This is a genomic window from Streptomyces kunmingensis (assembly GCF_039533535.1).
Lineage (GTDB): Bacteria > Actinomycetota > Actinomycetes > Streptomycetales > Streptomycetaceae > Streptomyces > Streptomyces kunmingensis.
The window spans coordinates 1-226943 of record NZ_BAAATS010000022.1; the positions used below are offsets into that span (position 1 = coordinate 1).

Below are 226943 nucleotides of genomic sequence, written 5' to 3' on the forward strand. Positions count from 1 at the left end.
CTGCCAGAAGGCATTCATCTTCTTCAGGATCCCGGCGTTGACCACCGCGTTGTCGAACGACAGCGAGATCTCGAGCACGGCCAGGATCGCGACGACTCCGAAGGCGGCCCATCCACCGTAGAACCCCGCGGCGATCAAGCCGAGAGCGGTGATCGCGAACGACCAGCCGAAGGTTTTCAGAACCACTGACTGTCCCATCGTTCGGCTGTCAGGCGGTACGGGGCAGGAGGGCGATGCCGCCGCCGTCGACGACCAGGACGTGGCCGTCGCCGGGGGTGCGCAGCAGGTCGCGCAGCAGGCCGTTGTCCTCGTGGCAGGAGACGGTGCGGATCGGTCCCGCGAAGGCGTGCCGGCCGCCGTACTGACGGAACTGGACGTCGCAGACGCGCAGTTCGGTGCCGTACTGGTCGACGAGGTCGGCGGTGGGGATCGGGCGGAGTGGCTGCGTCACGGCGTTTCCTCGGCGGTGAGTGAGAGGGCTGGCGTGCTCACGCCGGTCCGGCCGTCGAGCGGGTTCGGGGCGAGCACGGCAGCCTGTTCGGGGGTGAGGGGGCGGGTGCGGTGCCCCTGGAGCAGGAGGTGGAGCTTGGCGGTCTCCTCCAGCTCCTCGGTGGCGTCCGCGGCTTGTTCCAGGCTCGCTCCGGCGACGACCGGTCCGTGGTTGGCGAGCAGCACCGCGCGGTGGGTGCGGGCCGTCCGTTCCGCGAGCGGTCCGAGACGGTCGTCACCGGGTGGGTGGTAGGGGAGCAGGGGCAGTGTTCCGACGCGCATCGCGTAGTACGCCGTCAGCGGCGGGAGAGCGTCTGCGGGGTCGACGTCGTTGAGGCAGGAGACCGCCGCCGCGTGCGTGGAGTGCGTGTGGACCACGGCGTGGGCGGTGGGTCTGGCCCGGTAGAAGTCGTCGGCTATGCAGCCGATGCGCAGAGGCATGGATGGTCTCCCGGGACGTAGGGGAAGCAGTACGGGGGTGGGCGCCGGTCAGGGCGGTGAAGGCGCCCGCCCCCGGAGCCGGGCAGGTCAGTCCTGGCCTGCGCCTGCCTCGATCGCCTTGATGACGGCGGTGGTGAACTCGGTGGTGGTGGCCGAACCGCCGAGGTCGCGGGTGGAGGTGCCCGAGGCGATGGTCCGGGCGACACCCGCCTCGATGATCTTCGCGGCCTTGGCCGGGGCCGGGTCGTCGTGGCGTGCGGCCAGCCACTCGAAGAGCATGGCGCCGGAGAGGATCATGGCGACCGGGTTGGCGATGTCCTGGCCGTCGATGTCGGGCGCCGAGCCGTGCGACGCCTGGGCCATGGCGCGGTCCGCGGAGGCGTTGATGGACGGTGCGGTGCCCAGTGAGCCGGAGATCTCGCCGGCGAGGTCGGAGAGGATGTCGCCGAACATGTTCTCGGTGACGATGACGTCGAAGTCCTGGGCGCGGCGCACCAGGTGGACGGTCATGGCGTCGATGTGGAAGTCGTCGACGGCGACGTCGGGGTACTCCTTCGCCACTTCCTGGCAGACGGTCCGGAACAGGCCGGTGGTCAGCTTCAGGACGTTGGCCTTGTGGACGATCGTCAGCTTCTTACGGCGCGAGCGGGCCAGGTCGAAGGCGACGCGGGCGACGCGCTCGGTGGCCTCGCGGGTGATGATGCCCAGCATGATCGCCGTGTCGGGGGTGGGCATGAACTCACCCGTGCCGGCGAAGGTGTTGCGGTCGGCGTAGAAGCCCTCGGTGTTCTCGCGGACGATGACGAGATCGGCGTTGTCGCAGACTGCGGTGGCGCCCGGGAACGACTTCGCCGGGCGGATGTTGGCGAAGAGCTGGAAGTGCTTGCGCAGGGTGCCCGAGGGGTTCAGGTCCGACTTGTGCGGCTCGGGGTAGGAGACGGAGTCGTGCGGGCCCAGGTACCAGCCGTCGAGTCCGTCGAGGGCGGCCTTGGTCTCGTCGGGGACCGGGGTGCCGTGGGTGTCGATCGAGGACGCCCCGAGCGGCAGCGTGACCCAGTCGAGCGTGGTGCCGGTGGCGCGGGCGGCGGCGGTGGCGATCTCCACGGCGGCGGGGACGATCTCGGGGCCGATGCCGTCGCCCTCCAGGACGCCGAGGCGGTAGGTGGTGCTCATGTCCGGTTCTCCTCCGGTCGGTTGATGCAGGGGGTGTGCAGGGGGTTCAGCTCAGGCCCGTCGTCGCGGCGTCCCGCAGGGCGGTCCAGGAGCGGGCCGCCGCACGGGCGCTGTCGCCTTCCTGGACGTGCTCGCAGGTCAGCCAGCCGGTGAAGCCGCCCTCGCGCAGCGCCCGCAGCAGCGGGGGCAGCCGGAGGTCGCCGACGGTGAGCGGGCCGCGTCCGGTGTCGGAGGCCAGCTGTACGCAGCCGGTCGCCGGTAGGTACTCGGTGACGGCGGTCACCGGGTCGAGGCCTTCGCTCTCGAGGTGGTGGGTGTCCAGTGCGAGGCCGGTGGGCGCGTCGAGCGTGGCGGTGAAGGCGAGGGTCTCGTCCGGGGTGTGCCACAGGGACGTGTTGGTCCGGGTCTGCGGTTCGATCAGCAGCCGGGTGCCCAGCGCGTCGGCCTCGGCCGCCAGTTGGCGTACCGCCTGCTCCGCCCAGTGGCGTTGCGGCTCCGCCAGGCCGGGCAGGAAGGTGCCGCGGGACTGGCCGAGGGTGACCGGGACGCCGAGAGCGGCGGCCAGGCGGACCGCGCCGAGCAGTCGGTCCAGGGCATGCCGGCGCACGTCGGGGGCCGGGTCGGTGAGGCTCAGACCGTCCTGCGCGGTGACCGGGCCCGTGCCCAGGGCGGTGATCCGCAGACCGGTGGGCGCGACCGCGGCGCGCAGGCGCTCCGCGTCGGCGGCGCCGACGTCCCGGACCTGGATCTCCACGCCGTCGTAGCCGAGCTCGGCCAGGTGGCGGGCGGCCTCGGCGAGCGGTGCGTCGAAGCCCAGCGGCATCGGCGTGCGGCAGTCGTCGGAGGAGACGGTGTAGGCCAGCGGCCAGGGCAGGGTGTCGAGCGGGCGGGTCACGGCGCGACCTGCGCGGGTGCCGGGGAGAGCAGGGTCGCGCGCAGCTCCCGCGCGGCGGCCCCGGCCCCGTCCAGGACCGGCAGGCCGAGGAGTTCGGAGAGCGCGGGTCCGGCCGGCGCCAGGGAGTACTGGGCGAGCAGCACGGCCTGGACGCCGTCGGCGCCGCGGGCGTGCAACGCGTCCGCGAGGTGGCGTGCCGTGGCCTGCGGTGTGGCCGCGACGGCGGCCGCCTCGCTCAGTACGGCGGTGATCCGGGCGGGGCGGCCGGGTCTCAACCGCTTTGCCAGGTCGTCCAGTTGGGCAATCGCGGCCGGGACGGCCGGGGGAGTGGAGGCAACAACGGCGAGACCGTCGTGGGGGCCGGTGAGCGCCGCGTGGAACATCGACTCGTCCGATTTCAGGACGGGTACCTTCCACAGCGTGCGGGCCGTGTCGACGACTTCGCCGTACGAGGAGCAGGTCAGCAGGATGCCGTGCGCGCCGGCCTCCACGGCGTGGCCGATGAGGTGCAGCATGCGGCGGCGCAGGGCGGGTGTGAGGCCCTCGGCCTCGCGGGCGTCGTCCAGGAGCCGGTCGTCCAGCAGGTTCCACAGCCGGGCCTCGGGAAACTCCCGGGCGAAGGCGGCCTCGGCGATGCGGGCGGCTGCCGGAACCGCGTGAATCATGGCGATCAAGGGTGGGCGGTGCACCGGGAATCCCCTCTGCCGGTTCGTCCGGCTCTTCCGGTTGGCAGCACTGCTCGGTGCGGTGCCGCGGCGCCACTCTAAGCACATCCGGACAACCGGTCAACCGGTAAACCGGATGGAAATGTGAGGAGCCGCCCCCAAGGTTCCCCCTGGTGAGGCGAGCTCCGTCGGCCGTGCCGGTCAGTCCTCGGTGCGCTGCTCCAGCGCTTCATGCAGGCGGCGGGAGGCTCCCCGCATGTGCCGGGCCATGGCCTCCCGCGCGGCCTCGCTGTCGCCCTTCTCGACCGCTTCGAAGATCGGGACGTGGTCGTCATAGGCGATCTTGCGGGTCCGCACGGCGCCGGTGCGCTCCACCCAGCCGCGCTGGATCATCGCGCGCATGCCCTTGAGCATGTCGCGCAGCACCGAGTTCCCCGACAGTTCCGCCAGGGCGGCGTGGAAGGCGGTGTCCGCCTCGGCGAACTCCGTGTCGGGGCACTCGCGCATCGCTCTGAGCCGGGCACGCAGCAGCTCCACGCCCGCCTCGTCTCGTGCCTCGGCGGCCAGGCCCGCGACGACGACCTCCAGTTCGGCGCGTGCCTGCACCATGTCCTTCGCGCCGCGCTCGCCCAGGACCAGGCCCAGCTCGAAGAGCCGGTAGAGCACATCGGAGTCCGTGCCGCGGAAGTAGGTGCCGCTGGACTGCCGGATCTCCAACAGGCCCAGAAAGCCCAGGGACTTGATGGCCTCGCGCACGGTCGGCCGGTTGACTCCGAGCATCTCGGTGAGCCGGCGCTCCGACGGGATGCGGTCGCCGGGCTGGACCGCGCCGGACATCAAATACTCGATGAGGCGGCGCGAGACCTCGGCGGCCAGCGGTTCCCGCGGCTCGACCGTGATTCTCGAGAGTTCGGCCATGGACTCTTTCCTCGCTTGCTTCAGCTACGGCAGGACTTCACAGGGCTTCGGTATTGACGGATCAGCCAGGAGTCTAGTTACCTACCGGCCAACCGGTGTACCGGTTAGCCACACCTGGTCGTGCCCTACGAACCCTGAGCCGCTCCACCCGTTCGCGCTCCCGGCACGCCCGGCCCTCAGCCCTGCGCGGAAACCGCGCCCTCCCGGCGCGCACCGCGTGCGTGGCGGGACGCCCCGCCCGCTTCGCCTCCCGCCGACCTCGCGCCCGGCTGCCCCGACGGCAGCCGCGGTCCCGCCCCAAGGAGCAACGATGCTCGCCGTCCTCGGCTTCGCCACGCTGGGCAGCTTCATGCTGCTCGTGATGCGCAAGTACCTCTCCGCGTTCACCGCCATCATGCTCACGCCGATCGCCGCCGCCGTGGTCGCGGGGAAGGGCGGCGGGCTCGGCGACATGATCATCAACGGCCTGGACACCGTCGCTCCCACCGCGGCCCTGCTCCTGTTCGCCGTCCTCTACTTCGGTCTGATGATGGAGGCCAAGCTCTTCGACCCGATCTCGGCCTTCATCATCCGCGCCTCCAAGGGCGACCCGGCCCGCATCGTCGTCGGTACCGCGGTGCTCTCCCTGCTCGTCGCCCTCGACGGCGACGGCACCACGAGCTACATGATCGTCTGCTCCGCGTTCCTGCCGATCTACCGTCGGCTCGGCATCAACCCGCTGATCCTGGCCGCCCTCGCCACCATGGCCCTGGGCTGCATCTCCGGCACCACACCGTGGGGCGGCGCCGCCACCCGCGGCATCAGCGCCCTGCACCTGGACGCCGGGGAGTACTTCGTCCACATGATCGGTCCCATGGCCCTCACCAGCCTGGCCATCATCGCCGTCGCCTACTGGCTCGGCCTGCGTGAACGCCGCACCCTCGACGCCGACAAGCTGACCGCCTACAAGCTCGAAGTCGCCTCCGGCGAGGCCGTCCCGACCATCCAGGTCGACTGGCGCATGTGGGCCAACGCCGCGCTCACGCTGCTCCTGATGGTTCTGCTCATCCTCGAAGTCGCCGACCTGGTCGTCCTGTTCATGGTCGCCTTCGTCATCGCCCTGCTCCTCAACATCCCCTCCATCGAGAAGCAGCAGGAGCTCATCAAGCGCCAGGCTGCCAATGCCGTACCGGTCATGATGCTGGTCCTCGCCGCCGGCATCTTCACCGGCATCATGACCGACGCCGGAATGATCAAGGCGATGGCGGACGCGGCTCTCTCGATCGTCCCCGACACCTGGGGCAACCTCGTCCCCCTCTTCACCGCCGTCCTCGCCCTGCCGCTCGGCTTCTTCATGTCGAACGACGCGTACTGGTTCGGTGTCGTGCCCGTCCTCGCCGAGTCCGCGAGCCACTACGGCATCCACGCCAACGAGATCGCCCGGGCCGGTGCCATCGGCCAGATCCTGCACAGCATGGGCCCCACGTCCGCACCGCTGTGGGTCCTCCTCGGCCTGGTCAAGGCGGACCTGGGCGACTTCCAGAAGGTGGGCCTGCGCTGGGGCATCCCCGTATCGCTCGCCTACATCGTCTTCGCGCTCGTCACCGGCGCCATCACGATCGCCTGAGGGCACGAACACAGCGCCCGCATCCGTGGCAGCCGGTGCCGTCGCAGCCCTAGGGCACTCCCGCAGCCCCGCCCGGTGTGTCCTCGACGATGAGTGTCGTCACGCGCACCAGCGTGGGGCGCGTGGGCGTCGAGCCGAAGCCGAATCGGACCGGAGGGGTGACGGGGGTGAGGGGGCCCGGATCGTGCCCGTCCACGCGTACCGACGCCGAGGTCAACTGGTGCTCGTCCAAGGCGCAGTAGTACTCGCGGCGGGCGCTTCCCGCGCTGCCGACGGTGCGCACGCCCGGGCGCGCAAGCCGCGCGGCCGGGTCGATCAGGTGACACCAGCCACGGGTCCGGGCAAGGGGCCGGGGCACGAGCGTGAGCAGGAGTCCGACGGCCGTGCGGCGTCCGGTGGTCAGCTCGAGTTCCACCGAGGGGGTCCGGACGGCGAGGCGGCCGGCCCCTTCGACGGTGAGGGCGACGGGCTCCACCCGAACTTCGTCGAACGTGTACGTGGTCGAGATGTAGTCGGCGACCGTGGGCGTCGGCGCGATCAGCGTGCGGTGCCCGTCCGGCCGCTCCATCATCACGTCGGTCACCGGACCGAGCGGCGAGTCCCGCCACATGCCGACGACCAGGCGCACGCCGGAACGCGTACCCAGGCCGGCGATCGCACCGTCGAATCGGTCCACGACGTCAAGCCTAGGCGCTGGGTGTGGATCGTGGCGGGTCCGACCTGATCAGGACCGGGGCCAGGGCTGGCCGCTGAGTCGCTCGATGCTCGTGTTGAAACGCTGGAGGTAATGGGCGAAGGCCGTCACGTCCTCGGCCGGCCAGTCCTCGAAGACCCTGTCCAGTTCCCGTACGTGTGCCTGGTGCTCCGCGTCCAGCCGCCGCAGGCCTTCCTCGGTCAACCGGAACTTTCGGGCCATGCCCCCGTCGGGGTCGGGGATCCGCTCGATCAGTCCTGCCCGCATCGCGTGCGCCGTCTGCCGGTTGACGGTCGAGGCGTCGAGTACGAACGCCTCGCTGAGCTGGCCGATCGACATCGGCCCCTGCACCCGGATCCGGCTGAGCATGATGTAGGCGCTGCGTTCGAGGCGCTCCGCCTGCCGACGTCGCTTGTCACTGCCGAGCTGATGCCGGCCCAGCACCATGTGCTCGAACTCGACCAACTCCGAGGGCTTGTCCATGTACGTGCGTCCTCCCAGGTCCGACCGTATCGCAGGGCGTCAGGGCCCGGCCGCGCGCGTGGGCTCCACGCCCCTCTTGCGTGTGCCCTCTGCATGCGATGTGCACGATACATTGCCTGTGTATGATGCACATCGTTGTGCGTGCTGAAGAGACGCATGTGCGCAAGAGACTGAGGAGTCTGTATGGAAGCCCCCGAGACGAGCAGCCGGTCCGGCGCTGTCGTCGCCACCCTCGCGCTCGCCGGAACCGTGGCCGCGATCATGCAGACGCTGGTGACGCCGCTCATCGCCGAGCTGCCGCAGATCCTGTCCACGTCGTCCTCGAACGCGGCCTGGGTGATCACGGTGACGCTGCTCGTGTCGGGCGTGTGCGTGCCGGTCTCCGGCCGCCTGGGCGACCTCTTGGGCAAGCGCCGCATGATGCTGATCTGCGCCGTACCGCTGGTCCTGGGATCCGTGGTGTGCGCGCTCTCCTCGACACTCGTACCGATGATCGTCGGACGCGGTCTGCAGGGCATGGGGATGGGCATGGTGCCGCTCGGCATCGCGCTGCTGCGTGACGTCGTGCCGACCGAGAAGCTCAGTGGCTCCATCGCCCTGGTCAGCGCCTCCATGGGGATCGGCGGCGCCATCGGCCTGCCGATCGCGGCCGCGGTCGCCCAGTACGCGAACTGGCGCGTGCTGTTCTGGGGCTCGGCCGTCCTCGCTCTCGCCGTCAGCGTGATGATCTTCGCGATCGTGCCGGACGTCCCGGCGGGCGCGAAGGGGCAGCGTTTCGACGCGCCCGGCGCCGTCGGCCTCGCCATCGGCCTGGTCTCGCTGCTCCTCGCCATCTCCAAGGGCGCCGACTGGGGCTGGACCTCGGGCACCACGCTCGGTCTCTTCGCGGTCGCCGTCGTGGCCCTCCTCGTCTGGGGCTTCTACGAGCTGCGCACCCGCGACCCGCTCGTCGATCTGCGCACCACGGTCCGGCCCCGGGTGCTGTTCACCAACGCCGCTTCGATCCTGATCGGCGTCGGCATGTACTCCTTCATGCTGATCGCGCCGCAACTGCTGCAGTTCCCGAAGGCCACCGGCTACGGACTCGGCCAGTCGATGCTCGCGGCCGGTCTGTGGATCGCCCCCGGCGGCATCATGATGATGCTGATATCGCCGCTCGGCGGGAAGCTGATCAACGCCCGCGGCCCGAAGACCGCGCTCATCCTCGGCGCCCTCGTGATCGCCGCCGGGTACGGCGTAGCGCTCCCGCTCATGGGTACGGCGTGGGGCATCATGCTCTCCGGAATCGTGATCAACAGTGGTGTCGCTCTCGCCTACGGCGCCATGCCCGCCCTCATCATGAGCTCGGTGCCGCTCTCCGAGACGGCCGCCGCCAATGGCTTCAACACCCTGATGCGCTCGCTCGGCACGACGATCGGCTCCGCCGTCATCGGCGTCGTCCTGGCCCAGATGACCATCAACATGGGCGGCTTCACCTTCGCCTCCGAGGACGGCTTCCGTACCGGCCTGATGATCGGCTGCGGCGTGGCCCTGGTGTCCGCCGCCGTCGCGACCCTCATCCCGGCCATGCGCAAGCCGGTCGGCGCCGAGGTGGCCGACGGGCAGCCGGCCGACGCCGACCAGGCCCCCGCAACGGCCTGACCCACCAGACACGTGCGCGGTGTGCCCCGGCCCCTCGGCCGGGGCACACCGCGCACAGGCATGTGTGTCGGCTAAAGGGCCCAGTGCCCGGGTGTTCACACGTACAGCCGATTTCCGAGTGAACGGCGCAGGCACAGGGAACTGCAAGGAGGTCCGCCGAACGCAGCAACACGAGGAGCACGAACGTTGGCACCGCGCACCATGCGTTCCCGCGGAGCGTTCCTCACCCTCGTCATCGCGTTCGCGTGCGTGATGCTCGGGGCGACGCTCCCCACCCCCATGTACCCCTTGTATCAACAGGAGATGGGGTTCTCGCCGGTCATCCAGACGGTGATCTTCGCCTCCTACGCCGTGGGGGTGCTCGCGGCGCTGCTCCTCTGCGGCGGCTGGTCGGACATCAGGGGGCGACGGCCCCTGCTGCTGGCGGGCCTGCTGTTCTCGATGGGCAGCAGCCTCGTCTTCCTCTGGGCCGGGCAGGTCTGGATCCTGCTGGTGGGGCGACTGCTGTCGGGAATCTCGGCCGGCATCTTCGCGGGCACCGCCACAGCAGCCGTGATCGACAGCGCTCCCGAAGCGTGGCGGAGCCGGGCGCCGAACGCGGCGACGGCCGCCAACATCGGCGGTCTGGGTCTCGGATCCGCAGTCGCCGGCCTCTTCGTCGAGTACCTTCCCGCGCCGCTGGAGCTGTCGTTCGGCGTGCACGCCGCCCTGATCTGCGTGCTCGTCGTACTGCTGCGCTTCGTGCCGGAAACGGTGGAGCGCCGCCCCGGTACCCGTCTGCGCCCGCGGAAGATCAAGGTGCCGGATGCGGCCCGGGGGATGTTCGTCAGCGCCGCCACGGTCGGGTTCGCGGGGTTCGCGGTCACCGGCCTGTTCACCGCGGTGGCGCCGCGCATCGTCGCCGACGTCGTGGGCAACCCGAACCACGCGCTGGCCGGAGCCATGCCGCTGCTGCTGCTCGGGGCGTCGGCCCTCACGCAGGTGGTCCTTCCTCCGGCGCGGACGCGCCTGTTCCTCCTGGCCGGATGTCTGCTGCTCGCGGCGGGAATCTTGCTGGTCGCGCTCTCGGTCCACCAGGCGTCCTTGCCGTTGCTGGCCGTCGGCGCCGTGGTGGCCGGCTGCGGCCAGGGCATGTCCTTCGCCAAGGGGCTGGCCGCGGTCGACGACCTGGTCGACTCCTCGGACCGGGCCGCCGTCTCCTCCGCCTACTTCGTCGTCCTGTACGTGGCGATCTCCCTGCCGGTGGTGGGCCTCGGCGCGGCCTCCCAGGCGTGGGGTCTGCGCACGGCCGGTGTCTGGTTCTGCGTCGCGGCGGCGGCTCTGGCTGTGGCCGCATGGGCTTCCCTGGTGCGGGGGCGGTGAGAGCGTGATCGAACGCGGAGCGAGGACACCCGCCGAGCCTGACCGGGCCGCCGCCTCATTCGAGGGCGGCCCGGCCTCCTGTACGCGTCGGTCCGGATCCGCGCCCAACGCCTCCTCTGCGGCCGTGGCGGGAAATCGGGCACGGTAACCCGATCGCTGCGCGGGGTATTGACGCGTACACGCTTAGTGGCTTCCATGGGCGCGGCCCCGCTTTCAACGGGCGGGGCGCCAGGGGCGGGATGCCCCGGGCGCCCAGCGAAAGCGTCATGCCGAATGCCCCGACCCTCGTACAAGCCTGTTCCCGTCCTGCTCTCCGCAAGTGGGAGCGCTCCCACATCCATACGGCCTCCAAGTCTCCGAGCCTTCGAGAGGACCCCCCATGAGACCTCCGCCCTTCAGTCGCTGCAGAAGCCTTCTGATCGCCCTCCTCGCCACTGTCGCGGTCGCCCTCGTGCCGCTGCTCGCCGTTCCCGCGCAGGCAACCCCCGTCCAGACCGCGCCAAGGGCGGCGCTCGCGTCCGCCGGGTCCGGGTACTGGCACACCAGCGGCCGCCGCATCCTCGACGCGCAGGACCAGCCGGTGCGGATGGCGGGGATCAACTGGTTCGGGTTCGAGACCGCCAACTACGTCCCCCACGGCCTCTGGTCCCGCGACTACAAGTCGATGGTGAACCAGATGAAGTCGCTCGGATACAACACGATCCGGATGCCCTACAGCGACGACCTCTTCAAGGGCACCGTCCCCAACGGGATCACCTACGCGAGCGGGCTCAACACGGACCTGCAAGGCCTCGACTCCCTGCAGGTCATGGACAAGATCGTCGGCTACGCGGGATCCATCGGCCTCAAGGTCGTCCTCGACCGCCACCGTCCCGACTCCTCGGGCCAGTCGGCGCTCTGGTACACCTCGTCGGTACCCGAGACCACGTGGATCGCCAACCTCAAGGCGCTCGCCGCCCGGTACAAGGGCAACACCGCCGTGGTCGGCATCGACCTGCACAACGAGCCGCACGATCCGGCCTGTTGGGGATGCGGGGACACGAGCGCCGACTGGCGGCTCGCCGCCGAGCGCGGCGGCAATGCCGTCCTGTCCGTCAACCCCGACCTCCTGATCTTCGTCGAGGGCGTGCAGACCGTGAACGGCCAGTCCACCTGGTGGGGCGGCAACCTCTCCGGCGTGGCCTCCGCCCCCATGCGGCTCGACGTCGCCGACCGGCTCGTCTACTCGGCCCACGACTACGCCACGAGCGTCGCGCAGCAGCCCTGGTTCAACGACCCGTCGTTTCCCGCGAACATGCCGGCCGTCTGGGACAAGAACTGGGGGTACATCTTCAAGCAGAACATCGCTCCCGTGTGGCTCGGCGAGTTCGGCACCACCCTGCAGTCGACCATCGACCAGAAGTGGCTCGCCGCCCTCGTCGACTATCTCCGCCCCACCGGGACCTACGGCGCGGACAGCATCAGCTGGACCTTCTGGTCGTGGAACCCCAACTCGGGTGACACGGGCGGCATCCTCAAGGACGACTGGCAGAGCGTGGACACCGTCAAGGACGGTTACCTGACGTCCGTCAAGGCGCCGGGGTTCACCGGAGGCGGCGGGTCGGGAGGGGACGACACCGCGGCGCCCTCGACGCCCGCCGGGCTGAAAGTGACCGGCACGACCTCCACGAGTGTCTCCCTGTCCTGGACGGACTCCACCGACAACACCGCTGTCACGGCCTACGACGTGTACCGGGGCACCACCAAGGCCGGGTCCGTGACCGGCACGACCTTCACGGATACCGGCCTCACCGCCGCGACCCGCTACGAGTACACCGTGCGGGCACGCGACGCCGCGGGAAACACCTCACCGGCCTCGGGGCCGGTCGCCGCGACGACTACCGGGTCAGGGGGCGGGTCTTCCGGCTGCACGGCCACGTACAAGGCGAGCAGTGACTGGGGCAGCGGCTTCAACGCCGACGTGACCGTCACCAACACCGGCACCTCGGCGATCAAATCGTGGCAGGTCACCTGGGACTGGCCCGGCGACCAGACCGTCAACTCCATGTGGAACGCCGCCTACACCCAGTCCGGCAGGACGGTGACGGCCCGCAACGCCGATCACAACGGCGCCCTCGCCGCCGGAGGGTCGACATCGTTCGGCTTCGGTGCGACGCCGGGCGGCGCGGGTACACCCGTACTCGTCTGCCGGGCGAGCTAAAGACAGGGGCGGCAGCCGCCACCCGCGTCCGCGTCGCGCAGCCGACGGGAGGACGGGCGGCGGCAGTCGCCGCACCCCGAAACCGGCGGGCAGCCCCGGTCGAGACGCCATGCACCGACGTCACGACCGTGTTGTACCCGCCACCCTTCCGGCCCCGGCCGCTCGGTGACAGGGCGAGGGAGGACGGCGCCGGTTGGCGGCGCCGGTTCCGTCAGGGCGGAGACCGTACTGCCCGCGTTGGGGGTGAACCCCGCCTCAGGACCGGCCGGACGGCGATGACGGGTCCGTGATGTCGAGGGTGACCTTCGATGTCGGGCAGCCCGTGCAGGTGAGCACGTATCCGTCGGCCTTCTGCCGAGGTGTGAGGCAGTTCGGGCCGCTCTGTGCGACCTGTCCGCTGCGGAGCTGGACCATGCAGTCGCCGCAGTTGCCGACCGTGCAGGAGTACGGCATGGGCAGCCCCGCGGCGAGTCCCGCCTCCAGCAAGGTTTGCCCCGGCTCGACCACCGCCGTGCCGAGGGTGTGTCCGTCCTCCTCGACCGTGAGCTGCTGCGGCACGCTCGTCGGGGCCGTGGTGTCCGCGCCGCTGGTGTAGCGCTCGTGGTGCACCGACCCGTCCGGGACCCCGAACCCGGTGAGGACTTCTCGGACGGCGTTCATCAGAGGTTCGGGACCGCAGACGTAGTAGTGGGCTCCCGGGGCCGGGGACCGGCCGGTGACCCAACGGCGTACGCCGTCGGCATCGAGTCGCCCGTCCCGGCCGGTCAGGACGTGCGTGACCGACAGCCGGTCCGGATGGTCGTGCGCCAGCCGTGCCAGCTCCTCGGCGAAGATGATGTCCTGCGCGCCGCGGCTGCTGTACAGCAGGGCGATCCGGTCGCGGGCGGACCGGTCGGCGAGCCGCGTACGGATCATGCTCATCAGCGGCGTCACACCGCTGCCCGCCGCGACGAGCACGAGCTCGTCCGGGGGCTGCGGCTCGGCGTGGAAGGACCCCGACGGGCCGCGCACCGCGAGGCGGTCGCCGGCGCGCAGACCGTGGTGCACGTGGGTGGAGAACCGTCCGCCCTCGATGCGCTTGACCGTGACCTCCAGCCGGTGGGTCCCGGGCATCGAGGAGGCCGAGTAGGCCCGTCGCACCGGGCTGCCGCCGATGTCGGCGACGAGGGTGAAGAACTGGCCGGGGAAGAAGTCGAACGGCTTCGGGGCGTCGACGTCCTCCAGTACGAGGGTGAGGGCGCTCGGGGTCTCCTGGCGTACCTCGGCGACGCGTACCTCCCGCAGGCGGCTTTCCGACCCGCCGCCACCGGCAGGCCGGGCGTGCGCGACTCCGGGCCGCCGGCTGCTCCCGCCAGTGCTGACGTCTTCGTAGCCCTCCTTGCGCAAACCGGAGCGGTAGGCGCGGTCGGCCGCTTTCCGTATCAGGCGGGTCATGCCCGGGACGGCGGTGACGCGCTTCAGCAGCCAGGCCCAAGTGCTGCCTTGCACTGCCGAGTTGGCGGCCACCTGGGCACTTCCCAGGGCCATCATGTCGAGTGTCTCGCCGCGGTCGGGCTGTCCGCCGGGGGCCCAGAGGCGTGCGTCCGCCAGGGCGGCGTTGCCGGTGACCTCGGCATGCTCGACGTCGATGAGGAGCGCCAGGTGGGGCGGTATCCCGCGCAGCGCCATCGTTTCGAGGAGCGTGGAGTCGTCGGTGATCGCTGCGCGTCCGCGCAGGTGCAGTACGCCGCTGCGGCCGGGGACGAGCGCGGCGAGGGAGAGCCGGTCGTCCTGGAGGAGGTTGTGCAGGATGTCGGCGCGCTTGTTGCCCTTGCGATCCGGCAGGACGAGGGTGCGGCCGTTCAGGATGCGGGCGACGGTCTGCCGGTCCCCGCGCGGGCTGGTGTCGCTGCCGCCCTCGGTGTCCCAGGTGGACAGGGCCAGGAAGGGGGCGGCGGCCAGGAAGTCGGCCACGCCGGGGCCGGTCAACGGGCCCTCGCCCAGCACCGGTTCGGCCGCCGGTGCCTGCCTGGGCGGCTCCCACAGACGGGAGCGGATGACGGCCTGGGCGCAGTGGATGTACGCCTCTGTGACGTCCACGATCGTCTCCCCGCCCTTGTGGGCGGCCGCCGAGCCGTTGACGCGCAGTACCTCGCCCACCGCCGGCAGCAGGAAGAACAGCGAGACCGGACCGCGGGCGGCCTCCGGCCCGCGGACGGTGAAGGAGATCCGCGTCACGGAGTGGACGCGGGCGAATCCGGGCGCCCCGCCGACGAACGTGGTCCGGGCGGTGCCGTCGGTGTCCCGGTAGCCGAAGGCCGCGACCGGGCAGCGGGCCAGGACGGCGCGGCAGCCGTCGTCCAGGGCGCTGAGCTGCTTGAGGCTGATCAGCGCGGCCGGGCGGCCGATGACCGCCTCGACCTCGGCCGCGGTGGTGAGGCGGTGCAGAGTGTCCAGTTCGGGTGCGTACTGCATGGGATACGTGTTCCTTCCGTCGGATCAGCCGGGGGTGGAGCGGCCCAGCCGCCAGTAGCCGACGAAGGAGACGTCCCTCTTGGGTACGCCGCGGTCGTTGACGAGATGCCGCCGCACGCCCGTGGCCAGCCGGGACTCGCCGGCCACCCACGCGTACAGGGGGCCCGTGGGCAGCTCGGCGGTGCGGACCGCCTCCAGCGCGCGGGTGCCTGGCCGCACGGTCTCGTCGTCGCGGCTGAGCCAGTGGATGCGCACTCCGTCCGGCGCTCGGACGGGCCGGATGTCGGCGGCGGTCGCCACTTCGAGGAAGACCTCGGTGGGCGGCGGGCGCACGTCACCCCTGCCCTCGCTGCCGCCCTCGTTGTCGCTGTCGTTGTCGCTGTCCAGGATCGAGAGGACGGCCGGCAGCGCGGTCTCGTCGCCGACCAGCAGCCGCCCCCGGGCGTGCTCGGGCATCCGGTACGTGGTGCCGAGGTCGAAGATCCCGGCCGGGTCGCCCGGCCGGACCCGGCGCGCCCAGGAACACATGGGTGACGCGTCGTGCAGGGCGAACTCGATGTCGATCTCCTGCTCGGCGGGCCGCACGCTCCGGAGGGTCAGATTGCGCACCCATGGACGGACCGCCTTGGGCATCAGCATCACCTGCGCCATCCACGCTTCGTTCGAGGCGGTGGGCATGCGCAGCGCGGTCTGCCCGACGCGGGGGAAGAAGAGGCGGACGGCCTGGTCACCGCCGACGGCGTCCAGCTCCCGTACGCCAGGACCGCCCAGGGTGACCCTCGCGAAGCCCGGGGTGAGACGCTCACGGCGGCGCACCTCCAGCGTGATCATCGTGCGCGCCGCAGGGAGGCGCACACGGGGAATCATGAACGGCTCCCCGGCCTGGGGAGCTTCTTGTTTTCGCAGCTCATGACAGTATTCTGAGCAAAAGCTCAGCTCTTTTACTACTCGCTTTCCGTGCCCCGGAAGGACCACCGGATGACGTCCGCCGACCGCCGTCTCGCCCCACGTCGCAAGCCCCGTCAGGTGCGCGCGGAGCTGACCCGCGAGCGGATCCTCGCCGCCGCTGCTCACGTTTTCACCGAGTACGGGTATGCCGCCGGCACCACCAATCGCATCGCCGAGCACGCCCGCATGTCGATCGGTTCGCTGTACCAGTACTTCCCGAACAAGGACGCCATCCTCGCGGAGCTGCTGGTACGGCACATCGACCGTGGCGTCTGGACCCAGGCCGACCAGCTCGACCTGGAGCCCGGCAGCCTGCCGGAGACGGTGCGGGTCCTGGTCCGTGACGCGATCGACAACCACCGCGACGATCCGCAGCTGTTGCGGATCATGATCGAGCAGATGCCGGTCTCCAGCGAGCTGCTCGAGACGATGGACCGGCACGGCAAGGTGCGGGTCGGTCAGCTGCACGACCTGCTGGCCCGGCATCCCGATGTCCGTGTGCGGGATCTCGACGTGGCCACCGAACTGATCCTGACCACGGTCGAGATGAACGCGCACAGGTTCATGGCGGATCCGCGGGGCGTCGAGGTCGAGCGACTGGAGAACGAACTGGTCGGCATGGTCACCCGGTACCTGCGCGGCGATGAGTAGCGGCTGGGCCGCCGGGCAAAACGGTGGTCCTGTACGAGATGCGCCCTTCCCGAGCGGTTCCGGCCGGCTGGCCGATCAGCCCGCGAGCAGGTGTTCGCGGCCGAACAGCGACGCCGCCGCACGCGCGCTCGGGGTGCCGGCGTCGAGATCCGCTCCCGCCTCCCGCAGTACGGTGACCACCTCGTCCGCACCCTTGAACAACGCGCCCGCGATGGCGACTTGGCCGCGGGCGTTCGGCAGGTCCGGGTCGGCGCCGAGCTCCAGCAGGGCCCGTACGGTGTCGGCGTGGTCGTGGTAGGCGGCCAGCATCAGGAGCGTGTTGGCTCCCGCGTCGGCCACGTCCACCGGCAGCCCGTGCTCCACGAACTCCCGCAACTGCCCGGTCTCGCCGGTGCGGGCCAGATCCATGGCGAGAGCGATGACGCGCTCGGTCTGTTCGGAGGTCAGCGGGTCGCTGTTCATGGGGGGTCCCTTCGGGTCACGCGCACACGCCCCGCACACCCGTGGCGGGCGTGCGGGGCGTGAGCGCGTGACGTGCCTCGTTGTTCATTCCTACGGCCGAAGTGCGTACGGCCGGATCGCGAACGGCCGAATTGCGTACGGCCGGACTAGAGGGAGCCGGCCGCCAGGGCCTCGATCGCCTTGCGGACGCCCTCGCCGTAGGCCGGGTCGGCCTGCGTGCAGTTGTGGATGTGGCGCTCCACGGTCTGCGCGGAGGCGCCGTTGATCGCGCGGGCCGTGTTCTCGAACAGGACCTGCTGCTGCTCGGGGCTCATCAGCCGGAACAGGTTGCCGGGCTGCTCGAAGTAGTTGGCGTCGTCCTCGCGGAAGTTGAACCGGTCGGCGACCGCGCCGATGGCCTGGCTCGGCTCGCGGTAGGCGGGCTGCTCCTGCCAGCGGCCGTAGGAGTTGGGCTCGATGCCCGGGGTGGCGCCCTGGTTGCCGTCGACGCGCATGGCGCCGTCGCGGTGGTAGGAGTTCACCGGGTTCTTCGGGGCGTTGACCGGGATCTGGTGGTGGTTGACACCGAGGCGGTAGCGCTGGGCGTCACCGTAGGAGAAGAGGCGGCCCTGGAGCATCCGGTCGGGGGAGTAGCCGATGCCCGGCACCACGTTGGCCGGGGTGAACGCGGCCTGCTCCACGTCGGCGAAGTAGTTGTCGGGGTTGCGGTTGAGCTCCCACTCGCCGACCTCGATCAGCGGGTAGTCCTTCTTCGACCACACCTTGGTGAGGTCGAAGGGGTGGAAGCGGTAGTTGTCCGCGTCGGCCTCCGGCATGACCTGGATGAACAGCTTCCACTTCGGGAAGTCGCCGCCCTCGATCGCGTCGAAGAGGTCGCGCTGGTGGGACTCGCGGTCCTTGCCGACCAGGGCCTCGGCCTCGGCGTCGGTGAGGTTCTTGATGCCCTGCTGGGTGCGGTGGTGGAACTTGACCCAGAACCGCTCGCCCTCGGCGTTGACCAGGCTGTACGTGTGCGAGCCGAAGCCGTGCATGTGCCGGTAGGAGGCCGGGATGCCGCGCTCGGACATCACGATGGTGACCTGGTGCAGGGCCTCGGGGAGGTTGGTCCAGAAGTCCCAGTTGTTCTCCGCGTCCCGCAGGTTGGTGCGCGGGTCGCGCTTCACCGCGTGGTTCAGGTCGGGGAACTTCAGCGGGTCGCGGAAGAAGAACACCGGGGTGTTGTTCCCGACCAGGTCCCAGTTGCCCTCGTCCGTATAGAACTTGAGGGCGAAACCGCGGATGTCGCGCTCGGCGTCGGCGGCGCCGCGCTCACCGGCGACGGTGGAGAACCGGGCGAACATGTCGGTCTTCTTGCCGACCTCGGAGAATATCTTCGCGCTGGTGTAGCGCGTGATGTCCTGCGTCACCGTGAACGTACCGAACGCGCCCGAGCCCTTGGCGTGCATCCGGCGCTCCGGGATGACCTCACGGTCGAAGTGCGCGAGCTTCTCCAGGAACCACACGTCCTGAAGCAGCATCGGCCCGCGCGCGCCGGCGGTCACGGAGTTCTGGTTGTCGGGAACCGGGGCGCCGGCGACCGTGGTCAACGGCTTCTGGTTGTTCTCGGGCAAGGCTCGCTCCTCAGTGTGCGGTCGTGGTGCCGAGGTCCGGCCTGGCCGGTCGCGCCCTCGGACTACGACCATACATTAGACGACATCTAAATCAGCTGTGGATCCATAAAGAGATGCCCATCAAAAGTAGACCGGATTGATGCTAGCCTTCTGGTCATGAGCGATCTCTTGGGGAGACTCCGAACGCGAGGCTGGCGCCTGACAGCGCAACGGCGCGTCGTGGCCGAGGTCCTTGAGGGGGACCATGTCCACCTGACCGCCGATCAGGTGCACGAGCGCGCGGTGCTGAAGCTGCCGGAGATCTCCCGGGCGACGGTCTACAACACCCTGGGCGAGCTCGTGAACCTCGGTGAGGTCCTGGAGATGCCGACCGACGGCCGCGCCAAGCGCTACGACCCCAACGCCCGCCGGCCCCACCACCACTTGCTCTGCGCCCGCTGCGGAACGATCCGCGACGTGCACCCGGTGGGCGACCCCCTCGCCGACCTGCCGGAGTCGGAGCGGTTCGGTTTCACCGTCTCCGGCGCCGAATTGACGTACCGGGGCATCTGCCCGGCCTGTGCGGGCTGACCGGAGAACGCAGCTCGTCAGGGAGTGTCGTAGCCGGTCCACGCGTGCAGCTTGTCCGGATTGACCACCAGCCAGAGGTCGGTGACCAGACCGTCGCGCACGCCCAGCGAGAGGACGGCGACGGTGGTGCCGGCGATGCGGACCGCCAGGCCGGGGGCGCCGTTGACCTCGTCCTCGACGAGTTCCACCCCGGGTTCCTTGCGCAGGAGGCCGAGGACGAGACGGGACACCTTGTCCCGGCCGAGGACGGGACGCAGCGCCGCCCGCACCTTGCCGCCGCCGTCGCTGCGCGACTCGACGCCGGGGTCGAGCAGTTCGACGAGAGTGCCGAGGTCGCCGGTCTCGCACGCGGCGCGGAAAGCGGACACGATCTGCCGGTGCCCGGGCCCCGTACTGCTGCTGTTCCGCGGGTGGGCGAGGCGCCTGCGCGCGGAGGAGGCGAGCTGCCGGCAGGCCGCGGGGGTACGGCCCACCGTCTCGGCGATCTCGGTGAACGGCACGCCGAAGACGTCGTGGAGGACGAAGGCGACCCGTTCGGCGGGGGTGACCGACTCCAGGACCACGAGCATCCCCATGCCGACCGACTCATCGAGGGTGATCCGGTCGGCAGGGTCGCCCGCGTCCGCGCCGCCCGTACTGGTCCACGTGGCGCTGTGCCGGACGGGCTCGGGCAGCCACTCCCCGGTGTAGCGCTCCCGGCGCACCCGCGCCGAGGCGAGCTGATCGAGGCAGATCCGCGAGGCGACCCGGGTCAGCCAGGCCGCCGGGGCCTCGATCGCCTCCCGCCCTTCCTCGGGCAGGGCGTACCAGCGGGCGTACGTCTCCTGGACGACGTCCTCGGCCTCCTGTACGGACCCGAGCATCCGGTAGCCGAGATTGAGCAGGTGACGGCGTTCGGCCAGGAGGGAACCCAGGCTGGGCTGGTCGGCGGAGCCGGTCGGCGGGGGCACTGATCGATCGTCCTTTCACGTCACCGTGCGTCGCCCCGCCGCGCGGGGCCGAGCGGCACCAGAAGCAGAGCTGACAGAAGCACCAGCGCGGACAGGGTCACGGCGTTGAGTACCTGGTCGCGCGTCCCGTACATGGCGAGATGCTGTACGTGATAGCTGAAGTGGAGCACGTTGAACACCAGCCACACCGCGCCGGTGATCTGAACCAGCCGGTTGTTGCGCACGTCGCGCAGCGCGATGAGCGTCAGCACGGCCAACGCGAGGAACATGGCGCCGGTGTCCTTGGCGAGGTGCTCGTTGTACGGGCCCAGCTGAGGCAGCCAGCTCAGTCCGAAGCCGGGGAAGTTCTCGTGCCACGCTTCCGGCGCGAAGTAGGCCCAGGTACCCGTGTACAGGGCGACCAGGGCCAGCAGACCTAGGATCCCGTAGCGCATTTTCGTGTTCATGCCCCTAAGACGAGACAGCGACCGCCGATGTGAGGCGAACCGCGGACACGTGCCGCCGTACTCCGCGCCGTCGGCTTCGTCGGTCCCGCACCTTCGACCGCGTGGCCCTGCTGTGGGAACGCGCCTACCCGAAGACGTACACGAGCCAGGTCTCCGACGACGCCCGCGCCGCCTCACCGGCCGGCCGCCCGGCACCCCGCGGACGCAGAGCGTGGACATCGCGGCGACCGCAAGGAGCTGACCGCGACGGTCCGCAGCACCGGGTCCGTCGTCGCCGCGATGACCCGGCTCTCCCTGCGCGACGCCCGCAGCGGCGAGCGCGTACTGCGGGCCCGCTACTCCGCTCGTCCGACGGCGCGCATCGGCCGGAACGTCGCGCGGAGGTCGTGCAGCCAGGCCTCGGGGTTCTCCCAGGGGCCGAAGTGACCGCCCTTCTCGTGGACGTTCACGTCGCGGATGTCGGCGTAGAACGGGGTCGCTCCGGCCTTGAAGATCTCCGTGCGCTCCTCCACGGTGGGGGCGCCGGGCGCGGGTTCGCCGAGCAGCAGTGTGAAGCCGGCCGGCGCCTGGGTGTACGGGGTCAGGTCGTTCACCGGCTCCGGCGGGTACAGGTGCGCGTTCTTGTAGGCGCGGATCGAGGAGCCGATGGCGTCGTTGACCCAGTAGATGGTCGCGAAGGTGAGGATGTCGTCGAGGGGCCAGACGGTCTTGAAGTCCAGGGTCGGATCGCTCCAGGCCTTCCACCGCTTGAGCACCCAGGCCAGCATGCCGGCCGGGGAGTCGTTCAGGCCGTGGGTGAGCGTCTGGGCGTCGAGCTGGTGCACCGACACGTGCGAGACGAGGGTCTCCATGATGTGGACCAGCCGCGCCCGCGCCGTCGGCGGGAGCTCCTCGCTGTTCACGCCTCCGGTCAGGTCCCAGTAGCGGTCGCCCTGGAACGCTCCGGGTCCCGCCTCGTAGCCGAGGTGGACGCCGTGCAGGGAGTCGGCGTACTTGTGGCCCAGTCGCGAACCGATGAGCGCCCCGTAGTCGTGCCCGCCGAACGCGTACTTCTCGTAGCCGAGGACGTCGGTCATCAGGGTGTGCAGCCGGTCCGCCATGTCCCCGTAGTTCTCCCGGGGGTTGGTCAGCGGGGTGGAGAAGGCGAAGCCGGGCAGCGAGGGGACGACGACGTCGAAGGCGTCGGCCGGGTCGCCGCCGTGGGCGGCCGGGTCGGTCAGCGGGCCGATGATCCTGCTCCACTGGAGGTAGGACCACGGCCAGCCGTGGGCCAGCACCAGAGGGACGGGGGAGGGGCCCTTGCCCCGTTCGTGGATGAAGTGCACCGGGGTGCCCGAGACGTCCACGCGATGCTGGTTGTAGGCGTTGATCTTCTTCTCGGCGGCGCGCCAGTCGAAGCCGTCGGCCCAGTACTCCACGATCGGCTTGAGGTAGGCGGTGCTGAGGCCGTACTTGCCGTCCTCGTTGTCGAGATCAGGAGCGAAACGTGTGGCTCGCAGACGGGACCGCAGATCGTCCAGGACCGTCTGGTCGACGTCGATCGTGAAAGGTTCGAGGGCATGACGGGGTACAGAACTCACAACGCTGCTTCCTTCGATTCGGATGTGCGTCAGATATGTGTGTCGAGTTCGTGCGTCGGCACGGAGGCCGGAGGGCTGCAAAAGCTCGGGATGCGCTGGTCCAAACAGCGTGTGTCCTGCGGGAGTTGAAGGTCAAGGGAACACGTGACTGTTCACATGCATCTCGGCGACGTTAGGTCACATGACTGAGATGTCTGTGCCCCCGTACAGGTGGGCTCTGAGGCGTGCCTGACGCACGTGTCGCCGTTCAGGGCATGATGGGTGGCGTCCCGCACCGACTTCCGGATGGAAAGACATGTCCGCTCCGCCCGCCGCTGAAGGCGGCCCATCTGCCGTCTCGATCCTCCTGGTCGAGGACGACGAGGTGATCCGCCGTGCCGTCGCCCTCGCCCTGGGGCGCTACGGCTACCGGGTCACGACGGCCGGGGACGGACTGAGCGGACTGGAGCGGTTCCGGGAGGGCGGGCACGACCTGCTGCTGCTCGACGTGATGCTTCCCGAACTGGACGGGATCGGGCTGTGCCGGCGAATCCGCGAGACCAGTACTCTGCCCGTGCTCATGATGTCCGCTCGCGGCGACGCCCTGGACGTCGTCTCGGGCCTGGAGGCCGGGGCGGACGACTACGTGGTCAAGCCCGTGGACACCGCGGTGCTGGTGGCCCGGATCCGCTCGCTGCTGCGCCGCGTCACATTCCAGGAGGCCGACGTCCCCCCGGCGGCGTCGGCGACACAGCCCGCTCAGGGCGCCGACCGCCGTCTCGTCTTCGGCGACCTGACCCTGGACACCGCCGGCCTCGAGGTGCACCGCGACGGTGAGCCGGTCGCGCTGGCCCCCACCGAACTGCGCCTGCTGCTCGAGTTCGCCGCCCACCCCGGTGTCGTGCTCGACCGGCAGACCCTGTTGCGCACGGTGTGGGACTACGGGTGGGACGGCGACACCCGGGTGGTCGACCTGTGCGTACAGCGGTTGCGCAAGAAGATCGGCGCCGACCGGATCGAGACCGTCCGCGGTTTCGGCTACAAGCTGCGGCGGCACTGACATGCGGACGCGCACACTTTCCAACTGGCGTCTCAACTGGCGCTCGTTGCGCTGGAGGATCGCCCTGCTGGTGTGCGTGACCTGCTGCGGCGTCGCACTGTCGATCGGGCTGCTGGTGCACCGCAGCACACAGACCCGCTCCATGAACGACGGCGCGGCCAAGGCACTGACCGCCCTGTCCTACGCCACGGAGCGCTACGCACAGGACAGCGGGCCGACACCCGACGCTCTCGTCACGGACACCGCGGCCATGCCGGACCGGCTGCTGCGCCTTCTGGAGGCCGATCCGCCCGGCGCCACCTGGTACGACGACGATCCCGTGCACCCCAGCATGTGGGCCGCGCGCACGATCCGCGGCGAGCCGGTCGCTCTGAGCTCCGACATGACCTCGGACCTCCTCACCCGCCGCGCACTCGACCGCCACATGTGGCAGTACTCGGCGCTGGCGCTTGCCGTCTTCGTACCGTTGTCGGCGCTCGCCGCCGAGCTGCCGAACCGCAGACTGCGGCGGGTGGCACGGACCGCCCGGCGGATCACGGACGGCGACCTGGCCGCGCGGACCTCGGCCGGACCCCGCGACGGCGACGAGATCGGCGCCATCTCCGCCGCCGTGGACTCGATGGCCGACAGTCTCCACGCCCGGTTGCAGGCCGAGCAGCGGTTCACCGCCGACGTCGCGCACGAACTGCGTACACCGCTGATGGGCCTCATCGTGTGCGGCGGGCTGCTCCCGGAGAGCGAGGCGACCGACATGGTCAGGGACAGGCTGGAGGTGCTGCGGAACCTCATCGAGGAGTTGCTGGAGATCTCCCGGCTCGACGCGGGAGCCGAGACGGCCGACCCGCGGCCGGTGCCCCTGGCGGCCGTGGTGCTCGACTTGCTGCGCCGGACCGGGCTCGACACCCGGTTCACCTCGCACGACGAGCCGACGGTGGACACGGACCCGCGTCGCCTCGACCGCGTCATCACCAACCTGGTCACCAACGCGCACCGGCACGGCCGTACCCCCGTGGAGGTCGAGGTGAGAGGCACCGTCGTGACCGTACGCGACCACGGGCCGGGCTTCCCGGAAGACCTATTGCGGCACGGACCGCAGCGGTTTCGCACCGGCGCGGCCGAACGCGGTCACGGGCACGGCCTGGGCCTGACCATCGCCCTCGGACACGCTCGCGTGATCGGTGCGGCCCTGGACTTCCGCAACGCCCCCGACGGCGGTGCGGTGGCCGAGCTGCGCCTTCCGGACGTGAGCTGACGAGCGGCGCACCACCCGCGCCGACCGGCTCGTACGCCTTGCCCCCAGAGCGTTGATACACGCCGGATACACAGTCGCGCGTTGCCCGAGCCTGCACCGCCGACCTCGCGGAGACACGCGGCGCGCAAGGTGGCTGAGCTGCGTGAACGTCACGCACCTGTCAGCAGGAGGTACGTCCTGTGTCCCCAGTGACCGTTCCCGGCGAGCCACAGACGCTGCCGCCCGTCCCACGGCATCAGCGGCGCTGGACGAGGAGCCCGCACGGGCCCCGCTTCGCGGCCTGCGTCACCGGCGCCGTCCTGCTGACCATCGGCGCGCTGCTCACCACCCTCGTACGGTCCGGTGGAAGCGACGCCGGCCGGCCGCCCGGTTCGGCGGCGTCGCTGCCCTGGCCGGCGCAGGGGCAGACCAGCGTCCTGGTCGAGGGGCTCGGCACCCGCGGCGAACTGGGCACCAGGGGCGCACAGAAGCCGGTACCGATCGCCAGCGTCACCAAGGTGATGACGGCGTACGTCATTCTCCGAGGCCACCCGCTGCGCGCGAAGGACGCCGGCCCCGACATCACCGTCGATCAACAGGCAGCCGGTGAGTCCGTCCTGGGCGGAGAGTCCACCGTGCCGGTCGAGCGCGGGGTGCGGCTCAGCGAGCGGCAGGTGCTGGAGCTGATGCTCATCCCCTCCGGCGGCAACATCGCCCGGCTGCTGGCCCGATGGGACGCGGGCTCGGAGGAGGCGTTCGTCGCCAAGATGAACGGCGCCGCCCGTGCGCTGGGCATGACGGACACCGAGTACACCGACGCCAGCGGGATCGCCCGGACGACCGTCAGTACGTCGGCGGACCAGCTGAGACTGGCCCGCAAGGTCATGCACGATCCGGCTTTCCGCTCCATCGTCGCCATGGAGGAGTCCACCGTGCCCGGCCTGTCCGGCCCCGTCCGCAACACCAACACCCTGCTGGGGCGGGAGGGCGTGGTCGGGGGCAAGACCGGCTCCAGTACTCCGGCGGGCGGCAACCTGATGTGGGCGGCGACCGCGCAGGACCGTACGGGACACACCCGGCTGATCCTGGGTGTCGTCCTCCATCAGGAGGCCGGGACCAGTTCCGAACAGGGACTGCGGGCGGCCCTCACGTCCAGCCGTGAGCTGATCGGGGGCGTCAGGCAGTGGGTGTCGACCGTGGGACGGCCGGGCCGTTGAGACACCGGGGGCCGTAGGGCCCGGTGACGGCCGGACGTCCGGCCGTCACCGGACCGTGGGTGGCCGCGCGCGCTCATCTACATGACTGTAGATTTTGGCCAACTTCTGCATCGCGCTGGCCGGAAATCGGCCGTCGGGTCGCGCCGCGCGGCGCTGTCGGCGCCTCGTCCCCCGGGCAGTTCGGCAGAAATTCATCTCCTGGCCGGACAGGGACGCCGCCCGTCGAGGCGCCGTCGAAATCCGGACATCGCGTCTGATGGTGAGGGCCCGGCGCACGGCTGTCGCCGCGGCCGAGGGGGCGCTCAGCTGCCGGAATCGCCGACGTTCACGCACGGGCAAAGGGGCGTCCTGGCGCGGAATCTGAGGGGCAATCACGGTGATAGCATCCCGGCATCCGCGATCTTGATCCACTCGTCCCGCGCGCCTCCTTGCGACGCGCCCCCCGCATGTGCATCGCCTCTCGGGCGATGTACCAGGGCGATGCCCTGGGCTATGTCGGGGACCTGACGAAGTGCATCTGTCGCTCACTGCACGCATGCGCCGAGAAAGGTTTCCATGACACGAGACGCACTTGTGTGGTGCCTGGTTGCGATAGCGGCGATATCCATCGTCGCCGTTGTGGCACTCACCGCCCGCAGTAGAGCCCTCGCGGCGAAGAAGCAGCAGGCAGAAGCCGAGCTGCGTCAGCAGCTGAGCACTCTGAACAGTCAACTACACGTATCCCGGGTCGAGCTGCAGAGAATCTGGGACGAGCGTGACGGCGCGATCCTGGAGGCGAAGGAAGCGGCCGAGGAGAACACCAAGGCGGTCCTCAAGGGCGCCGCCAGCTTCCTGCAGAGCCTGGCGGCCGAGCAGACCACGCTCCTCGACGGCATCCAGCGGCAGTACGGAGGACACGCCGTCCTCAGCGACCTCCTGGACGTGAACCACGCCAACGCCCAGATGGCGCGCAAGGCCCAGGGCATCGCCGTGATGTGCGGCGCGCCGCTCGGCCGGCGCAACCGGCCGGCCAGCGTCTACGACGTGGTGCGCAGCGCCCAGGGCCAGATCCGCAACTTCAACCGGGTCGCCATCATGCAGCAGACCGGTCTCGCGCTGAAGGCGTCGGCGGTCGCGCCCGTCGCCCTCGCCGTGGCCGAACTCCTCGACAACGCGGCCAGCTTCTCCCAGCAGGACGCACCGATCGAGGTGACGTTCCAGCGCATCCAGAACAACCTGTGCATCGTCATCGACGACGCCGGCGTCAGCATGAGCGACGAGGACCGGCAGCGGGCGACCGCGCTGCTCTCTGGCAACGATGTCCCCCGTCTGTCGCAGCTCGGCAACCAGCCCAAGTTCGGGTTCCCCGTCATCGGCCTGATCGCCCGTCAGTACGGCTTCAAGGTGGATGTCACCGGAGTCTCCCGGTACGGCGGTGTCCGCGCCGTCGTCCTGCTGCCCGAGGAGCTGTGGACCATGGAGGAGACGCCGCCGCAGGCCGAGAACGTGCCGCCGCGGGCCAAGGAGGCAGCCGTCAGACCCATCCGCGAGACCGAGCCCGAGGCGCATGCCGCGGCGGAGACGCGTCCCGTGGCCCCCAAGCGCACGGTCCACGGTCTGCCGAAGCGGGGAGCGCGCCAGTCGCCGGTCGCGAGCGTGTCCGACGCCGCGGCCCCCCGGCCCGGGTTCCCGGCCGCCGAGGAAGCACCGCGCACCTCCGGCCGCAGCCTGGGTGCCTTCCAGCGCGGCACGATGTCGGGCCGCAACTTTGACACAGCGCCGGCCGAAGGGTCCGAAGACGAATGACCTCAGATCTGTCCTGGATGCTCGAGGACATCGTGCAGAACGTGCCCCGCGCGCGGCACGCCGTCCTGCTGTCCGCCGACGGCCTTCCCCGCGGCGCTACAGAGGACCTGGACCAAAAAGACGTCGGCACCATCTCCGCCGCCATGGCCGGCATGCAGTCCCTCAGCCGGGCCACCGCTCACTTCGCCGGTACGGCGAAGGACGGGCAGTGGAGCCAGACCATCATCGAGTTCTCGCACGGCTGGATCTTCCTGATCGGGGCGGGCCAGGGCGCCTACCTCGCCGCGGCGGCCGAGCCCGACGTCGACATGCAGCAGATCTCCTTCCGCATGCACCGGCTGGTGGCCCGGCTCGGCAACAACCTCACCTCGGCGCCCCGGGTCCGGGCCGACGAGGGCGCGACGGGGGGCGCCGGTGAGGCGGCCCGGCACGAGGCCACGAGTGGATCGGGTTTCGTGCTGCCCGCCCTGGACCGGGCGATCGCCGAGGTGCGGGGCGCCCGCCACGCCGTACTCCTGGGCGGCGACGGACTGCCGCTCGGGGCGACCGCGGGGATGCCCCGCGATCTGGCCGACACCATCTCGGCCGCGATGACCGGCATCCACGCCTACAGCAGGGTGACGGCACAGTTCGCGGGTGGCGTCGAGGACCCCTCGTGGCGGCAGACGGTCATCGAGTTCTCGCACGGCTGGATCTTCCTGATCGCCGCGGGCGACGGGGCGTTCCTGGCCGCGGCCGCCGAACACGACTGCGACATCGAGGAGTTCACCACCCGGCTGCACGAGGTGGTGCCCGAACTCACCGCGCAGTCCCCGCGCGTAGGGGGAGCCGCTGATGTCTGAGGACCCGGACGAGGGGCCCGAGCTCACCTCTCCGTTAGTGCCGCTCTTCGTGATCACGAACGGGCGCGCCCTGCCCCCGGATCACCAGTACGAACACACCGCCCTGGTGACGGCCGCCCGCGAGGCCGAGGCTTCCGTGCGCGCGCTGTCCCCGGAAGCGCGCACGGTGGTCGACCTGGTCGCCAACGGCTTCCTGTCCGTGGCCGAAGTGGCCGGGCACACCCATCTCCCGCTGGGCATCGTGCGCATCCTGCTGGCGCAGCTGGAGGAAGGCGGCCTGATCCTTGTCAGAAAGCCCATACCGCGCGCCGAACGGGTCGACAGGGAACTGGTCAGCGCCGTGCTCAATGGCCTGAAGAACCGATTCGGAGCGTGACTCTTGTACCTGGATCCAGACGTCTCCCATGCGGTGAAGATCCTCATAGTGGGGCACTTCGGGGTCGGGAAGACCACCTGCATCGGTGCCCTCTCCGAGATCGAGCCGCTGCGGACCGAGGAGGAGATCACCGAGGCCAGCGTCGGCTTCGACGACCTCTCGGGCACGCCGAACAAGACGACCACGACCGTGGCCATGGACTTCGGCCGCCTCAGCCTCAGTGAATCCCTCGTTCTCTACCTGTTCGGCACGCCCGGACAGGAGCGCTTCAAGGAGATGTGGGAGGAACTGTCGCGCGGCGCCCTCGGCGCGCTGGTCCTCGTCGACCCCGAGCGCCTGGACGAGTCGTTCCCCGTGCTCGACCTCGTGGAACGGTTCGGCCTGACCTACGCGATCGGTGTCAACCACTTCGACGGCACCGTCGACTACCCGCTCGACGAGGTGCACGAGGCGCTGAACCTCTCGCCGGAGACCCCGGTCGTGCGATGCGACGTACGCGACGAGCAGTCCGCGGCGCAGGCACTCATCACCCTCGTGAAGCACCTCATGTCCCTGCTCGCCTAGGAGCCCCCGAAATGCACCAGCCGTCAGACACCTCGCACATACCGCCGGGCTGCCCCGCACACGAGAACCTCCCCCTCTACGGTCCCTCGTTCGGCGCCGACCCCGACGGTCACTACGCGCACCTGCGCGCGGCCGGCCCCAGCGCGCCCGTGGACATCGCCCCGGGCGTCGAGGTCGAGCTGGTCACCAGCTACGACGCGGCCCTGCACATCCTGCACAACCCCGCGTCCTTCGTCCGCGACTCCCGGCGCTGGAACGCGCTGAACGAGGGGCGCGTGCCGGCCGACAGCCCGGCCCTGCCGATGATGGGCTACCGCCCGAACGCCCTCTTCAGCGACGGTGCGGCCCACGCCCGGCTCCGTCAGGTGGTGACCGACAGCCTCGCCACGGTCGACGAACGCCAGCTCGTGCGGCTGACGCAGCAGTCGGCCGACTACCTGATCAGCCAGTTCAGTTCCGATCGTGGCGGCCAGGCGGATCTGATGTCGGCCTACGCGGGGCCGCTCCCGCTCCTTGTCTTCAGCCACATGTTCGGTTGCCCGCCCGAGATCGGTGACCGGGTGATCTCCGGGATCAGCGGGATCTTCGAGGGCGCTCCCGGCGCCGACGAGGTCCTGGGCGGTGCGCTCAGCGAGCTGATCGCGCTCAAGCACCGCCGTCCGGGCACGGATGTGACGTCGCGTCTGATGCAGCACCCGGCCGGGCTGAGCGACGAGGAGGTGCTGCACCAGCTGGTGACGCTGCTGTCCGGCGGTACGGCACCGCTGGCGGCCACCATCGGGACCAGCACCGCGCTGTACCTGGGGGAGGAGTGGCAGGCCGGTCTGCCGGTCGAGGGCGCCGTCTCCCGGACCCTGTGGAACTACGCGCCGATCGCCAACTACGCGGCCCACTACCCGACGCACGACGTCGAGCTGGGCGGCAGGATGATTCGAGCCAACGATCCGGTGCTGATCTCCTTCGCCGCGGCCAACACCGATCCCAAGCTGAGCGTCCACCGCGAGCAGCTCAGCGCGAAGGCGCACCTGGGCTTCGGCGCGGGCCCGCACGGCTGCCCCGCCAAGGACCCGGCGTTCATGATCGCTGTCACCGCCGTCGAGTCCCTTCTGAAGCGGCTGCCGGACGTCGAATTGAGCCGGCCGTTCGCGGCGCTCGCCTGGGTGCCCTCGCCGTGGAGCCGGTCGCTGGTGACCCTGCCCGTTCGTTTCACTCCGCGAACGATGCCCTTTGCCGGGGGCGACTTCGGCCAGCCCCAGACAGGTTCCGTTTCTCAGCCCGCGGCCGTTCCGGCGGACGCTCTGCTGGCACGGAACGGCCAGGTAGATGCCGGTTCCGCTGCTTCGAAGCAGCGCAAAGGGGGTCTCTTCAGCCGATTCCTCTCCTGGACGAGAGGCGAGTGATCTAAGTAACTCTCTGAAAGCAGAGGGTTATTGGATGATGCAAGCATCCGGTGGGTATCCATGGCGGCTGATGCGCAGAAAGGAGCCATCGCCATGGGAGTTGTCTCCACTCGGTCCTACGACCGCCGGGCCGCAGTTTCGCTCTTCTCGCGACTGCGAACCGCCAAGGGGCAGGCCGACCCTTTTCCCGTCTACGCCGAACTCACAGCCAGGGGCGGGGTCAGTCCCGCCCCTTGGGGCGGCTCCCTCGTCACGGACTTCGACGTGTGCGACCAGATCCTGCGAAGTCGGGAGTGGCTCGAACCCGATGCACGCTGGCGAGAACAGCAGGGGGCGGGCACGCGCTGGAACGCGCCCTCCTCGCGCGAGATGGGCAAGACCCTTCCCGCGCTCAACCCCCCGGAACACACGCGGGTACGCCGGGCCGCCGGCGGGATCGACCGCACCACCATCCAGCAGCTCGGCCGGACCGTGGAGACGGAGACCGACCGGCTCCTCGACACTCTAATAGAACAACTGCGCGAAGGCGAGGCCGACTTCGCGGCCCTGGTCAGTGAGGAGCTGCCCGTCGCGACCGTCGGGCACTGGCTCGAGCTGCCCGCCGCGGACTGGCCACGCCTGCGCGAACTGACCCACGAGCAGGTCTTCACCCAGGAGTTACTGCCCTCTGCCACTCAGCTCGCCAGGTCGGACGCCGCCACCGCCGAACTGCGCTCGTACTTCGTCGAGCTGGTCCGGGACAGACGCGCCCGGCCCGGCGAGGACCCCGTGTCCCGGTGGATACAGACGTGGGACGCCATCGAACCGGACCGCGCCGAGGCCGACGAGCAGGTCTATCTGCTGGCCCTGTTCGTCGTGCTGGCCGCCCTGGAGACCACCTCGACCCTTCTGACAACGATGGCATTGCGCCTCGTCGAACACCCGGACCGGTGGCGCCTGCTCGGCACCTGCCCCGATCTCGTCCCCGCATTCGTCGAGGAGTCGCTGCGTTATGACCCGCCCACCCATGTGATCAGCCGGGTCGCTTCCCGGGACGTGGTCCTGGGCGGAGTCGAGATACGCCGGGACGAGATGGTCCACCTCATGGTGGCGGCGGCGCACCGCGATCCGGCCAGGCACAGTGAACCCGACCGGTTCGACCCGCTGCGCAAGTCTGCCCACCTTGCCTTCAGCGGAGGCATCCACTACTGCCTCGGCGCTCCGCTGGCCCGGCTCGAGGCCCAGACCCTACTGCGCCGCCTCGTACAGCGCCTTCCGCGTCTCACCCTCGTTCGCCCTCCTGCCTGGGCGCCCCGTGTGGCGTTCCGGCGCCCGTTGAATTTGGACGTTACTTTCGCATGACAGAGCTGAATCGTTTCTTCACCGTGCAGTCCCGCAAGGCGATCCTCGTCGAGCGGGACGGCCCGGTGCTCCATGTGCGTCTCAACCCCGCGGGCCAGGACGACCTGTTGAGCGCCGCCGTCCTGGACGACCTCCTGGCGGTACTGGACGAACTCCACGAACAACCCGACATCCGCATCCTGGTGCTCTCCTCGATGGGCGAGGACTTCTGCCTGGGGGCCGACCGCACCGAGTTCCAGGCGGCCATGGAGACGGACCCGACCGGCGCCGCCCTGCGCCGCATCGCGGACAAGGCCCACCGGGTGTGCCAGGCGCTCGAGACCACCCACGCCATCACCATCGCCCAGCTCCACGGCAGAACCATCGGAGCCGGCCTCGCACTGGCCTCCTACTGCGACCTGCGCGCGGGCGCCGACACCTGCTCCTTCCGCATGCCCGAGGTGGGCGTCGGCCTGCCCCCGGCCTGGGGCGGCGCCATGGGCCGCCTGATCTCCGAGGCCGGAGCCGCCAGGATCCGGGAACTCATGCTGACCTGCGACACGTTCGACGCCGACACCGCGCACCGGATCTCCCTCCTGCACAAGGTGGTCCCACCCGACGCACTGGAGAGAGCCGTCACCGCCTGGACCAGACCCCTCGGCAGACGCTCGCCCGAAGCCCTGCTCCTGACCAAACGCATGCTGGCCGGCTACTCCCGAGCCGACCGCACCGCCGACATCACCCTGCTCGACTCACACCTTCTCGCCGCACAGGTCGTGCGCACCCACTGACCCGAGGCCGTCCTCCTGTACGGGGAGGAGACGGCATCGTAGGGATCCCTGGCAGTTCTTCTGCCGGGGATGAGCGGCCCGGTACGGCATACGGCCGGGCTACACGTATAGCCTGGCCCACACGTTTCTCCGGCCCATACGTATCTGTGGACCGGACGCCTACGCGAGGCCGCCGTTGCTCATCAACAGCTGACCGTTGATCCACTCGCCTTCCCTGGAGCACAGGAAGTCCACGAGATGCGCGGTGTCCCGAGGAGTGCCCAGCCGGCCGAGCGGAGTGTGGCGGACGCAGTACTCCCGGACGTCCTCCGGCATCCAACCGGTGTCCACCGGCCCGGGGTTGATCGCGTTGGCGGTCACGCCGAGGTGGGCGAGTTCGCGGGCGGCGGCCAGGGTGATGCGGTCCAGCGCCCCCTTGCTCGCCCCATAGGGCAGATTGCCGACCGTGTGATCACTGGTGAGGCTGATGATCCTGCCGGTTCCCCGTTCCGAAGCGAAGCGGCGCCCGAACTCGCGGATGAGCAGCCAGGTGGCGCGTGCGTTGACGGCGAAGTGCCGGTCGAAACTCTCGACGGTGGTGTCCAGCAGCCCGGAGTCGACCGACTCGCAGTGGCACATGACCAACCCCGTGACAGGGCCCATCCGTTGTTCGACCTCGTCGAAGACGCGTGCCGGGGTGTCCGGGTGGGCGAGATCCGCCTCGATCGCGGCGGTGGCCGCACCGTGTTCGGCCAGACCGCGGCTGATCACCTCGCTGGCGCCGGGCTCGCTGCCCCAGCTCATACGGTCGTCATAGGGGGTCCAGTAGGTGAAGGCGATGTCCCAGCCCGAAGCGGCCAGCCGACGCGCGATGCCGGCACCGATACCGGCGGTGCGGCCCACACCGGTGATCAGGGCGAGCGGTCGGTCGGCCGACGGGCCCTGCCCGGGGGCGACTTGGTCATGAGCGGTGTTCGTCGTCACGGTCCGGAATGGTTCAGGAACGACCCCGCAGCGTCAATCGCTTTCTGTGACGGCACCCCCAACCCGCTGCCGTTCCGGCCCCTCGATGCCGTCCCGGGCGATCCGGAACTCCACTGCCCGCACGAAGTCCTCCCCGCACGTTCAACAGGGGCGGTGCTGATCGGGCGTCGTGCTCGCTTCCGTCCGGTCGGCGAGTGCGTGCGCCTCTTCGGTGGCGGTCCAGGAAGCGAGGAGGCGCAGACCCTCCTCGGACGGGGATCCGGGCTCGGCGGTGTAGATGGTGAGGGTGAGACCGGGTTCGGCCGCCATCTCCAGGCCTTCGTAGGCGAGGGTGAGGTCTCCGACGGCGTGGTGGTGGAAGCGTTTGGAACCGGTGCCGTGATGGCGGACGTTGTGGGCACCCCAGCGGGTGCGGAACGAGTCGCTGCGGGTGGAGAGTTCGCCGACGAGGTCGTGCAGCTCCTTGTCGTGCGGGTTGCGGCCCGCTTCGGTGCGCAGGATGGCGACGGCGACGTCGGCGGCCTGGTCCCAGTCGGGGTAGAAGCGGCGTGATGCCGGGTCGAGGAAGTTGAACCGGGCCAGGTTCGCCTGGTTGTACGACGTGGCATGGACATCGGCGTAGAGGGCGCGCGCCAGCTGGTTCTCGGCCAGCACATCCATCCTGCCGTTGCGCACGAACGCGGGGCCGGCGGTGATGGCATCCAGAACCCACTGCAGGCTGCGGTGCGGCGTCCATGACCGGGCGGTGCGGCGGCGAGGCCGCGTCAGCGCGTCGGAGCCGTCGGCGGCCTGCGCCAGATTCAGCAGGTGGGCGCGTTCGGCCTCGTCGAGCTGGAGGGCGCGGGCGACGGCCTCCAGGACGGACGGGGAGACGCCGGCGAGATTGCCGCGTTCCAGCTTGGAGTAGTACTCCACGCTCATGTCGGCCAGGGCGGCGACCTCACTCCTGCGCAGGCCGGGCACTCGCCGACGGCTGCCGGAGGGCAGGCCCGCCCGCTCGGGGGTGATCTTCGCGCGCCGCGAGGTGAGGAACTCGCGGACCTCTGCTGTGTTGTCCACGCCTTCGACGGTACGTCCCGCCTGCGCAGGTAGGGGTGTACTGCCGGTACACCCCTCGACGGTGTCTCGCTACGCGCCCCGGGAGCGGGTTACCTGGATGACGTGGTGCCCTCCGGCCGCGTGTCCGGGCCACGGCAGGCGGCACCCGACCACGCAACTCGGCGACAGCCCGTCCCCCCAGGCCACCTCGGTACGAAAAGGAACATCCCATACGCGGCGCAATGATCCACGCCCCTCGTGACGTTTGCTTCGAGACGCTCGACGACCCGAAGATCCTCCACCCGACCGACGCCGTCATCCGAACGGCCGTGACCTGCGTGTGCGGCTCGGACCTGTGGCCCTACCGCGGCCTGGAGCCCACGCAGGAGCCACACCCGATGGGGCACGAGTACGTCGGTTTCGTCGAGGAGGTCGGCTCCCAGGTCACCTCGGTCAAGCCGGGCCAGTTCGTCATCGGCTCGTTCGCGACCCGAGAGCGTCCACGCCGCACAGCTGATCATCCCCGGGGCGATCCGCCCCGACGCGGAGCGCTCCGGCCCCACCGCCCTGGCCGACCGACTGTACGCACTGCACAGGGAACGCCGCGGGTTCCGGCACTACGCGGAGCCCATGCCCGAGTGACGTGACGGACCACGCCATGTCCTCTGCCCCCTGGCGGACTGTGCTCCGCCGTTCCCCACCGGCGGTCCGGACTCCGCGGATCGCCATGCAGCCCACCATCCAGCCCGCTGCCGAAACAGAGATACCTTCATGAACCCCACGTACGACTTCGACCGGCAGGTCGCCTTCGTCACCGGCGCAAGCTCCGGAATGGGGCTGGCGGCCGCCCGCGCCTTCGCCGCCTCCGGTGCCGCGGTCGCCCTGGCCGACATCGACGAGACAGCCCTCGACGCCGCGGTCCGGCAGCTCGAGGACGAAGGGCACCAGGCCCTCGCTCTCGTCTGTAACGTCACCGACGAGGACCAGGTGGCCGCCGCGGTCGACCGTACGGTGGCGACCTTCGGCCGCCTCGACATGGCCTACAACAACGCCGGCATCCAGATCCCGCCCACCGACGCCGCCGAGGAATCGATCGACCAGTTCGAGCGGGTCCACTCCATCAACCTGCGCGGCATCTGGGCCGCCATGAAGCACGAACTGCGCCACATGCGGGCCCAGGGCAGCGGCGCCATCGTCAACTGCTCCTCGCTCGGCGGGCTTGTCGGCATCCCCGGCCGCGCCTCCTATCACTCGTCCAAGCACGGCGTGATCGGCCTCACCACCAGCGCCGCCCTCGAGTACGCGCCGCGCGGCATCCGCATCAACGCCGTCTGCCCCGGCACCATCGACACCCCCATGGTCAGCGACATGATCGCCAAGGGGGAACTGGACCGTGCCGAAGCCGAGGCGAACCAGCCCGTCAACCGGCTCGGCACCGCCGACGAGATCGCCCAGGCCGTTCTGTGGCTCTGCAGCCCCGGCGCCGGCTTCGTCGTCGGCGTAGCCCTCCCTGTGGACGGCGGCTACGTCGCCCAGTAGCCGCGGACCCCTGATGCCAGGGTTCGGTTCAGCAGGCGTCGCAGCCAGCCGAAGCGGGCCGCACGGGCGTCCGCGGCGAGGTCGGTATGGGGCGCCGTCTGGTCGAAGCCGTGGACCGCCCCTGCCCAGACGTGCAACTCCGCGTCGCCCCCGGCCTCCCACAGCCCGGTCGCGTACCGCACGCTCTCGTCGCGGTAGGTCTCCGCCGCGCCGACGTCGATGTAGGCGGGCGGCAGTCCGGAGAGGTCCGTCGCTCTGGCGGCCGCGGCGTAGGGGGACACATGTGTGCCCCTAAGCGCTTCGCCGAGCACGGACGTCCACCCCAGATCGTTGGCGTGGCGGTCCCACACGCCGAGGCCTGTCATCTGACGGGCGGAGGGGCTGTCGTTGCGGTCGTCGAGCATCGGGCACATGGCCAACTGGCCGATGAGGCGGGGTCCTTGACGGTCGCGGGCCAGCAGCGCGAGCGCGGCGGTGAGGCCCCCGCCGGCGCTGCCGCCCGCGATGACGATGCGCTCCGCGTCCCCGCCGAAGGAGGCCGAGCGCTGGGCAACCCACACAGGTCCGGCGTAACAGTCCTCGATCGCCGCAGGGTGGACGTGTTCCGGCGCCAGTCGGTAGTCCACGGCGACGACGACGCATCCGAGCGGCTCGGCCCACTCCCGCAGTACCGGGGCCAGCCCCGTGCGGCTCGTGCCGGCCATCATGCCGCCGCCGTGCATGTGGTAGATCACCGGGGCCCCTTCGCCGACTCCGGAGGGGCGGGCGATGACCAGGGGCACCTGCGGCGCTCCGGCCGGCCCGGGCACCAGGCGTTCCTGGACGTCGAACCGGCCGCCGTCGCGCAGCTCGTCCAGGGTGGGGTCCGCCTCCGCGACCTGTGCGCGCCATTGCGGGATCTGCGCCGCCGTAGCCGGTGCGTTCTCGTGCGGAGGGCCCATCCGCTCCAGCAGGTCCACCAGCTCCGGAGCGAAGGGTACGGGCGGAGAGCCGTGCCGCTCCTCGCGCACCTGTCCGCCTCGCGGTCGGTTGTTCCCGTTGCTCATCTGGCTACTATCACATGTGAGTCGAATGCCGGTCAGGGCGGTGACGTGTGGAGGTGGTGTCATGCAACGCCTCACTGGGGTAGGCCCTCGTCACACGTATGGTGAAGTGGCCCTCTACAGTCGTCCTCATGACTGAACGCACGGGGCTCGTCCTCGACTTCGGCGGCGTGCTCACCACGCCGCTCCCCCCCGCGGTACTCGCCTTCGAAAAGCGCGAGGGACTGCCCGAGGGGGCACTGATCACCGCGTTGTACTTGAACGAGGACGCCACGCGGCGCACCCGGCAGCTCGAGCGCGGCGAGATCACTCAGGCCGAGTGGAACAGCGAGGCCGCCCGGAGCCTGGGCCTCGCGTCCGACAACCTCATGGGCCGTATCTTCGCCGACCTGCGCCCGCAGGCGGCGTTGATCGCCGCGGCCGCCGCCGCTCGTCGCGCCGGGGTCAAGGTCGGCATTCTCTCGAACTCCGTCGGTCTGGACCCCTGGAACCTCTACGACGGATACGACCTCGAGACGCTGTACGACGCGGTGGTGATCTCGGAACAGCACGGCATGCGCAAACCTGAACCGGGGATCTTCCAGCTCATGCTCAGCAAGCTGGGCCTGCCCGCTGAGCAGTGCGTGTTCGTCGACGACACGGAACAGTATCTGCCGCCCGCCGCTGAGCTGGGCTTCGCGACCGTCCACGCGGCCGAGCCCCGCGAGACGGTGGCGGCGCTGGAGAAGCTGCTGGGTGTGCGGTTGACCGAGAAGGGCTGACGGCGAGCCGTCGGCCCCGCTGGTCCTGCCGCGTATGACGCAGGCCGATTCAGAGGCTGGTGTCGAAGAGCAACTTGCCCGTGGTTCCGCGCGACTGGATGTCGATATGTGCCTGCGTGGCGTCGGCGAGGGCGTAGCGCCGGGTGATGTCGATCTTCAGTTCACCGTTGCGGATCATGTCGAACAGGTCCGCCGAGTGCTTCTTCAGCAGCTCCGGGGTGTGGATGTGGTCCGAGAATACGGCGTAGGTGACCTTGATGCTCTTGGGAAGGTCGGTCATCCTCACGGTGGGAACGTCCCCCATCAGCGGACCGTAGTAGACCAGCGTGCCGGACCGGCGCAGAACATCGATGGAGGACCGGAAGGTGGTGGCCCCGCCCCCGTCGAAGACGGCATGGACGCCCTCATCGTTCGTGAGGGCGTTGACGTGCCCCACGAAGTCACCGTCGCGGGAGACCAGGACGTGGTCGGCGCCGGCCTCCTTCGCGACCGGCACCTTCTCCTCCCTGGACACCAGCCCGATCACGGTGACGCCCCGCAGTTTCAGCAGCTGGATCAGGAAGCGCCCGACACCTCCGGCAGCGGCATGCACCAGGGCGACCTGCCCGCGGGCGAGGGGCGCCGACTCATTGACGAAGTGGTGCGCCGTGAGCCCTTGCATCATGGTCGCGGCAGCCACGTCGCCGGGGATGTCGTCCGGAATCGGTACGACCCGATCGGCCGGGACGGCGATCTTCTCGGCATAGCTGCCGTAGTTGAACACCCACGCGACCCGGTCGCCCACCGCGTACGTGTCGACGCCGACCCCGACGGCACTGACGCGGCCGGACGCTTCCACACCGAGGATGAAGGGCATGCGTCCGTCGCCGGTGCCCAGGGAGCGGGTCTTCGTGTCCATGAAGTTGATGCCGGCGAACTCGATGTCCACGAGCAACTCGCCCGGCGCGGCCTGCGGTTCGGGCCACTGCTGCAACTGCATCGCTTCGGGTCCACCGAGGTTCTCCACCACTACGGCACGCATGACTACTGCCTTCTGTTCGTGTTTCCCGCACGTCACATGTGAGGTGCGGCGCTGATGAGGTGTCCTGTCCGGGCGACCGGGATCGGCCGGGGAGGCCGGGTGGCCGGGATCTGACGGGGCCGGCCTGTGGTCACACGTGTGAGTGACCGACCGGTATGTTTCCGCGCTGCCTTCTGTCTTGCTCGCTGCCACGAACGTAGGACGCATTTTTTGGACCGGCAAGTCCGGAGTCGGCGTAGTCCGTTGCTTTCGGGCCGGATTGCAGGGCAGGTGACGCAGATCACCGGCAACGGCGTGCACTTGAAGGCTGAGTTCTACAGGGAGCGCGGCGGCGCCGTCGAAGCCCTCAGTACGGGCGCCGCCGGCAAGCGTGACGTGACGGTGCGGCGGTGGCCGGTGATGAGTTCGTGGAGACGGGTGACAGCGAGCGTTCCCACCGCCTGCAACGGCACGTCGAGCGCCGTGACCGGCGGAGTCGTCGCGCTGAGCGTGCTCAGGTCGTCGGCCGCCGCCAGACTGATGTCCTCGGGGACCCGCCGCCCGGCCACGCCGAGCCCGTGCAGCAGCCCGAGCGCAAGGTAGCTGTTGTACGCGAGGGCGGCCGTGGCGGCGTCGGGCAGAGCAGCCGAGGCCTCGATACCGGCGTCGAAGGTGGGCGGCAGCGGACCGAGGACGTGGATACGGGCACCCGCGTCCGACGCCCGCGCGGTGAGCATGGCACGACGCTGCTCGTCCGCCCAGGAGCCGGCGGGTCCGGAGACGTAGGCGATGTCGCGGTGGCCAAGGGCCAGAAGGTGGTCGAGCAGTTCGGCCAGGCCCGCCACCGTGTCGGCCACGACCGCGGGGAGCCGGCCCACCTGACGGTCGACGAGCACGAGCGGGCGGCGCCGGCCCCGCTCCCGCAACGCCGCGTCCGAGCCCACCGGCGTCACCATGATCAACCCGTCGGCCTGCTCGGAAAGCCGGTCCGCGAGAGCGGCCTCGCGCTCGGCGTCGTACTCGGACACGGCTATGAGCAGATGGCTCTCGGTGTCCTCCGCCGCCTGCTGCGCCCCGATGACCAGCGGCGCGAAGAAGGGGTTCGAGAGCGTCGGCACGATGAGGCCCATGAGGCCGGTGCGGCCGGTGGTCAGGGCGCGGGCCGCCGCGTTGGGCTGGAAGCCGAGCCGCTCCGCCGCCTCCTGCACGCGCTGCCGCGTGGCCTCCGCGACCATGTCGGGACGCTGCAAGGCGCGCGAGGCGGTGGCTTTCGACACCCCCGCCTCACGCGCCACGTCCAATAGCGTCGCCACTGCTGTCCCCTGCCTGCTCTGTCCCGCCGGACGCGTCCGGGTACCCCGGCGTCCCGTACTCGGCTGCCGGCCGTCGGCTCCCGTGTCCGGTGCTACGAGGACCGGTCCCGGCCCCGGACCCCGGACCGTAGCCCCGAACGCCGAACGCCGAACGCCGAACGCCGAACGCCGAACGCCGAACCTCGGTCCCCGGACCTTGAACCCCAGACCCTGTTCTCTTTCGCTTTATCCCGTGTCATGATACCTGCAACCGGTCTCTGCAACCGGTTGCAGAGACCGGTTGCAGAGACCGTACCCAGTCGGTGGCCCGGACGCCGGCGCCCCTCCCGCGCCGATGTCGTCGCGGACCGACCTGCCCGCCCCTCATCCCCGCCGAGGTTTCCATGTCCACCACCGCTCCGCCGACCGGCGAGCAGACCGGCGCCGCCCCCGCGCCCGCCTCCCTCGTCGAGAGACTCTTCCGGGTCCGTGGCCGCGGCAGCAGCCACCGCACCGAGCTCGTCGCCGGCGCCTCGATGTTCATGGCCGCCGCCTACGCCGTCGTCGTGGTCCCCGGCCAGCTGGCGGGCGCCGGGGTGCCGCACGGCGCCGCCACGACCGCCGTCATCATCGCCATCGCGCTCGCGACCCTGGCCATGGGCCTCGTCGCCAACCTTCCGTTCGTCGTCGCTCCCGGCCTCGGCGGCGTCGCCCTGGTGGCGTTCACCATCGTCGGCCAGGACCACGTCCCGTGGGACACGGCCCTGGGCATGGTGTTCTGGTCCGGCGTCGCCTTCCTGCTGCTCACGTTGTTCGGCATCCGCGATCTCGTCACCCGCCTGATGCCGATGAACCTGAAGTACGCCATCAGCGGCGGCCTCGGCCTCTACATCGCGCTCATCGGATTCCGCGACGCCGACCTGGTCGTGGGCAACGCCGACAAGGCCGCTCTCGCCGTCGGCGACCTGTCCGAGCCCGCTGGACTGCTCGCCCTGGGCGGTCTGTTGCTGCTCACCGCGCTGGCCTCGCGCAAGGTGCCCGGCGCTTTCCTCATCACCATCGCGGCGGTCACCGTCGTAGGCATTCCGCTGGGTGTGACGGACGTCCCCGACAGCCTGTTCTCCGCCCCGGACTCGCCCGGCCCGCTGCTCTTCAACATCGACATCCTCGGCGCGCTCAAGCCGGAGTACTTCCCGTACATCTTCGCGTTCTTCGTGTCCGAGTTCTTCTCCATGACCGGTACGTTGCTGGCGGTCTCGGGACGGGCCGGGCTGCTCGACAAGGACGGCAACATCCCCGGCTCCCGCCGCCCCTTCCTCGTGGACTCGGTCTCCGTGATGGGTGGTTCGGCCGTCGGTGCTCCGTCGATGACGGCCTACCTGGAGTCGTCGGCCGCCGCGGACGCGGGCGGCAAGACCGGCCTCGCGTCCGTCTGGGCCGCCTGCGGCTTCGGGCTGCTGCTCCTCGTCACCCCGTTCGCCACGCTGATCCCGTCGGCCGCCACCGCCCCGGTGCTGATCTACATCGGCCTGAACATGCTCGGCGCCCTGAAGAACGTCGACTTCAAGGACCCGACCAACGCCATTCCGGCGGCCCTGACCGTGGCGACCACCCTCTTCTTCGGCAACTTCGGCACCGGTATCGCGACCGGTCTTGCGGCCCACGTCCTGGTCAAGACCGTCAGTGGCCGCATCCGTGAGGTGGCCTGGCCGCTGTGGATCGTCATGATCCCGCTGGGCTACTACTTCTACACGCTCGTCCCGTGACGGCCCCCGCCCCGCCGCCGACACCCCTCCCGAAGGAGCACGACCCCATGAGTGACCAGCACGACCTCCGGATCCGCGGCGGGCGCGTGGTGTCCACCTTCACCGGCGAGGAGTTCGCCGCGGACGTCCTGGTACGGGACGACCTGATCAGCGCGGTGCTGCCCCCGGGCACCCCGGCCGACGCCCGCGAGGAGATCGACGCGACCGGCATGCTGGTCGTCCCCGGTTTCGTGGACGCCCACATGCACATCGAGAGCGCGTTCCTGACGCCGCAGGAGTTCGCCGCGGTCACGCTGGCCCGCGGTACGACGACCGTGCTCGCCGATCCGCACGAGATCGTGAACGTGGCCGGGCGGGACGCCATGCGCTGGATGATCGACGCCGGACAGGAGACGGCACAGACCCAGCTGTGGGGGGTGCCGTCGTGCGTGCCCGCGCTGGAGGGCCTGGAAGAGGCGGGCGCCGCGCTGTCCGCCGACGACATCGCGGAGATGCTGCGCTGGCCCGGAGTGATCGCGCTCGGTGAGGTCATGGACTACCGGGCGGTGGTGGCCGGCGACCGGCGGATGCACGACATCACCGCCGTGGCCCGGGCACAGGCCGCCATCCTCGACGGACACTGCCCGAACCTCAGCGGCGCGGAACTGAGCGCGTATCTCGCCACCGGTGTGGACTCCGACCACACCAAGAACCGTACCGAGGTGGTCCTGGAGAAGGCCCGCCTCGGCATGACGATGATGCTGCAGGAGAAGTGCCTCACCGAGGAGGTGGCCGAAGCACTGCTGGCGCTGCCCCAGCTGCCGCCGCTGTGCCTGGTCACCGACGACCTCGCGGCCGACCACATCGTCGACAAGGGCCACCTGGACCACATCGCACGGGTGGCCGTGGCCGCCGGCTTCCCGCCCCATGTCGTCCTCAAGGCGCTGACGTGGACGCCGGCCCAGCGCCTGCGGCTGCACGACCGCGGCGTCGTCTCCCCGGGCAAGCGTGCCGACCTGGTGCTGCTGCGCGGTGAACTCGCCGCGTTCGACCCGGCGTTGGTGCTCGTCGGCGGCCGGGTCGCGGGGAGGAACGGCGCGCCCGTGCGGCCGGGCACGGTCGACGACGCCTCGGCCCTCGTACCCCTCGACAGCCGGGTGGACGTCGAGCCCCAGGACGCGGAGGTGTTCCGCTGGCGCGTGGACCTGCCGGACGGTGTGCACACGTTCCGGGCCATGCGGGTCAACCAGCGAGACACCTACACCGAAGCGGACGGGATCGAACTCCCCGTGCAGGGTGGCGAGGTGCAGTGGGAAGGCCGCACCACGCTCGTCCGCGTCCGCAACCGCTACGGACGCTCCGGTACCGTCTTCGCCCCCGTGCTGGGCCGCGAACTGGCCGACGGCGCCGTCGCCTCCACGTACGCGCACGACAGCCACAACCTCCTGACCATCGGCACGTCCCGCGCGGCGATGGCCACCGCCGCCGCGACCGTCGTCGCCGACGGGGGAGGGGTTGCCGTCGTCCGGGGCTCCGCGGGCGAGACGGTCGCGGCTCGCATGCCGCTGCCCGTCGGCGGGGTGCTGTCCGCCCGCCCGGCCCGTGATGTCGCCGAACAGGCGGCCGCGGTGCGCGCCGCTCTGGAGAACTGGGGCTGGCTGCACCTCAACCCGTTCATGAGCGTGTCGACCCTGACCCTCGCCGTCTCACCGGCGCTCAAAATCACCGACAAGTCCCTGGTGGACGTCGTACGACGCGAACCGGTGGGGGCGACAGCGGCACACTGAACGGCGCAAGCCGCTGTCCGTCACTCCACATCGGCCGCAACTTCCTACCGGCCGCAACTTCCTACCGGCCGCTACTTCATACCGGATGCGTCGAGGAGGGCCGTGGCCGCTGACGTGGTCAGGCCTTCCAGCGTCTCCGCCCTCGCGCCCGCCCGGGCGCTGGCGCCGTCGAAGACCAGGGCGAGCTGACGGGCGAGGAGTTCGGGATCGCGGGCGCCGCCGCGCTCGGCCTCCACTCGGAAGGCCTCGATCAGCGCGCTCTTGGCGCGCAGGGCGACGACGCTCGCCGGGTGTTCGGGGTCCTTGAGTTCGACCAGGGCCGACAGGAACGGACACCCGTGGTAGCCGTCCTCCGTCGACACCTGCTCCAGCTGCTCGAACACGTACAGGATGCGCTCCCGGGGCGGCCGTGCGTTCTCCGGGCCGAGGCCGAGCCGTCGCCCGTACTCGGGTGCCCGCCGCTCCAGACTCTTCGCGAGCACCTCGTCCTTGCTGTCGAAGAGCTGGTACATCGAGCGCTTGGACACCCCGGCGGCCCGGCACAGCGCCTCGACGCCGATGGAGACTCCGTCGCGGTAGAAGAGTTCCATCGCCGCGTCGAGCAGCCGGTCCCTCGTGGATGCCTTGTCCGTGCTGGTGGTGGCCATGGGGCGAGATTACCTCCGTCGGACGGCGACCCGAAACCGATCGGTATACGCCGGTCGTTCAGGCGGTCAGCTGCGGGTACAGGACCGAGAGGTCGGCCGAGAGACCGGACTTGACCTGGCGGGTCAGGTCGTCGGCGAGCACTTCGAAGTCCCCGTTCTCGATGCCGTCCAGTGCCTGGGCCGCCACGTCCACGGGCGAGGACTTGGGTGCGTCGATCGCCGCGGTCATGTCCGTGTCGACGTATCCGACGTGGAGACCGGTGACGCTGATCCCGCGCGGGGCGAGGTCGAGCCGCAGGGAGTTGGTCTGGGACCACAGCGCGGCCTTCGAAGCGCTGTAGGAGCCCGCCAGACCGACCCACGACAGGACGGAGTGCACGTTCAGGATGTGCCCGCCGCCGGCGCGTTCGATGACGGGGACGAAGGCCCGTGCGGTGAGCAGCGGCCCGTAGAAGTTGGTCTCGAAGTCCGCGCGTACGTCGTCGATCGGCGAGTCCAGGAAGTTGGTGTGGTGGGCCACGCCCGCGTTGTTGATCAGGATGGACACGTCCCCGGCCAGTCGCGCGGCCGCCTCGACGGACGCGGGGTCGGTGACCTCGAGGGCCAGGGGCACCGCTCGGGGATCCGTGATCGTCCGCGGGTCGCGAGCGGTGGCGTACACCTTCTTCGCTCCTCGCTGGAAGAGGCCGTCCACCAGAGCCTTGCCGATGCCCCTGCCGCCACCGGTCACCAGGACGACTGCACCGTCGATTGCGGTCATGACACTCTCCATCCTCAGCGGTGGAAACCGATCGGTTTCCCTTCAGGTGGAAGAGAGTAAACCGATCGGTTTCGCGACGCAAGCCCCAAGGTCGCGCCTGCCGCACAGGCCGTGCAGGCCGAGCTCCTTGGTCTCGGCGTGGTCAAGGCGGACGTGGGCCAGGGCGCCGACCGGAGCTGGTCCCATCGACCGGAAGGGCAGCCGCGGGCAGTTCCACGGTCATGCGCAGGCCGCCCGAGGAGCGCGGCGTGAGGGTGAGCGTTCCGTCGTGGGCGTGGGCGATGGTCTTGACGATGGCGAGGCCGAGGCCGGCTCCCGCGTGATCGGTGTGGACGCGTTCGGTGCCGCGCTGGAAGGGCTCGCTGAGCGTCGACACCAGCCCGGGAGCGAGCATCTCGCCGGTGTTCTCGACCGTCAGCACGACGGTCGCGGCGTGGACGCCGGTGCTGACCCACACGGTGCCCTGCCCGGGCAGATTGTGGACGATCGCGTTGTGCACGAAGTTCATGGCCAGCTGGCGCAGGAGCGCCGGCGACCCGTTCGTGATGCTGATGCCACCGTGGATCTCGATGGTGACTCCGTGCTTCTCCGCCAGGGGCAGCAGCGTCTCGACGGCCTCCTCCGCGACGAGCGACAGGTCGACGGGCTCTCGGGAGAAGGACCGCTGCTCGGCCCGGCTGAGCAGCAGGAGCGCCTCGGTCAGGCCGATCGCCCGGGTGTTGACGGCGTGGAGGCGCTCGAAGATCTCGTCGGCGTCGCGGTCCGGATCGGTGCGGGCCACATCCAGGAGCGTCTTCGAGATCGCCAGCGGCGTACGCAGCTCATGGGAGGCGTTGGCCGCGAACCTGCGCTGCTCGGCGACGTGTGCCTCCAGCCGGGCGAGCATCGTGTCGAATGCGTCGGCGAGTTCGCGGAACTCGTCCTTGTGGCCCGGCAGCCGGACGCGATGGGAGAGCGATCCGGTGGTGGCCAGGCGGGTGGCGTCCGTGATGCGGGTCAGCGGGGCGAGCATCCGGCCCGCGAGGAACCACCCTCCGACGAGACCGAACAGCAGCAGGAAGGCCAGCACGACGGCCGCCATCGGGGCGAAGGCGCGCAGGACGGCGAGGCGGTACTCGGGCATGATGATGAGCCCGGGGTGCGGTACGCGCATCAGGAACACCCACGCCGCCGCGAGCAGCAGGACCCCGGCCAGCATGAGGAAAGCCGCGTAGCTGAGGGTGAGTTTCAGCCGCGCGCTCATCCCGGGCGGCCTATCCACGCCCCACCTCCGCGGCACCCGCCCGGGGCCGGGTGTCGATGCGGTAGCCGACCCCCGGCACAGTGGCGATGATCCAGGGTTCGCCGAGCCGCTTGCGCAGCGCCGAGACCGTGATGCGCACCGCGTTGGTGAACGGGTCGGCGTTCGCGTCCCACGCCCGCTCCAGCAGCTCCTCGGCACTGACGACACCGCCCTCGGCGGCGACGAGCACCTCGAGGACGGCGAACTGCTTTCTGGTCAGCGCGACGAAGCGGCCGTCCCGGAAGACCTCCCTGCGGAACGGGTCGACCCGCAGCCCCACGAGCTCGCGCACGGGCGGGCGGCTGTGCGCGCGTCTGCGGTCGAGTGCCCTGAGCCGCAGGGCGAGTTCGCGCAGTTCGAAGGGTTTCGTCAGGTAGTCGTCCGCGCCGAGTTCGAACCCGGAGGCTTTGTCGTCGAGCCGGTCGGCGGCGGTCAGCATGAGGATCGGCATACCGCTGCCGGAAGCGACGAGGCGCCGTGCGATCTCGTCACCGGACGGTCCGGGCACGTCACGGTCGAGGACGGCGATGTCGTACGTGTTCACGCTCAGCAGTTCCAGGGCGGTATCACCGTCCCCCGCGATGTCGGCCGCGATCGCCTCCAGGCGGAGGCCGTCGCGGATGGCCTCCGCCATGTAGGGCTCGTCCTCGACGATCAGCACACGCATGCACACGAGGCTACGAGCCGCCGCGTATCGCCGGCATATCGAAAACCGCATACGTGCCGGCAACACCGGCTCTCCTTGACTGGCGGCATGCATCGGACACTGCCCTCAGCCCGCACACCGAGCCGTTGGACCTGGCGGTTCCTCGTCGTCACCGCGCTGCTCGCCGCCATCGCCGCCATCGCCGCCATCGCCGCGGTCGCCGCGATCACCGCAGGCCTCGGCCGGCAGACGAGGTCCGCGTCCAACTCGGCCGACCCGCCTCCAGCGGCCGCACCGTCGTCACAACCCTCCTCGGCCGCCTCGCCCCATGCCTCGCACGGCGGGCGTGGGGGCGCGCCCGACGCGGCCGACGGCGTCGTCCCCGACGGTGTGACCGTCTTCGACGACACCGTCCCGGCCGTCGCCCGACTCGATCCGGACCTGCTCGAGGCGGTGCGCCGGGCGGCGACGGCGGCCAGGGGCGACGGCACCGTTTTCTACGTCAACAGCGGCTGGCGTTCCCCCGACTACCAGAACCAGCTCTTGCGCGAGGCCGTCGCCAAGTACGGCTCGGAGGACGAGGCCGCCCGTTGGGTGGCCACAGCGGTCGCGTCCCCGCACGTGTCCGGTGACGCGGTCGACCTCGGACGCTCCGACGCGACGGCATGGCTGTCCGAGCACGGCGCCGCGTACGGGCTGTGCCAGATCTACCGGAACGAACCGTGGCACTACGAACTGCGCACCGACGCGAGCGACGACGGCTGCCCGGCGAAGTACGCAGACCCCACCGAGGACCCGAGGATGCGGCAGTGACCAGCACCGAACTCACCAGTGAACCCGGCAGCGAACCCAGTAGCGAACAGGCCGACACCGGGCGAGGCGGCTGGGCGCTCCGCGGCGTCTCCCGCCCGGGACCGTGGAAACGCGGCCGGATCGTCGCGGCGCTGTCCCTGCTCCTCGCCCTGTTCCTGCTGCTGCACGCGCACGTCCCGAACAGCGTCGGGAACCTCGGCAGCCTCGTGGACACCTTCCTGCCGTGGTGGGGTCTGTTCGTCCCCGCGCTGCTGGCGGCAGCGCTGTGGCGGCGCTCCGCCTGCGCGGTGGCCGCGCTGCTGCTGCCCGCTCTGGTGTGGCTGAACCTCTTCGGCGGTCTCCTCGGCGACAAGTCCCATGCGGGCGGCGACCTCACCGTCGTCAGCCACAACGTCGGCGCCGACAACCCCGACCCGGTCGGCACCGCCCGCGACCTGGCGGCCTCGGGCGCCGACGTACTGGCCCTGGAGGAGATCACCGCGCGGGCCAGGGGCACGTACGAGAAGGCACTGGCGACGGCGTACCCGCACCACACCGTGCGGGGCACGGTCGGGCTGTGGAGCAAACTGCCGCTGTCGGACACCGAGCCGGTCGGCATCGCGATGGACTACGGGCCGCTGGCGGCCACGAAGCCGGACGGTGCCGAGGCGGCCGACGGCCGGGCACTGCGCACCACGGTCGCCACGGACCGGGGGCCGCTGGCGGTGTACGTGGCCCACTTCGCCTCCACGCGCGTGACTCCCCGGGACGGCTTCGCGACGGACCAGCGGGACCGCGGGGCGCGGGCACTCGGCGAAGCCGTCGCCGCCGAGCGGATCGAACGGGTGCTGCTGCTGGGCGACTTGAACGGCAGCACGGACGATCGCGCCTTCGCCGACCTCACCGCGCGCCTGAAGTCGACCCAGGACGTGGCCGGTGACGGCTTCGGCTTCAGCTGGCCGGCCGCGTTCCCGGTGGTGCGGATCGACCAGATCCTCGTCCGGGGCGTGGAGCCGACCAGCTCGTGGGTACTGCCCGCGACCGACAGCGACCACCGGCCGGTCGCAGCCGGGATCAAATGGTGAAGTCCCTGAGGCGGGACCCCCGACCGGAGGCAGCCCGCACACCCGCACCGGCATGCCGACCGGGTTTGAGTCTCTCCCCGGGAGAGGGTCCAGGGTCGGGCTCATGAACAGCAACGATCTCGACGGACGGCTCCCGGGCCCCGGGCGGCGGGTACCGGGCTCTCGACGACGCGCTGTGGGACGAGGAGTTGGCACTCAACCTGTTCCCGGCAGTGCGCCTGGACCGCGCCCTCGTCCCGGGCATGGCGGCGCGGGGGTCGGGGGCCGTGGTCCACGTGACCTCGATCCAGCGCCGGATGCCGCTGCACGACTCGACACTCGCCTATGCCGCGGCCAAGAGCGCCCTGGCCACCTACAGCAAGGGTCTCGCGAACGAGGTCGCGCCGGCCGGGGTCCGGGTCAACTCGGTCGCCCCCGGCTTCATCCGCACCGAGGGCGCCGAACACCTCCTCGCGCGCCGGATGAGCGAGCACGGCATCAGCCGGACAGCCGCGCTCGACGACCTGATGCGGGTGCTGGGCGGCATCCCACTGGGCAGACCCGCCGAGCCCGAAGAGGTCGCCGAGGTCATCGCCTTCCTGGCGTCCGACCGGGCGAGCGCGGTCACCGGCACGGAACACGTCGTCGACGGCGGCACCGTCCGCACCCTCTGACACGTATTTCGCACCCTCTGACACACATACGGAGCAGACCATGCAGGACCCCCGACCTCCGCAGGACACCCGACCTCCGCAGGACACCCAACAGCCGCAGGACATCCAGGGCTTCGCCGCCGCGTACGTCGGCGCGTCCGTCGCCGACGACAGCGAGCGCTACTTCGCGCTCTTCGCCGACGATGTCGTCGTGCACGACGACGGCCGGACCCACCGGGGGATCGAGGCCGTGCGCCGCTGGCGCGCCGAGGTCCCTCCCGTGCGCTACAGCGTTCAGGAGGTCACCGGCACCGCCACCGCCTGCGCGGCCGTCGCCGAGATCGCCGGCGACTTCCCCGGCAGCCCCGTCACCCTTCGCTTCACCTTCGAGCGTGACACGGCAGGGAAGATCACCTTGTTGGACATCCGCCCGTGAGACGACACCGGCCGGGCCGGTCGGGACGGGACGGGACCGCACCGGGCCCGATCGGACCGGCCCGCGGGCCCGTGCGCACCTGAAGGAGAACATCGTGGCCGAGCGACAGCGCCTGACGATCGGGGAGTTCTCCCGCATCACACACCTGAGCGTCCGCACCCTGCGCCGCTACCACGAGCAGGACCTCCTCATCCCCGCCGAGGTCGACCCGTTCACCGGCTACCGCTACTACGCGCCCGCTCAGATCCGGCCGGCCCTGACCATCCGGAGGTTCCGCGAACTCGACCTCCCCCTGCCGGACCTGCGCCGCTTCCTCGAAGCGGAGTCCAGCGGCGACACCACGGCCGGGCAGGACGCGGCCGATCCCGGCGCGGCGCAACAGATCGTCGCCGCTCACCTGCGCCGCCTGGAGGACCGGCTCGGCCGCACCCAGCGCGCGGTCCGGACGCTACGCGAACTTCTCGACCCGGTGGCCGAGCGGGCGGTGGAGATGGAGGTGCTGCCCCCGCAGAGCGTCCTCTCCGTATCCTTGGACATCCCGCCCGGCAGCGATCTGAGCTGGTACGACACCGCGATGCGGGATCTGGACGCGGCAGCCGACGCTCGTCCGGTCCTTCCGCCCGGCGGCCGTTACGCACACGAACTGTTCACCGAGGGCCACGGCCGCGCCACTGTCTATCTCCCGGCCGAACCGCCCCTGCGTTCAGGAGCCCCGCTCGCCGTACGGGAACTCGACCTGCCCCGGCGCCGGGCCGCCGTCGCCACCCACCGCGGCCCGCACGACGACCTCGACGTCACCTACGCCGCCGTCGGCTCGTTCGTCGCCCGGAACGGTCTGCACTCCGCCGACCTCGTCGAGGAGGTCTACCTCGTAGGCCCGCGTGACACCGACCGGCCCGATCACTGGCGCACCCTCGTCGCGTGGCTGCTCACCTCCGACTAGCGGGACACCGAGAGGGCATCGCCCTCAACCGACAACTCGTCGAGCCGAGTGCGAACCTTTGTCGGTATGTCACAAGCTCACGCCCGCGGAACGGTCACCTTCACTCCTGGCATCCCTCTTCTGCGCTGACATGATTGCCATGAGGCAATTCAGCGCTATGTAACATCCATACAAAGGGAGGCTCGTGTGACCCGTAATGGTGGCGTGTCGGTGACGGGCGTCGGTGCGATGACACCGCTGGGATCCGACGCCGCGTCGTCCTGGGCAGGGCTGCTGGACGGCAAGTCGGGAGTGCGGTTCCTGGAGGAGGACTGGGCGGCGGACCTGCCCGTGCATGTTGCGGCCGGGCTCACGGTCGACCCGGCCTCCCTGCTGCCGAGGGCCGAGGCCAGAAAGCTGGACCGAGGGGAGCAGGTCGCCCTTCTCGGCGCGCGCGAGGCGTGGCGGGACGCCGGTGCCCCGCAGGTGGAGCCCGAACGGCTCGCCGTGGTCATCGGTACGGGAACCGGCGGCGTCCTCACCACACTCGGACAGGACGACATCTTCGAGCGGGCCGGGATTCGCCGGCTGTCGCCGTTCGCGGTGCCGATGTTGATGCCCAACGGGCCTGCTGCCTGGGTGAGCATGGACCTGGGCGCGAAGGCGGGTGCCAGGTCTCCGGTGAGCGCCTGCGCGTCCGGAGCCGAAGCCCTCGCCCTGGGGCAGGACCTCATTCGCAGTGGGCGCGCGGACGTGGTCGTCGCGGGCGGGGTGGAGGCGTGCCTGCATCCCTTCACCCTGGCGGCGTTCGCTCAGATGAAGGCCCTGTCGACGCGATCCGTGGACCCGCAGAGCGTGTCCCGTCCGTTCGACGTCGACAGGTCCGGGTTCGTGATGGGGGAGGGCGCGGCCATGATGGTGCTCGAACGCGCCGAGTTCGCGCGGGCCCGCGGAGCACGCGTCTATGGCGCGCTGGCCGGAAATGCCGTCAGTTCGAGCGCGAACCACATCACGGCCTCCGACGCCGAAGGCCAGATGTTCGCCATGGAACTGGCGCTGCGCGACGCCGACTTGGCGCCGGCGGACATCGGGGTCGTGCACGCCCACGCGACCTCCACGGAGTCCGGTGACCTGGCGGAGGCCGAAGCGATCGGCCGAGTGATCGGCAGCCACACCGCGGTGACCGCGACGAAGTCGATGACAGGTCACATGGTGGGCGCGTCCGGAGCCGTGGGTGCCATGGTCGCTCTGCTGGCCCTGAGGGACGGCACGGTGCCGGCCACGCTCAACCTCGACGAACTCGACCCGCGCGTGGAACTGGACGTGGTGCGCGGTGAGCGACGCACGGGCCGGTGGTCCGCCGCACTGGCCAACTCGTTCGGCTTCGGCGGCCACAACGTCAGTCTCGTCCTCACCAAATGACATGCCGATCGTTGGGCGAAGCAGCGATAAGAACGCCTGTTCTTACGCTTCGCCTTCTCCCCTCAGCGGCCCGCTCTCGCCGAGGCCGAACCCGAACAGACCCACGAACTCTGGCACCGCCTGATGCACGACGAACTCGGCTTCGAGCGCTACGCGGCACACGGTGGAGACCTGGGCGCGGGCATCACCTCACGGCTGGCCGAGGCGCACCCCGAGGCGGTCACCGGCATCCACCTGCTCGCGCTGGCCGCTCCGGCCGCGTACGACCCGGCCGGACTCACCCCCGACGAGGAGGCACACCTCGCCGCGGTCGCGAACTGGCAGGCGGAGGAAGGCGGTTACCAGCACCAGCAGAACACCCGCCCTCTCACTTTCGCTCCCGCACTCACCGACTCGCCCGCCGGTCTGCTGGGCTGGATCGTGGAGAAGTACCGCGCGTGGAGCGACTGCGGGGGAGACCTGTCGGCACGCTTCAGCGACGACTATCTGCTCACCCAGGCGTCCCTCTACTGGTTCACCGGCACGGTCTCCACCTCGTTCCGGCCCTACTACGAGTACGCCCAGGGCCTGACGCGGCGCGTGGAGCGCGTGGACGTGCCCACAGCGGTCGCCCTCTTCCCCGCCGACCTGAGCCGCCCGCCACGGAGTTGGGCCGAGCGCACGTACACGATCACGCGCTACACCCACATGCCCCGCGGCGGCCACTTCGCCGCTCACGAGGAACCCGGCCTGCTGGCCCAGGACATCACCGAGTTCTTCCGCGACCACCGCGCGGCGACGGTTCGGTGAGGGAGGGAGCGCACCGACCCGCGCATACGGACCTCGCCCCGCCGTCACCGCGCCGGACCGGTCGCCCGAACCCGGCGCGGCCGTCTCGCGCTTACCGCTTCGCGGCCAGGTCCAGGGTCCACCAGGGGCCGCCGGACCCGTCTGCCATACCGACACCCGCATGGGTGAAGCGGCACGTCAGGATGAGGTCGCGGTGCGAGGGACTGTCCATCCACAACGTGACGACAGCGCTCGCGGTATCGGCACCGTCGGCGATGGCCTCGCCCGCGTAGGCGGGCCGGTAACCGGCGGCGCGCATGCGCTGCAGTGGATCGCTCCCGTCCGAGCCGGTGTGCTCCAGGCGTCCGCTGCGGGCCATGTCGGCGCTGTGTGCCCGAGCGGCCCGGTTGAGCGAGGACCGCAATCGAACCGGACGGCACCCCGCCTCGGCACGACGCTCGTTGACGTCGGCGACGACATCGGCCGCCATGCCGCCGGCGCGGTCGGTGTCGGCGTGGCGCCGGCCGTCGGCCGCGGCGGTCCACCGAGGCACCTGGTGCGTCGGTGCCCCGGGCACGGGAGGCGGTCCGGCCCAGGCTGTCTGGGTGCCGGGCAGCAAGGCCGTGAGCAGCGTGCACGCCGCGAGGAACGTGGACCGGAGCGGTGAGGTCATGCTTTTCCCACTTTCTTTCTCTCTTTCCCCGCGCTGCATCTCAGCCTGGGGGAATTTCAGGCCCGCGCAACTTCGCCGTCCCGCTCGCACGCCCCGCCGACCTCCGCGCCTGCCGAGATTGCAGATCCTGCATTTTTGCGTAGTATGCAAAGTGTGGATGAGAAGGTTGCCCCTGAGGACAGTTGGCGCGAGCGCAAGAAGCAGGCCACGCGCGCCGCACTCGTAGAAGCGGCCGTACGACTGGCCGCGGAGCACGGGGTGGAGAACGTGACCGTCGACGCGATCAGTGAGACGGCCGGTGTGTCCCCGCGGACCTTCTTCAACTACTTCGACTCCCGCGACGAGGTCTTCGTGATGGTCGGCGCGGAGTCGAGCGCCCGGGTCCGGCGCGCCGTGCTCGACGCGCCGCACGAACACACGGCGCTCGAAGCATTGCGTGACGCCATGGCACTGGAGCTGTCGGAGATCGAGCAACAGCAGGAGCTGTGGCAGCTGCATGCCGACGTACTGCGCCGCTCGCCCGATCTCCTCTCGCGCAGCATCGGTGCCCACATGGCCGACGAGATCGTTCTGGCCGAAGTGATCGCCGCACGGATCGGGGCCGGCTCACCGCTGTTCTCCGGCGACCGCCGGACGGGCTCGGAGGCCGAGGCCGAGCGGCGCCGACGGGCACTGGGGCTCTATCCCCGCCTGGTGGCCGCAGTCGGCGTCACGGCCTGCCGCGTCGCCGTCGAGCACTGGTGCGTACGGCAGGACGAGACCACGTTCACCGAGGTGTTCCGTGAGGCGTTCGAGCACCTGGCCGCCGGTCTGCCCGAACCGCCTGCCACCCCCCGTCGGTGAGGACCGGTCGAACCGGCCCGACCGACCACGACGTTCCCCCCTTCGCCCCCGGCGCGCGGCTGCCGCGCCCCGTCGGGCGAGTCCCGCACGCGCGGACGTGTTCCACGATCGCCGTCAGAAATGCGAAAGAGACGAAGTGACTGCAACAGCGGTGCCTGAAGAGGCGCCACCGACCACCATGACAAACCGGCAGATACTCCAGGCCATGTCCGGGCTGATGGCGGGCATGTTCGTCGCCATCCTGGCCGGGACCGTGGTCGCCAACGCGCTGCCCAGGATCATCGCCGACCTCGGCGCCAGCCAGTCCTCCTACACCTGGGTCGTCACGGCCGAACTCCTTGCCATGACGGCGACCGTGCCGCTGTGGGGCAAGCTCTCCGACCTCTACAACCAGAAGCTGCTGCTCCAGCTGTCGCTGGGCATGTTCGTCGTCGGCTCGCTGCTCGCCGGTTTCTCCCACGACGTCAATCTGCTCATCTTCAGCCGCGTCGCCCAGGGCATCGGCGCAGGCGGACTCACGGCCCTGGCGCAGGTCGTCATGGCCGCCATCATCCCGCCCCGCCGCCTTGGCAAGTACGCGGGCATCTTCGGCGCAGTGTTCGCCGTCGGCACCGTCGCGGGACCGCTGATCGGTGGCGTCATGGTCGACACCTCCTGGCTGGGCTGGCGCTGGTGCTTCTTCATCGGCGTACCGTTCGCGCTCCTCGCCATCGTGCTGCTGCAGCTCACCCTGAAGCTGCCCACCGTCCGCCGCGAGGCGAAGATCGACTTCCTGGGTGCCTTCCTCATCGTCGCCGGTGTGTGCGCACTGCTGATCTGGGTCTCCCTTGCCGGTAACCAGTTCGACTGGGCGTCCTGGCAGACCGCCGCCCTGACCGGCGGGGGAGTGCTGCTGCTGGTCGCCGCGATCTTCGTCGAAGCACGTGTGCCCGAGCCGATCATCCCGCTCGGCATCTTCCGCAACCGCACCGTGTCGCTGACCACCCTCGCCAGCCTGCTGGTCGGTGTGGCCATGTTCGGCGGCACCGTGTTCCTCTCGCAGTACTTCCAGGTGGCCCTGGGCAAGTCCCCCACGATCGCGGGGCTGATGAGCCTGCCCATGATCCTGGGCCTGCTCGTCTCCTCCACGGTCGCCGGGCAGATCATCAGCGCCACCGGCCGCTGGAAGGTGTACCTCGTCGCCGGCGCCATCGCCATGGCCGTGGGCCTCGCCCTGCTGTCCACCATCGACGCAGACACCCACTTCGGCCTGCTCAGCGCCTACATGGCGATCCTCGGCATCGGCGTCGGCATGCTGATGCAGAACCTCGTCCTGGCCGCGCAGAACGATGTCCCGGCATCCGAACTCGGCGCCGCCACCTCCGTGTTGTCGTTCTTCCGCAGCATGGGCGGCACCATCGGCACCAGCGTCCTCGGCGCGATCCTCGCCAACCGGGTCGCCACCGAGATGACCAAGGGCCTGGCCGATTCCGGGATCTCCGCGGGCGCCACTCAGGGCGGCGGCCACAGCGTCCCGGACATGACCACGTTGCCGGCCCCGATGCGGGAGATCGTGGAGCACGCCTACGGTGTCGCCACCGGCGACCTCTTCCTCGTGGCCACGCCGTTCGCGCTGCTTGCCCTGATCGCCGTGGTGTTCATCAAGGAGAAGCCGCTGAAGGACACCAGCGGCATGGAGCGACTCGCCGAGGAGGCCGACTCGGCCGCCTCACCTGCGGCTCCGGTCGGCTGATCACGCTCAACCCGAGGGGCGGTGCGGCGATCGCACCGCCCCTCGTCTGTGCAGGGCGGCCCGCGCGCCGCCCTGCGTCCTGGTCGCTCGCGCGGATCCAGTAATTCCTCAGTAACGGCGGAAACCTACGGTCGGGCAGTCGCACTTTCCCCCGAGGAGTTCCCCGATGCCCCTGCCCCGACCGCCACGGCGCAGATCAACCCCCCGGGTGGCAGCCGTCTTCACCGCGGCCACCCTGATCGCCGGCCCCATACCCGCTCTCGCCGCACCGACGGCGCACGGTGGGGATACGGCCAAGGTCGACGCCCAGCTCGCCGGCGCCCTCTCCCACGGCGGCGTCGCGTCCTTCTTCGTCGTCCTCCAGGACCAGGCCGATCTGTCCGGCGCCAAGAAGCAGAAGACCCACGCCGCCAGAGCGAGAGCCGCTTTCAAGGAGCTGCGCGCGACGGCCGAGGACACGCAGTCCTCGCTCACTTCGTTCCTGGACAAGAAGAAGGTCGGCCACCAGGACTACCGGATCGCCCACACCGTCCAGGTCACCGGCGACCATAAGCTGGTGAACGAGCTCGCGAAGCGCCCGGACGTGGCGTCGATCGTCAAGGAACAGCACTACAAGCTCGACGACACCGAGACGGCCTACAGCAAGGTCACCACGGCGCGCACGGGATCGTCCGCCACCGGGGACTCCACCCCGGAGTAGGGCGTCTTCGACATCAACGCCGACGACGTATGGAACCAGTACGCCGACCGCGGCGAGGGCATCGTCATCGCCAACGTCGACTCCGGCGTGCAGTACGACCACCCCGACCTCGTCGCCCAGTACCGCGGGAACAACGGGGACGGCAGCTTCGGGCGGCGGCGACACGACGTTCTACCAGGACATCGTCGAGGCCTGGAACTCGGCGGGCATCTTCGAGGCGTTCGCGGCGGGCAACGACGGTGACGGGAAGACCTGCTCCACCGCGCACGCCCCCGGCTCGCAGGCGCCTTCCTACGGTGTCGGCGCGTACGACGCCGCCGGTGCCATCGCCTCGTTCTCCGGCTTCGGCCCCTCGCTGGTCGACGGCTCCATGAAGCCGAACATCTCGGCGCCGGGCGTCGACGTCCGCTCCACCCGGCCCGGTTCGGCCTACAACACCGAGTCGGGCACCTCGATGGCGACCCCGCACGTCGCCGGCGCGGTCGCGCTGCTGTGGTCGGCGACATCGACGCGACCCGCGAACTCCTCGACGAGGGCGCCCACGACGTCGACGACACCCCGGACGGCACGTACCGCCTGCCGCTGCCAGCCGGTACCTACTCCTTCACGTTCAGCGGCTACGGCTACGGCTACGCGAACGGCTCGGCCACCGGCGTCACCCTCACCGCCCAGCAGGCGTTCAGCCAGGACGCCGCGCTGACGGCGGTCGCCTCCCACGCGGTCTCCGGCACCGTCCTCGACGTCACCGGCAAGGCTCTGGCGGGCGCAAAGGTCGAGCTGAACGGCGCACCGCTGGACGCCGTCACCACCGACGCCCGGGGCCGCTACTCCTTCGCCGAGGTCGCCGAAGGCGCCTACAACCTGACGGTGAAGCCGGCTGCTCCCGTCCTGTTCGACGGCGTCTTCAACGGCGGACGAGGTCAGCTGTCCGGGAACGTCACCTTCGTCAGTTCCTCGGAGGCGGCCCAGATGCGCTGGGCGTCCTCGGCGCCGCCAAGGCGGGAGTAGAGCCTCTGCTCGGCGGGCGGACCACCGAGGTGACCGGGGCCGCTCGGTCCGTAGAGTCGGGCACCGCGGGCATCGGTACCTGTCGCGGCGTAGAGGGCCGGGAGCTTGGCGCTCTCGACCGTCCCGAGAAGGATGCCGCGGGCGGACAGGGTGCGGATCAGCCGTACTCCCAAGGTGTCCCGGTCGCGGCCGATCTCGGGGCGCGCGGCGAGCAGGCTCGTGGGGGCGACTCCGGGATGGGCCAGATTGCTCGTGATGCCCCAGCCGCCGGCCCGGCTGCGGCGGTCGAGTTCGAGGCCGAAGAGACCGAACGCGATCTTCGACTGGCTGTAGGCGCGGCCGCCGTTGTAGGAGCGTTCCCAGTTCAGGTCCTGCCAGTTGATGCCGTTCTGGTTGGCCGCGACGCTGATCTGCGAGGTCACCCGGGCCTGGCCGGCCCGCAGCAGCGGCAGGAGGTGGGCCACCAGGGCGAAGTGGCCGAGATGGTTGGTCCCGAACTGCAGCTCGAACCCGTCGGCCGTCGTCTGCCGCTCCGGCGGAGTCATCACGCCGGCGTTGTTGACAAGGATGTGGACCGGGAGCCCTTCCTCGCGCAGGGTCTCGCCGAGGGCGGCGACGGAGTCGAGCGACGACAGGTCGAGAGAGTGGAGCGCGATCTTCGCGTGGGGTGCCGCCTGCCGGATCCGGGCGACGGCCGCCTCGCCCTTGCGCGGATTGCGCACGGGCAGCAGCACCTCCGCCCCGGCCGCGGCCAGCCGTGTGGCGAGTCCCAGGCCGATGCCGTCGCTGGCTCCGGTGACGACGGCGCGCTTGCCGCAGAGGTCGGGGACGGTGATGTCGGTGGGTTTGCGCGGCATGTGTTCGCTCCTGGTGGCTGGGCTGTTGTCTCTACGGTCGTGGATGACGGCGGCGGTATTCAGGGCCTGCCGATCCGCGGACAGAGCAACTGCCGGGAAGGGGGGATCGGCAAGCCGTGGATACGAAGTCGCGCCGGAGGTAGACATGAGCGAGCACACAGGGAGGTACGGATGGTGATCGACCGGGCCGGGATGGCGGACTTCCTCCGGCGCCGCCGGGAGTCGCTCCAACCCGAGGACGTGGGCCTCCCGCGCGGGCGACGTCGCAGGACGAGCGGGCTACGGCGGGAGGAGGTCGCGTCGCTCTGCCATATGTCGACCGACTACTACGCGCGCATCGAGCGGGAGCGGGGCCCGCAGCCGTCCGAGCAGATGATCGCCTCGATCGCGCAGGGACTCCATCTGTCGCTGGACGAACGCGACCACCTGTTCCGGCTCGCCGGGCACACTCCGCCCACGCGCGGCGCGATCAGCGAGCACATCAGCCCCGGCCTGCTGCGGGTCCTCGATCGACTGGACGACACGCCCGCGGAGATCGTCACGGAGCTCGGTGAGACCCTGCGCCAGACTCCGCTCGGTGTGGCGCTCACCGGGGACACGACCGGTCTCAGCGGTCCGGCGCGCAGCATCGGCTACCGATGGTTCACCGACCCCGCCACGCGAAGGCTCTACGCTCCCGAGGACCATCCCTTCCTCACCCGTATGTTCGTCTCGGGGCTGCGTGAGGTGGTCACGGTGCGGGGCCCCGGCTCGCGCGCCGCCGACTACGCCGACCTGCTGCTGGCTCACAGCGAGGAGTTCCGCAAGGTGTGGAACGACCACGAGGTCGGCGTCCGTCCCCACGACGTAAAGCGTTTCGTCCACCCTGAACTCGGCGCGCTGGAGCTGAACTGCCAGACGCTGGTGGACCCGGGCCAGGCTCACTTCCTCCTCGTCTACACAGCCGCCCCCGGCAGCGACAGCTACGAGAAGCTGCAACTGCTCTCGGTCATAGGGGCACAGACGCTGCGCTGAGCTGAAGCCGCGTGTCCCGCCGGTCGGGGTCCGGAAAGGGACGCCCGCGCTACGGTGGAGAGGGGGCCGGCCCGCGAGGGTTGTCCGCCCGGAGGCATGATCCGCTCAAGGCTCCGAGGGGGGGCTGCGGATGAGCAGCAGCGGCGGCGTGACGGTCCAGGAACTGCTGGATGGTATGGACACCGCGGCGAGTGAGGAACAGCGCCGTATGTGGGCCGTGAACTGCGCGCACGCCCTGGGCCTGGACGGGGTGGCCGTCTCGGTGCAGGGGGAGTTGCTCTGGTTCAGTGATCAGACCAGTGCCCGGCTCGAGGATGTGCAGGCCGTCCTCGGTCAGGGGCCCGGGCTGCTGTTTCCAGCCGGTGAGGGGGTACGCGAAGTACCTGACGTGGACCGGCTGATGATGCGCTTCTGGCCCCAGTTCGTGCCCGAGGCCCAGGAGTTGGGCGTGGCCGCAGTGTTCGTGTGGCCGGTGCGCATCGGCGCGGTCCAGACCGGCACCCTGACCGGCTACCGGCGTACCGAGGGCGCGCTGAGCGAACAGCAGCGGGCCGAGGGCTGGCTGGTCGCCGACACCCTCGCCGCGCACATGCTGTCCCGCTGGCCCGACAGCCCGGCCGCGCAGGACGGTCCGGGGCATGCGGGTGCGGTGGATCTGCACCGGGCCGAGGTCCACCAGGCCACCGGTGTCCTCAGCGGAAAGCTCGACATCTCCCTGCCCGAAGCGCTGGTCCGGCTGCGCGCCGAGGCCTACTCGACGGGCCGGACCCTGATGGCGACGGCCCACATCATCCTCGAACGCGAACTGCCCGCATAGCCCTCACCCCCCCCCGCAGCACCGTGCCGAGAGTGCAGGAAGAAGCCGCCGCATGAGCAGGGAAGAACACCTCGCCCGGACCTTCGTGGAACTCGCCGACACTCTCGTCGAGGACTTCGACCTCATCGAGTTCCTCCAGCAGATGACGGTCCGTTGCAGCGAACTCCTCGACATCACCGACGCCGTCGTCTACCTCGCCCACCCCGCCCCCCGCCTCTACAGCCCCGCCCCCTGCAACCCGCAGCCCGCCCTGCAACGCGTCATCGACGCGGCCTGCCTCGAGGGCCCCGCCGTCGAGGCCTACCGCACCACCCACGCCGCCATCCCCGACTACCCCGTCCCCGGCGAACCGGCTCCCGCCTGGCCACGCCTGCACACCGCCCTCGAACAGGCCGGCTATGCCCTGCCGAGCGCGGTACCCCTGCGTCTGCGCGGGGACAGCCTGGGCGCCCTGCTCCTGCTGCACACCGGCGACCGCGCCCTGTCGCCGGACGATCTGCTGCTGGCCCAGGCGCTGGCGGACGCCGCCACGATCGGCCTGCTGCACGCCCGTACCCTGGGCAGGCAGGAAACGGTCAACGGGCAACTGCACAGCGCCCTGCACGGCCGCATCGTCATCGAGCAGGCCAAGGGCATTGTCGCCGTCCGCCGCCGGGTGTCCCTCAACGACGCCTATGCGGCCATACGCGCGCACGCCCACAACCATCAGGAACACATCGGCAGGATCGCCATGGCCGTCATCGACACCGGCCTCCTTCCCGCCATGCCCGCCGCCCGGCCCCACCAGGACCCCAAGAACAAGGGGTAGATGGCGGGGCGGGACCTCCTGCCGACCGCTCGCCGCGAAGCCGTCAGGCGCTGTCGGCCCAATGGCGCAGAGCGTCGTGATCGGCGAAGTGGGCCACGTCCTTGTCGTGGGGGTGCGCGGTGTACTGGTGGAAGAGCCAGTCGGCTTCGATACGGGGTTCGCCGGCGGTGACGTAGTCGGCGATCCACAGCGCGTCGCCGGCGTACGAAGAGGTGTCGGTGTTCCGCCAGAAGTCGCGGTTGGTGTAGAGAACGATCCGGTGATGCGGCCGGAGTTTCTTCAGCCTGCGGATGAAGCGGTCCTTCTCCTGGCTGCTGGCATGGCTTCCGTTGCCGGTGGCCTCCCAGTCCACGGCCAGGATGTCGCCGGCCTTGTCGGGGATCTTTGACAGGAAGTGCCTGGCCTGGGCGCGGATCCGGCCGGGCCACAGGAAGTGGTAGAAGCCGACGACCAGACCGGCCCGGCGGCCCGTCCGTGTCTGGGCTTCGAGGCGGGGGTTGGTGTAGGAGCGGCCTTCGGTCGCTTTGACGAAGACGAAGGAGAGGTCGTCGGTGGCGTAGGAGGGCGGCTGGAACGCGCTGATGTCGAGGCCGTGCAGCATATGTGGGGCTCCTCGCCGTGGTGGTGCCGGGCGCTGCCCAAGTGATGCCCGCTGCGGCTGCGACGACCCACGGCCCGCCGTTCGAACGTCGGTCCGGCTTGTCACCTGCACGGGGAGGCCGGCGACGGCGTCGGCATCGCACGGCGCGCTGCGACCGTGAGGGACCACGCGGTACTTCAGGCCGGGGCGCGCACGACGAGACCGGCGTAGATGCCGTCGGCGCCGCTCAGGGCGGGGCGGTTGGCGGCCAGCAACCGCTTGACGGCATCCGGTCCTGCGTAGGCGCGTCCGGCGACGTCGTGAAGTGTTTCGCCGTCCTGGACGGTGAGGAAGCGCGGGACGATCCCTTCCTGCCCGGCCGTGACGCGGTCCTCGACCGCGGTGACCCCTTCCACGTTGCCCAGCGCGAGCAGGATCTTCTCCTTCTGGTCCTGTACCGCGGAGTCCCCGGCGACGACGACGGTGGAGCCTTCGACGCTCACCCGGAAATGGTCGTTCGTCAGTTCCAGCTCCTCGAGCCGTTCTTTGAGCTGGACCGCCGCCTTGTCCGGCTCGTCCGACAGGGTGACCTGGAGCCGGTGGCCCGCTTCCCGCCCGAACGTGTACGTCGCCATGTGCTCTCCGTTCTGCGAGGCGCCCGGAGGACGCCCTGTCGGATCTTTCTCCCACGGTTACCCGGCACGAGCACCTTCTCGCACGCGTGCCGCGGCAGCGCTGACCGGCGCCGCCACGCTCTCCTACCCGCAGGTTGCCCTGTCGCCCCTCAGTTCCCGTTGCGCAGGAGGTCGCTCACGCGCCTCTGCGACCAGTGCCCCTCCGCCCCGGGGCAGGCGGCGAGGTACGCCGCGATCGCCGGGATCGTCCACGCGCCGGTGGCGAGGAGGCCCGAGGCCAGACAGCGCAGGTAGGCGGGGGACGGTGCCACCCATGGAACATCGTCCCTACCCCAAGGCGCCGTGAAGGTCAGCACAGGCGAACCGTCGAGCTGTCCCGCGCACACGAGCGTCTCGTACCGGCCTTCTCCCAGAACCGCACGTCCGGCCCGGAGTACCTCGGACAGGTCGAGGTCGGCTCCCGGCTCGCGGTACATCTCCTGAGCGGCGATGTCCGCGAACTGTCGGGGTGTCACCAGGTGTGCCCTGGCCGGCACGCGACCGCTGACCCCGGGGTCGTGGAAAGCGCGGCCTCCGCCCCACACGGGAGACTCCGTAGCGAAGTACAGCCCCCCTGGCAGTCCCACCGGGAGGGAGCGGATCGGCATGGCGGTGTCGCGGCAACCGGGATACTCCCGCGCCGCGCCGACCGGTCGCCCTCCCCGGATGTACGCGGCGAGCCGCTCGAGGTGCATGTTCGAGCCGTACGCCGTGTACCAGACCGACGCGGGGGAGCTGCCGCACGGCAACGCCGGGTCGATGATGCGGGGAGTGTGCACGCGTGCTCGCTTCTGCCGGTCGGGCGGGCACATTCGAGGTCGGAAGCTTGCCCGTGCCTGCCACAATATGAGGCCCTGTCCATCCAACTCGCCTCCGCAAGCCCCCACTCGGCGGATGCCGTCACGACGAATAAGCGGCCGAACATTGAGAAGCACGTCAACGCGAGGACTCTCGCGACAGGACGACACAACCGGGCCCGCCGCACGGTGGCGGCCCCGCACCATGCTGTGGATCGCGGCGGGGGTCGTGACGCTCGGCTTCTTCGCCGTCCTGGAGGTTCTCGCGCGCCGCTACGGCGAGCCGGGACCGCTCACGAACCAGGTGCGGGAAGTGGTCTTCGCCCCCAAGTCGGGGACGGTGCTGTACGCCAGCATGGCGCTGATGATGGTGGTCCTCACCTGGCGACAGCGTTTCGTCGCGCTGGGCGCCGCGCTCGGCATCGATCTCGTCTTCTGGTTCGTGCGATGGCTGGCCGATGCCGGGATGATGGTGGGCAACGGGGCCCTGCTGGTGACGCTGGCCTGCGCCGTCATCGCCGTGACCCGCCGCGCGGGCGAGGAGCGCGCGCTGCTGCTCAAGGGGGTCGGCCTGGCCCTGCTCCTGGTGACCGGCCGCAAGGTCGGCGACACCTGGCTGCTGATCACGTGGAAATCCCGCCCCCTGGTGCTCGACCAGTACGTGGCGGCCGCCGATCACGCGCTGGGCGCCCCCTCATGGCTGGCGGGCCGGATCGTGGAGGCCTCGGGCCCCGTCGGCGCACACATCCTCGACTGGGTCTACGTCCAACTCGCGGTGGCCGCGGTCGTCGTCGCCCTGTACCAACTGCGCAATGTGGCTGCCACGCGCCGCTTCCCGCGCCACCATCTGCTGCGCACCTTCCTGGTCATCGGCGTGCTCGGCCCGGGCATCTACATGATCTTCCCGGTGGTCGGACCGGTCTACGCCTACGGCACCGAGGGCGGCCTCTGGGCGGTGGCCGATCTGTGGCCGAACACGCTGACGCCGATCAGCCCTCCGCACCCGATGCCGTTCGACGAGATCACCCCGCGCAACTGCATGCCCAGCCTGCACACGGCCTGGGCCACCGCGATCTTCCTGCACTCCCGCAAGGGCCCGACGGCCCTGCGGTGCGTCGGCGTGTTCTGGCTCCTCGCCACGCTGTGCGCGACGCTGGGTTTCGGCTACCACTACGGCGCGGACATCGTCGCCGGAGTGGTCTTCACGCTCACGATCGACGCGGGGCTGCGTACGTTCGACCGCGGCTGGGACCGTGCGGGGATCCGCCTTGTCGTCCAGGGCACCGCCGTCTTCACGGCGCTGCTCCTGGCCTACCGCTACCTGTCGTTGGAGATGGCCGGCCACCCGTGGCTGTTCGGGCCGCTGGTGCTGCTGTCGCTCGCCTCGGTCATCTACGGCTACGCGGTGACGACAGGGCGCTGGGACCGGGAGGAGCGCGTTCGCGTTCCCACGCAGCAGCTGCCGGAACCGCGACGCGAGCTGACTCCGCCGCCGGACGTGCGACAAGGGGCCGACAAACGACCGGTGTAGACGAGCTGGTCAAGGTCGTCCGGCGGCAAGGGCCCCGTGCCCCAGGCACTGTCCGCTCCGACCCAGCCGGGTGTACGCCGCTACGTCGCTGTCTGCTGTCGGGCCTCGACGGCGGGCGCGGATCCCGGCAGCGGGCGGCCCGCGGATTCCGTGGCGAAGCAGCACGCCGCCGCGCCGACCACACCGGCGGCCATGAGGTAGTAGCCCGGCACGTCGACGTTGCCCGTGGCCTGGATCAGGAGGGCGTTGACGACCGCGGTGATGCCGCCGAACAGTGAGACGGAGAGGTTGAAGGCGACCGACAGTCCGCCGTAGCGGATCTCGGTCGGGAACAGGGCGGGGAGCGTGGACGGAATGGCTCGTTGGCTCCGGCCCCGTCGAAGGCCGCGTCGATCACATCACGATGATCAAGCGGCAGATGTTCGGCCGGGGGGAAACTGCCGCTGCTCCGCAAGCGAGGCCCACTGGCAGCGACAAGGGACAGATCCTGACCTAGATGCTCCCTACGCTTCGACGGCGGGCGAACAGCAGGAAGGCCCGGCCGCGCCGCTCGACGCGGTGCCACATCAACAGCCAGCCGCTGAGGAGCAACGTGACAATTCTGGTTACCGGCGCGACGGGATCCTTGGGCCGCCACGTGGTGAAACGGCTTCGGCAGGCCGGACACACGGTTCGCGCGCTCACCCGCACCCCGGCCGAGGCGACCGGCGTGCCCAGCGGTGTCGAAGTGGTGGGCGGCGATCTCACGAAGCCGCAGACGCTGGCAGCGGCTCTCGACGGCGTCTCCGCAGTGCACCTGCTCGGAACCGCGGGGCACGACCACGCCCCGTTGCGGACGGGGACGCAGATCATGGCCATGGCCGCCGGGGCGGGCGTGCGGCGCCTGACGATCCTGTCGCCCGGCGAAGAGGGAGAGCTGGAGCAGGCCGTGCGCGGCTCCGGTCTGGAGTGGACCTTCATCTGGCCGATCGATCTCATGTCGAACGCGCTGGGATGGGCGGAGATAATCCGCGACACAGCGGAAGTGCGCGAGCCGTACGCGAACCGCAGGACCGCCTCTGTCGATGAGGCGGACGTCGCCGACGTCGTCGCAGCTGTGCTGAGCAAGGGCGGCCACGCGGGAAGGCGCCTCGTCGTGACGGGCCCCGAAGCACTCACACCGGCCGACAAGGTGTCCGCCATCGCGGGGGCGACCGGCCGTGAACTCCGTTTCACCGAGCTGACCCACGATCAGGCGCGCCACCAGTGGCGAGCCGAGGGCCGGCCCGAGGAGGGCATCGAGTTCATGCTGCACATGTGGGCGACCGTGCCCGAGACAGTGGCCAGGACGACCTCAGCGGTCGAGGAAGTCCTCAGCCGGCCGCCACGGTCGTTCGCTCAATGGGCCGCCGCACACGCCGACGCCTTCCGTCCCTGATACACGAGAAGCCCACCAGGCGTCTTCACTTCTGGTCCTCCATCAGCACCAACTCCCCGTACTTCCAACCCCTTCGGTGCCGGGACTTCGCCGCATCCTCGATCGTCGCCGCCACCGAAGTCGATGTGGGCGGTAAGGGCCGAGTTCCAGCCGAAATTCGTACGGTCACAGGACACGGGACACAGGGCACAGGTCAGGGGCGAACCGGCAGAGGCCGTCAGCGACCGGCACGGGCTCAAAACGCATCCTTGCTGCTCGGCGAAACGGATCGCTACCGTCCGGTGCGTGCCTGACTCCTATGCCGATCTGTCGCACTTCTACGACCTTGTCATGACCTCGGGCTACTACGACTACGACGCCTACGCGCGCAATCTGCTCACCCGCATCGGCCCCCGCAGAGACGTGCTGGAGCTGGGGATCGGCACCGGCCTGGTCGGAGACCGGTTGCTGGCACTCGGCCCGCAGGACCTGCGGCTCACCGGCATCGACCACACCGACAACATGCTTGCCCAGGCCCGCGACAGACTGGGCGACCGTGCGCGGCTCGCCCGCGAAGACGTCCTGGACATGTCCTCGCCCTCGGCCTTCGACGTCGCGTACTCCATCGGCGGCGTCTGGTACATCGTCCAGAACGGCGAAGAGTCATGGCTGAGCAGTCATTTGATGGACGAGGAGGACAACGCGGCGGGACTGGCCAACCTCGCCGCGGCCATCCGGCCCGGCGGTTCCCTGCTGCTCTCCGTCCAGGGCCCCCACCGACGCTACGACCGCACCCTTCCGGGAGGCCTGGTCTACACGCAGCACGTCGCGGTCGACCCGGAGGGCCGGCACACCAAGGACTACTTCATCGAGGACCAGGGAGTGGTCCTCGCCCATCAGCGCCTTCGGTTCCGGCTCTTCCCCCAGGAAACGGCCGACCGGCTGCTGGAGCGCTGCGGGTTCCACTTCCAGGAGAGCGATGGCGTGCTGTGGCAGTACGACCGGTGTTGACGATGTCAGCCAGGCGCGCCCCGTGACTGTCTACGCGACCGCGAACACGGCTCCCCCCGCAGCATGGACGACGGCCTGCTGACCGCCGCACACCGGATGGGACTGCCGACCGCGCTGCTGACGCCCGACAACCAGGTCGACGGTGACCGCACCCACGGCGCTGTCACCGTGCCCGACGGGCCGCTCGACGAGCGGGACTCTTGTGCCGCCGCACAACGCCGCCGAGCCCGTGCTGTGCATGCGCCTCCGGAACGCCCCCGTCCCCTGTACGCACCGTCGGGCGGCTGGTGCCATGCGCGGCATGTCTTCCGCAACACGCGCAACTCCGCCCTCAGGCACCCCGCCCCGCCGCGACCATCCCTTCGCGCGGGAGCACCGACCGTGACCGGTGGCGGCGGACAGCCGCTGGCCGTCGTCGTCTTCCTCGGTTTCGTCGCCGTGTCGTTGCTGCTGTGCGGGCTCGCGGCGGCCGACGTGGACGACCCCGAGCACTTCTACGCGGGAGGCAGCGCCGCCTTCGGACCGGTCGGCGGAGGGCTCGCCATCGCCGGGGACTACATTTCCGCGGCCACCTTGCTGAGCACCACGGGGGCGGTCGCCCTCGACGGCGCCGACGGCATGCTCTTCGCCGGCGCCACCGTCCTCTCGCTCTACTTGGTCATGCGGTTCCTGGGTGAACCCCTGCGCCGCAGCGGCGTGTTCACCTTGGGAGACCTCCTCACCGACCGGCTCGGTGACCCGTCCGTACGCAGAGCGCTGGGCATCGCGAGCCTCGTCGTCCTCGCCCCGCTGCTCCTGGTGCAGCTCACCACCGCCGGACGCATCATGGCCGCCATGTTCGGCCTCCCCGACGGCGCGCTCAACGGCTGTACGGTCACCGGGGGCGCCCTCATGATCTGCTACGCGGCATTCGGCGGGATGCGCGGCGTCGGCTACGTACAGATCCTCAAAGTGGGTGTGACCCTCACCGCCCTGCTGCTTCTCGCCGGTATCGTCCTCGCCCGGTACGGATGGTCACCACCGGCCCTGTTCGGCGCCGCCCGCGACCACTCAGGAGCCGGCGCCGACTACGCACGCCCGGGCCTCCACTTCGGCCCTTCCCTGGCCGGCCGCCTCGACCTGATCGGCTTCCAGACCACCCTCCTGGTGGGCGCCGCCTGTCTGCCGCACATCACCATGCGCCTGCACCCGCTCCGGGACGCGCGTACCGCCCGGCGCGCCGTCGCATGGGCGGTGGGCCCCGTCGCGGTGGTGTGTGCCGGGGTGGTGGTGGCCGGACTCGGGGCCTGCGCCCTGATCGGCCGGGACGCGATCCGGGCCGCGGACCCCGGGGGAGCGACGGCACTGCTCATGGTGACGGGCGCGCTCGATCCCGTTGCCGGTGGCGCGCGGCACAGCATGCTCTTCGCGATCGTCGCGTGCGCCGTCTTCGCGACCACCCTCGCGGCCGTCGCGGGTATCACGCTGGCCGCCGCCTCCAGCATCGCTCGCGACTTCAGGGCCCGGCCCGCCCACGGCACCGGGAACCGGTCTGCGGCCAGGGAGATCCGGCAGGCACGCGCGGCCATCGTCCTCGTGGGCGCCGTCACCGTCGTGCTGTCGGCCGTCCTCGCGGACCGCGGCAGGCTGACACTGATCTCGTTGTCGTTCACCGTCGCGGCCTCGGTGCTCGCCCCGGTCCTGCTGTACGCGCTCTTCCTGCCGGGTTACTCCGCTACCGGAGTGCGCTGGACGGTCTACGGGACCCTTCCGCTCATCGTGGTGCTCCTGGTCGGCTCCCCGGCCGTCACGGGCTCGCCGGTCGCTGTCTTCCCCGGCCACGACATCCACTGGTTCCCGCTCCAGACCCCGGGACTGATCACCATCCCCGTCGGTTTCCTGCTCGGACTCGTCGGCCGTACGCGCTCGGGGCCGGGAGCGACCCGGTCCGTGAGGCCCGTGCGGAGTTCGTCTGACGTGTAGCGGTTCCGGGCCCCGCCCGGGTGGACGGGCGGGGCTGTCCGCGGTCTGCGGCAGTGCCGTACTAGTGACGGCCGGTCAGGAACACCGAGCGCAGGGCGAGTCGCTCCGTCGTGGGGTGTCCGTGCGGGCGCAGAGTCCACGAATCACCGGTGCAGTCGGGCTCGGTGAACACCATGACCCATTCGTCGGTGTCGTTGTGCGGGGCGAAGGCGGGCGCGGAGGAACTGGGGTCGGCGGTTTCGGGGAGTGCGACGCAGCCGGGGCTCTGCAGGTCGTGGAGGGTGACCGACTGCGGAGCGCCGTCGGATCCGATGAACTTGTAGGAGAAGTCACCGGCGGCGGCGCTCGCGGACGCGGACTGCGTCACCAGGAGTGCGAGAGCGCCGAATGCGGCGGCCGTGGCATAGCGGAGTCTCATGGGACCCATTCCGATCGGTCAGAGGGTGTGGCGGCTCTCCGGATGACGAACAGCAGCGAGCCGCGGGACATGCTCGGCCATCCCCGTGCGAGGCCCCTCTGATGTGCGATGTCACTCGCGCGTGAACCGAAGGAACGTTTCTTCATACGCCATACAGATCGCCGGGAGTGACATCGCGGCAGCGGAGGAGGGGAGCGGAGCCCGCAGACACCGCTAGCCTCGCTGTCGGGCCTCCATCGGCACCGCCAGCGCGAAGAGCAACCTTCGGTCGACGGCGTCCTCGTGCACCGTTAGGCGGTACCAGTCGTCGAACACCTTGGGCTGTCGATACTGAACACCGGCTCGCCGTCACGCTCGAAGTCGAAGTGGTACTTCACCAAGGCCCCCGCGATCTCACCGAGCGTGTCGAGGAGCGTCAGCAGCCGCCGCGCCCGCGCGGTCGCGACGCTGCGCTCGGTACCGGTGAGCCTGCCGAGGCCGGGCTGCTCGAACTCCCAGGTCGTGCGGTTGACCGACTTCTTCGGCAACACCCCGAACGAGCCGAGCAGCTGCCCGTCGTGGTCGAACGCCTCGTAGCCGGTCAGGGCGGCGAGCCGGCCTTTCGAACTCTCCCGGTATGAGGAACCTGCTGCGATGTGAGCGGTGTGGGTGGCGGGCGATGCGGCGCCGCCCCTCGTAGGGCGCGTTCGTACGCGTCATTCAGGGGAGCCGGGCGCAGAGCTTCGCCGTGTGCGGTCCTGCCTGGTGATGGCCTCGGCGACCTCATGAAACCAACGTGAAGGTCAACCCCGCCGTTCCAGTCGTTCTACAAGACTGTAGTAGTTCAGGTAGCATCGCGGCAGCGAAGATGATCAATGGCGGGGGGCCACAGGGATGCCGAGCTATCACGAAGTCATGACCACCGACCTGTCGACGCTCACGACGGCGGCGCAGAAGTGGGACGGCATGGCCAAGGAACTCCACGACACCGTGGAGTCCGCCTACCAGGACGACGTGCACGCCATCTCCCTCGGCGGGCCCGTCTGGAACGGGCTGAGCGCGGACGCGGCGAACGCCCGCTTCGACATCACCCTCAAGGAGATCCGGGCCGCCCAGACGGAGTCCAAGGCGGTCGCCTCCCTGTTGCGCGACGCGCACGACGAGTTCGTGACGCTGAAGAAGGGCGTCGAGCAGGCCCGGGACGAAGCCGTCGAGGCCGGGATGAAGGTCTCCGAGCAGGGGGCGTGCCACTACGACTTCTCGAAGGTGAGCGAGCAGGAAGCGTTCTCCATCCGTCACGACCCCGACCTGGCCGGGACCGAGCGGTCCTGGACCGAGCGCATCGACGCCGCGGTGCGAGCCGTGAACGACGCCGACGAGGGCGTCAAGATCGCGCTCAATGCCGTGGTCAAGGACAGCGACCCTCTGCACGGTATGCCGGGCGGGTTCAACGCGGGCGCGAAGGGCGACGTCGAGCTGTACGAGGAGGAGGCCGTCGAGGACATCGCGCAGCGCGTCGCCGACGGCGAGAAGGTCTCGGCCAAGGAGATGGAAGAGCTTCAGCGGGCGCTGCGCGACAACCACGACGACGAGGCGTTCACCCAGAAACTGCTGCACGATCTGGGCCCGCACGCGACGATCCAGTTGGGCAACGAACTCAACGAGCGCGGCCAGGACGCCGACGGCGCACAGAAGCTCCAGCTCGCGGAGATGGAGCAGAACCTCGCCAACTCCCTGGTCACCGCGACGGCGGTGCCTGGCAGCGTGAAGGACATGCCGCCCGGCTCACCGGCCTTCGAGGCCTGGACGAAGAGCAAGGACGGCGCGTTCTACAAGGAGTGGACGGAGTCGATGAAGAAGGAGGGGACGAAGAACTTCGGTTCCAACACCAATCCCCTCTACGGCTATCAGTCCTACGTCAGCCTGATGCGGCACGCCGACGAGGACTTCGACGACCAGTTCCTGTACGACCTCGGCGAACAGACGATCAAGGCCGAGAAGGACCACCCGGGCATCTTCACGATGTGGGGCCCCGGCCACAAGGGCATCGAGACCGACGCCGTGGACGGCGTACTCGACCTGATGAGCCGCAACCCGGACGCCGCGACGGCGTTCCTCGACCCGGCGGGCAACGGCGCGGACGGCGACCACGTCGGCAACGACCACCTCAAGTACCTGACGGGCAGCGGCGACGACGCCCGCGAGTGGCCCAAGAACGTCATCACCGGTGTCAGCGTGACCCAGCTGGACGACCCGACCAGCAGGATCGGGCTCGGCCGGGCGATCGAGGCGGCGACCACCGGCCACGAGCCTCTCCGGGAGGGCCAGGCGGGCGGGAAGCCGGGACCGCACACCGACGCCCAGGCCCGCGTCATGCAGAGCACCATCGAGATCCTGGACAGTGGTGCCGGCGGCGAGGACATCCACGCCAACCTGCGCACACCGCTGGGTCACGCGATCGCCGACTACGCGATGGACAACCACAACATCCTCGCCGAGAACGGCACCAAGTACGGCAGCCCGCAGGGCAAGGACGCGATCTGGACCGACGGTGACAAGGCAGGCATCACCGTGGGCAAGGACAGCCTGATGCGTGTGATGCGCGGCGTGTCCTCCGACGACCAGACCTACGCCCTCCTCCAGGACACCCAGCGCCAGTACGCCCTCGACCAGATGACGCAGGCACCCGAGTCCGGGGGCAACGGCAACGACGCCTGGAAGAACCCGGCCCGCGACCTCGGCGCCGTGACCGGCGCGATGAACTCCATCGGGTCGGACGTCATCCTGGACGAACGCGACGGCAAGATCAGCGCCGCCAACGACATGGCCAGGTACGCCTACCACGGTGCCGGCGCCCCCATCACGGGCCTGCCGGTCGTCGGCGACACGGCGCAGCGGCTCGTGGACGCCGCCACGTACGAATGGTCCAAGGACGTGACGGACGCGGCGAGTTCGCAGGCGAAGGAGCAGAACTCCGAGCACTACTCGTCCGGCATCAACGGCACCTACGACATGATCGACCAGTGGGCCGCGGACCGCGGCGTCGACATCGACGACGAGAACAACGCCAAGCACGACCCGAACTGGGACGCGTGGCAGGCGATGCGGGACGAGGCGAAGCAGTCGTACGGATCGTCGCGGGGTGACGCGGCCGCCTATCTGGGTTGGGAGTAGAGCGCGGTGGAGAAGACACATCACCCTGAGGGAGGGACGGCCGGCGCCGCGCCCCGGCGCCGTTCGCGCCGCAAGGCGGGGGTGGCCGTCGCGGCCGCCGTGGTCGTCGTCCTCGGCGGCACGTTCACGTACTTCAACACGAACGTGCTCGACTCGGACCGCATCTGCCACGGCTGGACGACTCCGGACGAGGCCGCGGCGGCGCTCGGCGGCGGTATCGGCCGGGTGTCGGCCTCGGAGGACTCCGACGCGACCTGCACCGTGCGGGTGTCCAGCTGGCTTCCGGGCCAGGACAAGCGGCTCAGCCTGCGGGCCGTGGGCGAGGAGACAGAATTCCCGTTCAGCCGGGGCGACTGGCAGATCTCCGGGGACCGGCATGTCCTGTCGGGCGGCACACAGGGCGCGTTCGACGCGTACGGCGGCTGGACGTTGCTGCCGACAGCCTGCCGGAACGCCGCGGACGGAAGCGGCACACAGCCCGTGCTGCGCGCCGCCGTCACCGGCCGGGACACCGCGGGCGACGCCGACGCCATGGGCCGTCTGCTGACCTCGGCCACCCCCGCGCTCAGCGCCGCGTCCTACTGCGGCGAACCGGCCGACGCGGACACCACCACCGATGCGCCCTCCGCCGCCGAGCCGTCCGACCTCGACCGGGTCTGCGGCATCAGCGGCTTCCGGCTTCCCCGGGCACAAGGCCCCAAGGGCCAGCAGGTGACCGCGGAGGTCACCGGATCGCTCCCGAAGGGCCTCTACTGCGACCTCACCTTCGAGGGCGACAAGGAAGGGCCCTTCGCACGCCTCGCGGTCGTCAGCGATCCCGCGCTCGTCGCATCGTTCAAGGGACGCGACGTCACCCGCGCCGAGTGCGACGGCAGGGAGACGGTCTTCGCCCAGGACCTCAGGTATTTCGACGACTCCGAGCGCGCTGTCACACATGTGCCGGCCGCCCCGGAGTTCTCCGAGGTGTTCGGCGACGCGGCGCGCGCGGCACTGCAGTGCGGATGACCACGAGTACGGACAGACGAACAACTGACACGTGAGGGGGGCGACTGATGGTGAGTGACGTCGGTATGCAGCTGAACCAGGTTCCGGCGGAACCGGGCGGGAGCGGCGGGAACGGTGGCCCGCAGGGCCCCTACCTGGCCTCCACGCCGGAGGAGAAGAAGAAGGCGGCCAGGTCGATCGAGCAGACGATCGAGCCGGGCACCCGCAAGGCGGGCGACCTGGCCGACGACGCCACGGGCGCGGCGGTCAAGGAGTTCGGCCCCAAGGACGACGGCGGCTGGGTGACATCGGGCGCGCTCAAGACCGCGCACAGCACCTGGGGCGACCAGATCCAGGCCCTGCTGACGCGGCTGGGCGGCGAGAAGGAATCCCTGCGCGCCACGAACACCCTGCTGAGCGGCACCGACTTCCAGGTCGGTGGGAACGCCGGGCGTGTGCCGTCGACGTTCGACGGCTACTGACACGCCTTCGGCCTCGCCGGGATCACCTTCGGCTCCGCCCGGATCACCTTCGTCGTCGGGTGCGGTTCAGCGCAGCCCTTTCGAGTAGAGGGAGAATCGTCTGTCGCCCGGCGCTCCTTGAGTGAAGCCGAGGTAGAGCCGCCGGTCGCTGCGGCGTACGGCGAGGCCTTCCGGCTCACGTGGGGAGAGGTGGGGTGCCGTATGGTCCGGGAAACTCTGGTGTGAGCTGCCGGTGCGCCAGTTGGTCCGGCCCAGGTAGGTGTTTCCGCCGGACTCCGAGGGGTTGTCGGGACCGTAGCCGCTGCCCATGAGCTGGTACACCGTGTTGCCGTCCAGCGCCATACCCTGGAACGGCAGGCCGAGGTAGGCGTCGGGCTGGGCGAGGTCGGCGAGCGGCCTGGAATGCCCGGCGACGAAGCGGGCGAGGTCGTACACCGCGAAACGCGGGGTGCCCTCGATCTTGTAGCGCAGCAGGAGCCTGCGGCGGCTCTGGTCGAGGGTGACGCTGTTGCTGGTGGAGCCCGGCACGGGGTGATAGGCGGTCAGGTGGGCGCCGGCGCGCGTGAGGACACGTTTGTTGGCGAACCGGAACCGGCAGATGCCACGGCCGTAGCCGGAAGCGGGATGGGCGTCCCACTCCGTCCACAGCCGGCTGCCCTTGCGGTGTTGCTCGACGCCCATCGCCCCACCGTGGCCGAAGCCCTTGAGGTACATGTAGCCGGTCCGTCTGCCCCGAAGGCTGAGGCGGTTGAGACAGAGGTCCCCGCGGTGGGCCCGCTCGGCGTGGGTGTACGGGTGTTTCTCACCCGGCAACCGGATGCCGCCCGGCATGACCTGCAACGCGTACAGGCAGTGGTGCGACTCGTCGAAGGCGAAGGACTGCAGCACGGTGCCGTGCCGCAGCCGGCGACCGGTGAGCCACGGGGTCCCCGAAGCGGCGAGTCCGGACGTGCCGTGCTCGGTTCGAGTCGTGTCGGCTCGCGCTGTCGCGGCCGGGAGCACAAGGCCCAGGGTCGTGAGGGCTGCGAGTCCGAGCGCGTCCCTGCGGGTGGGCGGCTGGGGGAGAAACCTGGCCATGGCGGCCACCTTTCGACTTGTTGACGTGCGTTGATTCGTTCGCCGGTCCGCATCGTGTCGTGGCCCCGATCCCGGCGGGGCGCGCTTCAGCCTCACCCCTGTGCACGCCGTGCGTTCTGCCACCCGCGTCGGCGCGCCGTACGCGGGTGGGTGCTTCACCCGGACAGCCGCGCCGGGCGTACCCGCACAGGGGCGGGTTTGTGAAGGGCTGGGCTTACAGGCGGAGCGCTGCTTGAATGCTCCAGTGATCGAACTGGTGCTCACCGTGGCAGCGGCCGGGTTGATGGCGTGGCTGATGGGCCGCAGAGCGAAGCAACGTGCCGTCAGCGCTGCACAGGGACATGTGATCAAGGTGCCCTGCCTGCTCCGGCATCCGTCGCTCGAAGGGCGGTGGCTGCGTGGGCGGCTGGTGATCGGCGCTTCAGGGATGACCTGGGAGGCCCGTACCAGGGCTGGAACGGCAGTGTCGCTTCCTGACGGGCTGCGACAGGTCGGCGTGCGGTCACCGTCGCTGCGGGAAGCGGTGAAGATCAACGGCGGGTCGAGGGTCGTCGAATGCACCTCGGCCGAGGGGGACCTTCTTGTTGCCGTGATGCCGAACGAGCTGGATCACGTACTCGCGGGCTTGAACAGCAACGCAGCGCAATAGACGGCAGCGAGCATCTGCGAGGACTCCACCGTCCCTGCGCGCGTGTTCCGCGCGGCCCCGCGCTCCGGTGCCGGTCAGGTGCTCAGGCGCTCCAGCCGCCGCCCACCGCCCGGCTCGACAGGTACGAGTCGCGCAGCGCCTTGCGCAGGCCGGGGACGGTCTTGTCGAAGTGTGCGGCGAGTTCCTTGAGTGACTGCTTGTGGGTGCGGACTTCCGCGCGACTCCACACACAGGTCAGTTCGAGTTCGACCGCGAACACGGCCATGGCCAGCTCCTCCAGCGGGATGGACGCCGGGTCGTTGCCACTGATCACGGTGTCGCGGACCCGCTCCTGGAGGGCTCCCACCTTCTGCGGGTGGGTGACGGTGACGCGGTCGGCCGGGATGAGTCCCATCACCTTGCCGCGCGAGACGGAGACCTCACCCGCGGCGGCGAGTTGGTCGCGGACCGGTGTCTCCGCGGTGTGAGCCTTGTTGTGCACGAAGGAGAGCCAGCCCTTCGGCTTGCTGTCGGGCAGGTCGCTCCATACCGCGGCGGCGAAGGAGTCGTCCGGCGTCTTCCCGGGCTTTCGCACGACCTTCCGTCCTTCGGCGCCGAGCAGCCCGTCGCGAGCCAGCTCGGTCAGGGCGCCTGCACGCAGCAACTGGCCGCGGCCTTGCAGGTTGTCGAGCTGGAACTTGCCCTTGTCCACGGTGTAACAGAGCAGGTAGAGCTGCTGCGGCAGTGTCTGGAGCATGTCGTCTCCCGGGCTGAATATGCGGCCGGCGCGAGGTCGGCTGGTGGGCGCCCTCAGGCATGTCACTTAATGACGGTGTCACTAAATGACAGACGCTGCAAGTTCCCCTGGATTCCCCGGTTGTCGAGCTCGCATCGATGTCCGTGTGGCGTGCATCACACTCTGAAGGGGGTGGCCAAACGTGTCACTTAATGCCAAAGTTTCACTTAGTGACGCACTGGCGTTTTAGACGCCCCAGACGCACTCGGGAGGACCGACCACCATGAAGACCAAGAGTTTCCTGGAGACGAAGTCCGACACACCGGCAGAGGAGCAGACGGCACCCCGGCAGCGCCCCTCGGCCCTCGAACAGGCGGGAGGCACAGAAGGAGTCGTCTACTCGGCCCTACCCGCGCTGGCGTTCGTCGTCGCCAACAGCGCCGGCGGAATGCGGGTGGCGGTCATCGCGGCCCTCTCCGTAGCGGTGGCCATCGGCGTGCTGCGGATGGTGCGCAAGGAGTCCGTACAGCCCGCGATCGGCGGTGTGTTCGGGGTGGCGGTCGCCGCCGGCATCGTCTGGTTCACCGGCTCCGCCAAGGACTACTTCCTCATCGGCATCTGGGCGAGTCTGGCCGGCGCCATCGCCTTCCTCGCCTCGGTCCTGGTGCGGTGGCCGCTGGCCGGCGTGCTCTGGAACGTCGCCACGGGCAAGGGCAGCATCTGGCGCGCGGACAAGCGCTCGCGGCTCTACTACGACGTCGCCACCCTGGTGCTCGCCGCCGTCTTCGGTGCCCGCTTCGCCGTTCAGCAGTACTTCTACGAGACCGATCAGGTCGGTTCGCTGGGTGCCGCCAAGATCGCCATGGGCTTCCCTCTGCTCGCCCTGGCCCTCCTGGTGGTCGCCTGGGCCGCCCGAAACTCCAACAAGCGGCTGAAGGTTATCGGCCTGCTGCCTGCCAAGCACGGCTGACAACAAGGAGGAAGGGCATGGTGACGACGAGCCAAAGGGAAGCAGTCCGACCGCTGGGTGCGTTCGAGCGCACCATCGACTTCTACATGCGGCGCAACCCCCTCCAGTTCTCTCTGGTCGCCGAGGTCGAACGGCACGTCACGGAGGCGAAGTTGAGCGCAGCGCTGGTGCAGTTGCGCCACCGGCACCCGCTGCTCGGGACGACGGTGGACCGCACCGCACCCGAGACCGTCTATCGAAAGACCGACGCCGTGATACCGGTGACGACGCTCGCCGAGGGCACGCCCTGGCAGGCAGTCGTGGCCGCCGAGCAGACCCGCCCGATCTCCCCGGCTCCGGACGTCGCATCGGTGCGCGCCGCTCTTGTGCCACGGGGCGGGCGGTGCGACATCGTGCTCACGTTCGCCCACCGGATCACCGACGGGGTCGGCGGGCTGCGGGCGCTGCTGGACCTGGTGGCGACCCTGGACGGCGAGGAACTGGGGTCCTGCGGCGTTCCGGAGGCGCTGGAAGACCTGCTCGCCCGCGTCGACACGGCACCGGACGCCACGGCACCGGACGCCACGGCACCGGACGCCACGGCACCGGGCGTCACAACATCGGGCGTCACGGCACCGGGCCTCACAACACCGAGCGTCACGGTGCCGGATGCCGCGGCTGCCGCCTCGCCGGCGGACGATCCGCGCTTGAGCGCGGGCGGTGAACTCGCGCCCTTCTCCGCACAGTTGCCGCACCTCCAGGCTCTGGCACTCGACCGGGGGCTGACCGCACGGCTCGTCCACCGGTGCCGCGAGGAGGGCACCTCGGTGCACGCCGCGCTCTGCGCCGCCGCCGCGGTGGTCTTCCACCGGCGTGGACGGAAGTTCGTACGGGTGCTGACCCCGATGGACCTGCGCCGCGCCTGCGGCCTGCCCGACGAGGTGGTGAACCGCTTCGCCGGGGCGAAGACCGTCAGCGAGCCGCACGAGGCGGACGACTTCTGGAAGCTCGCCCGCGGAACCCGCGAATCGCTCACGCGGCAGCGCACGCCGGCCGCCCTCAAGGCCGCGGGTGCGGCGCTCGCGGAACACGCTCCCGCGAGCGCGGAGGAGGCCGAAGCGATGATGGGCGCCGCCACCGCCGCCGACATCCAGATCACCAACCTCGGTGTGGCAGAGCCGAAGCGGCGCAGCGCAAGCACGCTCACCGCCCTGTGGGGGCCGGCGCAGATCACCCAGCTGCGCGGGGAGCACGTGCTCGGCGTCGTCACCGTAGGCGGGCGGCTTCGGATGACGGAGCTCACGCACGATCCCGTCGCCGGTCTGGTCGGGGACATCGCCGCCGTACTGGCTGAGGCCTGTACCGAGCCGGAGTCGCCGCGCAGGCACTAAGGTGTCACTTAATGTCAATATGACACTGAACTGGGCGTAGGGCACGAGTGGAGGTGACCGGCATGGCGACGGCCAAGCGTGGTGGGAACACGATGAGCGAGCAGCGGCGCCACCGGCTGCGCCTGGAGATCTCCCGGGAGGCCTCCCGCCTGTTCTGGGAACAGGGAGTGGATGCCACCAGCGGCGACCAGATCGCCGAGGCCGTGGGGCTGTCCACCCGTACCATCTGGCGCCACTTCCGCAGCAAGGAGAGCTGCGCCGAACCCATCGTGACGCAGGGCGTCGAATGGGAGATGCGGACGCTGCGCGACTGGCCCGCGAACGTCTCGCTCGAAGAGCGGTTCCGCACGGAAGCGAGCCGGTTCCGCCGTGAGGCCGACGCCGTCGAGCTCGCCGACAACGACCTCGCGATGCGTATGATCCGGCTGGCCGACACGGAACCGGCGCTACGCACCGCCTGGTTGATGGCCTGTGACCAGGTGGAACGCGAGATGACCGGGATCATCGCGAAGAGGCTGGGCCTCCCGGTCACCGACCTGGCGGTGCGCCTGCACGCAGCGGCGGCCTCCGCCGCCATCCGGGTCATCAACGAGGACATCGGTGCGGCTCTCCTCGACGGCGCCGATCCCGCACAGTTCGCCGACGCCTCGGAACTCGTGGCCCGCGCCGTCCGCCGGGCCACGGGAGGGGCTGTGGGAGACCCGGTTGCCGGCTGACTCGGTCGCGGAACTCCCGTAATCGCCTTGCTGAGCCGACCCAATGGGTGTGCAATGTGCCGCTGGGCCATCACCGGATGGGGCCCTTTCCGGATGAGGGAGGCAGCCCGGTGACTCGGCACGATGCGGCGGCTGTCCGACCGTCGACCCTGGCCTGGGTGGGCCGGTACCTGGAGGCCGGCGAACGGATCGTCAGGAGCGATGTGTTGCAGGGCGGCATCACCGCCGAAATGCGCAGACTGACGATCGGCATGAGCGACGGAGGCACGCGCGCCTTGGTGCTGCGTAGTTACGTCGACCCCTTCTATGCGAAGCATGCCGAGGATTCGCTGAACGGGGAGGCCGGCGTCCTGGCCCAGCTCATGGGGACCGATGTGCCGGCTCCTGCACTGGTCGCGGTCGATCCGACCGCAGCGCACTGTGAGTTTCCGTCGCTTCTGATGACACATCTGCCGGGCCGGACAGTCCTCGACGACAAGGCATTGGAGCCTCGCATTCACTTGCTGGCCCGCCAGCTCGTGGCGATCCACAGGTTTCGGCCCGTTGAGCGTCCCCGGAAGTATGTGGCGTTGACGACCGCCGATACTGTCGTCGTTCCGAAGGGTGCCGACGCGGAGGTATGGGCTGCGGCGATCGATGTGATCCGTAGGCCGGCGCCGCCCTACGAGGGGCGGTTCCTGCACCGGGATTTCCAGCCCGGCAACGTGCTGCTCGACGTACCGGCCTCCGTGGCGGCCGATCCCCACATCACGGGGGTCGTCGACTGGGCGGCCACCTCATGGGGCCCGGCAGATCTCGATGTGGCCCACTGCTCGACCAACCTCGCATTGTTGCACGGCCCGGCATGGGGTCTGCGTTTCACGCGGGCGTACGAGGAGGCCGGGGGCGTGCTGGCAGCGGCCGCGAGCGAGCGACTGTACTGGCTGGTGCGGGACGGGCTGGCGTCCTCCGAAGAAACGCGGCAGGTGTCGCGGCCCTGGCGAGAGGCAGGAAGAACCGAGCTGACGACGCGGGTGGTGGAACAGCGGCTGGATGCCTATGTCACGGCCCTGATGGACATGTTGAGCTGAAGCGGAGCGGCCGCCGACGCGGAACTCGACGCCGGGTGCCGGACCTCCGCGTAGCCGGCGAGACACGTGTGCAGCAACCGTGAACGGGTGCACGTCCAACCGCACCGGTTACGTATGACCGAGAGGGCGCGGCTGGTCTGAGCGTGCATGTGCCGCGGGCCCTGTCAGGGTCTTACGAGGGTTGCGTGCAGCCGCCCGTAGCGCGCCGTTTACCTGTTCCGACCTGCTGCGATTGCGCACGTGGGTGCTTCCGGCGGTCGCCGTACACATCGCGACGACCGACCGTCGCGACCACTTCCAGGTGCGTGGACTCGGCGCACGGCTCACCCTGGAGGCATCACTACGAAGCCGCATGATCATCCGGGAGGAACCATGAACCCCGATTTCTGCGACGTCCCCCCGCTCTGTCCCTCCTGCGAGAAGCCGATGCGGGAGCTCATGGAAGAGCGCTCACTCGACCCCAAGACGGGCGCGGTGCATCAGCGCTGGGAGTGCCCCGACAACAGCAGTCACGAGGCGGAGCCGGGGCAGAGGCAGCAGCCCATGGCTTGAACGGTGGAGGGAACTGCGCTGTACGGGCCGGCCTGCGCTCAGAAGTCAACGACGAGCCGGTAGAGCGCGGGGTCGGCGATGACGAAGTCAGGGAAACCGGGTTCGTTCTGAGCGGTGCGCCAGGCGTCGGGGCTGTCCGGTCATCGCACCATCTTGGGACCTCAACTGCGCTTCAGGTCAGGGTGATTCACGCACACTGCCCGGTGAGCGACGTCTGACTAGGCTCTACACGTCGAGCGCGGCGGGGTCGTGCGAGTCGACGTCCCCCATGAAGCTGAGCATGCGTGCGTTGACCACCTCGGGGTGGTCGATCTGCGGTCCGTGGCCGGTCGCGGCGATGATCTCGGCCCGGGCGCCGGGTACGAGGCGCGGTACCCGTTCCAGCTGCCGCTTCGGGTGTACGAGCAGGCTGTGCTTGCCCATGACGACGTACAGCGGGGTTCGGATGGAGCGCAGTGCGTCCTCGGTGAGCGGCAGGGGCGCGGGGCGGCGGATCCGGTACGCGCGGGCGCCGAGCTGGACCCACTTGCGCATCTCGGGGCTGGCGAGGACCGGCTGGTCCAGCCAGGCGGCGAGCCGCGGACGCAGGGCCTTGGGGGCGAAGGTGGCGAACAGGCCGACGAAGACCCAGGCGAAGAAGCGCAGCCCCACCTTTTCCAGGCCGCCCGGGTCGAGGGCGGTGACGGACGCGAGCCGTCCGGGCCGGCGGTGGGCCTGGTTGAGTACCAGCCAGCCTCCGTAGGAGGAGCCGACGAGGTGGACGCGGTCGAGGCCGAGTGCGTCGAGGGCTTCGTCCATCCACTGGGCGGCGTGCTCGGGCTGCCACATGGGTTCGCGGTGGATGCTGCGGCCCGCGTCGCCAGGGGTGTCGAGAGCGTAGACGGGACGCTCGAGGCTGAGCCCGGGGGTGTTCGGGAACCACATGGCGGACGAGTAGCCGGCGCCGTGGATCAGGACGACAGGGGTGCGGGACTCGGCTGTGGAGTCCTGAGGGCCGTAGCGGTAGACGTGGGTGGTGCCGAAGCTGGTCTCGACGTCCGTCTCGGAGCGTATGGGCGCTCCCTTCGCGTAGAGCGCATCGGCGGCGGCGAAGTAGCGGTCGCGCAGGTCGTCGTTGACGTAGCGGCCGACATCGCGGCGCTCGCGGGTCGCGTTCTCGGGCACGGGGCACCTCCGGGAAGATCCATCGTTCGTTCGTGATACGACCGTACCATGATGTTGGTACGGCGGTACCATAACGGGGGCTTCGGATCGTGAAGCCACCATCGATGAACGGAGGCGACGACACATGCCGAAGCGCGTGGATCACGAGGAACGGCGCGCCCAGATCGCCGAGGCGCTCATCCGGGTGGCGGGGCGGCAGGGGCTGCATGCCGTCGGGATGCGCGACGTGGCGGCGGAGGCCGGCGTGTCACTCCGGCTCGTGCAGTACTACTTCGAGACCAAGGAGAAACTCCTTTTCTACGGGCTCCAGCACCTGACCGGCCTGTTCACTGCACGCGTCGGTGCCCGCCTGGCCGCGGCGGGGCCGCACCCCGGCCCGCGTGCGACGGTCGAGGCGCTGCTGCTGGCCTCGCTCCCCATCGACGAGGAGAGCCGTACCTTTCATCTCGTCTACACCTCGTACGCGATCCTGTCCGTGACCGACGAGGCGTTGGCCGCCCAGCCGTTCATCGACAACCCCGACGCCGCGGAGAACGCCCTGGCCGGCTTCATCGAGGAGGCGAAGGCGGCAGGCCTGGTCGGCCCCGGAATCGATGCCCGAGTGGAGGCGATCGGTCTGCTCGCGATGGCGGCCGCCATGGGCACCAGCATGCTCGTGGGCCAGCGCACCGCGGAGTCGGCGATTGCGGTACTCCACCATCACCTGGACCGGATCTTCGCGACGGCGTAGGCGGGGCGGCGGGGCGGCCGGCCCGGGCCGTGATCTCCCCAACCCACCGTCTCAGCACGGTACTTGCGGCGCGCGCATGCGCATGGATCAGTGCTCACCGCGTCTTGCCCGGTGGACCGCTCACGCTCTACCTTACTTCCAAGTAAGTTTACTATGGAGTAAGGGGATTGATCGCCTTGGTCGCCTATCAGACTGTCTTGGTCGGCACGGACGGCTCGGAGTCGTCGTTCGCCGCCGTCGCGAGTGCGGCCCGCCTCGCGGCCGCCTGCAAGGCCGAACTCGTGATCGCTTGCGCGTACTCCCCGATGCGTGGGGCCGAACTGGCAACGGCACAGGACCAGTTGGGCGCCGAGGCGTACCAGGTGGTGGGCTCGGCACCCGCCGAGGACACCTTACGTATCGCCGGGGACAGAGCCCGGGCGGAGGGTGTGGTCGATGTGCGGTCGGTCGCCGTGCAGGACGAACCGGTCGCGGCCCTGGAGCGGATCGCCCAGGAGTGCTCGGCCGACCTGATCGTCGTCGGGAACCGGGGACTGCGCTCGCTCGCCGGACGCATCCTCGGCTCGGTGCCCGCGGACATCGCCAGGAAGGCAGGGCTCGACGTGCTGATCGTGCACACCACATGAGCACGGCGGAGCCGGTACGGGAACCAGCGGACCCGTCCGGCATCGACGGACTGCGGCGGGCCGTCGAGGAGTTGTTGCTGGGTGGCGGTCGCGTCTGGACGAGACTGGACATCGCCGAGCGGTCCGGGGTGCGGCCCGAGCGCTCGGCGCAGATCTGGCGCGCGCTCGGGTTCCCGGTGGTGGACGACGACGCGAGGGTGTTCACCGACGCCGATGTCGACGCGCTGAGGGCGGGGGAACGGCTCATCGAGGCCGGGCTCATCACCGAGGAGAGCGAGACGATGATGGCGCGCGCCCTGGGCCACCATCTTTCCCGGCTCGCCGAATGGCAGATGCACGCGCTCTGGAACTGGCTCGACCATGACCTGGACGCGCCCGGCGGCGGAGGGACCTTGATGGACCACGCCGCGGTGCTGGTACCGGAGATGGAGCTGTTGCAGCGGCACGTGTGGCGCCGTCATCTCGCGGCTTATGCGGGACGGATGCTCGCTGACACGGAGGAGGGCCTGTCAACCGTACCGGGGCGAGGGCCGGGGGAGGATGAGAAGTCAGGGGCGGATGTCGAGTCGGACTCGGGAAAGCGCGTCGGGACGGGCGCCACCGTCAGCGGCGGGCCCGGGCCCGGGCCTGCTCGCGAGAGCACCGACGTCCGTCATCTGGCCGTGGGCTTCACCGACATGGTCGGTTACACGCGGATGACCCGTGGGCTGGACAGCGCCGAACTGGGCCGGGTACTCGACCGGTTCGAGAGCCTGACCGGCGACGTGGTCGCCGAGGGGCAGGGCCGGGTGGTGAAGACCATCGGCGACGAGGTGCTCTTCGTATGCGAGTCGGCATCCGCGGCCGCCGGTATCGCACTGGAACTGGCCGCCCGCGCTCAGGATGAACAGAGCCTGCCGCAACTGCGGACCGGGTTGGCCCACGGCGCGGTCCTCAACCGCTACGGCGATGTGTACGGAGCCGCGGTGAACGTCGCGGCGCGGCTCACCGCGGTGGCCCGCCCCGGCACCGTGTTGGTCGACACGGCGTTCGCCGGTGAACTCGCGGGCACGGCAGCGTACGACCTCAAGGTGCTGCGACCGGTGTCGGTGCGCGGCTACAGCAGACTGCGTCCTGTCCTGCTGCGACCGGTTCGCTCGGTCGGACCGTCGACGACGAGGCGTCCCCACCGGTGAACGCGGTGGAAGCTGCCGGTTGATCCTCCGACCGTCCGCGGCCCCACGCCTCGACACTGTCGCGGCGGGGGGCCGCGAACCGCGAACCGCGAACCGGGCGGCGGCGCCCAGCGTCTGCCGGTCACGCGGCGGGGCGACCGGTGCATCCGGCCGGGAGGACGCGGCCTCACGGGAAGCGTGCCGGCGGAGCAGGCTGCTGCAACGGAAAGGGTTCGCGCCTGCGCCATGTGAGGACGGGCTGACCCTCGGCCTGCGTGGGTGGGCGCAGGGTCAGCAGATTGCCGTCCAGGTCGTAGCTGCGGCGCAGGACCAGGCCCACCCAGCTCGGGTCGAAGCTGCACTCGACGTGGTGTTCGACGGTGCGGGAATCCAGATCGAGCAGGTAGCGGCCCGCGTACGCGATGAAGCGGGGGAGGGGCGCCGATGCGTTCTGCGAGGGTTCGGGCTCGGCGGAACCGGAACCCGTTCCCGCCATGAGCTGGGCGGAGACAAGGCCCTGCGGCGTGTAGATGCCGAGACCGGTCGGACGCTCCCCGAAGGGACGCTCCACCCGACCGTCGGCAGTGTGGACCTCGAAACTCACCAGGTCCCAGGCTCCGGTCAGTGGTGCCGCCGACGAATTCGCCATGTTCACTCCTCGGAAGCAGAGCAGGAGGCGCTCGTCGTCACTCCCGTGACCACGAGCGCTCCCGTGCGGACAACGAGTCGGGTACAAGTTCTCAGGGCAACAGACAGCTGCCCAGCTCGGGCCGTCCGGCGAAGCGGTCACCGAGCCACTTCACCACGTCGTCCTTGGCCTGCTGATCGGTCAGCAGGTGGTCGCCCGGGTAGAGCTTCCACTGGGTGGTGATCCCGGCGTTGCAGTACGCCCTGCGGGTCGCGTCCTCGGTCGAGGTGGGGATGACCTCCTCGAGCATGCCGCGGTACTGCAGGACGGGGAATCCGATCTCGTAGCGGGCGCCCGAGTTCTTCCGGCCGATGCCCGTCCCGAGTTTCTGCTCGTGGACGACCTGCCCCCAGGTCTTGCCGTCGGTGCCGGTCAGCGCGTAGATCTGGTCGAGCGACAGCCTCTGCTCGGTGTAGTTCTCCAGCTTCTGGCCCGCGAATGTGGCGATGGTGCCGACCAGGCAGAGTGACTTGGCCTTGGCGACGGCGGACCGGCCCGTGCTGTCGAGCAGTTCGTCGAAGGGCATGGCGGGGTGGGATGCGGCCAGGCCGATCACCGCGTCGGCGAGGAAACCGGCGAAGGCGCCCCCGTCGAGGCCCTGGGCGACCACCTTCAGGTCTCCCGGTACGCCGCCCGACGCGTCGCCCACGACCTTGAGCTCCGGGGCGTACGAACTCGCGAGCTGCGCGGCCCAGAGGCTGGCCGCACCGCCCTCGGAGTAACCCCAGAGGCCGACCGGGGCGGACTTCGCCACGCCACTGCCCGGCACCGCCGACGCGGCGCGGACGACGTCGAGCAGTGCGTGTCCCGCGTCGACCCCGGAGACGTACGGGTGGGTCTGGCCGTCCAGGTAGCCGGCGCCGTCCGTCGCCGCGACCGCGTAACCGGCCTTGAGGAGGGCGGCGATGTTGTCGCCCTCGTACTCGTCCTGGAAAGCCCCGGACAGCTGCTTGGAGAAGGCGCATTGCGGCCCGAGCCCCAGCGTGCCCGGATTGAACGCGACCGCCGGCCTGCTGCCGGTGCCTTTCCAGGCCGCGTCGGGCACGACCACCGTGCCGGAGACGGCGACCGGCGCGCCCGCGTTGTCCTTGGAGCTGTACTGCACCTTCCACGCGTGCAGGGGGACGGAGCCGGGCACATGCGGCAGTTCGGTCGCCTTGCAGGCGATGACGCTGCCCGGGATCCCGGTGACCGAGGCGGGCGGCCGGTAGATGTCCGCGTCGCTCGCGGCGCAGGCGGCGGCGGTAGGAGGCGCCGCGTCGGCCGTCGTGACGGGCACGACGAGCGCGGCGCCCGCCAGCACCCCGGCGAGGAGCGGGCCGAGCGCCCGCCTGCCACGCATGACTCTCGCGCCGCGCACCTTGGATCGGCTCGCAACTGCTCTGCTGACTCTCACTCCTGGTCTGCGCACCCGGTGCTCCCTGAGGTCCATTGAGGTCGGTCGAGGTCGGTCGACCGTTGTGGTCACCGTGAGGTTCGCAGCGGTGACACGAGCTCAATAGTCAGCAGAACCACACGCTTCCCTGCGTAAATTGTGCGTATGGCGCAAGGCGCATGAAGCACGTCTGGCGGCGCTGAACGGTAGACGGCTGTCGGGGTTTGCCCTGGTGCGGTTCGTCGAGGACGGGGGCTGGTTCGCCGAGTGCCCGGTGGCGCTGGACTTCGAGGGCATCCAGGTGGAGATCTGCCACTCGAAGTTCGACGAACTCTCGTAGGCCTGTGCTGACCGGCCGAGGTGTGTCATCGGCCGGCCCGCCTTCGCCCATGTCCTGCCGCCGCCCGCACTCCGGGCACAGCAACTGGCCGGCGGCACACTGCTCTCGAACGCCGGTCAATTGGTGGCGGCGTTGAGGAGGTCGAGCACGCTCTGCTGGCAGCCGTAGTCGGACGTGCCGTTGCCGCCGCTCCAGTGCGGGCCGTATTGGTCGAGCGCGTTGCGGTCGTGGTCGTAGGCGCTGTTGGCCCAGCGGGTGAGGGCCGGGGCATAGGGGTGGTCGGACAACTGGCGGTTGAGCGCGCCGAGTCCGCGTACGTAGGCCCCCTTGAAGCTGGGGCCGTCTCCCGTGCAGCTGTCACCCTCGCCGGGCTCCCGCAGCACCCCGTTCGTCTGGAGCCGGACGGTGGAGGAGTCGGCGAGCTGCCGTGCCGTTGTCAGGAGAGCGGAGTCGCCGGTGGCGCGGTGGAACTCGGTCAGCGCGCCCAGGATGACGCCCTGGTTGTAGGTCCAGGTGGGCTGGCCGTTGTTGACGCAGCTGTCGTTGAGACCGTCGTTGATCAGGTGGTCACCGTTGATCATGCCGCTGTTCTTGAACCAGTTCCATTCGCTCTTCGCCCGGTTCAGGTAGGTGGTGTCACCCGGAATGCGGTTGTGCAGGGCCGAGGTGAGCCGGAGGTACAGTTCGTTGGTGATGGCGTTCTTGTAGTTGCCGTTCGAGTTCCAACGCACCCCGCCGCCACAGGTGTTGTTCCAGTTCGCGTACATGTGGTCCGCGTCGGCCCGCGCGGTGTCGAGGTACCGGCGATCGCCGGTCAGGTCGTACGCCTCGATCCAGGCCAGTCCCCACCAACCGGTGTCGTCCAGGTACTCGTTGCGGAACTGCCCTCCCTGCGCGTTGATGTTCTTGTCGTAGACCTCGGCGATGGCGTACCTGTAACTGCCCATGCCGCTGATCCGGATGTTGTCGATGACGGCGGTCAGGGCATTGGCACTGGTCCACCAGCCGTTGCCGCCGAACAGCTTGCTGCTCCGGTCGAACGACATCATCAGCGAGGTGGCCGCCGCTGTGCTCCGGCCGGCGGCGTTCCAGGTGGTCCGCGCCCAGGCAGTGCACGCGATGGCTCCGCCGGCCGGCTGCCCGCAGGCCCGAAGGGCCCCGACGCCCCGGGTGTTCCAGTCGTCGACGTTGAACATCTGCGTGCGCCAGCCGCGCCCGCCGGAGGGCACGGCGGTGTCCCCGAGCCGACTGCCCCCGGCCCAGGTCCGGCCGCCGTCCATGGACCGGTCCAGCCATACGCGGTCACCGGGGCCGCCGTTGTCGATGGACGCCCAGCCCATCGCGTCGGCGTCGTCGAAGTGCAGCACGATCGAGCGCGAGGCGACCGCGGCGGTGACGGGGGCACGGTCCTGAGGGCTCAGCGAAGGATCCCGCGCGTCGCAGTACTTGTTGCACACGGCAGCCGACGCCGCGGCGGTTGCGGGGGGAGATGACACCCCGCTGACGAACAGCGAGGACAACGTTGTCAGGAGGGCGAAAGCGGCGGCTGAAGTGCGTCTCGACCACTTCGGTGACCTCGATGACTTCGACAATGTCAACGACTTCGACAACTGCAATGACTTCATGGAAGGGGCTCCCGGGACGGCAGGTCGCAGTGGTGGGGGACGTCTTGCGTACTACGGGAGAGCGCTTCCTGAAGCTACGGACACACCATGGGCACGTCAATGGATGCGGCGTGAGTTTGGCGTGAGTTGGTGACTGAGGGGCAGAAGCCCGGCGGTCAGCAGCCGCGGGGTCCTCCGCGCGGGTCGCGCCCGGCTCCGGCTCCGGCTCCGGGGGCAGGAGTGTGGACGTACGGCCGTGGTGGGGCGGGTAACCGGGACGCCCAAAAGACGGCCGAACGCGGGTGTCGCGGATCGCCGTGACTGTTTCGGAGGACAGTTCAGCCGAGCCGCTCGACCGCGTCGAGGACCCGTTGCGTCCCGTCCCCGTCCTCCATGGCAAGGAGCGCGGCGGCATGGCGGGCGCGGCTGCGCAGAGCGGGGTCGTGGACGGCTGTGGTGATCGCGTGGGACAACCGCTCGGTGCTCCGGTGCTGGTAGCGCAGCGGGCGCGGGGAGACGCCGACGGCGTGGAGGCGGGCGGCCCAGAAGTGCTGGTCCAGTTGGACGGGCACGGGGACGGCGGGAACGCCGGCGCGCAGACCGGCCGCGGTGGTGCCTGCTCCGGCATGGTGCACGACGGCAGCGGTCCGGGGAACAGCCAGGCGTAGGGCAGCATGTCAGGGCCTGCTGCTTCTGCGGTGCCAGAGCGCGGGCGGGGATCTCGGCGACCCTGCCGGAAGGGCGGGCCGCCCGCGCCCGGCGCGTCAACTTTGCTGCCAGGCAGGCGCGTTGCTGGATGCGTCGTCGACATCCGGAACCCCTCGACGTCTTGACACGCGCGGTGCGTCCTTCTTAGCTACGCGTAGCTGGCGGTCGGAATATCGAGCCTTGGTCGATATATCGAACGTCGGCTCAAGCTTGCCCCTTCCGCACAGAGAGGCAACACAACGTGCCGCATCATCAGATGCCCAGGCGCCACTTCCTCAGAACGGCGGGCGCGGCCGGACTCGCCGGCCCGGCCCTCGCACTGACTGCCGGTCAGGGCTCAGCGGATGCAGCCGAGGGCTCCGCCGGCCTCGCTCCCGCGACCGCCGCCGGGCCCCCGGACGCGCTGCCCTACCCCACGCTCAAGCGGCCCTTCGCCATGCCCGGCGTCAAGGACCAGGAGTGGACGGGCGCCCTGTTCGTCGGGGCCGGCGAGGCGCGGTTCGCGCTGCGCGTCGGTCTGCTCACCGCCCAGGGAAAGATCATCCGCGAGAAGATGACCAACTACCTGTGGCGGATCGGCCCGATCGCACCCGACGGCGCCTACCGGCAGGTGCGTGTGAGCACCGACGACCGCACCGTCATGCCCGCCCACCTCGACGCGCTGCGCGAAGTGATCGCGCACCCGGACCAGTGGAGCGCCGACGCGGTCGCCGACGCCACCACCAAACTCCCGCAGCTCCAGGCCAAGTACGAGCAGACACAGCGCGAGCGGCGCGAGATACGTGTTCGCCACGCGCGCACCGAGGGCGGCGACGGCCTGGTCGCAACGGTCACCGCGCTCGACGACGACACCACGATCGTCCTCGAACTGGCCACACCTTGGGGCGAGGAGGCCACCTTCGCCCTCGACGGCCGGCACAAGACGGGTATGACGGGCAAAGCTCCCGGCGTCCTCGACGCGGCCCGCACCGGACACATCAGCGTCGCCTGCACCGAGCCCGCCGACGCCGCCGGCTGCTACGCGTCGGTCGCGGACATGACCGCCGCAGTCACCGGCGGCACCGGCGCGACCGGCACGGCGGTCGCCGCGCTCACGTACCGCCTCGACAAGGGCGAGTCCGTCACCTTCGCCGCCCGGATCGGCGACCGGCCGCAGAAGGTGGCGACGCCGGAGGTGCACGAAGCGGAGCGGACCCTCGCCGCCGCCGAGGCACGTGTGCGCGACGCGAACCTCACCGGCTCGGGACCGGTGGGGCGGGCGGCGGACGCGGTCCGTGACGCCCTCTCCCTCAACACGAACTACGACCGCGACCACCAGCGCAACTTCGTCCTGTGGGGCTGGGGCGGCGGAGGCGGTCTGTTCACGGGCTGGGACTCGGCGTTCGACGCCATCGACGCCGCCCTCGTCAGCCGCCCGCTCGCCCTCCAGCACGAGACGGACGTCTTCGACGCGGCCGCCCCGCCCCATCAGGTGCCGCTGACCGGCCCGCGCTACGACCAGCAGAACGCCGGGCCCATGCACGCGTACGCCGTGTGGCGGCTGTACACCAAGTTCGGTGACCGCACGGTCCTGGAGAAGGCATATCCGGCGCTCGTCACCTTCCACGACCTGCTGCCGGAGTGGGACACCGACGGGGACGGCCTCCTGGAGACCCCCTACTTCGGCGACCGGATCGGTGGCCGGGGCAACCACCTCGGCCTGGACGACAGCCCGGTCTACGCCGACTACCACCGGATCGCCAAAAAGGGCGGCAGCGGCGACACCCGCGACAACACCGACCTCACCGATGTGGCGCTCAACTCCTACTACGCGCTGCTCGCGGAGACACTCGCCAAGATGGCCCGGGTCCTGGACCGGCCCGCCGACGCCGCCCGGTTCGCCGAGCAGCATGCGACGATCCGGCGCCTGCTCAACGACCGCCTCTGGCACGCCGAGAAGGGCCTCTACCTCAGCCGCTACCTCGACGGCACATGGAACGAGGTCGTCACACCGACCGTCTTCTACCCGCTGTTCGCGGGGATCGCCACCCAGGACCGGGCACGCACCCTGATCGAGGACCATCTGCTGAACCCGGACGAGTTCTGGGGCGATCACGTCATCCCCAGCGTCGCCCGCAACGACCCGACGTACTGCTCCGGCGGCCCCGTCCACCCGGACTCCGAGCACTTCCGGTTCTTCGACCGCTACGGCGAGGACACCGCGCCCGAGCAGTGGAAGGGCGCCGCGTGGCCGCCGATGAACTTCACCGTGTACGACGGCGTCAAACGCTACGGCTTTGACAACGTTGCCGGACAGTTCGCCGCCCGCAGCACCGCGATGTACCTCGACGCCTGGGACAAGGAGAACTGGTTCCCCGAGTCCTTCGACCCGGAACCGGGCCAGTCCGTCATGGACTCGGCCGTCGACACCGCCTGGCGCACCTACTCCTGGTCCAACGCGATGGCGGTACAGGGCCTGCACGAACTGCTCTCCGACAACCCGTGGGACGGCGACCCCGGCGCCCTGATGTTCGGCTCGCTCACTCTGCCGGGCACCAACACCGTCGAGGGTGTCGAGCTGCGCGGTCACACGTATGCCGTCTCCTGCGGTCCGACGCGCACCACGCTCGCCCGCGACGGCAGGACCCTCTTCCGGGCGACCGGAGCCCGCGTCGCGATCCGCGACTTCGTGCTGACCGCGAAGGGCGCCACCTTCGACATCAACGCCGACGGACCGGCCCGCATCGAGGTGTTCGCGCCGGGCCGCCCGCCCCGCGGACGTCAGATCCCGGCGGCCCGCAGCCACGTAAAGCTCTGAACGAGCCGTCAGGGAAACGGAGTTCGATGTTCATGTTGTTGAAGGCAAGACGGACGTCCCCCATGCGCCGCGTCCGAGGCGCGGTGTGCGCCCTGATCGTGTGCTGCCTCGCGCTCGTCGCCCCGGCCGGAGCACAGGCCACCGACACCGCCACCCAGCGGATCACCGTCGACGGCGCCGGCACCGGGCGGACGTTCGACGGAATCGGCGCCATCAGCGGAGGCGGCGGCACGTCACGGCTGCTCGTCGACTACCCGGAGCCGCAGCGCAACCAGATCCTCGACTACCTCTTCAAGCCCGGCTACGGCGCCTCCCTGCAGATCCTGAAGGTCGAGATCGGCGCCGACACCAACTCCAGCAACGGCGCAGAAGCCAGCCATATGCGCGCCCGCGGCCAGGTCGACTGCAACCGCGGCTACGAGTGGTGGCTCATGAACGAGGCCCACAAGCGCAATCCGCAGATCCAGTTCTACGGGCTCGAGTGGGGCGCCCCCGGCTGGTTCGACGGCGGCTTCTGGTCCGCCGACAACATCGACTACCTGACCAAGTGGCTCGGCTGCGCCCGGCAGCACCACCTGGACATCGACTACCTCGGCGGCTGGAACGAGAAGGGCTGGGACGCCGCCTGGTACGTGGACCTGAAGGCCGCCCTCGTCGAACGCGGCTACGGTGACGTCAAGGTGGTCGCCGCGGACAGTGCGGGCTGGGACGTCGCGACCGACATGAAGAACGACCCCGCGTTCGACGCGGCGACGGACGTCGTCGGCATCCACTACCCCTGCTCCGCGATCCACTGCTCCAGCTCGGCGGACGCCCTCAGCCTCGACAAACCGCTGTTCGCGAGCGAATCGGGCTGGAACAACTACCTGACCGGAGCGAGCCGCCTCGCCGCCGAGATGAACCACGAGTACGTCGACTCGGGCATCACCGGGTTCATCAACTGGCCCGCCGCGTACGCCTGGTACCCCACGGTCCAGATGGCGGGCAGTGGCCTGCTCCAGTCCAACGAGCCGTGGGGCGGGCACTACGACCTCGGCCCGACGCTGTGGACCATCGCGCAGACCGCGCAGTTCACCCACCCGGGCTGGCGCTACGTCGACTCGGCGAGCGGTTACCTCGACGGCGGCGGCACGTACGTGACGCTGCGCTCTCCCGGGAAGCGGCCCGCGTACACCACGGTGTTCGAGACGACCGGCGCGACGGCGCCCCAGAACGTGAGCGTCACCCCCACCGGCCGTCTGCCGCGCACCGCACTGCACCGATGGTCGACGACGCTGGAGTCGACCGACCCCGGCGACTGGTTCGTGCGCGGCGCCGATGTGGCCCCCGGCAAGCGGGTCACACTCCAGCCGGGCACCATCACCACGCTGACGACCATGCCCGGAGGCAAGGGCCGGGCCGTCGAGAAGGCACCCCGCGCGAAGACCATGGCGCTGCCCTACCGCGACACCTTCGACACGTACCGGACTGCGGCGACGCCCCGCTACGTCTCGGACATGGAAGGCGCGTTCCAGGTCGCCCCGTGCGCCGCCGGGCGCAGTGGAAAATGTCTGCGCCAGGCCATCACGACGCAGCCCACGAAGTGGTCCCGGGTGGCGAGCCCGCTCACACTCACCGGTGACAGCCGCTGGACCGACTACACCGTCTCCACCAGGACATCGATCGACCGCTCGGGCACGGCGACGCTCATGGGCCGGGTGGTGAACCAGCTCAACAACGTCGGCTCCGCACGCGTCAACGTGTGGCAGGGCTACTCCCTCGACCTCGCCGACTCCGGCACGTGGTCGCTCAAGGTCCTCGCCCCCGACAAGTCGACGAAGGTCCTGGCGACGGGGAGCCTGCCCGGCCCCGCGGCGAACCACTGGCACCGGCTCTCGCTCGGCTTCTCGGGCGACACCATCACGGCGACGATCGACAAGGCCCAGGTCGCCCGGGTCACCGACAGCACGTACGACCACGGGCAGGTCGGCCTGGCCCTCGACTCGTACACCACATCGCAGTTCGACGACCTGGCGGTGGAACGAGCGACGGCTCGGCCGCACGGTTCCGGCACACCGTAGCCATCGAATCGGAGCGGCCGTCCCCGCGTTCGCCGGATCGCGCGGACGGCCGCTCCGGCCGGACGCTGGTGGCGGTGGCGGTGGCGGTGGTCGTGGTGCTGATCGCGGTGCCGCTGACCACCGGCACGATCACCGTCGCCCGGGACCGTTCCCTGGCAGCCGACGCCCGGTCCGTCGCCGAGCAGTGGGCCGCCGTCGGCATGTGGCAGATCGCCACGGTCGAGGCCCGCAACGGTGTCCTGGTCACCGGTGTGCTCGGCCTGCCGCCGCACCCCGCCCCCCACGGCGCTGCGCGCCGCGCTCGACCGTAACGGCATGCGCGACGCGGACCTCGAACTCCACCTCGTGGGCGGCCGTACGCACTGGTGCCCGGCGGACACGGACACCTGCACGGTGCGGAACGCCGCGCGCGGCTGACAGCAGGTCCGCCACCCTCCCGGGCGGCGCCGGCGGCGTCCGCGCAGGGTCACGGAACGGCCGACGAGCAAGTGCAGCGCACCAGCAGGGGTCTCAGGAGCCCGAACACCATCCAGCCCCACGAGCCGGTAGCGGCGGCCTGGGAGCCGAACAGCAGGCTCAGTACCACCGCGCCCGTAGCGGGTCTCGCCAGGTCAGCCGCCGTCCGGACCGGCGGCCCGGAGTCGCGGGCGCGGGCAGGCGGCGGCTCAGTCGCGGCTTTCGGCCCGCTTCCTGGACCACGCGGCGGCATCGGCCCCGTACCGGACCAGGAGGCGTGCGAACTGGATCCGCTCCGCCGGCGACCATGCGGCGGTGATCTCCTGGAACGCTGCGCGCTGTTCGGCGGCGAAGCGGGCGCGTTCGGCCTCGCCGTGCTCGGTGAGTTCGAGCACGGTGCGGCGTCCGTCGGACTGGGACGCCGCCCGGCGCAGCAGCCCGTCCTCTATGCAGGCGCCGACGGTCCGGCTGGCCACCGGCTGGGCGACGCCCATCTCGGTGGCGAGGCCGCCGACGGTCATTTCGTCCGGCGCGTCGGCGATCACATTGAGTACGAGGTTGCGGGAGAGGTCCTTGCCCGAAGCGGGTGTGCGTCGTCGCAGACGTGACAGTGCCGGGCCGATCTGGTCCAGCGCCGGGTCGTCGGAGGGCTGCTCGGAGGAGGACGCGCTGCTCATGCGCCTGAGTCTAGGCGCACGCCCTCGCATTTGCATACCGTCTGACAACTGCATAGCATTAGGTATGTAAATCGGTATGAGCAAGGAAGCGACGGACTGCTATGGCACTCACTGCGATCACCAATGCCCGGGTCTTCGACGGGGAGAAGGCACTCGGCGTACAGACCGTGGTCATCGACGGGGGAAGGGTCGCCCGCGTCGGCGGCGAGGTTCCCAAGGGCAGTGAGATCGTCGACGGCAGCGGCGCCACGCTGCTGCCCGGACTCATCGACGCCCACGTCCACTCCGCCCCGGGTTCTCTGGCACTCGCCCTGCGGTTCGGGGTGACGACCGAGCTGGAGATGCAGGGGATGAACACCCGGGAGAACCGGGGGTCCATCACCGAGGACGACACCGTGGCCGACGTGCGCTCCGCCGGCTTCGGCATCACGCCGCCCGGCGGACACCCCAGCGAGCTGATGCCCGAGGGCTTCCGGCCGAAGTGGGACCTGCCCCCAGTGATGCCCCTGATGCCGTTCTCCACCACGCCGGAGGAGGCGGCCGCCTTCGTCCCCCAACTCCTCGCCCGGGGCTCCGACTTCATCAAGTTCATGATCGACGACGGCAGCGTGGAAGGACACCCCGGACTGCCCTCGCTCGACCAGGCCACCGTCAGCGCCGGTGTGGCAGAAGCCAAGAAGTACGGGGCTCTCACCGTGGCCCACGCGCTGACAGTGGAGGCCACGAGGATGGCCGTCGAAGCCGGCATCGACGGCCTCGCCCACGTGTTCATGGATGAGCCGCACAGCGACGAGATCATCGGCCTCATCAAGGATGCGGGCATGTTCGTCGTTCCCTGCATCAGCCTCAACGCATCCCTGATGGGAATCACCGGCAGCGAACTCGCCGACGACCCCCGGGTCGCCAGGCGCCTCGACAGCAAGTGGGACGAGACCCTGCGCTCCAGCTACAACCGCTATCCGCAGGGCAAGCTCGACGACGTGTACGACACCGTGCGCGCTCTGGACGCCGCCGGCGTCGACGTGCTGGCCGGCACCGACGTCTCCATGCCCGAGACGTTCTTCGGCGGCCTTGCACACGGAGCGAGCCTGCACCACGAACTGCAGTACCTCGTGGCGGCCGGCCTCACCCCCTCACGCGCCCTGCGTGCAGCCACGGCGACCACGGCCCGCCGCTTCCGCCTCGGCGACCGGGGCCGGATCGCCGAGGGACTCCGCGCGGACCTCCTTCTGGTCGACGGCGACCCGACGAGCAACATCGGCGACACCCTCAACACGCGCGCCATCTGGCGCCGAGGCACCCGGCTGGCGGACTGACCGTACCCACCTCATGCTCTTGTTCGGCCGGCCCGGGCCTCAGCCACGCAGCAGCACCAGGACCTCGCCCCAGGCATCGAGCACCTGGTCGTGGCCGCGCGCCCGCGCCGCCTGCTCGATCCGCAGGAACAGGGCTCGCTGCGCGGACGGAGCGCCGGTGGTCAGGATGGCGTCGATGACGGCCAAGAGCTGGTCGGCGCTCCATTCGTCGTTCAGCGCGTTCCGCTCGAGCTCCCACCTGAGGAACTTGTTGTAGGGGCGTACCCGCTGATGGAGCGCGAAGATCACTTCGAGAGCGAAGGGAATGCTCTCCGCGGCGTTCGAGACGGGCAAGCTCCGGCCGGCCGTCGCGATGGCTCTTGAGTGAGCGGTAGGTCTGGTTGACATAGGCATCCAGGGAGCCGGCGGCGACGGCGTCTGCCTCGGCGGGACTCAGCGTCCGCTTCGTGTCGAGGATGTCGCCGATGGCGCCGCCGAGCCCGTCGAACAGGACCTGGGCGTGTACGTAGGCGTAGCGGAGCCAGCTCATCGGCTCGTCACGCAGGCCGCGCCTGTGGAAGTCGTCGAGCGTCATGACCACGAGGTCGAGATGGGCGGAGCGAAAGCCGTCCAGAGCCCGGATCGGTGATGACGCCCCGTCGCTCAGCACGACATGGACGTCGAAGTCCGAGAACGACGTCGGCATGCCTTCATGTGCCTGCGAGCCGCTGAGGATCAGGCCCGCCACGCCGGGGTCGGCGGTTGCCCGGGCGACGAAGGCCGCCATCGTGGCCTCGGGCGAGGGGCCGAGCACGGGGAGAGCGGGTTGTTGAGGGTGCACCATGGTGATCGCTCCATGCGGAGAGAACCGCAGTCCGAGGCTGCGGTTGCCGATGAGTCCGCGTGTGCCGCGCCAGGAGTGCGGCCGGAGGATCACTTCACGGTGGGGACGCTATCGCGTTCGAGCGCGCGGAGGTAGTCGATTGACGGCGGGCTACGTCTTCGTCGAGTGTGCGCTGTTCTACGACGCGGGAGCGTGTTCTGCGTACCCAGGGTGCCTGACGCCGGGGGAGTGGAGACCAGGATGCGGCTCGGGGCGGTGGACTCCCCGGGGGCGGTATCCCAGTACGTGTTCCAGGCCCGTGAGGTCGGCCAGGTACCAGATGATGGCCAGCCACATCTCGGTCCCTTGAAGGCCCGGGACGGACGAGGCAGGCACATGCGCGCCCGGGGGCGGTGCCTGGAAGCCGAAGCCCTGGCCGTCCGTCCAGTGCCCCAGCGCGTCGGTGAGCAGGCGGCGCGCGAGCGTTTCGACCTCCTCGGCGCGGTGGCCCGTCTGCCGGGTCAGCCACAACGGGTGCGCGATGTCGAGGATGTTGCAGGCATTCTGCCGCTCGGGCCGAGTGAACCGAACATCCCGGGCGTGCTCCAGGACCGTGTCGACGACGCGCTCGGGATGGGGTGTCGGCAGCCCGAACTGCGCGAAAGTGCCGCGCGAGGCACGGTAGAAGCCGTTGACTATTTGGAGCAGACCGTCGGACGGGCGAGGGAGGCCCCACATGCCGGTGCGTGGATCGGTGCGCGTGAGCAGCCAGCCGAACAGGACCTCATGGGCGCCGGACCGACCGGCGGACCGACTGGACTGATCGGACCGACTGGGCTGACTGGACTGATCGGACCGGACGGACTGGTGGGACTGGTCGGCCAGTTTGTTCCAGAGCAGAGCCGTCCCCAGGATGTCGGTCCAGTGACCGGCGGCCCAGGCGCTGTCGGCCCAGGGCTGACGTTCCAGATGGGCGAGGATGTCAGCGGCTTCGGCGTCGGCCACCACCCTGATCGGGGCCGGGAAGGCACTGCCGAGCAGATCGAGGGCGTAGCCGACACACAGCACGTGGTAGCCGGACTCCTCGTCGAACAGCGTGGGCTCGGGGGCGCGTTGACTTCCGTCCGGGAGGAGGGGCCCGACCATGCCCGTCGTGGGATCCTGCCAGCCGCGTAGGCGCTCGAGCTGCCGGGCGGCCGGCAGTTGGTCCGGCGCTCGCCCCAGCAGCATGTCGGCTATTTCGATCGCGTCGCACTGCGCACGCACCGTCGGCGTGGCACCGGGCCGGTCGATGAAGATGCCGCCGTCGGTCCCGGCGTCGAAGCAGCGCGACAACACCTGTCCCGCCTGAGCACGTGCGTTGTCGGCGAACGACGCGAGGGCGCCCGCCAGGTCGCCCGTCGCGCCGGTGACCGCGGACTCCGGCCGTGCGGTCCTCCACCGCAGCACCTTCGCGGGGTTGCCTCCGACGATCGCGCCGGACGGAACGTCCTTCGTCACCACGCTGCCGGCCCCCACGACGGCACGATCGCCGATGGTGACACCGTCCAGCACCACTACGTGGGAGCCGATCCACACGTCGTTCCCGACGCGGATGCCCTTGGATGTGAGTGGCTGGCGGAAGACCTCGGTGTCGGGGTCCGCCATGGTGTGGTTGAAGCCGAGGAGTGAGGTGTGGGCGCCGATGCGTACCGCGTCACCCAGCCCGACCGCGCCGCGGACGACGGTGTACGGGTTGATCGTGCAGTCGCGGCCGGTGTGCAGGGAGCCGGTCAGATAGGCGCCGGCGGCGATGTAGGAGCGGTCGCCCAACTCCAGTTGGTCGTTGTCGACCGAGGCGAGCGCGGAGACGTAGCACTGGACGCCGAAAGCGTAGGCGGGGCGCTCGGCCAGCCAGGCGCGCTGCAGAGCGGACTGCGCGGCATGCTCTTCGGGACCGGCCTCGGACCAGAAGGCCCAGGGCGAGTAGTCGAAGCGGTGCCGGCTCGAGTTCTGACCCATGCGTGCCCCCGACCGCAGAAAGCGCTTACCGAGGACGGACTCTAAGGCGGCCACGACCGTTGGCACAAGAGCCCGATGTTCGAGTGCGAATGAGTGTGGTCGTGTACGGGCGATCCGTAGAGGGGGTGAACGGCTTCGTTGTGTCATGTTCCCGCGCCCGAGCCAGGACGAGGCAGACGAGGCAAAGGAAACGAAGCTGGATGCGTACACAGACGACACGTACACAGACGACACGTGCACAAGCGACGTATGCGCGCAGACGGACGAGGTGGGGGGCGCTCGTCGCGGCCGCCGCCGTGACGCTGGGGACGGGACTGGTCGTCGCGCCGGCCTCGCGGGCGGCGGACGCGCCGGTCGAGGTCGTGGTCGACGGTGACGACGTGCGGGCCGACAACGTCAACGGCCTGACCTACAAGGGCCTCGGCGTGCTCAGCTGCAACAGCACGAGCAATCTGCTGATGGACTACAAGGCCGAGAACCCCGACCGGTACTGGGAGCTCATCCGAGTCCTGTTCGGCGGCGACCATCCCCTCGTCAATCACGTCAAGGTCGAGATGGGGTCGGACACGAACACCTCGACCGGCGCCGACCCGGCGACGATGCGCACCCGGGACGAACTCGCCGACGCCGCCCGGTCCCCGGGCTTCCAGCTGGCCGCCGACGCCAAGACGGTCAATCCGGGGCTCAAGGTGTCGATCCTGCGCTGGGAGATGCCGCAATGGGTCCAGCAGGAATGGAACAAGGGCACCGGCACCGACGACATGTACCGGTGGTACAAGGAGACCATCCTCGACGTGTACGAGAAGTACGGGTACATGGTCGACTACGTCAACCCGGACAAGAACGAGACCCGGTCGCCGGACTATTCGTTCATCAAGTGGTACAAGAACGCGATCGTTGACGACACGGACTTCACGGACGCCCGCTACGGAATCCGGAAGGGGGTGCGCGAAAAGGTCGCGAAGGCGTACCACCGCATCAAAATCGTCGCCTCCGACGAGAACAACACTCTCCACATGGGCCCGGCGATGCTCAGCGACGCCGACCTCTTCGGAGTCGTCGACGCCGCCGGATACCACTACATGACGGACGACCGGCGCGAGGGCTCCGCCGACAGTGCCACATATCTGCCGTACACGAAGCTGGCGACCGGCGACAACACGTACGGGCAGGACAAGGAGGTCTGGTACAGCGAGGGGACCGGCTCGTTCGGTTACACCGACTACCGCGTCAACAACAACGAGGGCCCGGGCGGGGCCAGTACCGGGATCGGTGGGGTGCAGAGCGCCCTCGACATCGCCAACCGCCTCGTCAAGAGCTACGCGAATTCGAAGCGCACGCATTACATCTTCCAGCCCGCGATCGGCTCGTTCTACGAGGGCGCGCAATACAGCCACAAAGAACTGGTGAGCGCCCGTGACCCGTGGTCGGGATATCTCCACTACGACGCGGCGCTGTATGTCATGCAGCAGTTCACACAGTTCGCGAAGACCGGCTGGGAGAACGACACGAACACGGCGGGGATCTGGCGCACGGTGCCGGAAGCCAGCTACAGCGGGGTGAGCGGAACCGAGAACGTGGACGGCTCCAACGGCGCCCCCAGCTATATGACGCTGGCCGACCCCGCGAAGAAGGACTTCTCGACCGTCGTCGTCAACGACAGTGACCAGCCGAAGACTTATCGGGTCAAGGCCGAGAATCTACGGCTCGGCGGCGATCCGACGATGGAGGTGTGGGAGACCCGGGCGGCCGACGCCGGTCAGCGCTACGACGCCAACTTCAAGCATCTGGTCGACGAGATCCGCCCCGACGGCGAAGGCGCGTACACGTACACCGTGAAGCCGCGGTCCATCACGACGCTCACCACGCTCGACAAAAGCGCCGACGGCTCCGGAGGCCAGCGTCTGCCGAAGTCCGGTGAGCGCACGGTGCTCGACACCGACGCGCACGGCAAGCGGAGCAACACCCGCGACACCTTCCTGTACGCGGACGACTTCGCCTACGACGAAGAGGGCAGGGTCCGGGTCGGCAGGACGTTCGAGACCTACCTCGCCTCGCGCGGCAACCAGCCCCGGTACATGGTCGACCAGACCGGCGCCTGGGAGGTGGGCGGCGACGGAGTGCTGTACCAGTACATGGACCAGACCATGAAGGACACGGCCGCCTGGAACAAGAACACCCCCAACACCACGGTCGGCGACTTCCGCTGGGAGAACTACAAGGCGTCCGTCGACGTCTCGTTCCCCGACGCGGACGGCGGTCTCGCGGCCCTGGGCGTGCGCCAGCAGAAGGGGATGGCGATCAGCGACGCGGCCTACAACCTGCGTGTCGGACCCGACGGTGCCTGGACGTTCTACGAGTACGGCACGGTCCTCTCGCGCGGTAATGTCGCGGCGGCCGACGGCTACCGTCTCGCCGTCGAGGCCAAGGGGTCGGAGATCACCGCCTTCGTCGACGGCAAGGCGGTCGCGACGTACGACGACCCGACCCCGCAGACCGCGGGCCGCGTCAAGCTCGGCAGCGGCTTCCAGAAGACGGGCTTCGACAACCTGAAGGTCGAGAGGATCGACGGCTACACGCCGTACACCGGTTCTCAGCTGGACAACATGGACAGCGCGGTCACGTACGAGGGCACGTGGAGCCGGAAGGCGTCGTTCGGCGACGCGATGGACTGGTACCGGTCGACGTCGACCAGTGCGACGGCGGGCGCGTCGTTCACTGTCCCGTTCCGCGGCACGGGCGTCGACGTCATCGGGGGCAACGACGGAAGCGCCGTCCTCGACGTCTATGTCGATGGTGAGTTGATGGTCAGGAACGCGAAGACCGCTGCCACCGACAAGCGTTTGGCGACGTACGCGCTGCGCGGTCTGCCGACGGGCCGGCACGAGGTGCGGTTCGTGCTGAAGTCCGGAAAGCTCGTCCTGGACGCCTTCGACGTCAGCTCCGGCGACCGGGTGCGGGGTGCTGTGGACACGGCACCGGTCCGCCACGCCTTGACGGAGGTCGGGACGCCGAAGAAGGGCGACTACACCGACGAGACCTGGGCGGTGTTCGCCCGCGCCCACAGTGCCGCGAAGGCTGCCGCGAAGGCATCCGTGAACGGGCGTAAGGGCCTCGACACCACCGGCGTCGAGCAGGTCGCGGGCAGGCTGCGGGCGGCGTACGACCAGTTGGTACGTAAGGACGCCGGGCAGTAGCAGCGGGCAGGGCCTGCACAGGTGAGCGGTCCGGGCGGGGGATACCGCCGGGGCCGCTCACAGCTGTTGGTGGCGCCGCGTCGTGGGCGCGGGCAGAGGGTACGGTGCGGTCGGCAGCGACGAGGAGCGGATCATCAACTCCGGCAGGATGAGCGCGCGTTGGGCCGGGCGGCGGCTGCCTTCCAGCAGGCGCGCCAGCATCATCTCCACGGCGGTGCGGCCCACGAGCGCCTTGGGCGGCCGCACCGCCGTGATGGCCGGGTCGGCGAGGTGGGCGACCTCGTCGTCGTAGCTGACCAGCGCCATGTCGTCGGGGACGCGGATGCCCTGCTCGGTCAGGTACTGGACCACCGAGAGGGCGTCGGGGTCGCTGTGCACGATGAGGGCGGTGGTGCGGGAGCGGCGGCAGCTGTCCAGGATGTCGCCGATGATGCGGCGGTGTCCGGGCACATCGAGGGCGACGCTCTCGCGTATCAGGAAGTCGGCGCAGAGACCGAGTTCGGCGCAGGCGCGGCGCCAGCCCTCGGCGAGGTGTGCCGAGGTGGGGCTGCCCTTGGAGAGTACGAGTCCGATGTTGTGGTGGCCGAGTGTGTGCAGATGGCGGACCGCCATCTCCATGCCGGTCGCGTGGTCGCTGCGTACCCATTCGAGCTGGTGCGGTGTCGGGGTCCACTCGGGCGTCTTGCGTTCCACGAAGATGACCGGGACCGGCAGCTTGCCGATCCAGTCGATCATCTCGTGCATGCCGGGGCCCTCCAGGTTCGGTGCGAGGAGCAGCCCTTGGACCTGACCGGATTCGGTCAGCCGGACGATCTGCCGGCGGTCCTCCAGCTGGTCGTAACTGGAGCCCCGCAGCTGGATGTTGACGCCGTGCGCCGCCGCGGCGTTGCGGACGCCACTGACGATGTGCGGCCAGTAGAAGTCCAGGGAAGGCACGACCATCCCGATCGTGAACGCGGGGGTCGCGAGCCTGCGCCGGCGTACCGGTTCCTGCTCCAGGGCGGAGGGCAGTGTGGCCCCGCCGTGCACCCTGGTCAGCAGGGAACGTTCGGCCAGGGCCGCGATGTCGCGCCGGATCGTCAGCTCGCTGACCGACAGGTCCCGTGCGAGATCGCGTACGCGAACGGCGCCGTGCAGCCGCAGCTGATCCATCAGCCGTTCGCGGCGTTGCAGCGCGAACAGCTGGTCGGATCCCGCAGGTGATCTTTCGGGTCCCTCGTGCCCGCCGGGCCGTATCGAGGTCATGCCGCGTCCCTCCCGTCCGGAACTGAGCCGGGCGATGTTCGAGTCTGTTCGCTTTGTTTCGTCTCTGGTCGAGCTCTGGTGGGTCTGTGTGGGCGACCACTATCTCTGACTCAGCGTCTTCTGGCTGGAACTCGCCGGAAACGTGGATGCCACCTGCTGTTCGAGCGGGTGCCCGAAGGCAGAGGAGCCCGCACCGCATGCAGCCCAAGGCCCGCGCTCTGGTCGTGATGAGCAGGTCCAGCTTCGAGGCGCACTTCGACCAGGACCGGTTGCACCGCCTCGCCGACCTCGTGACCCTGGACGAGCCCTGCTGGACGGACAGCCTCGACAGCGCACGGTCGCGTGAACGCCTGGCCCGCGCCGAAGTGCTGCTCACCTCGTGGGGCGCGCCCGCCCTCACCGCGCAGCGGCTCGCCGCGGCACCCAGGCTGCGAGCCGTGCTGCACGGCGCCGGCAGCGTGCGCGACCTGGTCGGCCCGGAGGTGTGGCGGCGCGGGATCCAGGTGACGAGCGCCGCGGACGCCAACGCCGTACCGGTGGCCGAGTACACGCTCGCCGCGATCATCTTCGCCGGGAAGAAAGCCCCGTTCCTGGCCACGGACGAGCAGCACGCGTACGGCGGCTGGGGCTCGGTCACCGGGTACGGCGACCTGTCCAACTTCCGGCGGACCGTGGGCATCGTCGGCTTCTCACGGATCGGGCGGCGGGTCGTCGAACTCCTGAAGATGCTGGGCGGCACGACCTGCCTGGTCGCCGACCCGTACGCCGATCCGGACGAGGTGGCCCGCGCCGGCGCGACCCTCGTGCCGCTGGCGGAGATGCTGCCGCGTGTGCACGTGCTGTCCGTGCACGCCCCCGAACTGACCGAGACCCGCCATCTCATCGGCGCCGAGGAGCTGCGCAGGCTGCCCGACTTCGCGACGGTCATCAACACCGCCAGGGGCTCGCTGGTCGACCCCGACGCGCTGGCCGCCGAATGCGCCGCCCGCCGGCTGTTCGCGATCCTCGACGTCACCGACCCCGAACCGCTGCCCGCCGACTCGCCGTTGCGCCGGCTCGGCCGCGTGATGATCACTCCGCACATCGCCGGGTCCCTGGGCACCGAGATCGGCCGGCTGACCGATCACGTCCTCGACGAACTCGCCCGCTGGGTCGACCGACAGCCCCTGCGGGCGGAGGTCACCGCGGAGAGCTGGGCCCTGAACCTGAGCGCCTGACCCGACTTCGCCAGAACCCCGTCCCCGAGCTCAAAGGAGAGCCGCCGCAATGAAGTTGCCCAAGAATCTCGCCCGCCTGGCACCGCTGGTCGTCGCCGCGACGCTGACCGCCACCGCCTGCGATGCCAGCGGAGTCGACAGCTCGTCGTCGTCCGACGGCAAGACCGTCGTGAAGGTCGCGCTGTGGAACTACAAGACCACGCCCGAGTTCAAGGCCCTGATCGACGGCTTCGAGGCCGAGAACCCCGACATCGACGTCCAGCCGGTCGACATCCTCGCCGACAACTACCCGGACAAGGTCACCACGATGCTGGCGGGCGGTGACACCACCGACGTCCTCACCATGAAGAACGTCACCGACTACGCCCGCTACGCCAACCGCGGCCAGCTGCTGCCGCTGACCGACGAGGCGACCAAGCTCGACAAGGCGTCGTACTCCGGTCTCGACGACTACGACCTCAAGGGCAAGTACTACGCGCTGCCGTACCGCTCGGACTTCTGGGTCCTCTTCTACAACAAGGCCATGACCGGCAAGGCCGACCTGTCCAAGCTGACCTGGGACGACTACGCGAAGCTCGCGCGGCAGTTCACCAAGGGGTCGGGTTCGGACAAGGTCTACGGCGCCTACCACCACATCTGGCGCTCCGTCGTCCAGGCGATCTCCTCCGCGCAGACCGGCAGGGACCAGCTCGGCGGCGACTACGCCTACTTCAAGGACCAGTACGAGATGGCGCTCGGCCTGCAGAAGGCGAAGGCGACCCTGCCGTTCTCCACCGCCTCCAGCAACCAGATCACCTACGACTCGCAGCTGACCACCGGCAAGGCCGCCATGGTCCCGATGGGCTCCTGGTGGGCGGCCGCGCTGCTCGCCGAGAAGGCACAGGGCAAGAACGACATCAACTGGGGCATGGCGCCGATGCCGCAGGTCAAGAACGACGGCAAGACCGTCACCTTCGGTTCCCCGACCGCCTTCGCCGTCAACAAGAAGGCCCGCAACGCGGACGCCGCCAAGAAGTTCGTCACCTGGGCCTCGGGCCCGGAGGGCGCCGCCGCCGTCGCAAAGATCGGTGTCACGCCCGCGTACACCAGCGACAAGATCCTCGAGACCTTCTTCTCCGTCGACGGCATGCCGAGCGACGCGCTGTCGCGCAAGGCGATGCAGCCGAGCACGGTGGAACTGGAGATGCCGGTCAGCGAAAGGACCTCCGACATCGATCAGATCCTCAAGGAGGAGCACGAGATGATCATGAGCGGGGAGAAGTCCGTCGACGAGGGCATCAAGGAGATGGACGACCGTGTGAAGGACGAAGTCCAGTGAGTGTCGTCGCACCCCCGGCCACCAAGCACGCGCCCGCCGGCGACTCCGCGGCCCACCGCGCCGCAGCGAAGCGCCGGCGGCGGCGCACCACCCTCATCGGCTGGTCGTTCATCCTGCCGAACTTCCTCGGGTTCGCCGCCCTGACCCTGGTACCGGTCATCGGCGCGCTCGCGATCTCGTTCACCGACTGGGACTCCTACTCCACCCCGAAGTGGGTGGGCCTGGAAAACTTCGAGCGCCTGTGGAACGACTCCAACTTCTGGGCCGCGCTGCAGAACACCTTCTACTACGCGGCCGGACACATCCCGCTGACCCTGGTGGTCGCGCTCGGCCTCGCCGTGCTGCTCAACCAGAAGCTGCGCGGGGTGCGCGTCCTGCGGACCGCCTTCTTCTTCCCGTACATCACCTCGCTCGTCGCCGTCGCGGTGGTGTGGAACATGTTGCTGAGCCCGGAGTCGGGCCCGGTCAACCAGTTCCTGACGTTCCTCGGCGTCGACAACCCGCCGGGCTGGACCAGCTCACAGGACTGGGCGATGCCCGCGCTCATCATCGCGAGCGTGTGGCGGGACATGGGCTACTACATGGTGCTGTTCCTGGCCGGGTTGCAGACCGTCCCGGCCGAGCTGTACGAGGCGGCCCGGATGGACGGCGCGGGCCCCTGGCAGCGGTTCTGGCACGTCACCCTCCCGGGCCTTCGTCCCACGACGTTCTTCGTCACCGTCATGATCACCGTCTCCAGCTTCAAGGTCTTCGACCTGGTGCAGGTCATGACCGAGGGCGGACCCGGCCGCTCCACCCTCGTCCTGTCCCAGCTGATCTTCCGCGAGGGCATCACGCAGGGCCGCTTCGGCTACGCCTCGGCGGTCTCCCTCGCGCTCTTCCTGATCTGCCTGGTGATCACGGTGATCCAGTTCCAGATGCAGCGTAGGAGTGAGCGATGAACACCACGGTGAACACCCCTGCGCTGCGCAAGGACAGCGACGCGCCCACGGACACGCCTCCTGCCGGCTCGCCTGAGGAGTCCGGCACCCGCGGTGGCGGCGCGGTGGCGGTGACCGGGCAGATCGCCCTGTACGTGCTGCTCGCCGCGGTGGCGCTCGCGGTCCTCCTGCCGTTCTTCTGGATGCTGATCTCCTCGGTCAAGGACGACCGTGATGTGTTCACGGTGCCGATCCAGTGGATCCCCGAGACGTTCAAGTGGTCCAACTTCACCGACATCTGGACGCGGGTGCCGTTCGCCGCCTACCTCGGCAACTCGTTCTTCCTGAGCATCGTGATCACCTTCCTGCAGGTGCTCACCGGCAGCTTCGCCGCGTACGGCTTCGCCAAGATGCGCTTCCCGGGCCGGGACCTGCTCTTCACCGGGTACATCGCGACGATCGCGGTGCCGTGGCAGGCGTACATGGTGCCGCAGTACGTGATCATGCAGAAGCTCGGCCTGGTGAACTCCTACACGTCGCTGATCCTGCTCCAGGCGTTCGGCGCGTTCGGCGTCTTTCTGATGCGGCAGTTCTATCTGACGATCCCGGACGAGATCAGCGAGGCGGCCCGCCTCGACGGCCTGACCGAGTACGGCATCTGGGCGCGCATCGTCCTCCCGCTGTCCAAGCCGGCCCTCGCGAGCCTCGCGCTGCTGACGTTCGTGAACACCTGGAACGACTACATGGGCCCGTTCATCTACCTCACCGACAACCGCCTGTGGACGGTGCAGTTGGGGCTTCGCGCCTTCATCGGGCAGTACGACGCCGAGTCGGCGATGATCATGACCGGCTCGGTGCTCTCCGTGGTGCCGGTCCTGGCGGTGTTCCTGCTCGGCCAGCGCTACTTCGTACGCGGCATCGCGACGACCGGCGTGAAGGGCTGAGGGATGCAGACGAACGAGGCGGTGCGGGCGACGCGGGCGGTGCGGCGTCCGCGGCTGAACGTCGCTTACGGCTCATGGGAGTTGATCTGGGCACACGTCCACCGTGTCCTGGTCGTCAACCTCGGAGTCGCCGCGACGAATCTGCCCCTGCTGGCCGCGTTGTACGTGACGCCACAGCCATGGCGGCACCCACTGTTCTTCGGGGTCCTGCTGCTGACGCTGCCGGGCCCGTCCCTGGCCGCCGCGTTCGCGTATCTCGGTGCGACGACGGGGGAGGAGCAGGCCCCGGTACGCCTCTTCGCCCGGGCCTACCGGCGACTGTTCCGGCGAGCGGTGCTGGTCTCGGCGCCTTTCGTGCTGCTCGTGATCGCGGCTGTCGTCGATGTCATGGCGCTGCGAACCGGCGCGCTGGGCATGGCAGTCGTGCCGATGGCCGTGGTGGTCGCGCTGGTGGCCGCCCTCGCCTGGCCGGTCGCGCTCGCGCATGTGGCCGGGGGAGGGGCGGTGGGGCGACGGCTGTTCCTGCTGGCGCCGTACGCGGTGGTCCGGCACGGGCTGCTGGCCCTGATGAACCTCATGCTGGGGATCGTTGTCCTGCTGCTCGTCAGCCAGGCGCCGCTGCTGGCGCTCGCGGTGCTGCCCGGATGCGTGCTGTTCGTGGTGTGGCGCAATTGCCGGGTCATGGCCGGCGACCCCGGCGCAGAAGACGTACGAGAAGGAGAAGAGGGGAGGCGCGATGGCAGCGGCATCTTCAGGCCGGGCAGGGGCCTGGACGCAACAACCGTTGGACGCTGACCGGCTGAGCGGGCTGCAGACCCGGATCCGGGCGGAGGCGCGCATCGCGCGCGGGACGCGCATGCCGGACCTGCCGTTCTCCGCGTACCGCCGCTTCGACGACGACGGCGACCGCCTGGCGTACGAAGGGCTGTACTTCCGGCGACGCGCTCATGTGACCGCCCTCGCCGCCGAAGCGCTGATCGACTCCGGCGCCCAACTGGACGCCCTCAGCGACGCGTTGTGGTCCGTATGCGACGAGTACACATGGGCGTTGCCCGCCCACGAGATGCACGCGACGCGCCTGGACCGGGGTATGGACCAGTGCCTGGACCTGTTCGCCGCGCTCACCGCGCAGCTGCTCGCGGAGACCGTTCAGGTCTGCGGCGACCGGCTCGATCCCCGGGTCGTCGCCCGCGTACCCGACCAGGTGGACCACCGGGTGCTGTCCCTCCTGGCCGACGACGACCGGCCGCTTCTGTGGGAGGACTGGGCCCACAACTGGGCGGCCGTGTGCGGCGGTTGTGCCGGGCTCGCGGCGCTGGCGCTGTGGGATCCCGGACCGCGCCTCACCCGGGTCCTCGACCGGTGCCGGCGCGCCCAGCTCACCTACCTCAGCGGCTTCGGGGACGACGGGGGCTGCGCGGAGGGAGTGGGCTACTGGGTGTTCGGTTTCGCGCACTTCGTCTACTTCGCCGAGGGCCTGCGGGAGTTCACCGGAGAGGACCTGCTCGCGCACCCGAAGGCGTCGGCCATCGCCCGGTTCCCCGAGGCCGTGCACCTGGGCGGCGGGCTGTTCCCCGCCTTCTCGGACGCGGAGGAACGCCCGCGTGTGCCCGCCGGGCTCGCCGGTCGGCTCGCGCGCAGGCTCGGGGTGCGGGTCCCGGCCGAGGCGGTCGAGGCCACGGACGACGGGACGGCCCTCGCTCGGGACTGGGCCGACCTCTCCCGGACCCTGCGATGGGGTGCCCCGCCCCAGGGTCCCGACTCCGAGCCCACATCGACCTATCTCCCCGACCTCGCCTGGCTGGTCGACCGGGGAGAAGGGGTGGCCTTCGCGGCCAAGGGCGGAAACAACGCCGAGCCGCACAACCACAACGACCTCGGCCAGTTCGTCCTGGCAGCACAGGGCGAGGTGCTGCTCGCCGACCTGGGCGCCGGCGAATACCGCAAGGGGTACTTCGACGACGACACCCGCTACGAGTTCCTGCACGCCTCCTCGCGCGCGCACTCCGTGCCCCGCGTCGACGCGCGTGAACAGTCCGCGGGCGCCGCCCGCGAGGCCCGGGTAGTGGACCGGCAACTGCACGCACACGGCGCGGACCTGACCGTCGACATCGCCGGCGCTTATGAGGTGCCGGGTCTGACAGCGCTTCTCCGTACCTTCTCCTGGCGCCGCGACGCCGGGGAACTGCTGCTCGTCGACGAGGTCGAGACGCAACGGCCGATGCCGCTGGACGAGGTGTTCGTCAGCCGGCTGCGTCCCGAGCTCGGCGCGGACGGGGCGGTATGGACGGGGGCCGTGGCCCGGGTCCGCCTCGACCTGCCGGACGGCTGCGTCCCGCACATCGAAACGGTGCACACCACCGACCACGCGGGCGCCCCCGACACGGTCCACCTCCTGCGGCTCGTCTTCGACCTCACCGGGCGGCGGACGCGATTGCCGTTCCGTTTCACCGTCGGGTCTGCTGCCGAGGCGACCGAACGACCCGGGACCGGTTCGGGGTGACTCCTGGGAAGTGCTGAGAATGCGGCGAACGAGGTGTGAGGGCAGGCTCGTGGTGTGTGGAGTTCTGGCCGCCTCCACCAACCCTGCGGTGCGTTCCCGCCGGGTTCTGTCCTGGCTGACCTGTTGTGCCCACACTCCGGCCGTCGGCTCGAGTGGCCGCTGTGCCCCGAAGCTTCAAGGCTTCGGGGCACAGTGCTGCGACAACATGGCCCGTTCCGCGTCCGGGTGCGTGCCGGGGTCAGCGGGCGAGAGAGACGGCGAAGGGCCGGAAGCCGTGCCGGCGCAGGATATGGGGCACGACCAGGATCATGGCCTCGGTGGCGCGGGCTGTGCCGATGCCGCCGAGGTCCTCGATCCAGGCGGGCTGCCAGCCCAGGTCGCCGAGCAGGCCGGTGACGGTCTTCTTCGCGTGCTCGTCGTCGCCCGAGACATAGACGGTCGGCGGGGTGGCCAGGGTTTCGGGAGCGGTCATGACCATGAACAGCATGGTGTTGAGCGTCTTGACCACCCGGGTGTCGGGGAGCGCGGCCTGGAGCTTCTCGGCGAGGCTGCTGCCGGGGTGGCACAGGTCGCCGGGGAGACCGTCGTCGCCGTCGCGGGTGGCGTTGGAGACATCGATGAGGATCTTTCCGGAGAGCTCGGCGCGCAGGCCGGTGAGCCGCTCCAGGGAACTGCCGCCGGGCGTCGCGTTGATCACGATGTCCGTGGTGCGGGCGGTGCTGCGCTGGTCGGCGAGGGCGATCCGCGGGTCGGTGAGCGCGGCCGTGGTCTCCGGGCTCCGGGTGCCGAGGGTGACGTGGTGTCCGGCGGCGGCGAGCTTGCCGGCCAGGTTGGTTCCGACGCGGCCGGCGCCCAGGATGCCGATGGTGGTCATGAGGTGATGCTCCTAGTGGTATCGGGTGGGAAGAGCGAGGGCGTCCGGTCAGGCGCTGGGTGACAGGATCTTGCGGGCGGTGGCGTGGATGCCCGGGGCGGAGGCCAGGAAGTCACGGCTGCCCGTGTGCCAGGGTTCGCCCGCCAGATCGGTGACGGTGCCGCCGGCCTCGGAGACCAGCAGGGCGCCGGCGACCAGGCCGGAGCGGACGTCGGAGAACTGCCAGAACGCGTCCATGCGTCCGGCGGCGACGTGGATGAGCTGCATCGTGGCGGGCACGGAAACCCGCACGACCAGGCCGTTGACGAGCATGGCGGTGACCGAGTCACCGATCCGCCGGAAGGTGTGCTCGTCCTCGCCGGGCCTGGCCTGACCGGTGCCGATGAGCGCGGCGCCCAGGTCGGTCTTGGCCGACACCTTCAGGGTCCGGCCGTTGAGCCGGGCACCGCCGCCGGCGACGGCCGTGTACGTGTCGCCGGTCAGAGGCAGGTGCACGACGGTGAGTACCGGCTGGTTGTCGCGGACCAGAGTGGCGGTGACGGCCCAGTCATCCATGCCGTGGACGTGGTTGATGTTGCCCTCGGCGGGGTCGACGACCCACCACTCCCCGGGCGGGAGCGCGCCACCGGCCAGTTCGTCCTCGGCCCACCGCGATCCTCTACGGGCTTGCAGCAACGGTTCCCGCAGCACGTCCAGTACGGCGTCGTCGTTGGCGTGGATCTCATGGACGATCTCGTCCAGAGTCACGCCGCGGGCGTGCGAGGTATAGCGGTCGCGCAGCGTACGACCGGCGGTCCGTACCGCGGCCGTCACCTCGGTCAAGAGCGCCGCGTCGGTGTCGAAAGGCATGGCTGTGCTCATGGCGGAATCCCTGGGTGTGGTCGAAGCGGAGCGGTTGTCCTGCCCCGCACCTCGAAGGTAGGCCGCGCCATGATTAACAACAAGTGCATGCTTGTCACTTGTAGAGTTACTCCCATGCAACTGGATCTGAACCTGCTCACCGCTCTCGACGCGCTACTGGAAGAGGGCAGCGTCGCCGGTGCCGCAGCCCGCCTCCACGTGACCGCACCGGCGATGAGCCGCTCCCTCGGCCGCATCCGCAAGGCGACCGGTGACCAGATCCTGGTCCGCACAGGCCGCAGCATGGTCCCCACCAGCCGCGCCCTGGCCATGCGCGCCGAGGTCCACGCGCTCGTGCAGCAGGCCCACCACCTTCTGTCCGCGCAGCAGGAACTCGACCTGTCGGCGCTGGACCGGGTGTTCACCGTGCGCTGGCACGACGCCCTGACCGCGGCCTGCGGCACCGCCCTGACCACGGCCGTCCACCGACAGGCGCCCGGCGTGCGACTGCGCCTGTCCGCCGAACCCGGCGCGGACGACGCCGAGTTGCGCCGAGGCGAGGTCGATCTGGAATCCAGCTCCAGTCGGCCGACGCTCCCCGACATCCGCCATCGCCTCGTCGGCAGTGACAGGCTGGTCGTCGCCGTCCGCCCGGGACACCCGCTCGTCGAGGGCCGGCTGAGCCCGGAGCGTTACGCGGCCGCCGAGCACCTCACCATTTCGCGTCGGGGAAATCTGCGCGACCCGATCGACGACGCCCTGACCACGCGCGGTCTCGAACGACGCGTCGTCGCCGCCGGGCCCACCGCCGCCTTCGCGCTCCAACTCGCCCTGAAGACCGACCTGGTGGTCACCCTCCCCGACGCGGTCACCCGCGCGGCCCGGGACCGGCTCGGCCTTGTCACGCTGGCGTTGCCGCTCCCGTTGCCCGAGGTCTCGTTGTATCTGCTGTGGCACCAGCGCTATGACGACGACCGCGCCCACAGCTGGCTGCGCGACCTGGCCGCCGAAACCGTCCAGGCACTGTTCGCACCGACCCGCCCCGCATGAGCGGCATCGCATGTCGACCCGGTACTCACACGGGTGTGACTTCCGTGGGACGTCCGGCCCAAGCGGTCAGGGCCTGGACGCGCTCGGCCCGGCGGACGTCCGCGTCGACGGCCTGCGTGGCCCACGCGATATGGCCGTCGGGGCGCACCAGGATCTCCGACACTCCGCGCAGTTCATCGCGGTCCTCGTGTGCCGCAGGGTTCGCGGCGTTCGCGACGGTGAGGCGTGCGGCCCAGCCCTCGACCGGCTGCGTCGACTGCGCTCGCTCGCCGTTGTGCCCCGCAAGGTTGTGCCCCACCAGGTCGATCAGAACGAAGTGTCCGGCGGCGAGGAGTTCGTATACGCGGGTGTTCTCCGCGTCCGCTGTGCTCAGTCCGATGTCCGGCATCCGTCGGCCCACCAAGGGGTGTGTGCCTTCCAACGGGGAGGCGTACGCCGTGCTCAGCGCGGAGACACGGCCGGCGAGAAGCCGGTTGACTTCCTGGATGCCGAGCAACTCGTCGAACAGGGTGCGCAAAGCCGTCCCAGGACGCTGGTACTGGGGGACGAGAGCGAGTTCGGCGAGGAGCAACTGCACCTCGGTGTCCTGGGTGACCGCCTGACCGACGGGACGTCGTTCGTCTTCGTAGCTGTCCAGCAGGCCGGCGGGGGCCCAGCCGTTGACCACGGCGGCGAGCTTCCAGCCGAGATTCATGGCGTCCTGCAGTCCGGTGTTCAGCCCTTGCCCGGCTGCCGGGAAATGGATGTGGGCGGCGTCTCCGGCCACCAGGACGCGCCCGCTGCGGTAACGGTCGGCCAGGCGGGTCGTGTTGCCGAAGCGTGAGAGCCACCGCGGTTCGGCTACGCCGCAGTCGTGACCACAGATGCGGCTCAGGGAGGACCGGAACTCCTCCAGTGTCACGGGCTCGGCAGCAGGGGTTCGCATGCGCTCCGGATCGATGTAGACGAAGCGGGTGAGTCCGGCCTCCAACGGCACGGCCAGGACGCCGTTCGCCCTCGCCGCGTCGAGAACCTCGGGCGAGGCGTCGGTCACCGCGAAGTCGCCGAGCACGCCGGTGAGCGTCTCGTCGGTCCCGGAGAATCCGATGGTGGCTGCCTGGCGCACGACGCTGCGGCCACCGTCGCATCCGACGACGTACCGCGCCCGGCATGTGACGGCCTGCCCGTCGCTGTCGCGGAGGTCGACCGAAACGCCCGTGTCGTCCTGCGTGAGCCCCAGGACCTCGTGCCCGCGGTCGATCCGCACACCCAGTTCGCGAGCCCGTTCTTCGAGTAGGGCTTCTGTACGCGCCTGAGCCAGGAACAGCGTGTGGCCGTGCCGGCTGTCCAGCGCACTGAAGTCGAGGCGGGTGGGCAGATTGGCGTAGTGCCAGCCCGGCACGGTCCTGCCCGACGACAGGAAACGCGACGCGAGACCCCGCATGTCCATCAGCTCCAGGCTGCGTGGATGCAGCGTCAGGGCCCGGGAGTTCTGCGTGGCCTCCGCGCGGCGCTCCACGATGCGCACCTGGACACCGGCCAGGGCGAGTTCACACCCGAGCATCAGGCCGGTCGGCCCGGCGCCGACGACGATCACATCCGGTTCTGTGACCTCGTCGGCGACTTCGTAGGTGCCTGTGTCCGTGACTTCGTCCGTGACTGTGTCCCTGGCTGTGTCCATAGCTGTGTCCCTTGTCTGGCGAGCGGGCTAATTAGTGAACAGCGTTCACGTGAACGCTGTTCACTATAGTCAGAGCCATGACCTCTTCGTCAACGCCGGGCCGAGGCCGCCCCGCACGCCTGGACCGCGCCGGAACCGTCGACACCGCCCTGGAGCTGTTGGACGAACTCGGCCTCGACGCGCTCACGATGCGCCGACTGGCCGACAGGCTGGGCGTCCAGGCCGGGGCGCTCTACCGCCACTTCACGACCAAGCAGGATCTGCTCACGGCCATGGCTGAACGCATGCTCGGTGACATCCGCACCCCACCCGGGGCGCCGGCCGACTGGGCGGGACATCTGCGCGCGCTCGCCCGGGCGATGCGCCGGGCGCTCCTGGCCCGCCGTGACGGAGCCCGGGTCTTCGGCGGCACCCACTCGGTAGGCCCTCACACGCTGGGTTTCGCCGAATCCGTCCTCGGTGTGCTCCGTGAGGCAGGTTTCACGGACGAAGACGCCGCCCGCACATGTATGACCTTGGTCAACTTCACCCTCGGCCACACACTCGAGGAACAGGCTGCCTCCGCACCGTCCGAGGGCGGCTCACCAGTGGATGCGGACCGTCTGCGGAACGCGGTACTGGCCGGCCCGTACCCGCACCTCACGGCTGCCATGCCCGTGCTCACCAGCACGGACTTCGACGCCCACTTCGCATTCGCCCTGGACATCCAGATCGCCGGGCTACGTCATCTGCGCTCCCACGCCGAATGATCGCGCGCTGCTGATTCGCTGCTCATTCGTGTCCCGCACCGTGGTTCTCGTCAGTCACCGGACTGACCGCAGAGGCAAGCAAGAACAAGAGGTACCTGTCATGACACTCGATGTCCCTGGCTTCGAGTACACCCGGCTGCCGGGCGCGGACGGCGTCGAACTGAACGTCGCGGTCGGAGGCAGCGGCAGCCCCGTCGTGCTGTTGCACGGCTTTCCGCAGACCCACCTGATGTGGCGGCATGTCGTGCGGCAACTGGTCGCCGAGCACACGGTGATCCTCCCCGACCTGCGGGGATACGGTGCGAGTGACAAGCCGCAGGCCATCGATGAGCACGTCTACTCCAAGCGCACCATGGCCGCCGACATCGTCTCGGTCGCCGCACGGCTCGGCCACGAGCAGTTCGCGCTGGTCGGCCACGACCGTGGCGCGCTCGTCGCCTTCCGGGCGGGCCTCGACCACCCCGAGACCCTCACGCACCTGGGGATCCTGGACGTCGTACCGACACTGGACATGTGGAACGTGCTGCGGGGCCGCTCCGCGGCGGTCGGCTACCACCTGTTCCTCATGGCGCAGCCTGCGGGCCTGCCGGAGACGATGATCTCCAACAGCGCGGACGCGTTCTTCGGCTCGTTCCTCGACGCGTGGGCGAAGGACCCGGCGGCGATCCCGGAGGCGGTGCGTGCCGAGTACCTGCGGGCGAGCGGCGGTGCGGTGGACTCGATCGTCGCGGACTACCGTGCTTCGGCCGGTATCGATGTGACCCATGACCAGGCGGACTTCGACGCGGGCTCGCGGTTCGCGATGCCTGTCACCGTGATACAGCAGGACTGGGGCTCACAGCTCGGCTACGACGCTGCACAAGTGTGGCGGGCATGGGCCCCTGACCTGGACCACCGTCTGACCCGAGCGGGTCACTTCATGGCCGAGGAAGCACCCGACGAGGTCGCCGAGGCCATCCGGGACCTGCTGGCCCGCTGAGAGCCTGTGAAATGACCCGGAAGGGCGTCGTTCGGAAGGGATGAGCAAGCAGCATGCGGATCGATGTGCTCGGCGCGGTGCAGGCATGGCACGACGACGGCCGGCCGATCAACCTCGGCGGACCACGCCACCGGGAGGTCCTGGGCCGCCTCGTCGCCGCCCAGGGCCGCATGGTCACCACCGACACCCTGATCGACGACCTGTGGGACGAACCTCCGGCCGGCGCCGTCGGCGCACTGCGCACCTTCGTCGCCGCGCTGCGCCGGGCCATCGAACCGGACCGGCCGCCGCGCACACCGCCACGGGTGCTGGTCACCTCGGGCACCGGGTATCTGCTGCGGCTGCCACGCCGAGCCGTCGACGTCCACCGCTTCCGGGACGCCCTCGCCGCAGCCCGCAGCTCTCCCGACAAGGCGGGGGGCCTCGGCGAGGCGCTCGCCTGGTGGCGCGGACCGGCCTACGCCGACCTTCCCGACTCCGCGTGGGTCGAGCAGGAACGCCGTCAGCTGGAGGAACTGCGCTTGCAAAGCGTGGAGTTGAGGGCGGATGCCTTTCTGGCGTCGGATGCCTTTCTGGCGTCGGATGCCCGTCTGGTGTCGGATGCCCGTCTGGTGTCGGGCACCCATCCGCAGACAGGCACCTTTCTCGCGTCCGGGGACGCCGCCGGCCTGGTCGCCGAACTGGGCGCACACGTCGCCGAGCACCCCTGGCGCGAGCCGGCCTGGGGTCTGCTGGCCCGGGCGCTCCACCGCGCAGGGCGCCGAGCCGAGGCCCTGGACACCCTGCGCCGGGCCCGCACGATGCTCGTGGAGCAACTCGGACTGGACCCCAGCCCGCGCATGCGACGCCTGGAGACCGACATCCTCAACGAGGGGCCCGATCTGGATCAGCCCGGAGAGCAGGACGCGGCCGGTTCGGCCGCCACGCGGACCCGGCTGGGCCCACGTACGACCGTGGAAGTGGCTCGTACCCTCGCACTGGCCGGCGGCGACGCGCTCGTCGGCTCGCGCCGGGACCGGCTGGCCGCCATCGCCGCCGCTGAACGCACGGGAGACGTCATGCTGACCGCGCGCGTCATCGGCGCCTACGACGTGCCCGCGATCTGGAGCCGTGCCGACGACCCCGATCAGTCGCGTGCCGTCGTCGCAGCGGCCGAACGCACCCTCCGTCGGATCGGCGCCGACGGCCCGGCCGCCCTGCGCGCGCGACTCCTCGCCACCGTCGCCAACGAGAGCCGCAGCGCCGACACCACCGGCACCGCCCTCGAATCCGCGCAGGCGGCCGCACACGCAGCCGAGGCCCTGGCGCGAGACCTGAAGGACCCCGCCCTGCTCGCCTTCGCGCTCAACGGCGTGTTCCTGCACTCCTTCACCCGTACGGGCCTTGCCGCTCGGCGCGACGCGATCGGCGCCGAACTCCTCACGCTGACCGGCCGCCACGAGCTGCCGGCCTTCGAGATCCTGGGCCACCTCGTACGCCTCCAGGCGGCATCCGCACTCGGTGAACTCGACGCGGCAACCGAGCACGCCGAGGCGGCGGAGACGCTCGCCGCCGCCCACGAATCCCCGCTCGTCCCCGTCCTCACCGCGTGGTTCCGGGCCCGTGTCACCGCTGCCCGCAGCGCCGAACCCGGCGGTCCGACCGCGGCTACGGCCGCTGCCGCCTACCGCGCCGCCGACCAGGACCTGGCCACAGCCGGAATGCCTGGGCTCCACCGCGGCCTGCTCCCGCTCGCCCTGCTCGGCCTCCGGCTGCTGCACGACCGCCCAGCGCCCACCGACCCCGGCCTCGACTGGGGGCCGTATCTGCCCTGGGCGGCGCCGCTGGTGCTGCTGGCACAGGACCGGGTCGGGGAAGCCCGCGACGCCCTCCGCGCAGCACCCGAACCGCCCGGCGACCACATGCAAGAAGCACTCTGGTCCCTCACCGCGCGTGCCGCGGCCGTCCTGGACGAACCCGGGATCGCGGCGCGCGCAGCGACTGCGTTGCGTGCCGCGCGAACCGAACACGCGGGCGCGGCCGGCGGCATGCTCACCCTCGGCCCCGTGGAGCGCTACCTCGCCGAGGCCGAAGCCTGCGCTCGAGGACAGGCTCCCAATTCCAGGTGAAGGGTGAGTGCGGCCAGGGGTACGGCAGACCGGACCATCGCGCAACGTAGCGTCAAAACGCCATTACCGCAGGTGAGTTGTGTGCAAAGAATGCAGGTTCGGGCAGATTTTTTCACGTCAGGCTTTGAAATAGTCACAGGAAGGTCACTAAGGTCAGGCTTCGAACCTCCGCGCGGATGATCACTCACATGGGGTGAGTGACGGTGGAGGGGCGTCGCCCATCGCGTGTTCCGTGGGCGGCTGAAAGAAGAAGGAGCTCGCCTCCGTGGCGTCCCACCGTCGACCCAAGCAGCCGAGCCGCACCCGCGTGACCGTGCTCACCGCGACCGCCGCCGCTGCCGTGGCCCTCACCTCGCAAGCCGCCAATGCGGCCCCCAAGCCCACGAAGAGCGAGGTCAAGGCGAAGGTCGACAAGCTCTACGAGGAGGCGGAGCGGGCCACCAACCAGTTCGACGGGGCCAAGGAGAAGCAGGAGAAGCTGGAGAAGGAGATCGGCCGGCTCCAGGGCAAGGTCGCCCGCGAGCAGGAGGAGCTCAATGAACTGCGCGCAGGCATCGGCGCGATGGCCAGCGAGCAGTACCGCTCCGGCGGCATCGACCCCTCGGTCCAGCTCTTCCTCTCCGCCGACCCGGACGACTACCTCGACAAGGCGTCCACACTCGACTCCCTCTCCGCGCAGCAGATCGAGTCGCTGAAGAAGGTCCAGGCGAAGCAGCGCACCCTCGCCCAGGAGCGCGCCGAGGCCTCGGAGAAGCTCAAGGATCTCGCCGACACCCGCACCGAACTCGGCAAGAAGAAGAAGGAGATCCAGGGCAAGCTCAGCAAGGCGCAGAAGCTGCTGAACTCCCTGACCGCCGCCGAGCGCCAGTCCATCGCCGACGAGGAGGAGCGCGCCAGCCGCTCCTCCGCGGGCCGCGTCGACCTCGGCAACGAGGTGGCCGCCTCCCAGTTCGGTGCTTCCGCCCTGAGCGCGGCCGCCACCCAGATCGGCAAGCCGTATCTCCGCGGCGGTACGGGCCCCAACTCCTACGACTGCTCGGGCCTCACCCAGTGGGCGTACGGGCAGGCCGGGGTCCAGATATCCCGGGTCACGTACACGCAGGTCAACGAGGGAAGCCGGATCGGCATGAGTGCACTCAAGCCCGGTGACCTGGTCTTCTTCAACAACACCGAACATGTCGGCCTCTACGCCGGCAACGGCCAGGTCCTGCACGCGCCGTACCCCGGGGCCTCGGTGCGCTACGAGTCGATGAGCACGATCGGCAGCTTCCAGTTCGGCGTCCGCGTCGCAGGCTGATCGCGCCCGCCGCTGACCCGCGTACCAGGAGCACCCGCAAGCGCCCTCGCTCAGGTGGAGTTGCGTCCCGGACTCGCAGTTTCAGTTGGCAGGCTGAACTTGCTGATCGGGCGTGGCTCGACCGGCTGGACCCCGCGGCCTGTGGGGGTGTCCCGGCCCGTGTCGCCGTCCTCCTCCCGTTCCTCGACGACATTCACATCGGCAACGGTGCTGCCGCTGCCGCCGGAGAAATGATCGGCGTCATCGGCCCTTCGAGGCGATTTCGTCGATCGATCTGATGGTCCACGTTGACCGCGGAAAGCCTGAATCGGCTCCAGGCGCCGCCGCCGGGCTGTTGGACCTGCTTCGCTGGGGTCATACTCGGATACTGAGCCCACCGTCGCACGCAACTCGCCCGCACAGGACGGAGATTGCCTTGGATACCGAACTGCTCGACCTGACCTCAGCCACCATCACGGACCTGAGCGGCGAGCTCGGGGAAGCGATGACTGCCGCCGTACGCTGGGCGGTCGAACAGTGCGACAACTCGCCATCGCTGCGCGCCAGCGGTGGCAACCCCGGAGGGGGCGCCCAACGCCTTGGCTGAGGGCCCGACGACACATCCACGACAGGAGGATCAACGTGCCCGAATCGCCGATGCCCGATGTCACCGCCATGACTTTCGGTGAGCTCCTCGACTCGGACGACAGCATGCTGCGGAATGCTGTGGCTTGGATCGGTGCCGAGGCGGACAAGTCTTTGCCCATCTCCGCGGGGGGAGATGATGGCGGCGGCGCGGAGCGGGTCGGGTGACTCCCCCGAGGCTCACCCACCATCGGGTCGCATGGAGCACGGTCGACGACATCGCGCGTGGAACAGCGGACCTTGACACCGTCCGGGAGATTCGAAACGCCGAGCGCAGCCGATCCCTGCTCCTGCTGCGGGCGATCCGTGACGAAGCCCTCTCGAATCCTGCGGCGGCCGGTCCCCTGCCTCCTCCGGACCTGGCCTGGCAAGTTCTGGAGGAGGTGCAGCGGACCGCACCCGCCGTCTTCGAAGAGGTGCTGTCGTATCCGTATGTCGCAGGCTGGGCCGGTTTCACCCTGCGCCACTTGCGGCGCGGACATTCGACCGATCCCGAGCCGGCGTGGGCCCACCTGGGACACCTTTACGGTATCGCCGCAGCAGCAGGCCTTCGTGCAGGCGTCGACCTGGATCTACCGGTTCCCGTGCGCAGGGGAGTGGTGTCCCTGCCGACCCTGGGAGCGGCCCGCGTCTTCGACGGAAGCACGGACCCCTGTTCCGTGGCCCGCATCCGGTCTTCCGGCTCTTCTGCATCCGGGGTCGAGATCGAGGCCGCGGATCTCGCGCTGGAGCTACCGGCGGATGTCACCCAAGACGGCCCGAACTGGCAGGCTCTGCGCAGCTTCGCCTTCCGCCAGGGGCCGCACGTCCTGTCCCTGCGACTTGACGACCTCGACCCTTATCGCGGCCTGTACGAGTCACTGGATCCGCATCGCCTGGACGATGCCGAAGCCTCCGCCTGGCATAAGCTGCTCGACGGGGCCTGGCAGGTGATCTGCCGTTGTCTGCCCGAGCGGGCGGACACCATGAGCGCCGCCTTGGATGTCCTCGCTCCCTACCCTTTCACCAGCCGTTTCCCACTGGTCAGCGCTTCCAGTGGAGAGGCTTTCGGAGGAGTCGTCGTGGCCCGGCCCGACGCTCCCGAAGATCTCGCTGAGACACTTGTGCACGAATTCCAGCACATCCTTCTGGGAGGCCTACTCCGGTTGGTCCCGTTGCTACGGCAGGACAAGTCGGCATCGAAGATCGAGGGTGGGTTCTACTACGCTCCGTGGCGTGACGACCCCCGCCCGGCAGCTGGACTGCTGCAGGGAATTTGTGCTTTTTCCGGTGTAACCGAACTATGGCGGGCCGCATCGCTGCGTGAGGGCGACCCAGTCAAACTTCGGGCGGAGTTCGGGTACAGCAGGTGGCAGACCCCGACGCGTGAGGCGGTGCATGCCCTGAGGGCCGATGCGGATCTGACCGAAGCCGGCCGGCGCCTCATCGGCCGGATCGGGCAACGCCTGGCCGACTTCGAAACCGGAGCACAGGGGCACCACCCGGCTGCGTCGATGGTTGCTGCCGATCACCGGGCAGGTTGGCGGCTGCGGTACCTGCGTCCAGATCCCGCAGCCGTCGCCGCCCTGGCCTGGCATTGGCAGGATGCGTCGGACAGCGGGACCAGGTACCGGTGCGGCGAAACCCTGGGTTCGGAGCCCGACGGCCCTTGGTCCTCGGCCCGCGCCGACCTCCTGCAGCGTGCGGCTCAGGCGGACCGATTCCCCGACATCAGGGCGTCAGTAGCCCTGACCGGCGCCACGCCTGCCGATCGGGCTCTTGCCGAAGGCCGTCATGGCGAGGCCCTGGACGGCTACCGTGACGAGTTGCGCGAAGATCCTGACCGTCCTGCTGCCTGGACCGGCTTCGCACTGGCCTGGGCGGCTCTCGAGGCCGGACCTGGCCCTGCGTTGCTGATGGAACGGCCGCAGTTGGTGCGGGCTGTCCACCGGTTGCTGCGTGCGGGGACACAGACACCGCAGCCCGACACCCTCGCCACCTGGCTGGCCACCCGCCTCGAACCGGGGGACGGGCCTCAGGGGAGTCCCCGCACCGGTATGGCGTAGCGGTACCCCAGCTTGGCTTGCTCGGTCCGCCATCGCACACCGTCGGTGGCCTGGCAGTAGCGTGACTGGAGTTGTGATTCCGGAGCGTCCGGCATCTCCATGCCCAATTGTTGCGCCTCGACCCGGGTGTGCGCGTACGGAGAAAAGGACACCCTCAGACCGTCGTATCCGGTGATCGTCACTTCGAGATGATCCGTCACATACGAGACATCGGTGTAGCACTTCTCTTCATGGCCGATGAAGCTAAATGCGTTGAGCAGTTCCAGTTCGACGATGAAGGAGCAGCGCCTCCGGCCCGTGTCCAGGGAAACCGGCACCCGTACGGCACCGGACTCGACCAACCGACCGTCCAGCGTCGCCGCGTCGGCAGGAATCTTGCGCTCCCGACGGATGAAGGCGATGGACGGATCGGCGTCCACCCCGTCCACACAGACACGGCGTACAGAGATGCTCGTCCAGGAGGGTTGGTCCTGCGGAACCTCCGCGATCATGGGGAAGGAGATCCACGGAACGACGTCGGCGTCCGGTGCTTCCACGTCGCAGGAGATCTTCAGTGTCGCGTTACCGTCACCCGCGATCACGAAACTGTCGTGTCGGCGACGAAACCGGATGAGGCGGGGCACGTACGCTTCCAGATCGCGCAAGTGCGCCAACTCGTGCGTGCTTTTGCGGATGCTGTCTGCCACCAGCCATCCGGCGACCAGGGCCGTGGCGAGGGAAGCCGCGATCAACAGCCACGTCAGGACCAGGAACAGGGCAGCCTGCGACGCACTGGACCGCAGGCCGACCAGTGTTCCTGCGATCGTGAGCACCAGCGACACCATCGCCGAGACGAACGCGGCGAAGGCCGCACTTACTCCGCCGCTCTGATGTTGCTCCACGTACACACTCCCCGGACATCGCGCGACCCAACTGGACCGATGCCCAGATTCCGGCGCCAATAGGCAGAATAGGCTGAATCTGGATCAGGTGACACATGGCCGGCAGACAAAGGCAGCGATTCTCAACTGCCGTACGGAGAAGGCGAGGTGAGCTACGTGGCGCTTGGCCGAGGCAGCGTTGCGAACGCCCTGCCGAAGTCCGCCCTGCTCCGTATCCCCGCCGAGACCGCAATGGATCCATGGGGCATGGCCCCTGCCTCCTCGGCCTGGGAGCCGGGCCGGCGGGTCGGGCCGATGAGTTTGCCCGTCTCCTGAAGTCTCCCCTGTGACAAGCCCGCCCTGTCGGCGGATCGCGACCGCCGGAGCCCGGTGTCATGGAGGAGAGAGGGAAGCCGTGATGAATCACCCCATTCGGTTGTACATGTCGATGTCGCTCGACGGCTTTGTCGCCGGCCCGGACGACCGTCCGGGGCAGGAGCTCGGACGCGACGGTGGGCGCCTCTTCAACTGGCTCGACGACCGGGAGTCCGACGGTCCGAGCGGCCAGGTCTACCGTGAAGCGCTGGCGACCGGCGCGGTGATCTCAGGCCGTCGGACCTTCGAGCTCGCCGGGCGCTGGCAGGGCGACCACCACGACGGGGTGTCGATCTTCGTACTCACCCACCAGGTGGATGACGGGGACGTGCCACCCGGCCACGCGCGTTTCGTCACCGATGTCGAGGACTGCGCCCGCCGGGCTCGCGCAGCCGCAGGGGACCGGCCGGTCATGGTCCACGGGGCGGGGGCGGCCCAGGCGCTCATCCGAGCCGGGCAGCTGGACGAGATGGAGATCCACCTGGTTCCCGTCCTCCTCGGGGACGGTCGACGGCTGTTCGACCACCTGGGCAGCGATCACATCGAACTCGACCTCGTCCGAAGGCTCGAGGACCGGGACGTCACACATCTGCGCTACCGGGTGCATCGATCCGGGAAGGCCGCGTGAAGACGCTCTTCGCGGCCTACCGCGTCACTGACCTGGACCGCTCGCTCGGTTTCTACACCGCTCTGGGCTACGCCGTACTGGGCAGGGTCGAGGGCGGCGACGGGACGCGACTCGTGATCCTCAAGTTCCCCGACGAACCCGCGGCCTCGCTCGAACTGGTCCACCGCCCCGGCGCCGGACCGGTCGACGTGGGCAGCGGCTTCGACCACCTCGCGATCCAGGTGGAGAAGCTCGCCGGCACCATGGCGACGCTGACCGAAGCCGGCCTGAGTCCCGGACCCCTCCAGCACCCGGGCGGCCCCCACGGCCCGAAGACGCCGGGGCTCACCGACCCTGACGGCTACCGGATCGAGTTGGTGGAGTGGCCGTCCGGACATCCCGACGGCATGACCGCAGCCGACTTCGACTGAGCGGGCAGGCCGGGGTCAAGGTCCGGTGGGGTGCGGTACGCGGCCGAGGAGTTCGGCGAGGCCCTGGCGGGTGGTGGCGACGACGACACGGTCCTGGGGGCGCAGGACGTAGCCGGGAGGGAGGTTCCAGACCAGCCCGGTGGTGTGTGTGCCGGCGTCGTCGTACGCGGGGGTCGCCGCGAGGTCCGGGCGTCGGTCCGCGGGGGAGGCGGAGTCCAGGGCGAGGACGCGCCAGTGGCCGGGACGGAAGGATTCGGCGATGGTGCGGCCCTCCAGGCGCGGATGCCCGGCGACTTCGAGGGCGGCGAAGAGCAGGACGCTGCGTTCCACGGGTATGGCGCCGAGGATCTGGCGGCCCATCATGGCGCCTGCGAAGGCGGGCGCGGCGAGGGTGGAGACACTGCGGCTGCGGGTGAGGGCGCGGGGGTGAGCGGCGCGCAGGGTGCGGTAGACGGCGGCGGCGAACGCATCGTCGTAGAGGCGGAGCACCACGCGCAGGTTCGGCTTGAGGGCTCGGGCGGACAGGGCCGCCTCGAGGTTGGTGGCGTCGATGCTGGTCAGCGCGAGCAGGGCGTGGGCCCGATGGACCTTGGCGGCCTCCAGTACGCCGTCGTCGGTGACGTCGCCGATGACGGTCGGTACGCGCAGGCGGCGGGCGAGCGGGACCCCGCGTGCGTCCGGGTCCTCCTCGATGCAGACGACGGGGATGTCGAGTTCGCGCAGGCGGGTCAGGACGCGGGAGCCGATCTTGCCGAGGCCGAGCAGCACGATGTGGCCGGACAGGCCGCGCGGCGGTCGGCGCAGTGTGGCGGTGGTGCGGAAGGTGCCGAGGGCTTCGAGGACGGCGGCCAGCAGCACCGGCAGCAGCAGCAACCCGGCGACCCCGGTGAGGAGTTGGAGGACCTTGCGGGCCGTGGGTTCGCCGATCGCGGGGTCGTCGATGGCGAACAGGTCGAGCAGGGTCAGGTAGCCGGCGTGCAGGGGATGGATGTCGTCGCCGGTGGCCCAGGTGGCGATGGCGAGACCGAGAACGCTGACGGCCAGGCCGAACAGGGACCAGCGCAGCCGGCGTGAGAAGAGGGAACCCAGCGGCATGCCGCGGGCTTTGTTGCCGCGGGACGACCCGGTGGTCGCGGCCGGCGCGACGGCCTGCAGGACGATCGTGCCGCGGCCTGCGGCGCTCTCGACGGCGCGCTCGTCGGGCAGGAGCAGGGGGCTGTCACCGCCGTCGGTCTCCGAACTGTCGGATCCGGCGGGGTCGTTGGTGGTGGTGGAGAGCAGGGCGAGGGTGGCCAGGCCGGGGTCGGCCGTCTCACCGTGCCGGGGTGGCGTGCGTTCCACGGCGCGCAGAAGCAGTCCGTCGGCCTGGACGACCTTGCTGGTGCCCGCGATGGCCGTGGCGGCGAGGGCGGGAGCGGCGGTGTCGGCGTCGGACAGGACGGTGGTGGAGGTGTCCCGGGCGGCCGGGTCCAGGCCGGGGGAGGAGAGGGCGGCGGCCTGGTCGAGGAGAGCGGCGAGGTGCTGGCCGAGGCTGCGGTTGTACAGGCGGATGACCAACCGGAGCCGCGGGTTGAGGCGGCGCGCGGTGAGTGCGGCACGGATGTTGGTCTCGTCGTCGTCATGGACGAGGGCGAGTGCGCTGGCGTCGGCCACGCCTGCTTCGGCGAGTGCTTGTTCGTCGAGCACCGCAGCTTGTAAGACGTGCATCGGGTCGTTCGCGGCGTTCGGCTCCGTGCCGGGGGCGCGGTTGAGGAGGGCCTGGACACGGCTGAGCAGGGTGGCGGAACGAACGTGCGCCCGCGCCGCCGGTCCGGACGTCTCGTCTCCGGGTCCGGCCGGGAGGACGACGGTGACCCGCTCGGCGTAGACGGTGCGCAGCTCCGCGGCGAGACGTTCGGCCAGCGCGTCGTCACCGCACACGATCATGTGGCGCCGGGACGCGGGCCGTTGGGGCTGATGGGGCAGGGTGTCCATGGGATAAGTCAAGCGGACCGCAGGGGACGTCGTGACGGCAGGGCCGAGGGGTGTCCGGAGCGTCCGGAGCGTCTGGTGCGTCCCGTGCCTCCTGTGAGTCCCGTGCGTCCCGTGCGTCCGGAGCTCCCGGTGCATGCATCGACGACGATGCGCGTCGGCATCACCATCCGTTCCGACCTCCCTGCGCCACCTCCTCGCCGACGCCCGCCACCGCAGCGGCGCCCCAACGGCAGCGGCGCCCTGACCGCAGCGGCGCTCCGACCGCCGCGGAGGTGCTGTGCGTGGAGCGTGTGCATGTCGAAGCTGTTGCACGGCGCGAGGGATCTCCTACACACTGACGGCGGGAAACATCCGTGTCGGCGGACGAAGGATTTGCCTCATGAGCCCGGTCCTTGACACCGCGTTCGTACCGCCGAGGGACCGGGAAGAAGTGGTCCGGCACGCCGTGTGGGACTCCCTCGTGGCGGTCGACATCGACCACGGTCCTGCCGCCGAGGACATCTCCGTCCGCATCGGGCTCGGCGCGGTCGGGCCGCTCAGGTTCTGTTCCGCGCGGGCCTCCGCGGTCACCGTCCGCCGGACGCGGCAACTGGCCCGGGTGGACGAGGAACCGGCTGTCTTCCTCGGCCTCCAGGTGACGGGCACCAGCCTGGTAGTGCAGAACGGCCGCGAGTGCGCGCTGGGGCCGGGTGAGCTGGCCGTCTACGAGTCGATCTCCCCCTACACCCTGCTCTTCGACGAGGGAGTCGACCACCACTTCCTGCGCTTCCCCCGCGCGCTGCTCGCGCTCCCCGACCGGCTGTTACGGGAGACCAGCACGGTCACCCTGGGGTCCGACAACCCCCTGGTGGACCTGGCCTTCACCTACTTCTCCCAACTGTCCGTCAGCGACCGCTTGCAGGACAGCACGCACGGCGACGCCATCGTGGAACCCAGCGTCGAACTGCTCCGCGCCGTCCTGACGTCCCAGCACGGCAACTCCAGCCTGACCAGGGGGCCGTTGGAGGCCACGCTCAGCCTGCGGATCACGCACTACATCCGGCAGCACCTCGCCGAACCGGATCTGTCGGCGGCACGGATAGCCGCCGCCCACGACATCTCCGTACGGCACCTCTACGCGGTGCTCTCCCGCTCGGGCATCAGCCTCGGAGACTGGATCCGTACGCGCCGCCTGGCCGAGTGCAGACGAGAGCTGGCCGGGCCGAACGGGGGGCGGCGCACCATCGCGGCGATAGGACGCAGCTGGGGCTTCGTCGACGCGACCCACTTCAGCAAGGCGTTCAAACGGGCCTACGCCATCACCCCTCGGGACTGGCGAGAACAGAATCGCCCCCGCTCCTCCGCGTAACGCCGACGTACGCGCCGTGCCGTGCCGTAATCCGGGACGGGGACAGACGTGCCCTCGCGCCGGGAGCGTGCCAGAACAAAGTGGTTGAGGGGGGCCGATCGGCGCGGCACACTCGCCCGATGAGCCACAGCACAACGCCGGGCACGTGGGACGGACCCTGGTACCGCGTCCACACAGAGTGGTTCGAGGCCGCGTTCCTTCCGAACGCCGGCGAGGACTTGGAGTCCGTGGCCGACGTCGACGTCTTCGTGGACCTCAAGGACGGCTCCCGTTGGAGCGCGACCATCATCACCCTGGCCCAGGTCGAGATCATCATGAACCGATGGGCCGCCGGCGGGGAGGCCCTCGCAGGCCGCTACTTCCGGTGCTCGGACGGGCTCATCGTCCGTGACGCCGGCATCGGCAACATGACCCAGGTCCTCACCGGTCTGATCGAGAACGGCGAGTTCACCCAGATCCTTCAACGCCTCGACGACTGACACCCGCTCAGCCCGCACATCTCATCCCGGAAAGATCAGTAGGGGACGAGCTCACGGCTGAGCCGTAGGCTGCCCGTCGTGGCGCGATTCGATGAGGTCATGGCAACGTTCTGGGCTGACGGTGATCTCGGAGTCCAGCCGCCTCTGACGGACGAGACGGTAGGAGAAGCCGAGCGCGTGCTCGGTGTGACGCTGCCCTCGGCCCTGACCGACCTCCTGTGGGTTCAGAACGGCGGCATCGTGGCTGACGAGCACGGTGCGTTCCCCACCGGTCAGCCGACCTCGTGGAGCGAAGGCCACGTGCCCTTCGATGCCCTGATGGGCATCGGGCCGAGCGGGCAGACGCCGTCGTTGCTGGACACCCCCTACTTGGTCACAGAGTGGGGGCTGCCGTCGTCGATCGTGCTTCTTTCTGGCGACGGGCACTACTGGATCGGTCTCGACTACCGAGGTTGCGGCCCGGACGGCGACCCGTCAGTCACCTGGTTCGACACCGATCTCGACACTGATCTGACACTGGCCGGCGTCTTCAAGACGTTCGTGGAGAAGCTCACCGCGGGCAGAGCCTTCGACCTCGGCCCCGATGACGCCGTATCGGGTTGACGTCGGCCCGTGGGCAGACGGTCAGGGGCGCGCCGCCGTGAGAAGTGAGGCAGGTGGACGTGAAGGTGGTCGACTCGGCAGCGTCCGGCATGATCTCTTCATGCTGGTGTTGAAGAGTGGCCCGGTTGTGCTGTCGAAGCGGCCGACGAAGCCGATGATCGGTGCGAGGGTGGGCGACCTCAGACGGGATGGGGCGCTGGTCCTTGAGCGGGTGGAGGAGGAGTCGGGCGACTGGTACGTCCAGGTATGGCTGCGCGAGGACAACACGTATCAGCTGGAATACCGCGACGGTGTTCCGTCCGAGCACTACCAGACCCGGACCATCTCCCGCGAGAAGGCTGCGGAAGCGATGATGGGTTGGATGAAGCGCGATCCGGCCTGGAAGGACGCCTTCCACTGGATCAACATCGGCTCGATGTTCAAAGGCGACTACCAGGGCGACTGCTGACCAGACGCGCGCGGGCCGGTCGGCTTCGGCGCGACGGGAGTATTCGGTGGCAGGGCACGGCCCCTGGCTGAGACTCTGCGGTCATGAGTCCCGAGTCCGATGGTGTGGTCGGCATGCCCTGGCTGGGCGACCCGATCGACGCGCGTGCGGTGTTCGGTCAGGAACACAGGTTGCTGCTCGAGACCCTGCGTGGTCTGGCACCCTCCGACTGGTGCAGGACGGCAGCCGGGCGCTGGACGGTGCACGATATCGCCGCACACCTCCTCGGTGACTGCTACGGCCGCCTCGGCCACGGCTACCGGAGCGGCTTCGCCGACGGTGAGACGCTCGAGGCGTTCATCCACCGCACGAATCAGGAATGGGTCGAGCTGCACGCCGATGACGGCCCCGCTTCGCTCATCGACGCGCTGGCAGCGGCAGGTGCCCAGCTGGCCGAGCTCTTTGCCGCAGCCAGTCTTGACGCGACCGCCCTGGGTGTTTCGTGGGCAGGTATCGACCCCGCACCGGCATGGCTGGACATCGCCCGGGAGTTCAGTGAGCACTGGACCCACCGGCAGCAGATCCTCCACGCCATCGGCCGTGACACAGACCTGGAGCCGCGTGCCCTGGCGACGGTCCTCGATACCTTCATGCGAGCCCTGCCTCACACACTCCGACACACATCGGCACCGGTCGGGGCGCAAGTCCAGGTGATCGCCGAGGGCCCCGGCGGCGGCGATTGGACGGCGACCGCCACCGCGGACCGCTGGTCGTTGGCCGAAGCGCCGAGCGGCCGACCAAGCGTGGCCGTGCTGCTGGATACAGACACTCTCTGGCGATTGGCTACGCGGAACATCGATCCGGCGGATGCCCTTTCCCGCGCTCATGTACAAGGAGACCGTCGGCTCGCCGAAGCCGCGTGCCAGATCGTGTCCATCGTCTACTGAGCCTACGCCGGTCCGCACCGATCCCACTGGTCCCACCGATCCCACCGGTCCCATCGGCTTCCACCCTGCCTGCCAGCCACGAAACCCAACCGGCTACTGCCCTAAGACCGACGCCAGTTGAGCAGTACCACGTCGACCGCCGCGTGCAGAGTCGTCGCCGCCACCCCGTCCCGCAGCTGCGTGGAGAGGCCGAGGAGGAAGCTGTGGATCATGGCTGTCACCCCGTCGACGTCGGCGTCGGCATCGAGTTCGCCCGCGGCGATGCCCCGCTCCACGCAGGCCCTGATGCGCACCCGGTCCGCCTCACGTCGTGCCGCGACGGCAGCCCGTACTCCCTCGTGCTCCTCGCCCGGCGCCCGCATCGTGCCGGACAGGGCGATGAGACAGCCGACGGGGTGAGACGGGTCGGCCTGCATGTCGATCGAGCCGTGCAGCAGGGCGGCCACCGCTTCGCGCGGGCTGACCGTTTCGTCCTCGACGACGCCGGTGGCAGTGCCGGGCCCGTTCATGTAGTGCTCGACGGCCCGCTTGAACAGCCCTTCTTTCGAGTCGAAGGCGCCATACAGGCTCGCGGAGGACAGACCCGTGGCGGCTCGCAGCTGTGCCAGTGAGGTCGCTTCGTAACCCTGCTCCCAGAACAGCAGCATCGCGGCTTCCAGTACGCCCTCCATGTCGAAGGCGCGGGGACGGCCTGCGGGCGACATATGGACCTCCTGCGTCGAAGACGAGCGTTCCGGCGTTCCGGTGCGGGGAGCGCTTCACTGCCTCCCATATTGGACCAACTGCTCCACAAAGTGCCAAGTGCTGAAGCATCCGATGGGAGGTCGTCCTCGACCACGACCGCGCCCGGGCCGAGCACTCACGTCGTCGGCTCGTCGATTTCCTGGCCCAGGACGGCGTGTTCGGCTTCGGTGTGCACTTCGCCGACCAGCAGCTCGGCACGGTCGACGGCACCGGCCGCTGGATTCCTTGGCGCGACGAGACGGGTTATGGGTCCGTGTAGGACCGCGCCGAGGGTCCTTTCCGCCGCCCGCCCCGGTGCGGTCGGGGCACGCTCGTGTTCGCGCGGCTGGCAGGATGGCCGACCGTGAACAGTAGTGGTGCGGGACAGGAGGAGGGGGCCGCGGGACGGGAGCCCCGACGGCGGCGTGATCCGGAACGGACCCGTGCGGTCCTGCTCGACGCGCTCCTGGAGCTGATCGCCGAGGGTGCGGGGGAGCCGACCCGTAAGGCCATCGCCGAGCGGGCCGGTGTGTCGGAGCGCTCGGTCTTCGTGCACTTCGCCGACCGCGAGGCGCTCTACGTGGGCGCGGCCGAGCGGCAGGCGCAGCGGTGGCAGGCGTTCGCGGACCCGATTCCGTCGCGGTGGGACACCCCGCGCAAGGTCGAAGCGCTGCTGGCCCAGCGCAGCCGGATGTACGAGCTCATGACGCCGATCCGCAGAGTGGGGCTGGCCCTCGAGCCGGACTCGCCCGGGCTCCGGCTGGTGATGGGGCGGGGAGACGCCTGGTTCCGTGACGACCTGACCGCGAACTTCCCCGAACTGGAACGGGAGCCGGGGGCGCTGCGGCCCGGCGGCCTCCTGGACGCCCTGGAAGCCGCTTCCTCCTGGGCCGCGTGGGACCACCTGCGCACCCGGCGCGGTCTGACCGAGGAGGCCGCCCGCTCCGCGCTGCGACGCACGCTTGGAGCGCTGCTGGGCTGCCCGCGGGACTGATCCGGTCCGGTCCAGTCTGGCGTTCCGGTCCGGTCCGGTCCGGTCCGGTCCAGTCCGGTCCAGTCCGGTTCGGTCCGGTCTGGGCCGGGCCTGTCCGAAGTCCGCCGGGCCCGTGCGCGATCACCCCTTGACCGCTATTGCAGTCGTACTGCAATAGTGGGGTGTCGACCGCGCTCGACGTCGGGCATCACCGTTCGCGCACCTCCGTGTCGTGACGTCCGACCGGCCCAGAAAGGTCCCTCGCCCATGACGCCGATGAACAGGCGCGGTTTCGCCGCCGCCGCGGCGGGAGCCGCAGCCGCAGCCGTCTCGCTCAACCCGCAGACCGTGCAGGCGACTTCCGGATCCCGCCGTTCCGGAACTCCCGCACCGACGCGCACGGACGGGCTTCCCTACGACGACACGCAGGACTTCGCCGACGCCCGCCGGGGATTCGTCGCCGCCTTCACCGGCGGCCCGATCACCACCGATGACGGCACGGTCGCCTGGAATCCGGACGCCTACCGCTTCCTCGCCGACGCGGAAGGGCCGGCCCCCGACACCGTCGATCCGAGCCTGTGGCGTCAAGCCCGACTGCTCTCCCATCAGGGCCTCTACCGGGTCACGGACCGCATCTATCAGGTCAGGGGCCTGGACCTGTCCAACATGACGATCGTCGAAGGCGACAGCGGCATCATCGTCATCGACCCGCTCATCTCCGCCGAGACCGCCGCCGCTGCCCTGCGCCTGTACCGGGACCACCGTGGTGAACGGCCCGTCCGCGCGATGATCTACACGCACCCGCACGTCGACCACTTCGGCGGCTGCCGTGGCGTGCTGCCGGACGGCGCGGGGGAGGACATACCCGTACTGGCGCCCAGCGGTTTCATGGAGCATGCCGTCAGTGAGAACGTCTACGCCGGGCCCGCCATGTCCCGTCGCGCCTCGTACATGTACGGATCCAGGCTCCCGGCCGGTGCCAAGGCCCAGGTCGGCTGCGGTCTGGGTCTGACCGTCTCGCTGGGTACCGTCGGGCTCATCCCTCCCACCCGTTCCATAGGGTCCACGGGGGAGGAGGTGACGCTCGACGGGGTGCGGATCCGCTTTCAGATGACCCCCGGGACCGAGTGCCAGGAAGAGATGAACTTCCTCTTCCCCGACCTGCGCGCCGTCTGCATGGCGGAGAACGCCACCCACACCATGCACAACATCGTGACCTTGCGCGGCGCGCAGGTCCGTGACGCCCACGCCTGGGCCGGCTATCTCACCGAGTCGATCGGCCTCTATACCGGCGCCGCCGATGTCGCCTTCGCCTCGCACCACTGGCCCACGTGGGGCAACGACGAGATCGTCGCCCTCCTCACCCACCAGCGGGACCTCTACGGCTACCTGCACGACCAGACCGTCCGGCAGATCAACCAGGGCCTGAACGGCACCGAGATCGCCGAGAACTTCTCCTTGCCGCCCCAGCTCGAAGCCGTCTGGGCCAACCGCGGCTACTACGGCTCGATCAGCCATAACGTCAAGGCGGTCTACCAGCGCTACATGGGCTGGTTCGACGGCAACCCCGCCCACCTGTGGGAGCACCCACCGGTCGAAGAGGCCCGCCGATGGGTGGAGACCCTGGGCGGCCAGGCGGCGGTCCGCGCCCGCGCCCGGCACTACACGGACCGGGGAGACCTGCGCTTCGCCGTCACCCTGCTCAACCATGCCGTCTTCAACGACCCGGAGGACAAGCGGGCCCGCCGGGACCTCGCCGCCCTCTACACCCGCCTGGGCCATCGCGTGGAGAACGCCGTCTGGCGCAACTTCTATCTCACGGGCGCCCAGGAACTCACCCACGGCGTCACCCCCGGCACCAGTGCCGCTCTCGGCCCCGACATGCACCAGGCCCTGACGGTCAGTCAGCTCATCGACGGCCTGGCCGTCCGCGTGGACGGGCCGAAGGCGTGGGCGATCGACCTCGCCATCGACTGGCACATCGGTGACGAGTACTGGCACCTCCGTCTCGCGAACGGGCTCCTCACCCACACCAGCGGCCCCCGCCCGGCCGCGGACGCCGGACTCACCATGACAATGACCAAGGCCCAACTCCTGGCTGTGCTCGCCGGCCGGGGAACCGACGGCATCCGCATGGACGGCGACCCGGCCTTGCTCACCCGCCTGCTGTCCGTCCTCGACAAACCGGCCGCCGCATTCCCCATCGTCACACCGTGACCGCCCAACCTTCGCGACCCGGTCAGCGGTCCGCAAATAGAGGTGACAGGGGTCGAACTGGTCGGCATGATCGAGCGGTTGTCCTGCCGCGTCCGACCTCAGGGGTATGTCACGTCCATCCACCGCGAACGAGCCTGGTCGCTGCCTTGGCCCGCCGCCGACCCGGGCCGGAGTGCCTTCGAGTGGGACGAGGATGAGGCGGCGCGGCTGACGGCGCTGGTCGTCCCGATGGTGCCTACGGCCGACGCGGAGGAAATGGAGCGCTTTCGCTTCGAGGACGAGGTCACCCTGCTCCTGATGGACCGTTACGGCCGGTGGGCCTGCGGCTGGGACTGGTCGACCCACAACGGTGGTCCTGTCGAAGCCTGGTGCTGCGACAGGCACTCCGTCGGGGAGGCATCGGAGACTGCTGCACGCGTCGTGACCTGTCTGCTGGAGTGGCGTGACTGGCTGGAGGACATGGCCGAGCGGTTCGCGCAGCTCGGCCCTCCTGCCGACGTGGACGCCGAGGACCGCAGCTGGCACCTTGAACGCGCGGTGATCCGCCTGGTCACCGTGGTCGTGGACCGCACCCGTGCCGAGTCGTCCTGGTACGGGCTCTGCAGGACGACGCTGACCTGGTTCCTGGCCTCCACCGGCCTGGGGTCGCAGGAGGCACAGGTGGCGGTGGAGGCCGCGATCGGCGACCGGTTCAAGAGCTACGTCGAGCCCGCCCCTACCCTGATCGGCACGGTGGGTGAGGACCTGGCGGTCCAGCTGACCGGCCGCGGGTTCTACCGTGCCCGGTAACGCGCCAACCTGGGCGAACGCCTCGGCATGAGCGTGAGCGTGAGCATGAAAGGAAGCAGCAGCCGGTGAAGGGCTGGGAAGACGACGAGTACTGCCTCTACGTCAATGGTGGCGAGGGGCGGACCTGTGGAGTCTGCTCGCCGACTGGAGCGACAGCGAGGACGGGGTGGAGCGGGCGCGGCACATTCCTCGCTTCACCCGCCTCATCACCTGCTGGAGCCGGCTCGGGTTCATCAAGGTGTTCCGTTCGGACGAATGGCCGGCGGACGACACCGGCGAGGAGGTCACCGGTTCGGGCCTGGATGACCTGCTCGCCGACCCGGGCAGTTGGGAGTACAGGGAGGAACCGACGCGCTGGATCTGTGTCGCGTCCGGCGACCGGGACATTCAGGAGCTGGAGAAAGGGATGTGCCCCAGGGATCGGTAGCCACCGGTCTGCTCGGCCCGATCGTGGTCGATGCGCTGCGCAACAGGGACGCGTTGCGCAACAGGGACGCGCTGCGCAACAGGGCTCCTGCGCGCCAGGTACGACACCGAGTTCGCCGTATCTCCCGTCCGGGACATGTCGCCCCGATCCGGTCTCTGCTACGCAGGGAACAGGCCCCGCGGGGCACACTCGGTGCGCTGCGATCGGCCAGAGGGAATCATGGTCGCTTCCGTACGCAGTCAGGGGCCACGGACACCCGAGACGGACCCCAGGGTGGGAGTCCGCGACGTCAGCGTTGCGCGGCAGGGGGAGCCGAAGCACCGGCTGGTCGCGATAGGGGATTCCCTGACGCAGGGTTTCCAGAGCGCGGCGATCTTCAACACGGCCCTCTCGTACCCGGCGATCGTGGCGTACGAGCTGGGCTGTGCCGAACAGTTCCGGCACCCCCGCTATGACGGCGTCGGCGGACTGCCCTTCAACATCGAACCGTTCCTTCGTGACCTTGAAGCCCGGTACGGGCGGGCCGTGGACGTGTGGGAGGCGCCGTTCGCGGTGTTCAGGGCCTTGAGCCTGATGGACCGGGTGGAGGACTACTGGGAGCGGGGGCCAGGGCTGACGGTGCCCCCGACCACAGCCGTCATGCACAACCTCGCGGTCTTCGGCTGGGATCTGCGTGACGCGCTGTCCAAGTCGGCCGACGAGTGCCGCTCCCGGATCGACAGGCCCAAGGACGACCCGATCATCCAGATCGTCCAGAACGCCGCCGAGCGCGCCGCCCTGCGCGTCCTTCCGACCAAGCCCCCGGCGGCCGGGGCCCTGACCCAACTGGGCGCCGCCGCCGAGCTCGGCAAGGACACCGACGGCACCGGCGGCGAGTACGGGATCGAGACGCTGGTCGTCTTCCTCGGTGCGAACAACGCCCTGCGGGCGGTGACCGAACTCAAGGTGGTCTGGAGCGAGGACCCCGGCTTCGACAGCCTGGACCACAAGGGGCGCTTCACCGTCTGGCGGCCGGAGCACTTCGTGGCCGAGCTGCGTCAAGTGGCCGCCGCGGTGACCGAGATCAAGGCGCGGCACGTCATCTGGTGCACCGTCCCGCACGTCACCATCGCCCCGATCGCACGCGGCGTGGCGGGCAAGACCCGGCCCGGCTCGCTCTACTACCCGTACTACACCCGTCCGTGGATCAGTGACCGGAACTTCGATCCCGGCCGGGACCCGGGCATCACCGGCGCGCAGGCCCAAGAGGTCGACGGCGCGATCGACGAGTACAACGACGCGATCACCGGGGTGGTCCGCGAGGCCCGCAACCAGGGGAGGGACTGGTACCTGCTGGAGACCTGCGGTCTTCTGGACCGGCTCGCGTCCCGTCGCTACGCGGAGGATCCGTCGGCGCGTCCCGACTGGTGGCAGCCCTATCCGTTGCCGCCCGCCCTGCAGGCGCTGACTCCGCCGCCCAACTCCCACTTCCTCGCCTGCGACGGGGGACGGCGCACGGACGGAGGCCTGTTCTCGCTCGACGGCGTCCATCCCACGACGGTCGGATACGGGATCGTCGCCCAGGAGCTGATCAATGTGATGCGGCTGGCTGAGGTCGAGTTCTTGCGGCCCGACGGACACACCCCACGCCAGGACCCGGTGCTCGTCGACTTCGACCGCCTCATCCGCAACGACACACTCATCAACCGGCCGCCGGGCAACCTGGATTCGTCCCTGCGTGTCCTCGGCTGGGCCGACGAGGCCACGGACCTGTTCCGGCGGGTCTTCACCAGCTTCTAGCGGGGAGGTCCCGGCCCGGGGGAACGTCCGGGCCGGGCGCGGCTCAGCTGTTGCCGTTCGGGATGAGGAACAGGTGGATCGACTGGTCCTTCGCGCGCAACCGGTCGTTCCGCGCGCCCGCCTTCGCCCGGTCGGACACGATCACCACATGGTCGGAGGAGACCCAGCACACGCCCTCGGGATTGCCGTAGACCGTGCGCCCCTTGCTGTCGGTGGGGAGACGGTAGAGGGTGCCTTCGTCGACCTGCCATTTCTTTGTGGAGAGGCGGCCCGTCCACAGCGCCGACGACGCCTGCGACAGGACGGCGATCCGTCCGTCGCGCACGGACACGCTGCTGTAGTCCTCGAAGGGCAACGACTTGGGCAGCCGGATCGTGCCGATGTGGATCCACCGCTTGCCGCCGCGCCGGAAGACCTGGATACGGCCGCCGCCCGGTGTCCTGCCTTTCTTGCCGCCCGCGCACTGGTTTCCCTCACACAGGGCGAGCAGGTACTCCTTGCCCGAGCGCTCCACCCACTCCAGACCCTCCATGCCCTTGTTGGCGTCCGCAAGGTCGAAGTCGAGGTGCGCCGATCCGGTCGGGCGCAGCTTCGCGTCGTACTCCTGGATGCGGGCGCGGAAGACCTTGGGCTTGACCGGTTCGGCCTCGCTCAGCGTGAAGTAGTGGTCGTGCAGGGTGTCGTGGGCGAGGTCCTCGTAGCCCACCTGCGCCTTCGACTTGGTGTTCTTCGTCTTCCTGCCGGCGTTGATGACGCCGTTCTCCGGCGCCTTCGGCGACAGCTCGCTGCTGACCCGGATGAGGAAGGGCAGGTTGTCGCAGACGATCAGGAAGGCTCCGTCGCGGTAGAGCACGCCGCTCGCTTCCAGACGGTCGCCCGCGACGTCCCCGATCAGCTCACGGATCTTGGCCTCCTTGACCAGGCGCAGCTCACGCGCCGCTGACAGTCCGCCCTTGGTCTTGGCCTTACCCGCTTTGTTGGTCGACGCGGTCATGAGGGCAGTACCTCCATCGCAGTCGGGAAGAGGGCGCCGCCGGCGCCGTCGGGGTAGGTCTTGCGCAGCTCGGCAAGCTGCTGGCGTGCGCGGTCGTAGCGCATCCGGGTGTAGTGGAAGATCCCGTACGTGAACTGCGAACCGCGGCTCAGCTCCCACTGGCGGTAACCGGCGCGGTACACCTCGTCGTTGGTGAACTGCCGCCCCGTGAAGGGCCGGCCGTGCGGGCTCGTGGCCTCGCCGTACGCGGCGGACGAGACGAGCTGCCACAGACCGTCGGTCCGCCCGGAGCCCTCCGAGCCGAGCAGCTCGGCGACCCGCTCAGGACCGAACTCGGTGTCCAGGAGGTACTCGAGGTGGTCGAGGTAGTACTGGCAGAAGTCGTGATGCCGCAGCAGGTTGGTGAACAGCGGCAGCTGCGACACCTCGTGCGGGGCGTGCGTGATCCGGCAGTAGTCACGGGTCATCGCGGGCCAGTCGAGCAGGTCCGTGAACTGCCACGGCGTCGAGAAGAAGTCGATGCCCGAGCTGTTGTCGTAGTCCCAGGGAATGAACGTGAAGTACGGGCGGGCCATGAACCCCGTCGGGTCGCCGAGGCGGCCCGAGTTGTAGAGGTAGTAGTTCGACGGCGTGGCGAAGTAGTTGTCCCAGCTGCCCAGGAGGACGTTGGCGCCCGCCCAGCGCAGGAAGGCCTTCACGTTCAGGACCTGCTCGACCGCCTCCCGGAAGGCGTCGGTCGCGAACCGCTTCTCACCGCCCGTCAGCTGGACGCCGTTGATGGTGCGGACGAGTGTGGCGAGGTCGTCGTAGGTGCCGGCGGAGGGGTCGTCCTCGTTCGTCTTCAGGCGGTACGTACGGTCGTCCGGCCGGGCGCCTGCGGTGAAGTACTGCCGGCCGCTGTCGGTGCCGCCCGGGCCGGAGCGGTGCTCCAGGGTCGCGCAACCGACGTCACCGCAGTAGGCCTTGTAGAGATTGCCCTCGGAGTTCTTGCCGAAGTGGTCTTTGAGGAACTTCTTGTCGACCTGCTCGATGACCGAGTACAGCCCCATGTAGCGGTCGTTGATCGTGAACGTCGCGTACGTGTGCTGCGCCGCCGGAATGCCCGCTCGCTCGAGGAGGCGCCAGGCGACGGCCTCGCGCATCTGCGACGGGTCGTTGTACATCGCCTTGAGGTTGATCCGCTCCATGCCGTAGAGCCGGTCCTCGCTCGCGCCGACCTCGAAGTCGATCTTCCAGGAGCGCTTGGGTGCGTGTGCCGTCATGTTGCCGCTGTTGACCATGGAGAACGACGGTGTCGAGAGCAGGGTGTCGTCCGCGGCGGCGTTGCTCCTGGCCAGGGTCAGCCGTGCGCCCGGCGGCGCCTGCATCACCTCGTCGGCTGTCAGGACGCCGGACGGCCAGCCGGTGACCTTGACCTGATACATGTCCTGAGCGAAGAACTCCGTTTTGTTCTCCGCCGCGTCGAGGAGTTCCTGCACGATCCGTCCGGTCGGGGTGAGCTGCCCGTCCGGGCCGAGACATACGAGCGTGCCGTCCGCCGGGGTGCCCGTCGTGCCCTCCTGCTCGGCGAGCAGGAGGTCATACACCGTGTTGAACTCGGCTTTGGTCCGCAGCGCGGCGTCGACCGGACCCGCCGTCGCGTTGGCCCGCTCGGCGAGGCGCCGGCCCGTGCCCTTCGGCAGCGCGGACACCGCGACGCTCTGATTCTTGAACGCGTCCCGGAACGCGCCCTTGCTCATGGTCCTGTCCACGCCGGCCTCCCTGGGTGAACCTTTCTCTCTACGCCCGGCGCCACATGACCGCCAGACCGAGAACCGGCCGGACCACGGCCGGCGGCGCGGCGGTCAGCGCTGTTGCCGTCGTCGCCACAGGAGCAGGCCCCCGCCACCGACGACGACTGCCGCGAGCCCGCCGGTGACACTCCACGCGAGGCCGTGTCCCGAGGCGGTGGTCGACGCGTACTTCACATCGAGGTCCACGGTCACCGCGGCCGTGTGGTCGGTTGTGTCGGGGTCCGCGGGCGGTTCGTCGTCCTTGCGTTTTGTAAGCCGGACAGACCCGTCGCCGGCGTTCTCGCCGAACTTCAGGGTGAACGGGAGGGTCTCCTCGGTGCCCGGTTCGTGCACGCGCAGCGGGCAGGTGTAGACGGCGCCCCGGCGCCGGCACGTGGGTTCGTGGACGTCCTCGTCGAGCTCCTCCATCGGCTCCTTCACCACCTCGGCTCCGCGCGGCACGGTGAAGACCAGGTTGTACGCGCCGCCCTGGCCCGGGTCGCCGGGCCCGTCCGCGCGGGCGCCGACCCGCACCTCCTGCTCGCCGCCCGGAGCCGCCCGCACGTGGGCACCGATCGCCGCGTAGTCGGCGGGGTTGTCCGTGCGTACTTCGGCCCACGCCTCGCGCTCGTCGCTCCACTGCCCGCTGCCACCCGAGCGCACCTGCGGTCGCAGTGGCGGGCCGTCGCCGGCCGTACCGCCGTCGGGCACGAGCACATCGTGGTACGGGCCGACGTCCAGGGGCCAGGCGGTCTGGTACAGCGAGCCGTGGTCCAGCGTCTCGTGGGTTCGTAGCCGCAGACCCGGACTGAACACCACCGTCTGTCCCGGGCGCAATCGCAGGTCCGGGAAAGTGCAGTAGGCGGTTTGCGGTGCGTCGTCATCGCCGGTGTAACGGCAGTTGGAGAAGCGTTGCGTCAAGGTCAGCTCGCTGACGCCCCCGATCATCAGGGCCACGCCGTCGGCCGTCGTCTCGCCCGAGTTGCGGACGGCGAGGTCCAGGACGGTTTCGGCGCCGGGCCTTACGCCGGTGACGGTCTCGGGGCTGCGGACCTCCAGGATGGGCCCGCCGACCACCACCGTGGTCGTCGCGGTGGACACGTGACCGTCCGGGGCCTCGTAGCGCATGCGGAGCTCGCCCCGGTCACCGGCCTTGCTGCCGGGCGCGGCGTAGGGAAGCGCGCCCGCCCAGTCCGCCCAACTGTTGTAGCTCGCACCGACTTTGCACACCACGCGGACCCCGCCGGTGCTGCTGCAACCGCTGCCGAACTGCTTCAGCCGCAGCGTCTCCTTCGCGCCGCTGACATCCATCGTGAGCCGCCCCGTCTTCTCGCCGACTCCCTCGCTCTCGCCGCGCGTGTACCGGATGTGGAGGCGCTTGTCCCGCTCGGGCCGCTTTCGGCCGCCGGGCGGCTTCACGTGGTACGTGCTCGGCGCCACGAGCCCGGATTCGGGGGCGGGTTCGGCGGACGCCGTCACGCTGCCGGGCAGCAGCGCGGCGAGAGCGGCGAGCGCCGCGGCGACGGCGCAGCGGAGGAGGGCGCGACGCCGTCCGCTCAGGAGAACGGGGAGATGCGTGGGTTGCGCAGGCATCGGGCCAGTCGAACACAGCCCTCCCGAGCGACCAAGGGCCTGCTGTCACGACTCGGGAACAGCTGTGTCCCGCACGAGTGGTTCAGGCCGCGGTCTCGGGCACCGGTGCGGGCTCCCGGGTGCGGCCGCGGTCCAGCCGGTCCCAGAGGGTCAGCAGCGGAGACGTCATCACCGTCGTCACCAGGGCGACGATCACCAGCACACCGAAGAGCGCCGGTGACGTGATGCCCGCGGCCAGGCCGACGTTGATGGCGATGAGCTGCATCAGACCGCGGGCGTTCATCAGTGTGCCCACCCGGATGGCGACGTCCGGCGGCTCGCCCAGCAGCCGCGCGGTGGCCCAGCAGGCACCGAACTTGCTGACGACGGCCACCAGGACACAGGCCGCGGTGAACAGCAGCATGTTGCCGCCGGACAGCAGCGTGAAGTCGGTGTTCAGGCCCGAGTAGGCGAAGAACAGAGGCAGGAACACGATGCGGCTGACCGGCTCGATGGCCCGTACCGCGCGGGTCACCACCGGGTCGCGGGGGAAGGCGACACCGAGGCTGAACGCGCCGAACACGGCGTACAGGCCGATGCGGTCGGTGTACCAGGCGGCGATGAACAGGACGAGGACGATGACCAGCAGCGCGTGTTCCTCGGTCAGCCGACGCGCCCAGTCCAGGGCCTTCGGGCGCAGGCGTACGAACACGGCGAGGAACACGCCGAGTCCGACCGTGCCGACCGCCGCCAGGGCGAAGGTGCCCATCCCGCCGCCCGCCATGCTCAGTACCGCCGCCAGCATGATCCATGCCACGGCGTCGTCCAGCGCGCCGGCGGCCAGCGAGACGGAGCCGAACCGGGTGTTGGTCAGGCCGCGTTCGTTGATGATGCGCGCCAGCATCGGGAAGGCCGTGATGGCCAGGGTGACCCCGATGAACAGCGCGCCCACCAGCGGTGAGATGCCGTCCGGGTAGATGTCCACCCAGTTGTGGGCGACGGTGGCGAGGCCCACGCCCAGCACCAGCGGTATCGCGATCCCCGCTGCCGACACAGGCACCGCGATGCGGCCCACCGAGGACAGGCGGTCGGTGCGGAACTCGTAGCCCGCCAGGAACATGAAGGCGACGAGGCCGATCTGCCCGGCCACGTACAGGATCGGGCGCAGTTCCTGCGGGAAGAGGGCTTCCTCGGCGCCCGGTGCGATGAGACCGAGCATCGACGGGCCGAGGGCCACGCCGGCGACCATCTCACCCACGACGGGCGGTTGTCCCAGATAACGCAGTAACCAGCCGACGAGGCGGCAGGTGGTAAGGATGACGGCCACGGCGAGGAAGAACGCCGGACCCAGCTCGGTGGTCGACAACGGTGACTCCTCGGTCGGGAGGCGAGGGGAGGGGGACGCCGTCAGAGCCGGTCTTCGAACCCCCGCCCGAGCGCAGGCGGGGGTTCGAAGACACCGGCCTCAGGTGCTCCGGCCCGTGTACGGGCAGGTGGTGACGGCGGGTTCGCGTTGCCCGCCTGCGCCGGGAGCGGCGTGCTCGCGCGGCAGTGGGCGGCCTTCGGTGTCGTGCTCGGCGAAGAAACGTGCGGCGGGCTTCGTACGGCGGGCGTCAAGGACCATGTACGTGCCGAGGACGAGCTGCGTCAGACTGCGTCCGACGTCCTCGGCCCGGTCCCGGACGGTCAGCGCGGCGCGCAGGACGCGGCGCCGCGGCGTGTCCGCCGGCCGGTCCCGGGGGATCAGGAGGCAGGGCGCGCGGTGCGGGATGGAACGGGTGTGGCTGACGGGCGAGTCCAGCTCGAAGCGGGCCAGCACCTCGCGGGTGGCGGCGCGCATCGCGATCGGGGAGAGGCGCCAGGCAGGACAGGGCCGGTTGGCGGCGATCCCGAACGGGATGTGGTGAGCTTCCTTGGCGGACAGCGTCTCCCAGCGCTCGGGGTCGAAGCGCTCGGGGTCGGTGTAGCCGGTGGCGTGGTATTCGGGGTAGTTGAAGGTCAGCACGGACCCCGACGGGATGAGCGGCATGCCCTCCAGGTCGATGTCCGCGGTGGTGATGCGGTGGGCCACGCCGAACAACGGGAAGAGCCGGAACGTCTCGTTCATGACGTGCGACAGATAGCGGTCGTCGTCGTTGCCCGCAGCCACCCGCTCCTGCACCCCGGGGTGCTGGGCAAGGACCAGCAGGAGGTGCGCCATCGCCTCCGACATCTGGACGACGGCGGTGTTGAAGAAGGTGCCCTGGAGGTAGTACGCGTGCTGGCGGCGGGTCAGCCCGGCGGGCAGTTCGTGCGGCACGTCACCGGCGGCCAGCCTGCGCAGCAGATAGCGGGTCAGCCGGTCGCGGCGGCGCATGTGCCGCAGCCTGGTGCACTTCAGGGCGTTGACCACGTCCTCGGCGTTGTCGACGATCAGTTTCCGCGCCGCGGGCGGGCAGTCCTCCCGGAACACCAGCGTGTAGAAGAACTCCGCCCACACCGGCATCATCAGGTCGCGCAGCCGCACCGGCCGCACGCTGTCGGCGGGCAGGGTGTCCAGGACGCGCCGGGTACTGCGCGCGGCCGCGTCGTACAACTCGGCCGAGGGTCCGGCGAGGATGGCGAGGGTGCGGCGCGACACCTCGTCGTAGCGGGGTCCGGCTTCCAGGTGCTCCTGGTGGATGTCGGCGCCGGGGGCGAGCCAGTACCAGAACAGGTCGGACAGCGCCGCGCCCTTGCTGCGCCCGTTCGCCGCGGGCCGGCCGTAGATCTCCTCGAAGCGCTCGGCGCCGCCGTACGCCTCCTGCGGGAAGGGCAGGCCCTCGTCGCCGTTGACGCGGGCGAAGAGCTTCATCCGTACGGAGACGACCCGGCGGGGCAGCCACGCCGGTGAGGAGAGCAGCAGCGCGCTGCCCGCGGCCAGGGCCGCTGCCGTGGTCTTCTTCAGCATGTCGGTTCTCCTCTCGACGGCCGTCGTGCCGTGCCGCGTTCGACCACCTGGTCGGCCGTGAGGTCCTGGGGCCGATGCCCACCGCACAGGGCGAGCACGTGGTCGAAGTCCGCGCGCAGCGCGGTCAGGTACTCCCGCACTCCTTCCTCGCCGCGGGCGGCGAGCGCCCACAGCACGGGCCTGCCGATGCCGACGGCCCGGGCGCCGAGGGCGAGGGCGGTGGCGATGTCGCTGCCCCGGCGTACACCGCCGTCCATCAGGACCGGCACCCGTCCGGCGACGGCGTCGGCCACCGCGGGCAGCGCCTCCACCGATGCGGGGGCGGCGTCGAGCTGCCGTCCGCCGTGGTTGGAGACGAGCAGCGCGTCCATGCCCTGCTCGACGGCGATGCGCGCGTCGTCGGGGTGCAGCACACCCTTGAGGACGAGCGGCAGGTCGGTCTGTTCACGCAGTCGGCGCAGGTCGTCCCAGCCGGCCGGCCACATGGGGATGGGGAGGGGCCGGCCGGGCTCGCTGCCGGGCAGGTTGCGCATGTTCTCGGTGGCGAGGCCGGGCGGCAGATCGTGGAATCCGTTGTGCAGGTCCCGGGTACGACGGCCGAAGACGGGGGAATCGACGGTGACGACGAGGGCGGAGCAGCCCGCCCGCTGCGCCCGGCGGACCAGCTCGGTGGTGACCTCGGGCTCCGGGTGGAGGTAGAGCTGGAACCAGACCACCGCGTCGGCGTCCTGTTCTCGGGCCGCCGCGACGACGTCCGCCACGGAGGTGGTCGCCGCCACGCCTGTCACCAGCGGGACGCCGGCCGCGGCGGCGGCGCGCGCGGTGGCCGCTTCGCCGTGGGGGTGGGCGAGCCGGTGGAAGGCGGTGGGCGAGACGAACAGCGGGGCCGGCCACTCCCGGTCGAGGACGCTGACCCCGGTGCTGCGGTCGGCCCCGCCGCGCAGCACCCGGGGGAGCAGGGCGAGGCGGCCGAAGGCGTTCTCGTTCTCCCGCAGGGCGGTCTCCTCACCGGCGCCGCCGGCGAAGAAGTCGTAGTGCTCCTGCGGGAGTTGCTTGCGCGCCGGTTCGGCCAGGTGGTGCGTCGGGCCCGTGTCCTTGCCGGTCATGTCCGGGGTGTGGCGAGCGCGTCACCGGCCGGGGAACCGTCGCCGTCCGCGAGGCGGGCGGTGAGGAAGGAGCGCAGCGGGCCGACGTGCACGTCGGGGTTGTCCCACTCGTTCTCCAGGTTCTCCGTGATGTGGTGCTCGGCGACCGGCTTGCCGCTGCCGTCGGGAAGGAACTGCCGCACCACGGGGTGCAGGTAGCGGGCGTCGAGACCGCTGGTGTCCTGCTGGCTCGTGCGGTTGACGCTGACGTCGAAGGGGTCGACCTGGTCGTGGTCGGCGCCGTACTCCAGGGTGACGCTGAAGTAGGCGGACAGCTCCCCGAAGTCGCCGCGCGCGGCTGCGGCATGCAGGTGCTCCACCGGTACTTCCTCGCAGTAGCGCACCTGGCCGCCGGCGTCGACCAGGACGGCGTCGCCGAGGAACCCGAACATCTGCCACAGGGCCGAGGTGCGGTTGATGCGCTCGGTGACCGCGTCGGCGACGGCGGCGCCGGTGGCGGGCAGTCCGGCGTGCGGCCACGGCGCGTCGTGGTAGCGGCGCTCCAGGATGCGGGCCAGTGCCTTCACGCCGTACCGGAAACCGTGAATGAAGCCACTGGTGGATTTCTTGAAATCACGGGACTGGGTGATGGTGCCGACGAAGTAGAGGTCGGGTACGTTGACCGATTCCCAGGCGTCCGTGAGGTGCGGGAAGCGCTCTTTCACGATCAGGTCGGGGCGGCATTCCTCGTCGAATATCGACGCATCGAAGCGGAATCCGGTGGCCAGAATGACGCGGTCGTAAGGGATGTCTTTGACGACCTCGTCGACGCGCGAGAAGCTGACGCTCACCACATATGTGCCGTCGGCATTCCGTTTGATACGGAGAATCTCTCCGTCCAGGATCGCGTTCTGCGATTTGAGTTGGTAAGTGTCGAGGAAGTTGTTGTTCACGGCCCGTAGATGGCCGACGAAATGAGTGCGCCAGGCCAGCTTCAGTGAACCGGGTCCGGCCACATGGATCACCGCGGCGGTCTCGATGAGGTTGTCCGCGGTCTCGAACGCGGAATTGCCGCGGCCGATGATGAGAACCCGCTGGTCGACGAAGTCCTGCGGATCGACCGTGACCTCGTCGTAGCGCTCGGCCTCTGCCGCGCCCTCGATGGGCGGCATGTAGGGCCGGGAGACGCCGGTGGCGACGATGACACGCCGCGCCCGGACAACGTTGCCATGTTCGTCCGTGGCCACGAACTCGCCGCTGTCCGAGCGCGTTACGCGGCTGATGCGGGTGTTGTAGCGGATGTTCAGACCGTGCTCACGGGCGAAGTCGTCCAGGTAGCGGACGAACTCGTCGGCCGGTGGGAAGTAGCGGGGGGTGTAACTGGTGAACAAGGGGCCCTCGTCGGAGAGCAGCGAGTTCCAGTCGACGCGCAGCCGCAGTTCCGGGTCGCTCCAGCCGGTGTGCACCTTATTGCTGGAGATCAGGGTCCGGTGCCTCGGAAAACGTGTGAAGAAAGCGCCGGGCGCGTCACTTCCCTCCACGATGAGATAGTCCCTACCGGACTTCTTGAGGAAATATCCGGCTTGGAGGCCTGCGGGTCCTGCGCCGATGACGAGATAGTCGACATGGACTGAACCGGACATTGTGGCCCTGCCTTCCGTGGGGGTGTCGAAGACGGTACTTGATGGTTAAAGCACGCTGCCACCCCACCTGTCTGTGACCTAGGTCACACACATTCGGAATGGGGTAATTATGAGTCTCGGATAACGTGTGCGGGCGTTCGGCGGACCGCACGGGCCTTTACATCGGTCATTACGATCCGTTCTCGACCATTCACACAGCCTTTACACCGATGATTTCCGGCCAAGAGTGGAGATGAAGTGGACGAACAGCACGCAGGCACTTTTCCGCAGACACTCATCGACGCGTTCCGTGCCGCTCCCGACCGACCCGCCTTCGAGTACGAGGGGCGCACGGTCACCAGGGGAGAGGTGCTCGACGCGGTCGCCACCCTCGTGCGGGGCCTGCGCGGGGCTGGCCTGACCGCCGGTTCGTACGTGGCTCTGGACACCGGGGTCTCCCCGGAGGCGTTCGCCGTCCGGATCGCCGCCCACACCGTCGGCTGCACGGTGATCGGCCTGCGCCCCGGGCTGACCCGCGAGCACCTGCGGTCCATCCTGGCCCGGGACGTCAGCGCCGTGGTCACCGACGACACCGCGAGCAACGCCGAACTTCACGCCGAAGCCGCCGAACTGGGCGTCCCACTGCTGGACGCCGCCTCCCTGCGGTCGGCGGGGGAGGCTCTTCCCGGCTCTGGCGATGACCTCACCGCGCAGGGCAACCCCGACGACGTCGGCATCATCCACCTCACCAGCGGCAGCACCGGGCGCCCCAAGGGCACGGTGGTGACCTACGGCGCACTGACCCACAACTGGGCTTTGGAACCGTCCCGTTGGAACGACCGCGTCCGCCGGCTCGCCGCGCGCTACGAACGCTTCCTGCTGTTCGGCACGCTGAACAGCGCCGTGGTCTTCGAGCACCTCGGCCTGTGCCTGATGAGCGGCGGCACCGCCGTGATACCCGGGCAGCCGTTGCGCTTTCCCGAAGTGTTCGCCCAGCACCGCATCACCGCATGTCTGGTGACGGTGCCGCGGCTGTACGCCCTCCTCGACGCCGCCCGGGAGGGCAGCCCGGACCTCTCCACGCTGCGCAACCTCCTCGTGGCCGGTTCCCCACTCCCGCCGCACCGGCTCACCGAGGCCGCCGCGCTGCTCGGCCCCGTCGTCCACCACGGCTACGGACAGACCGAGACGGGCATGCTCTCCGTCCTCGAACCCGCGGAACTGACCGGCGACCCGGCCCTGGCCGACAGTGTGGGACGCCCGCTGGAGACCGTCGAGACGCGGGTGCGCGACAGCGAGGGCCAGGACGTACCGACCGGGGACACGGGCGAAGTGTGGGTGCGCAGGCCGGACTTCTTCCGCGGCTACTGGGACGACGTCGAGGAGACCGCTGACGTGCTGCGGGACGGCTGGGTGCGCACCCGTGACCTCGGCAGCCTCGACGCCGACGGGTATCTGCGACTGGCCGGACGCATCCGCGACATCATCATCGTCAACGCCATCGTCCACTACGCGGGACCCATCGAACGCGCCCTCGCCTCACACCCGGACGTCGACCAGGCCTACGTCGTGAGCGTCCCCGACGAGCACACCGGCGAGGCCATCCACGCCTTCGTCGTACCGCGGCCCGCGGCCGTCGCGCCCGAGGAGGAAACGCTGCGCAAGCTGGTCGCCCGGGAAGTCGGTGCGGCGAGCGTCCCGGCCGGCGTCGTCCTCCTCACCGAGGTCCCCGTGGCCCCCAGCGGCAAGCCGGACAAGGCGGCGCTGCGCGCGATGGTGTCACCGCGCTGACCGAACGACGCCGAGGTGACGCCGCCCGCGTCGTAAAGCGGCTTCGCAGGGCAGGGCAGGGCGGCTGCTCGAGTTGCCGGATCGGCGCCGAGCGGCCGTTGCGCTGCGCAAGCGTGGGTGAGGCCCGGGGCGGTGGGCGCCCGGCTGCCGGCCTGCCTCACGGCGGGTTTCCCCTCGGACCGACCTGGGTTGTCAGCGGTGCGGGCCCGGGCCTACCGCCGCGTTCTCCTTCGGCGGCGAAGAGGCGGCGAAGAGGCGGCGGGCAGGCCCGGGCGTCCGGTTGGATCAGAGAGCGGTGGTCAACTCGGCGCGGTCCGAGCGCCGTTGGGCCGCCAGCGCGGGGTCCAGTGCGGGGACGGCGGCGAGGAGCTGCTTGGTGTAGGGATCCCGGGGGTCCGCGTACACCGTCTCCACGTCGCCCTCCTCGACGATCCGGCCGCCGCGCATGACGGCGACGCGGTCGCTGACCTGTCGTACGACGGCGAGGTCGTGCGCGATGAAGACCAGGGCCAGGCCAAGGTCCCGCTGCAATTGGCCGAGAAGCGCGATCACTTGGGCCTGGGTCGTCACGTCGAGGGCGGAGACCGCCTCGTCGCAGACGATCAGGTCCGGGTCGCCGGCCAGGGCCCGCGCGATGCCGACCCGTTGGCGCTGCCCCCCGCTGAACTCGTGCGGGTACCGGTCGTAAAGGCCCGGGTCGAGACCGACGCGTTCGAGCAGATCACCGACGCGCGACCGGATGACGCTCTCGTCGCGCTCGCCGGACGCCCGGAGCGGGTCCGCGACCGACTCGCCGATCGAGCGACGCGGGTTGAGGGAGGACTGGGGGTCCTGGAAGACCATCTGCACCCGCGCCCGCCGGGAGAGGCTGCCGGACGTGGGGTCGAGGAGCCCGACGAGCATGCGCCCGAGCGTGGTCTTGCCGCTTCCGCTCTCGCCGACGATGCCGAGGGTCTCGCCCCGGCGCACAGCGACGGAGACGCCGTCGACGGCGGCGAGGGCGGTCGCGCCCTTGCCGAACACCCGCCTGACATCGATGGCTTCGACCAGCGGCTCCAATCCGTCGCCCCCGTCGTCGTCCCCGCCGTGGTCCACCGGCACCGGCGCCGCGGCTGCGGACCGGGCCGTGATGCGGGGCACCGCAGCGAGCAGCGCCTGGGTGTACGGCTCGCGCGGAGCCAGCAGCACTTCGCCGACCGGCCCCTTTTCCACGGCTCTTCCGGACTGCATGACGAGCACGTCCTCGACCGACTCCGCCGCGACCGCCACATCGTGGGTGACCAGGAGCAGACCCATGCCCGTCTCGCGCCGCAACTGGTGCAGCAGGTCCAGGATCTGGGCCTGCACCGTGACGTCCAGCGCGGTCGTGGGCTCGTCGGCGATGAGGAGCTGGGGCTCGCAGGCGAGAGCCATCGCGATCAGCGCCCGCTGCCGCATCCCGCCGGAGAACTCGTGCGGCCTCGACCGGGCCCGCCGCGCGGCGTCGGGGATCCGGACCCGGTCGAGGACCTCGACGGCCCGCGCCCGGGCCGCCCGCCGGGAGACCCGGTGGTGCACCCGGTAGACCTGGGCGATCTGGTCGCCGATCGCGTAGTACGGGTCGAGCGAGGAGAGCGGGTCCTGGAAGACCATCGCGGCCCGGCCGCCGCGCAGGGAGCGCAGCTCGGCGTCGTCCGCCGCGTTCACGTCGACTCCGGCGACCTCGACCGATCCGGTGACCTCGGCGCCCGTGCCCCGGTGCAGGCCGAGGAGTGCGTACGCCGACGCGCTCTTGCCGGAGCCGGACTCGCCGACGATGCCGAGCGCGCGGCCCGGCTCGAGGGAGAACGACAGGTCCCGCACCGCCCGCACGTCGCCGAACGAGACGGAGAGACCGGAGACTTCGACCAGGCTCACGCGAGCACCACCCGTCGGTCGGCCATCGCGTGCAGTACGTCCGCGACGGTGTTGGCGAGGACGACGAAGAATCCGGTGGTGAGCACCAGACCTACGACGACCGGAAGGTCCACGTTCTTGACGGCGTCGACGAGTTCCCGGCCCACTCCGGGGATCCCGAAGAGGGACTCGGTCAGGACGGCGCCGCCGAACATCGAACCGACGTCCAGTGCGGCGAGTGCGATCACCGGCGCCAGCGCGCCGCGCAGGGCGTGCCGGCCGACCAGCGTCCCCTCGCCGACCCCGTACGCCCGGAAGGTACGTACGTGGTCCTCGGCGAGGGTCTCCAGCATCGACGCCCGGGTCATCCGGGCGTACGGGGCCGCGGAGATCAGCGCCAGCGAGATCCAGGGCAGCAGCAGGTTCCAGGCCCACTGCTCGGGGTCGTCGGTGAAGGGCACGTAGTCCGGGAACGGCAGTACCTGGAGCGCCGTCACCAGCAGGATGATGAGCAGCAGGCCGATGACGAAGACCGGGGTGGCCATGCCGGCGAGCGTGATCCAGGTCAGGACGCGCTCGGTGAGGCGACCGCGCCGCCACACCGACAGCAGCCCGGTGCCGACACCGAGCACGATCCACAGCACGAAGGCGCCGACGACGAGCGAGGCGGTCGCCGGAAGCTTGGCCAGGATCAGGCCGGTGACCTGCTGGTCGCTCTGGTACGACAGCCCGAGGCAGGGGGCCTGGCAGTGCATCACTCCGGTACCGGTCGAGTAGTCGCGACCGGCGAAGAGGGCCTCGACGAAGTGCGCGTACTGCACGTACAGCGGGTCGCCCAGGTGCAGTTGTTCGCTGACCTGCGCGACCTGCGCGGGGGAGCAGCGCGGGCCGCACGCGATCTGCGCGACGTTGCCGGGAGCGACGTAGAAGGCGGCGTAGACGACGATGCTGAGCGCGACCAGGACGAACAGTGCTCCTGCGGTCCGCCGGATCAGGAACCCCCTCATACGTCGGCTCCCTTCTTGCGGCCGGTGCCGATCCGCAGCCGGGACTCGGCGCGCGGATCGAGCGCGGTGCGCACGCCTTCGCCGAGGACGGTCAGCGCCAGCACGGTGACGAACAGCAGCAGGGCGGGGATCAACAGATAGGTCGGAGCCGCCTGGTACCAGGTGTCCGCGTCGCTGAGCATCTGTCCCCAGGACGGTGTGGGCGGTTTGATGCCGACGCCGAGGAAGGACAAGGCCGCCTCGACGACGATGTTGGCGGGAAAGAGCAGCACGGCGTACGTGATGACGGGTGCGGCGAGGGCCGGCAGCAGTTCGCGCCGGGCGACCTGCCAGGCGTTCCAGCCGCTGAGCCGGGCGGCGGCGACGTGGTCGAGCGATTTGAGCGCGAGGGTCTGGGCCCGCACGATCTTCGAGGTACCGGCCCAGCCCACCAGGCCGATGACGACGGCGATCAGGACCGGGCGCGGGAAATCGGCCGGGACGACGGCCAGGGCGCCGAGCGCGATGACCATCACGGGCAGGGCGACCATGACGTCGGTGACCCGGCTCAGCGCCTGGTCGACGAAGCGGTTGCCGAGCCCGGCCGCGAGCCCGATGCCGACGCCGATGACCACTTGGAAGAGGGTGGCGGTGAGTGCGACGCCGAGGGAGACGCGTGCTCCGTAGGCGACGCGGGCGAACAGGTCGCGTCCGGTGAGGGGTTCGACACCGAGCCAGTGGTCGGCGCTGATCCCGCCGAACGAGCCGATCGGTACGCCTCCGGTGGCCGAGTCGACGAGCGTCGGATGGTACGTCGTGGGGTTCTGCCCCTCCAGGGCGGTGAGCAGCGGTGCGGCGAGCGCGACGAAGATCAGGAGGGCGACGGCCGCGCCCGCGACGAGGGCCGCGCGGCGGGTCCGCAGCCGCCGCCAGAAGGAACGCCCCCCGGGGGCGGGGTCCGCGATCACGGGCCCCGCCCCCTCGGTCTTCTCGACGAAGAGTGTGTCGGCCATGGCTACTTGACCGCGACCTGGGAGACGTCGAGGACACCGGTCCAGTCGCTGATCACGATGTTCTTGACGGACTTGCCGTACAGCCGCTTGTAGACCGGGTGGAACAGCGGCACCGTCAGGGCCTGCTCGCCGACCTTCTTGTCGAGCGCGCCCCAGCGCTTCGCGGCGGCGCCCAGGTCGGTCAGCTTGTTGATCTCGTCGATCTCCTTGTTGACCGACGCGTCGTTCAGCTGGGCCGAGTTGAAGTTGTACCCGGCCTTGACGATCTGGCGGCCGTCGAAGATCGGGGCGAAGAACGGGCCGCCGGAGGGCCAGTCGGCGCCCCAGCCGCCGAGGAAGAAGCCCGGCTCGCTCTTCACGTTGTAGACGGTGTCGGAGTAGTCGTTGTCCTCCAGGCCGCGCAGCTTGACGGTGATGCCCGCCTTCTTCAGAGCTTCCTGGATCGCCGTGGCGATCTCCGGGCTCGTGGCGAAGTTCTTCTCATTGTCGTGCGTGAGGGTGACGGTCAGGCCCTTCGCGTAACCGGCCTCCTCCAGCAACTCCTTGGCCTTGGAGGCGTTGCCCGTCCTCCCGGCCGGGAAGTGGTCGTAGGGCGTGTGGCCGAAGGACTTCTGGTCGGGCAGGAAGGTGGTCGCGGGCTCGGCGAGCGAGGAGCCGCCCGCCGCGTTGACCACGGAGGAGCGGTCGATCGCGTAGGAGATCGCCTGGCGCACCTTCGGGTTGTCGAACGGCTTCACCTTCGGGTTGAAAGCGATGTAGTTGGTGTAGCCGAAGTGACCGGTGCCGACCCGGGCGGCGAGGTCCTTGTCGCCGGTGACCTTGGCGAGTTCGGCCGGGCCGAGGTTGGTGTCGGTGGTGACGGCGGCGGCGTCGGTGCCCCGGGAGGCGGAAAGCCGCTGGTTGATGACGGCGGATGCGAGACCGGAGCGGACGACGATGCGGTCGGGGTAGGCCTTGCGCTCCTCGTCGGTCGCGGCCGACCAGTGCGTGTTGCGCTCAAGCACGAGACGCTCGCCGTCACCCTCGTTCTTCACGACCCTGTACGGGCCGGAGGAGAGTGGGTGCTGCTCGTACTTGGTGCCCTCGTCCTTGGCCTTCGGCACCGGGGTCGTCTGCGTCTGGGTGGCGAGGTAGGGGAACTCGCCCTCGGGCTTGTCGAGATGGAAGACGATGGTCTTCTCGTCGGGCGTCTCGATCGAGTCGAGACCCTTCTTGTCCTTGTACGGGCCCTGGTAGTCGGCCCCGCCGATCAGCCAGTCCCGCAGATAGGGCGCGCCGCCGGACAGTTCGGCGGCGAAGGACCGCTCGATGCCGTACTTGATGTCGGCACTCGTGATCCTGCTGCCGTCCTCGTACTTCAGGCCGTCCTTGAGCGTGTACGTCCACACGGTGGCGTTCTTGCTCGGTGTGCCCAGGTCGGTGGCCAGGTCGGGGACGACCTTCGCACCGGCGGCGCCGTCCTCGCGGTTGCGCGTGGTGAGCGTGCGGAAGACGAGGGAGGGGATGTTCCCGCCGCCGGAGGTGTAGAGCCGGGCGGGGTCGAAATCTTCCTGCGGGGCGCTGTTCAGGACAGTGAGTGTGCCGCCCTTGTGCGGCGTGCCCGAGGCGCCGGGGGAGTCGCCCTTGCTCTCCTGGGGACCGCAGGCCGCGGCCCCCGCACCCACGACGAGTACGGCTGCGGCCGCGGTCAGGCGGCGCGATATGAAGGGCGGTTGACGCATCGGAAGATGACCTCTCGGAGTACTGCCTGAACGGGGAGAAGAACCGCGCAGGCGGCACCGAGGAGTCGGGTGGCGAAGAAGGCGACCGGATTGCCGGGGACTGTCGCGCCTGCGGGGGAGCGGATGCAGGTGCGCGGTCGGGAACAGCCTCACCCGGGCCGGTTCAGGCCTCGGTCGGAAGTGCGACGCGCACGCTGGCAGGCGTCAGCAACAGTGGATGTCGGAGACGCTGTGCCCGGTCACACCGATGAGCGCCAGCCGGATGGCGGCGCTCGCGGAGGTGAAGGGGCTGCGTGACATGGACAGGAATATGGATCACTGATCGGGGAAATGTCAACGCGACATGAGACGAAACGTCTCAGAATGTGGATGAACGGTCCTGTCGGCGGGCGGTGCGCACCCATGGGTGCGACCATCGGATCGACCAACGAGGGCTGCGCGCAGGGGGGTTGGGCCGGGCATCCACGGCTGGAAGTGGCCGTGGAAGTTTGAACCACCCCGCTGCTGGTTACGTCGCCCTGCGTCGACGTATCTCCCGTACCACCAGTAACGATGAGACGAGGAAGCCCCCGCATGCACACACGATTCATCGGCAACGACACCGTAGGACGGCACGAGGTCGGGGCCATCGGCCTGGGACTGATGACGTTCGACCAGACCGGGGACCAGCCGCGCAGGCAACTGCTCGACACGGTGAGCGCCGCGCTGGAGGCAGGCGTCACCCTCTTCGACACCGCCGACGCCTACGGGCCGGGTGACGAGAAGGGTGCGGGCGCGCAGGGCGAGAACGAGCGCCTGATCGCCGGACTGCTCGACGAACTCGGCGCACGCGAACGGGTGTTGCTCGCCACCAAGGGCGGTCATGTCCGTACGGAGGGCGGTGGCTGGGACACCGACAGTTCCGCCCCGCATCTGCGCAAGTCCGTCGACGACTCGCTGCGCCGCCTCGGAGTCGAACAGATCGCCCTGTGGCAGCACCACCGGCCCGACCCGGCCGTCCCGTACGAGGACGTCCTGCTCACCCTCAAGGAGATCCACGACAGCGGCAAGGTCGCCATGGTAGGCCTGTCCAACGCGAACCCGGAGCAGATCCGGCAGGCCCACGCGGTGCTCGGACCCGCGCTGGTCAGCGTGCAGAACCAGTTCTCACCGGCGTTCCGCAGCAGCCGCCCGGAGATCGACGTCTGCGCCGAACTGGGCCTCGCGTTCCTGCCCTGGAGTCCGCTCGGCGGTCTCGACCGCGCCAAGGGTCTCGCCGCACAGCACCCCGCCTTCCAGGAGGTCGCCTCGGAGCTCGGCGTCAGCCCGCAGCAGACGACGCTGGCCTGGGAACTCGCCCAGTCCCCGGTGGTGATCCCCATCCCCGGTGCGAAACGTCCCTCCTCCGTCACCGACTCCGCCGCCGCGGCCGACCTGACGCTCAGCGCGGAGCAGCTCGCCCGGCTCGACGCGGCCTGACTCAAGCGCTGAGGCTGTGGTGGTGCGCGACCTGGTGGGCGAGGACCGCCAGGGGCAGGTTCGTCCTGCGGCAGTGTTCGTGCAGGAGGAGCAGGGCCTGGTCGGGAGTGCAAGCGAAGCGGGTGGCGAGGATGCCTTTGACCTGCTCGGTCAGCACAGCCGAATGCACCGACTGCTCCACCTTCGTGACGGTGTTGTCGGGGGCGCACAGTGCGATGGAGGGTGCGCCCGCGCGCATGTCCTGGGCGAACACCCGCATCGAGATCGCCTGGAGCCGCATTTCGACAGCCATGGCGCGCTTGCGCGCCGCCCACTGCCGCAGGGTGGCAGTCCTGCAGGACTGCTCCGTACTCGCCAGGGGGCGCTGATCCCACCAAGGGGGCCTATTCGGAACGGCCCCAGGCGGCGGCGCCACGGCACTCTCCCTTCCGCTGCAAGAACAGATTGAGACAAGGGTCCCGCATTTTGGCGGGCAGAGGAACACCCGCTCACCACGGACAGAGCTTGGCGGGTCAGGGGCGTGACAGCTTCGGGGCGCTGCACCATTGGTCACTCCGGTTCGCCCGTCAGCCGCAGGTCGGAGTCGACTATCCGCCGGGCGATGTCGGCCGTGGTCGTGCCTTCGCGGAAGGCTCGCGCCTTGATGAGAGCCAGGGCGTCCGTGGTGGTCACCTCGCCCTGCGCGAGGATCATGCCGGTGGCCTGATGGACCACGTCCTGGACGTCGATGTCCCCGTAGAGCAGCGGGTCACCGTCCGGCCCGAGCAGGACGTCCGCGGCGAGGGCCGTGGCGATGCGTCTGAAATCCGCCTTCAGGGGCAGGCGGGCCTCGTCGAACACGGCCATCACCCCGAACTGATCCCCCTCGCAGGTGAGCGGCACGGCCGCGGCGGCCCGCAGTCCGAGATCCAGGACGCCGCGGCCGTAGTGCGGCCAGCGGTCCATCAGACCGGAGCCGGTGGCAGCCACCGCACGGCCGCTCCGCGCCACGTCGCACATGGGGCCTTCCCCGAGTACGTACTCCAGATCCTGCGCCCTGCCGGCCCGGGCGTCGGAAGACGCGACCGCCAGCTGCCGCCGGTTCTTGTCCATGAGAACCAGCGCTCCGCCGCCGCGGCGGCTCGTCCCCGTGCGGCGGCTGCGCGCCGCCACGCGTTGTCGGCGTCACGGTCGGTCACTTCCCACGAGCTACTCCCGGCGCCGAAGGGGAGGAACCCTGTCCGGAAAGGAAGGCACGGGCGACGGTCCGGGTGGCCCGGCGCGGGGGTGAGGGGCTCGGCGTGCCATGTCTAGGATCTGTCTTCGTAGACCAGGAGCGTGGAGGGGTGCATTCATGGGACAGGCGACTTACGTCCGCTTCGAGGGGACAGTGCGGCATGCTCGGGGCCACTTCCCCGGGATCTTCGTGATGGCCAATGAACTGGCTGCCGACGGTACGTTGAGCGACGAGCAGTACCGGTTCTGGCGGAGCGGCAACGACTGGTACGACGCCAACTACACCAATCCCACCACCGTCGATCCGAAGGTCTACGATCCCGCTGTGCATCCGGGTGCGGTGGCCTGGTTCAAGGCTTCCGCCCACCATCTCATCGAGCGCGTGGACGGGTATCGGGCGCTCCTCGCCGCGCACGGCGTCGAATGCCGGCGGCTGGAGTCCTCGGACCCGGGCGTGATCGTCTACGAGGACGAGAACCAGATCGTGGTCGTACCGGCAGAGGTCGCGGGCGCCGATGGGGGGAGCCCCTCGGACGATGATGCGAAGCGTTCGTCGTCACGGTGAGAGATCGAGGGACCAGGTCTGACTCACGAGGTCGTGCCCGAAGTCGTGCCCGGACTCCTCTCCGGTGAGCGTGAACCCGAAGCGCTGGTAGATCCGCCGCGCAGACGTCAGGTTGGCGGTGGTCCACAGGGTGACTCGCGCGTAGCCGGCCTCGCGGGCGAAGGCCAAGGACTCCTGTACGAGGCCGGTCCCCAGGCCGAGGCCGCGTGCCGCCGACGTGACAACGAGGACGCGCAGCTTGGCCGTTCCCGGCTCGTCGCCCGCGACGAGCATGACGCAGCCCGCACGCTCGCCGTCCACCTCGCCGATCCAGGCCGCTTCCGCGTCGGGGGAGTGCTTGGCGGCGAACTCGGCGACGATTCCGGCGACCAGCGCCTCGAAGTCGGTGCTCCAGCCGAACTGCTCGGCGTACAACTCGCCGTGGGCCATGACCATCCAGCCCAGATCGCCCGGTCGGTCGGCGCGGCGGATCACGCTCCGTCGTCGGCCGTCATCGTCCGCCATCACTCACTCCACATCATGCGTGCACCATCTGTTACTGACACGACTGTGTCAGTGGCTTTAGGCTAGTTCCATGCCGCCGCACACCGCAAACCCGTCCGCCCGACAGACCGAACTGCTCGAAGCCGCCTACCGCTACGCCCTGGCCCACGGCCTCGCGGATCTGTCGCTGCGCCCGCTGGCCGAGGCGATCGGCTCCAGCACCCGGGTCCTGATGTTTCTCTTCGGGAACAAGGACGGACTGGTACGCGCCCTCCTGGAGCGGGCTCGCGTGGACGAGCTCGCGGTCCTGGTCCAGCTGCGCCAGGAGGACAACCCCGTCGGCCTGGCCACCGCGGCCGAGCGCGTCTGGACCTGGATCGCCGCCGACGAACACCGGCCACTGCTGCGCCTGTGGGCCGAGGCGTACACCCGCTCCCTCGTCGAGCCCGAAGGACCCTGGGCCGGCTTTGCCGGAGCGACGGTGGAGGACTGGCTGAACGTCCTGGCCGCGTGCCAGCCCGAGCCGCACCGGGACACCGAAGCCGCTTCGGTCCGTCGCACCGCTGCGCTGGCCGTTCTGCGCGGCGCCCTGCTCGACCTCCTCGCCACCGACGACGAACCTCGGGTGACCGCCGCCGTCCACTACCAGCTCGAGCTCCTGCGCTCCGACGAGAACTGACGCCGGACAACGCCCTGGACAGTCCGGGCGCAGCCCAGAAGAGTCGGGCTGTCACAGCAGAGCGCGCCCCGGGCCGGGGCGTTCTTCCCCGCCCGGGGCGCGCGGCGGTCCGTCAGCCGTTCAACCGGGCGGGGAAGCGTTCCCAGACGCGGTGCGCGCCGAGCAGTTCCTTCATCTCATCGAGGACTGCGGCGCCGCTGTCTGCGACCACGACACCGGGGGCGCCGGCCGGCAGCCCGGCGGCGTCGAGGACCTGGTCGGCTCCCGCCCAGCCGCCGATGGCCTTGCCGTGGCGGAACGCCTCGTCCAGCAGCAGTCGCAGCCGCGGGTCGAGCGTGGAGGCCGAGGTCTTCGCCTTGGCGTCGCGCGCGGGCAGGGCGTCGGTGCCGGCGGCGGGGACACCCACCACCAGCAGGGCGTCGAACTCGATGGAGCGGGCCGTGGCGAACGTGCGCTGCACGGTGATCGGTTCGCCGCCCGCTTCCAGCTTTCCGCCGGCCGGGGCGATGACCAGCGGCACCATGCCTGCGTCGAGCAGGTGCCGGCGGACCGTGCGTACCCCGTCGGCGTCCGCGGAGCCGTCGGTCACGATCCCGATGATGCGTCCGTCCAGCGGCCAGATGCGGCCGAGCTGGGAGAGAGCCGGGCTGGGCTGTTCGTCCCGCAGCGGCTCGGTCGGCTCCGGGGCGGGCAGTCCGAGCGCGGCGGCGACCTGCGCGCACAGCTCCGTGTCGATGTTGGCCAGGGACTGCAGACCGCGTTCCTTGATGGCCTGCTCGTAGCACTTGCCGAGTTCGAAGGAGTAAGCATGGACGATGTGCTCGCGTTCGGGCGGGCTCATGCTCAGCCAGAACAGGCGGGCCTGGCTGAAGTGGTCGTCGTAGGACGCGGGTGCCTCGCGGACCTTGCGGGAGGCGGGCAGTTCGACGGGCACCTCGATGTCCGCCCCGGTGTCGGCGCCCGCCATGAACGGGCAGCCCGCGTCGAGCGAGTTGGGGTGGTAGGGCGCGACGCCGCGGTGCACGGCCGTCTGGTGCATACCGTCCCGCAGCATGTCGTTGACGGGCGCGTGCGGGCGGTTGATGGGCAGCTGGCCGAAGTTGGGCCCGCCGAGCCGGCTGATCTGGGTGTCGAGGTAGGAGAAGAGCCGCCCCTGGAACAGCGGGTCGTCGGTGACGTCGATGCCGGGCACGAGGTGGCCGAGGTGGAAGGCGACCTGCTCGGTCTCGGCGAAGTAGTTCGAGGGGTTGCGGTCGAGGGTGAGCAGCCCGATGGGCTGCACCGGGGCCAGTTCCTCCGGCACGATCTTCGTCGAGTCGAGCAGGTCGATGCCCTCGAAGGTCTGCTCGGGAGTGTCGGGGAACGTCTGGATGCCCAGTTCCCACTCGGGGTAGGCGCCCGCCTCGATGGCGTCGGCGAGGTCGCGGCGGTGGAAGTCGGGGTCCACGCCGCCCGCGATCTGCGCCTCCTCCCAGACGAGGGAGTGCACGCCGAGTTTCGGTTTCCAGTGGAACTTCACGAGGGTGGTCTCGCCGGCCGCGTTCTCCAGACGGAACGTGTGGACGCCGAAGCCCTCCATCATCCGGTAGGAGCGGGGGATGCCACGGTCGGACATGTTCCACAACGTGTGATGCGTGGCTTCCGTGTGCAGGGTGACGAAGTCCCAGAACGTGTCGTGGGCGCTCTGCGCCTGCGGGATCTCCCGGTCCGGATGCGGCTTGCCCGCGTGGATGATGTCCGGGAACTTGATGGCGTCCTGGATGAAGAACACCGGAATGTTGTTGCCCACGAGGTCGAAGGTGCCCTCGGCGGTGTAGAACTTCGTCGCGAAGCCGCGGGTGTCACGGACCGTGTCCGCCGAACCGCGCGAACCGAGGACGGTGGAGAACCGGACGAAGACATCGGTCTCGACGCCCTTCCCGAGGAAGGCCGCCTTCGTGACACCCGCCGCCCGGCCGTAGCCCTTGAACACGCCGTGGGCGGCGGCGCCCCGCGCATGGACGACGCGCTCCGGGATCCGTTCGTGGTCGAAGTGGGTGATCTTCTCCCGCAGATGGTGGTCCTGGAGGAGGACCGGGCCGCGGGGGCCGGCCTTGAGCGAGTGGTCCGTGTCGTAGAGGCGGTCGCCCTGCGCGGTGGTGAGGCGCTCGCCCTGCTGCGCGGCGGCCGCCCGGCCGTCACGCGAGCGGGCGCCGGTGGGGCTCACGGGCCTGGGACCGCTCTGGTCGGCCTTGGGCGGCAGGGGCTCGCGCACCTCGGTGGGCTCGGCGAACGTCGGTGACTCGGGGCCGGGCTTCCCGGGGACTCCGTCCTCGGGCGTCTGTCCGCCCGTGACCGCTTCCTTCAGCTTCTCCGCCGCTGCCTTCACGGGGTGGTCGTCATCCATCTGCATCTCCTCCGGTGCGCTGTGCCGTTGCGGTCCGTACGAGCAGCCCGCACACAACGAGGGAGTCGGGGTACCCGGATGTGACCGTTCCGTGCCGACCACTTCAGCCAAACCCGTACAAGCCGGGTGGCGCAGTTGCGTCCGTTCCTGAAGCGGCGAGTTGTCTCGGATCTGATCGAGGGGACACGCGGTCACGGATAGTGGTGATTCGGGGATCGGCCGGGCGGGATCTGTGCGACGCCTCGTTCTGCAAGGAGACGGTCGACGCCACGGTGCGTGAGCTGGACGGTGCTGAACCTGCCGGCCAGCGGTTTCCCGACCACTACATGGAAGATCTCGTTTCGTCCTCCGATCCCATGGGCCGTGCCGCGCAACCCGAGGAAGTGGCGCCTGCTTTCGTTCATCTGGCCTCCGACGCGGACTCCAGTCACACCGTCGGCGAGGTCATCGCTGTCACCGGCGGCATGACAGACAGCCGCCGACCCCGCCTGCTCTCGACATGCGCGGTGAGGTGGCGCTGAGCAGACTGGATGGCGAGTGCCCAGCCCCCGCACCCAGGAGTAGACGTGGCCGAACCCTCGTCATCCGCGTCATCACCCAGACAGATCCGGGTCGCCTCGGTACCCGCAGGACATGTGTACGTGCAGCACTGCTCGGCATCGGAGCCGGACGGCGTCAGGCGTCTGAAAGACCCCCGGCCCAACGGCGCGCCCAGCACTTCCCAGCGCTGGTGGCCCCCGGTGATGCTCGAGCCGGAGTGGATCGCCGCCCACCATCGCGACTTCGACGTCTTCCACCTGCACTTCGGTTTCGACGCCCAGAGCCCCGCCCAGCTGGCGGCTCTCGTGAAGACGCTGCGACGTCACGGCAAACCACTCGTCTACACGGTCCACGACTTGCGCAACCCGCACCAGAGGGACCCCTCGGCTCACGACGCCGCCCTGGACGTCGTCGTTCCGGCCGCCGACGGGCTCATCACCCTCACTCCCGGCGCGGCACGCACCATCAGCGACCGGTGGGGTCGCACGGCGACCGTCCTGCCCCATCCCCACGTGATCGAACTCCCGCGCATAGCCCGACCGCGGCCTGAACGCGCCCATTTCCGGGTGGGCGTACACGCCAAGAGCGTGCGGCCCAACATGTCCGTGTCACCGGTCGTCCGGGTGCTGGCCGAAACGGTGGCAGGCCTTCCGGAGGCGGAGCTCCAGGTGAACATCCATCGCGACGTGACCGACCCCGCGTCCGCGAATCACGCCCCTCAACTGGTGCGGGAACTGCGTGAACTCGCCGACCAGGATGGCGTCACCCTCGTCGTGCACGACTACTTCGACGACGAACAGCTCTGGGACTACCTCACCTCACTGGACCTGTCGGTACTGCCCTACGTCTTCGGTACGCACTCCGGCTGGCTGGAGGCATGTCACGACCTGGGCACCGCCGTCGCGGCCCCGGACTGCGGCTTCTACGCACAGCAGCGCCCCTGCCACACCTACGGGCATACCCAGGACGGCGGCCTCGACGGGGAGTCCCTGCACAAAGCGGTGCTCGCAGCTTTCGAGGAGGGCCGGGCCCCGCGGGCCACGCCGCGACACCGAACGCGAGAACGGTCCCACATCGCGGCGGCGCACCGCGCGCTCTACACAGAGGTACTCCAGTGAGCTCCCTGCGGGTGGCCCTCATCGCGTCCGCACGCCACCCGATCACCGAGCCGTTCGCCGGGGGGCTCGAAGCGCACACCTGGGGACTCGCCCATGCGCTGATCACACGTGGACACGAGGTGGAACTGTTCGCGGCGCCCGGTTCCGACCCGGCTCTGAGAGCCAGGGAACTGCCCGTGCGCACCGTCGCGTTGAGTCCCGCGGCCTGCTCGGACGCCAGCATGCCCAGTGCCACCTGGATGCGTGAACACCACGCATACCTGAGTCTGATGCTCGACCTGGCGCGGGACGGCGCGGACCGGTTCGACATCGTGCACAACAACAGCCTGCACTACCTGCCCATCGCGATGGCGTCCGCCCTGCGTGTCCCGGTGATCACCACGCTGCACACACCCCCGACGCCCTGGCTGGAGTCCGCCATCCAGACGCACGACCGCTGTCCGGTGGTGTTCACCGCCGTCAGCCGCTACACCGCGTCCGCCTGGCACCCTGTGGTCCCCGCGGCGCGCGTGGTGCGCAACGGGATCGACACCGGTGTCTGGCAAGCCGGGCCGGGCGGCAGCGATCTGGCGTGGTCGGGACGGCTGGTGCCGGAGAAGGGCCCCCACCTGGCGATCCGGGCCGCGCGGGCAGCCGGTGTGCCGCTGCACCTGGCGGGGCCGATCTCGGACGCGCAGTTCTTCGAGGAGCAGGTCGCGCCCCTGCTCGGCGACGGTGTGGACTATGTCGGACACCTTGACCGGCATGAGCTCGCGCACCTGCTGGGGACGTCGGCGGCGGCCCTGGTCACGCCCGGCTGGGCCGAACCGTACGGTCTGGTCGTGGCCGAGGCCCTGGCCTGTGGCACTCCCGTCTGCGGCTTCGACCGCGGGGCCCTGGCGGAGATCCTCACCCCGGACTGCGGCCGACTCGCGCCGCCGGGAGACGTCGACGCCCTGGCCGCCCTCATCCCGCAGGTCATGCAACTCGACCGGCACGCCGCCAGGCGCCGGGCCGAGCGGTTCTGCTCGCTCGAGCGCACGGCCGACGCCTACACCGCTCTGTACGACGAGGTGGCGCGGTGATCGGCTACTACGTCCACCGCGCTCTGTACGACGAGGTGGCGCGGTGATCGGCTACTACGTCCACCACCAGGGGCGCGGCCACCTGCACCGTGCCCAGTGCATCGCGGCCCGGATCGAGGGGCCGGTCACCTTCCTGTCCTCCCTTCCCCGGCCTGCCGACCGGCCCGGGCGATGGCTCTCGCTGCCCCCGGACACCGCTGACGCTCCGCTCGACCCCACCGCGCGCGGCCGCCTGCACTGGGTGCCGCTGCACCATCCGGAACACCGCGAACGCATGGGGCTCATCGCCGAATGGATCAGACGCGAGACCCCGTCGCTGTTCGTGAGCGACGTGTCGGTGGAGGCCGCCTGCCTGGCACGGCTCATGGGGGTCCCGGTCGCCGTGATGGCGATGCGCGGCGACCGCACAGACGCCGCCCACCGGCTGGGCTACGACCTGGCGGACACGCTCATCGCCCCCTGGCCGCACACCCTGCCCGAGCCCGGCTGGCCGGCACACTGGCGCGACAAGACCGTGCACACCGGCAGCATTTCGCGCTACGACGGACGCCTGCGCCCGCCGCCCGACGATGCTTCGGGCCGCAACGAGGTGGTCGTGATGCTCGGCGCAGGCGGCACTCACCTGACCGCCGAACGGCTGCACGAAGCACAACAGGCCACTCCCGACTGGTCCTGGACCGTCCTCGGCGCTCCTGGGGCGGCGTGGATCGAAGACCCGTGGCCCGTGCTCTGCCGGGCCCGTGTAGTCGTCACACACGGCGGCCAGAACGCCGTCGCGGAGTGCGCCGCCGCCCGGGTGCCCACCCTGGTGATTCCAGAAAACCGGCCCCACCGCGAGCAGCACGCCACCGCGACGGCGCTGCGCTCGGCAGGCTTGGCGACCGTACGGGAGGACTGGCCCGCCGCCTGGGAATGGCCCGCCCTCCTGGCAAGAACGGCGCTGCGGCCGGACCGCTGGCAGGAGTGGTCCCACGGTGACGGGGCCCGGCGCGCGGGGAGCCTGCTCACCGAAATGGCCTCCCGTTCCTCGCAGCAGGACACATGCGTACCGCGGTGATCACCCTGGCCGCGGGCCGGCACGCACATCTGATGCTTCAGCAGGACGGCCTCGCCCGCGGCACCCGCAGTCCCGACCGGTACGTCATCGTTGCCATGGCCGACCCGGACATCGCGCGGCTGACCGCGGACAGAAGGCCCACAGCGGAAGTGATCACGCTGCCCCTGGCCGAGGCACGGCTGCCCCTGGCCGCAGCCCGCAACGAAGGAGCCGCACACGCCCTTCGGGCCGGCGCGGATCTCCTGATCTTCCTGGACGTGGACTGTGTGCCGGGTCCCGCTCTCGTGTCCCGCTACGCCGACGCGGCCCGGGACGGGGCGCTGCTGTGCGGAACCGTCGCCTATCTGCCGCCCCCGCCGCGCGGGGGATACCGGCTCGAGGACCTGGACGGCATGGCCCGGCCGCACCCGGCGCGCCCGGCCCCCGCCGCGGGCCAGGTGCTGCGCGGGGGAGACCCGCACCTGTTCTGGTCGCTGTCCTTCGCCGTCACCGCCCGCACCTGGGAACACGTCGGCGGGTTCTGCGAGGCCTACACCGGGTACGGCGGCGAGGACACCGACTTCGCCGCCACCGCGGCACATCGTGGAGTGGACCTGTGGTGGGTCGGCGGCGCCCCCGCGTATCACCAACACCACCCGACACAGGAGCCTCCGGTCCAGCACCTCGACGACATCCTGCGGAACGCGGCGACCTACAAACAGCGGTGGGGCACCTGGCCGATGGAGGGCTGGTTGCGTGCCTTCGAGGCCCGTGGCCTTGCGGTCTACGACCGGGACGCCGACACCTGGCACAGGTCGAACGCCGACCACGGCGACGGCCATGATGGTGACGTACCGACAGAGAGACGCCCGGTACCCGACAGACACCCGTGAGACTCCGGCTCGGTGCCGATGGGCATCGGGTCGGGCCGGGTCCTCGGTCGGCCGTCGGCGGAGTCCGTGGGGCCGGCGGTGTGGCGGCGGTGCCAGAAGGAGTGCCGGGGCCACCGGTGTTCGAGGGCGTAGAAGGTGCGCCGGTTGCGCAGGTGGACGGCGGTGATCGTGTCGAGTTCGGCGGCGTAGCGGGGGAGGGCCGTGCGGTCGCCGTCGAGGTGGTCGTGGACCGCGTGGCCGGCCCGCATGCCGGTGTACAGAGCGATGAGGATGCCCTGCGACGACAATGGGTCGAAGGCTGCGGCCGCGTCGCCGGCCGCGACCCACCCGGAGCCGTGGACGGCGTTCAGGCGGACGGTGTGGGCGGGCGCGCGTCGTACGGCGGCGGTCGGCCAGGGGTGTGCGGACACGCGGGCATCGGTGTGGCGGGCGCGGGCCACGTCGGCGCGCAGACCTGCGCGGTCCGTCCGGGCACCGGGCAGATCCGCGTCGGTGTACCGGACGAGCAGCCGGTGTCCGGCGGGCAGCAGCGCGGTGTACCACCAGCCGTCCGGTGAGGATTCCACGAGGGTCGAGGTGTCAGGGATCGACGTGGTCGACGGGGGCAGGGTCAGGCAGAGTGCGATCAGCCGGTCGTGGACGATCCGGCGGGCGCCGGCCGCGGTGGCCAGGCTCGCTCGGCGGCCGGTGGCGTCGACCAGCCAGCGGCAGCGCACGGTGCGGCGCTCACGGGGACCGCGCAACTCCACGGTCCAGGTGCCGTCGCCGGATCGGTGGGCGGGACGGACCGTGGAGTGTTCGGCCACGTCGGTGCCGAGGAGGCGGGCGCGCTCGCGCAGTCCCCGGTCGAAGCGGCCGCGGTCGAGGTGCCAGCCATGGCCGTGCGGGTCGAGGATGGCGTCCTGCGCGGCGAGGACGTCCGAACCCCAGGCCGACAGGTTCGCGTGACAGGGCAGGTGGTGGCGGTCGTCGAGGATGTCCCGCGCGCCGAGGTCATGGAGCAGGACCCGGGCGGCGGCCGGTAACGCCTCGCCGACGGGCGGCGGTCCGCCCCCGGCGTCGGCGAGCAGGACGGTGCGACCACCGCGGCCCAGCGTCAGGGCGGCGGCGACGCCGGCCGGACCGCCCCCGGCGACCACGACGTCGTACACCGCTGCGGTGGCCGGCGGTGGACCGGAGTGATGCACCGTCACGACGAGCTCTCGGGACGGCCGGTGCCGCCTGCGGCGTCCTCCCCGAAGGGGTCGAGTTTGTCGATGTAGCCGACGGTGATGTTCTCGGTGGCGAGGCCGACGTCCTCGGCGAGGCCGGACAGCACCGCGCCCCGGGCGGCGATGTCATCGGCGGCGACCTGCGGCACGTGCAGGGTCACCAGGTTCCGGTCGTCCGGCACCCCTTCGAGGGCGAAACCGGGCACGGACTCGACCTGGATGCGCGGCGGGTACTTGTTGTCGCCCACGGTGTAGCTGCGGGTCTCCACCACGCCGAAGTGATGCCACTCCGCGGCGGCCTGCTTCAACTGGTCCTTGTACTCGCCCTTCAGGCCTCGCAGCCAGGAGGCCCGGTTGGCGAACGCCGCCTCGCGCTCGTCCTCCGAAGGGGTCAGGCCGCCCTCCTTGTTGACGATCCGGAAGTCGCGTTCGGTCAGCACGTGGTTGGGCACCCGCGCGGGCCAGAAGGTCGGCAGATGGGGGTCGTACCGGGGACCCAGGCCGGCGGTGGACTCGTAGCCCGAGCGGCAGCTGGCGGTGTCCGTCTGCCAGGGAACGGCCATCCACCGGGTCAGGCAGCCCGGACCCTGTGCGTACAGAGGGCCGTCGGCGGCCAGCGCCTTCTCGGGGGTGAGCTCCGCGCCGTAGTCGGGCTCGGCCGCTCCTTCGGCGCGGTGCAGGATGCGGAACGGTTCGGCGAACATCGTCGCGTGCCGGATCGGCCAGGTGACCTCGCAGCCGGGGTGGAAGGCGTCGGCGAGGCAGAAGTCGAGGGCGGCGCGGTCCAGGAGCCCGGGCTGGTCGGCGACGGGCGCGTCCTCCACGCGATGGGGGAAGCCGCTCCACGGGGTGTCGACGAAATCGCCCTCGGACCACTTGAGCAGCATGTCCATCTGGAGGGCCGACAGGGTCATGTACTGCCGTGGCGACCTGGGCCGGCCGGCCATGCCGTCGCCGTAGAACCACGGCCAGGTCATCGGCGCCAGTCCGTCTCGCTCGTAGGTGCGCATGGCGGTGTACACCTGACGGCGGACCTCGCGGTAGGTGTCGCCGGGCCGGGAGAGGCGCCGCTGCAACTCGGGGGCGGTGAAGTCCTGCGGGCCTGCGCAACCGAAGTGGGCGGCGAAGCCCTTGTTGACCCACTGCAGATGGCTGAAGCGTTCCAGGAGCGGTGCGATGTCGTGTCTGAAGGAGACCTTGGCGGGCCGGGGCAACTGGCCCTGGCCGACGAACACGTCGAGGAGAAGGTCGTAGAGAGTACGGACGGTCTTGATGTCCGGTGCGTAGTTGGGCGGCCCCACCACGACCCAGGCCGGTTTCACCTCGATGGGGCGGCCGTCCAGGGTGAGCGTGGCGGTGACCGGGCCGTCCGAGGTGTCGTCGTACCAGCCGTCGTTGTTGCCGAACGAGACCAGTTCCTCGTTGTTCTTCGCGCCGGACCGGCCGGCGCCGCCGAGCACCACGAGCCGCCCGCGCTCGTCGGTGTGCATCCGCCCCAGCGGGACGGGGATGCCCTGGAACGCGCCGCCGGTGAACTCCACGCTCTGGCCGGTGCCGGCGCGCAGGGTCTTGCGACCGGGGTCGATGACGAGGCTGCGACGCTCGACGCCCTTGTTGCGTCTCGGCGTGCCGACGCCCTTCATGTCGGGGATGTCGAGGGCGAGCTTGAACTCGTACCAGGCGGCCTTCTGGTTGGCGACGTGGACGCCCCACTCGATCGCGACTCCGGAGTCGGTGGCCGTCAGCTCCCGTACGGCCTTGCCGGAGCTGTTGTAGCCGTAGAGGCGGAAGCGGGCCGCCTGGCGCTTGACGGCACCGGTGTCGTCCTTGAGGGAACCGGCCGGCATCGGGTCAGGGCCCGGTGTCTCGGGACCGTAGTACCAGCCGTCGTCGCGGGTGCTGTTGCCCACCCGTGCCACTCCGATCGCGGGGTGGATCTTCGCGTAGGCGATGTCGTCGCTCATGGTGCTCGCGGGTCCCTTCCGCGCGCCGGTCCTGCCCGCCGGGTGTCGGGGCGCAGGCGGGGTTCGAAGACAGGCTCTTACGTCGGTGGACTCCGACCCTTCCTCCATCCGATGCCCTCCGCCAGGTGGGCACGTCCGACCGGGGCAGCGCACGCCGGAGTACACGCGGCGCATGGCCCGGGCACGCACCGGGCCGGCTCTTGGTGCCCGGCCCGTGAGAGGCGTCAGGCCGTGCCGTACGGGACGATCGCCGCCGAGTCGTCGTCGGCGGGCGAGATGTGCAGGCGGCCGCGGGCGAAGTGGGAGGCGAATTCCACGGCGTGGTCCTCGACCACCAGCGTGGTGACGGGCTCCTCGGTGTACGGCGGAGTGCCGGGGCCGATGCGATAGGCGGTGCGGATCACCTCGTGGTCGGGGTCCGTGCTGTCCACGGTGGCGAAGCCCGTGTGTTTCGTGCCGTAGGTGCCGCTGATGCGCAGCTCGTAGCGGATCTCCAGCAGGCCCGGCGCGGGGCAGCTCCAGCGGAAGCGTCCGATGCTGAGGGCCGAGGTGATGCTGTCGAAGCGGCTCCACCCCCGCCCGTCGGGGAGGAAGTTCAGTTCGCTGGTCTCCGTTGCCCCTACGTCGAAGGGACCGCTGTGCCAGTGGCCGAGCAAGCGCGTATCGATCATGTGGGTCACTTGCCGATTGTTTCCCACGCGCGGCGGGTCAGGAGTGCGGTCCTCGGTGGGGTTGCACCAGGCCGCTCTGGTAGGCGGCGACCACGAGTTGGGCGCGGTCGCGGGCATGGAGTTTGGTCATGGCCCGGTAGATGTGGCTGCGTACGGTGAGTGGGCTCAGGACCAGTTGCTCGGCGATCTCCGCGTTGGACAGGCCGTACGCGGCCAGCCCTGTGACCTCGCGTTCGCGGTCGGTCAGGGTCGTGATCGTCCGGGGGAGGGCGCGGAAGCCCTCGGTGTCGGGGGCGGCCAGGAAGCGGGTGATGAGCGCCCGGGTGGCGGCGGGGGAGAGGAGTGCGTCTCCGGCCGCGACGGTGCGGATGCTCGACAGCAGTTCCTCCGGGCTGACGCCCTTGCCGAGGAATCCGCTCGCACCGGCGCGCAGGGCTTTGGCGACGTTCTCGTCGTTCTCGAAGGTGGTGAGGACGAGGATGTGTGTGTCCGACAGTTCCGGCCGGGCACAGATGGCGGCCGTGGCGGCCACTCCGTCGACGTTGGGCATGCGGATGTCCATGAGGACGACGTCGGGGCGGTGCGTGGTGGTGAGGGCGACGGCTTCCTGCCCGTCGGCCGCCTCCGCGACGACGGTCAGGTCGGGGACCGAGTCGATGAGGATGCGGAACGTGGCCCGCAGGAGGGCTTGGTCATCGGCGAGCAGGACTCGAATGGTCATGGGGCGGTGCCTTCGTCACGGTTGTCGAGGGGGAGCGAGCAGGCGACCTCGAAGCCGCCCTGCGGACGTCGCGCGGCACGGAAGGTGCCGCCTACGGCCAGAGCACGCTCCCGCATGGTGAGGAGGCCGAAGCCGTCGCCGGGGCTCGTGGCTGCCGAGGCGCCGTCGTACGTCGCGTCGTTGACGACGGTCAGCGTCAGGTAGTGCTGGGTGTAGGCGAGGCGAACCCGTGCTGTCCGGGTGGCGGCGTGCTTGCTGACGTTGGTGAGCGCCTCCTGGACGATCCGGTACGCGGTCAGGCCCAGGACCGGCGTGAGCGGGCGCTCGGTGCCGTCGACGGTGACGGTCACCGTCAGGCCGGCCGCCGCACAGGCGTCGACCAGACCGGGCAGGCCGTCCAGTCCCGGCGCGGGCGCGAGATCGTCGGAGGGGTCGCCGTCCTGGCGCAGCAGACCGACGGTGGCCTTGAGTTCGCGCAGGGCGGCGGACGTGGTCCGCGGCAGCGTCGCGACGATCTCGAGGGCCTGGGCGGGGTGGGTCCGCGCGAGGTGGGCGGCGGTGCCTGCCTGGGCGTCGGCCAGAGTGAGGTGGTGAGCGACCACGTCGTGCAACTCGCGCGCGATGCGCATCCGTTCCAGGAACACACGGTGACGGGCCTCCTCCTCACGCTCGCGGGCGATGTGCTCGGCGCGGGCCGCCGCGTACTCCCGGCGCACCCGCACGTAGCTGCCGAAGGCGGCGGACAGCAGTACCCAGGCCGTCGGGTTGATCACGCCGAGAACGGGTGAGTCGTGCCAGGGCGAGAGGAAGAGGCCGGTGATCACCATGGCGAGGGCGGCGGCCGACGTGCTGATCCATGTGACGTGGCGGCGGCTGTGCAGGCTCAGGGAGTACTGCGCGACCAGGAGAGGGCTCACCAGCAGGGGCGACAGAAAGTAGCCCAGGGCGCCCTGGGCCACGGCGCACAGCAAGGTGGCGACCAGTACCGGCAGGGGCCGGGTGCGCCGCCGGTGAAGGGGGCCGCAGGCGACGACCGACAGGACGACGCCGGGCCATATGGCGGAGGCGGGCCACACGAGCCAGGTGAGTGCCACACCTGACATGCCGGCTACGGACACCAGCAACAGCGTCAGGGCCTCGGTGACGTGCGGGCGTGCTGCCGCCCGGCGCTGCCAGCTGGTGCTCATCACGCTCCGTGAAGGGGGTCGGGGACAGACATGCTCACATACCGGCGGGCCGCGACGCCGTCACAGCGTGCGTCGCGGCCCGTCGGTACGGGTCCTCAGAGGCGAGCCGGAGTCTGCGGCGCGATCTGCACGTCGTCCGCCGCCGCGGTGTCGTGGGCGGTCCTCGCGGTCAGTTCCGCGCCCTCGACATCGACCCTGGGCAGCAACCGGTCGAGTCGGCCGGGCAGCCACCACGCCTTGTCCTTGAGCAGGGCGAGCACGGCCGGAACGAGCGCCATGCGCACGACGAAGGCGTCGAACAGTACGGCGACGGCGAGCCCGAAACCGATCGTCTTGATCATCGACTCCGCGGCGCCGATGAACCCGGAGAACACCGCGATCATGATCACCGCGGCTGCGGTGACGACCCGGGCGCTGTGCCTGAACCCGGTGACCACCGCCTGCTGGGCCGAACCGCCGTGGACGTACGCCTCACGCATGCGCGCGACGAGGAAGACCTCGTAGTCCATCGCCAGGCCGAAGACGATACCCACCAAGAAGATCGGCATCAGGCTCATGATCGGACCGGGCTGCTCCACGCCGATCAGTCCCGCGCCCCAGCCCCACTGGAAGACCGCCACCACCGCGCCGAGCGCGGCCAGCACCGACAGCAGGAACCCGAGGGCGGCCTTGACGGGTACCAGGATTGAGCGGAAGACCACCAGCAGCAGGACAAGGGCGAGTATCACGATGACGGCCAGGTAGGGCACGAGGGCGTCCTGGAGGGCCTGGGCGACGTCGATGTTCATCGCCGTGCTGCCCGTGACCTCGAACGTCGCTCCCGTCCGCCCCTCAAGGTCTGCGCGTTGGGCACGGATGTCCTGGACGAGGTCCTTGGTCTTCTCGTCGTTCGGCCCGGTCGCCGGAACCACGGACAGCAGCGCCGCGTCGCCCGCCGTGTTGAACCGGGCGGCGGAGACGGACACCACCCCGTCGGTGTCCTTGATCGTCTCGCTGATCCGGGCGACGGCACCCTTCTGGTCGTCCGCCTCCTTGACGTCCGCGACCACGGTCAGCGGTCCGTTGAAACCGGCGCCGAAACCGTCCGCGAGTGCGTCGTAGGCACGCCGTTCCGTCGAGGACACGGGCTTCGACTCGGCTCCCGGCATGCCCATCTCCAAGTGCGCCGCGGGCAGAGCCAGGGTTCCCAGACCCACGACACCCAGCACCAGAACCGCCACCGGCCGGCGCAGCACGAACCGGGCCCACCGCGAACCGCCGTTGTGTTCCGGCTCGGCCGCGACACCGCGCTTGCGGGTGGAGCGGGCGAGTACCGCCTGCGGCCAGAAGCCGAGCAGGGCGGGAACCAGGGTCAGCGCGATCAGCACCGCGACGACGACGGCACCCGCGGCGCACAGGCCCATCTTGGTCAGCATGGGAACGCCGACCACGGACAGTCCCGCCAGGGCGATGATGACCGTCAGGCCGGCGAAGACCACGGCGGAGCCGGCCGTGCCCGCGGCCAGACCGGCCGCGTCGAGCGGTTCCCGCCCGTTCGCGCGTTCCTCCCGGTAGCGGGAGACCACGAACAGGGCGTAGTCGATACCGACTGCCAGGCCGAGCATCGTGGCGAGTGTTCCGGTCGTCAGGGAGAGCCCGAAGACACCGGCGAAGGCCATGATGGCGGCCATGCTCACACCGATGCCGATGACGGCGGTCAGCAGCGGGAGGCCGGCGGCCGCGAGGGAGCCGAAGGTGATCAGCAGGACCACCGCGGCGAGAGCGATGCCGATCATCTCGGACGAGCCGCCCGCCGCGGGCTGCTCGGTGAGAGCGGAGCCGCCGACCTCGACGGTGAGCCCGGCGGTACGAGCCTGGTCGACGGCCTTCTCCACGGCTGCCTTGTCGGCGTCGGTCAGATCGCCGGACGACACCTTGAAGTTGACGGTGGCGTAGGCGGTGGAGCCGTCCTTGCTCACAGCCTGTGCGGTGAAGGGACTCACGGCGTTGGAGACCTGTGGCTCGTCGGCGGCCTCCTGTACGAAGTCCTCGATGACCGCGCGGTTGTCGTGCGCCGTCACCTTCTCGCCGTCGGGGGCGGCGAACACGACCTGCGCGTTGGCGCCGTCGGCCGCCGAACCGGGGAAGCGCTCCCCGATCAGGTCGAACGCCTTCTGCGCTTCGATGCCGGGCATGAAGGACGTGTTGTCGTCGGAAGCGGTCGAAGCCGAGGCGGCGCCGAAGCCGGCGGTGCCGAGGAGCACCGCCCACAACAACGCCACGAGCCAGCGGCGCCGGAAGGCGGTCCGGCCCAGCCGGTAGAGCAAGGTAGCCACGAGAAGCGGATCTCCAGATCAGGTGTCGGTCGGACGACCCAGCCTGGCGGGAGGAGCGGTGTCGGGGCATCGCACCGGTGCTGGCACTTGCGGTTGGTGATGCCGTACCAGGCGGGATGCCGGTCTCCTACTCAGGGAGGAGGCCAGAACACTGCCGGAGGAGGACGGGGCGGCCTCACCCCGCATGGTCAGAAGCTACGTGTCAGTCGCGCCGCGCCCTCGACACAGCGAAGCCCCCGCCCCCGAGCACGACCACCGCGGCGAGTGCTTGGCGGTCCGGTCCGGGTCGGGGCGGCCGATGCCGATGCGTAGGCCGAGGAGTGACCCGGGCAGGTCAGAAAACCGCTCGCGTGACATCAAGCATCACGTAAGGATCGACAACCGGTGTCCGGCGCTCAGCGGGGAGGAACCGACATGGTCGGTCGGGTGCAATTGCGGCAGGTGGACGAAGAGGGTCTCGAGGAACTCCTCGCGGTGGCCGTCGAGGATGCGGAACCCGAAGAGGTCATGCCTCCCGTCACTGGTCCACCAGGGTGGACGCTCGCACGACAGGAAGCCTTCCGGAACTGGCATCGTGCTCGACGCGACGGACTGGTCGGCCCGCTCCACGAGTCCACGTTCGCGGTCACGTACGACGGAAAGACCGTGGGTTCGGCTCGCCTGGCTCTCCGCGGCACTCATGGCGTCCTCGAAACCGGTATGTGGCTGGCCCGCTCGTGGCGCGGACAAGGAGTAGGGACCGCCGCTCTGCGCTTACTCCTCCAGGAAGCCGCGGGGGCCGGTGCGCGGTCCGTGGTCGCGGACACCGAAGTCCACAACGCGGCGGCCCTTGCCTCCTTGCGCCGAAATGGCGCAACGCTCAGCGCGAGCCAGGACACCGGCGCAGTCCACGCCGAGTTCGTGCTGCCGGCCTCGCCCTCCACCGCGAGCCCGTGATGCCACAACCGGTGTACCGGATCTAGGACTTCGCCAGGAACGGGTCGAGCGCCGCCCAGGTCGCGTCCGGCGCTTCCAGGTGCGGGAGGTGCCCGGCCCGCGGGATCTCGATGAACTGCGCGCCCGGCACCCTACGGGCGACAGCCCGCCCGTAGGCCGGCGTGACGATCCGGTCGCTCTCGCCCCACACCACGAGCGTCGGGACATCCACCGCGCCGAGCCGGCCGAGCAACGTCGGGTCGCTCATGCTCGCGCCGGCGACGGCGGCCATCGTGCGTCCGTTCGCCTGCTGGATCGCGCGCTGCTCATCGGTGAAGCCGGCCGGGTCGACGTATCCCCGCTCCGGGGCGTGCCAGGCGGCCTCGGCGAGCCCGCGGGCGTCGAGGGCGAAGAAGTCCGCGACGGGCTCGCCCTCCACCACCGCACCGACGCCGTCGATGTCGACCACGGCCCCGATCAGACCCGCGTACCGCTCGTCACGGGCGGCCTGCACCGCCATCTCGAGGGCGATCCACCCGCCGATCGAGGACCCGACCAGCACGACGTCGTGCTCTTCGTGTTCGAGCAGGCGCCCGAGATAGGCGGCCGCGAGCTGTGCGACCGAGGTGATGGAGTCGGGGCGCGCTGTGCCTTCCCAGCCGGGATGCGTCGGGGCGAACGCGTGCATGGCGGTCGAGAGGTGCCCCACTATCGGGGCGACGGTGCGGGGCCCGCCACCGCCGTGCAGCACGAGTGCCGTGCGTGCCTCGGGGTCGCCGGCCTGAAGGACAGGGAGGTCCTCGGGAAGTCCGGACAGGTCGGAAAGGTCGGCAGGGGAGATGGGCATGATGCTCCTCGGTGAATCAACATGTTTATATACTGATGTTGATACGGTAGCACCATGACGACCGACCTAGAAGCGCTCGGGCAGGCGATCAAGCGTGCGCAGTACCGGAACCACCGCACGATGGATGCCGCGCTGCGTGAGATCGGGATCAGCCTCGTCCAGTGGGACGCCCTGCGCGCCATCGAGCGGATGCCGGGGGCCTCCGGGCATGACCTGGCCGTCGCGACGTTCCAGAGTGATCAGGCGTTCGGCACCCTCGCGGGCCGCCTAGTGGACCGTGGGCTCATCGCTCGGACCGCGGGTCTCGGGCGACGCTTCGAGCACACCCTCACCGAGTCGGGGCATACGGCACTCGCGGAGGGCCGACAGTTGTCGATCGGCGTGCTGCACGACCTCTTCGCACCGCTCGACGAGGCGCAACGTGCGGAATTGCTTCGAGCGCTTCGGGATCTCACCGCGGACGCGTGATCGGACCGCGTTCGAGGATGCGGGTTCGCGAGCGTGACGCGGGCCAGTTCCTCTCGCAGGGTCTTCTCGATGCCCTCGTAGCTGCCCTGCATCGCCGGCTGGATGCCGTGACCCACCACGCATCCCTGGTCCGGGGTGGTGCGGTGCATCGCGAACAGCGGGCCGGGTTCCACCGCCTCGTACACGTCGAGCAGGGTCATCGACTCCAGCTCGCGCGCCAGGGACCAGCCCGCGCCGACGCCCCGCCGGGACTCCGAGACGCTCAAAGCCCTGGTCAGCTCGTTGTCCCTGCAGCGTATGGGCCACCCCGAAGAGATCGCCGCGGCAATCGCCTTCCTGGCCGGCCCTGCCGCGTCGTACGTCACGGGCGCGGTGCTGGACGCCCACGGTGGCTACAACGCCTGAACCCGAACTCCTGCCGCGCGCCTCCGGACGACATGGTGCTTTCGGGGCGCGCACCGCAGGCGCCCCACGCGTGCGTGGACGGCGCCCACGTGCGCGAGAGAGGGGAGCCAGGACCGGTCCGTCACCATCGCGCGCTCGGTGTTCGTCACGAAGGCCGGAGACCGCCCGGACGAACTGGTCAGCCACGTCTCGAGCCGCCCGCTGTCGATCCTCGACGTGCCTATCCCGATACGTGTGTCCGCCCAGTCTCATTCACCCTCCAGTCTCATTCACCCTCGATGATGAAGTCGGTCAGTGCGGCAGCGACGGCATCCGGCTGTTCATCGGGGATGAAGTGTCCGGCGTCCGGCACGACGACACCAGTGGTGTGGTCGGCCCACGGCTCGATGGAAGCTGCCATGTCGGGGATGGAGCCGTGGCTGCTGGAGATCCCGAGAACCGGGACCGTCAGGCGCTGTCGTTCCAGCACTTCGTGGTTCTTCTGCGCCGACTCGGCGGCGTCCCGGTAGTAGGCCAGGGATGCACGCAGGCCGCCGTCGGCGGCCACGGACGCGGCGTACCGCCCGACCTCGGCGTCGTCGAAGGTGTCGGAGGACAGGGTCTTGACCTTCAGGAACCAGCCGACGTACTCCCGTTCGCGGCCCGCGAGCAGTGTCTCGGGCAGATCGGGCACGAGGTGGAAGGCGAAGTGCCAGGTCTTCCACGCGTGTTCGGGGTCGGTCGGAACGGCGTCAGGGAGTGTGATGCCCGGGATGCCGGCGTCGAGCAGTGCCAGGCCACGCAACTGGCTCTGGTACTTCAGGGCGAGGGAGAAGGCGACCCACGCGCCGATGTCGTGGGCGACCAGCCAGTATGCCGAGACTCCGAGCGCCTCGACCGCGGCGTGGACGTGTGCGGCGACCGTGTGTGTGTCGTAACTGATGTCAGGGCGCTCGGAGTGGCCCTGGCCCGGCAGGTCGATCGCGACGACGTGGAAACGGTCGGCCAGGGTCGGCATCACCTTGCGCCATGCCCACCAGGTCTGCGGAAACCCGGCGAGCAGCACGACGGCCGGACCGTCCGGCCGACCGCCCTCGACCGCGTGAAGCCGGACGCCGCCCGCGTCGACCCAACGGTGGGTGAAACCGGCCAGGTCGGGCAGCGGCAGGTCGCGGACCGGGTTGCTGGAGACGCAAGGGGCGTCTGCGGGATCATTCATGATGCTCCTCCACTGGCGTGAGGTGTGCTGATGGTCTACTGAAGATGCAGGTGTGCAGGTGTGCAGGTGTGCAGGTGTGCAGGTGTGTACGTGTGCTGAGTGCCTCGGCGCCTCGGCCGGGGTGTGGCCCACGAGCGCGGTGGACATGACGGGAGCGGTGAGCGAGCACGCGGTGCGCCTGACGCTGCGCGGTGCGGTCCGAGGGCTGTCCGGCCATGACCACGACTTCACACTAACCCATCTTGAACTGATTGTTTCAAGATGGGATGATGGTCGACACCGCGAAGGCAGCGCAGAAGAAGGGTGCGGCATGGCAGGCAAGAAGCAGTTCGACATCGCCACGGCGCTCGATGCCGCGATGATCCAGTTCTGGCGGGCCGGCTACGCGGACACGTCGGTGGACGACCTGTCCCGGGCGACCGGACTCAACCGCAGTTCCATCTACTCCTCCCTCGGCGACAAGGACACGCTCTTCCTGCGCTGCCTGGACCGCTACACCACGCGCTACGGAGACAAGTACGACGCCGCGTTGTCCTGCGCCGCCGACCAACCCCTGGCAGCCGTGCGGGCGTTCTTCGACATCACCCTTGAACGCATCGCGGACCCCGGTCTGCCCGACGGATGCCTCGTAGCCCAGACCGTGATGGCGACCCCGGTGCTGAGCGCAAGCATCGCGGCGCACGCACGGGAGGCGATCGGCTTCCAGCACACCCGGCTACGCGCCGCGCTGAAGGCCGGCCGACTGCACGACGAGGCGGCCGAGTCCTACGCGACCCACCTCGCGGCCGTGAACCAGTCCCTCGCCGTCATGAGCAGAGCCGGAACGAGCGCGGAGCAGCTGCGCGCCATCGTCGACGTGACCGTCGACGCACTTGCGCACACTCTCGGCGCGAGCGACTGAGATCTTGCACACGAGGTCAGAGAGCCTCACGTGTCTCCTGGCGCCCGCCGTCTGTCGGTTGGTCCGCGTGGGCTTCGGTGGCTGTGCCGTCGGTGGCTGTGCTGCCGGTCAGGCGCCGTTCCAGGGGCCTGATGGCCGTGCTCGCGGTGAGTGCCAGGCAGCCGATGACGACCCAGGGCATGGATTGGTCGACGCCGTACAGGACACCGAAGAGGCCGGGTGTCACCATGTCCGCGGCCGCGAACGAGTACTGGAATGCTGCCAGATAGGTTCCGCGGGCTCCCCCCGGCGCCGCGTCCGCGGACAGCGCGTTGGCGGCAGGTCCGTGCAGCATTTCCGCGGTCGCCCAGAGCCGGCCGCCCCAGGCCATCGCGCCGCCCCGCGAGGTGTGCCGTCAACAGGGTTACGGAGTTGCCCCGTCGACGTCGGCCAGGGCGGCGGGTGCGTGCGCACACTCGCCGGAAACCCCTGTTGCCCGGACAAGGCGGTGGTACGCACGCGATGATCAGAGGCGGGAGGGGCACTGTGGAGCTCATGTTTCAGCGCGATATGGCGTTCGAGGTCGGGGACTATCTGCTGGCCGTCCGCGATCGTTATGGGCCCGACGCGGGGCAGCGCGGCGAAGGCCTCGCCCGTGTCGAACGGGTTCAGCACATCGTGCGTCCTGCTTTCCTGGATCGTGCAACCGCCGACCTGCCCACACGTATGGCGTTCGATGAGATGGCCGCTGTGTGGTGTCAGGGTTTCCCGGGCCCGATTCTTTTGCGCAAGGGCGACCATCGTCGCGGCGTGCACCTCGACGCCGACCGGTGTGCCTGGGACAGGGAACACCCCACCTGGACCCAGGAGCCCGACGGGTTCAGCGGCGGCCGATCGCCTGAGGAGCCCCATCCGCACCGTACGCGGCGGACGCCTGCGGACGACGGGGAATCTCCCGCCGAGGAACCGCAGATCCCGCTGGTATCCCGGCGTGCCGCCTCCTTCACGAAGCCGGCGCACGGCCTGATGGTCGGCGATTACCTGCAGGTTCACGCACGGCGGCACCCCGTGACGTCCATGGGAGTGGACGAAGGATTCCACCGTGTCGAATGGATCGGCCATCTGCCGGCCGCGCACGCCGCCCAGCTGCTTCACCGCCCCGCAGCCGGACCCCACCCGGTCGTCGTGGCCAGTGTCCACGGTGTGCCGGGCGCGCTCGTACTCGCGGACACCGACGTGCAGGTCCTCATCCGGCCCAACCCGGAGCGGATCGCCCTGGATCAGCGGGAGCCCCGGCACGACACCCCGTTCTTCGACATCCGTGATGTCCGGGAGCCCGATGTCCACTCGCTCAGGGAACTCGACGCGCAGCTGCGGCCGCCCCCACCCGCAGGCGAGACAGACCTGTACCCGAGCCAATTCGCCGATGACGGCCAACGTGAGCTCCACCTGCACGGCGTCAGCGGGATGCGCATGGTGCCCCTCCCTGAACTGCCTTGGCCACACGACCTGTTCAAGTGCCCGCACCGGGAGCGGGCCAAAGAGCTGGCGCGCACCTACAACGACGGTGAACGCGGCACCCAGGTGGCACACGCGGAACTGTTCACCGAGCTCACCGAGCCCGACTTCAGCGCGTGCGCGTACCACCAGGCCGACTGGCCGGCGATCGTCGCGGTCGCCCAGCACCACGCTGAACTGGAGGCCGAGAGCCCGCAGGATGACGCCGCACTGGCCAAGGTCTACGCGGCTGAACATCTCAGCGTCGACGACCGGCAATGGGCGCAGGACCTCATCCATGATCACCTGTGGTGGGACCAGGGAGCGAAGTCGCTGACCAACGGACAGCATCGGCTGTGCGCGATGCGCGCCGCCAACCTGCCCTACGTGCCGGTCTACGGCCTGCATATCCCTTCGCATCCCGAACCAGAGGCTGCGTCCACTCCAGAACCAGAGGCTGCGTCCACCACGATCCGTCACCACGCGACGCAGACGGTCCAGAACTACTGGACAGTCCGTCTGTACACCTGGGGTGCCCCGCCGTGGGCAGCTTTCATGGGCGGGCTCCTGGCCCGGCATCGGCTCCTGCGACGTCTGCTCCCTCCGCCTGACGATGACGGGCAGAGAAGCCGGGGCTGAGCCTGACCGAGCAGATCATCGCCCCTGGCCTCACGCCCAACCGCTGGGAAAGTGATCTGGAGCACATGCTGTCACAGCTGCCGTGCAGGTGGTGTCTTGAGCTCGAACCGCTCGGACCGGTCGAAACGAGGGAGACATCATCATGGGTGAGAGCACCGATGTGGTTGTGGTGGGCGGCGGGTACGCCGGCGTCATGGCGGCGAATCGACTGACGCAGCGCGCCGACGTGACCGTGACGCTGATCAACCCGCGCCCCGCCTTCGTCCACCGGGTCCGCCTGCACCAGATGGTGGGCGGGACCGGCGCCGCAGTCGTCGACTACCGGGAGGTCCTGGCGGAGGGGGTGCAGCTACTGGTCGACAGCGTGACGCGGATCGACGCGGCCGGGCGCGGGGTGGAGCTGGCGAGCGGCGGTACGGTCGGCTACGACTACCTGGTCTACGCGGTAGGCAGTGGCAGCGCCGACCCGCAGGTGCCCGGGGCCGCCGAGTTCGCCCACCCGATCGCGGGCCTGGAGGAGGCGCAGCGGCTGCTGCCGGTTCTGGATGCGGCGCCCGCGTCGGCCGCGGTAACGGTCGTCGGAGCGGGTCCGACAGGCATCGAGACCGCTGCGGAACTGGCGGAGCAGGGCCGCAACGTGACCCTGGCCTGCGGTGGCGTGCTCGGGCCGTACCTGCACCGGCGGGGGCGGCGGTCGGTGGCCGGGCGGCTGGCGGCGCTCGGGGTGAACGTCGTGGAAGGCCCCGCCTCGTTGGTGACGGCGGTGACGCGTGACGCCGTACGGCTCGCTGACGGTCGGGAGTTGCCCAGCGCGGTGACCATCTGGACCGCAGGTTTCAGCGTGCCGGACCTGGCCTTGCGCAGTGCGCTGCGTACCGATGCCCTGGGCCGCTTGCTCACGGACGAGACGCTGACCAGCGTGGATGACGACCGTATCGTTGCGGCGGGGGACTCCGCGGCGCCCTCGGGTCTGCCGCTGCGGATGAGCTGCCAGACGGCGATGCCGCTGGGCGCGCGGGCCGCCGACACGGTGCTCAGCCGGTTGGCGGGGCAACAGCCCGAAGCCCTCAGCCAGTCGTTCGGGGCGCAGTGCATCAGCCTGGGCCGGGGCACCGGCATCTTCCAGTTCGGCAACAGGTCCGACATCGCGGTGTGGTTCCACATCGACGGTCGCCTCGGCGCGAAAATGAAGGAAACCGTGTGCAAGGGCATCGTCAAGCACCTGGCCGATGAGGCGCACCAGCCCGGCGGGTACAAGCTGCACCGCATGAAAGGAGGCGCCGGACGCCGCCAGGCGCTGGAGGCATTGCGGGCCGAGGGGCCGGCCGTAGAACGGATTTCCTAGATCCGAGGCGGCCGAAGGGGAGATGATCCAACTATGAGCGATGCCAACACCGTTGACCGGGCGACCGAGGCCTTCGTCGCCTGTCGCAACCTGCTTTTCACCGTCGCGTACGAGATGCTCGGCTCGGCGGCCGATGCCGAGGACGTCGTGCAGGAGACCTGGTTGCGGTGGGTCGAGGTCGACCTCGAGCAGGTGCGCGACCAGCGCGCGTACCTGGTCCGGATCACGACGCGGCAGGCACTCAACCGGCTGCGCACGATGTCCCGGCGCAAGGAGTCGTACGTGGGCCCGTGGCTGCCGGAGCCGCTGCTGACCACGCCGGACGTCGCCCAGGACGTCGAACTCGCCGAGAGCGTGTCGATGGCGGTGATGCTGGTCCTGGAGACGCTGTCACCGACCGAGCGGGCCGTGTTCGTGCTGCGCGAGGTCTTCGACGTCGGCTACGACGAGATCGCGGCGGCCGTCGACAAGACCCCGGCCGCCGTCCGCCAGATCGCGCACCGCGCCCGCCGGCACGTGGACGCCCGGCGCCCGCGCACAGTGGTGTCCCAGCGCCAGACGCGGGCGGCGGTGGAGTCGTTCGTGCGGGCGCTGGAGGGCGGCGACCTGCAAGGATTGCTCGACGTACTCGCGCCTGACGTCGTCTACATGGGCGACGGCGGCGGCGTGAAACACGCTGCGCTGCGGCCGATCACCGGCGCCGACAAGGTGGCCCGCCTGTTGGCCGGCGGCTTCGCCAAGAACACGATCCCGCTCGCCTTCGGACCCATCATGATCAACGGCAGCCCGGCGCTGACGATCCACCTGAACGGTGAACTGGACAGCATCATCGCGGCCCGGGTGGAGGACGGCCGCATCACCGGCCTCTACGCCGTCCGCAACCCTGCGAAGCTGTCCCGCATCGCGTCCGAGACCCCGCTCACTCTGCGATGAACTCCCCACGCCTCGCCCATGGCACCGCCAGGAACCGTGCGTCTACCTGTGCGATACCTCAGCAACGCGCTCTGACTTCGGAGAAAGAACACTGGCATGGAGATTCTTCGATACGTGTTCCTTGTCTTTCATCTCTTCGGGTTCGCCGCGCTCATGGGTGGAGTCTTCTTCCAACTGAGAGCGAAAGACCCGGTGGCCGGCAGTTACATGCTGACCAGCGCGGTGGTCCAGCTGGTCACCGGGGCGGGACTCATCTGGACCCGAACAACCCTGGATCTGGGCGTGGTTGACGCGAAGATGGGCGTCAAGTCCATCGCGGCTGCGGCAGTCGTGGCCGTCGCGTGGAAGTAATTCCCGGGCGGGCGCGGACGGGGGCGCAGATGTGAGGACGCTCGGGGCTGTCCGCCGCTGGAGCTGGAGGCTGGACGAGGGCCAGAAGTCGGGTGCATTCGCCCGCGGGCGGTGTCGGCGCGGTGCAGGGAAGGATGTCCCGGATGATCTGGGAGGGCAGTCCCGCGCTGTAGAGGTCCTGGATGCAGGCGACCTGGCGCGCTGAGCGTGCGGGACATCGCGCACCGGTGCCTGGGCATCACCGGCTCCCTCTCCGCGAACAGCGATGTCCACGGCCACATTTTCCGGGACATCGACGGCTCGCTTTTCGGGAGCGCGGCGGCAACGACATCCTGCGGCGAGCGGGGAGCCCACGACGCGTTCCCTGGCCCGGCACCTGCGCTCGGTCTCCGGTCCCGCCACGGACTTCGTCGTCATCCTGGTAGGCCACGAGAACAACTTCGGCGGCGCGGTCACCGTCGACCAGGTGACGAAGACGCAGTACGCGATCCAGGTGGCCAGTGATGTCTATGCCTGGCGCGGGCGGCGGGTCCGTCGTGGCGGGGCCCTCGTACGGGGGAGAAGCCAGGGCTCGCTGGAGGATGGCTGAGGTGGTGTCAGGCGGGTTGCGGCCGGCCTTGATGACCAGGAAACCGTCGCCGTCGCCAGCCGGCTGGCCGGCCGGCTCGAGAGTCCGAAGCCGGGGGCCGTCGTGGAACCACTGAGGCGCACTGTGCTCAGGCGAGAGCGGCGGCGAGCAAGGTGAAGGCGGCGATGAGGATGGCGACGCGGACGTAGTGGAAGCGGTCCCAGCGGTTCATCTGCTCCTTCCAGTCGGCAGGCCGGTTCTCGGGGGTCCACGTCTTGCCCCGGTTGTTGATCGGGACGAGCAGCAGGAGCGACATGATCACGCTGAGGAGCAGCAGCGCGCCGGCGATGACGGCGAGGCCGACGCCGTCGTGGTGCCGGCCCGCGACGGCCCGTATCGCGACGAGGACGAGCGAGCCGATGTACCAGACCGGCATCACGGCGCCGAGCATCCGGCCCCCGTGGGCGCGGCCGAGTTGGCCGCTGTCCTCGGGGAGGGCGTTGAGGATCGGGTTGATGACGAAGGCGACGGAGAACTCCACCCCGACCATCAGGCCGACGACCACGGTGGTGAACACCTCAAGTGCGTTGAGCATGACGACCCCTCCAACTATCTAGCGCTGCTAGCTGTTGAGGCAACGCTAGTACTACTGCCGCTCGATTGTCTAGCAGTGCTAGGATCGGGTCATGTCGGTACAGGAACGCAAGCAGCGTGAACGGGCGGAGCGCGAGCGCCTCATCGTGGCGACCGCCCGCGAACTCGCCGAGCAGCAGGGCTGGGACGCGGTCACCACCCGTCGGCTCGCCGAACGCATCGAGTACAGCCAGCCCGTCCTCTACAGCCACTTCCGCGGCAAGCGCGAGATCATCGGCGCCGTCGCCCTGGAGGGTGCTGCCGAGCTGGCCGCGGCGGTGCGGGCCGCGACCTCACAGGCCTCGGCGGCAGGCGACCCGCACGCCCGGGTCACCGCCCTCTCCCGCGCCTACCTCGCCTTCGCCGACCAGAACCCGGCGGTCTATGACGCCATATTCCAACTCGACGGCGGCCTCGCGTACGCGCAGGAGGACACCCCGGAACCCCTCAAGGACGCCTTTGCCGCACTGCTGGAGTGCCTCGGCGAGGTCGCCGGAAAGGGCGTCCATTCGGGGCTGTTCACCGAGGTGTTCTGGGCGTCCCTGCACGGTCTCGCGACCCTGACCCGGGCGGGACGGCTACCGCCGGAGGACACCGAGACGAGGGTGGCGCTGCTGGTGGACCGACTCGCCGTGCTCTGACGCACCCGCCCGGACCGGGCTGCAGCGGCTCGGCGTCGACGGCGGGACCGGACCGGGGCCGGCGTCCGGCCGCGCCTGCGCGCCGCGCGGCCGATCGGGCTTCGCCGAACGGCCGAACGGCCGACCGGGTTTGGCCGCGAGGCTGCCCGGGCTTCGCCGCGGGGGCGGTGAGCAGACGAGAACTAGCGCAGGGCGAGGAGCCCAGCCTCCGTCGGCCCGAAGCCGCATGCGTCGAAGTAGAAAGGGCGCAGATGTTCTTCGAAATCCACGTGGAGCCATTCGCAGTCCGCCGCACGGGCGCCGTGGGCCGCGGCCGCCACGAGTTCGGTCCCGACACCGGTCTTGCGCGCGTCCTCGGCGACCATCGTGTCGAGAACGAAGGCATGGACGCCCCCGTCCCAGGCGACGTTGACGAACCCTACGAGCCTGCCACCGCTACGCGCACAGACCCAGCCGAGGCTGTGACGCCGCACTCGTGTCTGCCGATCGGTGTTCTCCTGAACGTGCCCGAACGCCTCCGCGTGGAGCGTGTCGACGGCGGCATCGTCGAAGTCACCGCGCCACTCGTACGTGATCGTCATAGGCCGCATCGTAGGTCGTGAGACACCGTCCATTCCTGCCAATTCTGAGGCCCACGCAGGGCCGCCCACGCAGCGATGAGTACCGGATTCCCACCGACGGGACAAGGGGCGCCTTCCTCGCGGTACTCGAGAGGCGCAGGTCGAAGGAGACCGGGCCGGCCCGCCGCGGTGGCCGACGTGCGCACCCGCATTTCAGGCGACGCGCACCACAAACTTGCCGCGCACCCCGCCGGCCTCCAGGGCCCGGTGCGCCTCCCCGATCTGCTCCAGCGGAAAGACGGTGTCCACCGCGGGTCGCAGGGTGCCGGCCGCCGCGTAGCCCGCGATGTCGTCGAGGAGGGGGCGGCGCGGGTTGCCGCTGAAGAAGCGGACCCGACCGCGGCCGTGTGCGGCACTGGCCGCGATGTAGCCCAGCGACGCGGCAGGGTGCGAGGCGTCGAAGGAGATCGTCACCATGCGCCCGCCCGGCTTCAGCAGACCCCGGTAGGTCCGCAGCTCGGTGCCCGCCGTGTCGAGCACCACGTCGAAACGGCCGAGTTCGTGCGGGCGGACCGTGCGGTGGTCGACGGTGTGGCGGGCGCCGAGTTCGCGGACGAAGTCGAGGTTCGCGGCGCGCGCCAGGGCGGTGACCTCCGCGCCGCGGGCCCGCCCGAGCTGGACCGCGAGATTGCCGACGCCGCCCGCCGCGCCGCGTACGAGCAGTTGTTCACCCGGGCGCAGCGCGACCTTGTCGCGGAGCGCGGTGAGGGCCGTGGTGCCCACCGGCAGCGCGGCGGCCTCGATCAGGTCGAGTCCTTCCGGTACGCGCCCCAGCCGGTCGGCGCGCACCGTCACGTACTCGGCAGCGCTGCCGAAGGACGCGCGACCCAGGACGCCCCAGACCCGGTCGCCGACCCCGAACTCCTCCCCGTGCCCGGCCCTGCCGGGGCCGAAGGCAGCGACCTCGCCGGTGAAGTCGAGACCGGTGCGCTGCGGGAACTTTCGGCCGGTGACGAACGATGCACGGCCGGCCCGGCCCATCAGCTCGCCGCCGTTCACGCTGAGAGCGCGCACGCGCACCAGCACCTCGCCCGGGGCCGGTTCGGGCCTCGGTACCCGGCCCACGTACAGCACCTCAGGACCGCCGAAGCGGTCGAACAGCACGGCCTTCATCATCGGGCTCACCGGCTGGCTCATCGTTGTCACCTTCGCTGCGTGCGCTTGCTCTGCTGTCGTCGAGAACGACGGTAGGTTGCTATGTGGATGGGACCATCCACTTCTGGCGGAGGTGAGAGACAGTGGCGGTGAGATCATCTCGGATCGCCTCTCGGACCGCGGGTGACGGCGCGGCGGAGGACGGCCTGCGGGCGGACGCTCGACGCAACCGGGACCGAATCCTCGTCGCCGCCCGCGACGTGTTCGCCGAGCGCGGCATCGATGCGCCGATGGCCACTGTGGCCAGGCGGGCCGGCGTCGGTGTGGCGACCTTGTACCGACGTTTCCCGACCCGGGACGATCTGGTGCGGGCCGCCTTCGCCCGGCAGATGGACCTCTGCGGCCGGGCACTCACGGAGGCCGTCGACGATCCCGACCCCTGGCGCGGCTTCCAGCGGCTGATCGAGAGGATCTGCGCTCTGCAGAGCGAGGAGCGGGGGTTCCCCGCTGAGTTCTTCCTGGCCTTCCCCGAGTCCACGGAGGAGCACGCCCGGGCACGTGAGCAGGGAGAGAAGGCGTTCGCCGCTCTGGTACGCAGGGCTCAGGCAGCGGGCGTGCTGCGGCCCGACTTCCACCCCTCCGACCTGCTCGTCGTGGTGGTGGCCAACTGCGGTCTGGTGGCGGCGCTGCCCGGGGACGGTGCGGCGTCCCGGCGTCTGGTGGCCTACCTTCTCGAAGCGTTCCGTGCCGAGCCTGCCCGCGGCGCGCTGCCACCGCCGAGCACGGTCCGCCTGCCGCTTACGCCCCAGCAGCCGTTCCGGCCCTGAACCGGGGCGGCTCTGGTAGCCGTCACTGGACTTGGGGCAAGAACGCCCCGATCGCGGGTACCGGAGATCGCAGCGACTACTGGGCAGTTGCGAACGGGGGATGATGTGGACCCGGCCAGGGGACACCTCTTGGAGGGCAGCGCCGCGGGCTACACCCTGCCGGCCTCGATGGTGGTGCTCGTCGCGGTGATCGTGTGGAAAAAGCGACGCCGCCGCTGACACACACTGGTGAGAGGTGAGGCAGCCGCTTGCATGCTGCTGCTCTGCAGGTCACTGCAAGTCAACGTGGTTCGGCGGTGGATTCGCGGATGATGAGCTGAGGCGGGGACACGTGCGGAACCGGCGGCGTGTCCTGTTCGCCGAGGCGGTGAAGCAGGCTGAGCGCGGCCGCGCGGCCCATGTGGTTCAGGTCCTGGCGGATGGTCGTGAGCTGAGGGTGCAGCAACTGGCCCACGGGCTTCCAGCATTGCGCGGCTTCGAAGATCCTGGAACCGGGCCGCCGCGTCGGCCCGGTTCCAGGGCTGTGCCGCCTCTGGCGTGATCCGTCAGTTCCTCCTCGGTCGGATGAAGGGCTCCGGCGGGATGTTCTCGGCGAGATGGGTCAGGCTCGTGGTGCCGGGGAGGGCCGGCCCCAACCGCCCCCCGACCTGCCGTTGTCCGCCTCCGCCACCAGACCCAGCCTCGGCGGTGCCGCAGCCGCCAGACCCGCTTCGATGCTGCGTGCTGCCGACAGTGCGAGCGGCGCGTAGATTTCGGCGGATGCGTCGTCGAACGTGAAGACGGGGCCGCTCAGTGCGAGGACGCCCGCCAGAGTCCCGTCGGGGGCGCGCACGGCGACCGCGAGCGCGCGCCGCGCCGCGTTGGGGTCCGCCGGATCGAGTGCCCAGCCGTTCTGCGCGGCCCGCGCGAGTTCCTCGGCGTCGTCGTGTGTTTCACGCACGGACGGGTCTGCGGCAGTGGGGTCCCCGCTTTCCGCCGGTTCGCCGGTCAGCGCGCGGACGAGCAGTCCGCAGGCTCCGGCCGTGAGGTGTTCGCGCTCGCCGGGCCGGGGCCCGAGGGCGAGGCCCGTTCCGTGTGAGCGCACCTCGACGTGCACCAGCCACTCTCGGTCGCGTACGGCGAAGGAGGCGAACTGGCCTGTGCGGGCGCGGAGTTCGTCGAGTACCGGGCGGACGTGTGTCAGCAGCGGCTCCTCGCCGAGCACCGCCGCGGCGAGGCCGAGGAGGGCCGGCCCCGGGCGGTAGCTGCCGTTCTCGCCCGGTTCGGCGAAGCCCGCAGCGGCGAGGGAGCGCAGGAGCCGGTGCACGGTGGGCTTGGCCAGTCCGGTACGCCGGGAAAGGTCCGCGAGACGGTGCGGCGCCCCCGTGGCGACGAGCGCTGACAGCACCTCCAGCGCTTTGTCCACGGGGCCCGGAGCGCCGCCGGCCGGGGGCGGAGCGTCGGGGGCCGGGTGGGCCGCTGCCTGCGAAGGAGTATTGACCTGTTTCCCCATGCGGATTAGCTTACCCGCACTGCATTCCATCTGCCGGAACGGGTGTGTTGGTCAATGGAACGATTCCCTCGCCGTGGGTCAGGGCGACCACGCCCGACGCGTCGCACCGTGCTGCGGTACGGGGGCGGCGCCGTACCCGCGCTCGCCGCAACCGGCCTGCTGAGCGGCTGTGGCGCCGAGCCCGCCGTGAACGTCGGCAACGTGCTCAGGGTGTCTCAGGCGGGCGATCCGAAGACGATGGACCCGCAGAAGCAGGGCGACATGACGTCCATGAACGTGCTCGTCAACCTTTTCGACCCGCTCACCGTCCGAGGCCGCGACAACAAGCTGCGCCCCGGACTCGCCCTCGGCTGGAAGGCGATCTCGCCGAAGGTGTGGCGCTTCAGGCTCCGCCCCGGCGTCCGCTTCCACAACGGCGAGGTCTGCGACGCGGCCGCCGTCAAGTTCAGCCTCGACCGGCTCCGCGACCCCGCCACCGCGTCCCCGATCGTGGAACTGCGGTACGTCGACGGGGTCACCGTCGTGGACAGCCGGACCGTGGACGTCCACACCTCCGTCCACGACCCGATCCTGCCCGACAAGGTCTCCCTCTTCGGCGGCGTCGTCGTCCCGCCCCGCTACCTCGACAAGGTCGGTGACGACGGCTTCGCCGCCCGCCCCGTCGGCACCGGTCCTTTCACCTTCGCCCACTGGCAGCGCGACCACGAACTACGTCTGCGCGCCTTTGCCGGCCACTGGTCAGGACCGCCCGGCGTCGGCGAACTCGTCTTCACTCCCGCGCCCAACCCGTCCTCCGCGCTCGCCGCGCTCCAGAGCGGCGAGGTGGACCTCGTCAGCGGCCTCACCCCCGACGCCGCCCTGCAACTCGACGGCTACCCCGGGGTCCACCTCGACCACCACACCGGCATCCGCACCTCGTACCTCTCGCTGGACACCCTCACGGACGGCCCGCTGCGCGACCGCCGCGTCCGCCAGGCGCTCAACCACGCCGTGGACGTACCGCTCCTGATCAAGGCCGTCCTCGGGGGGAAGGCCCAGGAGGTCCCCGCGATGATCCCGCGCGGCGCCTTCGGATTCGACGGTTCGGTCACCCCGTACGAGCGCTCCGTCAGCCGGGCCAAGAAGCTGCTCGCCGAAGCCGGGCACCCGGACGGCTTCCACACCACCCTCACCGCGTCCAATGCGGACGCCAACGTGGCCGAGGCGCTCTCCGGGCTCCTCGCCCGCGCAGGTGTGCACGCCCGGGTCAACCTCCTCGACCCCGGCACCTACGCGCAACGCCTCACGTCCGACAACCACAGCGCTCTGGGCCCGATGTACCTCGCGGCCTCGACGGTGTGGACCCTGGACGGCGAGAGCATGCTCCAGTCCAACGTGCGCCGCGACCGCCGCCAGAGCCGCTGGCACGACAAGCGCGCCGACGACCTGGTGGACGCCGAGGAACTGTCCGTCGACCCCGCCGTCCGGCGCCGCGCCTTCGGCAAACTCCAGGAACTCATCAAGACCGAGGCGCCGTTCGTCCCCCTGTACCAGATCGACAACATCTACGCCCGCAACAGCCGCCCGAACTGGACCCCGGGCGCCGCCGGCGTTCTCGACATGGCCGGCGCGGAGGTCACCCGATGAGCGTCACCCTCACCCCCGACACCGCCGCTGCCGACACCACGAAGCAGCCGGGCCGCGCCGGTCACCTCCTGCGGACGCTCGCCATCCGCGTGGGCACCGCGCTGCTGGTGCTGCTGTGCACCGCGACCGTCGCCTTCTTCCTCGTACGGCTCTCCGGGGACCCGGTCAAGGTGCTCCTGCCGCCCGACGCGACAGCCGAGCAGGAAAGCACGCTGCGCCACAGCCTCGGCCTGGACCGGCCGCTGTTCACCCAGTACCTCGACTATCTGTGGGGCCTGCCGCGGCTCGACTTCGGCAACTCGCTCTTCTACGGCCAGCCGGTCCGATCCGTCCTCGCCGACCGCATTCCCGCGACCCTGCTTCTCGCGGCGGGCGCCCTCGTCGTCACCCTCGTCATCGCCCTGCCCGCCGGCATCCTCGCCGCGATGCGCCGTGGCCGCGCCACCGACCGCACCGTCATCACCGGTGTCCTCATCGGCCAGTCCACGCCGCCGTTCTGGGTCGGCATCCTCCTCATCCTCGTCTTCGCCGTCGGCCTCCACGCCCTGCCTGCCTCCGGCTACGGCACCTTCGCGCACCTCGTCCTGCCCTCGGTGACACTCGCCATCTACTCCGTCGCCGTGGTCGCCCGGCTGCTGCGTTCCTCCCTCGTGGACGTCCTAGCCTCCGACCACATCCGCACCGCACGTGCCTGCGGCCTCGGCCCCGTACGCACCGTGCTCACACACGGACTGCGCAACGCCTCGCTGCCCGTCGTCACCGTCGTCGGCCTGGAGGTCGGCAGTCTTCTCGGCGGCGCCATCCTCACCGAACAGGTCTTCTCCTGGCCGGGCGTCGGCCGCCTCACCATCGAGGCCATCTCCAACCGGGACTTCCCCCTCGTCCAGGCCACGATCCTGCTCTTCGCCGCGACCTTCGTCGTCGTCAACCTCCTCGTCGACCTCTCCTACAGCCTTCTCGACCCGAGGGTGAGGACCCACGCATGACCACCACCACCGCACCACCGGAGTCCGAGGCCGCGCAGCCCGCCGCTCCTGGCAGCACCCGCGCCGCCGCCGTCCGCTCCCTGCTGCGCAACAAGCTCGCGGTCGCCGCCCTCGCCTTCCTCCTCCTCGTCATCGTCTGCGCCCTCTTCGCCCCGCTGATCGCCCCCGCGGACCCCAACACGCAAGACCTCCTCGCCCGCCTCAAGCCCCCGGCCTGGCAGCACGGAGGCAGCTCCGCGCACCTCCTCGGCACCGACCAGCTCGGCCGCGACCTGCTCGCACGCGTCATCTACGGCACACGTGTCTCGCTCCTCGTCGGCGCCGGCGCCGCTCTCCTCGCGGGAGTCCTCGGCACCCTCGCGGGCATGGCCGCCGGATACTTCGGCGGCTGGACCGACCGCATCCTGATGCGCCTGGCCGACGTCCAGCTCGCCTTCCCCGCGATCCTCCTCGCGCTCGCCGTGGTCGGCTTCGTCGGCTCCGGGCTCTGGTACGTGATCCTCGTCCTCGGCATCACCGGCTGGGTCTCCTACGCCCGCGTGGTCCGCTCCGAGGTGCTGTCGCTGCGCACCCGCGAGTTCGTCACCGAGGCCCACGCCATCGGCGTACGGCACACCACCATCATGCGGCGGCACCTCCTGCCCAACGTCACGGCACCGCTCGCCACGATCGGGACCCTCCACGTCGCCGCCGCGATCGTCGCCGAGGCCTCGCTCAGCTACCTCGGACTCGGCGTCCCCAAGGAGACCGTCACCTGGGGCGCGATGCTCGCCGACGGACAGCTCTACCTCGGCACCTCCTGGTGGGTCGCCGTCTTCCCCGGCATCGCCCTCATGCTCACCTCCCTGGCCGTCAACATCACCGGCGACGCCTTGCGCGACGTCGCGGACCCGAAGGCGTACCGCCGATGACCAGCAGCCCGGCCTCCGAGCCCGTCCTCCGGTTCGACGACCTCCACGTCGACTTCCGCCTGGACGCCCACACCGTGCACGCCGTCCGGGGCATCAGCTTCGACGTCCACGCGGGCGAGACCCTCGCCGTCGTCGGCGAGTCCGGCAGCGGCAAGTCCGCCACCGCCCTCGCGGCGCTGCGCCTCAACCCGGAACCCCCCTGCGTCTACCCGCGCGGCGACGTCCTGCTCGACGGCGCCGGCATCCTCCACCGCCCCGAACGCGAGCTGCGCCGCCTTCGCGGCAGCGACATCTCCATGGTCTTCCAGGACCCCATGACGAGCCTCGACCCGCTCCAGCGCTGCGGCGCCCAGGTCAGTGAAGTACTGCGCCTGCACGGCAAGGTGAGCCGCGCCGAAGCCCGCACCCGCGCTCTCGAAGCCCTCGCCGACGTCGGTATCCCCGACCCGGAGCGCCGCTACCGCCAGTACCCCCACGAACTCTCCGGCGGCCTGCGCCAGCGCGTCATGATCGCCTCCGCGCTCGTCGCCCGCCCTCGCGTCCTCATCGCCGACGAACCCACCACCGCGCTCGACGTCACCGTCCAGCGACAGATCCTCGACCTCCTCCTCGACCTGAGGCAGCGCCACGGCATGGCCGTCGTCCTCATCACCCACGACCTCGGCGTCGTCGCCGAGACCGCCGACCGCGTCGTCGTCATGCGCCACGGCGAGGTCGTGGAGAGCGGCGACGTCGAGCAGATCTTCGCCCGCCCCGCCCACCCCTACACCCGCGCCCTCCTCGACGCGACGCCCCGACTGGAGCCCGCAACATGACCGCCACCCCGCTCCTCGACATCCGGGGCCTGCGCAAGGAGTACCCGGGCCGCCCGCCGAGCCTCGCCGTGGACGACGTGGACCTCTGCGTCCACGAGGGCGAGACACTCGCCCTCGTCGGCGAGTCCGGGTGCGGCAAGACCACCCTCACCCGTCTCGTGCTGCGCCTGACCGAGCCCACAGCGGGCACGGTCCACTTCGACGGCACCGACCTGCACCGCCTCGACCGCGGCGAGCTGCGCCGCTTCCGCCGCCAACTCCAGGTGGTCCTGCAGGATCCGTACTCGAGCATGAACCCGCGCATGCGCGTCGCCGACATCGTCGCCGAGCCCCTCGTCACCCACGACCCCGAGTACCGGGGCCGGCGCGGCCGGGCCCGCGGTCGCGAGCGCGTCGCCGAACTCCTCGATGCCGTGGGCCTGGACCGGACCGTCCTCGACCGCTACCCGCACGAGTTCTCCGGTGGCCAGCGCCAGCGCGTCTCCATCGCCCGCGCCCTAGCCCTCGAACCCCGCTTCGTCGTCCTCGACGAACCCACGAGCGCCCTCGATGTCTCCGTGCAGGCCCGCGTCCTGGATCTCCTCGCCGAACTCCAGCAGCGTCTCGGCCTGACGTACCTCTTCGTCTCGCACAACCTCGCCGTGGTCCGGCAGATCTCCGACCGTGTCGCCGTCATGCGCACGGGCCGCATCGTCGAGACCGGCACGGCCGAGCAGGTCTTCGCCGACCCCGCCCACGAATACACCCGCGCTCTCCTCGCGGCGGTACCCGTCCCCGACCCCCGCCGACGCCGCCGCCGGGGCGACGCGTGAGCCCCCGGGCGACGAGGACGGGGATGGAGGTGCGGGGCCGGGCTGGAGCACACGCGGCGGCCGGGCCTCTAGCGCGCCGAAAGCACCAGCCCCGCCGCACCGAGGAGCGCCACGTCGTCCACGGCCGCCTCACTCATCTCGACCCGCACCGGCTCGCCACCGCCGAGCACGTCCGCCCGCAGCTGTTCCTCGATCAGCGCACGGAAGGGCTCACCGCCCTCGCGAGCCTCGCCGTGCAGTACGAAGAGGCCGCAGGCGAAGAGCTGTTGCACGGTGGCGAGGCCGAGCGCCACGTTCTCCGCGTACTCCGCGACGAGCTTCTCGGCCGCATTCCCGGGCGCCCCGACCAGTGCGCCGAGCGACACGTCGCCGCCGAGCCCCAGTTCCTCGGCGCGCTCCCGCAGCCACCTCGTCGTCGCCACCGTCTTCCAACAGCCCCGCCGCCCGCAGGTGCAGCGCCGGCCACTCGCCGAGACCGTCATGTGCGCCCCGCTGCGCCCGCCGGGCGGGGCGACCACCTCGCCCGCGTAGAGAATCCCCACCCCGAGGACCTCACCGGTGGACACCGAGGCGAAGGAGCGCCGGCCGCGCCCGGGACCGAACCACCGGTCCCCGAGCACCTGCACCCGCGCCCGGTGCTCGACACGTACCGGTACACCCACCAACGCCTCCAGACGGCGCCCCACCGGGTAGCCGCGCAGGGCAGGCGCCTCGTTCACCTCCACCACGAGGCCCGCCGCCGGGTCCACCACACCCGCCGCTGCGACGCCGACGCCCACCGGCGCGCCGGCCACGAGCAGTCCGGCCACCTCCGCGAGCGCCGCGTCCACCGCGCCGGGCCCCGCCGCCGGGTCGAAGCGTGCCTCGGCACGCTCGTGCACCGACCCCGCCCCGCTCATCAGCGCCGCCCGTACCTGACCCGGAAGGACCTCGACCGCGCCCAGCGCGCCAGGCCCCGTCGCACCGCCGCCCTCGTGAGCCACGGACAGGGACGGCACCAACCGCAAAGGACTACGTTCATGAGCCATACGCCGACTCTGCCACGCCGCGCCACCGGGGTGACAGCAGCGTGAACCACCGGTACCTGACCGAGACCACCTGGCGCGAGACCCGCGAGGCCGCGCCCGATGCCATCGCCATCCTGCCCCTCGGCTCCCAGGAACAGCACGCCGAACACCTCCCGCTCGGCACCGACACACTCCTCGCCGAGGCCGTCACGGAACGTGCCCTGGCCGACCTCGGCGCACGAGCCGCGGCGGGGGAGGACGTGCCACGTCTCGTGCGCCTGCCGACGCTGCCGTACGGGCACAGCCCGCACCATCTCTTCGCCGCGGCGCTCACCCTCTCCGCACACACCCTCGGCCTGGTCCTCGACGAGATCCTGGACTCGCTCGCCGCGACGGGACACCGGCGGGTACTCCTCGTCAACGGCCACGGCGGCAACGACGAGATCATGCGGCTCGCCGTCAAGCGCTTCGCGCTGCGCGCGGACGTCACCGCCGCCGCCTGCTCGTACTGGTCGCTCGGCGAGCCGGCCGCCGACGCGGAGCATGCCGCTTTCGTTCCCGGTCACGCGGGCTGGTTCGAGACCTCACTCATGCTCGCCGCGCACCCCGGTCTGGTGAGAACCCCGGTCGTGGCCCGCGAGCCCGTAGATCCGCCGCCGCTCTTCGACCGGCCGCCGTACGCCGGTCTCACCACCGAGCGGCACGGCGAATGGGAGCGCGTCGGCGGGAGCACGGACGACGCCTCGGGTGCCGACGCCGAGCGGGGCGCAGCCCTCCTCGACGCGCGTGCCCGCGCGTTCGCCGAGGCCGTGCTCGCCTTCGACCGCGCGACCCGCACCGCCCTTTCCTGAACCACCCGCCTGCCCCGCACGCGCCGTGCCGCCTGCGCGCACCGCGCCTCCGCACCACTCAGCGAGGAACCCGCATGAAGATCACCGGTGTTGACGTCCACGTCGTCAACCTTCCGCTCCTCAACCCGTTCACCTCGTCCTTCGAGACCAAGACCGGCGAGACACGCACCATCGTCCGCATCCGCACCGACAGCGGCATCGAAGGCTGGGGCGAGACGATGTGGGGGCAGCCGGTCGCCGCTCTCGTGCGGATCCTCGCGGAGGACCTGATCGGCACGAGCCCCTTCGCGCTCGAAGCCTTCCACCGCAAGCAGCACATGGTGCCCTTCTTCCACGGCTACCTCGGTTACGCGGCGCTCGCCGCCATCGACGTCGCCTGCTGGGACGCGATGGGCAAGGCGACCGGGCAGAGCGTCACCGACCTGCTCGGCGGCTCCGTCCGTACGGAGGTTCCTCTCACCGCGCTCATCACCCGTGCCGACGCCCCTGGCGTCCCCGCCGCCGACCGGCCTCGCGCGCTGGCCGAGCACACGGCGAGGGTCGTCGCCGAGGGCGGTTTCAGCGCCGTCAAGCTCAAGGGCACCACCGATGTCGCGGGCGACGTGGCGATCCTGCGCGCCCTGCGCAGCGAGCTCCCCACCGTCGACCTGCGTGTCGACCCCAATGCCGCCTGGTCCGTGCCCGATTCGATCCGTGCCGGGATAGCTCTGGAAGAACTGGACCTGGAGTACCTGGAGGACCCCTGCGTGGGCATCGAGGGCATGAGCCAGGTGCGGGCCAAGGTCCGCATCCCGCTGTGCACCAACATGTGCCTGGTGCGCTTCGAGGAGTTCGCCCCCGCCGTGCGTCTCGGCGCGGTGGACGTGGTCCACGGAGACGTCTACAAGTGGGGCGGGATCGCCGCCACCAAGGCGCTCGCCGCCCACTGTGAGACCTTCGGCCTCGGCATGAACCTGCACAGTGGCGGTGAACTAGGCATCGCCACCGCCGCCCACCTCGCCGTCGTCGCCAGTACTCCGGTCCTGTCGCGCGCCATCGACTCCATGTACTACCTGCACGCCGACGACATCATCGAGCCGCTGACCCTGCGCGAGGGCCGCCTGACCGTGCCTACGGGACCGGGGCTCGGCGCCACTGTCGACGAGGACAAGCTTCGCCACTACGCCGAAATCAACGCCAAGGAAGGGGACCTGACCCGATGAGCGGGACCATCCGACGCGCTCTGCGTACCGACGCGGCGCCCGCGCCTGCCGGCGCCTACAACCAGGGGATCGCGGCAGGCCCGTACGCCTATACCTCGGGCCTCGGCCCGCAGGATCCCGCGAGCGGCGGCGCCGTCCCCGAGGGCATCGAGGCGCAGACCCGGCAGGTCCTCGCCAACCTCGCCGCCGTCCTCGCCGCCGATGGACTCGATCTCGGGGACGTCGTGAAGTCGACCGTGCATCTCCAGCACTTGCACCGCGACTTCGAGGGCTTCGACGCCGCCTATCGCACGGTATTCGGCGCGACGGGGAAGTCGCTGCCGGTGCGGACGACGGTCGGTTCCGACCTCATGAACATCCTGGTCGAGATCGACGTGGTGGCTTTGAGGCACACGGAGTAGGCGGGGCCGGTGCGGGGGAGGGCGGCGCGGATCGCGCCGCCCCGAACCTCAGGCATCCTCAGAGGACACACATGCAACAAACGCAAAGGGGAAAGCGTGATGTCCAGTCGGGTTCGTGAAATTCTGCTGGCCGCGAGGGAGAACCGCTCGTTCTCGGCTGCGGCGTGGTCCTACGGTGACCACACCGGCTCGTGGGACCGGGGTGTTGTCGGCACTCTCTCCTGGGACGGCGACGATGCTGCGGAGGGAAGTCACTGGGACCTCGCATCAGTGACCAAACCCATTGTGGCAACAGCAGTGATGTCGCTCGTAGAGTCCGGCGAGCTCTCACTCGAAGACACCGCAGGGGATTACCTGCACGATTACCCTGACCACAATGCTTCGCTGAAAGTCCGGGATCTGTTGACGCACACGTCGGGACTCCCCGGCCAAGTTCCTCTTTTCCGGTGGAACCCCACCAGCGAGACGCTGCTGGCCGCCGTCCGGAATCTCGCCCGTGTGACGCCGCCGGGCACCAGCGTGTTCTACTCGTCGCAGGGTTACATCGTTCTCGGCCTCATCGCCGAAGCGGCGTCCGGGCTCAGCCTGGACCAGCTCGTCCGTGAACGCGTGTTCTCTCCGGCAGGCATGGCCAACTCCTCATTCGGACTGCCTGCACCCATGCGGGCAAACGCTGTTGCCACGGAGGACGATCCGTGGCGTGGTCGCGTAGTGCAGGGCGAGGTACATGATGAGAATGCGGCAGTGATCGGCCGGGCTGCCGGACACGCGGGAATCTTCTCCACCCTCGCAGACATGGAACTGCTCGGACAGGCACTGTGCTCCGAGGGCCTCGGGAGCAACGGCCGCATCTTGTCGGCGCAGACCTACCGCGTCATGAGCGCCCAGCGCACCGATCACCTGAACCACCGCAGAACCCTGGGGTGGATGGGCGCCGACCCCGTGACGTCGCACGCGGGCGACCTCATCGGGCCGAACGGATACGGGCACAACGGCTTCACCGGCACCTCGTTGTGGATCGACCCTGACTCGCGCCGCTACTCGGTCCTGCTCACCAACCGAGTGCATCCGAGCCGGAGCAATACATCCATTGCGCGGGTGCGCACCCTGGTCAACAACGTCGCCTTCGGCAGTGCGGCGCCGACGGGGGCGCGCTGACGCGGGGGGCTGGAGCGGGAGTTCTGACTGCGTGGGGGTGCGGCGTGCGTCCTGCGAAGAGATTCAGTCTGTCTTCAGAGTCAGGCGTGTGCCGGGACCGCTCCGGGCGGGCCGTTCTGTGCGGGTCTGCACTCCATCAGCAGCTGGCTTCCCCGGGGGCCGACCGGGCGAAAGCCTGCCTTGCTCCACGCCCTGATGGCACGGCTGTTGGATGCTTCTGGATCGACGGTCACTCGGTCCCATCCCGCGACGGTATGGAGGTGCCGGATGAGGGCGCGGGCGGCATCAGGACCGTGACCCCGGCCCTGGACGTGGGGCAGGAGCACCATGTCGATGCCGCCTTCGTGCGGGCCGGCGGTGACGTACTGGGCGTAACCCACGGGGGCGTCGCCCCTGAGGACCAGAAACGAGACCACCGCGGGACGTCGCCTTCCGATGTACTTAGCGGCCACTTCCTCGCGGGAAAGAGGCCGCCCGCCCCAGTTGCGCACGAACTCAGGGTCGGCGAACCACTCGGCGAGCAGCGGCAGATGCTCCTCTGCGGCGGGAACGAGCAAGGTCGTCTCGCCCTTGATGCCGCCCCGTGACGTGTCGTTCATGGGTGCCGATCCCTCCGTGCGCGTGTCCCGCCCAACTCATCGTTCCAGCGCAAGAGTGCACCCGTCCGATGCAGTACGGCAGCCGGATGCCGAGCAGGACCGCGTCGTCGTTCTGGTGCTCGACGAACTGGTCGGTGGCGGCGGCGACGCTCGTTCTCTCGATCGGCGGCCGCTCGGGGGCGAAAGGGACGAAGTGCGGGTGGGCGGTGGCACGGTCAAGGACTACGTCGGCGATGTGCGGGGCGATCACCGGTGAGCTGTGGAAGCCGTCGCGGTAGGTGCCGCTCGCGAAGACCAGTCCCCGGCAGGAGGGGACGGCGCCCAGCAGGGGGAATCCGTCGAGCGTGACAGGGCGGTGGCCGACCAGCCAGCGGTGGATGTGGGAGTACCCCAGCCGGTGGTCGAAGTCCTCGCACGCCCTGCGCAGCAGGTTGAAGGACACGCCGAGGCTGGGGCCCGTCGAGTGGAGGAAGGAGGGGAGGTTGGTGCCCCCGATGTACTCGTGCCCTCGATCGCCGAGCGGCACCAGCTGCAGTCCGCAGGCCCCGGGCTGGTTGGGGGTGCGCACCACGTGGTCGAACCCTGCGGCGTCGTCGTGCCGTTGGGTCAGCACGGCCAGCCCGGTGCCCTGCAGCATCAGCGGTACCGCTCCCAGGGGAAGCTGCTCGATGAATCGCCGGGTGCGGCTGCCGGCCGCTACGACCACCGCCGGGGCGGACATCGTCTCGCCGCCGGCCAGGCGGACTCCGAACTTCGCGACCGACGCGGGATCGCCGAGCGTGGACACGGTGGCTTCGCCGAAGCAGTTCAGCATGGCCCCGGCGGCCACGGACGCCGCTCCCTCGCGGGCCGCCGGGCCGATGACCGCGATCCGCAGGTCGGGTGCGCGTTGCGACAGCTCGAAGGCGGTGGACAGGCCGATGATGCCGTTGCCGACCACCACCACATCACGTGTGCTGCGGTCCATCGGGTCTCCCCATGCTGCGTGAGCCTGGATCCGCACGGGCCTGGGCCGTACGGGTCGTACCTGGGGGCCGGTGCCGGCCCGACGTCAGTAGCATGCGATGAGCTGGGGGCGCTCGCACGTCGGGCGGTTCCGCGGCACAGGCGGTGGGTGCCCGGGTCTCAGGCGCCGGGCGCGACTGCCGCACGACGGCTCCCCCTGCCGCCGGGTGACGGGAGTATGCATGTAAAGGTGTGGCATGACGACAGACCGGTTTGATGTCACCCGTCAGATTGCCGCGTCCCCATCGGCCATCTTTGGGGTGTTGCGATCCCCGCTGGGCCATGTGGGCATCGACAGTTCAGGGATGCTGCAGTCCGCGGAGGGTGATCCCGTAAGTGCGGTGGGGGACGAGTTCGTCGTCCATATGGATCGGGAGGCTCTTGGCGACCTTCCCATGGGGCGGTACGACGTCACCGTGATCATCACTCGCTACGAACGCGACGCGCTCCTGGAGTGGACGATCTCAGGCACCGTCCAGCCGCCCATTCGTCATCTCTACGGGTACCGACTCGAACCCAACGAGACGGGCACCCTTGTGACTTCCTACTACGACTGGAGCCAGGTCGACGACAAGTACCGTGAGGCGGGCGTCTTCCCGGTCATCCCGGAGGCCGGGCTGCGGGCCACGCTCGGAATCCTTGCTCGTACTGTCGAGAATGGGCTGTCCGCCGCCTGACACACGGGTCGGCCCAGCACTGTTCGCTGCCGAGGACCTTCGCGAACAAGGCGCACAGCGCGGGGTCCCCGTGGTCCCCGGGAGGTCGGTTCCCGGCGGTGGAGCAGTTGTTGGGTTCACCGCCGATGGCCGCTGCCCGCTCAGTGGGTATTCACCCCCGAGAGTCAGTGGTGCTCCGACACCGTGGGGGCGGGTTCGGGCGCCGGGGTCTGCGTCGCGTCGGCGCCCGGTCCGGGAGCCTGCGGAGCGTCCGGGGCGCGGAAAAATTGGGGCTCGTACCCTTCATGTGCATAAAGCGCGTGCGTGCTCTGCGGGAGCGCGGTGCGATGCTCGGGCTCGGCGTGAGGACCGCTGCCGGTGCGGGTGTGCGTCAGTGCCACGGTGCGCACCCCGGATGCCCGCTCATGGACCCAGAGGTCCGGCCTCCGCCTCCAAGTCATCAGCACGTACCCGCCGAGCAGGACCGCGACGAGAGCGATCAGCAGCACCTGCGGAAACTGATCGATCAGCTTCCACTGGATCGCGCGCGCGTCCGCCGCCGTAGCGTTCTGGACCCGGTGCACCACCCACGACGGCCCGTACAGCAGGACCATCGACGCGGCCACGAGGGTCGCCATCAGCGGGAGGGTCACCACGCCCAGCAGCGACGCGCGAACCCCGGCCCGCCACAGCGCAGGCCGCCCGTCGCCTCCGGCCGGCGCCAGCTTCAGCAGGAGAAGCCGCTTGCCCGGGGTCGTCCCCGTCAGCCAGGGCAGTACGACGAACCACACGGCGAAGACCGCGACCATCACCTGCGGTACGGGACGGGATGCGCCGTACATGTCTCCCGCCGCGACCAGAGCCACGAGGACGGTGACGGCCGAGACCCCGGTCAGGTCGACCAGTAGCGCCACCAGGCGCCGTCCGGGGGTGACGGTCCGTCGGGCCGGCGTCGTGTCGCCCAGTGATTCCCGTGTCGGGAGCAGCCGGGTCAGCGGCCCGGCCACGTACCAGCCGAGCAGCGCTCCCGTGGTGTTGAGCAGCAGGTCGTCGACGTCGAACAGACGGTACGGGCACGGGTAGATGCCCCACAGCCCGGTGACCTGCGTGACCTCGAAGAACAGCGAGGCGCCGAAGCCCGCGACGGCCGCGGCGGCGATACCGCGCCGCAGGTGGTAGCGGACGAAGACGCCCAGTGGGAGCAGCAGGGCCAGGTTCAGGACCGCACCGCTGACCGCGGGGTTATGGAGCAGCAGCGCGTTCAACGTGACCTTGTGGTGCGCCTCCTTCCAGATGTCGCCGAAGGTGTTGCCCGGGAGCCACTGCGGGTGGGCGACCGCCGCGAACGTCTTGCACATGTTTGCTGTCCGCGCGGGCAGCGGGACGAGCGTCATGCACAGGGCCGTGATCGCGTAGTAGAGGAAGCCGAGGAGCGACAGGGCGCGCCACTGCGACATGGTGCCGTGGCGGCGGTACAGGACGACCGCCGTCGGGAGGAACAGCAGCAACGCGAGGAGCGGGAAGAGCGCTGCTGCTGTCTTCATCGGCAGAAGGTACGCGGAAATCATGCGGGTGACTATACACACTGCGTATACAGGGTGTGTATAGGGGTGTGAGCTGCGGCTTTGTGCGTAGGGTGTGGGGTGTCGAGGGGTGACGGCGACGGGTGCGCCGACAAGGATGTGCTGGAACTGCTGCGCGGACTCCGGGCGGTGGACGCCTCCATTGCGCCCGGGGCGACGGTCCGGGCCGGTTCGGTCCTGTCCGGCTCCTACGTCCCGTAGTGGTCAGACACTTGCCGCGTGTTCGCCACCTCATGTCTCCCTACGCCGGACCGCACCTGCATAACGTCGTTGCGGTTTGAACCAGCACCTAGGGAGCGCGTCCATGTGCGTTGACGAAAACACATCACCCCAGCAACTCTCCGGTCACGACCGTCGGGGTTTCCTGCGCAATGCGGCGCTGGCGGGGGCCGGTGCGGCAGCCGGGTCGTTGGTCCTCGGTGGGGCGCCGGCGTCCGCGGCGGACGCCTCGCCGAAGGGCGGAATCGGGAGATGGACCCCGGACCCGACCGCGCTTCAGTTCACCTTCGCCGTCATGCCGGACACCCAATACCTGTACTGGGGAAGCCAGGACAGCGTCAACCGGACCCCTCAGGAAGAGTCCTTCCGCTACATCATCAACAACAGCGGAGTCGCCGACAACAACATCGTCTTCATGTCCCACCTCGGCGACCTGACGCAGGACGCCGATCCGTCCTCGTTCCAGCAGGTCGACAGGGCCTTCGACGTGCTGGACTCCAGGGGCGCCGCATACAGCGTGCTGGCCGGAAACCACGACGTGAGCGGTGATGACACACGCGGGGACACGCCGTACCTGCGCACGCTCGGACCCGAGCGGTTCAGACACGCGAAGACCTTCGCCGGCTCGGACCGGACCGGCTACAACACAGCGCACATCTTCCGGGCGGCCGGACGGTCCTGGCTGGTCCTGGCACTGGACTGGCGAACCACCGACCAGGGCTTCGCCTGGGCCGACGCGTTCATCAAGCGGCATCCCGGGATGCCGGTGATTCTGACGTCGCACGACATCGTCTACTCCGACTACGATGACAACGTTTTCCCATACGAGTCGGGCGATCCGGAGAACAACGCCGCCCTGTCGGAGCACGGCCAGACCGTATGGGACCGGCTGGTCAAGGAGAACGACCAGATCTTCCTGACCCTCAACGGCCACTACTGGCCCTCCGGGCGCACGACCAAGAAGAACGCGTACGGCAACGACGTCTACATGCACATCGCCAACTACCAGAACCGCTTCTTCGGTGGCGGGGCCATGATCCGGCTGTACCACTTCGATCTGGCCCGCAACACGATCGACGTCGAGACGATCAACCCTTGGATCCTCGCTCAGGCACCGGAGACCCGCAACGAGTTGGCGGCCGAGCACGCTCGCATCACCGGCCCCGTCGACAACTTCGCCATCCCGATCGATTTCGAAAAGCGCTTCTCCGGCTTCATCCCCGTCCCCACGCGTCCTGCCCGCCCGGCCGGCCGCGTGCTGGTCAGAGGAACGCAGGCGTACTGGCGTTTCGACGGACAGGGCACACCCGGGGCCCCTCTCGCACAGGGCCAGACGATCCACGACCTCACCGGCAAGGGCAACGATCTGTCGGTGGTGACGTTGCCCGGTACCGCCGGGGACGCGCTGACCTGGTCCGACGACCATCATCCCGACCAGCCCGGGCACGGCAGCCTGCGCTTCACCGGTGGCAGGAACCCCGTAACCGGTTCTTATCTGGCAACCAGTGAGACAGCTCCCCTCAACAGGCAGACGTTCAAGGGGGGATACACGATCGAGACGTTCGTGCGGATTCCACTGGACTGGGACGCGGGCCGGAACGGAAACGCATCGATGCTCAGCCGGCGAGGAGCGGCGGCAGACGCCGGCAAACAGGGCAAGAACACCGACCCCAGCGAACCCCTGGCGCAGCTGGCCATCACCAACAACGGCCGCGAGGTGCAGTTCAACCACTACCCGCTGAACAACACGTATCCGACCACCAACTGGAGTCACGGCCTGGCGGAACTCCGGTGGTGGCACATCGCGGTGGTCAACGACGGCCGCTTCACGAAGCTGTACGTGAACGGTGCTCCTGTCGCCGACGACCCGAAGCGGGTGTCGAACGGTCTCACCTCGCTCGGCCTGCCGTGGCTCGTGGGAGGCCACGAATACGCGGGCGCGATTGACATCGTCTTCCACGGCGACATCGGTGAGATCCGCATCGTCGACCGTCCGCTGGCGAAGCACGAGTTTCTGACAGCCTGACGCGAAAGCTCCACGACCTCTGTCCATACCGCCGGTCGGGCAGCGCCCTCAACTCGGTTCGCTCGGCGGCCCCTTTGCGGGGCGGGGGCGGTATTTGAACGTGTTCAACAATGGCGTACGCTCCTGCCATGAGTGACAGAGCCGCCCAGCTCAAGGGCATCCGTGCGTGGTTGGTCCTCTTCGTCGTGTGCCTCGTGCTCAGCGGGGCCACCGCCTTTCCGCTCGTCCATGAACTGCGCTGGACCGAGGACCTGTTGCACGGGCTGTCCGTCGGTGACCACCTGCCCGCACTGATGGAGTGGGTGGAACGTGTCCGTGCCGGACTCGACGAGGCCGACACGGACTATCCCTTCCTGCTCTACGGCACGGACTGGCTGGCCTTCGCCCACCTCGTCATCGCCGTTGCGTTCTACGGGCCGTACCGCGACCCGGTGCGCAACATCTGGGTGATCGAGTTCGGGATGATCGCTTGCGCCGGGATCATCCCACTGGCCTTGATCTGCGGGCCGATCCGCGGGATTCCCCTCTGGTGGTCGGTGATCGACATGTCCTTCGGGGTGTTCGGGGTGATCCCCCTGTACGTGGTGTGGCGGAAGATCAAACGGCTCGAAACGCTGACCCCGACCACGGACGGCGCTCCTGTCCCGGCGTGACTTCGGCGGTGAGCAGCGCCATTCCGAGTACGGGCCACGCCTTCCGCCCGCGACGGTAGAAGCACACCATCGCCTCGACACCGCCGATCAGCTCACGTCACTCGTCGGGCAGCGGCCCGCTCTGCTCGGCGGCTGCCAGAGCAATGACCTTGCCTGACTCACGGTGCCTGGTTCGCTGTCCCAGGCACCGCGGACCGCGGACACCCGGGTTCCTGCTCCAGCACCCCGAAGCGCACATCAGGCCCGCAAACTCAGTGATCGAGACCGCGATGGCCGGCCCACAACGTCCCGGCAGAGTCGGCAGCGGCGGCGACCAGGGCCGCCAGTTCGGGTCTGTCGGGGACCGGGAACGAGACGTACGCGCCCCGACCACCTCCGATCGGCCGGCCGTAGGCCTTTGCGGCGAGGTGCCCGTTCGAGAGGAGCCGGACGTTGAGTGTGGTCAGCGTGAACGCTTCACCGCGTCGAGTGTCCGTCCAACGGAGCGCCTGCGGGATCGTGACATTGATCGCCAGAGCACTTATTTCCAGGTCGCTGCTCATGGACGGATGATCTCACGTGGGTTGCCGCAGGCGGCCGCCATCGGCTCAAGCAGCAGGCAGCCTGAACATGACTTGCGAGGCGCCCCAGTCGGTCCGAAGAGTTCCGTAGGTGCTCGGGGGCATGTCAGCGGTGGCTGGCACGATGCCTCGCATGGATCTCGCACACCCGCTCGACGGCCTGGACGCCCGGCCCTGGTCCGCCCTTTCCCACGCGTACGGCACCGCAGAGGACATTCCCGATGCGCTGCGGGCTCTGACCGGCGCCGACGTGGAAGCGGCGGATGAAGCATTGTCCGGGCTGTATGGAAGCGTGCTGCACCAGGGGACGGTCTACACCGCCTCTGCGGAGGCGGTGCCGTTCCTGGCCGGGATCGCAGTGGCCGGCCACCGCACAGCAGATGTCCTGGCGCTGCTCGGCGGCATGGCAGAGAGCGAGGACGAGTACGGCGTGGCACCGGGCGCGGTCCGGGCGGCCGTGGCAGAGCAACTCCCGCTGCTGCTGCCCCTGCTCGCCTGCCCCGACCCGGAGGTCCGCCGGACCGCAGCCTGGGCGGTGTCCCATACCCGCGCGCCCGTGATCGCGCTCCCGTCTCTTCGCGCACGCTGGGACGAGGAGCGCGAGTCCTCCGCGCGCGCCGAGGTCCTGGCCGGGATCGCACGGCTCGACCCACAGATCGGAGCCGCGGCGGCCGCCGCGGTCCTCGACTCGTCGCAGCCGGCCGAGGTGCGCAGGTCCGCCGTCTTCGCCTCCCTGGACGCAGGAACTCCGTGGACCGAGGCCATGCACACGACGATGCTGTCCCTTCTGCCCGCCGACTCCATGCGTCCTGCTTTCGATCTCGATCGCGGGGAGCCGCTGGCGGCCGTCGTCGAGGCACTCCTGGGCCGGAGCCGTGACATGGAGCGCAAGGCGGCGTTCGCACTGGTCGACGCAGCCCTGCTCGATGATCGGGCCGAGGTGCGGGCCGAAGGTCTCTGGGCCGCCGACCGCGCCTGCATGGTCTCCCGCAGCGCCCCGCGGCGACTGGTGCGGAACCTGCGAGCGGCGGCCGTCGACGAGGAGTCGGTGGTCGCCTTGTCGTCCCTGCTGGGCCGGCTGGGCAGCGTTGCCGCGCCGGCCGCGGACGTCCTCGCCCCCCTTGCCGGACGGAACCCGGACCGCGACGACGACCATGCGGATCGGGCCCTGGCCGCGCTCGTACTGGTTGCGCCCGCGCAGTCGGCCCCGCTCTTGGCAGCCGGCTTCGGGCGGCGCCCGCGGGCCCTCGATGCCGCTGCCGGGTTCCGGAGCCCGGAAGACTCCGCCTTCCCCTGCAGCGACGAACTCCTTCACGCCGTCCGGGTCCGCCTTGCCCGGCCCGAGGCCCTGAGCGGCAACGAACCCTGGCAGCTGACGAACCTGCTGGCGGGATGGGGCGCCGAGGCAGCGCCGGCGTTGCCCGAGCTGTGCGCGGCGCTTCCGCACCTTCCCGCTCAGGCTGCCCGAGCCGTCGCTGCCGTCGCCGCCGATTGCGCCCCGGCGGACCGGGTCCGGGCCGTCACCTCGTTGCGGGCGGTGGCGGGCGAGCAGGGAGTCCTCCCGGCGGCGGAGGCTTTGCACGACCTCACCGGCGAGTTGGCACCCCTGCTGCTCTGCCTCGAACAGCATCTCCGGGGTGGTGCCGGCCAGCTCGGAGAGGCCGCCAGGATGGCTGGTGCGCTCGGTCCCCGGGCAGCGACGCTTGCGCCTGTCCTGCGCGAGGCGCTCAACGGCACGGGCGGCGACACCACCCCCGCGCTGGATACGGACACGGCTCTCGCTGAGGCGTTGTGGCGTGTCACGGGGGACGTGGACGAGGTGGTTGCCGTTCTGGACTCGGTCTTCGCGCGCGCCGAACGGAACTCCTGGTCCCGGTGGTCGGTGGTGCGGGCCGCCCGCACCACGGCCCTCCTCGGCCCCGCGGGACGGTCGCTCGCGGCCCGCTTGGAAGCGACCCTCGACGATCCGGCACAGGCACCGGCCGCGGTGCTGGCCCTCACGGCCGTGGCCGAACCTGCCTCGCTGAACCGTGCCTCGCTCGCCGAAGCCGCCTTGCGGTCGGCGGAATCCGACGCCGATCCGACGGGGGCCTGCGACGCCCTGGAAGCACTCGGCCCTGACACATTGACCGGTGAACAGGTACGTCGGCTTGCCGCTCTCGCCGACGGCGATGCCCGGGTGATCCGCTCGGGAGTCGAAGATCGCGTCATCCGCCAGGACGAAGCCCTCCGAAACCGGGCGCGGGCACTCCTCACGGCCTGCACGGGCCCCGCGGCACCTTGACCTGCCGGCCATCGTCGACCGCCTCGACATCCGAACCGGGCCACGCCCTGCACCGTTCGTCCCGGACCGTGAATGTCGTAGTCGGCCGCCAGCGGACTGGATCTGTCGGGCCGGCTATCCGGTCGTTCGGGCCGAGCGTGGCTGAGCGCGCAGGGCAGGCAGCCGGGCACAGTTCTCCGCTACGGCCAGGCTCTCGTCCAGGGCCAGGAGTGAGAGGAGCCGCACAGGCCGGCCGGCTGTGGCAGCGGCCTCCAGTTTGTGGTGGCCGTCGAGGAGGAAGTGGGTCAGGCCCCAGTGGACGGAGGAGTCATCGCCCAAGCTGAGGGCGGGCTGGCACACGTCCAGCGTGGAGATCGCCACCGCTGTGGGGACCGTTCCCTGCCCCATGAGCGCGACGTACTCCTCGACGCGCTCTCTCTCGTTCCATGTCGGGGGGACCATGGGCACGACGAATTCGTAGAGGTGGGCGTCCGCGTCGACCGCGGTCTCGAAGGTCCGGTAGTACGGGGTGTGCGGGTACTCGGGGAGGCCCCAGAACTGATCGATCCCCCACGTCGTGACCTGTTCACCGCTGAAGTAGTCACCCTCCTTCCCCGGAATGATCAACCGGGGTTCCACGCTCAGGAGCAGCGGGAGGTACTCGCCCTGCGGCAGCAACGCAGCGAACGCATCGATTACACCGCCGTCGTCCGGATCGTCCAGTGCGCCGGTGAGCTGTTCCTGCATGCTCTCCAGAGACAACTTCTCTCTTGCGGTTTCCAGCCGGCGGAACAGGAGCGGGCACGTTCCGCAGTAGAAGCTGAGCTCGAAGGCAGGCTCGTCGTCGACCATGAGCAAGCGGCGCCGCGCTCCTCCACCGCGTTCCTGCAGTTCCGTGTCGAAGTGCAGCCGTGCCTCGGAGGAAGGGACGCCGAGGCTGCGGGGTTCGCCTGTTCTGATCATCACGGGCCGACCGTACGGGACGCTGTGAACCGGTTCCACCGAGTACCTGGCGTGTATCCAGCCGGGCGGGCCAACTACACACGGCCTCGGGGCTGGAGCGACGCCGGAGCGACCGATAATGCTGAGCACGTGTTCGCACGGTGCTGGCATCGTATGAACCATGGCAGCGATAGAAGACGGCGCGTCCGAACCGGGCAGCCCCGTACGCCGAGTTCAGATGTCTATGGAGGAGGCGGCGTGGCTTTATCAGGCAGATGAGGTGTGTCCGGAAGACCTGCCGATGACCGCTGCCGAGGCACTCGCAGCAGGGGCGGACAGCCCGACACTTTGTGAGCTCGCCGGGTTGTCGCGCAAGACGGACTCCCGGGACATCCGCGACGCCTTCGAGCAGGCGCTCGCAGAGCTCGGAATCGCGTTGCCCGATCCCGCTCCGGCCCAGCGCTACGCGCTCCGCAGGCTGGCCACCAGGTTCGCCGCCGGGGACGTGTCCCTCACCGAGCTGGCGTCGGATACGTGGTGGGAGGTGGAGGTCGCGACCGCGGAAGAGCATGCTTTCGTGGAACTGCTTCGGACATGTGCTTGCTGTTTCGAGTACACGCTGGGGCTCGACGAGGAGGAATGGAAGTCCCGACTGCGCGCCACGGCCCTCGCTCTGGCCTCACATCCCACGGTCGGTCCGGACAGCTAGGCGCAGTGCCGGGACTCTGTTGGTGATCTTGCGGCTCGGCGCCGGACGACTGCTGAGGGCCATGGCTCCGGCGTGCGAAAAGGCGGCATTGCCCGGAGTGCGGAGCGCCATCGGCGCCGAGGTCGCTCAGTGTTCGGCCCGGCTGTCGGCCGACAGTCGGAGGGGGCTGAAGGTTGTACGGCGGCGGCCGATCTCCGGTGTGAGAAGGGACATGCGCGCAACCTGTGACGGTTGAGGCGACGCGTCCGATGGGGGAGTGGGGAAGAACCGGGACCGGGCTTCCTGGGTGACCGGATCAAGGGGACACATCATGCGTGAAGGTGAGAGACGGGGCATGCGCCGACAGGTGATCATCGGGGTGTTCGTCGTCGCGCTCGCCGCCGGGGGCGCGGTGTTCCGGCCCGTCGAGCCGGCCACGGAGGTGCGTGCGCTCACCGCGCCGGCAGCGTCCGTGAGCGACACCGGAACCGCCGAGGCGAAACCGGCCGACCAGGTGCGCGGGGAGAGGCTGTTGCGGCAGGCCGGCGTCTGGTTGCGCGACGCCTACTCCGTGCGGATGGCGGCCGATGTCCGGCAGGGCACCAAGCACGTACGGGCGGAGGTGCGCCTGGACCACCACGGAAACTGCTCCGGGACCATCGACGACGGCGACGGAGTCGTCGCACACGTCGTCTACCTCAAGGGAGGCGCGGACACCGACGGGGACGGCGAGGGCGACGGCAAGGACGAGGCATACCTGAAGTACACCGACGCGGCCCTCGCCGCGATCGAGGTCAAGGCTGAAGCCATGAGCCCCGAAATGGGCGCGCGCGTGCGGGCGTTCACGGCCCGGGCCCGGGGCAAGTACATCAAGGCGCCGTCGGGCCCGAAGGGTGCGCAGGCCCTCGGCAAGCAGTGCGGCGTCGGCCAGATGTTGGCCACCGCGATGACCCGGCGTCCCGAGGGAACCCGCACGCTGCCCGTCGTGACCCGCGACGGGGAACGCCTTATTCCGCTTGTGCTGCCCTCGGCGAGCGGAGGCGGCACCGCGTATCTCGTCGCGGACGGAGACCCGCGGCTGCGCTCCGTGAGCGGCACCTCCGGCGGCATGCGTACCGCCGTAACCTTCACCGACTACGACAAACCCTTCTCGGTCCCCCGGATCGACCCGGCGCAGGTCGTGGAGGCCCCGGCGAACGGCGGCGCGTTGTTCGAGGTCTGAGAACCTGCCGCCGCTTGATGACCTCCCGGACCTGTTCGCCCGACCTCAGGCCACGGCGGGGGACCGCGCAGCACCGACCCGGCGGCGCCTACCGTCCCTCGTCGTGCGCCTCGGTGGCCAGCTCCGGCATGAGCCGGTCGATGACGGTGTAGTTCACCCCGGTCCAGAACTCGCCGCCCTCGCCCGCCGAAGACCGTTCGTGCTCGGTGATCGCGTGCTGGTCGCTGCTGGTGAGGTAGTCCTCGACGTCGTTGACTGAGGCGAAGCCGAGGATCTCGACGACGTCCATGGCGGCGGCGTCGGGGTCCTCCATCGTGGTACCGATGGTGTGCAGTTGCGCGTAACGGCGTACGTAGGTGTGGGTCGCCGGCTGGGACAGCACGAGAGCGGCATGGTCCTCGAGCCAGGAGCGCTGGAAGTCCTCACGCGACACCTCCGGGCGGCGCTGCAGAATGCGCACCAGGCTGATCGGCTCCCGGCGCAGACGGCTGGGCAAGATGATGTGTTCCCGGGTGAGGCCGCGGGTGACCTTGCGGAAGACGGTCCGCTCGTCTGCGATGACACGCTGGGCGAACTTCTCCTGTCCCAAGGTGGTGTCGACGTCCCCCGGGGTGCGGTAGGTGATGTAGGCCAGTCCGTCCCAGCGCGGCCTGCGGTGGACGGGGACGTGCGCGGCGGGATCGTCCAGGAGCCGGCCCGCGGTGTCGGTCATGGCGGTGTACGGCGGTGGCCAGGCGGAGGAGGGGCCGCCGGCGATGCGGTGGACCTGGTCGTAGCGCACGACCAGCTCCGAGGTGCTGCCCGGCTCGTCGTAGGCGAACTTCGGCCCGTGGACCTTGCGCCAGTATTCGTCGAAGTGCTCGAAGGCGAGGTTGGGATCGCCTTCCAGCGCCAGGTCGTGCGGCCGGGCGTCGGGCTGTTCGACCTCGTGGCCCGAGGAATCGACGGCCGAGCCCGCGTCCTGGGGCCGCAGGGCGCGCGGTGTGGCGTCCGCTCTGGAGACGAAGGTGGGGGTCACCGTGAGCGGCTCGGTGGTGGCGGTGAAGGTCCGGCGGTGCGGGGCCCGGTGAACTCGATCGGACGTACTCGGGTCGGGAACCTCGTGCGAAGCCATGGGCGGTCCTTGCGGGAAGCGGCCGGATACGGGGGTGCTGGCGGTGCGAGGCTAGGTCGGTAGGAGCGCAACCACGCCCGCGCCGGGCGGCCACTGATCCGGCCGGCCCTGCAGACTCACCCGAAGGCACTCCACGAGCGCGGGACACAACCGGCCGCCTCCAGGCTCCTGGCGGCGCCGCCGGGCCACGCCGCCAGGAACGGAAGAAGGGGCTCAGGCCGGGATGACCTTCTCACTGCGCAGGGTGTCGAAGAGGGCCGCGAAGGAGGCGAGGGTGTCGGCATAGTCGGTGAACCCGGCGCCGCGGCTGCGACTCATGTCGGTGAAGCACTCCACCGGGCGGCTCAGGTCGCTGTCCGTGTGCCACCAGGACGCGACCCGCGAGAGGTCAGCCTCGACCAGTCCCTCCCGTCCGGCGAGCCGACGCCACAGGTCCTCCTTCCCGGCCGTCTGCTGCTCCAGGGGGCGCGCCCGGTCGGCATAGCCCTCGGGTTCGACGCCGAGCAGTTCGGCGATGCGGGGCCACATCCAGCGCCAGCGGAAGACGTCACCGTTGGCGGCGTTGTACGCCTGGCTCGGCAGGTTCTCGGTGGTGGCGGCCCAGATCATCTGGCGGGCCAGCAGACCGGCGTCGGTCATGTCCGTGATGCCGTTCCACTGCACCTCGTTGCCGGGGAAGACGAAGGGTGTGCCCTCGGCGCGGCACAGCGCCGCCTGAGCGGCCAGGGTCTGTCCCATGTTCATGGCGTTCCCGACGGCGTACCCGATGATGGTGTGCGAACGGTGGACGCTCCAGGCGAAGCCGAGGCGCTCGGCCGCCGCCCACAGCTCGTCCTCCTGCGCGTAGTAGAAGTTCGGGGCGTCCAGGCGGGGTTCGTTCTCGTGGAAGGGGGTGTCCCGCGTCGCTCCGGTGCCGTACGCCTCGAACGGGCCCAGGTAGTGCTTGAGCCCGGTGACGAGCGCGACGTGCCGCAGGGTTCCCGCCCGGCCTGCCGCGTCCAGGACGTTGCGCACCATGGCCGCGTTGACGGTGATGTTCTCCGCCTCGGTCGGCCGGCGGCTCCACGCCGTGATGAAGACATGGGTCGGAGCCGTACCGGCCAGGGCCTGCTCCACCGACCGTGGGTCGGTCAGGTCCGCACGCAGCGTCGTCACACCGTCCGGGGCGGCGCTCTTCCGCCGGGACAGACTGGTGGTGGGCCAGCCGTTCGCGACCAGTTCCCGGCACAGGGCCCGGCCTGCGATCCCGGTACCGCCGACCACCAGGGCGCTTCGGCGACGTACATCTGTGTTCATGACTTTCCTTGCTCTCTTCTCTTGCGCGGGCAGGACGTGCGGCGGCCAGGTGAGGGACACCGTCTTGTGGCCGTGGCCGACCGCACCGGACCGGACCGCTCTCGGCGCGGTAAACGCCACCCGGCCGGTGCGGCGTCCGGAGCGGACACTCCGCTCCGCAGCCGCTAGGCGGTCGCCGTCGAGAAGGGGTAGTCGACGTAGCCGCGCTCGTCTCCGCCGTAGAACGTCGAACGGTCCGCCTCGTTCAGCTCGGCGCCCTGAGCCAGGCGGGTGGGCAGGTCGGGGTTGGCGATGAACGCGCGGCCGAAGGCCACGGCGTCGACGGTGCCGCTCTCCACCGCCCGCAGCGCCCGCTCCCGGTCGTAGCCGCCCGCCGCGATCAGACGGCCCGGGTAGCGCTTGCGCACCCAGGCGCTGTCGATGCTGTCGGCCGGGCGCCGGCCGGTCTCCGAGTCGTCGCCGACGATGCCCGGCTCGACCAGGTGCAGGTAGGCGAGGTCGCGCTGCGCGAGTGCGTCCAGGACGTAGGTGAACAGGGCGACCGGGTCGGAGTCGTGCATGTCCTGGAAGGTGCTGCTCGGCGAGAGCCGGACGCCGACGCGATCGGCACCGACCGCGTCGATGAGCGCGTCGAGCGCCTCCAGCAGCAGGCGCGCGCGGTTCTCGACGCTGCCGCCGTAACGGTCGGTGCGCCGGTTGGCACTGTCCTGGAGGAACTGGTCGATCAGGTAGCCGTTGGCGGCGTGCAGCTCGACGCCGTCGAAGCCGGCGGCCGCCGCGTTCCTGGCGGCCGTGCCGTACTGGGCGACGATCGCCGGGATCTCCTCGGTCTCCAGCGCCCGCGGTGTCACATGCGGCGTGCGGCCGTCCCGGGCGAACGTCCACCCGTCGATGCCGATGGGGGAGGGGCCGACGGGGTCCTTGCCGCCGGGCTGGAGGCTGGGGTGCGAGGCGCGCCCCGTGTGCCACAGCTGGGTGACGATGGCCGAGCCGGCGTCGTGCACCGCGTCGGTGACCGGCTTCCATGCCTGGACCTGTGCGTCGGTCCACAGTCCGGGGATGTCGGGGTTGCCGATGGCCTCGGGCGAGATGGCGGTGCCCTCGGTCACGATGAGCCCGGCAGAAGCACGCTGGACGTAGTACTCGGCGGCGAAGGGACCGGGACGCCCGTCCGGCAGGGCGCGACTGCGGGTCAGCGGCGGCATCACGATGCGGTTGGACAGCGACAGCGCCCCGAGCCGGACGGGGTCGAACAGGGACAGGCGGTCAGGCATGGAGTTACTCCGCAGAAGCTGAAAGAGGGTCCGCCGGCCGCGGTGATCGGCCGACTCTCCCGAAGCTAAACGTTCACGTTGACGTGAAGGTCAAGCGTGAGGCCCGTCCCTCTCCGGAACGTCCCGCAAAGCCCCGCGACCTGCGCTCCGTGCCCCGCGCACCGCAGGCACCCCACGTACACTTTGACGTGTACGTGAACCTTGGCTTCAGTGGGCCGGCACCAGCGGAAGAGTGCGCGCGATGAAGATCGGTGAGCTGGCACGCCGCGCCGGCGTGACCACCAGAACCCTGCGCTACTACGAGGAACAGGACCTGCTGCACCCCGAACGGCAGCCCAACGGCTATCGCTCCTACCCCGAGTCCGCCCTGCTGCGCGTCGAACAGATCCGTGACCTCCTCGCCGCCGGGCTGTCCACCCGAGTCATCCGCGTCGTGGTCCCCTGCTTCGAGGGGTCGGGCTCTGAGCTGCGGCCGCAGGTGGACGAGGAACTCGCCGCGAATCTGGCCCGCGAGGTCGAGGAGATGGACGTCCGTATCGACGCCCTGGTCCGCAACCGCGACGCCGTCTGCCGCTTCCTGCACAGCGCCACCCCTGCTCCCGCCGAGAGCAAGTAGCAGTCCAGAACGCGATCTGAACGCGACCTGGAACGCGACCTGGAACGCGACCTGGAACGTGTCCGCGGCGTCCGGCTAGGGCCGATGTGCGTCGTCCATTTCCGTCCCTGTGTCTCCTGTGTCGCGAGTGCGGCGTCGGTCATGGACCCGGGGCGCGGCGTAACCCCTTATTGCGGATTGACTGATCCAGTTTGACACCCGTAGACGCGTCGATCAATATCGGATCAGTTAATCCATAACTAGTGGAGGAGCCCGCCCCGATGACCACAACGTGCCCCACACCGGTCCGCGAGCGAGCGCACGAGTCGTTCCCCGTTCCGGCGCTGGTGGTGATGGCGTGCACCGGATTCATCGTGATCATGACCGAGACGCTGCCCGCGGGGCTGCTCCCGCAGCTCGCTGCCGGACTCGATGTCTCCGAAGGCGGCGCCGGCCAACTCGTGAGCGTCTACGCGATCGGAACGGTCCTTGCGGCGATACCCGCGATCACGCTGACGCGCGGGGCACGGCGGAAGCCGCTCCTCCTTGCGGGCCTGCTCGGATTCCTTGTCGCGAACGCGGTCACCGCGGTATCGCCGTCGTTCACCATCGCTCTTGTCGCCCGGTTCGTCGGGGGAGCCTTCTCCGGTCTGCTGTGGGGCATGCTCGCCGGATACGCCCGGCGTATCGCCGCACCCGAGCACGCCGGGCGTGCCCTTGCCATCGCCATGACCGGCACCCCGGTCGCACTCTGCGTCGGAACACCACTCGGCGCCTACTTGGGCTCGACGGTCGGCTGGCGCTGGTCCTTCGCCGCGATGTCACTGCTCAGCGTCATCGTCATGGTCTTCGCCAAGTTCCTTGTGCCCGACGCCTCCGGGCAGCCGTCGCAGACACGCGCTCCGCTCGGCCGGGTGCTGGGCATCCCCGGCGTGGCGACCATCCTCACCGTCGTATTCGTCTGGATGCTCGCGCACAACCTGCTCTACACCTACATCGCTTCCTATCTGCAGCAGATGCGTCTCCCGCTCCGGCCCGACCTCACCCTTCTCGTCTTCGGCGTCGCCGCGCTCGGAGGAATCTGGATCACCGGCGTGTTCATCGACCGCGCACTGCGCAAGCTCACCCTGGCGAGCGTGACCCTGTTCATCGTCGCCGGCGCGTTTCTTGCCGCCGCGCAGCAGTCCACTGCGCTCACGCTGCTCGCGATCGTGCTGTGGGGCCTCGCGTTCGGCGGCTCGGCAACGCAGTTGCAGACCGCCATGGGGGAGGCTGCGGGCGAGAACGCCGACGCGGCGAACGCGATGCTGACGACATCCTTCAACTTGGCGATTTTTGCGGGTGGTGCGCTGGGGGCTGTGGTCGTCGAGGGCGTGGGTGCACCGGTTCTTCCGGCGGGGATGATCGCGCTCACGCTCATGGCGCTCGTCACGGTCTGCTTCGGCCGGCGCGCGGCATTCCCCGCGGGGCGCTGATCGAGAACCGGCCCGGCCACTCGTCGAACTCGCCAAGTCCTCAACGCCTTCGGCCTGACCTTCGACGCCGACGAGGTTGTCGGCGTGCCTGCGTACGGTCGCGGCTCACATGATTTCCGACCTCGACCTCGACCTCGATCTCGACATCACCGTCGTCGTCGGCAGATGGCAACCGGCCGTTGTCGGCTACTGGGCCGCATACGTCGCTAAAGTCACCATCGCGCTCAACTCAGGAGGACAGCGGATGAGTGACCATGATTCGCGCGCAAACGGTGAGGCCTGGGATCCCTTCGGCACGTTGCGCCGCGCGTTGTGGATCGGAGGCGGTCAATGGGCCGGCAAGTCGAGTGTCGCCCGGCTGCTGGCCGTTTCATACGGCGTCACCGTCTACCACTACGACCACCACGATGCCCGTAGTCACAACGATCGCAGGATCGCCCGCCGTGTCGCTCTCGGCGAGCCCGCCACCGTGCCTGACCCGGACAAGACGTGGGTCCACACCACCCCGGAGGAGATGGCCACCGAAACCATGGCCGGTTTCCCGGACCGGTTCCAGTGGGCTCTCGACGACCTGCGCGCGCTCGTGTCCGGCCGCCCCATCATCGCCGAGGGGTGGGGACTTCGACCCGAACTCGTGGCACCCCTCATCGACTCACCGCGCCGGATGATCGTGATGGTGCCCACGCCCGGGTTCCGCGTCCGGCAGGCCCGCGATCTCCCCCGAGCGGCCTCGCTCGGACACCGGGTCAGCGACCCTGACCGAGCACAGGCCAACCGACTGGCCCGCGACCGACTCGTTGCCGAGGACGCCGCCCGCCGGGCCCAGCAACTCGGGATACGCGTACTCAGGGTCGATGGGTCGCGCGACGCCGTTGCGATCGCGGAGATCGTCGCCGATCACTTCGGCCCCTATCTTCCCGAGCGAGATCGCCTGAGTTGATCGTCAGAGTCACTCCGAGAGTTCCCGTACCCGCCGTCACCACCACATGCGCCGGTGCGGCACATCGTTCTTCTTGAACCGGACATGAGTTGAAATGGGTGGGCATGCCCTTGGGGCCGTAACCACTGGCGAGGGTGCGCCGTTCAGGATGGGACGGGCCACACTGAGTCCGCGCGATCGCACCCCGGAGGATCTCTTGCGTACCCGCACCGCACTTGCCGCGCTCATCGTCAGCACGGCCGCACTGGCGGCCGGCGGCGGCACCGCCATCGCCGCCGACGGCCTGCCTGACAAGTGCACCCCCGACGAGTCCTACACCGTTCCGGTGGGCAAGATCGCCGGGCAGGTTTCGAACAGTGTCCTGGGACGGGACCCTCTCGCAGAGCTCTGCAAGAGCGGCCAGGGCTCCGCGAAGTAGGAAGAGATCGAATGTACTGGTCGCAGCCACTCGTTGATGGCTGCGACGAGGACCGGGGCGTGCTGCCGGCTCACCAAGGACGAACGTGACGAACTCGCCGCCCCGCTCGCACCCACCCGGGTGAGCGAACGGGCCCTCCGAATCCGCACCGGCGTCGACCAGCGGGCGTGCGGTGTGGCGGAAGGGGCCGGCGACGTTCAGGACCTCGGTGGTGTCGGCGAGCGCGGCGCGCAGGACGCCGGGTCGTCGAGTACGAACGCCCTTCTGCCTACACCGAGTTCATCGCCCAGCGTGGTGATGCGCTCCTGGTTGCGGTCTGCCACGACGAGGTTGAGGCCCGACTGCGTGACGTGTTCCGCGACCGGCTAGCGCGCGCGGCTGGTGCCGCCGGTTCGTGAGCTCTTGAATCCGCCCCCGGTGTTGGCCGGCTCTCGTCCATGGCACTGCGAGCGGGATGGCGCGCGGAGGGTGCGTGAAGGCGCTGCGGGCAGGGGGCGGTGCGGGGGAACCGGCGCGACCGGCTCCTTCCGCCGAGAAGCGTGCCCACCGGCGATCGTGCCTGATCAAGGCGGATGCCGCTGGACTCGGTCACCCATACGGAGGTTGTCGCCGGGAACCTTCTGCGTGGCTGCGGCACGATCGAGGAACGATCCGGTATGGAGCCGGCCGATGAAGGGGAAGTTCCGTGATCCGCAAAGCCGCAGCATCCGCGTCCGTCGCTCTGGCCCTGCTCGTCGCCTCGCCCGCCGCCGCATGGGCCGCTCCGAGTGCTCCCCAGAAGGACCCCGTCGAGGTGTGCAAGAAGCTCGTCGAGCTCGTCAAGATCCTCAACCCCTCTGCTCCTGCGGCGGACCTGGACAAGCTGTGTGAGCCCAAGAGCCCGAGCCCCGCGACGTCGCCTTCGCCCTCACCGTCGACCTCGCCTTCGGCCTGACCTTCGACACCGGCGTCGCACTGTTCGACCGGCTGCTCAAACGGCGCTTCCGCCTCGAGTCCGCGGGCGTGCAACTGCTTCTTGAGTGGTGACACCTGGAAGTTGACGAGCCGGGCTGCTGCTCGTGAAGGCGTCCGGCGCCGGGCGCGGGGTCCGCGTGGGTGTCTGTGTCTGCGACGGCCTGCTGGGCGGTGCGGGGGTCGGTTTTGATCATGATGGTGCGGGCCTGTCGGCATAGGAGGCCAGGGGGCGCCCTTGAGCAGGAACTCCTGCTGCAGCCGCTGGTTGCGGGCGCCGTCGATGGGGCAGGTGTCGGCAAGGCCCCAGGGGCGTCGGGTTCGTCGTGGCTGCATGGCAGCCGCCACTGCGTCCGGAAGGTTTGACAGGGATGGTCCTGGCGTCCAGTGCGTGTGTTGTGCGACGGTGGGTGGACACGAGACCGAGCCGAGATGTAGAGTCGGCTCTTTGGGAACCGGACGTTGCCCCCTTCACGGGCATCCGGCTCCCGCCTCAGTCGTCGGCCCCGCACTTCAGGGCCGTCTCGTCTTTGGGCTCATCAACCCCCGGAAGGGGGCGCCCATCATGAACATCACCACGGAACTGGACGGCCACCGCGCCACGCTCACCCCGCACGGTGACATCGACTTCGACGCTATGGACCACCTACAGACCTCTCTGGTCCGCCTTCCGTCCGCCGTGACCCGTGTGGTGTGGGACCTGCACGATGTCCCGTTCGTGGACATCGCCGGCCTGCACCTGCTCGCCACCTCCCTGGGCCCCGTCCAGAGCGCCGTCACTCACCTGAACCCTCAAGCGCTGGGCATGCTTCGACTGGCCTGCGAGTTGTTCCCGCACATGGGCTTCGAGCGCCATCTGCCCGACGCCCCCCAGCTCCAGCCCGCGTAACAGGCAATACCGGGATGTAACCGGGCAGGCGGGATCGGTGGGCCCTCCGGCATGCCGAATCCCTGCCTGCCGGAGGGCCCGCAGGCGCATCCACGTCGCACATGCGGGTACTTCTGCGGGGCAGGCACGGAGCGCTCCCGACTGCTGGAAACGGTGGGTCATGACGTCAGACAGAGCCGTCACGCAGGACCACATGCGCCAGGACGCCGATCGGATGGGGCAAGAGGCCCAGGCCGTTGCTGCGCGATCTGCGGTCATGTACGCCCAAGCGAAAGCGTCGCACTCGGCTGCCGTGCAGGCGAGAGATCGGCTTCGGCGCAGGCTGGCGGACGCGCGCGCCCGACGGCGTGTGGCCTGCGCTTTGTGAGTAGCGGTTTCACTGCCGGTCGTGCCGCTTTGAGGGTCTGCCGCCACCTCGCCGGCGCACCATCGGCATCTCCAGCCACGTGACGATCTGCAGCAGCTTCAGCGTCGCTCGCTCAGTCCCGAGGGTGGAGGCATTCCGCAGGCGGGTTGCGGGTGTTGGCGATCACGGTGTCGAGCCGGTCGCGCGCCGCGAGCAGGTCGGTGATCCGCTCGCTGATCCGCGCGCGCTCGGCCTCCAGATGGTCCAGGAGCCCGGGTGTCACGGTGCCGGAGTACACGCACGGCAGCACCTCGCGCACGGACCTGGACGGCAGGCCCGCGGCGAAGAGTTGCTGGATCAGTCTGACCCGGTCGACAGCGGAAGCCGGGTACCGGCGCTGTCCTCCGGCGCTGCGCTCGGAGGGCAACAGGTCCTGCTCCTCGTAGTAGCGCAAGGCTCGCACGCTCACTCCGGTCTCCCGGGCCACCTCGCCGATACGCACGAACCCTCCGCTCCGCGGGCCGGGCGCCCGACTTGCATCTCACGTCAACGTCAGGTTTTAGCGTAGTCGACGTCAAGGCATACCGAGTCGATTGATCGCAGAGGCAGGACATCATGCGCGCAGCCCGCTACCACGAGTACGGCGGTACGGAGACCCTCACGGTCGACGAAGCCCCGGCCCCCCTTCCCGGCCCCGGCGAGATCCGCATCCGTGTCGCCGCGGCCGGCGTGAACCCGGTCGACTGGAAGGTACGCAGCGGCGAGGTGCGCGAGTTCTTTCCGGTGGATCTGCCCGCCATCCCCGGCCGGGACGCCGTCGGTGTGGTGGACACCGTCGGCCAGGGCGTCGAGGGCGTGAACATCGGGGACCGCGTCTTCGGGCTCGGCGGCATCACAGGTGCGACGGCGGAACTGGCCGTGCTCTCCGCCTGGGCCCCGGCGCCCGCGAACTGGACCGACGAGCAGGCGGCCGGCGCCGGCCTCGCGTCCGTCACAGCGCTCGGCGGACTCAAGGCCCTGGGCCCGCTGGACGGGCGCACCCTGCTCGTCGAGGGCGCCGCCGGAGGCGTCGGTGGCGCCGCGGTCGAGATCGCCCTCGCCCAGGGGGCCACCGTGATCGGAACCGCCAGCGAGCGCAACCACGCCTTCCTCGCCTCCCTCGGCGCCATTCCCACCACCTACGGCGCGGGCCTCGCCCAGCGCCTCACCGACCTGGCACCGAACGGCGTCGACCTCGTACTCGACGCTGCCGCCTCCGGCTCGCTCGCCGACCTCGTCGACATCGCCGGCGACCCCACCAGGGTCGTCACGGTCGCCGACCACCAGAACGCGGAACGCCTGGGCGTGCACATCGCCAATGCCGTCAACGACTCCGCACTCCTCACCGAAGCGGGGAATCTGGGCGAGCAGGGCCGCTACACCCCGCGGATCGAGCAGACCTACCGACTGGAGGAGGTCGCGCAGGCACACGCGCACTCCGAGCGCGGGCATGTGCGGGGAAAGATCGTCGTCCTCATCTGAGCCTTCATCAGACGCCCTTACCTTGGGCCGCTGCCGGCCTCGGTCTGCCCTGTTCTGGCGACACCCGCCGCGCAGGGACTCGGAGCCGATACCGAGTTGCGGGGCACCGGCCGTGACCGTCTTGCCGAGGTCTTCGAACGGGACGTGATCCTGACCCCGCTCGACGACCCCGGTGTGCCGCGTCGTGTACTGCTTCCGATCAGCTCTGGCACCTCAGGTCCCGCTTTCCAACTGGCCGCGACCGAAGGGGAAGTTGCAGTCGAGCGCTCAACCGTGTGCGAGGCCGCCCGGCTGTCAGTGCCCCTTCTTATGCTGACGCCATGAAGATCACCAAACAGGTACTCGCGGAGGCCTGGCAGCGCACTGCCGCGCGACATGACCTGCTCACCGACGTCGAACTGCCGCCCGTGACGAACTCGGAGGACGAACTGGAGGAGTGGGCCGAGCACGCCGAGGAGTCGCAGGACGGCGGCCTGTGTCTGCTCATCGACGAAGACGGCACGGTGCACGGCCGACACGGCCCGTACCGCGAGGTTTTCGTCACCCACGACCTCGAACAGGTGCTTTACCTGATCGCCGAGGCAGCGATACGTGGGCGCGGCGGCAGCCTCGAGGAGACGGCCGGCGCGCTGGACCGCATTGATCCGGCGTGGGGCAGACGGTTCCGCACGGGTGGCCTGGACGACGCGGGGACGGTCGAGGCGTGCGGGCGGGACCCGCTGGAGGGGCTCGCCTGGATAGCCGGGACCTGGCGCGAGCAGGCCCCGTACACGACGCTCGCCTTCTTCCGCGCGGAGCCCGGGCAGACCGTCGACGCCGAGCGCCTGGCCCTGCTGTACGGGGCCGACCCCGCGCAGGTCGAAGCCGGTACGCGTCTGAGGGATTTGCGGGCCGTGGACGAGGGCCGGGCGCACTGGGACCGCCATTGGAAGAGCTGCTGCTACGGGCAGGCGGGCGGCTGGACGTACCTGCTCCACCACGAGACGCCACCGGGGGCCTTCGCCGACAAGGAGGCGTACGCGGCGCTCGGGATCAAGGACAATGTGTGGCTGTCCGCCACCTCCGCGAAGGCCATCTACACCTTCGACTACATGCGGGACGGACACCGCGTCGACGACGACTGGGATGTGCTGGAGCTGATCCGGTACGAGCGCGGCCGCGCCCCCTATCTGCGCGGCGGCGAACTGGAGTTCCTCAACCGGGCCGTGCGCCGTGCGGAGCTGGACCACCCCGAACTGACCAACACCTTCGAGTTGTACTTCCACGCCCTGGAGGAGTCCCTCGGCCTGTGTCTGCCGCGCCAGGACTTCGCGGAAGGCGAGGTACGGGCCGCATACTGGGCCGGGACATAGCGTCAACCGTGACCCGGGCGGGCATGCCGGTACCTGTTGTCGGAGTTGTGCGGTGGCCCGCCGGGGCGGCGGCCCCGCGCGGCGACGCGCGCCAGTTGCGAGGCCTGGTACAGGGCGGATCAGGCCGGGTGCGTCTCGGTGGCCGATCCGTACCCGCGCTAGCCCGCGCTGCGCGGCGGCAGGTGTTGTGTGATCCGATCGAACAGGTCGGTCAGCGGCTCGCCGACATCCTGGCCGAACTCGGTCAGTCCGTAGGTGACTTGGGGCGGTGTCGTCGGCTCGACCTCCCGCCAGACCAGGGCGTCCCGGACCAGCGCGCGCAGGGTCTGGGCGAGCATCTTCTCGCTGATGCCCTGGATGCTGTCGCGCAGCTCGTAGAACCGAAGGTTGTTGCTCCGCAAGGAGATCAACACCCAGATGCCCCACCTGCTGGTCACGTGGTCGACCACGTTGCGTGCGGGGCAGTCGGTGTGAAACACCTCATACCGGTGGCCCGGCTCGGCCTGTGTCAGCTGCGTGCCTTCCCTCATGTCCGGAGCTTACCTCTGGGTATGTTCTTACGAAAAGTAAGCCCAGCTCCTAGCGTCAACGCGTCAACTGCCGCAGTGCACAACGGATTAGGGGCTGAACATGATCGTGGTGACCGGGGCTACCGGGAATGTGGGTAGGCCTTTGACGCAGGCCCTGGCCGAGGCAGGCGAGCAGGTGACCGCGGTGTCGCGGCACGCCGTGGCGGTGCCGGACGGGGTCCGGCACATGCCGGCCGACCTGGCCGACCCGACAAGCCTCACCTCCGCGTTGGACGGGGCCAAGGCGCTGTTCCTGCTGCTGTCCGGTGACTTGCACGCCCCCGACGCCAGGCCGGCCGACATCATCGGCCTGGCCGCGGCCAGCGGGGTTCGCCGGATCGTCCTGCTGTCCTCGCAGGGAGTGGCGACCAGGCCGCTCGGCCCGTCGCGGGTCGCGATGCGTTCGGTGGAGGACGCCTTGCGAGAGTCCGGCCTGGACTGGGCCGTCCTGCGACCGGGAGGCTTCGCCTCCAACGCCTTGGCGTGGGCGCAGTCCGTCCGCACGCAACGGACGGTCGCCGCACCCTTCGGCGATGTCGGGGTTCCCGTCGTCGACCCGGCGGACATCGCCGCAGTCGCGGCGGCTTGTCTGCTGAACGAACGGCACAACGACCAGGTCTTCGAACTGACCGGGCCGCAAGTGATCACGCCGCGTCAGCAGACGGCGGCCATCGCCGCCGCGCTCGGCGCGCCGGTGCGGTTCCACGAACTCACCCGCGGCGAGGCCAGAGCCGCGATGATCCGGTTCGTGCCGGTAGAACTCGCCGACGACACCCTGGACATCATCGCCGCCCCGAACCCGGCCGAACTGCGGATCAGTCCCGACGTGGAACGAGTCCTCGGACGCGC

General features: G+C 70.0%; 213 protein-coding genes and 7 pseudogenes (1 of these 220 running past the window's edge). 127 read left to right on the forward strand and 93 right to left on the reverse strand.

Translation table 11 applies throughout. The features are described from left to right. The 7 genes and pseudogenes from ABD366_RS26030 to ABD366_RS26060 all read right to left on the reverse strand — a co-directional run. Nucleotides 1-186: pseudogene (locus ABD366_RS26030) on the reverse strand (DUF475 domain-containing protein); the annotation flags it as partial. 22 nt (nt 187-208) lie between these two features. Next, the gene (locus ABD366_RS26035) at nt 209-451 is read right to left on the reverse strand and encodes an RraA family protein (protein WP_324765914.1); all 243 of its coding nucleotides are present in this window, start codon (nt 449-451) and stop codon (nt 209-211) included. Continuing rightward, a complete protein-coding gene (locus ABD366_RS26040) occupies nt 448-930 on the reverse strand; it encodes a class II aldolase/adducin family protein (protein WP_324765913.1) in 483 nt (160 codons plus the stop codon). The genes ABD366_RS26035 and ABD366_RS26040 overlap by 4 nt, the downstream gene beginning before the upstream one ends. Before the next feature lie 87 nt (nt 931-1017). Next, entirely contained in the window at nt 1018-2103 is a 1086-nt protein-coding gene (locus ABD366_RS26045; RefSeq protein ID WP_324765912.1) for an isocitrate/isopropylmalate dehydrogenase family protein, read from the reverse strand. Nucleotides 2104-2149: 46 nt separating this feature from the next. After that, nucleotides 2150-2998 carry a sugar phosphate isomerase/epimerase family protein gene (locus ABD366_RS26050; RefSeq protein WP_324765911.1) on the reverse strand — a complete coding sequence of 283 codons (849 nt, stop codon included), beginning with the start codon at nt 2996-2998 and terminating at the stop codon, nt 2150-2152. Then, complete coding sequence (locus ABD366_RS26055; RefSeq protein WP_324765910.1) at nt 2995-3663, reverse strand: aspartate/glutamate racemase family protein; 669 nt, start codon at nt 3661-3663, stop codon at nt 2995-2997. Before ABD366_RS26055 ends, ABD366_RS26050 begins: the two co-directional genes overlap by 4 nt. Before the next feature lie 201 nt (nt 3664-3864). Then, entirely contained in the window at nt 3865-4581 is a 717-nt protein-coding gene (locus ABD366_RS26060) for a FadR/GntR family transcriptional regulator (RefSeq protein ID WP_324765909.1), read from the reverse strand. A gap of 310 nt (nt 4582-4891) precedes the next feature. Between ABD366_RS26060 and ABD366_RS26065 the strand changes: the two genes are divergently transcribed. Further along, nucleotides 4892-6187, forward strand: a complete 1296-nt coding sequence (locus ABD366_RS26065; RefSeq protein WP_324765908.1) for a CitMHS family transporter — start codon at nt 4892-4894, stop codon at nt 6185-6187. Nucleotides 6188-6236: 49 nt separating this feature from the next. Here the strand turns inward: ABD366_RS26065 and ABD366_RS26070 are convergent, their stop codons facing one another. After that, nucleotides 6237-6863 (reverse strand): hypothetical protein, encoded by a 627-nt coding sequence (locus tag ABD366_RS26070; RefSeq protein ID WP_324765907.1) that lies wholly within the window; start codon nt 6861-6863, stop codon nt 6237-6239. A gap of 48 nt (nt 6864-6911) precedes the next feature. After that, complete coding sequence (locus ABD366_RS26075; protein ID WP_324765906.1) at nt 6912-7364, reverse strand: MarR family winged helix-turn-helix transcriptional regulator; 453 nt, start codon at nt 7362-7364, stop codon at nt 6912-6914. Nucleotides 7365-7547: 183 nt separating this feature from the next. Between ABD366_RS26075 and ABD366_RS26080 the strand changes: the two genes are divergently transcribed. The 3 genes from ABD366_RS26080 (at nt 7548) to ABD366_RS26090 (ending at nt 12567) form a co-directional block, all read left to right on the forward strand. Then, the gene (locus tag ABD366_RS26080) at nt 7548-9005 is read left to right on the forward strand and encodes an MFS transporter (protein WP_324765905.1); all 1458 of its coding nucleotides are present in this window, start codon (nt 7548-7550) and stop codon (nt 9003-9005) included. Between the two features lie 186 nt (nt 9006-9191). After that, nucleotides 9192-10367, forward strand: coding sequence for an MFS transporter (locus ABD366_RS26085; RefSeq protein ID WP_324765904.1), 1176 nt, complete (start codon nt 9192-9194; stop codon nt 10365-10367). Between the two features lie 379 nt (nt 10368-10746). Next, a complete protein-coding gene (locus ABD366_RS26090) occupies nt 10747-12567 on the forward strand; it encodes a cellulase family glycosylhydrolase (protein ID WP_324765903.1) in 1821 nt (606 codons plus the stop codon). Between the two features lie 255 nt (nt 12568-12822). Here ABD366_RS26090 and ABD366_RS26095 read toward each other — a convergent pair whose 3' ends face one another. Together ABD366_RS26095 and ABD366_RS26100 are read right to left on the reverse strand one after the other, a co-directional pair. Further along, nucleotides 12823-15021, reverse strand: coding sequence for a 2Fe-2S iron-sulfur cluster-binding protein (locus ABD366_RS26095; protein ID WP_324765902.1), 2199 nt, complete (start codon nt 15019-15021; stop codon nt 12823-12825). Nucleotides 15022-15045: 24 nt separating this feature from the next. Next, nucleotides 15046-15888: a siderophore-interacting protein gene (locus tag ABD366_RS26100; RefSeq protein ID WP_324765901.1), complete on the reverse strand. Its 843-nt coding sequence runs from the start codon at nt 15886-15888 to the stop codon at nt 15046-15048. Nucleotides 15889-15999: 111 nt separating this feature from the next. On the opposite strand from ABD366_RS26100, the gene ABD366_RS26105 reads away from it, so the two are divergent. Continuing rightward, nucleotides 16000-16620 (forward strand): TetR/AcrR family transcriptional regulator, encoded by a 621-nt coding sequence (locus ABD366_RS26105; RefSeq protein ID WP_324765900.1) that lies wholly within the window; start codon nt 16000-16002, stop codon nt 16618-16620. Nucleotides 16621-16695: 75 nt separating this feature from the next. Here the strand turns inward: ABD366_RS26105 and ABD366_RS26110 are convergent, their stop codons facing one another. Together ABD366_RS26110 and ABD366_RS26115 are read right to left on the reverse strand one after the other, a co-directional pair. Continuing rightward, nucleotides 16696-17082, reverse strand: coding sequence for an ankyrin repeat domain-containing protein (locus tag ABD366_RS26110; protein ID WP_324765899.1), 387 nt, complete (start codon nt 17080-17082; stop codon nt 16696-16698). A 146-nt stretch (nt 17083-17228) separates the two neighbouring features. After that, a complete protein-coding gene (locus ABD366_RS26115) occupies nt 17229-18692 on the reverse strand; it encodes a catalase (protein WP_324765898.1) in 1464 nt (487 codons plus the stop codon). A 156-nt stretch (nt 18693-18848) separates the two neighbouring features. Between ABD366_RS26115 and ABD366_RS26120 the strand changes: the two genes are divergently transcribed. After that, complete coding sequence (locus tag ABD366_RS26120) at nt 18849-19262, forward strand: Fur family transcriptional regulator (RefSeq protein WP_324765897.1); 414 nt, start codon at nt 18849-18851, stop codon at nt 19260-19262. Nucleotides 19263-19279: 17 nt separating this feature from the next. Here ABD366_RS26120 and sigJ read toward each other — a convergent pair whose 3' ends face one another. From sigJ to ABD366_RS26135, 3 genes are all read right to left on the reverse strand, one after another. Further along, nucleotides 19280-20212, reverse strand: coding sequence for an RNA polymerase sigma factor SigJ (gene sigJ / locus ABD366_RS26125; protein ID WP_324765896.1), 933 nt, complete (start codon nt 20210-20212; stop codon nt 19280-19282). A 20-nt stretch (nt 20213-20232) separates the two neighbouring features. Then, nucleotides 20233-20658, reverse strand: a complete 426-nt coding sequence (locus ABD366_RS26130) for a hypothetical protein (RefSeq protein ID WP_324765895.1) — start codon at nt 20656-20658, stop codon at nt 20233-20235. Between the two features lie 335 nt (nt 20659-20993). After that, on the reverse strand, nt 20994-22238 hold the full coding sequence (locus ABD366_RS26135) for an epoxide hydrolase family protein (protein ID WP_324765894.1): 1245 nt from the start codon (nt 22236-22238) through the stop codon (nt 20994-20996). Between the two features lie 295 nt (nt 22239-22533). On the opposite strand from ABD366_RS26135, the gene cseB reads away from it, so the two are divergent. The 10 genes from cseB to ABD366_RS26185 all read left to right on the forward strand — a co-directional run bounded on the left by cseB (nt 22534) and on the right by ABD366_RS26185 (nt 32803). Continuing rightward, nucleotides 22534-23277 carry a two-component system response regulator CseB gene (cseB, locus tag ABD366_RS26140; protein ID WP_324765893.1) on the forward strand — a complete coding sequence of 248 codons (744 nt, stop codon included), beginning with the start codon at nt 22534-22536 and terminating at the stop codon, nt 23275-23277. Nucleotide 23278: 1 nt separating this feature from the next. Beyond that, nucleotides 23279-24529, forward strand: coding sequence for a sensor histidine kinase (locus ABD366_RS26145; RefSeq protein WP_324765892.1), 1251 nt, complete (start codon nt 23279-23281; stop codon nt 24527-24529). A 179-nt stretch (nt 24530-24708) separates the two neighbouring features. Continuing rightward, nucleotides 24709-25725 carry a D-alanyl-D-alanine carboxypeptidase family protein gene (locus ABD366_RS26150; protein WP_324765891.1) on the forward strand — a complete coding sequence of 339 codons (1017 nt, stop codon included), beginning with the start codon at nt 24709-24711 and terminating at the stop codon, nt 25723-25725. A 618-nt stretch (nt 25726-26343) separates the two neighbouring features. Further along, complete coding sequence (locus tag ABD366_RS26155; protein ID WP_324765890.1) at nt 26344-27510, forward strand: ATP-binding protein; 1167 nt, start codon at nt 26344-26346, stop codon at nt 27508-27510. Further along, nucleotides 27507-28352, forward strand: a complete 846-nt coding sequence (locus tag ABD366_RS26160) for a roadblock/LC7 domain-containing protein (RefSeq protein WP_324765889.1) — start codon at nt 27507-27509, stop codon at nt 28350-28352. Before ABD366_RS26155 ends, ABD366_RS26160 begins: the two co-directional genes overlap by 4 nt. Further along, on the forward strand, nt 28345-28728 hold the full coding sequence (locus ABD366_RS26165) for a DUF742 domain-containing protein (protein ID WP_324765888.1): 384 nt from the start codon (nt 28345-28347) through the stop codon (nt 28726-28728). Before ABD366_RS26160 ends, ABD366_RS26165 begins: the two co-directional genes overlap by 8 nt. 3 nt (nt 28729-28731) lie before the next feature. Then, nucleotides 28732-29292, forward strand: a complete 561-nt coding sequence (locus ABD366_RS26170) for a GTP-binding protein (protein ID WP_324765887.1) — start codon at nt 28732-28734, stop codon at nt 29290-29292. 11 nt (nt 29293-29303) lie between these two features. Further along, complete coding sequence (locus ABD366_RS26175; RefSeq protein WP_324765886.1) at nt 29304-30692, forward strand: cytochrome P450 family protein; 1389 nt, start codon at nt 29304-29306, stop codon at nt 30690-30692. A 93-nt stretch (nt 30693-30785) separates the two neighbouring features. Further along, a complete protein-coding gene (locus ABD366_RS26180; RefSeq protein ID WP_324765885.1) occupies nt 30786-32033 on the forward strand; it encodes a cytochrome P450 in 1248 nt (415 codons plus the stop codon). Beyond that, nucleotides 32030-32803 carry an enoyl-CoA hydratase/isomerase family protein gene (locus tag ABD366_RS26185; RefSeq protein WP_324765884.1) on the forward strand — a complete coding sequence of 258 codons (774 nt, stop codon included), beginning with the start codon at nt 32030-32032 and terminating at the stop codon, nt 32801-32803. The genes ABD366_RS26180 and ABD366_RS26185 overlap by 4 nt, the downstream gene beginning before the upstream one ends. Before the next feature lie 159 nt (nt 32804-32962). Here ABD366_RS26185 and ABD366_RS26190 read toward each other — a convergent pair whose 3' ends face one another. After that, nucleotides 32963-33766, reverse strand: a complete 804-nt coding sequence (locus tag ABD366_RS26190; protein WP_324765883.1) for an SDR family oxidoreductase — start codon at nt 33764-33766, stop codon at nt 32963-32965. Nucleotides 33767-33907: 141 nt separating this feature from the next. Further along, on the reverse strand, nt 33908-34825 hold the full coding sequence (locus ABD366_RS26195) for a helix-turn-helix transcriptional regulator (protein WP_324765882.1): 918 nt from the start codon (nt 34823-34825) through the stop codon (nt 33908-33910). A gap of 209 nt (nt 34826-35034) precedes the next feature. On the opposite strand from ABD366_RS26195, the pseudogene ABD366_RS26200 reads away from it, so the two are divergent. From ABD366_RS26200 to ABD366_RS26210, 3 genes and pseudogenes are all read left to right on the forward strand, one after another. Further along, a pseudogene (locus tag ABD366_RS26200) lies at nt 35035-35301 on the forward strand (alcohol dehydrogenase catalytic domain-containing protein); the annotation flags it as partial. After that, nucleotides 35297-35446 (forward strand): annotated as a pseudogene (locus tag ABD366_RS26205) (SDR family NAD(P)-dependent oxidoreductase); the annotation flags it as partial. The pseudogenes ABD366_RS26200 and ABD366_RS26205, both read left to right, overlap by 5 nt. A gap of 129 nt (nt 35447-35575) precedes the next feature. Further along, entirely contained in the window at nt 35576-36343 is a 768-nt protein-coding gene (locus tag ABD366_RS26210) for a glucose 1-dehydrogenase (protein WP_324765881.1), read from the forward strand. On the opposite strand, the gene ABD366_RS26215 is transcribed toward ABD366_RS26210, so the two are convergent. Continuing rightward, nucleotides 36328-37389, reverse strand: coding sequence for an alpha/beta hydrolase (locus ABD366_RS26215; protein ID WP_324765880.1), 1062 nt, complete (start codon nt 37387-37389; stop codon nt 36328-36330). The genes ABD366_RS26210 and ABD366_RS26215 overlap by 16 nt on opposite strands. A gap of 128 nt (nt 37390-37517) precedes the next feature. On the opposite strand from ABD366_RS26215, the gene ABD366_RS26220 reads away from it, so the two are divergent. Beyond that, nucleotides 37518-38147 (forward strand): HAD-IA family hydrolase, encoded by a 630-nt coding sequence (locus ABD366_RS26220; protein ID WP_324765879.1) that lies wholly within the window; start codon nt 37518-37520, stop codon nt 38145-38147. Between the two features lie 49 nt (nt 38148-38196). On the opposite strand, the gene ABD366_RS26225 is transcribed toward ABD366_RS26220, so the two are convergent. Then, entirely contained in the window at nt 38197-39168 is a 972-nt protein-coding gene (locus tag ABD366_RS26225; protein ID WP_324765878.1) for a quinone oxidoreductase family protein, read from the reverse strand. Nucleotides 39169-39482: 314 nt separating this feature from the next. Beyond that, complete coding sequence (locus tag ABD366_RS26230; protein WP_324765877.1) at nt 39483-40442, reverse strand: LacI family DNA-binding transcriptional regulator; 960 nt, start codon at nt 40440-40442, stop codon at nt 39483-39485. Nucleotides 40443-40843: 401 nt separating this feature from the next. Between ABD366_RS26230 and ABD366_RS26235 the strand changes: the two genes are divergently transcribed. Both ABD366_RS26235 and ABD366_RS26240 read left to right on the forward strand, forming a co-directional pair. Further along, nucleotides 40844-42205: an NCS2 family permease gene (locus ABD366_RS26235; protein WP_324765876.1), complete on the forward strand. Its 1362-nt coding sequence runs from the start codon at nt 40844-40846 to the stop codon at nt 42203-42205. Between the two features lie 47 nt (nt 42206-42252). Then, nucleotides 42253-43971 carry an adenine deaminase C-terminal domain-containing protein gene (locus tag ABD366_RS26240; RefSeq protein ID WP_324765875.1) on the forward strand — a complete coding sequence of 573 codons (1719 nt, stop codon included), beginning with the start codon at nt 42253-42255 and terminating at the stop codon, nt 43969-43971. A 71-nt stretch (nt 43972-44042) separates the two neighbouring features. Here ABD366_RS26240 and ABD366_RS26245 read toward each other — a convergent pair whose 3' ends face one another. The 4 genes from ABD366_RS26245 to ABD366_RS26260 all read right to left on the reverse strand — a co-directional run bounded on the left by ABD366_RS26245 (nt 44043) and on the right by ABD366_RS26260 (nt 47327). Continuing rightward, on the reverse strand, nt 44043-44618 hold the full coding sequence (locus tag ABD366_RS26245; RefSeq protein WP_324765874.1) for a TetR/AcrR family transcriptional regulator: 576 nt from the start codon (nt 44616-44618) through the stop codon (nt 44043-44045). A gap of 58 nt (nt 44619-44676) precedes the next feature. Continuing rightward, the gene (locus tag ABD366_RS26250; protein ID WP_324765873.1) at nt 44677-45378 is read right to left on the reverse strand and encodes an SDR family oxidoreductase; all 702 of its coding nucleotides are present in this window, start codon (nt 45376-45378) and stop codon (nt 44677-44679) included. 142 nt (nt 45379-45520) lie between these two features. Then, entirely contained in the window at nt 45521-46621 is a 1101-nt protein-coding gene (locus tag ABD366_RS26255) for a sensor histidine kinase (RefSeq protein ID WP_324765872.1), read from the reverse strand. Between the two features lie 10 nt (nt 46622-46631). Beyond that, entirely contained in the window at nt 46632-47327 is a 696-nt protein-coding gene (locus tag ABD366_RS26260) for a response regulator transcription factor (RefSeq protein ID WP_324765871.1), read from the reverse strand. An 87-nt stretch (nt 47328-47414) separates the two neighbouring features. On the opposite strand from ABD366_RS26260, the gene ABD366_RS26265 reads away from it, so the two are divergent. The 7 genes and pseudogenes from ABD366_RS26265 (at nt 47415) to ABD366_RS26295 (ending at nt 53384) form a co-directional block, all read left to right on the forward strand. Continuing rightward, nucleotides 47415-48119, forward strand: coding sequence for a M15 family metallopeptidase (locus tag ABD366_RS26265; protein ID WP_324765870.1), 705 nt, complete (start codon nt 47415-47417; stop codon nt 48117-48119). Nucleotides 48120-48238: 119 nt separating this feature from the next. After that, nucleotides 48239-49183 (forward strand): endonuclease/exonuclease/phosphatase family protein, encoded by a 945-nt coding sequence (locus ABD366_RS26270; RefSeq protein WP_411293598.1) that lies wholly within the window; start codon nt 48239-48241, stop codon nt 49181-49183. A gap of 128 nt (nt 49184-49311) precedes the next feature. Next, a pseudogene (locus ABD366_RS26275) lies at nt 49312-49836 on the forward strand (oxidoreductase); the annotation flags it as partial. A gap of 40 nt (nt 49837-49876) precedes the next feature. Next, nucleotides 49877-50251 carry a nuclear transport factor 2 family protein gene (locus ABD366_RS26280; protein ID WP_324765868.1) on the forward strand — a complete coding sequence of 125 codons (375 nt, stop codon included), beginning with the start codon at nt 49877-49879 and terminating at the stop codon, nt 50249-50251. Nucleotides 50252-50345: 94 nt separating this feature from the next. Continuing rightward, a complete protein-coding gene (locus ABD366_RS26285) occupies nt 50346-51194 on the forward strand; it encodes a MerR family transcriptional regulator (RefSeq protein ID WP_324765867.1) in 849 nt (282 codons plus the stop codon). Nucleotides 51195-51380: 186 nt separating this feature from the next. Continuing rightward, a complete protein-coding gene (locus ABD366_RS26290; protein ID WP_324765866.1) occupies nt 51381-52595 on the forward strand; it encodes a beta-ketoacyl-[acyl-carrier-protein] synthase family protein in 1215 nt (404 codons plus the stop codon). Nucleotides 52596-52718: 123 nt separating this feature from the next. After that, nucleotides 52719-53384, forward strand: coding sequence for an alpha/beta fold hydrolase (locus ABD366_RS26295; RefSeq protein ID WP_324765865.1), 666 nt, complete (start codon nt 52719-52721; stop codon nt 53382-53384). A gap of 91 nt (nt 53385-53475) precedes the next feature. Here ABD366_RS26295 and ABD366_RS26300 read toward each other — a convergent pair whose 3' ends face one another. Next, nucleotides 53476-54036, reverse strand: coding sequence for a CAP domain-containing protein (locus ABD366_RS26300; RefSeq protein WP_324765864.1), 561 nt, complete (start codon nt 54034-54036; stop codon nt 53476-53478). 144 nt (nt 54037-54180) lie between these two features. On the opposite strand from ABD366_RS26300, the gene ABD366_RS26305 reads away from it, so the two are divergent. The 3 genes and pseudogenes from ABD366_RS26305 to ABD366_RS26315 all read left to right on the forward strand — a co-directional run. Continuing rightward, complete coding sequence (locus ABD366_RS26305) at nt 54181-54879, forward strand: TetR/AcrR family transcriptional regulator (protein ID WP_411293596.1); 699 nt, start codon at nt 54181-54183, stop codon at nt 54877-54879. A gap of 178 nt (nt 54880-55057) precedes the next feature. Next, nucleotides 55058-56611 (forward strand): MDR family MFS transporter, encoded by a 1554-nt coding sequence (locus ABD366_RS26310; protein ID WP_324765862.1) that lies wholly within the window; start codon nt 55058-55060, stop codon nt 56609-56611. 166 nt (nt 56612-56777) lie between these two features. Then, a pseudogene (locus ABD366_RS26315) lies at nt 56778-58223 on the forward strand (S8 family serine peptidase); the annotation flags it as partial. An 8-nt stretch (nt 58224-58231) separates the two neighbouring features. Here the strand turns inward: ABD366_RS26315 and ABD366_RS26320 are convergent. Continuing rightward, nucleotides 58232-59176, reverse strand: a complete 945-nt coding sequence (locus ABD366_RS26320; RefSeq protein WP_324765861.1) for an SDR family oxidoreductase — start codon at nt 59174-59176, stop codon at nt 58232-58234. 171 nt (nt 59177-59347) lie between these two features. Between ABD366_RS26320 and ABD366_RS26325 the strand changes: the two genes are divergently transcribed. The 3 genes from ABD366_RS26325 (at nt 59348) to ABD366_RS26335 (ending at nt 61815) form a co-directional block, all read left to right on the forward strand. Then, the gene (locus tag ABD366_RS26325; RefSeq protein WP_324765860.1) at nt 59348-60190 is read left to right on the forward strand and encodes a helix-turn-helix transcriptional regulator; all 843 of its coding nucleotides are present in this window, start codon (nt 59348-59350) and stop codon (nt 60188-60190) included. 130 nt (nt 60191-60320) lie between these two features. Next, nucleotides 60321-61007 carry an ANTAR domain-containing protein gene (locus ABD366_RS26330; protein ID WP_324765859.1) on the forward strand — a complete coding sequence of 229 codons (687 nt, stop codon included), beginning with the start codon at nt 60321-60323 and terminating at the stop codon, nt 61005-61007. A gap of 52 nt (nt 61008-61059) precedes the next feature. Beyond that, nucleotides 61060-61815 carry an ANTAR domain-containing protein gene (locus ABD366_RS26335; protein WP_324765858.1) on the forward strand — a complete coding sequence of 252 codons (756 nt, stop codon included), beginning with the start codon at nt 61060-61062 and terminating at the stop codon, nt 61813-61815. Between the two features lie 43 nt (nt 61816-61858). On the opposite strand, the gene ABD366_RS26340 is transcribed toward ABD366_RS26335, so the two are convergent. From ABD366_RS26340 to ABD366_RS26350, 3 genes are all read right to left on the reverse strand, one after another. Further along, on the reverse strand, nt 61859-62416 hold the full coding sequence (locus tag ABD366_RS26340; RefSeq protein ID WP_324765857.1) for a GH25 family lysozyme: 558 nt from the start codon (nt 62414-62416) through the stop codon (nt 61859-61861). A 176-nt stretch (nt 62417-62592) separates the two neighbouring features. Continuing rightward, nucleotides 62593-63030, reverse strand: a complete 438-nt coding sequence (locus ABD366_RS26345) for a BON domain-containing protein (protein WP_324765856.1) — start codon at nt 63028-63030, stop codon at nt 62593-62595. Nucleotides 63031-63179: 149 nt separating this feature from the next. Continuing rightward, nucleotides 63180-63764 carry a histone deacetylase gene (locus ABD366_RS26350; protein WP_324765924.1) on the reverse strand — a complete coding sequence of 195 codons (585 nt, stop codon included), beginning with the start codon at nt 63762-63764 and terminating at the stop codon, nt 63180-63182. 307 nt (nt 63765-64071) lie between these two features. On the opposite strand from ABD366_RS26350, the gene ABD366_RS26355 reads away from it, so the two are divergent. Further along, complete coding sequence (locus ABD366_RS26355; protein ID WP_324765855.1) at nt 64072-65397, forward strand: phosphatase PAP2 family protein; 1326 nt, start codon at nt 64072-64074, stop codon at nt 65395-65397. Between the two features lie 80 nt (nt 65398-65477). On the opposite strand, the pseudogene ABD366_RS26360 reads toward ABD366_RS26355, so the two are convergent. Next, nucleotides 65478-65756 (reverse strand): annotated as a pseudogene (locus ABD366_RS26360) (MFS transporter); the annotation flags it as partial. 233 nt (nt 65757-65989) lie between these two features. Here ABD366_RS26360 and ABD366_RS26365 point away from each other — a divergent pair. From ABD366_RS26365 to ABD366_RS26375, 3 genes are all read left to right on the forward strand, one after another. Then, nucleotides 65990-66814, forward strand: coding sequence for an NmrA family NAD(P)-binding protein (locus ABD366_RS26365; protein WP_324765854.1), 825 nt, complete (start codon nt 65990-65992; stop codon nt 66812-66814). A 285-nt stretch (nt 66815-67099) separates the two neighbouring features. Then, complete coding sequence (locus ABD366_RS26370; protein WP_324765853.1) at nt 67100-67804, forward strand: class I SAM-dependent methyltransferase; 705 nt, start codon at nt 67100-67102, stop codon at nt 67802-67804. Nucleotides 67805-67867: 63 nt separating this feature from the next. Further along, entirely contained in the window at nt 67868-69766 is a 1899-nt protein-coding gene (locus ABD366_RS26375; RefSeq protein ID WP_411293595.1) for a sodium/solute symporter, read from the forward strand. 61 nt (nt 69767-69827) lie between these two features. Here the strand turns inward: ABD366_RS26375 and ABD366_RS26380 are convergent, their stop codons facing one another. Then, complete coding sequence (locus ABD366_RS26380) at nt 69828-70184, reverse strand: hypothetical protein (RefSeq protein ID WP_324765852.1); 357 nt, start codon at nt 70182-70184, stop codon at nt 69828-69830. Between the two features lie 290 nt (nt 70185-70474). Further along, on the reverse strand, nt 70475-70714 hold the full coding sequence (locus tag ABD366_RS26385) for a hypothetical protein (RefSeq protein ID WP_324765851.1): 240 nt from the start codon (nt 70712-70714) through the stop codon (nt 70475-70477). A 364-nt stretch (nt 70715-71078) separates the two neighbouring features. Between ABD366_RS26385 and ABD366_RS26390 the strand changes: the two genes are divergently transcribed. Genes ABD366_RS26390 through ABD366_RS26400 form a run of 3 tightly spaced genes read left to right on the forward strand, consistent with a single transcriptional unit; the run spans nt 71079 to nt 74803 of the window. Continuing rightward, a complete protein-coding gene (locus tag ABD366_RS26390; protein WP_324765850.1) occupies nt 71079-73337 on the forward strand; it encodes a hypothetical protein in 2259 nt (752 codons plus the stop codon). A 6-nt stretch (nt 73338-73343) separates the two neighbouring features. Then, nucleotides 73344-74342, forward strand: a complete 999-nt coding sequence (locus ABD366_RS26395; protein WP_324765849.1) for a hypothetical protein — start codon at nt 73344-73346, stop codon at nt 74340-74342. Nucleotides 74343-74389: 47 nt separating this feature from the next. Beyond that, on the forward strand, nt 74390-74803 hold the full coding sequence (locus ABD366_RS26400) for a hypothetical protein (RefSeq protein WP_324765848.1): 414 nt from the start codon (nt 74390-74392) through the stop codon (nt 74801-74803). 66 nt (nt 74804-74869) lie between these two features. Here the strand turns inward: ABD366_RS26400 and ABD366_RS26405 are convergent, their stop codons facing one another. Next, on the reverse strand, nt 74870-75880 hold the full coding sequence (locus ABD366_RS26405) for a phage baseplate protein (RefSeq protein WP_324765847.1): 1011 nt from the start codon (nt 75878-75880) through the stop codon (nt 74870-74872). Between the two features lie 244 nt (nt 75881-76124). Here ABD366_RS26405 and ABD366_RS26410 point away from each other — a divergent pair, with 244 nt between their 5' ends. Further along, the gene (locus tag ABD366_RS26410) at nt 76125-76529 is read left to right on the forward strand and encodes a hypothetical protein (RefSeq protein WP_324765846.1); all 405 of its coding nucleotides are present in this window, start codon (nt 76125-76127) and stop codon (nt 76527-76529) included. 82 nt (nt 76530-76611) lie between these two features. On the opposite strand, the gene ABD366_RS26415 is transcribed toward ABD366_RS26410, so the two are convergent. Next, nucleotides 76612-77265 carry a GOLPH3/VPS74 family protein gene (locus tag ABD366_RS26415; protein WP_324765845.1) on the reverse strand — a complete coding sequence of 218 codons (654 nt, stop codon included), beginning with the start codon at nt 77263-77265 and terminating at the stop codon, nt 76612-76614. Between the two features lie 262 nt (nt 77266-77527). Between ABD366_RS26415 and ABD366_RS26420 the strand changes: the two genes are divergently transcribed. From ABD366_RS26420 to ABD366_RS26440, 5 genes are all read left to right on the forward strand, one after another. Beyond that, on the forward strand, nt 77528-78214 hold the full coding sequence (locus tag ABD366_RS26420; protein ID WP_324765844.1) for a DUF3159 domain-containing protein: 687 nt from the start codon (nt 77528-77530) through the stop codon (nt 78212-78214). A gap of 17 nt (nt 78215-78231) precedes the next feature. Beyond that, nucleotides 78232-79584: a phthiocerol/phthiodiolone dimycocerosyl transferase family protein gene (locus ABD366_RS26425; RefSeq protein WP_324765843.1), complete on the forward strand. Its 1353-nt coding sequence runs from the start codon at nt 78232-78234 to the stop codon at nt 79582-79584. A gap of 62 nt (nt 79585-79646) precedes the next feature. Next, complete coding sequence (locus ABD366_RS26430; protein ID WP_324765842.1) at nt 79647-80300, forward strand: TetR/AcrR family transcriptional regulator; 654 nt, start codon at nt 79647-79649, stop codon at nt 80298-80300. 110 nt (nt 80301-80410) lie between these two features. Next, a complete protein-coding gene (locus ABD366_RS26435) occupies nt 80411-81370 on the forward strand; it encodes a phosphotransferase family protein (protein ID WP_411293594.1) in 960 nt (319 codons plus the stop codon). Between the two features lie 372 nt (nt 81371-81742). Beyond that, nucleotides 81743-81922 (forward strand): hypothetical protein, encoded by a 180-nt coding sequence (locus tag ABD366_RS26440; protein ID WP_324765840.1) that lies wholly within the window; start codon nt 81743-81745, stop codon nt 81920-81922. A 225-nt stretch (nt 81923-82147) separates the two neighbouring features. On the opposite strand, the gene ABD366_RS26445 is transcribed toward ABD366_RS26440, so the two are convergent. Beyond that, nucleotides 82148-83086, reverse strand: coding sequence for an alpha/beta fold hydrolase (locus ABD366_RS26445; RefSeq protein WP_324765839.1), 939 nt, complete (start codon nt 83084-83086; stop codon nt 82148-82150). Nucleotides 83087-83210: 124 nt separating this feature from the next. Here ABD366_RS26445 and ABD366_RS26450 point away from each other — a divergent pair, with 124 nt between their 5' ends. From ABD366_RS26450 to ABD366_RS26460, 3 genes are all read left to right on the forward strand, one after another. Then, the gene (locus ABD366_RS26450) at nt 83211-83816 is read left to right on the forward strand and encodes a TetR/AcrR family transcriptional regulator (protein ID WP_324765838.1); all 606 of its coding nucleotides are present in this window, start codon (nt 83211-83213) and stop codon (nt 83814-83816) included. A gap of 176 nt (nt 83817-83992) precedes the next feature. Further along, nucleotides 83993-84442, forward strand: a complete 450-nt coding sequence (locus ABD366_RS26455; protein WP_324765922.1) for a universal stress protein — start codon at nt 83993-83995, stop codon at nt 84440-84442. Then, a complete protein-coding gene (locus ABD366_RS26460; protein ID WP_324765837.1) occupies nt 84439-85617 on the forward strand; it encodes an adenylate/guanylate cyclase domain-containing protein in 1179 nt (392 codons plus the stop codon). Before ABD366_RS26455 ends, ABD366_RS26460 begins: the two co-directional genes overlap by 4 nt. A 166-nt stretch (nt 85618-85783) precedes the next feature. Here the strand turns inward: ABD366_RS26460 and ABD366_RS26465 are convergent, their stop codons facing one another. The 4 genes from ABD366_RS26465 to ABD366_RS26480 form a co-directional block, all read right to left on the reverse strand. Continuing rightward, the gene (locus ABD366_RS26465; RefSeq protein WP_324765836.1) at nt 85784-86245 is read right to left on the reverse strand and encodes a lipocalin-like domain-containing protein; all 462 of its coding nucleotides are present in this window, start codon (nt 86243-86245) and stop codon (nt 85784-85786) included. Between the two features lie 91 nt (nt 86246-86336). Continuing rightward, the gene (locus tag ABD366_RS26470; protein WP_324765835.1) at nt 86337-87626 is read right to left on the reverse strand and encodes a lipase family protein; all 1290 of its coding nucleotides are present in this window, start codon (nt 87624-87626) and stop codon (nt 86337-86339) included. Nucleotides 87627-88115: 489 nt separating this feature from the next. Further along, complete coding sequence (locus ABD366_RS26475) at nt 88116-89624, reverse strand: glycoside hydrolase family 76 protein (protein WP_411293593.1); 1509 nt, start codon at nt 89622-89624, stop codon at nt 88116-88118. 317 nt (nt 89625-89941) lie between these two features. After that, nucleotides 89942-90238, reverse strand: a complete 297-nt coding sequence (locus ABD366_RS26480) for a glycosyltransferase (RefSeq protein ID WP_324765833.1) — start codon at nt 90236-90238, stop codon at nt 89942-89944. A gap of 329 nt (nt 90239-90567) precedes the next feature. Here ABD366_RS26480 and ABD366_RS26485 point away from each other — a divergent pair, with 329 nt between their 5' ends. The 3 genes from ABD366_RS26485 (at nt 90568) to ABD366_RS26495 (ending at nt 95479) form a co-directional block, all read left to right on the forward strand. Next, nucleotides 90568-93108, forward strand: coding sequence for an MGH1-like glycoside hydrolase domain-containing protein (locus ABD366_RS26485; protein ID WP_324765832.1), 2541 nt, complete (start codon nt 90568-90570; stop codon nt 93106-93108). Nucleotides 93109-93170: 62 nt separating this feature from the next. Further along, complete coding sequence (locus ABD366_RS26490) at nt 93171-95168, forward strand: glycoside hydrolase family 30 protein (RefSeq protein ID WP_324765831.1); 1998 nt, start codon at nt 93171-93173, stop codon at nt 95166-95168. A 74-nt stretch (nt 95169-95242) separates the two neighbouring features. Beyond that, nucleotides 95243-95479: a hypothetical protein gene (locus tag ABD366_RS26495; protein ID WP_324765830.1), complete on the forward strand. Its 237-nt coding sequence runs from the start codon at nt 95243-95245 to the stop codon at nt 95477-95479. Between the two features lie 354 nt (nt 95480-95833). Here the strand turns inward: ABD366_RS26495 and ABD366_RS26500 are convergent, their stop codons facing one another. After that, the gene (locus tag ABD366_RS26500; RefSeq protein WP_324765829.1) at nt 95834-96301 is read right to left on the reverse strand and encodes a MarR family winged helix-turn-helix transcriptional regulator; all 468 of its coding nucleotides are present in this window, start codon (nt 96299-96301) and stop codon (nt 95834-95836) included. 101 nt (nt 96302-96402) lie between these two features. On the opposite strand from ABD366_RS26500, the gene ABD366_RS26505 reads away from it, so the two are divergent. Beyond that, the gene (locus ABD366_RS26505; RefSeq protein WP_324765828.1) at nt 96403-97617 is read left to right on the forward strand and encodes an amidohydrolase family protein; all 1215 of its coding nucleotides are present in this window, start codon (nt 96403-96405) and stop codon (nt 97615-97617) included. A gap of 39 nt (nt 97618-97656) precedes the next feature. Here the strand turns inward: ABD366_RS26505 and ABD366_RS26510 are convergent, their stop codons facing one another. Both ABD366_RS26510 and ABD366_RS26515 read right to left on the reverse strand, forming a co-directional pair. Further along, on the reverse strand, nt 97657-97950 hold the full coding sequence (locus ABD366_RS26510; RefSeq protein WP_324765827.1) for a hypothetical protein: 294 nt from the start codon (nt 97948-97950) through the stop codon (nt 97657-97659). A 667-nt stretch (nt 97951-98617) separates the two neighbouring features. Then, nucleotides 98618-100420, reverse strand: a complete 1803-nt coding sequence (locus ABD366_RS26515) for an acyltransferase (RefSeq protein ID WP_324765826.1) — start codon at nt 100418-100420, stop codon at nt 98618-98620. A gap of 200 nt (nt 100421-100620) precedes the next feature. Between ABD366_RS26515 and ABD366_RS26520 the strand changes: the two genes are divergently transcribed. After that, a complete protein-coding gene (locus ABD366_RS26520; RefSeq protein ID WP_324765825.1) occupies nt 100621-103617 on the forward strand; it encodes a GH59 galactosidase in 2997 nt (998 codons plus the stop codon). 57 nt (nt 103618-103674) lie between these two features. Here ABD366_RS26520 and ABD366_RS26525 read toward each other — a convergent pair whose 3' ends face one another. Next, nucleotides 103675-104862 (reverse strand): substrate-binding domain-containing protein, encoded by a 1188-nt coding sequence (locus tag ABD366_RS26525; protein WP_324765824.1) that lies wholly within the window; start codon nt 104860-104862, stop codon nt 103675-103677. Between the two features lie 197 nt (nt 104863-105059). Between ABD366_RS26525 and ABD366_RS26530 the strand changes: the two genes are divergently transcribed. Genes ABD366_RS26530 through ABD366_RS26555 form a run of 6 tightly spaced genes read left to right on the forward strand, consistent with a single transcriptional unit; the run spans nt 105060 to nt 111764 of the window. Next, nucleotides 105060-106079 carry a hydroxyacid dehydrogenase gene (locus ABD366_RS26530; protein ID WP_324765823.1) on the forward strand — a complete coding sequence of 340 codons (1020 nt, stop codon included), beginning with the start codon at nt 105060-105062 and terminating at the stop codon, nt 106077-106079. A gap of 49 nt (nt 106080-106128) precedes the next feature. Further along, a complete protein-coding gene (locus ABD366_RS26535) occupies nt 106129-107397 on the forward strand; it encodes an ABC transporter substrate-binding protein (RefSeq protein WP_324765822.1) in 1269 nt (422 codons plus the stop codon). After that, nucleotides 107394-108338, forward strand: coding sequence for a carbohydrate ABC transporter permease (locus tag ABD366_RS26540; protein ID WP_324765821.1), 945 nt, complete (start codon nt 107394-107396; stop codon nt 108336-108338). Before ABD366_RS26535 ends, ABD366_RS26540 begins: the two co-directional genes overlap by 4 nt. Beyond that, nucleotides 108335-109261 carry a carbohydrate ABC transporter permease gene (locus tag ABD366_RS26545; RefSeq protein WP_324765820.1) on the forward strand — a complete coding sequence of 309 codons (927 nt, stop codon included), beginning with the start codon at nt 108335-108337 and terminating at the stop codon, nt 109259-109261. Before ABD366_RS26540 ends, ABD366_RS26545 begins: the two co-directional genes overlap by 4 nt. Before the next feature lie 3 nt (nt 109262-109264). Next, nucleotides 109265-110056, forward strand: coding sequence for a hypothetical protein (locus ABD366_RS26550; protein ID WP_324765819.1), 792 nt, complete (start codon nt 109265-109267; stop codon nt 110054-110056). After that, nucleotides 110046-111764 (forward strand): heparinase II/III domain-containing protein, encoded by a 1719-nt coding sequence (locus ABD366_RS26555; protein WP_324765818.1) that lies wholly within the window; start codon nt 110046-110048, stop codon nt 111762-111764. Before ABD366_RS26550 ends, ABD366_RS26555 begins: the two co-directional genes overlap by 11 nt. Before the next feature lie 238 nt (nt 111765-112002). Here the strand turns inward: ABD366_RS26555 and ABD366_RS26560 are convergent, their stop codons facing one another. Next, nucleotides 112003-112638 (reverse strand): NADPH-dependent F420 reductase, encoded by a 636-nt coding sequence (locus ABD366_RS26560; protein ID WP_324765817.1) that lies wholly within the window; start codon nt 112636-112638, stop codon nt 112003-112005. Nucleotides 112639-112686: 48 nt separating this feature from the next. Next, the gene (locus ABD366_RS26565) at nt 112687-113499 is read right to left on the reverse strand and encodes an inositol monophosphatase family protein (RefSeq protein ID WP_324765816.1); all 813 of its coding nucleotides are present in this window, start codon (nt 113497-113499) and stop codon (nt 112687-112689) included. Nucleotides 113500-113613: 114 nt separating this feature from the next. Between ABD366_RS26565 and ABD366_RS26570 the strand changes: the two genes are divergently transcribed. Continuing rightward, on the forward strand, nt 113614-114528 hold the full coding sequence (locus ABD366_RS26570) for a LysR family transcriptional regulator (protein WP_324765815.1): 915 nt from the start codon (nt 113614-113616) through the stop codon (nt 114526-114528). 25 nt (nt 114529-114553) lie between these two features. Here ABD366_RS26570 and ABD366_RS26575 read toward each other — a convergent pair whose 3' ends face one another. Beyond that, nucleotides 114554-116188: a monooxygenase gene (locus ABD366_RS26575; RefSeq protein WP_324765814.1), complete on the reverse strand. Its 1635-nt coding sequence runs from the start codon at nt 116186-116188 to the stop codon at nt 114554-114556. Between the two features lie 77 nt (nt 116189-116265). Between ABD366_RS26575 and ABD366_RS26580 the strand changes: the two genes are divergently transcribed. The 4 genes from ABD366_RS26580 to ABD366_RS26595 all read left to right on the forward strand — a co-directional run bounded on the left by ABD366_RS26580 (nt 116266) and on the right by ABD366_RS26595 (nt 121321). Then, on the forward strand, nt 116266-116937 hold the full coding sequence (locus tag ABD366_RS26580; RefSeq protein WP_324765813.1) for a TetR/AcrR family transcriptional regulator: 672 nt from the start codon (nt 116266-116268) through the stop codon (nt 116935-116937). Between the two features lie 100 nt (nt 116938-117037). Next, a complete protein-coding gene (locus ABD366_RS26585) occupies nt 117038-117916 on the forward strand; it encodes an alpha/beta fold hydrolase (protein ID WP_324765812.1) in 879 nt (292 codons plus the stop codon). Between the two features lie 53 nt (nt 117917-117969). Then, on the forward strand, nt 117970-120024 hold the full coding sequence (locus ABD366_RS26590) for an AfsR/SARP family transcriptional regulator (protein ID WP_324765811.1): 2055 nt from the start codon (nt 117970-117972) through the stop codon (nt 120022-120024). A 265-nt stretch (nt 120025-120289) separates the two neighbouring features. Further along, nucleotides 120290-121321: a C40 family peptidase gene (locus ABD366_RS26595; RefSeq protein ID WP_324765810.1), complete on the forward strand. Its 1032-nt coding sequence runs from the start codon at nt 120290-120292 to the stop codon at nt 121319-121321. A gap of 193 nt (nt 121322-121514) precedes the next feature. Here ABD366_RS26595 and ABD366_RS26600 read toward each other — a convergent pair whose 3' ends face one another. After that, nucleotides 121515-121679: a hypothetical protein gene (locus ABD366_RS26600; RefSeq protein ID WP_324765809.1), complete on the reverse strand. Its 165-nt coding sequence runs from the start codon at nt 121677-121679 to the stop codon at nt 121515-121517. A gap of 57 nt (nt 121680-121736) precedes the next feature. On the opposite strand from ABD366_RS26600, the gene ABD366_RS26605 reads away from it, so the two are divergent. The 3 genes from ABD366_RS26605 to ABD366_RS26615 are packed head-to-tail and all read left to right on the forward strand — an operon-like array spanning nt 121737 to nt 123990. After that, on the forward strand, nt 121737-121907 hold the full coding sequence (locus tag ABD366_RS26605; RefSeq protein ID WP_324765808.1) for a hypothetical protein: 171 nt from the start codon (nt 121737-121739) through the stop codon (nt 121905-121907). Between the two features lie 35 nt (nt 121908-121942). Next, nucleotides 121943-122113 (forward strand): hypothetical protein, encoded by a 171-nt coding sequence (locus ABD366_RS26610; RefSeq protein WP_324765807.1) that lies wholly within the window; start codon nt 121943-121945, stop codon nt 122111-122113. Continuing rightward, the gene (locus tag ABD366_RS26615) at nt 122110-123990 is read left to right on the forward strand and encodes an HEXXH motif domain-containing protein (protein WP_324765806.1); all 1881 of its coding nucleotides are present in this window, start codon (nt 122110-122112) and stop codon (nt 123988-123990) included. Before ABD366_RS26610 ends, ABD366_RS26615 begins: the two co-directional genes overlap by 4 nt. Here the strand turns inward: ABD366_RS26615 and ABD366_RS26620 are convergent. Continuing rightward, nucleotides 123960-124871 carry a hypothetical protein gene (locus tag ABD366_RS26620; protein WP_324765805.1) on the reverse strand — a complete coding sequence of 304 codons (912 nt, stop codon included), beginning with the start codon at nt 124869-124871 and terminating at the stop codon, nt 123960-123962. The genes ABD366_RS26615 and ABD366_RS26620 overlap by 31 nt on opposite strands. 397 nt (nt 124872-125268) lie before the next feature. Here ABD366_RS26620 and ABD366_RS26625 point away from each other — a divergent pair, with 397 nt between their 5' ends. Together ABD366_RS26625 and ABD366_RS26630 are read left to right on the forward strand one after the other, a co-directional pair. After that, entirely contained in the window at nt 125269-125853 is a 585-nt protein-coding gene (locus ABD366_RS26625) for a dihydrofolate reductase family protein (RefSeq protein ID WP_324765804.1), read from the forward strand. After that, a complete protein-coding gene (locus ABD366_RS26630; protein ID WP_324765803.1) occupies nt 125850-126263 on the forward strand; it encodes a VOC family protein in 414 nt (137 codons plus the stop codon). The genes ABD366_RS26625 and ABD366_RS26630 overlap by 4 nt, the downstream gene beginning before the upstream one ends. Before the next feature lie 15 nt (nt 126264-126278). Here the strand turns inward: ABD366_RS26630 and ABD366_RS26635 are convergent, their stop codons facing one another. Continuing rightward, entirely contained in the window at nt 126279-128237 is a 1959-nt protein-coding gene (locus ABD366_RS26635) for an NAD-binding protein (RefSeq protein WP_324765802.1), read from the reverse strand. Between the two features lie 379 nt (nt 128238-128616). Between ABD366_RS26635 and ABD366_RS26640 the strand changes: the two genes are divergently transcribed. From ABD366_RS26640 to ABD366_RS26660, 5 genes are all read left to right on the forward strand, one after another. Next, nucleotides 128617-129585: an AraC-like ligand-binding domain-containing protein gene (locus ABD366_RS26640; protein ID WP_324765801.1), complete on the forward strand. Its 969-nt coding sequence runs from the start codon at nt 128617-128619 to the stop codon at nt 129583-129585. Nucleotides 129586-129704: 119 nt separating this feature from the next. After that, nucleotides 129705-130064 (forward strand): hypothetical protein, encoded by a 360-nt coding sequence (locus ABD366_RS26645; RefSeq protein ID WP_324765800.1) that lies wholly within the window; start codon nt 129705-129707, stop codon nt 130062-130064. A gap of 78 nt (nt 130065-130142) precedes the next feature. Then, a complete protein-coding gene (locus ABD366_RS26650; RefSeq protein WP_324765799.1) occupies nt 130143-130667 on the forward strand; it encodes an SMI1/KNR4 family protein in 525 nt (174 codons plus the stop codon). A gap of 100 nt (nt 130668-130767) precedes the next feature. Then, entirely contained in the window at nt 130768-131115 is a 348-nt protein-coding gene (locus ABD366_RS26655) for a hypothetical protein (protein WP_324765798.1), read from the forward strand. 83 nt (nt 131116-131198) lie between these two features. Then, a complete protein-coding gene (locus tag ABD366_RS26660) occupies nt 131199-132041 on the forward strand; it encodes a maleylpyruvate isomerase family mycothiol-dependent enzyme (protein WP_324765797.1) in 843 nt (280 codons plus the stop codon). A gap of 101 nt (nt 132042-132142) precedes the next feature. Here ABD366_RS26660 and ABD366_RS26665 read toward each other — a convergent pair whose 3' ends face one another. Beyond that, nucleotides 132143-132745 carry a TetR/AcrR family transcriptional regulator gene (locus ABD366_RS26665; protein ID WP_324765796.1) on the reverse strand — a complete coding sequence of 201 codons (603 nt, stop codon included), beginning with the start codon at nt 132743-132745 and terminating at the stop codon, nt 132143-132145. A 383-nt stretch (nt 132746-133128) separates the two neighbouring features. Between ABD366_RS26665 and ABD366_RS26670 the strand changes: the two genes are divergently transcribed. The 5 genes from ABD366_RS26670 to ABD366_RS26690 all read left to right on the forward strand — a co-directional run bounded on the left by ABD366_RS26670 (nt 133129) and on the right by ABD366_RS26690 (nt 138949). Continuing rightward, entirely contained in the window at nt 133129-133758 is a 630-nt protein-coding gene (locus ABD366_RS26670; protein ID WP_324765795.1) for a TetR/AcrR family transcriptional regulator, read from the forward strand. A 246-nt stretch (nt 133759-134004) separates the two neighbouring features. Next, entirely contained in the window at nt 134005-135954 is a 1950-nt protein-coding gene (locus tag ABD366_RS26675) for an alkyl/aryl-sulfatase (RefSeq protein ID WP_324765794.1), read from the forward strand. Nucleotides 135955-135996: 42 nt separating this feature from the next. Further along, on the forward strand, nt 135997-136743 hold the full coding sequence (locus ABD366_RS26680) for a hypothetical protein (protein ID WP_324765793.1): 747 nt from the start codon (nt 135997-135999) through the stop codon (nt 136741-136743). A 166-nt stretch (nt 136744-136909) separates the two neighbouring features. Next, nucleotides 136910-137170 carry a hypothetical protein gene (locus ABD366_RS26685; protein ID WP_324765792.1) on the forward strand — a complete coding sequence of 87 codons (261 nt, stop codon included), beginning with the start codon at nt 136910-136912 and terminating at the stop codon, nt 137168-137170. Between the two features lie 273 nt (nt 137171-137443). Beyond that, nucleotides 137444-138949: a hypothetical protein gene (locus ABD366_RS26690; RefSeq protein ID WP_324765791.1), complete on the forward strand. Its 1506-nt coding sequence runs from the start codon at nt 137444-137446 to the stop codon at nt 138947-138949. Between the two features lie 43 nt (nt 138950-138992). Here the strand turns inward: ABD366_RS26690 and ABD366_RS26695 are convergent, their stop codons facing one another. The 7 genes from ABD366_RS26695 to ABD366_RS26725 all read right to left on the reverse strand — a co-directional run bounded on the left by ABD366_RS26695 (nt 138993) and on the right by ABD366_RS26725 (nt 148944). After that, nucleotides 138993-139943, reverse strand: a complete 951-nt coding sequence (locus ABD366_RS26695) for a hypothetical protein (protein ID WP_324765790.1) — start codon at nt 139941-139943, stop codon at nt 138993-138995. Then, nucleotides 139940-141694 (reverse strand): CotH kinase family protein, encoded by a 1755-nt coding sequence (locus ABD366_RS26700; protein ID WP_324765789.1) that lies wholly within the window; start codon nt 141692-141694, stop codon nt 139940-139942. Before ABD366_RS26700 ends, ABD366_RS26695 begins: the two co-directional genes overlap by 4 nt. 93 nt (nt 141695-141787) lie before the next feature. Beyond that, on the reverse strand, nt 141788-143308 hold the full coding sequence (locus tag ABD366_RS26705; protein WP_324765788.1) for a hypothetical protein: 1521 nt from the start codon (nt 143306-143308) through the stop codon (nt 141788-141790). An 82-nt stretch (nt 143309-143390) separates the two neighbouring features. Continuing rightward, nucleotides 143391-144653, reverse strand: a complete 1263-nt coding sequence (locus ABD366_RS26710; RefSeq protein WP_324765787.1) for a cation:proton antiporter — start codon at nt 144651-144653, stop codon at nt 143391-143393. Between the two features lie 99 nt (nt 144654-144752). After that, the gene (locus ABD366_RS26715) at nt 144753-146216 is read right to left on the reverse strand and encodes a cytochrome P450 (RefSeq protein WP_324765786.1); all 1464 of its coding nucleotides are present in this window, start codon (nt 146214-146216) and stop codon (nt 144753-144755) included. Further along, nucleotides 146210-147322, reverse strand: a complete 1113-nt coding sequence (locus ABD366_RS26720; protein ID WP_324765785.1) for an alpha-hydroxy acid oxidase — start codon at nt 147320-147322, stop codon at nt 146210-146212. The genes ABD366_RS26715 and ABD366_RS26720 overlap by 7 nt, the downstream gene beginning before the upstream one ends. Further along, the gene (locus tag ABD366_RS26725; protein ID WP_324765784.1) at nt 147319-148944 is read right to left on the reverse strand and encodes an NAD(P)-binding domain-containing protein; all 1626 of its coding nucleotides are present in this window, start codon (nt 148942-148944) and stop codon (nt 147319-147321) included. The genes ABD366_RS26720 and ABD366_RS26725 overlap by 4 nt, the downstream gene beginning before the upstream one ends. 237 nt (nt 148945-149181) lie before the next feature. On the opposite strand from ABD366_RS26725, the gene ABD366_RS26730 reads away from it, so the two are divergent. Then, nucleotides 149182-150714, forward strand: a complete 1533-nt coding sequence (locus tag ABD366_RS26730; RefSeq protein WP_324765783.1) for a class I adenylate-forming enzyme family protein — start codon at nt 149182-149184, stop codon at nt 150712-150714. Nucleotides 150715-150999: 285 nt separating this feature from the next. Here ABD366_RS26730 and ABD366_RS26735 read toward each other — a convergent pair whose 3' ends face one another. The 5 genes from ABD366_RS26735 to ABD366_RS26755 all read right to left on the reverse strand — a co-directional run bounded on the left by ABD366_RS26735 (nt 151000) and on the right by ABD366_RS26755 (nt 156609). Continuing rightward, nucleotides 151000-152610, reverse strand: a complete 1611-nt coding sequence (locus ABD366_RS26735) for an ABC transporter ATP-binding protein (RefSeq protein ID WP_324765782.1) — start codon at nt 152608-152610, stop codon at nt 151000-151002. After that, on the reverse strand, nt 152607-153596 hold the full coding sequence (locus ABD366_RS26740; RefSeq protein WP_324765781.1) for an ABC transporter permease: 990 nt from the start codon (nt 153594-153596) through the stop codon (nt 152607-152609). Before ABD366_RS26740 ends, ABD366_RS26735 begins: the two co-directional genes overlap by 4 nt. Next, complete coding sequence (locus ABD366_RS26745) at nt 153593-154588, reverse strand: ABC transporter permease (protein ID WP_324765780.1); 996 nt, start codon at nt 154586-154588, stop codon at nt 153593-153595. Before ABD366_RS26745 ends, ABD366_RS26740 begins: the two co-directional genes overlap by 4 nt. Before the next feature lie 2 nt (nt 154589-154590). Then, nucleotides 154591-156309 (reverse strand): ABC transporter substrate-binding protein, encoded by a 1719-nt coding sequence (locus ABD366_RS26750; RefSeq protein WP_324765779.1) that lies wholly within the window; start codon nt 156307-156309, stop codon nt 154591-154593. Nucleotides 156310-156513: 204 nt separating this feature from the next. Next, nucleotides 156514-156609: an Ms4533A family Cys-rich leader peptide gene (locus tag ABD366_RS26755; protein WP_324765778.1), complete on the reverse strand. Its 96-nt coding sequence runs from the start codon at nt 156607-156609 to the stop codon at nt 156514-156516. Nucleotides 156610-156882: 273 nt separating this feature from the next. On the opposite strand from ABD366_RS26755, the gene ABD366_RS26760 reads away from it, so the two are divergent. Continuing rightward, the gene (locus ABD366_RS26760; RefSeq protein WP_324765777.1) at nt 156883-157767 is read left to right on the forward strand and encodes an aldo/keto reductase; all 885 of its coding nucleotides are present in this window, start codon (nt 156883-156885) and stop codon (nt 157765-157767) included. A 1-nt stretch (nt 157768) separates the two neighbouring features. Here the strand turns inward: ABD366_RS26760 and ABD366_RS26765 are convergent, their stop codons facing one another. Both ABD366_RS26765 and ABD366_RS26770 read right to left on the reverse strand, forming a co-directional pair. Further along, nucleotides 157769-158059: an ANTAR domain-containing protein gene (locus ABD366_RS26765; protein WP_324765776.1), complete on the reverse strand. Its 291-nt coding sequence runs from the start codon at nt 158057-158059 to the stop codon at nt 157769-157771. 257 nt (nt 158060-158316) lie between these two features. After that, complete coding sequence (locus tag ABD366_RS26770) at nt 158317-158919, reverse strand: GAF and ANTAR domain-containing protein (RefSeq protein ID WP_324765775.1); 603 nt, start codon at nt 158917-158919, stop codon at nt 158317-158319. Nucleotides 158920-159100: 181 nt separating this feature from the next. On the opposite strand from ABD366_RS26770, the gene ABD366_RS26775 reads away from it, so the two are divergent. After that, complete coding sequence (locus tag ABD366_RS26775; protein ID WP_324765774.1) at nt 159101-159547, forward strand: hypothetical protein; 447 nt, start codon at nt 159101-159103, stop codon at nt 159545-159547. On the opposite strand, the gene ABD366_RS26780 is transcribed toward ABD366_RS26775, so the two are convergent. Next, nucleotides 159539-160051 (reverse strand): GNAT family N-acetyltransferase, encoded by a 513-nt coding sequence (locus tag ABD366_RS26780; RefSeq protein WP_324765773.1) that lies wholly within the window; start codon nt 160049-160051, stop codon nt 159539-159541. The two genes, ABD366_RS26775 and ABD366_RS26780, sit on opposite strands and share 9 nt — an antisense overlap. A 70-nt stretch (nt 160052-160121) precedes the next feature. Between ABD366_RS26780 and ABD366_RS26785 the strand changes: the two genes are divergently transcribed. Beyond that, on the forward strand, nt 160122-160709 hold the full coding sequence (locus ABD366_RS26785) for a TetR/AcrR family transcriptional regulator (protein WP_324765772.1): 588 nt from the start codon (nt 160122-160124) through the stop codon (nt 160707-160709). Between the two features lie 112 nt (nt 160710-160821). Here the strand turns inward: ABD366_RS26785 and ABD366_RS26790 are convergent, their stop codons facing one another. Continuing rightward, nucleotides 160822-163095, reverse strand: a complete 2274-nt coding sequence (locus tag ABD366_RS26790; protein WP_324765771.1) for a catalase — start codon at nt 163093-163095, stop codon at nt 160822-160824. Nucleotides 163096-163295: 200 nt separating this feature from the next. Between ABD366_RS26790 and ABD366_RS26795 the strand changes: the two genes are divergently transcribed. From ABD366_RS26795 to ABD366_RS26815, 5 genes are read left to right on the forward strand one after another with little or no spacing between them, the layout of a single operon-like run. Further along, entirely contained in the window at nt 163296-163616 is a 321-nt protein-coding gene (locus tag ABD366_RS26795) for an SDR family oxidoreductase (protein WP_324765770.1), read from the forward strand. 9 nt (nt 163617-163625) lie between these two features. After that, nucleotides 163626-164753 carry a glycosyltransferase gene (locus ABD366_RS26800; protein WP_411293592.1) on the forward strand — a complete coding sequence of 376 codons (1128 nt, stop codon included), beginning with the start codon at nt 163626-163628 and terminating at the stop codon, nt 164751-164753. After that, nucleotides 164750-165817, forward strand: coding sequence for a glycosyltransferase (locus ABD366_RS26805; RefSeq protein WP_324765768.1), 1068 nt, complete (start codon nt 164750-164752; stop codon nt 165815-165817). The genes ABD366_RS26800 and ABD366_RS26805 overlap by 4 nt, the downstream gene beginning before the upstream one ends. A gap of 43 nt (nt 165818-165860) precedes the next feature. After that, complete coding sequence (locus ABD366_RS26810; RefSeq protein ID WP_324765767.1) at nt 165861-166874, forward strand: glycosyltransferase; 1014 nt, start codon at nt 165861-165863, stop codon at nt 166872-166874. Further along, the gene (locus tag ABD366_RS26815) at nt 166859-167746 is read left to right on the forward strand and encodes a glycosyltransferase family 2 protein (RefSeq protein WP_324765766.1); all 888 of its coding nucleotides are present in this window, start codon (nt 166859-166861) and stop codon (nt 167744-167746) included. Before ABD366_RS26810 ends, ABD366_RS26815 begins: the two co-directional genes overlap by 16 nt. Here the strand turns inward: ABD366_RS26815 and ABD366_RS26820 are convergent. The 6 genes from ABD366_RS26820 to ABD366_RS26845 form a co-directional block, all read right to left on the reverse strand. Next, complete coding sequence (locus ABD366_RS26820) at nt 167638-168939, reverse strand: NAD(P)/FAD-dependent oxidoreductase (RefSeq protein WP_324765765.1); 1302 nt, start codon at nt 168937-168939, stop codon at nt 167638-167640. The genes ABD366_RS26815 and ABD366_RS26820 overlap by 109 nt on opposite strands. Next, entirely contained in the window at nt 168936-170921 is a 1986-nt protein-coding gene (locus ABD366_RS26825) for a LodA/GoxA family CTQ-dependent oxidase (RefSeq protein ID WP_324765764.1), read from the reverse strand. The genes ABD366_RS26820 and ABD366_RS26825 overlap by 4 nt, the downstream gene beginning before the upstream one ends. Before the next feature lie 224 nt (nt 170922-171145). Beyond that, nucleotides 171146-171601, reverse strand: coding sequence for a hypothetical protein (locus tag ABD366_RS26830; protein WP_324765763.1), 456 nt, complete (start codon nt 171599-171601; stop codon nt 171146-171148). A 28-nt stretch (nt 171602-171629) separates the two neighbouring features. Continuing rightward, nucleotides 171630-172313, reverse strand: coding sequence for a response regulator transcription factor (locus tag ABD366_RS26835; RefSeq protein WP_324765762.1), 684 nt, complete (start codon nt 172311-172313; stop codon nt 171630-171632). Beyond that, nucleotides 172310-173500 carry a sensor histidine kinase gene (locus tag ABD366_RS26840; protein ID WP_324765761.1) on the reverse strand — a complete coding sequence of 397 codons (1191 nt, stop codon included), beginning with the start codon at nt 173498-173500 and terminating at the stop codon, nt 172310-172312. The genes ABD366_RS26835 and ABD366_RS26840 overlap by 4 nt, the downstream gene beginning before the upstream one ends. 95 nt (nt 173501-173595) lie before the next feature. Then, the gene (locus ABD366_RS26845) at nt 173596-175815 is read right to left on the reverse strand and encodes an MMPL family transporter (RefSeq protein WP_324765760.1); all 2220 of its coding nucleotides are present in this window, start codon (nt 175813-175815) and stop codon (nt 173596-173598) included. A gap of 414 nt (nt 175816-176229) precedes the next feature. Between ABD366_RS26845 and ABD366_RS26850 the strand changes: the two genes are divergently transcribed. Further along, the gene (locus tag ABD366_RS26850; protein ID WP_324765759.1) at nt 176230-176751 is read left to right on the forward strand and encodes a GNAT family N-acetyltransferase; all 522 of its coding nucleotides are present in this window, start codon (nt 176230-176232) and stop codon (nt 176749-176751) included. A 22-nt stretch (nt 176752-176773) separates the two neighbouring features. On the opposite strand, the gene ABD366_RS26855 is transcribed toward ABD366_RS26850, so the two are convergent. Beyond that, nucleotides 176774-177577: an alpha/beta fold hydrolase gene (locus tag ABD366_RS26855; RefSeq protein WP_324765758.1), complete on the reverse strand. Its 804-nt coding sequence runs from the start codon at nt 177575-177577 to the stop codon at nt 176774-176776. Nucleotides 177578-177631: 54 nt separating this feature from the next. On the opposite strand from ABD366_RS26855, the gene ABD366_RS26860 reads away from it, so the two are divergent. Next, nucleotides 177632-178045 (forward strand): MarR family winged helix-turn-helix transcriptional regulator, encoded by a 414-nt coding sequence (locus ABD366_RS26860; RefSeq protein ID WP_324765757.1) that lies wholly within the window; start codon nt 177632-177634, stop codon nt 178043-178045. A gap of 29 nt (nt 178046-178074) precedes the next feature. Here the strand turns inward: ABD366_RS26860 and ABD366_RS26865 are convergent. Next, nucleotides 178075-178308 (reverse strand): annotated as a pseudogene (locus ABD366_RS26865) (Rrf2 family transcriptional regulator); the annotation flags it as partial. 34 nt (nt 178309-178342) lie between these two features. Here ABD366_RS26865 and ABD366_RS26870 point away from each other — a divergent pair. Continuing rightward, nucleotides 178343-178450 carry an SDR family oxidoreductase gene (locus tag ABD366_RS26870; protein ID WP_324765921.1) on the forward strand — a complete coding sequence of 36 codons (108 nt, stop codon included), beginning with the start codon at nt 178343-178345 and terminating at the stop codon, nt 178448-178450. Nucleotides 178451-178715: 265 nt separating this feature from the next. Here the strand turns inward: ABD366_RS26870 and ABD366_RS26875 are convergent, their stop codons facing one another. Further along, nucleotides 178716-179648 (reverse strand): alpha/beta fold hydrolase, encoded by a 933-nt coding sequence (locus ABD366_RS26875; RefSeq protein WP_324765756.1) that lies wholly within the window; start codon nt 179646-179648, stop codon nt 178716-178718. A 310-nt stretch (nt 179649-179958) separates the two neighbouring features. On the opposite strand from ABD366_RS26875, the gene ABD366_RS26880 reads away from it, so the two are divergent. Further along, complete coding sequence (locus ABD366_RS26880) at nt 179959-180549, forward strand: TetR/AcrR family transcriptional regulator (RefSeq protein ID WP_324765755.1); 591 nt, start codon at nt 179959-179961, stop codon at nt 180547-180549. A 16-nt stretch (nt 180550-180565) separates the two neighbouring features. Here the strand turns inward: ABD366_RS26880 and ABD366_RS26885 are convergent, their stop codons facing one another. Continuing rightward, nucleotides 180566-180883: a hypothetical protein gene (locus ABD366_RS26885; protein WP_324765754.1), complete on the reverse strand. Its 318-nt coding sequence runs from the start codon at nt 180881-180883 to the stop codon at nt 180566-180568. A gap of 200 nt (nt 180884-181083) precedes the next feature. On the opposite strand from ABD366_RS26885, the gene ABD366_RS26890 reads away from it, so the two are divergent. From ABD366_RS26890 to ABD366_RS26910, 5 genes are all read left to right on the forward strand, one after another. Beyond that, complete coding sequence (locus ABD366_RS26890) at nt 181084-182664, forward strand: hypothetical protein (RefSeq protein ID WP_324765753.1); 1581 nt, start codon at nt 181084-181086, stop codon at nt 182662-182664. 142 nt (nt 182665-182806) lie between these two features. Next, entirely contained in the window at nt 182807-184009 is a 1203-nt protein-coding gene (locus ABD366_RS26895) for an NAD(P)/FAD-dependent oxidoreductase (RefSeq protein WP_324765752.1), read from the forward strand. Nucleotides 184010-184042: 33 nt separating this feature from the next. Further along, complete coding sequence (locus ABD366_RS26900) at nt 184043-184942, forward strand: RNA polymerase sigma-70 factor (protein WP_324765751.1); 900 nt, start codon at nt 184043-184045, stop codon at nt 184940-184942. Between the two features lie 96 nt (nt 184943-185038). Then, complete coding sequence (locus ABD366_RS26905) at nt 185039-185293, forward strand: hypothetical protein (RefSeq protein WP_324765750.1); 255 nt, start codon at nt 185039-185041, stop codon at nt 185291-185293. 265 nt (nt 185294-185558) lie between these two features. Then, on the forward strand, nt 185559-185882 hold the full coding sequence (locus ABD366_RS26910; RefSeq protein ID WP_324765749.1) for a hypothetical protein: 324 nt from the start codon (nt 185559-185561) through the stop codon (nt 185880-185882). 127 nt (nt 185883-186009) lie between these two features. On the opposite strand, the gene ABD366_RS26915 is transcribed toward ABD366_RS26910, so the two are convergent. Further along, the gene (locus tag ABD366_RS26915; RefSeq protein WP_324765748.1) at nt 186010-186456 is read right to left on the reverse strand and encodes a DUF1772 domain-containing protein; all 447 of its coding nucleotides are present in this window, start codon (nt 186454-186456) and stop codon (nt 186010-186012) included. Between the two features lie 91 nt (nt 186457-186547). On the opposite strand from ABD366_RS26915, the gene ABD366_RS26920 reads away from it, so the two are divergent. Further along, complete coding sequence (locus ABD366_RS26920; RefSeq protein ID WP_324765747.1) at nt 186548-187135, forward strand: TetR/AcrR family transcriptional regulator; 588 nt, start codon at nt 186548-186550, stop codon at nt 187133-187135. Between the two features lie 182 nt (nt 187136-187317). On the opposite strand, the gene ABD366_RS26925 is transcribed toward ABD366_RS26920, so the two are convergent. Continuing rightward, on the reverse strand, nt 187318-187716 hold the full coding sequence (locus ABD366_RS26925) for a GNAT family N-acetyltransferase (protein ID WP_324765746.1): 399 nt from the start codon (nt 187714-187716) through the stop codon (nt 187318-187320). A 192-nt stretch (nt 187717-187908) separates the two neighbouring features. Beyond that, nucleotides 187909-188892, reverse strand: a complete 984-nt coding sequence (locus tag ABD366_RS26930) for an NAD(P)-dependent alcohol dehydrogenase (RefSeq protein WP_324765745.1) — start codon at nt 188890-188892, stop codon at nt 187909-187911. A gap of 107 nt (nt 188893-188999) precedes the next feature. On the opposite strand from ABD366_RS26930, the gene ABD366_RS26935 reads away from it, so the two are divergent. Continuing rightward, nucleotides 189000-189677: a TetR/AcrR family transcriptional regulator gene (locus ABD366_RS26935; RefSeq protein WP_324765744.1), complete on the forward strand. Its 678-nt coding sequence runs from the start codon at nt 189000-189002 to the stop codon at nt 189675-189677. 280 nt (nt 189678-189957) lie between these two features. Here ABD366_RS26935 and ABD366_RS26940 read toward each other — a convergent pair whose 3' ends face one another. After that, the gene (locus tag ABD366_RS26940) at nt 189958-190131 is read right to left on the reverse strand and encodes a substrate-binding domain-containing protein (protein WP_324765743.1); all 174 of its coding nucleotides are present in this window, start codon (nt 190129-190131) and stop codon (nt 189958-189960) included. A 147-nt stretch (nt 190132-190278) separates the two neighbouring features. Further along, entirely contained in the window at nt 190279-191169 is an 891-nt protein-coding gene (locus tag ABD366_RS26945) for an IclR family transcriptional regulator (RefSeq protein WP_324765742.1), read from the reverse strand. A gap of 54 nt (nt 191170-191223) precedes the next feature. Between ABD366_RS26945 and ABD366_RS26950 the strand changes: the two genes are divergently transcribed. From ABD366_RS26950 to ABD366_RS26970, 5 genes are read left to right on the forward strand one after another with little or no spacing between them, the layout of a single operon-like run. Next, entirely contained in the window at nt 191224-192795 is a 1572-nt protein-coding gene (locus ABD366_RS26950) for an ABC transporter substrate-binding protein (protein WP_324765741.1), read from the forward strand. Continuing rightward, on the forward strand, nt 192792-193781 hold the full coding sequence (locus ABD366_RS26955) for an ABC transporter permease (protein ID WP_324765740.1): 990 nt from the start codon (nt 192792-192794) through the stop codon (nt 193779-193781). Before ABD366_RS26950 ends, ABD366_RS26955 begins: the two co-directional genes overlap by 4 nt. Further along, the gene (locus ABD366_RS26960) at nt 193778-194692 is read left to right on the forward strand and encodes an ABC transporter permease (protein ID WP_324765739.1); all 915 of its coding nucleotides are present in this window, start codon (nt 193778-193780) and stop codon (nt 194690-194692) included. The genes ABD366_RS26955 and ABD366_RS26960 overlap by 4 nt, the downstream gene beginning before the upstream one ends. Then, complete coding sequence (locus ABD366_RS26965) at nt 194689-195507, forward strand: ABC transporter ATP-binding protein (RefSeq protein WP_324765738.1); 819 nt, start codon at nt 194689-194691, stop codon at nt 195505-195507. Before ABD366_RS26960 ends, ABD366_RS26965 begins: the two co-directional genes overlap by 4 nt. Continuing rightward, nucleotides 195504-196319 carry an ATP-binding cassette domain-containing protein gene (locus tag ABD366_RS26970; RefSeq protein ID WP_324765737.1) on the forward strand — a complete coding sequence of 272 codons (816 nt, stop codon included), beginning with the start codon at nt 195504-195506 and terminating at the stop codon, nt 196317-196319. Before ABD366_RS26965 ends, ABD366_RS26970 begins: the two co-directional genes overlap by 4 nt. 68 nt (nt 196320-196387) lie before the next feature. Here ABD366_RS26970 and ABD366_RS26975 read toward each other — a convergent pair whose 3' ends face one another. Then, nucleotides 196388-197347 (reverse strand): ROK family protein, encoded by a 960-nt coding sequence (locus ABD366_RS26975; protein WP_324765736.1) that lies wholly within the window; start codon nt 197345-197347, stop codon nt 196388-196390. 41 nt (nt 197348-197388) lie between these two features. Here ABD366_RS26975 and ABD366_RS26980 point away from each other — a divergent pair, with 41 nt between their 5' ends. From ABD366_RS26980 to ABD366_RS26995, 4 genes are all read left to right on the forward strand, one after another. Continuing rightward, nucleotides 197389-198177: a creatininase family protein gene (locus tag ABD366_RS26980; RefSeq protein ID WP_324765735.1), complete on the forward strand. Its 789-nt coding sequence runs from the start codon at nt 197389-197391 to the stop codon at nt 198175-198177. A gap of 74 nt (nt 198178-198251) precedes the next feature. Next, nucleotides 198252-199379, forward strand: coding sequence for a mandelate racemase/muconate lactonizing enzyme family protein (locus ABD366_RS26985; RefSeq protein ID WP_324765734.1), 1128 nt, complete (start codon nt 198252-198254; stop codon nt 199377-199379). After that, entirely contained in the window at nt 199376-199780 is a 405-nt protein-coding gene (locus ABD366_RS26990; protein ID WP_324765733.1) for a RidA family protein, read from the forward strand. The genes ABD366_RS26985 and ABD366_RS26990 overlap by 4 nt, the downstream gene beginning before the upstream one ends. Before the next feature lie 99 nt (nt 199781-199879). After that, on the forward strand, nt 199880-200938 hold the full coding sequence (locus ABD366_RS26995; protein ID WP_324765731.1) for a serine hydrolase domain-containing protein: 1059 nt from the start codon (nt 199880-199882) through the stop codon (nt 200936-200938). Between the two features lie 80 nt (nt 200939-201018). Here ABD366_RS26995 and ABD366_RS27000 read toward each other — a convergent pair whose 3' ends face one another. Both ABD366_RS27000 and ABD366_RS27005 read right to left on the reverse strand, forming a co-directional pair. Further along, nucleotides 201019-201537 (reverse strand): GNAT family N-acetyltransferase, encoded by a 519-nt coding sequence (locus ABD366_RS27000; RefSeq protein WP_324765730.1) that lies wholly within the window; start codon nt 201535-201537, stop codon nt 201019-201021. Further along, nucleotides 201434-202504 (reverse strand): NAD(P)/FAD-dependent oxidoreductase, encoded by a 1071-nt coding sequence (locus ABD366_RS27005; protein ID WP_324765729.1) that lies wholly within the window; start codon nt 202502-202504, stop codon nt 201434-201436. The genes ABD366_RS27000 and ABD366_RS27005 overlap by 104 nt, the downstream gene beginning before the upstream one ends. Before the next feature lie 235 nt (nt 202505-202739). Between ABD366_RS27005 and ABD366_RS27010 the strand changes: the two genes are divergently transcribed. After that, nucleotides 202740-203219, forward strand: coding sequence for an SRPBCC family protein (locus tag ABD366_RS27010; protein ID WP_324765728.1), 480 nt, complete (start codon nt 202740-202742; stop codon nt 203217-203219). 164 nt (nt 203220-203383) lie between these two features. On the opposite strand, the gene ABD366_RS27015 is transcribed toward ABD366_RS27010, so the two are convergent. Then, nucleotides 203384-204742 carry a VanZ family protein gene (locus ABD366_RS27015; protein WP_324765727.1) on the reverse strand — a complete coding sequence of 453 codons (1359 nt, stop codon included), beginning with the start codon at nt 204740-204742 and terminating at the stop codon, nt 203384-203386. Nucleotides 204743-204841: 99 nt separating this feature from the next. On the opposite strand from ABD366_RS27015, the gene ABD366_RS27020 reads away from it, so the two are divergent. The 3 genes from ABD366_RS27020 to ABD366_RS27030 all read left to right on the forward strand — a co-directional run bounded on the left by ABD366_RS27020 (nt 204842) and on the right by ABD366_RS27030 (nt 207679). Further along, nucleotides 204842-204982: a hypothetical protein gene (locus ABD366_RS27020; RefSeq protein ID WP_324765726.1), complete on the forward strand. Its 141-nt coding sequence runs from the start codon at nt 204842-204844 to the stop codon at nt 204980-204982. A gap of 103 nt (nt 204983-205085) precedes the next feature. Next, complete coding sequence (locus tag ABD366_RS27025; protein ID WP_324765725.1) at nt 205086-207026, forward strand: LamG-like jellyroll fold domain-containing protein; 1941 nt, start codon at nt 205086-205088, stop codon at nt 207024-207026. A 128-nt stretch (nt 207027-207154) separates the two neighbouring features. Then, on the forward strand, nt 207155-207679 hold the full coding sequence (locus ABD366_RS27030) for a hypothetical protein (protein WP_324765724.1): 525 nt from the start codon (nt 207155-207157) through the stop codon (nt 207677-207679). Nucleotides 207680-207930: 251 nt separating this feature from the next. On the opposite strand, the gene ABD366_RS27035 is transcribed toward ABD366_RS27030, so the two are convergent. Continuing rightward, a complete protein-coding gene (locus tag ABD366_RS27035; RefSeq protein WP_324765723.1) occupies nt 207931-208221 on the reverse strand; it encodes a hypothetical protein in 291 nt (96 codons plus the stop codon). 151 nt (nt 208222-208372) lie between these two features. Between ABD366_RS27035 and ABD366_RS27040 the strand changes: the two genes are divergently transcribed. Continuing rightward, nucleotides 208373-210523, forward strand: coding sequence for a hypothetical protein (locus ABD366_RS27040; protein ID WP_324765722.1), 2151 nt, complete (start codon nt 208373-208375; stop codon nt 210521-210523). Nucleotides 210524-210637: 114 nt separating this feature from the next. Here the strand turns inward: ABD366_RS27040 and ABD366_RS27045 are convergent, their stop codons facing one another. Next, nucleotides 210638-211465: a hypothetical protein gene (locus tag ABD366_RS27045; RefSeq protein ID WP_324765920.1), complete on the reverse strand. Its 828-nt coding sequence runs from the start codon at nt 211463-211465 to the stop codon at nt 210638-210640. 217 nt (nt 211466-211682) lie between these two features. Between ABD366_RS27045 and ABD366_RS27050 the strand changes: the two genes are divergently transcribed. Both ABD366_RS27050 and ABD366_RS27055 read left to right on the forward strand, forming a co-directional pair. Continuing rightward, nucleotides 211683-212153 (forward strand): hypothetical protein, encoded by a 471-nt coding sequence (locus ABD366_RS27050; RefSeq protein WP_324765721.1) that lies wholly within the window; start codon nt 211683-211685, stop codon nt 212151-212153. A gap of 334 nt (nt 212154-212487) precedes the next feature. Beyond that, a complete protein-coding gene (locus tag ABD366_RS27055) occupies nt 212488-213354 on the forward strand; it encodes a hypothetical protein (protein ID WP_324765720.1) in 867 nt (288 codons plus the stop codon). Nucleotides 213355-213442: 88 nt separating this feature from the next. Here the strand turns inward: ABD366_RS27055 and ABD366_RS27060 are convergent, their stop codons facing one another. The 3 genes from ABD366_RS27060 to ABD366_RS27070 form a co-directional block, all read right to left on the reverse strand. Then, complete coding sequence (locus ABD366_RS27060) at nt 213443-214468, reverse strand: EthD domain-containing protein (protein ID WP_324765719.1); 1026 nt, start codon at nt 214466-214468, stop codon at nt 213443-213445. Nucleotides 214469-214681: 213 nt separating this feature from the next. After that, complete coding sequence (locus tag ABD366_RS27065; RefSeq protein WP_324765718.1) at nt 214682-215764, reverse strand: SDR family oxidoreductase; 1083 nt, start codon at nt 215762-215764, stop codon at nt 214682-214684. 164 nt (nt 215765-215928) lie between these two features. Continuing rightward, complete coding sequence (locus ABD366_RS27070; RefSeq protein ID WP_324765717.1) at nt 215929-217038, reverse strand: alkene reductase; 1110 nt, start codon at nt 217036-217038, stop codon at nt 215929-215931. A 241-nt stretch (nt 217039-217279) separates the two neighbouring features. Between ABD366_RS27070 and ABD366_RS27075 the strand changes: the two genes are divergently transcribed. From ABD366_RS27075 to ABD366_RS27100, 6 genes are all read left to right on the forward strand, one after another. After that, on the forward strand, nt 217280-217654 hold the full coding sequence (locus ABD366_RS27075) for a MerR family transcriptional regulator (RefSeq protein WP_324765716.1): 375 nt from the start codon (nt 217280-217282) through the stop codon (nt 217652-217654). A gap of 260 nt (nt 217655-217914) precedes the next feature. Further along, nucleotides 217915-219108 (forward strand): MFS transporter, encoded by a 1194-nt coding sequence (locus ABD366_RS27080; RefSeq protein WP_324765715.1) that lies wholly within the window; start codon nt 217915-217917, stop codon nt 219106-219108. A gap of 109 nt (nt 219109-219217) precedes the next feature. Further along, the gene (locus tag ABD366_RS27085; RefSeq protein ID WP_324765714.1) at nt 219218-220048 is read left to right on the forward strand and encodes a hypothetical protein; all 831 of its coding nucleotides are present in this window, start codon (nt 219218-219220) and stop codon (nt 220046-220048) included. Between the two features lie 196 nt (nt 220049-220244). Further along, the gene (locus ABD366_RS27090; RefSeq protein WP_324765713.1) at nt 220245-220466 is read left to right on the forward strand and encodes a hypothetical protein; all 222 of its coding nucleotides are present in this window, start codon (nt 220245-220247) and stop codon (nt 220464-220466) included. A 685-nt stretch (nt 220467-221151) separates the two neighbouring features. Then, nucleotides 221152-221400, forward strand: coding sequence for a hypothetical protein (locus tag ABD366_RS27095; protein WP_324765712.1), 249 nt, complete (start codon nt 221152-221154; stop codon nt 221398-221400). A gap of 582 nt (nt 221401-221982) precedes the next feature. After that, nucleotides 221983-222306, forward strand: a complete 324-nt coding sequence (locus ABD366_RS27100) for an STAS domain-containing protein (protein ID WP_324765711.1) — start codon at nt 221983-221985, stop codon at nt 222304-222306. 479 nt (nt 222307-222785) lie between these two features. On the opposite strand, the gene ABD366_RS27105 is transcribed toward ABD366_RS27100, so the two are convergent. Continuing rightward, nucleotides 222786-223154: a MerR family transcriptional regulator gene (locus ABD366_RS27105; protein WP_324765710.1), complete on the reverse strand. Its 369-nt coding sequence runs from the start codon at nt 223152-223154 to the stop codon at nt 222786-222788. Nucleotides 223155-223267: 113 nt separating this feature from the next. On the opposite strand from ABD366_RS27105, the gene ABD366_RS27110 reads away from it, so the two are divergent. Further along, on the forward strand, nt 223268-224173 hold the full coding sequence (locus tag ABD366_RS27110; protein WP_324765709.1) for an NADP-dependent oxidoreductase: 906 nt from the start codon (nt 223268-223270) through the stop codon (nt 224171-224173). Between the two features lie 320 nt (nt 224174-224493). Next, nucleotides 224494-225525 carry a hypothetical protein gene (locus tag ABD366_RS27115; RefSeq protein ID WP_324765708.1) on the forward strand — a complete coding sequence of 344 codons (1032 nt, stop codon included), beginning with the start codon at nt 224494-224496 and terminating at the stop codon, nt 225523-225525. A 158-nt stretch (nt 225526-225683) separates the two neighbouring features. Here the strand turns inward: ABD366_RS27115 and ABD366_RS27120 are convergent, their stop codons facing one another. After that, a complete protein-coding gene (locus ABD366_RS27120) occupies nt 225684-226055 on the reverse strand; it encodes a winged helix-turn-helix transcriptional regulator (protein ID WP_324765707.1) in 372 nt (123 codons plus the stop codon). Nucleotides 226056-226155: 100 nt separating this feature from the next. Between ABD366_RS27120 and ABD366_RS27125 the strand changes: the two genes are divergently transcribed. Then, nucleotides 226156-226943, forward strand: partial view of an SDR family oxidoreductase gene (locus ABD366_RS27125; RefSeq protein WP_324765706.1) — the 5' portion only. The gene runs 52 nt beyond the window's last position; 788 of the gene's 840 nt are visible here — the first part of the coding sequence; its start codon is at nt 226156-226158; the stop codon falls past the right edge of the window.

Bases quoted from the DNA above. Each gene is read 5' to 3' on its own strand.
- ABD366_RS26040 (WP_324765913.1), bottom strand. From the start codon at position 930: ATGCCTCTGCGCATCGGCTGCATAGCCGACGACTTCTACCGGGCCAGA.
- ABD366_RS26045 (WP_324765912.1), bottom strand. From the start codon at position 2,103: ATGAGCACCACCTACCGCCTCGGCGTCCTGGAGGGCGACGGCATCGGC.
- ABD366_RS26055 (WP_324765910.1), bottom strand. From the start codon at position 3,663: ATGATTCACGCGGTTCCGGCAGCCGCCCGCATCGCCGAGGCCGCCTTC.
- ABD366_RS26060 (WP_324765909.1), bottom strand. From the start codon at position 4,581: ATGGCCGAACTCTCGAGAATCACGGTCGAGCCGCGGGAACCGCTGGCC.
- ABD366_RS26065 (WP_324765908.1), top strand. From the start codon at position 4,892: ATGCTCGCCGTCCTCGGCTTCGCCACGCTGGGCAGCTTCATGCTGCTC.
- ABD366_RS26075 (WP_324765906.1), bottom strand. From the start codon at position 7,364: ATGGACAAGCCCTCGGAGTTGGTCGAGTTCGAGCACATGGTGCTGGGC.
- ABD366_RS26080 (WP_324765905.1), top strand. From the start codon at position 7,548: ATGGAAGCCCCCGAGACGAGCAGCCGGTCCGGCGCTGTCGTCGCCACC.
- ABD366_RS26090 (WP_324765903.1), top strand. From the start codon at position 10,747: ATGAGACCTCCGCCCTTCAGTCGCTGCAGAAGCCTTCTGATCGCCCTC.
- ABD366_RS26095 (WP_324765902.1), bottom strand. From the start codon at position 15,021: ATGCAGTACGCACCCGAACTGGACACTCTGCACCGCCTCACCACCGCG.
- ABD366_RS26100 (WP_324765901.1), bottom strand. From the start codon at position 15,888: ATGATTCCCCGTGTGCGCCTCCCTGCGGCGCGCACGATGATCACGCTG.
- ABD366_RS26105 (WP_324765900.1), top strand. From the start codon at position 16,000: ATGACGTCCGCCGACCGCCGTCTCGCCCCACGTCGCAAGCCCCGTCAG.
- ABD366_RS26110 (WP_324765899.1), bottom strand. From the start codon at position 17,082: ATGAACAGCGACCCGCTGACCTCCGAACAGACCGAGCGCGTCATCGCT.
- ABD366_RS26120 (WP_324765897.1), top strand. From the start codon at position 18,849: ATGAGCGATCTCTTGGGGAGACTCCGAACGCGAGGCTGGCGCCTGACA.
- ABD366_RS26130 (WP_324765895.1), bottom strand. From the start codon at position 20,658: ATGAACACGAAAATGCGCTACGGGATCCTAGGTCTGCTGGCCCTGGTC.
- cseB (WP_324765893.1), top strand. From the start codon at position 22,534: ATGTCCGCTCCGCCCGCCGCTGAAGGCGGCCCATCTGCCGTCTCGATC.
- ABD366_RS26145 (WP_324765892.1), top strand. From the start codon at position 23,279: ATGCGGACGCGCACACTTTCCAACTGGCGTCTCAACTGGCGCTCGTTG.
- ABD366_RS26160 (WP_324765889.1), top strand. From the start codon at position 27,507: ATGACCTCAGATCTGTCCTGGATGCTCGAGGACATCGTGCAGAACGTG.
- ABD366_RS26165 (WP_324765888.1), top strand. From the start codon at position 28,345: ATGTCTGAGGACCCGGACGAGGGGCCCGAGCTCACCTCTCCGTTAGTG.
- ABD366_RS26175 (WP_324765886.1), top strand. From the start codon at position 29,304: ATGCACCAGCCGTCAGACACCTCGCACATACCGCCGGGCTGCCCCGCA.
- ABD366_RS26180 (WP_324765885.1), top strand. From the start codon at position 30,786: ATGGGAGTTGTCTCCACTCGGTCCTACGACCGCCGGGCCGCAGTTTCG.
- ABD366_RS26185 (WP_324765884.1), top strand. From the start codon at position 32,030: ATGACAGAGCTGAATCGTTTCTTCACCGTGCAGTCCCGCAAGGCGATC.
- ABD366_RS26210 (WP_324765881.1), top strand. From the start codon at position 35,576: ATGAACCCCACGTACGACTTCGACCGGCAGGTCGCCTTCGTCACCGGC.
- ABD366_RS26215 (WP_324765880.1), bottom strand. From the start codon at position 37,389: ATGAGCAACGGGAACAACCGACCGCGAGGCGGACAGGTGCGCGAGGAG.
- ABD366_RS26220 (WP_324765879.1), top strand. From the start codon at position 37,518: ATGACTGAACGCACGGGGCTCGTCCTCGACTTCGGCGGCGTGCTCACC.
- ABD366_RS26225 (WP_324765878.1), bottom strand. From the start codon at position 39,168: ATGCGTGCCGTAGTGGTGGAGAACCTCGGTGGACCCGAAGCGATGCAG.
- ABD366_RS26235 (WP_324765876.1), top strand. From the start codon at position 40,844: ATGTCCACCACCGCTCCGCCGACCGGCGAGCAGACCGGCGCCGCCCCC.
- ABD366_RS26240 (WP_324765875.1), top strand. From the start codon at position 42,253: ATGAGTGACCAGCACGACCTCCGGATCCGCGGCGGGCGCGTGGTGTCC.
- ABD366_RS26245 (WP_324765874.1), bottom strand. From the start codon at position 44,618: ATGGCCACCACCAGCACGGACAAGGCATCCACGAGGGACCGGCTGCTC.
- ABD366_RS26250 (WP_324765873.1), bottom strand. From the start codon at position 45,378: ATGACCGCAATCGACGGTGCAGTCGTCCTGGTGACCGGTGGCGGCAGG.
- ABD366_RS26255 (WP_324765872.1), bottom strand. From the start codon at position 46,621: ATGAGCGCGCGGCTGAAACTCACCCTCAGCTACGCGGCTTTCCTCATG.
- ABD366_RS26260 (WP_324765871.1), bottom strand. From the start codon at position 47,327: ATGCGTGTGCTGATCGTCGAGGACGAGCCCTACATGGCGGAGGCCATC.
- ABD366_RS26265 (WP_324765870.1), top strand. From the start codon at position 47,415: ATGCATCGGACACTGCCCTCAGCCCGCACACCGAGCCGTTGGACCTGG.
- ABD366_RS26280 (WP_324765868.1), top strand. From the start codon at position 49,877: ATGCAGGACCCCCGACCTCCGCAGGACACCCGACCTCCGCAGGACACC.
- ABD366_RS26295 (WP_324765865.1), top strand. From the start codon at position 52,719: ATGCACGACGAACTCGGCTTCGAGCGCTACGCGGCACACGGTGGAGAC.
- ABD366_RS26300 (WP_324765864.1), bottom strand. From the start codon at position 54,036: ATGACCTCACCGCTCCGGTCCACGTTCCTCGCGGCGTGCACGCTGCTC.
- ABD366_RS26305 (WP_411293596.1), top strand. From the start codon at position 54,181: ATGCAAAGTGTGGATGAGAAGGTTGCCCCTGAGGACAGTTGGCGCGAG.
- ABD366_RS26310 (WP_324765862.1), top strand. From the start codon at position 55,058: ATGACAAACCGGCAGATACTCCAGGCCATGTCCGGGCTGATGGCGGGC.
- ABD366_RS26320 (WP_324765861.1), bottom strand. From the start codon at position 59,176: ATGCCGCGCAAACCCACCGACATCACCGTCCCCGACCTCTGCGGCAAG.
- ABD366_RS26325 (WP_324765860.1), top strand. From the start codon at position 59,348: ATGGTGATCGACCGGGCCGGGATGGCGGACTTCCTCCGGCGCCGCCGG.
- ABD366_RS26330 (WP_324765859.1), top strand. From the start codon at position 60,321: ATGAGCAGCAGCGGCGGCGTGACGGTCCAGGAACTGCTGGATGGTATG.
- ABD366_RS26335 (WP_324765858.1), top strand. From the start codon at position 61,060: ATGAGCAGGGAAGAACACCTCGCCCGGACCTTCGTGGAACTCGCCGAC.
- ABD366_RS26340 (WP_324765857.1), bottom strand. From the start codon at position 62,416: ATGCTGCACGGCCTCGACATCAGCGCGTTCCAGCCGCCCTCCTACGCC.
- ABD366_RS26345 (WP_324765856.1), bottom strand. From the start codon at position 63,030: ATGGCGACGTACACGTTCGGGCGGGAAGCGGGCCACCGGCTCCAGGTC.
- ABD366_RS26350 (WP_324765924.1), bottom strand. From the start codon at position 63,764: ATGCACCTCGAGCGGCTCGCCGCGTACATCCGGGGAGGGCGACCGGTC.
- ABD366_RS26355 (WP_324765855.1), top strand. From the start codon at position 64,072: ATGCTGTGGATCGCGGCGGGGGTCGTGACGCTCGGCTTCTTCGCCGTC.
- ABD366_RS26375 (WP_411293595.1), top strand. From the start codon at position 67,868: ATGGACGACGGCCTGCTGACCGCCGCACACCGGATGGGACTGCCGACC.
- ABD366_RS26380 (WP_324765852.1), bottom strand. From the start codon at position 70,184: ATGAGACTCCGCTATGCCACGGCCGCCGCATTCGGCGCTCTCGCACTC.
- ABD366_RS26390 (WP_324765850.1), top strand. From the start codon at position 71,079: ATGACCACCGACCTGTCGACGCTCACGACGGCGGCGCAGAAGTGGGAC.
- ABD366_RS26400 (WP_324765848.1), top strand. From the start codon at position 74,390: ATGGTGAGTGACGTCGGTATGCAGCTGAACCAGGTTCCGGCGGAACCG.
- ABD366_RS26405 (WP_324765847.1), bottom strand. From the start codon at position 75,880: ATGGCCAGGTTTCTCCCCCAGCCGCCCACCCGCAGGGACGCGCTCGGA.
- ABD366_RS26415 (WP_324765845.1), bottom strand. From the start codon at position 77,265: ATGCTCCAGACACTGCCGCAGCAGCTCTACCTGCTCTGTTACACCGTG.
- ABD366_RS26420 (WP_324765844.1), top strand. From the start codon at position 77,528: ATGAAGACCAAGAGTTTCCTGGAGACGAAGTCCGACACACCGGCAGAG.
- ABD366_RS26425 (WP_324765843.1), top strand. From the start codon at position 78,232: ATGGTGACGACGAGCCAAAGGGAAGCAGTCCGACCGCTGGGTGCGTTC.
- ABD366_RS26430 (WP_324765842.1), top strand. From the start codon at position 79,647: ATGGCGACGGCCAAGCGTGGTGGGAACACGATGAGCGAGCAGCGGCGC.
- ABD366_RS26440 (WP_324765840.1), top strand. From the start codon at position 81,743: ATGAACCCCGATTTCTGCGACGTCCCCCCGCTCTGTCCCTCCTGCGAG.
- ABD366_RS26450 (WP_324765838.1), top strand. From the start codon at position 83,211: ATGCCGAAGCGCGTGGATCACGAGGAACGGCGCGCCCAGATCGCCGAG.
- ABD366_RS26460 (WP_324765837.1), top strand. From the start codon at position 84,439: ATGAGCACGGCGGAGCCGGTACGGGAACCAGCGGACCCGTCCGGCATC.
- ABD366_RS26465 (WP_324765836.1), bottom strand. From the start codon at position 86,245: ATGGCGAATTCGTCGGCGGCACCACTGACCGGAGCCTGGGACCTGGTG.
- ABD366_RS26470 (WP_324765835.1), bottom strand. From the start codon at position 87,626: ATGCGTGGCAGGCGGGCGCTCGGCCCGCTCCTCGCCGGGGTGCTGGCG.
- ABD366_RS26475 (WP_411293593.1), bottom strand. From the start codon at position 89,624: ATGAAGTCATTGCAGTTGTCGAAGTCGTTGACATTGTCGAAGTCATCG.
- ABD366_RS26485 (WP_324765832.1), top strand. From the start codon at position 90,568: ATGCCCAGGCGCCACTTCCTCAGAACGGCGGGCGCGGCCGGACTCGCC.
- ABD366_RS26490 (WP_324765831.1), top strand. From the start codon at position 93,171: ATGCGCCGCGTCCGAGGCGCGGTGTGCGCCCTGATCGTGTGCTGCCTC.
- ABD366_RS26500 (WP_324765829.1), bottom strand. From the start codon at position 96,301: ATGAGCAGCGCGTCCTCCTCCGAGCAGCCCTCCGACGACCCGGCGCTG.
- ABD366_RS26505 (WP_324765828.1), top strand. From the start codon at position 96,403: ATGGCACTCACTGCGATCACCAATGCCCGGGTCTTCGACGGGGAGAAG.
- ABD366_RS26515 (WP_324765826.1), bottom strand. From the start codon at position 100,420: ATGGGTCAGAACTCGAGCCGGCACCGCTTCGACTACTCGCCCTGGGCC.
- ABD366_RS26520 (WP_324765825.1), top strand. From the start codon at position 100,621: ATGCGTACACAGACGACACGTACACAGACGACACGTGCACAAGCGACG.
- ABD366_RS26525 (WP_324765824.1), bottom strand. From the start codon at position 104,862: ATGACCTCGATACGGCCCGGCGGGCACGAGGGACCCGAAAGATCACCT.
- ABD366_RS26530 (WP_324765823.1), top strand. From the start codon at position 105,060: ATGCAGCCCAAGGCCCGCGCTCTGGTCGTGATGAGCAGGTCCAGCTTC.
- ABD366_RS26535 (WP_324765822.1), top strand. From the start codon at position 106,129: ATGAAGTTGCCCAAGAATCTCGCCCGCCTGGCACCGCTGGTCGTCGCC.
- ABD366_RS26545 (WP_324765820.1), top strand. From the start codon at position 108,335: ATGAACACCACGGTGAACACCCCTGCGCTGCGCAAGGACAGCGACGCG.
- ABD366_RS26550 (WP_324765819.1), top strand. From the start codon at position 109,265: ATGCAGACGAACGAGGCGGTGCGGGCGACGCGGGCGGTGCGGCGTCCG.
- ABD366_RS26560 (WP_324765817.1), bottom strand. From the start codon at position 112,638: ATGACCACCATCGGCATCCTGGGCGCCGGCCGCGTCGGAACCAACCTG.
- ABD366_RS26565 (WP_324765816.1), bottom strand. From the start codon at position 113,499: ATGAGCACAGCCATGCCTTTCGACACCGACGCGGCGCTCTTGACCGAG.
- ABD366_RS26570 (WP_324765815.1), top strand. From the start codon at position 113,614: ATGCAACTGGATCTGAACCTGCTCACCGCTCTCGACGCGCTACTGGAA.
- ABD366_RS26575 (WP_324765814.1), bottom strand. From the start codon at position 116,188: ATGGACACAGCCAGGGACACAGTCACGGACGAAGTCACGGACACAGGC.
- ABD366_RS26580 (WP_324765813.1), top strand. From the start codon at position 116,266: ATGACCTCTTCGTCAACGCCGGGCCGAGGCCGCCCCGCACGCCTGGAC.
- ABD366_RS26585 (WP_324765812.1), top strand. From the start codon at position 117,038: ATGACACTCGATGTCCCTGGCTTCGAGTACACCCGGCTGCCGGGCGCG.
- ABD366_RS26590 (WP_324765811.1), top strand. From the start codon at position 117,970: ATGCGGATCGATGTGCTCGGCGCGGTGCAGGCATGGCACGACGACGGC.
- ABD366_RS26600 (WP_324765809.1), bottom strand. From the start codon at position 121,679: ATGACCCCAGCGAAGCAGGTCCAACAGCCCGGCGGCGGCGCCTGGAGC.
- ABD366_RS26625 (WP_324765804.1), top strand. From the start codon at position 125,269: ATGAATCACCCCATTCGGTTGTACATGTCGATGTCGCTCGACGGCTTT.
- ABD366_RS26635 (WP_324765802.1), bottom strand. From the start codon at position 128,237: ATGGACACCCTGCCCCATCAGCCCCAACGGCCCGCGTCCCGGCGCCAC.
- ABD366_RS26640 (WP_324765801.1), top strand. From the start codon at position 128,617: ATGAGCCCGGTCCTTGACACCGCGTTCGTACCGCCGAGGGACCGGGAA.
- ABD366_RS26645 (WP_324765800.1), top strand. From the start codon at position 129,705: ATGAGCCACAGCACAACGCCGGGCACGTGGGACGGACCCTGGTACCGC.
- ABD366_RS26655 (WP_324765798.1), top strand. From the start codon at position 130,768: ATGCTGGTGTTGAAGAGTGGCCCGGTTGTGCTGTCGAAGCGGCCGACG.
- ABD366_RS26660 (WP_324765797.1), top strand. From the start codon at position 131,199: ATGAGTCCCGAGTCCGATGGTGTGGTCGGCATGCCCTGGCTGGGCGAC.
- ABD366_RS26665 (WP_324765796.1), bottom strand. From the start codon at position 132,745: ATGTCGCCCGCAGGCCGTCCCCGCGCCTTCGACATGGAGGGCGTACTG.
- ABD366_RS26675 (WP_324765794.1), top strand. From the start codon at position 134,005: ATGACGCCGATGAACAGGCGCGGTTTCGCCGCCGCCGCGGCGGGAGCC.
- ABD366_RS26695 (WP_324765790.1), bottom strand. From the start codon at position 139,943: ATGACCGCGTCGACCAACAAAGCGGGTAAGGCCAAGACCAAGGGCGGA.
- ABD366_RS26705 (WP_324765788.1), bottom strand. From the start codon at position 143,308: ATGCCTGCGCAACCCACGCATCTCCCCGTTCTCCTGAGCGGACGGCGT.
- ABD366_RS26715 (WP_324765786.1), bottom strand. From the start codon at position 146,216: ATGCTGAAGAAGACCACGGCAGCGGCCCTGGCCGCGGGCAGCGCGCTG.
- ABD366_RS26720 (WP_324765785.1), bottom strand. From the start codon at position 147,322: ATGACCGGCAAGGACACGGGCCCGACGCACCACCTGGCCGAACCGGCG.
- ABD366_RS26725 (WP_324765784.1), bottom strand. From the start codon at position 148,944: ATGTCCGGTTCAGTCCATGTCGACTATCTCGTCATCGGCGCAGGACCC.
- ABD366_RS26740 (WP_324765781.1), bottom strand. From the start codon at position 153,596: ATGAGGGGGTTCCTGATCCGGCGGACCGCAGGAGCACTGTTCGTCCTG.
- ABD366_RS26745 (WP_324765780.1), bottom strand. From the start codon at position 154,588: ATGGCCGACACACTCTTCGTCGAGAAGACCGAGGGGGCGGGGCCCGTG.
- ABD366_RS26750 (WP_324765779.1), bottom strand. From the start codon at position 156,309: ATGCGTCAACCGCCCTTCATATCGCGCCGCCTGACCGCGGCCGCAGCC.
- ABD366_RS26755 (WP_324765778.1), bottom strand. From the start codon at position 156,609: ATGTCACGCAGCCCCTTCACCTCCGCGAGCGCCGCCATCCGGCTGGCG.
- ABD366_RS26760 (WP_324765777.1), top strand. From the start codon at position 156,883: ATGCACACACGATTCATCGGCAACGACACCGTAGGACGGCACGAGGTC.
- ABD366_RS26765 (WP_324765776.1), bottom strand. From the start codon at position 158,059: ATGGCTGTCGAAATGCGGCTCCAGGCGATCTCGATGCGGGTGTTCGCC.
- ABD366_RS26775 (WP_324765774.1), top strand. From the start codon at position 159,101: ATGGGACAGGCGACTTACGTCCGCTTCGAGGGGACAGTGCGGCATGCT.
- ABD366_RS26780 (WP_324765773.1), bottom strand. From the start codon at position 160,051: ATGGCGGACGATGACGGCCGACGACGGAGCGTGATCCGCCGCGCCGAC.
- ABD366_RS26785 (WP_324765772.1), top strand. From the start codon at position 160,122: ATGCCGCCGCACACCGCAAACCCGTCCGCCCGACAGACCGAACTGCTC.
- ABD366_RS26790 (WP_324765771.1), bottom strand. From the start codon at position 163,095: ATGGATGACGACCACCCCGTGAAGGCAGCGGCGGAGAAGCTGAAGGAA.
- ABD366_RS26800 (WP_411293592.1), top strand. From the start codon at position 163,626: ATGGCGAGTGCCCAGCCCCCGCACCCAGGAGTAGACGTGGCCGAACCC.
- ABD366_RS26815 (WP_324765766.1), top strand. From the start codon at position 166,859: ATGCGTACCGCGGTGATCACCCTGGCCGCGGGCCGGCACGCACATCTG.
- ABD366_RS26825 (WP_324765764.1), bottom strand. From the start codon at position 170,921: ATGAGCGACGACATCGCCTACGCGAAGATCCACCCCGCGATCGGAGTG.
- ABD366_RS26835 (WP_324765762.1), bottom strand. From the start codon at position 172,313: ATGACCATTCGAGTCCTGCTCGCCGATGACCAAGCCCTCCTGCGGGCC.
- ABD366_RS26840 (WP_324765761.1), bottom strand. From the start codon at position 173,500: ATGAGCACCAGCTGGCAGCGCCGGGCGGCAGCACGCCCGCACGTCACC.
- ABD366_RS26850 (WP_324765759.1), top strand. From the start codon at position 176,230: ATGGTCGGTCGGGTGCAATTGCGGCAGGTGGACGAAGAGGGTCTCGAG.
- ABD366_RS26855 (WP_324765758.1), bottom strand. From the start codon at position 177,577: ATGCCCATCTCCCCTGCCGACCTTTCCGACCTGTCCGGACTTCCCGAG.
- ABD366_RS26860 (WP_324765757.1), top strand. From the start codon at position 177,632: ATGACGACCGACCTAGAAGCGCTCGGGCAGGCGATCAAGCGTGCGCAG.
- ABD366_RS26870 (WP_324765921.1), top strand. From the start codon at position 178,343: ATGGGCCACCCCGAAGAGATCGCCGCGGCAATCGCCTTCCTGGCCGGC.
- ABD366_RS26875 (WP_324765756.1), bottom strand. From the start codon at position 179,648: ATGAATGATCCCGCAGACGCCCCTTGCGTCTCCAGCAACCCGGTCCGC.
- ABD366_RS26880 (WP_324765755.1), top strand. From the start codon at position 179,959: ATGGCAGGCAAGAAGCAGTTCGACATCGCCACGGCGCTCGATGCCGCG.
- ABD366_RS26885 (WP_324765754.1), bottom strand. From the start codon at position 180,883: ATGCTGCACGGACCTGCCGCCAACGCGCTGTCCGCGGACGCGGCGCCG.
- ABD366_RS26890 (WP_324765753.1), top strand. From the start codon at position 181,084: ATGTTTCAGCGCGATATGGCGTTCGAGGTCGGGGACTATCTGCTGGCC.
- ABD366_RS26895 (WP_324765752.1), top strand. From the start codon at position 182,807: ATGGGTGAGAGCACCGATGTGGTTGTGGTGGGCGGCGGGTACGCCGGC.
- ABD366_RS26900 (WP_324765751.1), top strand. From the start codon at position 184,043: ATGAGCGATGCCAACACCGTTGACCGGGCGACCGAGGCCTTCGTCGCC.
- ABD366_RS26905 (WP_324765750.1), top strand. From the start codon at position 185,039: ATGGAGATTCTTCGATACGTGTTCCTTGTCTTTCATCTCTTCGGGTTC.
- ABD366_RS26910 (WP_324765749.1), top strand. From the start codon at position 185,559: ATGTCCACGGCCACATTTTCCGGGACATCGACGGCTCGCTTTTCGGGA.
- ABD366_RS26915 (WP_324765748.1), bottom strand. From the start codon at position 186,456: ATGCTCAACGCACTTGAGGTGTTCACCACCGTGGTCGTCGGCCTGATG.
- ABD366_RS26920 (WP_324765747.1), top strand. From the start codon at position 186,548: ATGTCGGTACAGGAACGCAAGCAGCGTGAACGGGCGGAGCGCGAGCGC.
- ABD366_RS26925 (WP_324765746.1), bottom strand. From the start codon at position 187,716: ATGACGATCACGTACGAGTGGCGCGGTGACTTCGACGATGCCGCCGTC.
- ABD366_RS26930 (WP_324765745.1), bottom strand. From the start codon at position 188,892: ATGAGCCAGCCGGTGAGCCCGATGATGAAGGCCGTGCTGTTCGACCGC.
- ABD366_RS26945 (WP_324765742.1), bottom strand. From the start codon at position 191,169: ATGGGGAAACAGGTCAATACTCCTTCGCAGGCAGCGGCCCACCCGGCC.
- ABD366_RS26950 (WP_324765741.1), top strand. From the start codon at position 191,224: ATGGAACGATTCCCTCGCCGTGGGTCAGGGCGACCACGCCCGACGCGT.
- ABD366_RS26955 (WP_324765740.1), top strand. From the start codon at position 192,792: ATGAGCGTCACCCTCACCCCCGACACCGCCGCTGCCGACACCACGAAG.
- ABD366_RS26960 (WP_324765739.1), top strand. From the start codon at position 193,778: ATGACCACCACCACCGCACCACCGGAGTCCGAGGCCGCGCAGCCCGCC.
- ABD366_RS26965 (WP_324765738.1), top strand. From the start codon at position 194,689: ATGACCAGCAGCCCGGCCTCCGAGCCCGTCCTCCGGTTCGACGACCTC.
- ABD366_RS26970 (WP_324765737.1), top strand. From the start codon at position 195,504: ATGACCGCCACCCCGCTCCTCGACATCCGGGGCCTGCGCAAGGAGTAC.
- ABD366_RS26975 (WP_324765736.1), bottom strand. From the start codon at position 197,347: ATGGCTCATGAACGTAGTCCTTTGCGGTTGGTGCCGTCCCTGTCCGTG.
- ABD366_RS26985 (WP_324765734.1), top strand. From the start codon at position 198,252: ATGAAGATCACCGGTGTTGACGTCCACGTCGTCAACCTTCCGCTCCTC.
- ABD366_RS26990 (WP_324765733.1), top strand. From the start codon at position 199,376: ATGAGCGGGACCATCCGACGCGCTCTGCGTACCGACGCGGCGCCCGCG.
- ABD366_RS26995 (WP_324765731.1), top strand. From the start codon at position 199,880: ATGTCCAGTCGGGTTCGTGAAATTCTGCTGGCCGCGAGGGAGAACCGC.
- ABD366_RS27000 (WP_324765730.1), bottom strand. From the start codon at position 201,537: ATGAACGACACGTCACGGGGCGGCATCAAGGGCGAGACGACCTTGCTC.
- ABD366_RS27005 (WP_324765729.1), bottom strand. From the start codon at position 202,504: ATGGACCGCAGCACACGTGATGTGGTGGTGGTCGGCAACGGCATCATC.
- ABD366_RS27010 (WP_324765728.1), top strand. From the start codon at position 202,740: ATGACGACAGACCGGTTTGATGTCACCCGTCAGATTGCCGCGTCCCCA.
- ABD366_RS27015 (WP_324765727.1), bottom strand. From the start codon at position 204,742: ATGAAGACAGCAGCAGCGCTCTTCCCGCTCCTCGCGTTGCTGCTGTTC.
- ABD366_RS27025 (WP_324765725.1), top strand. From the start codon at position 205,086: ATGTGCGTTGACGAAAACACATCACCCCAGCAACTCTCCGGTCACGAC.
- ABD366_RS27030 (WP_324765724.1), top strand. From the start codon at position 207,155: ATGAGTGACAGAGCCGCCCAGCTCAAGGGCATCCGTGCGTGGTTGGTC.
- ABD366_RS27035 (WP_324765723.1), bottom strand. From the start codon at position 208,221: ATGAGCAGCGACCTGGAAATAAGTGCTCTGGCGATCAATGTCACGATC.
- ABD366_RS27040 (WP_324765722.1), top strand. From the start codon at position 208,373: ATGGATCTCGCACACCCGCTCGACGGCCTGGACGCCCGGCCCTGGTCC.
- ABD366_RS27045 (WP_324765920.1), bottom strand. From the start codon at position 211,465: ATGATCAGAACAGGCGAACCCCGCAGCCTCGGCGTCCCTTCCTCCGAG.
- ABD366_RS27050 (WP_324765721.1), top strand. From the start codon at position 211,683: ATGTCTATGGAGGAGGCGGCGTGGCTTTATCAGGCAGATGAGGTGTGT.
- ABD366_RS27055 (WP_324765720.1), top strand. From the start codon at position 212,488: ATGCGCCGACAGGTGATCATCGGGGTGTTCGTCGTCGCGCTCGCCGCC.
- ABD366_RS27060 (WP_324765719.1), bottom strand. From the start codon at position 214,468: ATGGCTTCGCACGAGGTTCCCGACCCGAGTACGTCCGATCGAGTTCAC.
- ABD366_RS27065 (WP_324765718.1), bottom strand. From the start codon at position 215,764: ATGAACACAGATGTACGTCGCCGAAGCGCCCTGGTGGTCGGCGGTACC.
- ABD366_RS27070 (WP_324765717.1), bottom strand. From the start codon at position 217,038: ATGCCTGACCGCCTGTCCCTGTTCGACCCCGTCCGGCTCGGGGCGCTG.
- ABD366_RS27075 (WP_324765716.1), top strand. From the start codon at position 217,280: ATGAAGATCGGTGAGCTGGCACGCCGCGCCGGCGTGACCACCAGAACC.
- ABD366_RS27080 (WP_324765715.1), top strand. From the start codon at position 217,915: ATGACCACAACGTGCCCCACACCGGTCCGCGAGCGAGCGCACGAGTCG.
- ABD366_RS27085 (WP_324765714.1), top strand. From the start codon at position 219,218: ATGATTTCCGACCTCGACCTCGACCTCGATCTCGACATCACCGTCGTC.
- ABD366_RS27100 (WP_324765711.1), top strand. From the start codon at position 221,983: ATGAACATCACCACGGAACTGGACGGCCACCGCGCCACGCTCACCCCG.
- ABD366_RS27110 (WP_324765709.1), top strand. From the start codon at position 223,268: ATGCGCGCAGCCCGCTACCACGAGTACGGCGGTACGGAGACCCTCACG.
- ABD366_RS27115 (WP_324765708.1), top strand. From the start codon at position 224,494: ATGAAGATCACCAAACAGGTACTCGCGGAGGCCTGGCAGCGCACTGCC.
- ABD366_RS27120 (WP_324765707.1), bottom strand. From the start codon at position 226,055: ATGAGGGAAGGCACGCAGCTGACACAGGCCGAGCCGGGCCACCGGTAT.